The sequence below is a fragment of the Streptomyces sp. 378 genome, from assembly GCF_030124145.1.
Lineage (GTDB): Bacteria > Actinomycetota > Actinomycetes > Streptomycetales > Streptomycetaceae > Streptomyces.
The window spans coordinates 1-196,809 of record NZ_JASKMS010000013.1; the positions used below are offsets into that span (position 1 = coordinate 1).

Annotated in this window: 174 protein-coding genes, 2 tRNA genes, 3 pseudogenes and 1 riboswitch; of the genes and pseudogenes, 108 read left to right on the plus strand and 71 right to left on the minus strand. The window is 71.7% G+C overall.

All coding sequences use genetic code 11. The features are described from left to right. The first annotated feature begins 346 nt into the window (after positions 1–346). Positions 347–1,435: a redox-regulated ATPase YchF gene (gene ychF, locus QNO09_RS18940; RefSeq protein ID WP_283971384.1), complete on the plus strand. Its 1,089-nt coding sequence runs from the start codon at positions 347–349 to the stop codon at positions 1,433–1,435. A gap of 144 nt (positions 1,436–1,579) precedes the next feature. On the opposite strand, the gene QNO09_RS18945 is transcribed toward ychF, so the two are convergent. From QNO09_RS18945 to QNO09_RS18965, 5 genes are all read right to left on the minus strand, one after another. After that, positions 1,580–2,749 carry a hypothetical protein gene (locus tag QNO09_RS18945; protein ID WP_283971385.1) on the minus strand — a complete coding sequence of 390 codons (1,170 nt, stop codon included), beginning with the start codon at positions 2,747–2,749 and terminating at the stop codon, positions 1,580–1,582. Between the two features lie 154 nt (positions 2,750–2,903). Then, positions 2,904–3,284 (minus strand): hypothetical protein, encoded by a 381-nt coding sequence (locus tag QNO09_RS18950; RefSeq protein ID WP_283971386.1) that lies wholly within the window; start codon positions 3,282–3,284, stop codon positions 2,904–2,906. Continuing rightward, complete coding sequence (locus QNO09_RS18955; protein ID WP_283971387.1) at positions 3,272–3,883, minus strand: class F sortase; 612 nt, start codon at positions 3,881–3,883, stop codon at positions 3,272–3,274. The genes QNO09_RS18950 and QNO09_RS18955 overlap by 13 nt, the downstream gene beginning before the upstream one ends. Before the next feature lie 28 nt (positions 3,884–3,911). After that, positions 3,912–4,739, minus strand: coding sequence for a DUF4397 domain-containing protein (locus QNO09_RS18960; RefSeq protein WP_283971388.1), 828 nt, complete (start codon positions 4,737–4,739; stop codon positions 3,912–3,914). A 105-nt stretch (positions 4,740–4,844) separates the two neighbouring features. Continuing rightward, complete coding sequence (locus tag QNO09_RS18965; RefSeq protein ID WP_283971389.1) at positions 4,845–5,450, minus strand: sigma-70 family RNA polymerase sigma factor; 606 nt, start codon at positions 5,448–5,450, stop codon at positions 4,845–4,847. Positions 5,451–5,612: 162 nt separating this feature from the next. Here QNO09_RS18965 and QNO09_RS18970 point away from each other — a divergent pair, with 162 nt between their 5' ends. From QNO09_RS18970 to QNO09_RS18985, 4 genes are all read left to right on the plus strand, one after another. Further along, entirely contained in the window at positions 5,613–6,740 is a 1,128-nt protein-coding gene (locus tag QNO09_RS18970; protein ID WP_283971390.1) for a MerR family transcriptional regulator, read from the plus strand. Positions 6,741–6,847: 107 nt separating this feature from the next. After that, positions 6,848–8,071, plus strand: a complete 1,224-nt coding sequence (locus QNO09_RS18975) for a lycopene cyclase family protein (RefSeq protein WP_283971538.1) — start codon at positions 6,848–6,850, stop codon at positions 8,069–8,071. Then, positions 8,068–8,799, plus strand: coding sequence for a class I SAM-dependent methyltransferase (locus QNO09_RS18980; protein WP_283971391.1), 732 nt, complete (start codon positions 8,068–8,070; stop codon positions 8,797–8,799). Before QNO09_RS18975 ends, QNO09_RS18980 begins: the two co-directional genes overlap by 4 nt. Beyond that, positions 8,796–10,397: an FAD-dependent oxidoreductase gene (locus QNO09_RS18985; RefSeq protein ID WP_283971392.1), complete on the plus strand. Its 1,602-nt coding sequence runs from the start codon at positions 8,796–8,798 to the stop codon at positions 10,395–10,397. The genes QNO09_RS18980 and QNO09_RS18985 overlap by 4 nt, the downstream gene beginning before the upstream one ends. A gap of 67 nt (positions 10,398–10,464) precedes the next feature. Here QNO09_RS18985 and QNO09_RS18990 read toward each other — a convergent pair whose 3' ends face one another. From QNO09_RS18990 to QNO09_RS19020, 7 genes are all read right to left on the minus strand, one after another. Further along, positions 10,465–11,469, minus strand: coding sequence for a Rieske (2Fe-2S) protein (locus QNO09_RS18990; protein WP_283971393.1), 1,005 nt, complete (start codon positions 11,467–11,469; stop codon positions 10,465–10,467). Further along, positions 11,462–12,445 (minus strand): phytoene/squalene synthase family protein, encoded by a 984-nt coding sequence (locus QNO09_RS18995; protein WP_283971394.1) that lies wholly within the window; start codon positions 12,443–12,445, stop codon positions 11,462–11,464. Before QNO09_RS18995 ends, QNO09_RS18990 begins: the two co-directional genes overlap by 8 nt. Continuing rightward, positions 12,432–13,994: a phytoene desaturase gene (locus tag QNO09_RS19000; RefSeq protein ID WP_283971395.1), complete on the minus strand. Its 1,563-nt coding sequence runs from the start codon at positions 13,992–13,994 to the stop codon at positions 12,432–12,434. Before QNO09_RS19000 ends, QNO09_RS18995 begins: the two co-directional genes overlap by 14 nt. After that, on the minus strand, positions 13,991–15,133 hold the full coding sequence (locus QNO09_RS19005; RefSeq protein ID WP_283971396.1) for a polyprenyl synthetase family protein: 1,143 nt from the start codon (positions 15,131–15,133) through the stop codon (positions 13,991–13,993). The genes QNO09_RS19000 and QNO09_RS19005 overlap by 4 nt, the downstream gene beginning before the upstream one ends. A gap of 83 nt (positions 15,134–15,216) precedes the next feature. Then, complete coding sequence (locus tag QNO09_RS19010; protein ID WP_283971397.1) at positions 15,217–16,590, minus strand: cryptochrome/photolyase family protein; 1,374 nt, start codon at positions 16,588–16,590, stop codon at positions 15,217–15,219. Positions 16,591–16,594: 4 nt separating this feature from the next. Further along, entirely contained in the window at positions 16,595–18,178 is a 1,584-nt protein-coding gene (locus QNO09_RS19015; protein ID WP_283971398.1) for an SDR family oxidoreductase, read from the minus strand. 117 nt (positions 18,179–18,295) lie between these two features. After that, a complete protein-coding gene (locus QNO09_RS19020) occupies positions 18,296–20,407 on the minus strand; it encodes an MMPL family transporter (RefSeq protein ID WP_283971399.1) in 2,112 nt (703 codons plus the stop codon). Positions 20,408–20,516: 109 nt separating this feature from the next. Between QNO09_RS19020 and QNO09_RS19025 the strand changes: the two genes are divergently transcribed. Beyond that, a complete protein-coding gene (locus tag QNO09_RS19025) occupies positions 20,517–21,005 on the plus strand; it encodes a MarR family winged helix-turn-helix transcriptional regulator (protein ID WP_283971400.1) in 489 nt (162 codons plus the stop codon). An 85-nt stretch (positions 21,006–21,090) separates the two neighbouring features. Here QNO09_RS19025 and QNO09_RS19030 read toward each other — a convergent pair whose 3' ends face one another. The 3 genes from QNO09_RS19030 to QNO09_RS19040 form a co-directional block, all read right to left on the minus strand. Then, complete coding sequence (locus QNO09_RS19030) at positions 21,091–22,671, minus strand: S8 family peptidase (protein ID WP_283971401.1); 1,581 nt, start codon at positions 22,669–22,671, stop codon at positions 21,091–21,093. A gap of 278 nt (positions 22,672–22,949) precedes the next feature. Continuing rightward, positions 22,950–23,171 carry a DUF2283 domain-containing protein gene (locus tag QNO09_RS19035; RefSeq protein WP_283971402.1) on the minus strand — a complete coding sequence of 74 codons (222 nt, stop codon included), beginning with the start codon at positions 23,169–23,171 and terminating at the stop codon, positions 22,950–22,952. Positions 23,172–23,193: 22 nt separating this feature from the next. Continuing rightward, the gene (locus QNO09_RS19040) at positions 23,194–24,150 is read right to left on the minus strand and encodes a DUF4258 domain-containing protein (RefSeq protein WP_283971403.1); all 957 of its coding nucleotides are present in this window, start codon (positions 24,148–24,150) and stop codon (positions 23,194–23,196) included. Between the two features lie 251 nt (positions 24,151–24,401). On the opposite strand from QNO09_RS19040, the gene QNO09_RS19045 reads away from it, so the two are divergent. Both QNO09_RS19045 and QNO09_RS19050 read left to right on the plus strand, forming a co-directional pair. Further along, the gene (locus QNO09_RS19045; RefSeq protein WP_502962318.1) at positions 24,402–25,043 is read left to right on the plus strand and encodes a response regulator; all 642 of its coding nucleotides are present in this window, start codon (positions 24,402–24,404) and stop codon (positions 25,041–25,043) included. Beyond that, the gene (locus QNO09_RS19050) at positions 25,040–26,218 is read left to right on the plus strand and encodes a sensor histidine kinase (RefSeq protein WP_283971405.1); all 1,179 of its coding nucleotides are present in this window, start codon (positions 25,040–25,042) and stop codon (positions 26,216–26,218) included. The genes QNO09_RS19045 and QNO09_RS19050 overlap by 4 nt, the downstream gene beginning before the upstream one ends. A 66-nt stretch (positions 26,219–26,284) precedes the next feature. Here the strand turns inward: QNO09_RS19050 and QNO09_RS19055 are convergent, their stop codons facing one another. Continuing rightward, the gene (locus tag QNO09_RS19055; RefSeq protein ID WP_283971545.1) at positions 26,285–26,485 is read right to left on the minus strand and encodes a hypothetical protein; all 201 of its coding nucleotides are present in this window, start codon (positions 26,483–26,485) and stop codon (positions 26,285–26,287) included. Between the two features lie 360 nt (positions 26,486–26,845). Between QNO09_RS19055 and QNO09_RS19065 the strand changes: the two genes are divergently transcribed. From QNO09_RS19065 to QNO09_RS19095, 7 genes are all read left to right on the plus strand, one after another. Next, complete coding sequence (locus tag QNO09_RS19065; RefSeq protein WP_283971406.1) at positions 26,846–27,985, plus strand: DUF4190 domain-containing protein; 1,140 nt, start codon at positions 26,846–26,848, stop codon at positions 27,983–27,985. Between the two features lie 147 nt (positions 27,986–28,132). Beyond that, positions 28,133–28,885 (plus strand): GntR family transcriptional regulator, encoded by a 753-nt coding sequence (locus tag QNO09_RS19070; protein WP_283971407.1) that lies wholly within the window; start codon positions 28,133–28,135, stop codon positions 28,883–28,885. Between the two features lie 341 nt (positions 28,886–29,226). Then, positions 29,227–29,421, plus strand: coding sequence for an SPOR domain-containing protein (locus QNO09_RS19075; protein WP_283971408.1), 195 nt, complete (start codon positions 29,227–29,229; stop codon positions 29,419–29,421). Positions 29,422–29,485: 64 nt separating this feature from the next. Further along, positions 29,486–29,941 carry a (deoxy)nucleoside triphosphate pyrophosphohydrolase gene (locus QNO09_RS19080; protein ID WP_283971409.1) on the plus strand — a complete coding sequence of 152 codons (456 nt, stop codon included), beginning with the start codon at positions 29,486–29,488 and terminating at the stop codon, positions 29,939–29,941. Between the two features lie 123 nt (positions 29,942–30,064). Continuing rightward, positions 30,065–30,508 carry an ATP-binding protein gene (locus tag QNO09_RS19085; protein ID WP_283971410.1) on the plus strand — a complete coding sequence of 148 codons (444 nt, stop codon included), beginning with the start codon at positions 30,065–30,067 and terminating at the stop codon, positions 30,506–30,508. Between the two features lie 252 nt (positions 30,509–30,760). Beyond that, entirely contained in the window at positions 30,761–33,397 is a 2,637-nt protein-coding gene (locus tag QNO09_RS19090) for a SpoIIE family protein phosphatase (protein ID WP_283971411.1), read from the plus strand. Positions 33,398–33,863: 466 nt separating this feature from the next. Then, positions 33,864–34,952, plus strand: coding sequence for a glycoside hydrolase family 18 protein (locus QNO09_RS19095; protein ID WP_283971412.1), 1,089 nt, complete (start codon positions 33,864–33,866; stop codon positions 34,950–34,952). On the opposite strand, the gene QNO09_RS19100 is transcribed toward QNO09_RS19095, so the two are convergent. From QNO09_RS19100 to QNO09_RS19115, 4 genes are read right to left on the minus strand one after another with little or no spacing between them, the layout of a single operon-like run. Beyond that, a complete protein-coding gene (locus tag QNO09_RS19100; RefSeq protein WP_283971413.1) occupies positions 34,953–35,729 on the minus strand; it encodes a succinate dehydrogenase/fumarate reductase iron-sulfur subunit in 777 nt (258 codons plus the stop codon). Continuing rightward, positions 35,726–37,666 carry a fumarate reductase/succinate dehydrogenase flavoprotein subunit gene (locus QNO09_RS19105; protein WP_283971414.1) on the minus strand — a complete coding sequence of 647 codons (1,941 nt, stop codon included), beginning with the start codon at positions 37,664–37,666 and terminating at the stop codon, positions 35,726–35,728. The genes QNO09_RS19100 and QNO09_RS19105 overlap by 4 nt, the downstream gene beginning before the upstream one ends. Positions 37,667–37,684: 18 nt before the next feature. Next, positions 37,685–38,521: a succinate dehydrogenase subunit SdhC gene (gene sdhC / locus QNO09_RS19110; RefSeq protein WP_283971415.1), complete on the minus strand. Its 837-nt coding sequence runs from the start codon at positions 38,519–38,521 to the stop codon at positions 37,685–37,687. Positions 38,522–38,578: 57 nt separating this feature from the next. Further along, on the minus strand, positions 38,579–38,869 hold the full coding sequence (locus QNO09_RS19115) for an Rv0250c family protein (RefSeq protein ID WP_283971416.1): 291 nt from the start codon (positions 38,867–38,869) through the stop codon (positions 38,579–38,581). A 288-nt stretch (positions 38,870–39,157) separates the two neighbouring features. On the opposite strand from QNO09_RS19115, the gene QNO09_RS19120 reads away from it, so the two are divergent. The 8 genes from QNO09_RS19120 (at position 39,158) to QNO09_RS19155 (ending at position 50,725) form a co-directional block, all read left to right on the plus strand. Beyond that, positions 39,158–41,341, plus strand: coding sequence for an ABC transporter family substrate-binding protein (locus QNO09_RS19120; protein ID WP_283971417.1), 2,184 nt, complete (start codon positions 39,158–39,160; stop codon positions 41,339–41,341). A gap of 121 nt (positions 41,342–41,462) precedes the next feature. After that, a complete protein-coding gene (locus tag QNO09_RS19125; protein ID WP_283971418.1) occupies positions 41,463–42,224 on the plus strand; it encodes a hypothetical protein in 762 nt (253 codons plus the stop codon). Between the two features lie 70 nt (positions 42,225–42,294). Continuing rightward, on the plus strand, positions 42,295–44,202 hold the full coding sequence (gene typA, locus QNO09_RS19130) for a translational GTPase TypA (protein WP_283971419.1): 1,908 nt from the start codon (positions 42,295–42,297) through the stop codon (positions 44,200–44,202). 637 nt (positions 44,203–44,839) lie between these two features. Continuing rightward, positions 44,840–46,480, plus strand: coding sequence for a peptide ABC transporter substrate-binding protein (locus QNO09_RS19135; RefSeq protein WP_283971420.1), 1,641 nt, complete (start codon positions 44,840–44,842; stop codon positions 46,478–46,480). 146 nt (positions 46,481–46,626) lie between these two features. Beyond that, positions 46,627–47,553 (plus strand): ABC transporter permease, encoded by a 927-nt coding sequence (locus QNO09_RS19140; protein ID WP_283971421.1) that lies wholly within the window; start codon positions 46,627–46,629, stop codon positions 47,551–47,553. Then, positions 47,546–48,514 carry an ABC transporter permease gene (locus QNO09_RS19145; protein ID WP_283971422.1) on the plus strand — a complete coding sequence of 323 codons (969 nt, stop codon included), beginning with the start codon at positions 47,546–47,548 and terminating at the stop codon, positions 48,512–48,514. The genes QNO09_RS19140 and QNO09_RS19145 overlap by 8 nt, the downstream gene beginning before the upstream one ends. A gap of 11 nt (positions 48,515–48,525) precedes the next feature. Continuing rightward, on the plus strand, positions 48,526–49,584 hold the full coding sequence (locus tag QNO09_RS19150) for an ABC transporter ATP-binding protein (RefSeq protein ID WP_283971423.1): 1,059 nt from the start codon (positions 48,526–48,528) through the stop codon (positions 49,582–49,584). Then, the gene (locus QNO09_RS19155) at positions 49,577–50,725 is read left to right on the plus strand and encodes an ABC transporter ATP-binding protein (protein ID WP_283971424.1); all 1,149 of its coding nucleotides are present in this window, start codon (positions 49,577–49,579) and stop codon (positions 50,723–50,725) included. Before QNO09_RS19150 ends, QNO09_RS19155 begins: the two co-directional genes overlap by 8 nt. 275 nt (positions 50,726–51,000) lie before the next feature. Here QNO09_RS19155 and QNO09_RS19160 read toward each other — a convergent pair whose 3' ends face one another. Next, positions 51,001–53,124: a S9 family peptidase gene (locus tag QNO09_RS19160; protein WP_283971425.1), complete on the minus strand. Its 2,124-nt coding sequence runs from the start codon at positions 53,122–53,124 to the stop codon at positions 51,001–51,003. 177 nt (positions 53,125–53,301) lie between these two features. On the opposite strand from QNO09_RS19160, the gene QNO09_RS19165 reads away from it, so the two are divergent. From QNO09_RS19165 to QNO09_RS19185, 5 genes and pseudogenes are all read left to right on the plus strand, one after another. After that, complete coding sequence (locus QNO09_RS19165; protein ID WP_031103282.1) at positions 53,302–53,496, plus strand: hypothetical protein; 195 nt, start codon at positions 53,302–53,304, stop codon at positions 53,494–53,496. 28 nt (positions 53,497–53,524) lie between these two features. Continuing rightward, positions 53,525–54,385, plus strand: a complete 861-nt coding sequence (gene mshB / locus QNO09_RS19170; RefSeq protein WP_283971426.1) for an N-acetyl-1-D-myo-inositol-2-amino-2-deoxy-alpha-D-glucopyranoside deacetylase — start codon at positions 53,525–53,527, stop codon at positions 54,383–54,385. After that, positions 54,382–54,792: a DUF6113 family protein gene (locus QNO09_RS19175; protein ID WP_283971427.1), complete on the plus strand. Its 411-nt coding sequence runs from the start codon at positions 54,382–54,384 to the stop codon at positions 54,790–54,792. The genes mshB and QNO09_RS19175 overlap by 4 nt, the downstream gene beginning before the upstream one ends. A gap of 156 nt (positions 54,793–54,948) precedes the next feature. Next, positions 54,949–57,600, plus strand: coding sequence for a hypothetical protein (locus QNO09_RS19180; protein WP_283971428.1), 2,652 nt, complete (start codon positions 54,949–54,951; stop codon positions 57,598–57,600). Between the two features lie 186 nt (positions 57,601–57,786). Then, a pseudogene (locus tag QNO09_RS19185) lies at positions 57,787–57,879 on the plus strand (ABC transporter ATP-binding protein); the annotation flags it as partial. A 91-nt stretch (positions 57,880–57,970) separates the two neighbouring features. Here the strand turns inward: QNO09_RS19185 and QNO09_RS19190 are convergent. Together QNO09_RS19190 and QNO09_RS19195 are read right to left on the minus strand one after the other, a co-directional pair. Beyond that, entirely contained in the window at positions 57,971–58,822 is an 852-nt protein-coding gene (locus QNO09_RS19190) for a transglutaminase family protein (protein ID WP_283971429.1), read from the minus strand. A gap of 30 nt (positions 58,823–58,852) precedes the next feature. Continuing rightward, the gene (locus QNO09_RS19195; protein ID WP_283971430.1) at positions 58,853–59,860 is read right to left on the minus strand and encodes a GNAT family N-acetyltransferase; all 1,008 of its coding nucleotides are present in this window, start codon (positions 59,858–59,860) and stop codon (positions 58,853–58,855) included. Between the two features lie 140 nt (positions 59,861–60,000). Here QNO09_RS19195 and fdxA point away from each other — a divergent pair, with 140 nt between their 5' ends. Both fdxA and QNO09_RS19205 read left to right on the plus strand, forming a co-directional pair. Beyond that, positions 60,001–60,321 carry a ferredoxin gene (gene fdxA, locus QNO09_RS19200; RefSeq protein WP_003973842.1) on the plus strand — a complete coding sequence of 107 codons (321 nt, stop codon included), beginning with the start codon at positions 60,001–60,003 and terminating at the stop codon, positions 60,319–60,321. Positions 60,322–60,442: 121 nt separating this feature from the next. After that, entirely contained in the window at positions 60,443–61,534 is a 1,092-nt protein-coding gene (locus QNO09_RS19205) for a bifunctional succinyldiaminopimelate transaminase/glutamate-prephenate aminotransferase (RefSeq protein ID WP_283971431.1), read from the plus strand. Between the two features lie 73 nt (positions 61,535–61,607). Here the strand turns inward: QNO09_RS19205 and QNO09_RS19210 are convergent, their stop codons facing one another. Together QNO09_RS19210 and QNO09_RS19215 are read right to left on the minus strand one after the other, a co-directional pair. Next, positions 61,608–62,054: an ATP-binding protein gene (locus QNO09_RS19210; protein ID WP_283971432.1), complete on the minus strand. Its 447-nt coding sequence runs from the start codon at positions 62,052–62,054 to the stop codon at positions 61,608–61,610. 547 nt (positions 62,055–62,601) lie between these two features. Next, positions 62,602–63,582, minus strand: a complete 981-nt coding sequence (locus QNO09_RS19215; protein WP_502962319.1) for a heavy metal transporter — start codon at positions 63,580–63,582, stop codon at positions 62,602–62,604. Between the two features lie 85 nt (positions 63,583–63,667). On the opposite strand from QNO09_RS19215, the gene dapE reads away from it, so the two are divergent. Together dapE and QNO09_RS19225 are read left to right on the plus strand one after the other, a co-directional pair. Further along, positions 63,668–64,747: a succinyl-diaminopimelate desuccinylase gene (dapE, locus tag QNO09_RS19220; protein ID WP_283971434.1), complete on the plus strand. Its 1,080-nt coding sequence runs from the start codon at positions 63,668–63,670 to the stop codon at positions 64,745–64,747. 118 nt (positions 64,748–64,865) lie between these two features. Then, entirely contained in the window at positions 64,866–65,624 is a 759-nt protein-coding gene (locus tag QNO09_RS19225; protein ID WP_283971435.1) for an LOG family protein, read from the plus strand. Positions 65,625–65,715: 91 nt separating this feature from the next. Here QNO09_RS19225 and folP read toward each other — a convergent pair whose 3' ends face one another. Then, positions 65,716–66,576, minus strand: a complete 861-nt coding sequence (folP, locus tag QNO09_RS19230) for a dihydropteroate synthase (RefSeq protein WP_283971436.1) — start codon at positions 66,574–66,576, stop codon at positions 65,716–65,718. A 144-nt stretch (positions 66,577–66,720) separates the two neighbouring features. Here folP and QNO09_RS19235 point away from each other — a divergent pair, with 144 nt between their 5' ends. Together QNO09_RS19235 and QNO09_RS19240 are read left to right on the plus strand one after the other, a co-directional pair. Beyond that, on the plus strand, positions 66,721–67,110 hold the full coding sequence (locus QNO09_RS19235) for a DivIVA domain-containing protein (RefSeq protein WP_283971437.1): 390 nt from the start codon (positions 66,721–66,723) through the stop codon (positions 67,108–67,110). After that, on the plus strand, positions 67,107–67,745 hold the full coding sequence (locus tag QNO09_RS19240) for a DNA-3-methyladenine glycosylase I (RefSeq protein ID WP_283971438.1): 639 nt from the start codon (positions 67,107–67,109) through the stop codon (positions 67,743–67,745). The genes QNO09_RS19235 and QNO09_RS19240 overlap by 4 nt, the downstream gene beginning before the upstream one ends. Here QNO09_RS19240 and chcB read toward each other — a convergent pair. Beyond that, on the minus strand, positions 67,711–68,514 hold the full coding sequence (chcB, locus tag QNO09_RS19245; RefSeq protein WP_283971439.1) for a 2-cyclohexenylcarbonyl CoA isomerase: 804 nt from the start codon (positions 68,512–68,514) through the stop codon (positions 67,711–67,713). The genes QNO09_RS19240 and chcB overlap by 35 nt on opposite strands. A gap of 66 nt (positions 68,515–68,580) precedes the next feature. Here chcB and QNO09_RS19250 point away from each other — a divergent pair, with 66 nt between their 5' ends. Both QNO09_RS19250 and QNO09_RS19255 read left to right on the plus strand, forming a co-directional pair. Next, positions 68,581–68,745: a hypothetical protein gene (locus QNO09_RS19250; protein ID WP_283971440.1), complete on the plus strand. Its 165-nt coding sequence runs from the start codon at positions 68,581–68,583 to the stop codon at positions 68,743–68,745. Between the two features lie 153 nt (positions 68,746–68,898). Then, complete coding sequence (locus tag QNO09_RS19255) at positions 68,899–69,066, plus strand: DUF3117 domain-containing protein (RefSeq protein ID WP_003966491.1); 168 nt, start codon at positions 68,899–68,901, stop codon at positions 69,064–69,066. Positions 69,067–69,231: 165 nt separating this feature from the next. Here QNO09_RS19255 and QNO09_RS19260 read toward each other — a convergent pair whose 3' ends face one another. Next, on the minus strand, positions 69,232–69,930 hold the full coding sequence (locus tag QNO09_RS19260; RefSeq protein ID WP_283971539.1) for an O-methyltransferase: 699 nt from the start codon (positions 69,928–69,930) through the stop codon (positions 69,232–69,234). Positions 69,931–70,165: 235 nt separating this feature from the next. Between QNO09_RS19260 and sigE the strand changes: the two genes are divergently transcribed. From sigE to QNO09_RS19285, 5 genes are all read left to right on the plus strand, one after another. Next, positions 70,166–70,867 carry an RNA polymerase sigma factor SigE gene (gene sigE / locus QNO09_RS19265; protein WP_283971441.1) on the plus strand — a complete coding sequence of 234 codons (702 nt, stop codon included), beginning with the start codon at positions 70,166–70,168 and terminating at the stop codon, positions 70,865–70,867. Between the two features lie 71 nt (positions 70,868–70,938). After that, on the plus strand, positions 70,939–71,883 hold the full coding sequence (locus tag QNO09_RS19270) for an anti-sigma factor family protein (protein ID WP_283971540.1): 945 nt from the start codon (positions 70,939–70,941) through the stop codon (positions 71,881–71,883). A 131-nt stretch (positions 71,884–72,014) separates the two neighbouring features. Then, the gene (locus QNO09_RS19275) at positions 72,015–74,294 is read left to right on the plus strand and encodes a trypsin-like peptidase domain-containing protein (RefSeq protein WP_283971442.1); all 2,280 of its coding nucleotides are present in this window, start codon (positions 72,015–72,017) and stop codon (positions 74,292–74,294) included. A gap of 217 nt (positions 74,295–74,511) precedes the next feature. After that, positions 74,512–74,961, plus strand: a complete 450-nt coding sequence (locus QNO09_RS19280; protein WP_283971443.1) for a sec-independent translocase — start codon at positions 74,512–74,514, stop codon at positions 74,959–74,961. Positions 74,962–75,188: 227 nt separating this feature from the next. Beyond that, positions 75,189–75,860 (plus strand): hypothetical protein, encoded by a 672-nt coding sequence (locus QNO09_RS19285; protein ID WP_283971444.1) that lies wholly within the window; start codon positions 75,189–75,191, stop codon positions 75,858–75,860. Positions 75,861–75,973: 113 nt separating this feature from the next. Here the strand turns inward: QNO09_RS19285 and QNO09_RS19290 are convergent, their stop codons facing one another. Genes QNO09_RS19290 through QNO09_RS19300 form a run of 3 tightly spaced genes read right to left on the minus strand, consistent with a single transcriptional unit; the run spans position 75,974 to position 79,023 of the window. After that, positions 75,974–77,107, minus strand: a complete 1,134-nt coding sequence (locus tag QNO09_RS19290; RefSeq protein WP_283971445.1) for an Mrp/NBP35 family ATP-binding protein — start codon at positions 77,105–77,107, stop codon at positions 75,974–75,976. Positions 77,108–77,150: 43 nt separating this feature from the next. Next, the gene (locus QNO09_RS19295) at positions 77,151–77,750 is read right to left on the minus strand and encodes a DUF1003 domain-containing protein (protein WP_283971446.1); all 600 of its coding nucleotides are present in this window, start codon (positions 77,748–77,750) and stop codon (positions 77,151–77,153) included. Further along, entirely contained in the window at positions 77,740–79,023 is a 1,284-nt protein-coding gene (locus QNO09_RS19300; protein ID WP_283971447.1) for a magnesium transporter MgtE N-terminal domain-containing protein, read from the minus strand. Before QNO09_RS19300 ends, QNO09_RS19295 begins: the two co-directional genes overlap by 11 nt. 225 nt (positions 79,024–79,248) lie before the next feature. Between QNO09_RS19300 and QNO09_RS19305 the strand changes: the two genes are divergently transcribed. Then, the gene (locus QNO09_RS19305) at positions 79,249–80,016 is read left to right on the plus strand and encodes a hypothetical protein (protein WP_283971448.1); all 768 of its coding nucleotides are present in this window, start codon (positions 79,249–79,251) and stop codon (positions 80,014–80,016) included. A gap of 4 nt (positions 80,017–80,020) precedes the next feature. Here the strand turns inward: QNO09_RS19305 and QNO09_RS19310 are convergent, their stop codons facing one another. Both QNO09_RS19310 and QNO09_RS19315 read right to left on the minus strand, forming a co-directional pair. Beyond that, entirely contained in the window at positions 80,021–80,533 is a 513-nt protein-coding gene (locus tag QNO09_RS19310; RefSeq protein WP_283971449.1) for a hypothetical protein, read from the minus strand. A gap of 23 nt (positions 80,534–80,556) precedes the next feature. Beyond that, the gene (locus QNO09_RS19315) at positions 80,557–81,672 is read right to left on the minus strand and encodes a magnesium and cobalt transport protein CorA (RefSeq protein ID WP_283971450.1); all 1,116 of its coding nucleotides are present in this window, start codon (positions 81,670–81,672) and stop codon (positions 80,557–80,559) included. Positions 81,673–82,128: 456 nt separating this feature from the next. Between QNO09_RS19315 and QNO09_RS19320 the strand changes: the two genes are divergently transcribed. After that, positions 82,129–82,713, plus strand: coding sequence for a suppressor of fused domain protein (locus QNO09_RS19320; RefSeq protein WP_283971451.1), 585 nt, complete (start codon positions 82,129–82,131; stop codon positions 82,711–82,713). Between the two features lie 30 nt (positions 82,714–82,743). Here the strand turns inward: QNO09_RS19320 and QNO09_RS19325 are convergent, their stop codons facing one another. After that, on the minus strand, positions 82,744–83,967 hold the full coding sequence (locus QNO09_RS19325) for an MFS transporter (protein WP_283971452.1): 1,224 nt from the start codon (positions 83,965–83,967) through the stop codon (positions 82,744–82,746). A gap of 161 nt (positions 83,968–84,128) precedes the next feature. Here QNO09_RS19325 and QNO09_RS19330 point away from each other — a divergent pair, with 161 nt between their 5' ends. The 3 genes from QNO09_RS19330 (at position 84,129) to QNO09_RS19340 (ending at position 86,495) form a co-directional block, all read left to right on the plus strand. Continuing rightward, complete coding sequence (locus tag QNO09_RS19330; RefSeq protein WP_283971453.1) at positions 84,129–84,770, plus strand: DUF6758 family protein; 642 nt, start codon at positions 84,129–84,131, stop codon at positions 84,768–84,770. A 123-nt stretch (positions 84,771–84,893) separates the two neighbouring features. Continuing rightward, on the plus strand, positions 84,894–85,754 hold the full coding sequence (locus QNO09_RS19335) for a PHP domain-containing protein (RefSeq protein WP_283971454.1): 861 nt from the start codon (positions 84,894–84,896) through the stop codon (positions 85,752–85,754). Positions 85,755–85,889: 135 nt separating this feature from the next. Continuing rightward, positions 85,890–86,495: a MarC family protein gene (locus tag QNO09_RS19340; protein ID WP_283971455.1), complete on the plus strand. Its 606-nt coding sequence runs from the start codon at positions 85,890–85,892 to the stop codon at positions 86,493–86,495. Positions 86,496–87,035: 540 nt separating this feature from the next. Here the strand turns inward: QNO09_RS19340 and QNO09_RS19345 are convergent. After that, a complete protein-coding gene (locus QNO09_RS19345; protein ID WP_094057445.1) occupies positions 87,036–87,188 on the minus strand; it encodes a DUF8834 family protein in 153 nt (50 codons plus the stop codon). Positions 87,189–87,416: 228 nt separating this feature from the next. Between QNO09_RS19345 and QNO09_RS19350 the strand changes: the two genes are divergently transcribed. Continuing rightward, positions 87,417–88,310 carry an NYN domain-containing protein gene (locus QNO09_RS19350; protein ID WP_283971456.1) on the plus strand — a complete coding sequence of 298 codons (894 nt, stop codon included), beginning with the start codon at positions 87,417–87,419 and terminating at the stop codon, positions 88,308–88,310. Between the two features lie 122 nt (positions 88,311–88,432). Here the strand turns inward: QNO09_RS19350 and QNO09_RS19355 are convergent, their stop codons facing one another. Next, positions 88,433–89,305, minus strand: a complete 873-nt coding sequence (locus QNO09_RS19355) for an alpha/beta fold hydrolase (RefSeq protein ID WP_283971457.1) — start codon at positions 89,303–89,305, stop codon at positions 88,433–88,435. Between the two features lie 97 nt (positions 89,306–89,402). Next, on the minus strand, positions 89,403–92,108 hold the full coding sequence (locus QNO09_RS19360) for a DEAD/DEAH box helicase (RefSeq protein ID WP_283971458.1): 2,706 nt from the start codon (positions 92,106–92,108) through the stop codon (positions 89,403–89,405). Between the two features lie 475 nt (positions 92,109–92,583). Here QNO09_RS19360 and QNO09_RS19365 point away from each other — a divergent pair, with 475 nt between their 5' ends. Further along, positions 92,584–93,333 (plus strand): ferritin-like fold-containing protein, encoded by a 750-nt coding sequence (locus QNO09_RS19365; protein ID WP_283971459.1) that lies wholly within the window; start codon positions 92,584–92,586, stop codon positions 93,331–93,333. A 69-nt stretch (positions 93,334–93,402) separates the two neighbouring features. On the opposite strand, the gene QNO09_RS19370 is transcribed toward QNO09_RS19365, so the two are convergent. From QNO09_RS19370 to QNO09_RS19385, 4 genes are all read right to left on the minus strand, one after another. Beyond that, the gene (locus QNO09_RS19370) at positions 93,403–93,672 is read right to left on the minus strand and encodes a hypothetical protein (RefSeq protein ID WP_283971460.1); all 270 of its coding nucleotides are present in this window, start codon (positions 93,670–93,672) and stop codon (positions 93,403–93,405) included. Between the two features lie 226 nt (positions 93,673–93,898). Continuing rightward, complete coding sequence (locus QNO09_RS19375; protein ID WP_030854792.1) at positions 93,899–94,126, minus strand: DUF3107 domain-containing protein; 228 nt, start codon at positions 94,124–94,126, stop codon at positions 93,899–93,901. A 135-nt stretch (positions 94,127–94,261) separates the two neighbouring features. After that, a complete protein-coding gene (locus tag QNO09_RS19380) occupies positions 94,262–94,909 on the minus strand; it encodes a TetR/AcrR family transcriptional regulator (RefSeq protein WP_031132394.1) in 648 nt (215 codons plus the stop codon). 207 nt (positions 94,910–95,116) lie between these two features. After that, positions 95,117–95,341 (minus strand): Rv3202a family protein, encoded by a 225-nt coding sequence (locus tag QNO09_RS19385; RefSeq protein WP_283971461.1) that lies wholly within the window; start codon positions 95,339–95,341, stop codon positions 95,117–95,119. Positions 95,342–95,596: 255 nt separating this feature from the next. Here QNO09_RS19385 and QNO09_RS19390 point away from each other — a divergent pair, with 255 nt between their 5' ends. The 7 genes from QNO09_RS19390 to moeZ all read left to right on the plus strand — a co-directional run bounded on the left by QNO09_RS19390 (position 95,597) and on the right by moeZ (position 104,868). After that, positions 95,597–96,643 carry an alpha/beta fold hydrolase gene (locus QNO09_RS19390; protein WP_283971462.1) on the plus strand — a complete coding sequence of 349 codons (1,047 nt, stop codon included), beginning with the start codon at positions 95,597–95,599 and terminating at the stop codon, positions 96,641–96,643. An 8-nt stretch (positions 96,644–96,651) separates the two neighbouring features. Beyond that, positions 96,652–98,415: a DUF3152 domain-containing protein gene (locus tag QNO09_RS19395; protein WP_502962320.1), complete on the plus strand. Its 1,764-nt coding sequence runs from the start codon at positions 96,652–96,654 to the stop codon at positions 98,413–98,415. 338 nt (positions 98,416–98,753) lie between these two features. Beyond that, positions 98,754–100,466, plus strand: coding sequence for a DUF3492 domain-containing protein (locus QNO09_RS19400; RefSeq protein ID WP_283971464.1), 1,713 nt, complete (start codon positions 98,754–98,756; stop codon positions 100,464–100,466). After that, positions 100,463–101,809: a hypothetical protein gene (locus QNO09_RS19405; RefSeq protein ID WP_283971465.1), complete on the plus strand. Its 1,347-nt coding sequence runs from the start codon at positions 100,463–100,465 to the stop codon at positions 101,807–101,809. The genes QNO09_RS19400 and QNO09_RS19405 overlap by 4 nt, the downstream gene beginning before the upstream one ends. Positions 101,810–101,929: 120 nt before the next feature. After that, entirely contained in the window at positions 101,930–102,889 is a 960-nt protein-coding gene (locus QNO09_RS19410) for an NAD-dependent epimerase/dehydratase family protein (RefSeq protein WP_283971466.1), read from the plus strand. Beyond that, positions 102,877–103,626: a spherulation-specific family 4 protein gene (locus QNO09_RS19415; protein ID WP_283971467.1), complete on the plus strand. Its 750-nt coding sequence runs from the start codon at positions 102,877–102,879 to the stop codon at positions 103,624–103,626. The genes QNO09_RS19410 and QNO09_RS19415 overlap by 13 nt, the downstream gene beginning before the upstream one ends. Before the next feature lie 63 nt (positions 103,627–103,689). Next, positions 103,690–104,868, plus strand: coding sequence for an adenylyltransferase/sulfurtransferase MoeZ (gene moeZ, locus QNO09_RS19420; protein ID WP_283971468.1), 1,179 nt, complete (start codon positions 103,690–103,692; stop codon positions 104,866–104,868). 71 nt (positions 104,869–104,939) lie between these two features. On the opposite strand, the gene QNO09_RS19425 is transcribed toward moeZ, so the two are convergent. From QNO09_RS19425 to QNO09_RS19435, 3 genes are all read right to left on the minus strand, one after another. After that, a complete protein-coding gene (locus tag QNO09_RS19425) occupies positions 104,940–106,409 on the minus strand; it encodes an alpha/beta hydrolase (protein ID WP_283971469.1) in 1,470 nt (489 codons plus the stop codon). A 134-nt stretch (positions 106,410–106,543) separates the two neighbouring features. Then, positions 106,544–108,091 carry an alpha/beta hydrolase gene (locus QNO09_RS19430; RefSeq protein WP_283971470.1) on the minus strand — a complete coding sequence of 516 codons (1,548 nt, stop codon included), beginning with the start codon at positions 108,089–108,091 and terminating at the stop codon, positions 106,544–106,546. Between the two features lie 505 nt (positions 108,092–108,596). Next, positions 108,597–111,326 (minus strand): lysylphosphatidylglycerol synthase domain-containing protein, encoded by a 2,730-nt coding sequence (locus QNO09_RS19435; RefSeq protein WP_283971471.1) that lies wholly within the window; start codon positions 111,324–111,326, stop codon positions 108,597–108,599. Positions 111,327–111,512: 186 nt separating this feature from the next. Here QNO09_RS19435 and QNO09_RS19440 point away from each other — a divergent pair, with 186 nt between their 5' ends. The 5 genes from QNO09_RS19440 to nudC all read left to right on the plus strand — a co-directional run bounded on the left by QNO09_RS19440 (position 111,513) and on the right by nudC (position 121,759). Further along, a complete protein-coding gene (locus QNO09_RS19440; RefSeq protein ID WP_283971472.1) occupies positions 111,513–111,902 on the plus strand; it encodes an MGMT family protein in 390 nt (129 codons plus the stop codon). Between the two features lie 257 nt (positions 111,903–112,159). Then, positions 112,160–115,555, plus strand: a complete 3,396-nt coding sequence (locus QNO09_RS19445; RefSeq protein ID WP_283971473.1) for an ATP-dependent helicase — start codon at positions 112,160–112,162, stop codon at positions 115,553–115,555. 90 nt (positions 115,556–115,645) lie between these two features. Further along, positions 115,646–119,245: an ATP-dependent helicase gene (locus QNO09_RS19450; RefSeq protein WP_283971474.1), complete on the plus strand. Its 3,600-nt coding sequence runs from the start codon at positions 115,646–115,648 to the stop codon at positions 119,243–119,245. 10 nt (positions 119,246–119,255) lie between these two features. Then, a complete protein-coding gene (locus tag QNO09_RS19455) occupies positions 119,256–120,659 on the plus strand; it encodes a dipeptidase (protein ID WP_283971475.1) in 1,404 nt (467 codons plus the stop codon). Between the two features lie 155 nt (positions 120,660–120,814). Beyond that, complete coding sequence (gene nudC / locus QNO09_RS19460; protein WP_283971476.1) at positions 120,815–121,759, plus strand: NAD(+) diphosphatase; 945 nt, start codon at positions 120,815–120,817, stop codon at positions 121,757–121,759. A gap of 216 nt (positions 121,760–121,975) precedes the next feature. Here the strand turns inward: nudC and QNO09_RS19465 are convergent, their stop codons facing one another. Then, positions 121,976–122,218 (minus strand): mycoredoxin, encoded by a 243-nt coding sequence (locus QNO09_RS19465; protein WP_003992805.1) that lies wholly within the window; start codon positions 122,216–122,218, stop codon positions 121,976–121,978. Positions 122,219–122,314: 96 nt separating this feature from the next. On the opposite strand from QNO09_RS19465, the gene QNO09_RS19470 reads away from it, so the two are divergent. From QNO09_RS19470 to QNO09_RS19485, 4 genes are all read left to right on the plus strand, one after another. Continuing rightward, complete coding sequence (locus tag QNO09_RS19470; RefSeq protein ID WP_283971477.1) at positions 122,315–124,597, plus strand: ATP-dependent DNA helicase UvrD2; 2,283 nt, start codon at positions 122,315–122,317, stop codon at positions 124,595–124,597. A gap of 164 nt (positions 124,598–124,761) precedes the next feature. Beyond that, on the plus strand, positions 124,762–125,088 hold the full coding sequence (locus tag QNO09_RS19475; protein WP_283971478.1) for a hypothetical protein: 327 nt from the start codon (positions 124,762–124,764) through the stop codon (positions 125,086–125,088). A gap of 173 nt (positions 125,089–125,261) precedes the next feature. After that, on the plus strand, positions 125,262–125,630 hold the full coding sequence (locus tag QNO09_RS19480) for a WhiB family transcriptional regulator (RefSeq protein ID WP_283971479.1): 369 nt from the start codon (positions 125,262–125,264) through the stop codon (positions 125,628–125,630). Beyond that, positions 125,627–125,950 carry a putative WhiB-interacting protein gene (locus QNO09_RS19485; RefSeq protein WP_283971480.1) on the plus strand — a complete coding sequence of 108 codons (324 nt, stop codon included), beginning with the start codon at positions 125,627–125,629 and terminating at the stop codon, positions 125,948–125,950. Before QNO09_RS19480 ends, QNO09_RS19485 begins: the two co-directional genes overlap by 4 nt. A 250-nt stretch (positions 125,951–126,200) precedes the next feature. Here QNO09_RS19485 and QNO09_RS19490 read toward each other — a convergent pair whose 3' ends face one another. Together QNO09_RS19490 and QNO09_RS19495 are read right to left on the minus strand one after the other, a co-directional pair. After that, on the minus strand, positions 126,201–127,568 hold the full coding sequence (locus QNO09_RS19490; RefSeq protein WP_283971481.1) for an ABC1 kinase family protein: 1,368 nt from the start codon (positions 127,566–127,568) through the stop codon (positions 126,201–126,203). Beyond that, positions 127,561–128,772 carry a ThiF family adenylyltransferase gene (locus QNO09_RS19495; protein ID WP_283971482.1) on the minus strand — a complete coding sequence of 404 codons (1,212 nt, stop codon included), beginning with the start codon at positions 128,770–128,772 and terminating at the stop codon, positions 127,561–127,563. Before QNO09_RS19495 ends, QNO09_RS19490 begins: the two co-directional genes overlap by 8 nt. Positions 128,773–129,087: 315 nt before the next feature. Here QNO09_RS19495 and QNO09_RS19500 point away from each other — a divergent pair, with 315 nt between their 5' ends. The 4 genes from QNO09_RS19500 (at position 129,088) to QNO09_RS19515 (ending at position 133,000) form a co-directional block, all read left to right on the plus strand. Beyond that, positions 129,088–129,696, plus strand: a complete 609-nt coding sequence (locus tag QNO09_RS19500) for a M48 metallopeptidase family protein (protein WP_283971483.1) — start codon at positions 129,088–129,090, stop codon at positions 129,694–129,696. Positions 129,697–129,838: 142 nt separating this feature from the next. Continuing rightward, positions 129,839–131,536, plus strand: coding sequence for a TerD family protein (locus QNO09_RS19505; RefSeq protein ID WP_283971484.1), 1,698 nt, complete (start codon positions 129,839–129,841; stop codon positions 131,534–131,536). Positions 131,537–131,547: 11 nt separating this feature from the next. Further along, positions 131,548–132,228 carry an AIM24 family protein gene (locus QNO09_RS19510; protein ID WP_234845832.1) on the plus strand — a complete coding sequence of 227 codons (681 nt, stop codon included), beginning with the start codon at positions 131,548–131,550 and terminating at the stop codon, positions 132,226–132,228. Positions 132,229–132,244: 16 nt separating this feature from the next. Continuing rightward, entirely contained in the window at positions 132,245–133,000 is a 756-nt protein-coding gene (locus QNO09_RS19515; RefSeq protein WP_283971485.1) for an AIM24 family protein, read from the plus strand. A gap of 163 nt (positions 133,001–133,163) precedes the next feature. Here QNO09_RS19515 and QNO09_RS19520 read toward each other — a convergent pair whose 3' ends face one another. Both QNO09_RS19520 and QNO09_RS19525 read right to left on the minus strand, forming a co-directional pair. Next, complete coding sequence (locus QNO09_RS19520; RefSeq protein WP_283971486.1) at positions 133,164–133,691, minus strand: NUDIX hydrolase; 528 nt, start codon at positions 133,689–133,691, stop codon at positions 133,164–133,166. Then, positions 133,688–135,139 carry a zinc-dependent metalloprotease gene (locus QNO09_RS19525; RefSeq protein WP_283971487.1) on the minus strand — a complete coding sequence of 484 codons (1,452 nt, stop codon included), beginning with the start codon at positions 135,137–135,139 and terminating at the stop codon, positions 133,688–133,690. Before QNO09_RS19525 ends, QNO09_RS19520 begins: the two co-directional genes overlap by 4 nt. Positions 135,140–135,331: 192 nt before the next feature. Here QNO09_RS19525 and QNO09_RS19530 point away from each other — a divergent pair, with 192 nt between their 5' ends. From QNO09_RS19530 to QNO09_RS19545, 4 genes are all read left to right on the plus strand, one after another. Further along, positions 135,332–136,453 (plus strand): SDR family oxidoreductase, encoded by a 1,122-nt coding sequence (locus tag QNO09_RS19530; protein ID WP_283971488.1) that lies wholly within the window; start codon positions 135,332–135,334, stop codon positions 136,451–136,453. Between the two features lie 93 nt (positions 136,454–136,546). Further along, complete coding sequence (locus QNO09_RS19535; protein WP_283971489.1) at positions 136,547–137,005, plus strand: molybdenum cofactor biosynthesis protein MoaE; 459 nt, start codon at positions 136,547–136,549, stop codon at positions 137,003–137,005. 225 nt (positions 137,006–137,230) lie between these two features. Next, complete coding sequence (locus tag QNO09_RS19540; RefSeq protein WP_283971490.1) at positions 137,231–137,395, plus strand: hypothetical protein; 165 nt, start codon at positions 137,231–137,233, stop codon at positions 137,393–137,395. Positions 137,396–137,495: 100 nt separating this feature from the next. Further along, entirely contained in the window at positions 137,496–138,587 is a 1,092-nt protein-coding gene (locus QNO09_RS19545) for a YlbL family protein (protein ID WP_283971491.1), read from the plus strand. Positions 138,588–138,675: 88 nt separating this feature from the next. Here QNO09_RS19545 and QNO09_RS19550 read toward each other — a convergent pair whose 3' ends face one another. Beyond that, positions 138,676–139,218, minus strand: a complete 543-nt coding sequence (locus QNO09_RS19550; protein WP_283971492.1) for a PPA1309 family protein — start codon at positions 139,216–139,218, stop codon at positions 138,676–138,678. 163 nt (positions 139,219–139,381) lie between these two features. Between QNO09_RS19550 and QNO09_RS19555 the strand changes: the two genes are divergently transcribed. The 4 genes from QNO09_RS19555 to QNO09_RS19570 all read left to right on the plus strand — a co-directional run bounded on the left by QNO09_RS19555 (position 139,382) and on the right by QNO09_RS19570 (position 145,075). Continuing rightward, on the plus strand, positions 139,382–142,327 hold the full coding sequence (locus QNO09_RS19555; RefSeq protein ID WP_283971541.1) for a UPF0182 family membrane protein: 2,946 nt from the start codon (positions 139,382–139,384) through the stop codon (positions 142,325–142,327). 57 nt (positions 142,328–142,384) lie between these two features. Beyond that, positions 142,385–142,458 (plus strand) — tRNA-Met (locus tag QNO09_RS19560). A gap of 236 nt (positions 142,459–142,694) precedes the next feature. Next, positions 142,695–144,527 (plus strand): tetratricopeptide repeat protein, encoded by a 1,833-nt coding sequence (locus tag QNO09_RS19565; RefSeq protein ID WP_283971493.1) that lies wholly within the window; start codon positions 142,695–142,697, stop codon positions 144,525–144,527. 474 nt (positions 144,528–145,001) lie between these two features. Next, positions 145,002–145,075: transfer RNA gene (locus QNO09_RS19570), tRNA-Met, on the plus strand. Between the two features lie 150 nt (positions 145,076–145,225). Here the strand turns inward: QNO09_RS19570 and QNO09_RS19575 are convergent. Next, complete coding sequence (locus QNO09_RS19575) at positions 145,226–145,642, minus strand: Fur family transcriptional regulator (protein ID WP_248504613.1); 417 nt, start codon at positions 145,640–145,642, stop codon at positions 145,226–145,228. Positions 145,643–145,787: 145 nt separating this feature from the next. On the opposite strand from QNO09_RS19575, the gene QNO09_RS19580 reads away from it, so the two are divergent. Next, on the plus strand, positions 145,788–147,239 hold the full coding sequence (locus QNO09_RS19580; protein WP_283971494.1) for a catalase: 1,452 nt from the start codon (positions 145,788–145,790) through the stop codon (positions 147,237–147,239). A 71-nt stretch (positions 147,240–147,310) separates the two neighbouring features. Here the strand turns inward: QNO09_RS19580 and QNO09_RS19585 are convergent, their stop codons facing one another. Together QNO09_RS19585 and hisN are read right to left on the minus strand one after the other, a co-directional pair. Further along, positions 147,311–147,703, minus strand: a complete 393-nt coding sequence (locus tag QNO09_RS19585; protein WP_283971495.1) for a CBS domain-containing protein — start codon at positions 147,701–147,703, stop codon at positions 147,311–147,313. A gap of 131 nt (positions 147,704–147,834) precedes the next feature. After that, complete coding sequence (hisN, locus tag QNO09_RS19590; protein WP_283971496.1) at positions 147,835–148,635, minus strand: histidinol-phosphatase; 801 nt, start codon at positions 148,633–148,635, stop codon at positions 147,835–147,837. A gap of 173 nt (positions 148,636–148,808) precedes the next feature. Between hisN and QNO09_RS19600 the strand changes: the two are divergent. Next, positions 148,809–149,634 (plus strand): annotated as a pseudogene (locus tag QNO09_RS19600) (ABC transporter permease). A gap of 225 nt (positions 149,635–149,859) precedes the next feature. Further along, the gene (locus tag QNO09_RS19605) at positions 149,860–150,468 is read left to right on the plus strand and encodes a TetR/AcrR family transcriptional regulator (RefSeq protein WP_283971497.1); all 609 of its coding nucleotides are present in this window, start codon (positions 149,860–149,862) and stop codon (positions 150,466–150,468) included. A gap of 7 nt (positions 150,469–150,475) precedes the next feature. Here the strand turns inward: QNO09_RS19605 and QNO09_RS19610 are convergent, their stop codons facing one another. The 4 genes from QNO09_RS19610 to QNO09_RS19625 all read right to left on the minus strand — a co-directional run bounded on the left by QNO09_RS19610 (position 150,476) and on the right by QNO09_RS19625 (position 154,132). After that, positions 150,476–150,799 carry a DMT family transporter gene (locus QNO09_RS19610; protein ID WP_283971498.1) on the minus strand — a complete coding sequence of 108 codons (324 nt, stop codon included), beginning with the start codon at positions 150,797–150,799 and terminating at the stop codon, positions 150,476–150,478. 155 nt (positions 150,800–150,954) lie between these two features. Continuing rightward, complete coding sequence (gene rsgA, locus QNO09_RS19615) at positions 150,955–151,965, minus strand: ribosome small subunit-dependent GTPase A (protein ID WP_283971499.1); 1,011 nt, start codon at positions 151,963–151,965, stop codon at positions 150,955–150,957. A gap of 17 nt (positions 151,966–151,982) precedes the next feature. Further along, a complete protein-coding gene (aroA, locus tag QNO09_RS19620) occupies positions 151,983–153,299 on the minus strand; it encodes a 3-phosphoshikimate 1-carboxyvinyltransferase (protein ID WP_283971500.1) in 1,317 nt (438 codons plus the stop codon). Positions 153,300–153,409: 110 nt separating this feature from the next. After that, the gene (locus tag QNO09_RS19625) at positions 153,410–154,132 is read right to left on the minus strand and encodes a M50 family metallopeptidase (protein ID WP_283971501.1); all 723 of its coding nucleotides are present in this window, start codon (positions 154,130–154,132) and stop codon (positions 153,410–153,412) included. A gap of 103 nt (positions 154,133–154,235) precedes the next feature. Here QNO09_RS19625 and QNO09_RS19630 point away from each other — a divergent pair, with 103 nt between their 5' ends. From QNO09_RS19630 to QNO09_RS19675, 10 genes are all read left to right on the plus strand, one after another. Further along, the gene (locus QNO09_RS19630) at positions 154,236–155,051 is read left to right on the plus strand and encodes an SOS response-associated peptidase (RefSeq protein WP_283971502.1); all 816 of its coding nucleotides are present in this window, start codon (positions 154,236–154,238) and stop codon (positions 155,049–155,051) included. Positions 155,052–155,096: 45 nt separating this feature from the next. Next, on the plus strand, positions 155,097–155,753 hold the full coding sequence (locus QNO09_RS19635; RefSeq protein WP_283971542.1) for an alpha/beta hydrolase family protein: 657 nt from the start codon (positions 155,097–155,099) through the stop codon (positions 155,751–155,753). A 256-nt stretch (positions 155,754–156,009) separates the two neighbouring features. After that, a complete protein-coding gene (gene sigR / locus QNO09_RS19640) occupies positions 156,010–156,696 on the plus strand; it encodes an RNA polymerase sigma factor SigR (protein ID WP_283971503.1) in 687 nt (228 codons plus the stop codon). Next, a complete protein-coding gene (gene rsrA / locus QNO09_RS19645; RefSeq protein ID WP_283971504.1) occupies positions 156,693–157,004 on the plus strand; it encodes a mycothiol system anti-sigma-R factor in 312 nt (103 codons plus the stop codon). Before sigR ends, rsrA begins: the two co-directional genes overlap by 4 nt. Before the next feature lie 153 nt (positions 157,005–157,157). Next, the gene (locus tag QNO09_RS19650; protein WP_283971505.1) at positions 157,158–158,495 is read left to right on the plus strand and encodes an HD-GYP domain-containing protein; all 1,338 of its coding nucleotides are present in this window, start codon (positions 157,158–157,160) and stop codon (positions 158,493–158,495) included. Next, a complete protein-coding gene (locus tag QNO09_RS19655; RefSeq protein WP_283971506.1) occupies positions 158,492–159,739 on the plus strand; it encodes an HD-GYP domain-containing protein in 1,248 nt (415 codons plus the stop codon). Before QNO09_RS19650 ends, QNO09_RS19655 begins: the two co-directional genes overlap by 4 nt. Positions 159,740–159,856: 117 nt before the next feature. Beyond that, complete coding sequence (locus QNO09_RS19660; protein WP_283971543.1) at positions 159,857–160,837, plus strand: tetratricopeptide repeat protein; 981 nt, start codon at positions 159,857–159,859, stop codon at positions 160,835–160,837. A 132-nt stretch (positions 160,838–160,969) separates the two neighbouring features. Then, positions 160,970–161,620, plus strand: coding sequence for a peptide deformylase (gene def / locus QNO09_RS19665; RefSeq protein WP_283971507.1), 651 nt, complete (start codon positions 160,970–160,972; stop codon positions 161,618–161,620). A gap of 293 nt (positions 161,621–161,913) precedes the next feature. Then, positions 161,914–162,999 carry an epi-isozizaene synthase gene (cyc1, locus tag QNO09_RS19670; protein WP_283971508.1) on the plus strand — a complete coding sequence of 362 codons (1,086 nt, stop codon included), beginning with the start codon at positions 161,914–161,916 and terminating at the stop codon, positions 162,997–162,999. Continuing rightward, on the plus strand, positions 162,996–164,366 hold the full coding sequence (locus QNO09_RS19675) for a bifunctional albaflavenone monooxygenase/terpene synthase (RefSeq protein WP_283971509.1): 1,371 nt from the start codon (positions 162,996–162,998) through the stop codon (positions 164,364–164,366). The genes cyc1 and QNO09_RS19675 overlap by 4 nt, the downstream gene beginning before the upstream one ends. A 12-nt stretch (positions 164,367–164,378) precedes the next feature. On the opposite strand, the gene QNO09_RS19680 is transcribed toward QNO09_RS19675, so the two are convergent. After that, positions 164,379–165,341, minus strand: coding sequence for a GlxA family transcriptional regulator (locus tag QNO09_RS19680; RefSeq protein WP_283971510.1), 963 nt, complete (start codon positions 165,339–165,341; stop codon positions 164,379–164,381). A gap of 93 nt (positions 165,342–165,434) precedes the next feature. Between QNO09_RS19680 and QNO09_RS19685 the strand changes: the two genes are divergently transcribed. Further along, entirely contained in the window at positions 165,435–165,677 is a 243-nt protein-coding gene (locus QNO09_RS19685) for a hypothetical protein (RefSeq protein ID WP_283971511.1), read from the plus strand. Here the strand turns inward: QNO09_RS19685 and QNO09_RS19690 are convergent. The 5 genes from QNO09_RS19690 to QNO09_RS19710 form a co-directional block, all read right to left on the minus strand. Then, the gene (locus tag QNO09_RS19690; protein ID WP_283971512.1) at positions 165,590–166,597 is read right to left on the minus strand and encodes a ribonucleotide-diphosphate reductase subunit beta; all 1,008 of its coding nucleotides are present in this window, start codon (positions 166,595–166,597) and stop codon (positions 165,590–165,592) included. The two genes, QNO09_RS19685 and QNO09_RS19690, sit on opposite strands and share 88 nt — an antisense overlap. Continuing rightward, positions 166,597–168,948: a ribonucleoside-diphosphate reductase subunit alpha gene (locus QNO09_RS19695; RefSeq protein ID WP_283971513.1), complete on the minus strand. Its 2,352-nt coding sequence runs from the start codon at positions 168,946–168,948 to the stop codon at positions 166,597–166,599. The genes QNO09_RS19690 and QNO09_RS19695 overlap by 1 nt, the downstream gene beginning before the upstream one ends. 124 nt (positions 168,949–169,072) lie before the next feature. Next, positions 169,073–169,198, minus strand: a riboswitch (cobalamin riboswitch). Positions 169,199–169,349: 151 nt separating this feature from the next. Then, positions 169,350–170,978: a monocarboxylate uptake permease MctP gene (gene mctP / locus QNO09_RS19700; RefSeq protein WP_283971514.1), complete on the minus strand. Its 1,629-nt coding sequence runs from the start codon at positions 170,976–170,978 to the stop codon at positions 169,350–169,352. Then, positions 170,975–171,241 carry a DUF3311 domain-containing protein gene (locus QNO09_RS19705; RefSeq protein ID WP_283971515.1) on the minus strand — a complete coding sequence of 89 codons (267 nt, stop codon included), beginning with the start codon at positions 171,239–171,241 and terminating at the stop codon, positions 170,975–170,977. Before QNO09_RS19705 ends, mctP begins: the two co-directional genes overlap by 4 nt. A 157-nt stretch (positions 171,242–171,398) precedes the next feature. Next, positions 171,399–172,163, minus strand: a complete 765-nt coding sequence (locus QNO09_RS19710; RefSeq protein WP_283971516.1) for a GntR family transcriptional regulator — start codon at positions 172,161–172,163, stop codon at positions 171,399–171,401. A 310-nt stretch (positions 172,164–172,473) separates the two neighbouring features. Here QNO09_RS19710 and QNO09_RS19715 point away from each other — a divergent pair, with 310 nt between their 5' ends. The 6 genes from QNO09_RS19715 to QNO09_RS19740 all read left to right on the plus strand — a co-directional run bounded on the left by QNO09_RS19715 (position 172,474) and on the right by QNO09_RS19740 (position 178,459). Beyond that, positions 172,474–173,754 (plus strand): extracellular solute-binding protein, encoded by a 1,281-nt coding sequence (locus QNO09_RS19715; RefSeq protein ID WP_283971517.1) that lies wholly within the window; start codon positions 172,474–172,476, stop codon positions 173,752–173,754. Between the two features lie 87 nt (positions 173,755–173,841). Beyond that, positions 173,842–174,831 (plus strand): carbohydrate ABC transporter permease, encoded by a 990-nt coding sequence (locus tag QNO09_RS19720; protein WP_283971518.1) that lies wholly within the window; start codon positions 173,842–173,844, stop codon positions 174,829–174,831. Continuing rightward, positions 174,828–175,673: a carbohydrate ABC transporter permease gene (locus QNO09_RS19725; RefSeq protein WP_283971519.1), complete on the plus strand. Its 846-nt coding sequence runs from the start codon at positions 174,828–174,830 to the stop codon at positions 175,671–175,673. Before QNO09_RS19720 ends, QNO09_RS19725 begins: the two co-directional genes overlap by 4 nt. 9 nt (positions 175,674–175,682) lie before the next feature. Then, entirely contained in the window at positions 175,683–177,239 is a 1,557-nt protein-coding gene (locus tag QNO09_RS19730; RefSeq protein WP_283971520.1) for a glycoside hydrolase family 3 protein, read from the plus strand. Between the two features lie 429 nt (positions 177,240–177,668). After that, complete coding sequence (locus tag QNO09_RS19735; protein ID WP_283971521.1) at positions 177,669–177,917, plus strand: helix-turn-helix transcriptional regulator; 249 nt, start codon at positions 177,669–177,671, stop codon at positions 177,915–177,917. Next, entirely contained in the window at positions 177,914–178,459 is a 546-nt protein-coding gene (locus QNO09_RS19740) for a hypothetical protein (RefSeq protein ID WP_283971522.1), read from the plus strand. The genes QNO09_RS19735 and QNO09_RS19740 overlap by 4 nt, the downstream gene beginning before the upstream one ends. An 84-nt stretch (positions 178,460–178,543) precedes the next feature. Here the strand turns inward: QNO09_RS19740 and nagB are convergent, their stop codons facing one another. Continuing rightward, positions 178,544–179,329 (minus strand): glucosamine-6-phosphate deaminase, encoded by a 786-nt coding sequence (gene nagB / locus QNO09_RS19745; RefSeq protein WP_283971523.1) that lies wholly within the window; start codon positions 179,327–179,329, stop codon positions 178,544–178,546. A 264-nt stretch (positions 179,330–179,593) separates the two neighbouring features. On the opposite strand from nagB, the gene QNO09_RS19750 reads away from it, so the two are divergent. Further along, positions 179,594–179,728, plus strand: a complete 135-nt coding sequence (locus QNO09_RS19750) for a hypothetical protein (protein ID WP_283971546.1) — start codon at positions 179,594–179,596, stop codon at positions 179,726–179,728. Between the two features lie 135 nt (positions 179,729–179,863). Here the strand turns inward: QNO09_RS19750 and QNO09_RS19755 are convergent, their stop codons facing one another. Next, a complete protein-coding gene (locus QNO09_RS19755) occupies positions 179,864–180,616 on the minus strand; it encodes an SDR family oxidoreductase (RefSeq protein ID WP_283971524.1) in 753 nt (250 codons plus the stop codon). Positions 180,617–180,704: 88 nt separating this feature from the next. On the opposite strand from QNO09_RS19755, the gene QNO09_RS19760 reads away from it, so the two are divergent. Both QNO09_RS19760 and QNO09_RS19765 read left to right on the plus strand, forming a co-directional pair. After that, entirely contained in the window at positions 180,705–181,403 is a 699-nt protein-coding gene (locus QNO09_RS19760; RefSeq protein ID WP_502962321.1) for a TetR/AcrR family transcriptional regulator, read from the plus strand. Positions 181,404–181,756: 353 nt separating this feature from the next. Next, positions 181,757–183,223 carry a sensor histidine kinase gene (locus tag QNO09_RS19765; protein ID WP_283971544.1) on the plus strand — a complete coding sequence of 489 codons (1,467 nt, stop codon included), beginning with the start codon at positions 181,757–181,759 and terminating at the stop codon, positions 183,221–183,223. A 204-nt stretch (positions 183,224–183,427) separates the two neighbouring features. Here the strand turns inward: QNO09_RS19765 and QNO09_RS19770 are convergent, their stop codons facing one another. Then, the gene (locus tag QNO09_RS19770) at positions 183,428–183,685 is read right to left on the minus strand and encodes a WhiB family transcriptional regulator (RefSeq protein ID WP_003992873.1); all 258 of its coding nucleotides are present in this window, start codon (positions 183,683–183,685) and stop codon (positions 183,428–183,430) included. A gap of 322 nt (positions 183,686–184,007) precedes the next feature. Then, positions 184,008–184,976 (minus strand): diacylglycerol/lipid kinase family protein, encoded by a 969-nt coding sequence (locus QNO09_RS19775; protein WP_283971526.1) that lies wholly within the window; start codon positions 184,974–184,976, stop codon positions 184,008–184,010. A 116-nt stretch (positions 184,977–185,092) separates the two neighbouring features. Here QNO09_RS19775 and QNO09_RS19780 point away from each other — a divergent pair, with 116 nt between their 5' ends. Continuing rightward, complete coding sequence (locus QNO09_RS19780) at positions 185,093–185,542, plus strand: hypothetical protein (protein ID WP_283971527.1); 450 nt, start codon at positions 185,093–185,095, stop codon at positions 185,540–185,542. A gap of 3 nt (positions 185,543–185,545) precedes the next feature. On the opposite strand, the gene QNO09_RS19785 is transcribed toward QNO09_RS19780, so the two are convergent. From QNO09_RS19785 to QNO09_RS19795, 3 genes are all read right to left on the minus strand, one after another. Further along, on the minus strand, positions 185,546–186,679 hold the full coding sequence (locus QNO09_RS19785) for a SigB/SigF/SigG family RNA polymerase sigma factor (protein ID WP_283971528.1): 1,134 nt from the start codon (positions 186,677–186,679) through the stop codon (positions 185,546–185,548). 17 nt (positions 186,680–186,696) lie between these two features. Then, positions 186,697–187,110 carry an ATP-binding protein gene (locus QNO09_RS19790; protein ID WP_003992877.1) on the minus strand — a complete coding sequence of 138 codons (414 nt, stop codon included), beginning with the start codon at positions 187,108–187,110 and terminating at the stop codon, positions 186,697–186,699. Positions 187,111–187,370: 260 nt separating this feature from the next. Next, positions 187,371–187,631 (minus strand): UBP-type zinc finger domain-containing protein, encoded by a 261-nt coding sequence (locus QNO09_RS19795; RefSeq protein WP_283971529.1) that lies wholly within the window; start codon positions 187,629–187,631, stop codon positions 187,371–187,373. Between the two features lie 62 nt (positions 187,632–187,693). Here QNO09_RS19795 and QNO09_RS19800 point away from each other — a divergent pair, with 62 nt between their 5' ends. Beyond that, on the plus strand, positions 187,694–189,292 hold the full coding sequence (locus QNO09_RS19800) for a Na+/H+ antiporter (RefSeq protein ID WP_283971530.1): 1,599 nt from the start codon (positions 187,694–187,696) through the stop codon (positions 189,290–189,292). A 15-nt stretch (positions 189,293–189,307) separates the two neighbouring features. Here the strand turns inward: QNO09_RS19800 and QNO09_RS19805 are convergent, their stop codons facing one another. After that, on the minus strand, positions 189,308–190,216 hold the full coding sequence (locus QNO09_RS19805) for a 1-aminocyclopropane-1-carboxylate deaminase/D-cysteine desulfhydrase (protein WP_283971531.1): 909 nt from the start codon (positions 190,214–190,216) through the stop codon (positions 189,308–189,310). 253 nt (positions 190,217–190,469) lie between these two features. Between QNO09_RS19805 and QNO09_RS19810 the strand changes: the two genes are divergently transcribed. From QNO09_RS19810 to QNO09_RS19840, 7 genes and pseudogenes are all read left to right on the plus strand, one after another. After that, positions 190,470–191,876, plus strand: a complete 1,407-nt coding sequence (locus tag QNO09_RS19810) for a family 2B encapsulin nanocompartment shell protein (protein WP_283971532.1) — start codon at positions 190,470–190,472, stop codon at positions 191,874–191,876. Between the two features lie 111 nt (positions 191,877–191,987). Continuing rightward, positions 191,988–193,157 carry a family 2 encapsulin nanocompartment cargo protein polyprenyl transferase gene (locus QNO09_RS19815; RefSeq protein WP_283971533.1) on the plus strand — a complete coding sequence of 390 codons (1,170 nt, stop codon included), beginning with the start codon at positions 191,988–191,990 and terminating at the stop codon, positions 193,155–193,157. A 363-nt stretch (positions 193,158–193,520) separates the two neighbouring features. After that, positions 193,521–194,135 (plus strand): GNAT family N-acetyltransferase, encoded by a 615-nt coding sequence (locus QNO09_RS19820; protein ID WP_283971534.1) that lies wholly within the window; start codon positions 193,521–193,523, stop codon positions 194,133–194,135. Positions 194,136–194,186: 51 nt separating this feature from the next. Further along, positions 194,187–194,426: pseudogene (locus QNO09_RS19825) on the plus strand (dihydrofolate reductase family protein); the annotation flags it as partial. 397 nt (positions 194,427–194,823) lie between these two features. Further along, the gene (locus tag QNO09_RS19830) at positions 194,824–195,237 is read left to right on the plus strand and encodes a YciI family protein (protein ID WP_283971535.1); all 414 of its coding nucleotides are present in this window, start codon (positions 194,824–194,826) and stop codon (positions 195,235–195,237) included. Between the two features lie 29 nt (positions 195,238–195,266). After that, positions 195,267–196,487, plus strand: coding sequence for an RNA polymerase sigma factor (locus QNO09_RS19835; RefSeq protein WP_283971536.1), 1,221 nt, complete (start codon positions 195,267–195,269; stop codon positions 196,485–196,487). 49 nt (positions 196,488–196,536) lie between these two features. Further along, the gene (locus tag QNO09_RS19840) at positions 196,537–196,734 is read left to right on the plus strand and encodes a hypothetical protein (RefSeq protein WP_283971537.1); all 198 of its coding nucleotides are present in this window, start codon (positions 196,537–196,539) and stop codon (positions 196,732–196,734) included. Positions 196,735–196,809: the final 75 nt, after the last annotated feature.

The window sequence follows — 196,809 nt, forward strand, 5'->3', positions numbered from 1 at the left end:
CGGGGCGCGCGGGGGTTCGCACCGGCGCCGGGCGGCGCCGCGGCCCGGGCGGCCGGGCCGCGCGCACGGGCTCGCCCCCCGCTCCCCGCCCCGCCTGGGACGGCACGGGTTGCCGGGGCGGCCTGGGCCGGTCCCGTCGCGGTCCGTACTGGGGAGATCGCGTCCTGTATTGCTCCACCGCACCAACTTAGGTCGTTCAATATGCCGAATAGCCCGTCAGACACGCCGATGACCGCGGCTTGGCCAAGCGTTCGATACGTCGCCTGGGCGGATCCGGACACGCCGTAGACTGGTGGATCGGCCGGTCCCCTGGCCCTCTGGCCCTCCACTCACGGGAAGTCGCAACGTGTCGCTCACGATCGGAATCGTCGGTCTGCCGAATGTCGGCAAGTCGACCCTGTTCAACGCCCTGACCAAGAACGACGTGCTGGCGGCCAACTACCCGTTCGCCACCATCGAGCCGAACGTCGGCGTGGTCGGCGTCCCGGACCCGCGCCTCACCAAGCTGGCCGAGATCTTCTCCTCCCAGCGCGTCCTGCCCGCGACCGTCGACTTCGTCGACATCGCCGGCATCGTGCGCGGTGCCTCCGAGGGCGAGGGCCTGGGCAACAAGTTCCTCGCGAACATCCGCGAGTCCGACGCGATCTGCCAGGTCATCCGCGCCTTCAAGGACGAGAACGTCGTGCACGTCGACGGCAAGGTCTCGCCCAAGGACGACATCGAGACGATCAACACCGAGCTGATCCTCGCGGACCTGCAGACCATCGAGAAGGTCCTGCCGCGCCTCCAGAAGGAGTCGCGGATCAAGAAGGACATCGCGCCGAAGGTGAAGGCCGTCGAGGAGGCCAAGGAGATCCTGGAGAAGGGCGACACGCTCTTCGCGCACGGCCTCGTCCAGGGCAGCGAGCGCGCGGAGCTCCTGCACGACCTGCACCTGCTCACCACCAAGCCGTTCCTCTACGTCTTCAACGTCGACGAGGACGAGCTGACCGACGAGGACTTCAAGAACGAGCAGCGTGCCCTGGTCGCCCCCGCCGAGGCGATCTTCCTCAACGCCAAGCTGGAGGCGGACCTCGCCGAGCTCGACGAGGAGGAGGCGCTGGAACTCCTCCAGTCCGTCGGCCAGGAGGAGCCGGGCCTCGCCACCCTCGCCCACGTCGGCTTCCGCACGCTGGGCCTCCAGACGTACCTGACCGCCGGCCCCAAGGAATCCCGCGCCTGGACCATCAAGAAGGGCGCGACGGCCCCCGAGGCCGCCGGTGTCATCCACACCGACTTCCAGAAGGGCTTCATCAAGGCGGAGGTCATCTCCTTCGACGACCTGGTGGAGACGGGCTCGGTCGCGGAGGCCCGCGCGAAGGGGAAGGCCCGCATGGAGGGCAAGGAGTACGTCATGCAGGACGGGGATGTGGTGGAGTTCCGCTTCAACCTGTAGTCGTTCGGTTGCTGGACGTCAGGATCCAAGTCAAGCGTGCAGAGGGGAAGGGGTCGGACTCAACAGAGTCGGGCCCCTTCGTCATCACCGTGCCGGATGAGTGCTGGATATTGCGCGGGGCGTCAGTGGGGGGCGGGTCCGGCCCTACTCGGTAGGCGGTTCGAGCATCGACTCGAAGGCGGACTCCTCCTCATCGCGCACCTGAGGGAGGAATCCGTCGGGGACGGTGCGGGCGGCGGTGGTGAGCAGACGGTCCAGGACTTCCCGGTCGGTGGCCGGGGGAAGCCGAAGCGCGGCGAGGAGGCGGTCGCGGTCGGCGGGGTGGCCCGGGTGGTCGTCGAGGTAGTCGGAGTTGAGGGTCGGGGGTCGGAAGCCGGCCAGGGCGTCGTGCCAGGACGGCAGCACGATGACGAGGGTCAGGGCGTCGGCGAGAGACTCGGCGATGAGGGAGGCCCGGCCCTCGGAGTCGGTGTAGAGCACGGGGCGGGGAGCTTCGGGTACGGCCGGGCCGCAGAGGTAGTGAGTGCCGCCCGCGTTGCAGCCGGCGACGGGTTCCACCGGGAGCCCGTTGGGCAGGGCGATCGAATCGATCGGGTCGGTGCGGGCGAGGTCGAACTCGCCGTCACAGGACAGGTAGGAGGCGACCTCGGGGTGCGCGGCGATCCTTTGGAGCAGTGCGCCGTCCGCGAGAACGGCCGGATTGAGGGTTCTGGCGACCGCGGGGGTGAGGGGGCGTCCGGCGAGGACGTGGCGGATGGCGTCGAGGGGGACGGAGCGCTCGTAGTAGTCCTCGAAGTGGGCCTGGACGGCCTCGGGGGAGCGGTCCGTGAGGAGGTGGAAGAGGAAATCGGAGCCGTCCGGGTCCTCGCTGCCGGTGGGGAAGGCGATGGTCGAGCCAGTGCGCCAGGCCGTGTCGCCGGTCTCCCGCCACAGGCAGGCGGTGACCCGTGGGGCGTCGATGCCCTTGTCGCGGAAGGCGGGCTCGTCCAGGAGTGGACGCAGCAGGGCGGGCACGTCATCGAGGACACCGGGCCAGACCTGCCCGTCGTCCGTCCCGTACGGACTCATCTCGGACTCGTGGTCGAAGCCGCGTATGAGCACACCGGCCGAGGTGAAGAGGACGGAGAAGTCGTCCCCCGAGCCGTTTTCCATGAGGGCCGCCTCCACGCCGGGGCCCCACGTGCCGTCGAAGGTGTACTGGCAGAACCGCGGATCGTCGCCGATCGCCGTGTCCAGGACGGCCAGGGCGCGCAGGTACGTACGGAGTTGGTCGGGGCCGGGGAGGAGGGCGGCAGTCTCGTGTGCGGTGCTCATAGTGCGCCATGGAAGCAGCCGCCACTGACATCCGGCGTGGCCGTCCGGACAGTGGCTGCCGCCTTCAGTGGCTCTGGCCTACCGCACCTGTTCCACGAGGGCTGGACGCCGTCCCGCCCCGCGCCGCACGGGCCGGATGCCGTCCCGTCTCGCGTTACCCGGACCGGCCGTTCGAGCGCCGGTGTCGGGACCAGCGGGCGGCGGCGAGGCCGGTGGCCGCGGCGAGGGCGAGCAGTGCCAGCAGGGTGAGGAGGGCACGCCTTCGGTGGTTCGGGATGACTGGGGGCGGTCCGGGTGGGGGCGTGTCGTGGGTGATGTCCCGGGAGATGCGTCGCCAGACGCGCTCCGGGGGTGCCGCCGACAGGTCCACCAGGTGTGCGGTGCGTGCCGCCGTGACCACCCGGAGCAGCACGCGGAGTTCGTCGCGGCACCGGTCGCACCGCTCGACGTGCCGCAGAGCCTCGGCGTCGGCGTCGGTCGGGGTGGCGTTGCGCAGCGCCAGTTCCACCAGGTGCGCGGGGTCTACGTGGGCCACTGCGCCCTCCCGACGGGTTCCGCCGTGACGACGAGGTTGGACTGGTAGCCGCCCCGCTCGGGGACGTACGGGGGCGCGCAGGTGATCAGCGTGAGGACGGGGGCGCCGGAGCGGCGGAACGCCGAGGGGGGCAGCTCGTCCTTCGGCACGGTGACGCGGGAGACGACGCGGTAGCGGACCGGCTCGTCCCCCGCACGGCGTACTTCGACGCGGTCCCCGCGCCGTACGCCGTACAGCGCCAGGAACTCGCCGAGGTCGCCGGTGTCGGTGTCGACGTGTCCGGCCAGCACCGCCGAGCCCCGGGCGCTGCCCGGCGCGGGGCCATGGCGGTACCAGCCGGCCACGTCGGGGTCGCCGGGGACGTTCATGCTCCCCCGGCCCGTCACACCCACGGGAATGACCCGGGCGTCGAGACCGGCGCGGGGGACGAGTACCCGCCGGGGCGGCGGGTTTCGCGCCGTGCCGGGTGCGGGGGGTGTCTCCGCGGCCACCGCGCCCCGGCGCTCCGACGGCGCGGCCGCGAAGTCGGGTGCGGGCGCGGCCGGTTGCGATGGACGGTCCGGAAAACCGGCGACGGCTGCCAGAGCGGCAGCCGCCACGATCGGTCCCGTCAGCCGTCGCGTGCCCTCAGCCACGCCGGCCGGCGACCCGGCGGGCCACCAGTAGGCCCGTCACCGCGACCGCTCCGGCCGCCGCGGCCCAGGCCGGCCCGAGGTCGGCGGAGTTCGGGGTGACGGCGGCACCGCTGCCGCCCGCGGGGACGCCGCGGGGCGACGACGCCATGCCGCTGAAGGTCTGCGTCGCCAGGGCGAGGTTCTTGTCCTCGGCGCTGCCCCAGGCGTAGACGACGTTGCTGGTGCCTTCCGAGAGTTTCAGGTCGGCCGGGCCGATGGCCACCGTGTCCGTACCGGCGAGCACCACATCGGTGTTGAGGGTGCCCGCGTCGACCTCGGCGGTGTCCTCCTTCGGGTTGGTGAGGTTGCTGAAGACCGGCTGCCCGCCCGCCCGGACGTCGACGGCGGGTGCCGCCGCGACATGACGGACCGTCAGACGGGCCTGGCCGGCGTCGACCTGGGAGACGTCGTTGGTGAAGGCGGTGAGCTGCGGTGTGCCGTCGGCGGAGAGGTGGGCGGCGACCGTGGCGTTCGCGCCCTCGGGCACCTTGATCTCCTTCTGCAGGGCAGGAGTTCCGCCGGGCCCCTTGCCCGCTTCGAAGATCTGGATGTCGTAGGTTCCGGCATCGAGGGACTGCGGGTCCGTCACCGTGCCGGGCTTGAAGTCGCCGATCAGTTCGTCGCCGTTGGCGTACACGTCCACGGTCATGCCGGGGATGCCGTGGAAGACGGACACCATGGCCTTGTCCTGCTGGCCGGCCAGGGCGGGAACGGAGACGCCGAGGGCCAGGGCACAGGCACCGGCCGAGGCGGCGATGGCGAGTCGGGTGTGGGAGGTCATGGGAATCATCCCTTCGAAATCCCTGTGAGGGGGTCTCCGTGCGATGCGGAGTCTCGGTCCTGTTTCAGGCGCGGGGGCCGCCATGGATGCGGACGGCGGCACCCGCTAGAGGTCCGTGTCGGGGACCAGGGCCTGCTCGATCACCGTGCGCAGCCGGTGCAGGCCGCGCCGGGCGTGACTCTTGACGGTGCCCAGGGGCATGCCGGTCCGTTCCGCGATCTGCGCCTGGGTCAGATCCTCGTAGAAGGCCATGCACAGCACCTCCCGCTGGTGGCGCGGCAGCCGCGCCAGGGCGTCGATGAGCAGGACCCGGTCCAGGACGCGGTCCGGTGCCGTCTCGTCGGGCCCGCCGGTGTCCGCCTCCCGGCCGGCCGAGTCGATGAGTGTCAGGCGCCGCGTCCTGGCCGCCAGCGCGTCGACGATCTTGCGGCGGGTGATGCCGACCAGCCAGGCGCCGAGCGGACCCCGTTCGGGGCGGAAACCGGCCCGGCCGTGCCAGGCGCCGAGGAAGACCTGCTGGGTCACGTCCTCCGCCTCGTAGGTGTCCCCGAGCAGTCGGGTGGCCATGGTGTGGACGAGTGAGCCCCAGCGCCGGTAGATCGCGGCGAACGCCTCCTCGTCGGCGGCGACGAGGCCACGGGCCAGCTCCTCCTCGTACCGCGTCTCCTCCGCGGGCGCGGTGGGGGCGGTGGGTCGCGTATTCGTGATCATGGCCTGGTTCCTCCTGCAGTGCGTCGTGCGGGGACGGAAGGCCGTCTGCCGAACCGCACCGGTCGCGCTGTGCCGAGCCGCGACCATGCGCTCGAAGCCAGTGTTCGGTGCACAAACGACGCACCTCAACATGCGTCGTTTGTGCGTCGTACAGTCGGAGGCATGGGTGTACACGAACGAGACAGCGAGGACCGCGGACGCGAGGGCTCGCCGCTCGGTGGCGGACTGACCACCGGAGAGGTGGCCAGACGCCTGGGGGTGGCGCCCACCACGGTCCGGACGTGGGACCGGCGCTACGGCCTCGGGCCGGAGGGGCACACCGGTGGGCGGCACCGCCGGTGGACCCTCGGGGACGTGGCACGGCTGGAGCGGATGTGCGCCCTGACCGCGACCGGGATACCGCCCGCCGAGGCGGCGCGCACGGTGCTCGGCGAAGCGACGCAGGGCGCCGGCCCGGCCGGGCGCGCGGCCCCGGTGACAGCGGAGGCGGCCAGGGCCGGGCAGGCCGCCGCAGCGCCTGGGCAGGCGGGCCCGGCCCGGCGGGCGGCCGAAGGGGCACCGGGACCCGCTCTCCCCGACCGGCCGGTCGCCGACGCATCACCCCGATCGTCCGCCCGCACCCGGAGCCGGGCGGGCAGCGGACTGCGCCTCGGTGATGTGCGCCAGGAATGCAAGGGCATCGCCCGTGCCGCTCTGCGTCTCGACGCCGCCGCGCTGGACCACCTGCTGGAGACCGCGATCGCGGAACACGGGCTGGTCGCCGCCTGGACCGAGGTCATCGTGCCGACCCTCCAGGCGGTCGGCCGCAAGTGGGAGAGCTCGGGCGAGAAGTACGTCGAGGTCGAGCACTTCCTGTCCTGGCACGTCTCGGGCGCCCTGCGGCGCGGCGCCCCGCCCGTGGCCGCCGACCGCCCGGGCGCGACCGTCGTGCTCGCCTGTGTGCCGGGGGAGAACCACACGCTGCCCCTGGAGGTGCTGGCCGCCGCGCTCGCCGAACGCGGCCTGCCGGTGCGGATGTTCGGCGGTGCCCTGCCCGTGGAGTCACTCGTCACGGCCGTACGCAGAACGGGACCGGCGGCGGTGGGGCTGTGGGCGCAGTCCCGGACCACCGCCAGCCGGCCCCTCGCCCAGCACGTGGCCGCGATGGAGTGGGGCGTGCGGGGCGCCCGCCGCAAGCCGGTCGTCCTGACCATCGGGCCGGGCTGGACCGGCCGGACCGTCGCCGGGCTGCCGCGTCCGACGGGGCTCGCCGAGGCCGTCGCGGTTCTGGAATCGGTCGTGTCGCGGTAGCTCCGGCAGCGCTGCATCCGAACGGGGCCGTCCGCCCGAAGCGGTGAACGGACGGAACACAGTCGACCGGCTGGCCGGGAGCGTGGTGTGCGGATGAGCGGCGCGTGGTGGACCCGGTGACCCGGGGGCCCGCCGGCACGTCGGACGTGGTGGTGATCGGGGGCGGCGCGGCCGGCCTCAGCCTGGCGAACCGGCTGGTCGGGACCGGCGTCGCGACCGTGACCGTGGTGGAGCCGCCGGACGGTCCCGCACGTCCGGCGGAGCGCACCTGGTGCTACTGGGACCAGGACGGCGACGACCTCGGCGAGGCGGTCACCGCCACCTGGCCCCTGCTGCGGGTGCACGGCCCCGACGGCACCCCGCTCACCGTCGACCCGGCCCCCTCGCGCTACCGCATGGTGCGCTCCACGGCCTTCGAACGGCTGGTGCACGCGCGGCTGGCGGATTCGCCCGGCGGACGGCTGCTGCGCGCGACGGCCGACACGGTGCGGGACGTGCCCGGGGGCGCCGAGGTCCGCTGCACGGCACCCGGCGGCCGCACGCTGACCCTGCGCTCCCGGTACGTGTTCGACTCGCGGCCGCTGCCCGCCCTTCCCCCGGCCAGGACCCAGCTGCTCCAGCACTTCCGCGGCTGGTTCGTGCGCACCCGCGACGGCCGGTTCGACCCGGCGGTCGCCGACCTCATGGACTTCCGGGTACCCCAGCCGCGACACGGGCTCGCCTTCGGCTACGTCCTCCCGCTGGCCCCGGACCGGGCACTCGTCGAGTACACCGAGTTCTCCCGGACCCCCCTGACCACCCCGGAGTACGAGGCGGCGCTCGGCCACTACGCCCGCGCGGTGCTGCGCCTGGGCGAGTTCACCGTGGACCGTGCCGAGCAGGGTGTCATCCCCATGACCGACGCCCGCTTCCCCCGGCGAACGGGCGCGTCGGTCTTCCGCATCGGGACGGCGGGCGGCGCCACCCGCCCCGCCACCGGCTACACCTTCGCGGCCGTCCAGCGGCACAGCCGGGCCATCGCCGACGCCCTGCGCGACGGCCGCGCCACCGTGCCCCGGCCGCACGGGCGGCGGGCCCTCGCCATGGACGCGGTGCTGCTGCGGGCCCTGGACACCGGGCGGATCGACGGCCCGGCGTTCTTCACCGGCCTGTTCCGCCGCACGCCCCCGCAGCGCCTGCTGCGCTTCCTCGACGGCGCCACCTCGGTCCGGGAGGAGTGGGGCATCGGACTGCGCACCCCCGTGGGCCCGATGCTGCGCACCGCGCTCGAAGTCCCCTTCCTGCCCCGTCGCACCCACCCCGCCCCAGGAACCCGAAAGAGCCCCCCATGACCCTGCTGCACGACCGCGACCTGGCCCACGCCTTCGACCACGCGTCCGGCACCTACGACCGCCTCACCGGCCTCAACCCCGGCTACCGCACCGACCTGCTGCGCTCGGCCCGCCGGCTGCGACTGCCCGGGGACGGGGCCGGTCTGCACCTGCTCGATCTCGGGTGCGGCACCGGCGCCTCCACCCGGGCCCTGCTGCGGGCCGCGCCCCGGGCACGGATCACCGCGGTGGACGCCTCCGCCGGCATGCTGCGCCGGGCGCTGGCCAAGCCGTGGCCCGACGGGGTGCGCTTCCTGCACCTGAGCGCCGAGGAACTGCCGACGGCCGGCGAAGGCCCGTTCGACGCGGTCTTCGCCGCCTACCTGTTCCGCAACGTCTCCGACCCGGACGGCGTCCTCGCCACCGTCCGGTCCCTGCTGCGGCCGGGCGGACGCCTCGCCGTCCACGAGTACAGCCTCGGCGGCTCGCCCGCGCAGCGCGCCCTGTGGACGGCCGTGTGCCAGGGGGTGATCATCCCGGCGGGCACGCTCACCGGCGACCGGGCCCTGTACCGGCACCTGTGGCGCAGCGTCCTCGACTTCGACACCGCGCCCGTCTTCACCGGCCGGTTGACGCGGGCCGGGTTCACGCGGGCCCGCGCCCTGCCCCTCGCCGGGTGGCAGACCGGCATCACCCACACGTTCGTCGCCCGCAACGGCGGCACCGAGACGGCGGAGGCCGCCCGATGAGCACCCGCACCACCGGCCGCGGAGGTGAGGGAAGCCGCCCGACGCGCCCCACCGCCCGCCGAGGCCGGGACCGCAAGGCCGAAGTGCTGATGCCCGAGCCCGGCCGGGACCGGTTCGGGCCCGCGGACGCGCCGTCCGTCGCCGTGGTGGGCGGCGGCATCGCCGGACTCGCCGCGGCCACCGGGCTGGCCGAGCGCGGCGCCCGGGTGACCCTCTACGAACGGGAGGAGTCCCTGGGCGGCCGACTCGCCGGCCACCGCACCCTGCTGGCGGACGGCTCCGAGGTGACCATGAGCCGGGGCTTCCACGCCTTCTTCCGCCAGTACTACAACCTGCGCGGCCTGCTGCGGCGCACCGACCCGGCCCTCGCCCGCCTCACCCCGCTGCCCGACTACCCCCTGCGGCACAGCGGCGGACTGACCGACAGCTTCGCCCGCGTCCCGCGCACCCCGCCCCTCAGCGCCCTCGGTTTCGTCGCCCTCAGCCCCACCTTCGGCTGGCGCGACCTCACCGCCCTGGACGCCCGGGCGGCCCTGCCGCTCCTGGACGTGCGCGTGCCCGAGGTGTACGCCCGCTTCGACCAGATCGGCGCGACCGACTTCCTGGAACGCGTCCGCTTCCCCGAGGCCGCGCACCACCTGGCCTTCGAGGTGTTCTCGCGCAGCTTCTTCGCCGACCCGCGCGAACTCTCCGCCGCCGAACTGCTGCTGATGTTCCACATCTACTTCCTCGGCTCCTCGGAGGGGCTGCTCTTCGACGTGCCCGACGAGCCCTTTCCCCAGGCCCTGTGGGAACCGCTCGGCGACTACCTCCGGCGCCTCGGCACGACCGTCCGCACCGGCACACCCGTCCACGGCGTGGAACCCGCCGACGCCGGGGGAGCGGAAGTGCGCACCGGCACCGTCACCGACCGGCACGACGCGGTGGTGCTCGCCCTGGACACCGGGGGACTGCGCCAGGTCGTCGCCGCCTCGCCCCGCCTGGGCACCGCCCCCTGGCGCGAGGGCATCGCCGCCCTGCGCACCGCCCCGCCGTTCCTCGTCTCGCGGCTCTGGCTCGACCGGCCGGTCCGCCCCGACCGCCCCGGCTTCCTCGGCACCAGCGGCTACGACGGCCTCGACAACATCAGCGTCCTGGAACGCTACGAGGGCGAGGCCGCCCGCTGGGCAGCGAAGAACGGCGGTTCGGTCGTGGAACTGCACGCCTACGCCGTCGGCCCCGGCACGGACCGGGAAAGCGTGCAGGACGCGCTGCTCGGGCAGGCGCGGCGGGTCTACCCGGAGATCGGTCGGGCACGGGTCGTCGACGCCCGGCACGAGTGGCGCTCGGACTGCCCGCTCTTCCCGGTCGGCACCCATCACCGGCGCCCCACCGTCCGGACCCCCCACCCCTGGCTGACGCTGGCCGGTGACGGACTGCGCTGCGACCTGCCCGTGGCGTTGATGGAACGCGCCGCCACCACCGGCTTCCTGGCGTCCAACGCCCTGCTCGCCGGGTGGGGGGTGCGCGGCCAGGTGCTGTGGACCGTGCCGCGGGCCGGCCGCTCCCCTGTGCTGCGGGCACTCGGCGCGCTCGCGGGACCTCCGGCGCACCGGTGACACCCGCGGCCGGGCGGGCCCGGGCCGAGACGTCGCCGAGGTCGCGGATCGCCTCGGCGGGTTCACCTCATCCGGGGAACCGCCCGGTGCTGCGCAGCGCCCAGCGCCGCTCGGCGTAGGCGAGGTCGTCGCGCCACAGGCGCCCTGCGGTGCGCCGCATCAGGGGGCGCAGCACGGGGGCGGCGGCCCGGGCCAGTGCGAAGCCGCGCCGATCCGAAGCGGCGACGACCGCCTCGATCACGGCCGTCCGCGGCCGTTCCGCGTCCGCGGCGGTCAGCGGCGTGGCATGGGTCTCCACCACGGACGTGGCGCCCTCGCCCTCGGTGATGCGCATGACGACGGTACGCGGCTCCGGCGCGGTGAACTCGGCCCTGACGGGCACCACCAGACGGCCAGCCACCCGGAAGGACACATCGACCACGAAGGCGTCGTCCGTCTCGCCCCGCGGTTCCCGGGCCACCGTCAGATCGACGAAGGAGTACGGGTGGAACCAGGACCCGTGCCACGGATCGAGGCGATTGGCCACCACGTCCTGCGGTTCGCACCGCCCGGACGCCGTGAACACGGCGTCCACCCCGGTCGCCGCCGCGGGACGCACCGGAACCACCGGCCGCTCCGACGGCTCCTCCCCGCCGACCGCGTCCAGCCGGACCCACACCAGCACCCCGTCGTCGTGGGCGGGGTACGGCTGCCAGCCGGCGAACGGCGAGCCGTCCAGCGCCAGTCCGTGCCAGTGGCACACCAGCGTGCCGCACACCACCCGGCTGTCCCGCAGGGGAGCACCGAGGTGCGGGCAGACACCGGAGCCCGCCCGGAGGTCACCCGACGACGAGCGCCACAGCACCACCTCGACGCCGCCGACGGTCCTGCCGCAGGGGCTGCCGGGTCGCACGTCCCGGGAGGCGCCGACCACGAACCAGTTGCCGGAGGGCCGGGCGGACGCCCGTTCGAGGGCGTCGGCGATCAGCGCCGGCCGTGCCGCGCGCCAGGTCGGCGTCTGCTCCGCCCAGCCGGGGCCGCGGCGCCGCCGCAGCGGTGAGGTCCAGCGCGCCTTGTCCGCTCGGTCAGCCACGACCCGGTCCCTTCCGTTCCAGTGCGGCGCGGTCCGCCGCGGGCGTCGCGCGCCACCGCGCGCGGGCCACCTTCAGGACACCCGCCGCGGCGGTGGCCGCCCGCCGGCGGCGGGGCACCACCGCACGGTGATGCAGCACGGTGTAGCCCTGCCGCGCGATCGTGTCGAGGATGCCGCCGTACAGCGTGAACGCGGTGCCGATGCAGGGGCGCACCCTCGGGTCGAGCATCGCGATGCCCGGCCGGGCCGTCCGGTACACGTCCCTCGTCATGACCTCGGCCTCGACCAGCGCCGCCCGGATGCGCGGGTCGCCGCGGCCGGTCCGCCGGCTCCAGAGCAGCAGCGAGCGGTCCACGCCGTGCGCGGCGAGCAGGTCGGCGGGCAGGTAGACGCGACCGCGGTCCAGGTCCTCGCCCACGTCCCGCAGGAAGTTGGTGAGCTGGAAGGCCACCCCGAGGGCCGCCGCGTGCGGCGCCGCCTCCTCGCGCGGGACGACCGTGCCGAGCACGGGCAGCATCTGCAGGCCGATCACCGCGGCCGAGCCGTGCATGTAGGCCCGCAGATCGGCGTAGGTCGGGTAGTCCGTGACGGTCAGGTCGGCGCGCATCGAGGCGAGGAAGTCGGCGAACAGGTCCACGTCGATGCCGTAACGGTCGGCGGTGTCCGCCACGGCCCGGACCACCGGCTCGGTGCCGCCGCCGGTGCGCAGCGCGTGCCCGAGGTCGCCCTCCAGCCGCTTCAGCAGCAGGTCCCGCTCGTCGGGGGTCAACCGCCGGTCCAGGTCGTCGACGATGTCGTCGGCCCAGCGGGCGAAGCCGTACAGCGCGTGCACCGCCGCACGGCGTTCCAGCGGCAGCAGCCGCGTGGCCAGGAAGTAGGTCCGGCCGTGCCGGGCGTTGAGCTGCCGGCACCGGCCGTAGGCGGCGCGCAGGCCGGGGTCGGTGATCCCGGCGGCGTCCAGTTCACGACGGGTCATGGGCACCTGCTCCGGTCGGGGTGGACGGGAGGCGGTCCGCCGGCCGGACCGTCCGGGCCGGCCGGGTGCGGCCCCCGGTGACACGGGCGGCGGCGAGCTTCCCGCTGATGAGCACGGTCGGCACGCCGACACCGGGTGTGGTCCCGCAGCCCGCGAGCACCACGTTGTCCAGTCCGCGCACGAGGTTGCGCGGCCGGAAGGGGCCGGTCTGGGCGAAGGTGTGGGAGACGGAGAAGGGACTGCCCGCCGCGTGGCCCTGGGCCGTCCAGTCGAGCGGGGTCACCAGCAGTTCCTCCTCGACGCTGTCCGCGAAGCCGTCGAGGCCGCGGCGTTCCAGCTCGGCGAGCAGGCTGTCGCGGTAGCGCGGGCCCAGGTCCCGCCAGGCGGCGGCGGAGGGGCCGACGGCGGTGTTGGGGCAGGGCGCCAGGACGTAGTGGAGGTGGCGGCCCGGCGGCGCCAGGGAGGCGTCGTGCGTGGTCGGCCGGGTGATCAGCAGCGACGGGTCGCTCATCAGCCTCCCCGAGCGGGTCAGTTCGTCGAAGGTGCGCTCCCACGCGGCGCCGAAGGACAGCGTGTGGTGGGCGAGGTGGGGCCAGGTGCGGTCGGTCCCGGCGTGCAGGACCACCGCGGACGGCGAGTGCCGCAGCCGCACCGGCCGCCGGGGAGCCCGGCCCAGCAGCCGGTGCGCGGCGGGCAGTTCGCAGGTCAGCACCACCGCGTCGCACGGGATGCGCTCACCCGAGGCGAGGCGGACGGCCCGCACCCGGCCCGCCGAGCGTTCCAGCGCGCTCACCTCGGCCGACCAACGCAACTCGGCACCCGCGTCGGCCGCCACGTCCGCCATCGCCCGGGGCAGGGCGTGCATGCCGCCCTTGGGGAACCAGACACCGGCCACGGTGTCCATGTAGGCGATCACCGCGTACGCCGCGAGCGCCCGGGCCGGAGCCACCCCCGCGTACAGGGCCTGGAAGGAGAAGACCCGGCGCAGCCGGGCGTCGGAGAGGAAGCGGCCGATCCGGCCGTCGAGACGCCCGAAGCCGCCCAGCGCCGCCAGCCGGGCCAGATCCGGGTGGGCCAACTGGAGGGGCGAGTCGAAGTTGGTGTCGATGAAACGGCGCATCTGCGCCCGGTACAGCCGCTCCAGCCACTCCCGCAGCCTGCGGTAGCCCGCCGCCTCCGCCGGTCCGGCGAAGCGCCGCACCTCCGCCTCCATGGCGTCGCCGTCGGTGTGCACGTCGAGTGAGGTCCCGTCCGCGAAGCCCGCCCGGTAGGCGGGGTGCAGGGGCACCAGCTCGACGTGCCGTTCGAGGCTCTCGCCGACGGCCGCGAACGCCTCGTCGGCCAGGTGCGGCATCGTCAGCACGGTGGGCCCGGTGTCCACCAGGTAGTCGCCGAGTCGTGCCCGCCCGGCCCGGCCGCCCGGGCCGGCGTCCCGCTCCACGAGCGTGACCCGGCGGCCGTCGCCCAGCAGATGCAGGGCGCACGCCAGACCGGACAGACCCGCGCCCACCACGACGACATGGTCCGTCGGTCCCGTCACCGTCCTCATACCAGCTCCTCGGCGGGCTGCGGGGCGACGCCCGAGGCCCGCTCGACCAGGGCGGCGAACTCCCGCCGCACGACGGGTGCGGCACCGGTCGCCTCGAAGTGCCGCAGGCCGGCGGCCGCCAGCCGCGCGATCCGTGCCTCGATCTCGGCCCGGGCGCCCGTCCGTTCCAGCACCGCCCGCATCCGCTCGACGCCGTGCTCCGGGCGGGCGCCCGCACCCGGGGCGAGCACGGCGGCGGCCTCCTGGTCGCCGGTGGCGTCGGCGAGCCGGACGGCGGCGGCGAGGAGCGGCGTGAGCTTGCGGGAGCGCAGATCGTCGTCGGAGGGTTTGCCGGTCACCTCCGGGTCGCCGAAGGCACCGATGAGGTCGTCGCGCAGCTGGAAGGCCAGCCCCCCGCAGCGGCCCGCCGCCCGCAGCGCGTCCAGGACGGGCGCGTCCGCACCGGCCAGGGTCGCGCCGAGCGCCAGGGGCCGCGCGACGGTGTACCGGGCGCTCTTCAGCACGGCGATGGTCCGGGCCTCCTCGGCGTCGGAGGAGCCGCTCGCCTGCGCGCGCAGATCGCGGTACTGACCGGCGACCATCTCGGTGCGCATGACCCGCCATTCGTCGTACAGCCGCGCGCCGTGCGGTGCGGCGAGCGCCGTCTCCGTCAGCAGGTCGTCCGCCCACGCCAGTGCCAGGTCGCCCGCGAGCACGGCGGCCGACGTCCCGAACGAGTCGGCGGACCCGCCCGCGCGGCCGGTCCGGTGGTCCCGGGCGAAGTCCACGTGCATCGCGGGCGCGCCCCGGCGCAGCGGTGATCCGTCCATCACGTCGTCGTGGATGAGCGCGCAGGCCTGGAGCAGTTCGAGGGCGGCCCCCGTGCGCAGGACCGCCCCGGGGTCGCCGGAGCCACCCGCGGCCCGCCAGCCGCACCACACGAACGCCGTGCGCAGCCGCTTGCCGCCCCGCCGGACGAACGCGGCGACGCGGTCGGCCATGTCGTGGGCGAACACCGCGTCGGTCTCGCGGGCCTGCCGCAGTCGCGTGTCGAGCACCCGCTCCAGGACGCGCTCCACGGCGCGCGTGGCCCCGGGAGCGGTGAGCGGGGCGTGGTTCGTCTCCGCCGGTCCGGCCGGCGTCGGCCACGGTCCAAGCATGCACAACCCCTTCTCGCTTCCGGTCGTCCGCACATCAGTGCTTCCACCGGGGGCGGTGTTTCGGATGCGCGCGTGTCGTGCTGTCAGCCGCGGCCGCGGGCCTGCCGGAAGCGGGCCAGTCCCTCACCGAGGTCGAGGAGCGGCGCGGGATAGCGCAGCCGGGCCCGCTCGTCCGCGGGGAGCCGCCAGGGCTCGTGCACCGCCGTGCCGCCGACGTCCGCCAGTTCGGGCACCCACCGGCGGACGTAGGTGCCGTCCGGGTCGTAGCGCTTGCCCTGGAGCACGGGGTTGAGGACATGGTGGGGACGGGTGTCGGTGCCGGTGCCGGCGACCCACTGCCAGTTCAGCTGGTTGTTGACGAGGTCGCCGTCCACCAGGTACCGGAGGAAGTGCCGGGCACCGATCCGCCAGTCCACATACAGCGTCTTGGTCAGGAAGCTCGCCACCAGCAGCCGGGCCCGGTTGTGCATCCAGCCCTCGTGGCGCAGCTGGCGCATGCCCGCGTCGACCACCGGGTAGCCGGTGCGGCCCTCCCGCCAGGCGGCGATGTCCTCGGCGGCCTCGTCCTCGCCGCGCCACCGGTCGCCCCGGGTGCGGTAGTCCCGCGCGGCCGCATCGGGCCGGGCCGAGAGGACCTGGTGGTGGATGTCGCGCCAGCACAGCTGACGGACGAAGGCCTCCGCGCCGGCGCCGCCCTTCTCCCTGGCCCGCCGTACGACCTCCACCGGCGAGAGCGCCCCGAAGTGGAGGTACGGCGACAGGCGCGAGGTCGCGTCACCGGCCAGGTCGTCGTGGCGTTCCTCGTAGCGGGACAGACCGGTGTCGGTCCATCGCGCCAGCATCTCGCGCCCGGCCGTCTCCCCGCCGTCCGGAAGCCGCGGCGACAGGTCCGCCATGCCCGTCCGGGACGGCGGCTCCTCGCCGCGCACGGCGTCGGGGACCCGTACGGCGCGCGGCGCGGGCAGGAGGTCGCGCAGCCGTTCCTTGGACCAGCGGCGCATGTAGGGGGTGAACACGGCGAAGTGGTCGGAGCCGAGTGGTGTCACGGCCCCCGGGGCGACGGCGGTGACCACGGTGTCGTGCACCCGCAGGGCGACACCGGCGGCGTCGAGTTCCTCGCGCAGCCGCTCCTCACGTCGGTGGGCGTAGCCGGTGACGCCCGCGGCCATGTGGACCTCCGTGGCGCCGCAGGCGGCGGCGACCGCGCGGACCTCCCGGGCGACCGGCCCGGTGCGCACCACCAGCCGTCCGCCGCACCGGCGCAGCGCCGAGTCGAGGTCGGCCAGGCAGTCGGCGAGGAAGGCGGCGCGGTTGGGCACGTCGAAGCCGGCGGCGTGCACGGCGGGGTCGCGGACGAACAGGGGCACCACCTCGTCCGCCGAGTTCAACGCGGCGTGCAGGGGCGGATGGTCGTGCAGACGCAGGTCCGAGGTGAACAGGACGACCGCGGCGGTCATGGCGTCACTCCTGGTGCGGTGGTGCGGATTGCGTTCGTTGCTCCCGGACCCTTCGCCGCCGGCGGGCCCGTCGGATGCGGGCGGCGCTCCGGCGTCCGCTCGTGCCCTCGGACGCGGCCCGCGCGATGTTGCGGGCCATGCCGCCGAACACGACGGAGTGGAACGGGGCGACGCTCCACCAGTAGGCGTGGCCCAGCAGGCCGCGCGGATGGAACAGGGCCCGTTGCCGGTAGCGGGTGCGGCCCTGCTCGTCGGTCTCGGTGTACATCTCCAGCCAGGCCAGGCCGGGCAGCCGCATCTCGGCCCGCAGCCGCAGCAGACGACCCGGTTCGATCTCCTCCACCCGCCAGAAGTCCAGCGAGTCGCCGACCCGCAGACGCTCGGTGTCCCGCCGTCCGCGGCGCAGTCCCACACCGCCCGCGAACCGGTCCAGCCGGCCCCGGACCGCCCAGGCCAGCGGGGAGGAGTACCAGCCGTTGTCGCCGCCGATGCCCTCGACCACCCTCCACAGCGCCTCCCGGGACGCGTCGACCGGCCGTTGCCGTTCGTCCTGGTAGAGGCTGCCGCCCGCCCAGTCGGGGTCGGTGGGCAGCGGGTCGCTGGGCGCCCCGGGCACCGAGGCCGAGGACCAGCGCGTGGTGACCTGCGCCTCCCGCACCCTGCGCAGGGCCAGGGCCAGCGCCTCGTCGAACGGCAGGGGCCGGCCCGGGGCGTCCGGCACATAGCGGGCGATGTCGTGCTCGTGGCAGACGACCTCGTGCCGCAGCGACTCGGTCAGCGGCCGGGCCAGGGAGGCGGGCACGGGGGTGACGAGTCCCACCCAGTGGCTGGACAGCCGCGGGGTGAGGACGGGGACCGGCACGATGAGCCGCCGCCGCAGTCCGGCGACGGCGGCGTAGCGCCGCATCATGTCCCGGTAGGTGAGGACGTCCGGCCCGCCGATGTCGAAGGCCCGGTCGACGTCGTCCGGCATGGTGGCCGACCCGACGAGGTAGCGCAGCACGTCCCGTACCCCGATGGGCTGGGTGCGGGTGTGCACCCAGCTGGGGGTGACCATGACGGGCAGGCGTTCGGTGAGGTAGCGCAGCATCTCGAACGACGCCGAGCCGGAGCCGATGACGACGGCGGCGCGCAGCACCGTCGCGGGCACGGGCGAGTCGAGGAAGATCTGCCCCACCTCGGCCCGGGACCGAAGATGCGGGGAGAGCGAGTCCTCGGGGACGCCGCGTGGCGTGAGCCCGCCCAGGTAGACGATCCGCCGCACCCCGGCGGCCCGGGCCTGCTCGGCGAAGGTCCGGGCGGCGGCGCGGTCGGTGTCCTCGAAGCGGGAGCCGGAGCCGAGGGCGTGCACCAGGTAGTAGGCGACGTCGATGCCGCGCATCGCGGACGCGAGCGACTCCGGGTCGGTGACGTCCCCCTGGACGGTCTCGGCGTGCGCCGCCCAGGGGTGGTCGCGGAGCTTGGCGGGGGAGCGGGCGAGACACCGGACGCGGTGGCCTTCCTGCAGCAGTTCCGGCACCAGTCGCCCGCCGATGTAGCCGGACGCCCCGGTGACCAGGCAGTGCAGCCGCTGCCCGTCCGTCGTCATGGTCGTGCCTCCGTCCGCCGTCGCCGTCGCCGTGCTGTCGGTTCACGGCCGGCCCTGACGCGAACACTTCCCGCCCGGCGCCCGCGGCGGATGCGCGACACGGGCGCCGGCGTCGGTTCAGCCGGAGGGGGTACCGCCGTCCGGCCCTCGCGGCGTCCTTCGGGCCAGGGCGCTCGGCCACCACGCCCGCGGCCCGATGTCGATCATCAGCGCGGGCACCAGCAGCGAGCGCACCACGAGCGTGTCGAGCAGCACCCCGAAGGCGACGATGAACGCGATCTGCACGAGGAACGCCAGGGGGATCACCATCAGCGCCGCGAACGTCGCGGCGAGCACCACACCGGCCGAGGTGATCACCCCGCCGGTGGTGGTCAGCCCGCGCAGTACCCCCTGCCGGTTGCCGTGCGCGAGCGCCTCCTCCCGGACGCGCGACATGAGGAAGATGTTGTAGTCGACGCCGAGCGCCACCAGGAACACGAAGCCGTACAGCGGCACCGACGCGTCCGTGCCGCTGAACCCGAGCAGGTGCTCGAAGACCAGCGCCGACACGCCGAGGGTCGCCAGGAAGTTGAGCCCCACGGTCGCCACCAGCAGCACCGGCACGAGCAGGGAACGCAGCAGCAGCATCAGGATCAGCAGGATGACGGCGAGCACGATCGGCACGATGACCGTCCGGTCCCGGGCGGCGGTCCGCTGGGTGTCGTACTGCTGGGCGGTGTACCCGCCGACCAGCGCGTCGGCCTCGGGGATCGCGTGCACCGCGGCGCGCAGCCGCGCGACGGTCTCCTTGGCCGCGTCGCTGTCCGCGCTCGCCGCCAGGGTGGCGTCGATGCGCACCCGCCCGTCGACGACGAGCGGTTCGCCCGCCCCGGGCCGTCCGGAGGCGCCGACGGCACCGGCGAAGGCCACGCCCTCGGTGCTCCGCGCGGCGGCCGTCACCTCGGCGGTCCGGTCCGCGTCGGCGATGATGACGGCGGGGTTGCCGGACCCGCCGGGAAAGTGCGCGCCGAGCGTCTCCTGCGCGGACACCGAGGGCGCGTCGTTCACGAAGATCTCGTCCAGCGGCATGCCCTTGGCGGACAGGGAGGGCGAGAAGGCCGCGAACACGGCCAGCACGAGCGCCGTCACCACCCAGGTCCGCCGCGGCCGGCCGTTGACCGCCCCGGCGACCCGCCGCCACACGCCGGTTCCCTCCCCGGGCTCCTCGGGGGGTTTGGGCCGGGACGGCCAGTAGGCGGTGCGGCCCAGCAGGGCCAGCGCGGCCGGCAGGAAGGTGAGCGTGGTGAGCACGGCGCAGCCGATGCCGATGGCGCCGACCGGCCCCAGGGCACGGTTGTTGGTGAGGTCACTGGCGAGCAGGGCCAGCAGCCCGAGCGCCACGGTGGCCGCGCTGGCGGTGATCGCCCCGAACGACCGGCGTACGGCGGCCGTCGCGGCCCCGAAACGGTCTCGGCGCAGGGCGAGTTCCTCGCGGAAGCGCGCGGCGAGCAGCAGGGCGTAGTCGGTGGCGGCGCCGATCACCAGGATCGACAGGATGCCCTGCACCTGCCCGTCGACCCGGACCACGTCCCGTTCCGCCAGCGCGTAGACCACGGCGCAGGCCAGGCCCAGGGCGAACACCGAGCCCAGGATGATCAGGAACGGCAGCAGGACACTGCGGTAGACCAGCAGCAGGATCAGCAGGACGGCGCCGAGGGCCACGCCCAGCAGCAGTCCGTCGATGCCCGCGAACGCGTCCGACAGATCCGCCTGACTGGCGGCCGGTCCGGCGATCTGCGCCGTGGTGCCCGGCACGGCCCGGGCCGCCTCGCGCACCGCGTCGAGGGTGGTGGGCAGTTCCTCGCCGAGGTCGGGTTCCAGCTGGACGACGGCCTGCATCGCCTGACGGTCGTCGGAGAGCAGGGCGGGCGAGGGGCGGCCGACGACGCCGGGCTTCCCGGCGAGCGCGCCGACGGCCCGGGTGGCCTCGGCCCGCCGGTCCTCGGTGAACCGTTCCCCGTCCGCCGTCCAGACCACGATGGCCGGCACGGTCTCGGACCGGTCGAACGCCTTCCGGGCGTCGAGGACGCGGGTGGACTCGGCGCTACGGGGCAGGAAGGCGGCCTGGTCGTTGGTGGCCACCTCGCCGAGCTTGCCCGCGTAGGGGCCGAGCGTTCCGCCCACGCCCAGCCAGACGAGGAGCAGGACGAGCGGTACGAGCCACCGGGCCCGTCGCTGTGCGGTTCTCATGCGCATCCCAAGCCGTAGGAGGTGAGTCGTGGACAAAGTAACTCACTCATAAAGTATCTCAATGGTTGAGAGATACTAGGGTGGGGGGATGAGCGGCTCCGGTGCATCCATGGCATCTCTTCCGGCGGACGACCCCACCGGGTTGCAGGCCTTCGCCGTCCTGTTGCGCCGGATGAACAGCGAGTTCAACCGCATCGCCCAGGAGTTCGCCCGGGCGCAGGGGCTGCACCTCACCGACATGCAGGCCCTCATCGCGATCCTCGACGCCGACTCCGACCCGGAGGCCGGGGGTGAGCCCATGACGCCGGGCCGGCTGCGGGGACAGCTCAACCTCACGTCCGGCGCGGTGACCGCGTGCCTCGACCGGCTGGAGCGGGCCGGGCACATCCGCCGCGTCCGGGACGCCGGCGACCGCCGGGTGGTGCACCTGCACTACGCCGACGCGGCCAGGGGCCTGGCCCGGGACTACTTCCGCCCCCTGGCGCGGAGCACCGACGCGGCCCGGGGCCGTTTCGCCCCCGAGGAACTGGAGGTGGTCGTCCGGTTCCTCGCCGAGATGAACGCGGAACTGGCCCTGCTGCGCCGGGACCCCGGCTGAGGGTTCGTCACGAACGGGTCGGGGCCGGACTCGCACGAGCCCGGCCCCTGCGCTCAGCTCACTCAGCTCACTGAGGTCGCTGAGGTCAGAACTGGAGCGCCCAGGCGTCGATCCGCCCGGTGTCGTAACGGGCGTTGTCGCTCACGCGCAGCTTCCACGTGCCGTTCGCGGCCTCCGAGGAGGCGTTCACGGTGTACGTGGTGTCGATGTTGTCCGCGCTGCCGCCGGTGCCGTACGACTTCAGCGTGTACGCCGTGCCGTCGGGGGCGATCAGCTGGACCTGGAGGTCACCGATGTAGGTGTGGACGATGTGCACCTCGACGGCCAGGGCCGAGGGGGCGTTGCCGGAGACGCCGGAGACCGTCACCGAGGACTCGGCGGTGGCGTTGTCGGCGATGGCCTGGTCGGCGGTGTTCTCGAAGCGCGGGCCGGGCGGGGTGGTCGTACCGCCGCCGACGTACAGGAGCCGGTTGGGTGAACCGGTGCCGGGGCTGGTGACGACGCCGGTGGTGGCGGCGGACGTCAGCGCGGCGGAGACCTGCGCGGGCGTGGCCGTGGGGTTGGCGGCCAGGTGCAGGGCGGCGGCGCCGGCGACGTGCGGGCTGGCCATCGACGTGCCGGAGATGGTGTTGGTCGCCGAGTCGCTCGTTCTCCAGGCCGAGGTGATGGACGAGCCGGGCGCGAACAGGTCCAGGACGGTGCCGTAGTTGGAGTAGCTCGCCTTGGCGTCGCTCGACGTCGTGGCACCGACCGTGACGGCCTCGGTGACCCGTGCGGGGGACCGGGTGGAGGCGTTGGTGGACTCGTTGCCGGCCGCGACCACGAAGGTGACGCCGGAGGTGATGGCGTTGCGGACGGCCGTGTCGATGGCGGTGTCGCCGGGGCCGCCGAGGGACATGTTGGCGACGGCGGGCTTGACCGCGTTCCGGGCGACCCAGTCGATGCCGGCGACGACCTGGGCGGTGGTGCCCTGCCCGGAGTTGTTCAGCACCCGTACACCGACGACCTTGGCCTTCTTGGCGACGCCGTAGGCGCTTCCGGCGACCGTGCCGGCGACGTGCGTGCCGTGGCCGTGGCCGTCCTGGGCGGTGTTGTCGTTGTCGACGGCGTCGTAGCCGTAGGAGGCGCGGCCGCCGAAGTCGCCGTGGGTGATGCGGACGCCGGTGTCGATGACGTACGCGGTGACGCCCTCGCCGGCCGAGTCCGGGTAGGTGTACGAGCTGTTCAGCGGCAGGCTCTTCTGGTCGATGCGGTCCAGGCCCCAGGACGGCGGGCTGGGCTGCGTCCCGGTGATGGAGAACGTCCGGTTCTGCACGACCGAGGCGACGGCCGGGTCGGCGGCGAGACGTTTCGCCTCGGACGCGGAGGCCTCGACCTCGTAGCCGTTCAGGGCCTTGGTGTACGTCCGCTCGATGTCGGCGCCGTACTTGTGCGCGAGCGCGCGGCCCTCGGCGGAACCGGCCTTCTCGGTCTTCAGGGTGACGATGTAGCTGTCGGCGACGGTGTTCGCGGCGCCCTCGTACTGCACGCGTCCTTCGGCCGCGACCGGGGCCGCGCCGGCGGGGAGGGCGGAGACGAGGCTCGCGACGAGCGCCGCGGTGGCCGTCGCGCCGAGCGCGGCCAGTCTTCGCCGGGTGGAGCGGTGGGGAGTACGCATCACTGCCATCTGAGGGGTCCTCCTCATCGGTGGTGCGCTGTGGGGTGTGGTGCACGCCCGTCGGTCGCCGCCGATGAGGCCAGTGGGTCATGACCATGTCAAGCCAGCGGCTACTCCTGTGCGTCAGCGAAAGATTGAGGCCTCCACAGGAATTGCACAAGGGCCCTGCACGGACCGGCAGGACCTTTGTGACGACCTGTCAATCGCGCCGGGACCGCTCCACCCCCTGCTCCGCCGGCCGATCGGGGGCGCCGGGCCGGGGTACCGGCCTGGCGCCCCGCGCCCCCTCAGCCCGTGGAGGCCTGCTCCAGTACCTCCACCGGCAGAGCCCCACCCGCACCGATCACCTCGATGCCGAGCAGCCGCCCCGACGCGTCCACGTCGAGGAACACCTCGGCGTCCGCCCCGACCCCGTCGACGGGGATCTGCCGGACGGCGGCGCCGTCCGCGATGTGTGCGACGAGAGAGACATACGCGGTGTCGTTCTCGCGGTCGTACTCGATGTGCATGCTTCGCCTCTCGGGAACGGGCTCAGTTGCGGCCGACGGACACGACGTTGCCGGCCTTGTTGATCACGACCCAGATCTTGCCGGTGGTGTACTTCCACGTGCCCGGCGACTTGCCCTTGGTCTTCTTGCCGGTCTTCACCGTACGCGCGACCATCTCCTGGCTGATGCCGCGCTGCGCCATGCGCTGGGCCGCGTGCTTGGAGATGCTCTTGACGCCCTGGGAGAGCAGCAGCCGCCCGGCGACGATCGCGATCGGGATGAACCACGCCGGGTCCGCCACCACCGGGAAGGCCGTGCCCGGCCCCGGCCGCACGGTCTGCACGAGGGCGCCGCCCTCGACGCGGTACTCGGTGGGCACGGCCTCGCCGCGCGCGTCCTTCGCCCAGGGCGCGTCGAACGTGCCGAGGTACTCCTCACCGCGGGTGACCAGGACGGAACCGTCCTCAAGGGTCTCGGTGGCCGCGTCCGCCGGCAGGCCGAGCGGGAACCGGAACTCGGTCGCGGCGTCCGCGTCCTTGAGCGTGATCAGGGCGCGCACCCCGTCCCGGTTGGGCTGCACGGCCAGGTCGACGTCCTCGCCCGCGCCCGGGTAGACGACCGTGCCGTTGGCGCTGGTCGTGGCCTGCGCGTCGGCGCTGCCGGGCAGGGTCAGGCGCAGCACGTCGGAGCCGTAGGCGAGCTCCACGGCGCCGTCGGCGGTGGCCGGCGCCGTGATGCGGGCGGCGGACGTCTCGTCGCCCACCTCCGCGCGGGTGGCTCCACCGGCGACGGGCGTGCCGGGAACGAGGTCGGACGTCCCGGTGACGCGCTCGACCGTCTCGGCCGCCTGGACGGCCAGAGACGCGCGGGAGCCGGCGTCGCCGGTCCCGGCGTGCGCGCCCGCGGCGGTCAGCAGCACCGCTCCGGCGGTGCAGCACGCCACCAGGATGCGGGCGTGGGTGCGTGGGCGCCGGGCGGAGCGGTCCTGGGTGTGGTGCATGTGCGTCCTCGCGTTGTGCTGACGGCCCGTTCGACGGGCCCGTGGTGATCGTCGTCCCGATGGATCGTGGCAGCGCGGCCCCGGCCGGCGGCATCCGTCCGAGGGCGGGAACCGACCCCGCCGACCGGCGGGGTCCGGGCCGCCGTGTGGCAGGTGGCACACGGCGCCGGTGCAACGCCGCGAGGGGGAGGGACGTCGTAACGAACGGTGATCGCGCTGGGCGGGGGGCGGAAGTGATACGAGTCGCGGTGGTGGACGACGAGCCACTGGTACGCACCGGACTGCGTGTGATCCTCGGTTCGGCGCCGGACATCACCGTCGTCGCCGACTGCGCCGGGGTGGGCGCGGTGGAGGCCGTGCGGGACGGGCGGGTGGACGTCCTGCTGCTCGACATCCGGATGCCGGTCGTGGACGGGCCGACCGTGCTGCGGCAGGTCGCCGCACTCCCGCAGCCCCCCGCGGTGGCGATGCTGACCACCTTCGACGCCCGTGAACACGTGGACGAGGCGCTGCGCCGGGGAGCGGCCGGGTTCCTGATGAAGAACACCGCGCCGGAGCAACTGATCGACGCCGTACGGGCGCTGGCCGCCGGACGCCGGGTGCTGGCGCCCGAGGCGGTGGGCCAGGTGATCGACGGCTACCTGCTCTCCGGCCGTGACGAGGACGCCGTACGGCGGGTGCGGGCGCTCACCGACCGGGAGCGGCAGGTGCTCGCCCTGGTGGGAGCCGGGCTCAGCAACCGGGCCATCGCGGGCCGGCTGCACCTGGCGCACGGCACGGTCAAGGACCATGTGAGCGCCGTGCTGGCGAAGCTGGGCGGGCTCAACCGGGTGCAGGCGGCGGTGGTCGCGGACCGGGCGAACCTGGTCGACACGGGACCGGGGCGGCGATGAGCGGGGTGTCGGCGTCCGGGGCGCCTTCAGCCGCGGAAGGCTACGGCGGGCCGCAGGCCCCCGGTGTCGTGCGGCGGATCGCCTCCGGGGCGCTTCCGGTCGTGGTCGCCCTCGTCGACGGACTGGTGGTCAACGGCCTCACCTCCGGGCACGGGACGTGGCTGGCGCTGGTCGCCGCCGGCGCGCTGCTGCTGCGGCACCGGGCCCCCGAGGCGGCCGTCCTCGCCGGCCTGCCGGGGCTGTACCTCGGGCACATCGCCTTCGCCCCGCTGATCGCGCTCTACTGCGTCGCCGTCCGGCGCGGGCATGCCCTCGTCGGTGTGTCGGGCGCGGCGGCGGTCGCGGTGGCGTGGTTCCTGCCCCACCCGGCGGCCGGCGTCTCCTCCCTCGCCCTCGACCGGGAGACCGCGCTGCTGGCCCTGGACTGCTGCGGGGTGGCGGCGGGCGTCGTCGTCCTCGGCCGGTCGGTCCGGTCGCGGCAGGAGCGCCTGCGGGTGGCGACGGAGCGGCGGGCCTGGGAGAACCAGGTCCTGACCGAACGGGTGCTGGCCACCGAACGCAACCGGCTGGCCCGGGAGATGCACGACGTCGTCGCCCACAAGGTGAGCCTGATCAGCCTCCAGGCCGGTGCGCTGCAGGTGGGCCGGCCCGGCGACACGGACGTGCGGACGACGGCCCGCACGATCCACGAACTGTCGGCCCAGACCCTCGCCGAACTGCGCCACCTCGTGGGGGTGTTGCGTACGACGGGAGACCCCGACGCGCAGGGCGCCCCGGGGGCCGGTCTGGCCGACCTCACGGACCTGGTCCGCGACAGCGGCCTCACGGTGGACCTGGACGTGTCGATCCCCCCGGTTCCGGTGCCCGAGCCGGTCGAACGCGCCGCGTACCGCACGGTGCAGGAGGCGTTGACCAACATCCGCAAGCACGCCCCGGGTGCGCGGACGCGGGTACGGGTGCGCTGCGCGGCCGGCCTGCACGTCGAGGTGCACAACACCGCCCCCGGCCGCCTCCCCGCCCGGCCGGACCTCCCCGGCGGCGGCCACGGCCTGGTGGGCCTGCGCGAACGGGCCCACCTGCTGGGCGGCGACTTCCACGCGGCCCCCACGCCCGACGGCGGCTTCACGGTGAAGGCGGTCTTCCCGGTGGGGTGGACGGGCACGCGTCAGCCCTAGGAGGCTTCGTCCTCCGGAAACGGCGTGGGGTCGTCGACCCATCCGGCCGCGAGGAGCAGCCCGCTCTCACGGTGGACCGTCAGGAACCCGAAGGGGGCGGTCGAAACAGGCCATCACCCGGGTCGTCCCGTACGGCGGCTCCTCCGGCGACCGGCCCTGGTAGACCGCGGCGAACGTCGTCGCCGCCGCCGCCCTGAAGCCCTCGGCGCCGAACGTGGCCGTCATGGTCTGCCGCGCGCAGCCCGGGACGAGCGGCGTGCGGCTCACGCCGGGAAAGGGTGCGGCGCCCGGGGTCTCGGGCGGACGACAGGCCGTCGATCCCGGTCAGCACCGCCAGGAACTCCCGCGCCGCCGCACCCGCCTGACGGGCCGGCAGGCCCAGCGCCTCCTCCAGCTCCTCGCGGGCCGCGCCCGCCGCCCGTCCGCGAGGAGCGCCGGCAGCGGCCAGACCCCCGCCGCCGAGAACACCGTGCCCGCGCGGACCTCCGAGGCCCAGCGGGCCGTCAACCGGTTCGCCGCCCGTACCGCCGTGTGCATCGACCGCATTCCGCCCCGTCCCCCGCCCCCTACGATGCGCCCAGCCGTACGACGGACCCGTCCACCGCCTCAGCCAGGAGCACCGTACCCGTGTCGATACCCCCGCCCCCCGGGAACCAGCGGCCCCCGGACCCGTACGGCCCGCCCCCGGCCGGCCGGCCACAGCCAGACGGCCCGTACGGCCCCGCCGGGCGTCCGTACGGCACCCCGGTCTCCGTCAACGCCCTGGCCGTCGCCGCCCTCGTGCTCGGCGTGCTCTGCTTCCTGCCCGCCGCCGGGCTCGTGCTGGGGCTGATCGCCCTGCGGCAGATCCGGCGGTCCGGGCAGAGCGGGCGGGGCATGGCGATCGCCGGGTCGGTGCTGTCGTTCGCCGGGATCGTGCTGTGGGCGGTCGTGCTGTCCACGGGAGCCGTGTCCGAGGTCTGGGAGGGCGTCAAGGACGGTGCGCGGGGCAACGAGAGCCTCTCGCTGGCCAAGGGCGACTGCTTCGACGCGCCCGGAGGGCTGGAGGGCGACACCTACGACGTCGACCGGGTGCCGTGCGGGGCCCGGCACGACGGCGAGGTGTTCGCGGTCGTCACGCTGCCGGGCGGCGCCTTCCCGGGCGACGCGAGGATCACCGGCATCGCTGACGAGAAGTGCTACGCCCTCCAGGACCGGTACGCGATGGACACCTGGGCCATGCCGGCCGATGTCGAGGTGTACTACCTGCTGCCGTCCCGGGAGAGCTGGCGGTTCGGCGACCGCGCGATCACCTGCCTCTTCGGCAACACCGAGGCCGGGCTCAAACTGACCGGCTCCCTGCGCGGCGATCCCACCACGCTCGACACCGACCAGGTCGCCTTCCTGTCCACGGCCAACGCCCTCGACGCGGCGCTCTACGAGGAGCCCGAGAAGACCCCCGACGACGACCTCCCCGCCCACCGGGCCTGGGCCACCCGCGTCCACGGCGTGCTCGGCGAGCAGATCGAGGCCCTGCGCGGGCACGCCTGGCGGGCCGATGCCCGCAAGCCCGTCGCCGGCCTGGTGGAGGACCTGGAGGACGCCCGGGAGGAATGGCGGAAGGCGAGCACCGCCGGTGACGCCGACACGTACTACACGCACTACGACAAGGCGTACGGGCTCGTGGACGGCCCGGCGACCGTCACGGCGCGCAAGGCCCTCGGGCTGGTGGCGACCCCGCCGGCCCGAGGGGAGGACGAGAGCCGGGACTCCGAATCGCAGGTGTGACGGCGGCCATAGCGGGGAGAAACCGCCTGCGTAAAGCCCTCAGGGCCACCATGTCATCACATCGAGTGATTCTCTGGCCTTTGCTTGCACCGCACAACCCACGGTTGCCACGCTGTTGCTGTCTGTACAACCTGATGGGAGCGGCCAGTGACATTCGGTGAGCAGCCGGCGTACCTGCGCGTCGCGGGTGATCTCCGCCAGAAGATCGTCGATGGTCAGCTGCCACCGCACACCCGCCTGCCCTCCCAGGCCAGAATCCGCCAGGAGTACGGGGTCTCGGACACCGTCGCGCTGGAGGCCCGCAAGGTGCTCATGGCGGAAGGCCTGGTCGAGGGCCGCTCCGGCTCGGGGACGTATGTGCGCGAGCGGCCCGTGCCCCGGCGCATCTCCCGCTCCGGCTACCGCCCGACGGGCGGGGCCACCCCGTTCCGTCAGGAGCAGGCCGACGGCGAGGGCCGCGGCACCTGGGAGTCCAGCAGCGAGCAGTCCGAGGCGAGCGTCGCGGTCGCCGAGCGGCTGGGCGTCGAGCCGGGTGAGCGGGTCATGTGCACGCGGTACCTCTACCGCGAGGGCGGTGAGGCGATGATGCTCTCCACGTCATGGGAGCCCCTCGCCGTGACGGGCCGGACGCCCGTGATGCTGCCGGAGGAGGGGCCGGTCGGCGGCATGGGCGTCGTCGAGCGCATGCGCGCCATCGACGTGATCGTGGACAACGTCACGGAGGAGGTCGGCGCCCGCCCCGGCCTCGCCGAGGAACTGCTCGTCCTGGGCGGCGTCCCGGGGCATGTGGTCCTGGTCGTCCAGCGCACGTTCTACGCCTCCGGCCGCCCGGTCGAGACGGCCGACGTGGTCATCCCGGCCGACCGGTACCGAGTCGCCTACCACCTTCCGGTCAAGTAGCGAACGCTCACATCCGCCCCGGGGCGCGCTCCCCGCGCGCCCCGCTCACACTTTCACCGCGCGGCCCGGCACGGGCCGGGGCCGTGCGCGTCTCGCGGACGGCTGTCGTCCACGCAGGTCGAGGCGCGTGCAGGCGGCATGCGTGCGGCTGGTTGCGCGGAGGTGCAAGGACGGCGCGTTCATGAGCGTGCGCCCCCTGCGTTCTGGCTGGTTGCGTACCTCTTTGTGAAAAGCCGTATTCGCTGCGTAAAGGTAAGGCGTAGGCTCGGGCATATGCGCATTGCGGTTTCCTTAGCGGGTGGGGCACGGCACAGGCCGCGGACGGGAAGAGGAGGGGCGCGATGAACGACAGCACGGTCACTCTGCCCTGGCTCGTGATACGGGAGGACGACAACGGCAACCGCTACCGAGTGGGCCGGTACGCGACCCGGGCCGAGGCCCAGAAGATCGCGGACAGCCTCGACGGTCGTGGCCACAAGCAGCTGTACTGGGTCGAGCGGCTCGGTCAGAACGGATCGGCCGCGGTGCACGACTGACTGCCGCCCCGGGCCGCCCAGGGGAAGGCCCCGGCGATCGGCGGGGCTCCCGTAGGCTCCCCGCATGAGTGAGCGGATCGTCGTAGCTGCCGCGCTGGTCGAGGACGGGCGGCTGCTGGCCGCCCGGCGCAGCGCCCCCGCCGAGCTGGCCGGGCGCTGGGAGCTGCCCGGCGGCAAGGTCGAGCCCGGGGAGACGGCCGACGCCGCGCTCGTGCGGGAGCTGCGCGAGGAACTCGGCGTCGACGCCGAGGTGGGCGGGCGCGTCCCGGGCGAGTGGCCCCTGAGGCCCCCCTACGTCCTGAAGGTGTGGACCGCCAGGCTGCGGCCCGGCTCCGCCGCTCCCGCGCCCCTGGAGGACCACGACGAGCTGCGCTGGCTCGACACCCACGAGATCTGGGACGTGGACTGGCTCGACCAGGACGTCCCCGCCGTACGGCAGACCCTCGCGCACCTGGGAACGGCGGACGGCCTCGTAGCCGGCCACCCTGTCTCCGGCAGCCCGCAAGAGCCCGGCGCCTGAAGCCGGTCAGGGGCGCGCGGCCTCACGCAGTGCTGTACGGGCGCTCCCTACGCCTTTTGTGCCACAGTGCGCCGCCCCGCGCGGTACTCCGCCCCGGATATCGGGTATGTGCCCATTAACCCCATGAAACCAGACATGGGTGGGGCTCCTGCCTGGGAAGTGATCGGCGTGATCGACACCGAAGGTGACTGCGCCGGGTGGACCTTTCCCGCCGAGCCGGGCGCCGTGCGCACCGCCCGGCAGGCCGTCCGGGGCCAACTGCGCGCCTGGGGCCTGGACAGCCTCGCGGACCTCGCGGCGCTCCTGGTCAGCGAACTGGTCACCAACGCCCTGCGGCACGCCACCGGCCCCATCGGAGTCCGCCTGGTCCGCCCCGTGGGCCTCGGCGCCGTCCTCCTGGTCGAGGTCTCCGATCCGCTGCCGGACCCGCCCCGTGAGCGCGCCGCCCGCCCCGAGGACGAGAACGGCCGCGGACTGCACCTGGTGGCCTCCTCCTCCCGCCGCTGGGGCACCCGGCCGGGTGCCACGGGCAAGACGGTGTGGTTCGAACTCGCGTTGCCGGAGTGAAAATCCGGTGTACGTACGTCTTACCGCTGTAGAGCGATTGGTTCAGGCCAGTGGCGGTTGCCGGCCGACGGGATTCGACGACGTGTCCCCTGGTTAGAAGACTGGAAGTGTTGTCACGGTCCGGACCGAAAACCATCGGGACCGTGCTGTGATCGTGAACACCGTGTTGTGCGGCACCGTAGTGCTGGATACTGCGGGCAGCCGCCCCCGGTGACCGGTGCCGGGCGCGGTGAGCTGGAGGGGACGGTTCGCGTGAGCGAGATACCAGCGAAGGCCACGGAGTCCGAGGACCCGTCGGCGGGCGCGAGGGCGAGGGCCGTCGACGGCCTGGCCTCCGCGGTGGGAGGTGCGCTCGCCGCCGACGGGGTGCGCTCCGGGGACGCCATGTGGCAGAGCAGTCCCCCCGGATCCATCTACGACTACATCAAGGTCGCGTCCTTCTCCATCGGCCCCGACGGGCTGGTCGAGCAGTGGAGCCTGCGCGCGGAGCACCTCTTCGGCATCTCCGCCGACAAGGCCGTCGGCATGGACCCCATCGAGGCGTTCATCGACCCGCGCCACCGCGAGCGCGGCATGCGCAAGATGGCCGAGATCCTCGACGGACGCGAGTGGACCGGCGTGGTGCCCTTCCGGATGCCGAAGGGCGTCGAGGGGGAGTGCGGCAACGAAGGGCTCGCCGAGGTGTACGTCATGCCGACGCGCACCCAGGAGGGCGACAAGGCGGCCGTCTGCATCGTCGTCGACGTGCGCACCCTGCGCAGCATCGAGACCGACCTCGCCGCCTCGCAGGCCATTTTCAGTCAATCCCCGTTCGGTTTCCTGCTGATCGACTCCGACCTGCGGGTCCGCCGCGCCAACCAGCGGTTCGCGTCCATCTTCGGCGGCACGCCCGACGACCACCGCGGCAAGGGCGTCCACGACTACCTCCAGCGCGGCGAGGCCGAGCGGGTCGCCGCGACCCTGCGCCGCGTGCTGGAGAGCGGCAACTCCATCACGGACATGCACATCACCGGCTTCGTGCCGGGCTCCGACGAGCGCCGTCACTGGTCCGTCAACCTCTACCGCGTGCACAGCGGTTCGGGCCGCCCCATCGGCATCGCCTGGCTCGGCACCGACATCACCGCCCGGCGCGCCGCGGCCCGCGAGGCAGCCGCCGCGCGGCGCAATCTCGCCCTGCTGAACGAGGCGGGCGCCCGCATCGGCAACTCCCTCGACCTGGAGACCACCGCCCGCCAGCTCCTCGACGTCGTCGTCCCCGGCTTCTGCGACCTGGCCACCGTCGACCTCTACCAGGGCCTGCTGGTCGGCGACGAGACCCCGCCCGGGCTCGCAGACGGCAGTGGCGAACTGCGCCGCGTGGCCTTCGCCAGCGCCGTGTCCGACGCGCCCTTCGCCGGCACCGGCGTACCCGTCGCGGTCGGTGCCGTCCACCACTACCCGTTCAACTCGCCCTGCGCGGACGCCCTGCGCACGGCCCGACCCCAGACCGTCCCGGGCGAGGACGGCGGGCTCGTGCAGTCCACGCTCGCCGTGCCGATGGTCGCCCACGACACCGTCGTGGGACTCGTGCAGTTCGCCCGCACGAAGGGCAGCGAGCCGTTCGGCGACCGAGACCGGGACCTGGCCGTCGAACTCGCCGCCCGTGCCGCGGTCTGCATCGACAACGCCCGCCTCTACCGGCGTGAACACGAACGCGCGTTGATACTGCAACGGTCCCTGCTCCCGCCCGGCGACCCGGAGGCCTCCGGCCTCGACATCGCCTGCCGCTACCTGCCCGGCAACGTCAACACCGGCCGCCCCAGCGAGGTCGGCGGGGACTGGTTCGACGTCATCGAACTCCCCGGGCACCGCACCGCGCTGGTCGTCGGCGACGTCATGGGCCGCGGCCTGCGCGCCGCCGTCGCCATGGGCGAACTCCGCACGGCCGTCCGCACCCTGGCCCAGCTCGACCTCGAACCGGCCGAGGTGCTCTCCCAGTTGGACGAGATCGCCCGCGGCCTCGGCGCCCCCGGCGGCGTGCAGCAGGCGACCCGGGCGGCTCGCCGCCCCCGGGAGGCGGACCTCTCGGAGGTGTACCTCGCCACCTGCGTCTACGCCGTCTACGACTCCGTCACCCGGCGCTGCACCTTCGCCAACGCGGGCCATCTGCCGCCCGTCCTCGTCGAGCCGGGCGAGCCGGCGCTGATGCTCGACGTGCCGCCGGGCATGCCGCTCGGCGTCGGCGGCGAGCCCTTCGAGGAGGTCGAGGTCGAACTCCCCGAAGGCGCGCTGCTCGCGCTCTACACGGATGGACTGGTCGAAAGCCGCGATCACCCCCTGGACGAGGGCTTGCAAGCCTTCGTCAGCGCGCTCTCCGACCCGACCCAGCCCCTGGAGGACGTCTGCGACCACGTCCTCAACACCCTCGACACCCATCACGGCGAGGACGACATCGCGCTGTTGATGGCACGTGTACAGGGGCTGCCCACGGATTCCGTGGGCGACTGGACCCTGCCGCGCGAGCCGCGCAGCGTGGGCCGGGCCCGCGAGTACGCGCGTGCCCAGCTGCTCGCCTGGGGCATGGAGCCCCTGGTCGACACCACGGAGCTGCTGGTCAGCGAGCTGGTCACCAACGCCCTGCGCTACGGCGAGGGCGAGATCCGCCTGCGCCTTCTGCTCGACCGCACTCTGGTCTGCGAGGTCTGGGACTCCGGCCTGGTCCAGCCACGCCGCCGCCGCGCCCGCGACACCGACGAGGGCGGCCGAGGCCTCCAGCTCGTCGGCCTCCTCAGCGCGGCGTGGGGCTCCCGCCGCACGCCCCGGGGGAAGACGGTGTGGTTCGAACTGCCCCTCCCCGGAGGGGACACGAGGCTGACGGACCCGGCGGAGGCACTGCTGAGCCTGTTCTGACAGCGGGCCGACCGCCACCGTCCGATCGTCCCGTCCCCGTCCCCACGACCCGGGCTCCCGGCCGAGGCGAAGCGACGGTCTGCGCCCTCGTCCCTGTGCCCCCGGGGCCCCGCGACGCGGCCGGGCCGACCGCGTTGCGCGGGGTCGAGGTCCTGCGCCGGTGGACGTCGTCGTTCGCCGTCGAGGCGGCCGATCCCTCCCGCGCCGGTAGGCCTCCACGACCTTCGCCCGCGACGGTCCGACCCACCTCGCTCTCCGCCACCAGGCTGCCGACACCACCGGCCTGCCGCCGAAGTCGCCACCAGGCCGCCGACACCACCGGCCTGCCGCCGTCCCCGCCGCCCTGGCCCACGCAGGAGCATCCGCGCGTACGGCACCTGGCCGGAAACCTCGACTGATCGCAACCGAACGTCCGTGCTGATCGTCCTCCCCGGCAACATCGACCACACCACCGAGGGGAGACGGCATGGAGCGCACGGAAGCCGGCGATGACGAGAACTCCCCACCACCCCAGGCGGATCCCCCGCCCCGCCGGGACGGCGGCACGAGACGCCGGCGGTGGGTCAGACGCACGGCCGTCGCCCTCCCCCTGCTCCTGCTGCTCCCGCTCCTGTCCGTCCTGACCGCCCTGCGCGTCAACTACATGGGGGACCCGGCCGACGGCACCCGCACCCGCGACCGCGACGCCCTCTGGCTGGGCCACGCCTGGGTCGACGGCCGTAAGAAGGACGCCGACGTCACCGCCCTCGCCCGCCGCCTCCAAGGCACCGGCATCCGCGACCTGTACGTCCACTCGGGCCCGCTGGAACACGACGGCACGCTTCCCGAGTCGCTCTATCCGAGGGCCCGCTGGTTCATCGACGCCGTGCACGAGAAACTGCCCGGCGTCCGCGTCCAGGCCTTCCTCGGTGACGTCCTGGCCACCGAGGGCCCCGACGGCATGCGTCTGGCCGACGCGGACACCCGCGCCGCCGTCGTCCGCTCCGCCCGCCAGGTCCTGGACACCGGCTACGAGGGCATCCACCTCGACCTGGAGCCCATGCCGTCCGGCGACCGCGACTACCTCGCCCTCCTCGACGCCCTGCGCCGCGAGACGCGCTCCCGTGACGCGCGACTGTCCGTCGCCGCCCACCAGATCGACCCGCTCCCGGCCCTCCACACCGTGTTCGGCTTCTTCACCGAACACCCCAAGTGGTGGTCGCAGGAGTTCTTCGGCCAGGTCGCCCGCCGCGTCGACCAGATCGCCGTGATGTCGTACGACACCGCCCAGCCTCTGGAGAGCACCTACGGCGGCTACGTCGCCCAGCAGACCTCCCTCGCCCTGGAGGTCACCCCGCCCTCCACCGACCTGCTGATGGGCCTGCCCTTCTACTGGGAGAGCAACTTCGACCACTGGGGCCATGCCGAGACCGTGCCCGCCGCCGTCCGGGGCGTCCGCCTCGGTCTGTCCCGCACGGACGCGGACCGGGCCAACTTCGGTGTCGCGCTGTACATCGACTTCGCGGCGACCGAGGCGGACTGGCGCGCGTACAAGGAGGACTGGGTCGGCGAATGATCAGCCCGCCGAGGAACGCCTCCTGATCTTCGAACCCAGCCACACCAGCGGGTCGTACTTGCGGTCGACCGCCCGTTCCTTCAGGGGGATCAGCGCATTGTCCGTGATCTTGATGCCCTCGGGGCAGACCTCCGTGCAGCACTTGGTGATGTTGCAGTAGCCCAGGCCGTGGTCGTCCTGGGCGGTGGTCCGGCGGTCCAGGCCCGTCTCCGCCGCCGAGTCCAGCGGATGCATGTCCAGCTCGGCGATCCGCATCAGGTAACGGGGCCCGGCGAACGCCTGCTTGTTCTCCTCGTGGTCACGGACCACATGGCAGGTGTCCTGGCACAGGAAGCACTCGATGCACTTGCGGAACTCCTGCGACCGGTCCACGTCCTCCTGCATCATGCGGTACTCGCCCGGGGCGAGTCCGGGCGGCGGGACGAAGGCCGGGACCTCTCTCGCCTTCTGGTAGTTGAGGCCGACATCGGTGACCAGGTCGCGGACGACCGGGAACGCTCGCAGCGGCGTCACCGTGATCGTCTCCTGACGCTCGAAGACCGACATGCGCGTCATGCACAGCAGCCGCGGCCGGCCGTTGATCTCCGCCGAGCAGGAACCGCACTTGCCGGCCTTGCAGTTCCAGCGCACGGCGAGGTCGGGCGCCTGGGTGGCCTGGAGGCGGTGGATGATGTCGAGCACCACCTCACCCTCGTTGACCTCGACCTCGAAGTCCTCCAGGCCGCCGCCGCTCACGTCCCCGCGCCACACCTTGAAGTGGGCCGTATAGCCGCTCATTCGTAGAGCTCCTCTTCGGAGAGGTACTTGACCAGCTCCTCCTTGTCGAACAGGGCGAGCAGGTCGGCACGGACGGGTTCGGTGGTCTCGCGGGTGAGGGTGATCTGGCCGCGGACCGGGTCCGTCGCCGCCAGGCCGCCCGTCGGGTCGGTGAGCGCGCACAGCAGGTTGATCCGGCGCCACTCGCGGTCCATGCCCGGATGGTCCTCGCGCGTGTGACCGCCGCGCGACTCGGTGCGCTCCAGCGCGGCCCGCGCCACGCACTCGCTGACCAGCAGCATGTTCCTGAGGTCCAGGGCGAGGTGCCAGCCCGGGTTGAACTGCCGGTGCCCCTCGACCCCGGCCCGCCGCGCCCGGACCCGCAGCTCGGCCAGCTTCCGCAGGGCCTGCTCCATCTCCGGCTCGCGGCGGATGATGCCGACCAGGTCGTTCATCGTCTGCTGGAGTTCCTGGTGGAGGGTGTAGGGGTTCTCCGGCGGCCCGCCCGCCGGTTCCTCGATCTCCGCCTCGGCCGAGAAGGGCCGCAGGGCCTCGGCGGCGGCGGCGTCGACCTGGACGTCGTCCACGACGGGCCGCGCCCCGGCCGGTCCCGCCGCGTACTCGGCGGCGTGCCGGCCCGCCCGGCGGCCGAACACCAGCAGGTCGGACAGGGAGTTGCCGCCCAGCCGGTTGGAGCCGTGCATGCCGCCGGCGACCTCACCGGCCGCGTACAGCCCGGGCACCCCGCGGGCCGCCGCCGTGTCGGACTCGACCGCGATCCCGCCCATCACGTAGTGGCAGGTGGGCCCGACCTCCATCGCCTCGGCCGTGATGTCGACGTCCGCCAGCTCCTTGAACTGGTGGTACATCGACGGCAGCCGCCGCTTGATGACCTCCGCGGGCATCCGGGTCGACACGTCCAGGAACACGCCCCCGTGCGGGGAGCCGCGCCCCTCCTTCACCTCGGTGTTGATCGCCCGCGCGACCTCGTCGCGGGGGAGCAGCTCGGGCGGGCGCCGGTTGTGGTCCGGGTCGTCGTACCAGCGGTCGCCCTCCTCCTCGGTCTCGGCGTACTTGTCCTTGAAGACGTCGGGGATGTAGTCGAACATGAACCGCTTGCCGTCGGAGTTGCGCAGCACACCGCCGTCGCCGCGCACCGACTCGGTGACGAGGATGCCCTTCACCGACGGCGGCCAGACCATGCCGGTCGGGTGGAACTGCACGAACTCCATGTTCAGCAGGGGAGCGCCCGCGAGGAGGGCCAGCGCGTGGCCGTCGCCGGTGTACTCCCACGAGTTCGACGTCACCTTGAAGGACTTGCCGATGCCGCCGGTGGCGATCACCGCGGCCGGTGCCTCCAGCACGAAGAAGCGGCCCGACTCGCGCTCGTAGCCGAACACGCCGCAGACGCGGCCGCCCTCCTTGAGGACACGCGTGACCGTGCACTCCTGGAAGACCTTCAGCCGGGACTCGTAGTCGCCGGTCTCGCGGAAGTCCTCCTGTTGGAGCGAGACGATCTTCTGCTGGAGGGTGCGGATCAGCTCCAGGCCCGTGCGGTCACCGACGTGCGCGAGGCGCGGGTACTCGTGGCCGCCGAAGTTGCGCTGGGAGATCCGGCCGTCCTCGGTGCGGTCGAACAGCGCTCCCCAGGTCTCCAGCTCCCACACCCGCTGCGGCGCCTCCTGCGCGTGCAGCTCGGCCATCCGCCACTGGTTGAGGAACTTCCCGCCGCGCATGGTGTCGCGGAAGTGCACCCGCCAGTTGTCGCCGCTGTTGACGTTGGCCATCGCGGCGGCGATGCCGCCCTCCGCCATCACCGTGTGCGCCTTGCCGAACAGCGACTTGCAGATCACGGCCGTACGGGCGCCCCGCTCGCGGGCCTCGATGGCGGCGCGCAGCCCGGCACCGCCCGCGCCCACCACGACGACGTCCCATTCCTGCCGGTCGACCACGGACATCGGTAAGGCCCCATCCCTCTAGAAGAAGCGCGGATCGTCGAAGACGCCGGACGCGACCAGGTAGACGTAGAAGTCGGCGAGCGCCACGCTCACCAGCGACGCCCAGGCCAGCTGCATGTGCCGGGCGTTGAGCTTTCCCACCCACTGCCACATCCGGTAGCGCAGGGGGTGTTTGGAGAAGTGCTTGAGCTTGCCGCCGACGATGTGCCGGCAGGAGTGGCAGGAGATCGTGTACGCCCAGATGAGCACGATGTTGACCAGGAACACGAGCGTGCCGAGGCCCATGTGGCCCCACGCGTAGCTCTCGTCGCGGAAGGCCAGCACGGTGTCGTAGGTCAGGATCCCGGCCACCACGATCGCGGCGTAGAAGAAGTACCGGTGGATGTTCTGCAGGATCAGCGGGAAGCGGGTCTCGCCGGTGTACTTCTTGTGCGGCTCGGCGACCGCGCAGGCCGGCGGGGACGCCCAGAAGCCCCGGTAGTAGGCCTTGCGGTAGTAGTAGCAGGTCAGGCGGAAGCCGAGCGGGAAGATCAGGATGATGATCGCGGGCGAGATGCCCCACCAGCTTCCGAAGATCTCCCAGTTGGGGCCGGACTTCATCGGCTCGCAGTTCTCCGCCAGACAGGGCGAGTAGAACGGGGAGACGTACGGCGCCGCGTAGTAGTCCGCACCGGCGAAGGCCCGCCAGGTCGAGTAGACGATGAACGCGAGCAGGCCCGCGGCCGTGCCGGCCGGGGCCAGCCACCAGCGGTCGGTGCGCAGGTGCGGGGCGGCGATCGCGGCGCGCGTACCGCCCCGCACTCCGCCGCTCGGGTGATGGGGTGCGGTGGCAGGGGGTTCCGTACCAGTGGCCACGTGACGACTCCGGTCGGGTTCGGGGGAGGTGCCGGTCGCGCTCGACTCCTCCCCGGGTCAGGGAGCGCGCCGGTCCCGGGCACCGAGCCCCTCGTCGTCCGAGTCGCTCCACAGGGCGGCGTCGTACGGCGTGTCGGAGATGGTGACCAGCTCGGGGCGGGTCGGCGCGGCCGTGGATGCCGCGGCGTCGCGCAGCAGCGCGACGCTCTCGCGCAGGTGGTTGGCGTCGGCACGGACGCGGCGCATCTCCAGGCCGCCGGTGCCGAGCTGCTTCTCCAGGCGTCCCAGCGACCGGAACACCTCGTCGAGATTGCGCTGGACTGACGTCAGTTCGTCGTGAACGGACATGCCTTGCCCTCACTTCCGCGGGTCCTTCGTGGCCCAAGGCGGCAACGTTCATGCGCCTGCGAGTGTTGCGCGTCACACCTTGTGCTGTGAAGGGATGTGCATCGATTGGCCGAGGCGTGTGGGTGCACCCAGCGGTGCGTTGCGCCGCACGGGTGGCTTCCCGCCCGTGACCGCCGTGTCGCCCTGTGCTGCCGAACCCTTTCCTCTTCAGTGGCCGCATACATCAGATGAGCTCCAAATACCGCCAAAAGTGATCATAACGCCCGCGGCTCCCCGGAGGTAGCACAGATGTCCCAGCACGGTGTCGGCCCGCGTGCGGTCACGCGCTCGGTCGCCTTCCTCACCGCGGGTGTGCTCGCGGTGCCCGCGCTCGCCGGATGCGGCTCGGACGACCCGTCCGGCAAGCCGCTCGCCGGGCAGGACATCCAGCCCGCCCCCCGCGACCGGATCACCGACGGCGGCACCCTGCGCTGGGCCGTCGACTCCGTGCCCGACACCCTGAACACGTTCCAGTCGGACGCCGACGCCACCACCACCCGTGTCGCCCAGGCCGTCCTGCCGTCGATGTTCCGCATGAACACCTCCGGCCGCCCCGAGCGCAACCCCGACTATCTGGAGTCCGCCGAGGTCGTCGACACCGAGCCCAAGCAGGTCGTGCTGTACAAGCTCAACCAGCAGGCCGTCTGGAGCGACGGCCGGGAGATCGGCGCCGCCGACTTCGCCGCCCAGTGGCGTGCCCTGTCCGGCAAGGACACCGCCTACTGGACCGCCCGCAACGCCGGCTACGAACGGATTCAGAAGATCGAGCGCGGCGACAGCGCCCTGGAGGTCCGGGTCACCTTCGGCCGCCCCTACGCGGACTGGCGCTCGCTGTTCTCGCCGCTGTACCCGAAGGACGTCATGGGCACCCCGGACTCCTTCAACGACGGGGCCCGCAAGAAGCTCAAGGTCACGGCCGGTCCCTTCACGGTGCGGAAGGTCGACCGCGACGACGAGCGCGTCACCCTCACCCGCAACCCACGCTGGTGGGGCGAGCCCGCCAAGCTCTCCGAGATCGAGCTGCGCGCCGTCCCGCGCGACAAGCGGGCCGCCGCGCTGGCCGCCGGCACCCTCGACCTGGCCGAGATCGACCCCTCCGCGGCCCGCCGCATCACCGTCGCCGCCCGCCCGTCGAGTTCCACCAGCCCGCTGATGGGCCCCGGCGCCGACCGGTCCGCCGCGGACTCCCTGCACTCCTGGGCCGTCGCCAACGGCTCCGACGAGGACGCCGCCGACGAGGAGACCGTCGCCCGCAAGAAGCTGCGCAAGGCCGTGGCCAAGTACGCCCGGCAGCAGCAGGCCCTCAAGGGCTTCGAGGTGCGCAAGTCCCTGGAGCCCGCCTACACCCAGCTCGCCCTCAACGGCGCCGAGGGCCCCCTCGCCGACGAACGCGTCCGCAGGGCCGTCGCCCGCGCCCTGGACCGCAAGGAGCTGGCCAAGGCCGTCCTGGAACCTCTCGGCCTGCCCGCCGTCCCGGTCGGCAGCCACCTGGCCCTGTCCGGCCAGGCCGCATACGCCGACAACAGCGGCGCCCTCGGCGGCCAGGACACCAAGGAGGCCCAGGCGCTGCTCGCGGACGCCGGGTGGGTGCGCGGCGGCCCGGTCGAGGAACAGAAGAAGAAGGAGAAGGCGGCCGGCTCCGAGGCGGAGAAGACCGACGGCGGCTCCGGGGAGAAGCCGGACGACGACGGCACGTACGTCGTCGGCGAGGACGACAAGGCGCACCGCGGACCGGACCCCGCCGGCCACCTCGCCCAGGACGGCAAGCAGTACAAGCCCCATCAGGGCGGCGTGCCCGGCGCGTACGCCCCCAGGGGCACCGCCGCCCCGGCGAACCAGGAGTCCGCCCGGCTCGCCAAGAACGGCAAGCCCCTCACGCTCCGCTTCGTCCTCCCGTCCGGGCCCGGCTCCCAGACGCTGCGCACGGTCGCGGACCGCATCTCCCGCATGCTGGAGCGCGTGGGCATCGGCACGGAGATCTCCAAGGTCTCCGACGAGTCCTACTTCAAGGACCACATCGCCTCCGGCCAGTACGACCTGGCCCTGTACTCCTGGCCCGCCACGGCGTTCCCCGCCACCGACGCCCGGCCCGTCTACGCCAAGCCCGTCCCGGCCGCCGACGGCTCGCTGAACGTCGAGCAGAACTACACGCGGGTCGGCACCGACCAGGTCGACCAGCTCTTCGACGAGGCCGTGGCCACCCTCGACGAGGACGAGTCCCGCTCGCTGATCCGCAAGGCCGACTCCCGCATCTGGGCCGCGGCCGGCTCGATCCCCCTCTTCCAGCGCCCCCAGCTCCTGGCGGCCCGCAAGAACCTGGTCAACACCGGAGCCTTCGGCTTCGGCACGCCGGTCTACGAGGACATGGGCTTCCTGAAGAAGGGCATGAAGCCGGCGTCGGGCCCGTCGGCGAAGGGCTCGGCCACTCCGTAGCTCTGGGAACGCTCAAGTGCCTTGCCGCCCCGCGCCCGGCGTCCCACCATGAGACCAGTAGTGATCATGGTGGGACGCCGGGCGTCCGTGCGCGGGGGACGGGGGCGGGCGGATGCGCGGCATGGTGGGGCGGGGTTGCACAGCCGGTCTGCTCGTCGGGGTGCTGGTGACGGGACTGACGGCCTGCGCGGGGGATGCGGGCGGCGACGGGGCCGACCGCAAGACGGTCCGGCCCGCCGCGAAGGCTTGCGCGACCGGCACCTTCACCTGGTCCCGCCTCACCGAGCGGGACCGGCTGACCGGCGTATCCGCCCCCGAGCGCCTCCGCGAGGGCGGCGGTGCTCTCCAGCACCCGATGCGGCGGGTGTACACCCCCCGCCCCTCGGTACGCGCCGACGGACCGGCCCCGTCCCCCGCGGAGATCCTCTTCTCGCTCGGCAAGAAGACCGGCGCGATCGAGTCCGACGCGCGCACCCTGGCCGAGGCGGGGGGCGACACCTGGTCCTTCACCGACATCGGGCTCCCGGCCCCCGAGCTCGACACCGACCGCGTCACGCCCCACGCGGCGGGCGAGTTCGTCCAGTACGCCGGGGTGAGGGAAGTGTCGGCGGACTTCCGCCACACGTGCCCCGACGGCCGGACCGTCTCCGGCCATGCCCGGAACTGGAGGATCGACATAGCAGGCCTGACCGGCTGCGACGAGCGCCCCGACTCGGCCCTGGCCCGGGAGGTCGCCGAACGGGTCTGCGAGGGGCCGGCCACCCCCAGCAGGTCCCAGCGCCGGGGCCGAGCACCTGGAAACTGGCCTGACCTGCACCGACGTATCCCGGCTAACCCTCGCGGCCGCAGCCCCGTACCATGGGGTGAGGCCGTGGCATGTTGAGCCCGGCAGAGCCCGCGCACCACCGACGTACGCGCAGGGCCTTCCTCACCACTCCGGGAGTACGCCTTTTATGGCCACGCGCCACGACATCCGCAACGTCGCCATCGTCGCCCACGTCGACCACGGCAAGACCACCATCGTCGACGGCATGCTGAAGCAGGCCGGCGCCTTCGCCGCGCACCAGCTCGAAGGCGTCGACGACCGCATGATGGACTCGAACGACCTGGAGCGTGAGAAGGGCATCACGATCCTGGCCAAGAACACGGCGGTGAAGTACCACCCGAAGGACGGGGGGGACGTCATCACCATCAACATCATCGACACCCCCGGCCACGCCGACTTCGGTGGCGAGGTGGAGCGCGGTCTGTCGATGGTCGACGGCGTCGTCCTGCTCGTGGATGCCTCCGAGGGCCCGCTCCCGCAGACCCGCTTCGTGCTGCGCAAGGCGCTCCAGCAGCGGCTGCCCGTCATCCTGTGCATCAACAAGACGGACCGCCCGGACTCCCGGATCGACGAGGTCGTCAACGAGACCTACGATCTCTTCCTCGACCTGGACGCCGACGAGGAGCAGATCGAGTTCCCGATCGTCTACGCCTGCGGCCGCGACGGCATCGCCTCGCTGACCAAGCCGGACAACGGCACGGTCCCGCCCGACTCCACCAGCCTGGAGCCGTTCTTCTCCACGATCCTGGAGCACATCCCGGCCCCGACGTACGACGAGGCCGCCCCGCTCCAGGCCCACGTCACCAACCTGGACGCCGACAACTTCCTCGGCCGTATCGCGCTGCTCCGCGTCGAGCAGGGCGAGCTGCGCAAGGGCCAGACGGTCGCGTGGATGAAGCGCGACGGGTCCGTCAGCAGTGTCCGCATCTCCGAGCTGATGATGACCGAGGCGCTCACCCGCAAGCCGGCGGAGATGGCCGGCCCCGGTGACATCTGCGCCGTGGCCGGTATCCCGGACATCATGATCGGCGAGACCCTGGCCGACCCGGAGAACCCGGTCGCGCTGCCGCTGATCACCGTGGACGAGCCCGCGATCTCCATGGTCATCGGCACCAACACCTCCCCGCTGGTCGGCCGCGGCGCCACCGGCAAGGGCGCCGACAACAAGGCGGCCGTCAAGGACCGCAAGGTCACCGCCCGCCAGGTCAAGGACCGCCTCGACCGCGAGCTGATCGGTAACGTCAGCCTCCGGGTGCTGGACACCGAGCGGCCGGACGCCTGGGAGGTGCAGGGCCGTGGTGAGCTGGCGCTGGCCATCCTGGTCGAGACGATGCGCCGGGAGGGCTTCGAGCTGACCATCGGCAAGCCGCAGGTCGTCACCAAGGAGGTCGACGGCAAGGTCTACGAGCCGGTCGAGCGCATGACGATCGACGTGCCCGAGGAGCACATGGGCGCGGTCACGCAGCTCATGGGCGTCCGCAAGGGCCGCATGGACAACATGTCCAACCACGGCTCCGGCTGGGTCCGCATGGAGTTCGTCGTGCCCTCGCGGGGTCTCATCGGCTTCCGGACCGAGTTCCTGACCCAGACCCGCGGCACGGGCATCGGCCACTCCATCCACGAGGGCTTCGAGCCCTGGTTCGGCACGCTGCAGACCCGTAACAACGGCTCCCTGGTCGCCGACCGCTCCGGTGCCGTCACCGCCTTCGCGATGACCAACCTCCAGGAGCGCGGCGTGCTGTTCGTGGAGCCGGGCACCGAGGTGTACGAGGGCATGATCGTCGGCGAGAACTCCCGCGCCGACGACATGGACGTCAACATCACCAAGGAGAAGAAGCTCACCAACATGCGGTCGTCGACGGCCGACGTGACCGAGTCGATCGTCCCGCCGCGCAAGCTGTCGCTGGAGCAGTCCCTGGAGTTCTGCCGGGACGACGAGTGCGTGGAGGTCACCCCGGAGGCCGTGCGCATCCGCAAGGTGAACCTGGACGCCCGCGAGCGCGCCCGCGCCGCGAGCCGCGCCAAGCACGGCTGACGCCTGCCGCAGTACGACAGCACCGGGCATTCCGCGTGAGCGGGGTGCCCGGTGCTGTTCGTGGCGCGTGATCGAAAGGGCGCGTGGTCAAAGGGGAGGGAACGCAAAGGAAAGGGTGAGGGAAAACCCTCGATTTGCCGGTGGCGGCCGTCGGGGGCGGCCCTCTCCCACTACCCTGCTGCGGAAGCGCCACGTCTCCCCGGCTCAGGGGAAGGCACAACGGCCTTGCCGCACAAGCTTCTTGAGCGCGCGACAGACTCCGGTGGCACCCTGCACGGGACCCACGGTACGTCGCAAGCGGTTTATCTCACTCTCGCGTCCGGAATGCGGACAGCCGACACCGATAGATGTGTAACAAGTCCGTTTCGCAGGGATCTTTCACCAAACCCTTTGTCCGGATTTTGGAAGATGTAGGCGAGAGCTGTGATCGAACCGAGACCTCGAGAGTGTGGTTCGGTCCTGGTGTTTGGCAGATAGTTAGGCGCGTAGAGCTCGGATGAACAGGTCACCCGCTTCAGGCGGCGCCGACTCACGAGCGCGGGGGCATTTGACGATTTCCGGCACCGGCGACGGGCTGTGGCGGTGATCTGTCCTGTGCCCCCTTTGCGGTGAACCAATGACTTCATAGGAGGAACCCATGCGCGGTGCCAAGAGCGCCAAGTGGGTCGCGGGGGCGATAGTCGTCGCTCTGGCCGCCACCGCCTGCGGCGGCGGAGATGACAGTGCCGGCGACGACATGAACAAGGGGAAGGCCGACCCGAACGGCATCGTCACTGCGCAGCTGAGCGAACCTCAGAACCCGCTGCAGCCGGCCAACGCCAAGGAGAGCCAGGGCAGCCGCGTGCTGCGCACGATCTTCTCCGGCCTGGTCGACTACGAGCCCGGCACCGGCAAGCTCGAGTACGTCAACGCCGAGTCGGTCACGCCGAACGACGACTCGTCCGAGTGGACCGTCAAGCTCAAGCCGGGCTGGAAGTTCCACGACGGCACCACGGTCACCGCGCAGTCCTACGTGGACTCGTGGAACTGGTCCGCCAACATCAAGAACAACCAGACCAACTCCAGCTGGTTCGCGGACATCGTCGGCTTCGAGGACGTGCACCCGGAGAAGGGTGACCCGAAGAGCGACAAGATGTCGGGTCTGAAGGTCGTCGACGACAACACCTTCACGATCAAGCTGACGCAGCCGGTCTCGTACTTCGCGTACAAGCTGGGCTACGACGTGTGGGCGCCGCTGCCCGAGGCCTTCTTCAAGGACCCGAAGGGCTTCGGCGAGAAGCCGGTCGGCAACGGTCCGTACAAGTTCGTGTCCTGGGAGCACAACAAGCTCATCAAGGTCCGCAAGTTCGCGGACTACAAGGGCCCGAACGTCGCCAAGAACGGCGGCATCGACTTCAAGAACTACACGACCGCCGACGCCGCGTACTCGGACCTGCGCTCGGACAACGTGGACTGGATCGAGCAGGTCCCGACCACCGCGCTGACGAACTACAAGACGGACCTCGGCGACCGCGCCATCGACGAGCCGTACTCGGCCGTCCAGTCGATCGTCCCGGCGTTCTACACCAAGCAGTTCAAGGACATCGACCCCAAGGTCATCCAGGGTCTGTCCATGGCGATCGACCGCCAGACGATCACCAAGACCGTCCTCCAGGGCACGCGTACCCCGGCCGACTCCTACGTCGCCCCGGGCGTCCTCGGCTACAAGAAGGGCGCGCTCGGCGACATCGTCAAGTTCGACCCGGCCCAGGCCAAGAAGCTCATCCAGGAGGGTGGCGGCGTCCCGGGCAACAAGATCCAGATCCAGTACAACGCCGACCAGGACCACAAGCCCTGGGTCGACGCGGTCTGCAACTCGATCCGCACGTCCACCGGCGTGGAGTGCACCGGCGACCCGAAGCCGACCTTCCAGGCCGACCTCGACGCCCGTGACAAGGAGCAGGTCAAGTCCATGTACCGCGGTGGCTGGGTGCTGGACTACCCGGTCAACTCGAACTTCATGCGCGACCTGTACGGCTCCACGGCGGCGGGCAACACCAGCGGTTACTCCAACAAGGAGTTCGACAAGCTGAGCTCCGAGGCGGACAAGGCCAGCTCGATCGACGAGACCGTGAAGATGTACCAGGAGGCGGAGCAGCTCCTCGCCAAGGACATGCCGGCGATTCCGCTCTGGTTCTACAAGGTCAACAGCGGTCAGTCCAAGAACATCCTGGGCAAGATCGAGTACGGCCAGGACGGTGACCCGATCTTCGACACCATCCAGGTCAAGCAGAAGTAACCAGACGACCGCAGACCGGTGCCGCCTCTCCCGCACAAGGGGAGCGGCGGCGCCGGTCCGTAGGCACAGGCCTCCACCTCACCCCCCTCACCTGCGGTAGATGAGTGCGCAGGCCTCGCCGACCCCTCACGGCATGGAGGCGCAAGATGGGGCGCTACGCCGCCAGGCGACTGCTCCAGATGATCCCGATCTTCATCGGGACAACTCTGTTGATCTTCCTGATGGTCCACATTCTGCCGGGCGACCCGGTCCGGGCCATCTACGGGGACAAGGCTCCCGATCCCGCACAGATCGCGCAGATCAAGCGCGAGTACGGCTTCGACAAGCCCGTCCTCGAACAGTACTTCCACTACATGGTGAATCTCGTCCAGGGAGACTTCGGCAAGACGCTGTCCGGGCGTCCGGTCGTCGAACTGATGGCCAACGCCTTCCCGGTGACGCTGCGGCTGACGCTGCTGGCGCTCACCATCGAGATCATCATCGGCGTTGGTCTCGGCGCGTGGGCCGGCCTGAGGGCCGGCAAGCCGGCCGACACCGGCGTGCTGATCTTCACGTTGACCGTGATCTCCATCCCGGTCTTCGTCCTCGGCTTCATCGCCCGGTTCATCTTCGCCGACGAACTCGGCTGGCTGCCGCCCAACGTCCAGGACTCCACGGACTTCTCACAGTTGTTCCTGCCGGCCCTCGTCCTCGCCATGCTGTCCATGGCATACGTGGCCCGGCTGACGCGGACGACCTTCGCCGAGAACCTGCGGGCCGACTACATCCGCACCGCGCTCGCCAAGGGCCTGCCCCGGCGCCGCATCATCGGTGTCCACCTGCTCCGCAACTCGCTGATCCCCGTGGTCACCTTCGTCGGCACCGACGTCGGCGGCTTCATCGGTGGCGCGGTCATCACCGAGGGCATCTTCAACATCCAGGGTGTCGGCAACCTGCTCTACCGGGCGATCCAGACGAGCGAGGGCTCGACGGTCACGGGTGTGGTGACGGTGCTCGTCCTCGTCATCCTCCTGATCAATCTGCTCATCGACCTGCTGTACGCGGTCCTGGACCCGAGGATCCGGTATGCCTGACGTGACCAAGGCCCAGACCACCGACTCCGCGACCGTGGACGCCGTGGCCCCGCCGGCCGTCGGCGTACCCGCCCCGGAGAGCGTCAAGAAGAGCGAGAAGCCCCGCTCCCTGTGGGGAGACGCCTGGTACGACCTGCGGCACCGCCCCATGTTCTGGGTGTCCTCGGTGCTCCTGGTCCTGCTTCTCGTGATCGCCGCGTTCCCCGGCTGGTTCGCCAGCGTCAACCCGCGCGACGGCGACCTCGTCCACCACTATCTGGGCAAGCCGGAGCTGACGCACTTCTTCCAGCCCGACTGGTTCGGCTACGACCAGCAGGGCCGGTCCATCTACTCGCGCGTCATCCACGGCACCCGCGCCTCCATCATGGTCGCCGTCGGTGTGACCGCCGCGGTCACGCTGGTCGGCGGCCTGCTCGGCATGCTGGCGGGCTACTTCGGCGGCTGGATCGACTCGGTGATCTCCCGGATCATCGACATCTTCTTCGGCCTGCCCTTCCTGCTCGGTGCGATGGTCGTCCTGAACGCCTTCACCGAGCGCAAGGAGTACGTGGTGATCCTGGCCCTGGCCTCCCTGGGCTGGACCTCGATCGCGCGTGTCACTCGTAGTTCCGTGATCACGGCCAAGCAGGCCGACTACGTGACGGCGGCCAGGGCGCTGGGCGCCGGCACCACGCGGATCCTGTTCCGCCACGTGATGCCGAACGCGCTCGCGCCGACCATCGTCGTGGCCACGATCGCCCTCGGCGGTTACATTTCGGCTGAGGCGACGCTGTCGTTCCTCGGCCTCGGCCTCAGCGACCCGACGATCTCATGGGGCATCGACATCTCCGAGGGCAGCAAGGTGATCCGGGACAACCCGCACGCGCTGCTGTTCCCGGCGGGCATGCTCTTCGTGACGGTCTTCGCGTTCATCATGCTCGGCGACGCAGTGCGCGACGCCCTCGACCCGAAGCTGCGCTGAGGAGGGCGTACGTGACCACCATCGAAGAGACCCGTGACGTGCCCGAGCCGCGAGGCGCGGCCCGGGACGAGGTTCCCCTGCTCGAAGTGCGCGATCTGCACGTCGAGTTCCACACGCGTGACGGCGTGGCCAAGGCCGTCAACGGCGTCAACTACACCGTGAGCTCCGGCGAGACCCTCGCCGTGCTCGGCGAGTCCGGCTCCGGCAAGTCCGTGACCGCCCAGGCGATCATGGGCATCCTCGACATGCCGCCCGGGCGGATCCCCCAGGGCCAGATCCTGTACCGGGGCGAGGACATGCTCACCATGTCCGGCGACGCCCGGCGCAAGATCCGGGGCAGGAAGATCGCGATGATCTTCCAGGACGCGCTGTCAGCGCTGAACCCGGTGCTGTCCGTCGGCTACCAGCTCGGCGAGATGTTCCGCGTCCACCAGGGCCTGAGCAAGAAGGACGCCAAGGCCAAGGCCATCGAGCTGATGGACCGCGTGAAGATCCCGGCCGCCAGGGAGCGCGTCGGCGACTACCCGCACCAGTTCTCCGGCGGTATGCGCCAGCGCATCATGATCGCGATGGCGCTCGCCCTGGAGCCGGACCTGATCATCGCCGACGAGCCGACCACGGCCCTCGACGTGACGGTCCAGGCCCAGGTCATGGACCTGCTCGCGGAACTCCAGCGCGAGTACAACATGGGTCTGATCCTGATCACCCACGACCTCGGCGTCGTCGCCGACGTCGCGGACAAGATCGCGGTGATGTACGCGGGCCGGATCGTGGAGACGGCCCCCGTGCACCAGCTGTACAAGCGGCCCGCGCACCCCTACACCAAGGGTCTGCTCGAATCGATCCCGCGCCTGGACCAGAAGGGCCAGGACCTGTACGCGATCAAGGGCCTGCCGCCCAGCCTGACGCGCATCCCGTCCGGTTGCGCCTTCAACCCGCGCTGCCCGCAGGCGCAGGACATCTGCCGTACGGACGTCCCGCCGCTGCACCCGGTCACCGAGCGGGACGGCGGCGAGCTCGTCGGCCGCGGCAGCGCGTGCCACTTCTGGAAGGAGACGATCCATGGCTGACCTGGAGAAGACGGACGAGTCCATGGACGCCACTCCCCACACGACCGAGGTCGACACGGTCGAGGCCGCCAGTCACGAGGAGGCCGTCGCCGCGATCCAGGCGCCGGTCGAGCGCGGTGAGCCCATCCTTCAGGTGCGCAACCTGGTGAAGCACTTCCCGCTGACCCAGGGCATCCTGCTCAAGCGTCAGATCGGCGCGGTCAGGGCCGTGGACGGGGTCTCCTTCGACCTCTACCAGGGCGAGACGCTCGGTATCGTGGGCGAGTCCGGCTGTGGCAAGTCCACGGTCGCCAAGCTGCTGATGATGCTGGAGAAGGCGACCGCGGGCGAGATCTTCTACAAGGGCCAGGACATCACCAAGCTGTCCGGGCGCGCGCTGAAGGCGGTCCGCCGGAACATCCAGATGGTGTTCCAGGACCCGTACACCTCGCTGAACCCCCGTATGACGGTGGGCGACATCATCGGGGAGACCTTCGAGATCCACCCCGAGGTGGCGCCGCGGGGCGACCGCCGCCGCAAGGTCCAGGACCTGCTGGATGTGGTCGGTCTCAACCCGGAGTACATCCACCGCTACCCGCACCAGTTCTCCGGCGGTCAGCGTCAGCGCATCGGCATCGCCCGCGGCCTGGCACTGAACCCCGAGATCATCATCTGCGACGAGCCGGTCTCCGCGCTGGACGTGTCCGTCCAGGCGCAGGTCATCAACCTGATGGAGAAGCTCCAGGACGAGTTCAACCTCTCCTACCTCTTCATCGCGCACGACCTGTCGATCGTCCGGCACATCTCGGACCGGGTGGGTGTGATGTACCTCGGCAAGATGGCCGAGATCGGCACGGACACGGAGATCTACGACCACCCGACGCACCCCTACACCCAGGCGCTGCTGTCGGCCGTCCCGGTCCCCGACCCGGAGTCCCGCGAGGGCCGCGAGCGGATCATCCTCACCGGCGACGTCCCCTCCCCGGCCAACCCGCCCTCGGGCTGCCGCTTCCGCACCCGCTGCTGGAAGGCCGAGGACAAGTGCGCCCAGGAGGTTCCCCTGCTGGCCGTCCCGGAGCGTTTCCAGGGCACGGACACCCCGGCGGCCCACGAGTCGGCCTGCCACTTCGCGGAGGAAAAGGACGTGGTCCACGCGGCCTGAACGTCCATGTGACGCCCGTGCCGGTTCCCGGCGCCTCGCGGAGGCGCCGGGAACCGGGCTGTCCGGCCCGACGGCGGGCAGGGCGGCCGCCGGGGCGGCGCGGGTGGGCGTACCGGGTACCCACACCCCTGCAAACCCCCGCGAACTGCGTTTACACGCAGGCAACTTCACTGACCCGGTTCCGATATACGGACGCGTCAGGCTGGTCAGCGTACGGCCGTGCGGGTGCCGTAGACGGGCCGGGGCGCTGTGAGGCGTCCCGGCCCGTCGTCGTCTCAGGGGGTCGTGAGGCCCAGGGAGCGCTTCAGGAAGTCGACCTGGAGGAGGAGCAGGTTCTCGGCGACCTGTTCCTGGGGGGTGATGTGGGTGACGCCGGACAGCGGCAGCACCTCGTGGGGGCGGCCGGCGGCCAGCAGGGCCGAGGACAGGCGCAGGGCGTGGGCGACCACGACGTTGTCGTCGGCGAGGCCGTGCACGACCATCAGGGGCCGGTGCGGCTCGGCCGGGGAGGACAGGCCCTCGGCGGTGACCAGGGAGCTCTTCGCGTAGGCCTCGGGGTGCTGCTCGGGTGTGCCCAGGTAGCGCTCGGTGTAGTGGGTGTCGTACAGGCTCCAGTCCGTCACCGGCGCGCCCGCGATGCCCGCGTGGAAGACGTCCGGGCGGCGCAGCACCGCCAGGCCCGCCAGCCAGCCGCCGAACGACCAGCCGCGGATCGCCACCCGGGACAGGTCCAGGGGGTGGTGCTTCGCGAGGTCCTCCAGGGCTTCCACCTGGTCGTCCAGCGACAGCGTGAAGTCCTGGTGGATCGCTTTCTCCCAGGCGGGGGAGCGGCCCGGGGTGCCGCGGCCGTCCGCGACGATCACCGCGAAGCCCTGGTCCGCGAACCACTGCGACGTGAGGTGCGGGTTGTAGGCCGCGACCACCCGCTGGCCGTGCGGGCCGCCGTACGGGTCCATGAGCACCGGCAGTGGGGTGTCGCCGTCGTAGTCCCGAGGCATAAGCACGGCGCACGGGACGCGGCGTGCGCCCCCCTCGGTGAGCGTCACGCGGGGGGACATACCGGGATCTTCGGCGTGAGAGGGGACAGTCGTGGTCGGTTTTCCGTCGCGCAGGACCTGGACCCGCGCACCTGGCCGGTTCAGCGTCGCCGAGACCAGAACCGTCACCTCCCCGGCCCGCACCGCCGCGTGCACGCCCGGTTCCTGAGACAGCCGCTCCACGCCCAGCTCGTTCACTCGGTACACATGCACCTGGCCCGTCTCCGCCTCGGTGGCCTCCGCCCCCGCCGACGCGGAGATCAGCACGTCCTGCTCGGAGACGTCCAGCACGGCCCGCACGTGCAACTGTGCTCCCGTGAGCGGCCGTTCCCCGACCGCCAGCACCCGCGCACCCCCCTCGTCCGCGATCCGCACCAGCTGCCCGGACGGGCTCCAGCACGGCACCCCGGGGAAAAGATCAAGCCATGTTCGATCTTCGTCGGCGTGCACCATCCGCGTCGCGCCGGTGTCCGCATCCACGGCCAGAATCAGCTGACTGCGCTGGTCGCGCGCCTGTACGAGCAGCAGGGGCGCGCCCGCCGCTGACCAGTGGACATGCGCCAGATACGGGTACCGCGCCCGGTCCCAGGCGACCTCCGTGCGCGGCCCGTCCAGCCCGATCACGAACAGCCGCACCTCCGCGTTGCCCGTGCCGGCCGCCGGATACGGCACCCGCTGCGGCTCCCGTTCCGGATGCGCGGGATCGGCGATCCACCACCGCCGCACCGGCGTGTCGTCCACGCGCGCCACGAGCAGCCGGTCCGACTCCGGAGCCCACCAGAAGCCCCGCGAACGCCCCATCTCCTCGGCCGCGATGAACTCCGCCAGTCCGTATGAGACATTCTCCGACTCCGGCTCCGCGAGCGCCCGGTCGCCCTCTCCCTCGGCGCCCATCACCCGCAGCGCACCCTGCGCGGCGTACGCGATGTGCCGCCCGTCGGGCGACGGACGCGGGTCGATCACCGGCCCGGGCGCGGGCAGCCCACGCGCCGTCCCGGCCCGCAGCTCGGCCGCGAAAAGCCGCCCTGACAAGGCGAAAGAGGCCAATTCGACGGCCGTGTCGGTGGCGTACCCGACGATGCCGGCCCCGCCCTCACGGCTGCGTTCGCGCCGGGCCCGTTCCTCGGGCGAGAGGTCCTCCGAGGCGCCGCCCAGCAGGGCGCGCGGGTCGGCGGCGACGCGCTCCCCGCCCTCCTCCATATCGAGGACCCACAGTGAATTCGCCCGGTCCGTACCGGAACCGGAGCGCAGGAACACGACACGCGAACCGTCGGGCGCCACGGTGAACGAACGCGGCGCGCCGAGCGTGAAGCGCTGGGTACGGGCGTGCCGTCGGGGGAAGGAGTGAGGCTCGGTCGTCATGCCCTGACCATATTGGCCATGCGCCCCCTTGTGCGGCCGTGCGCCGAGCGATGCGCGCAGACGGATAGTTATGATCAATGTCGCATAGTGGGTATGAACCTGCTGGCCGCTGTACGGATTTGATGCCCCCATAGTCCGACCCCCCGCGCCCTCGTGGATCTTTGGAGGTGAGCCGCCGTGGCACTCTCGATTTCGGCGGTAGTGCTGCTGGCGATCATCGTCTTCCTGCTCGTCAAGAAGTCGGGGTTGAAGGCGGGGCATGCGATCGTCTGCATGCTGCTCGGCTTCTACCTCGCCTCCTCGACCGTCGCTCCCACGATCAACGAGCTGACGACGAACATCGCGGGGATGATCGGCAGCATCAAGTTCTGACCGCCGTGGGACCTCGTAGGGTGGTCCCATGACGGAACTGCCCGACCGGCGTCTGCTGCTGGTGCACGCGCACCCGGACGACGAGTCGATCAACAACGGCGCGACCATGGCCAGGTACGCGGCCGAGGGTGCCCACGTCACCCTGGTCACCTGCACCCTCGGCGAGCGTGGCGAGGTCATCCCGCCCGAGCTCGCGCACCTGAGCGGTCCCGCCCTGGGCCAGCACCGCCGCCGGGAGCTCAGCGTCGCCATGACCGAACTCGGCGTGACGGACTTCCGCCTGCTCGGCGGCGCCGGCCGCTACAGCGACTCCGGGATGATGGGCCTGCCCGACAACGACGACCCCGCCTGCTTCTGGCAGGCCGACGTCGACGAGGCCGCCGCACACCTCGTCCGGGTGATCCACGAGGTGCGCCCCCAGGTCCTCGTCACCTACGACGACCACGGCGGCTACGGTCACCCCGACCACATCCAGGCCCACCGCGTCGCCATGCGCGCCGCGGAGCTGGCCGCCGCGTCGGGCTGGACGATCCCCAAGGTCTACTGGAACCGGGTCCCCCGGCCGGTTGTGGAGGAGTCCTTCGCGCGGCTCCGCCAGGACCTGCCCGGCACGCCCTTCACCAAGGCGGCCGACGTCGACGACGTCCCGGGTGTCGTGGCCGAGGAGCGGATCACCACCGTCGTCGACGGCACCGCCCACGCCGCCGCCAAGGCCGCCGCGATGCGCGCCCACGCCACCCAGATCACCGTGGCCGAACCGTACTTCGTGCTGTCCAACGAGCTCGCCCAGCCGATCCTCACGACCGAGTACTACGAGCTCGTGCGGGGCGAGCGGGGACCGGGCGAGAGGGAGACGGACCTGTTCGCCGGTGTCGAGGGGGACTCGTGAGCGACCGGACGCCGATCCTCGCCCAGCCGATGCGGCCGCCCACCGCCGGGCGGGTCGGCGCCCTCCTCGGGTTCTTCGTGCTCGGCGCCGTGGTCGGCGCGGCCGGGGCGCTGGTACAGCCCGGGTGGTTCCCGGGCGGACTGCTGCTCGCTCTCGCCGCCGAGGCCGGAGCCGTGCTCGGTGCCACCCGCGTCATGCGGGCCCGGTCCGGGGGGGTCGCGGTCGCGGCCGGCTGGATGCTGGCCGTCATCCTGCTCACCGCCAGTCGTCCCGAGGGCGACTTCCTCTTCGCCGCGGGAAGCGGCTCCTATCTCTTCCTGCTCGGGGGCATCGCCGTGGCTGTGATCTGCGCCACCTTCGCCCCGGGGTGGCAACCGGACGGTGACCCCGTCCGACTTGGCAAGTGACGTACCACTTCGCCGGGACACGCCCGTGGGGGTCCGGTGTGACTTTCCCCAGTGGTCCTGAGATACGGCTGAGAAGTGGCCAGTATGGTGGTGCGCGCCGCCGAGCTGCCCGCGTGAGGTTGTGTCGGGCGGCGGAGCCAACCGGGAGAACCTGCCTTGAGTCGTGAAACTGACACTCCGTCCTCCGGGCCCAACGGGCGCGGCGGAGCCGCCTACCCGTCGGGCACGCCGCCGTACGGGACCCCGACGGTCTCCGACGCCGGTAGGGACGCGGGCCGTTCCGCCACGCGGCCGGAGGAACGCAAGACCGAGACCACGCTGACGACCCGGATCCGGATCAACATCCCCGGGTCCCGGCCCATTCCGCCGGTCGTGGTGCGCAAGCCCGTCGCGGAGGCGGAGGGTTCCGCCGACACCGACACGCGCGGTGAGGCGTCGGCGGCCCCGGGCGCCGACGCGCCTCCGGCCCCGGTCGAGCCTCCTGTCGAGTCCGCGCAGCCGGGCGACGACAAGCCCACCAGTGACTGGTTCGCGCCCCGCAAGTCCGGCGGAGGCAAGGGTGGTCCGGGCAGCGGCTCCACCAACGGGGCCGGTCTGCCGGGCGGTTCGGCTCCTGCGGCGGGCGGCCCCGGTGCGCCGGGCGCCGGTGTGTCCGGTGGCGCGCGTCCGGGTACCGGGCGGCCCGGTGGCGTGGTCGGCTCCATGGGCGCGCCGGGCGGCTCCCGGGCCGGCGGCACGAACGGTGCCGGGCTGCCGGGCGGCGCGACCGGCGGTCCTGTCGCGCCCGGGCACGGCGGCGGCACCGGCTCCTTCGACGTCACCGAGGCCCTGGCGGCGGGCCCGCTGGGCAACGGTTCGCGTTCCGCGGGCAACGGCTCCCGTCCCGCCCCTGGCGACGGCGGCGAACCGCGCCGCGACGACCTGCCGTACTTCTCCGAGAACGGGCAGGGCGGTTACGACGGCCAGAACGGCGGCCCGAGCGCTGCCCACGGCTTCGGCGAACCCGGCGTGCCCGGGGCCCGGGGCCCGGCCGGCCCGACCGGCGGACCGGTCACCGGCGACGGCCCGATGGTGCCACCGGCCGGTGGCCCGGGCGACTTCAACGCACCAGGCGGCCAGGGTGACCCCGGTGCCTTCAACGCGCCGGGCGGCCCTGGCGCCCCCGGCGGTTCCGGCAGCTTCAGCGCCCCTGGCGGCCCTGGCGGCCCCGGTGGCTTCGGTGACCCGGGTCGGCCCGGTGTCCCGGAGTCGTTCAACGAGCCCGGTGCTGCCGGTGGCTTCGGTGACCCGGGTCGGCTCGGCGCCCCGGAGTCCTTCAACGAGCCTGGTGCTGTCGGTGGCTTCGGTGACCCGGGTCGGCCCGGTGCCCTCGAGTCCTTCAACGAGCCCGGCCGCTCCGGTGCCCCCGGCGGCCCCGGTGCCTTCAACGCTCCCGGCCGGCCGGGAGGCCCCGGCGCCCCCGTCGGTCCCGGCGCCATAGGCGGCGGCCCCGGTGGCCCGGGCGCTCCCGGCGGTCCCGCCGGTACGGGCGTACCCGGAGCCCCTGGCGGCCCGGCGGGCCCGGGTGCCCAGGGCGGCACCCCCGGTGCCACGAGTCCCGGCCCCGGCGGTGGCATGAGCGACGACACCGCCATCCTCACCCCGCAGAAGCCTGCCCCCGAACCGTCGGACGGCCAGGGCTACGGCCCCCGGCACGACAACGTCTCCGGGCACACCGTCACCAGCGGCATCCCCGTCGTACCGCCCGGCGCGGCCTCTCCGTTCGGCCCGGGCGCGCCCGGCGACGGCCCGGTGCCCCACACGGCCCCGAAGCTGCCCGAGCCGGTCTCCCCGCCCCCGGCGAGCTCCTCGAAGGCGCCGAAGAAGAAGGGGCGCAGCAAGCTCGTGCTGCTGGCAGTCGGCGCGGTCGTCCTCGCCGGTGGCGTCTACGGCGCCGGCCTGCTGATGAACCGCACCGACGTGCCCAAGGGCACCACCGTGCTCGGTGTCGACATCGGCGGCACCACCCGCGACGGCGCGGTCCGCAAGCTCGACGAGGCCTTCGACAACCGTGTCGGCAAGGAGATGGCCTTGTCGGTGGGCGGCAAGACCGTCACCCTCGACCCGGACAACGCGGGTCTGCAGTTCGACATGGACGCCACGGCCGACGCGGCGGCGAAGAGCGACTACAACCCGGTCTCCGTGATCGGCTCCCTCTTCGGCAACCACCGTGTGGTCACGCCGGTCATGCCCGTCGACGAGGAGAAGCTGCACGCCTCCCTGGAGGACGCGGTGGGCGGCTCCGGCGCGTCGACCGACGGCACGATCGAGTTCAAGGACGGCAAGGCCGTCCCGGTGTACGGCAAGGTGGGCAAGGGCATCGACCTCGCCAAGGCGACGACGACGGTCGAGGAGGCGTACCGCACCCAGGTGGAGACCGGCAGGGTCGGCACGGTGAGCCTGCCGACCACCACCCGCCAGCCGACGGTCTCGAACGCCGAGGTCGACCGGGTCCTGAAGGACTTCGCGCAGCCCGCGATGTCGGCCAAGGCCATCGTGCAGACCGACGCGGCGCACAGCATTCCGTTCGGCGCGCTGTCGCTGCCGAAGATCCTCGGATTCAAGGCCGTCGACGGCAAGCTCGTGGACACCTACAACCTGAAGGCGCTCAAGGAGGCCTACGGCACGACGTTCGACGGCGTGCAGATCGAGACCGCCACCGGGAAGCGTGACGTACTCCCGCAGGACGTCGTCACCGCACTGCGCCAGGCGCTGCGCGGCAAGACGCCGGCGGAGCGCACCGTGGTCATCGACACCACCCCGAACTGACCCCGGCCCACCCGCCGTACGACAGCCCCTGCCCGGTGAGGGCGGGGGCTGTCGTCGTCACCTCGCGAACGTGACACCTGTCATGCGGCACTCCGGACACCCGGCACCGCCCCCGTCGGCATCCCCCGCTCGGACCCGACCGGACCGTCGCCCTGCTCGGCCCCAGCGGTGCCGCGAGTCCACCACCCTCGACCTGCCATCGTCGCCGGACGCGTGGGCGCCACGCCGCAGAGCGGCGGACTCATGAACGAGGTCACGGTCGCCGAACTCGTCCGGCTCACGAACGCGGCCGGGCGGGGGCGCGGGGAACTGCGCGATCGACCACGACAAACCCGCACACCCGCTTTCGCAACGCTCTCGGCGAAAAGGCTCAGTTGAGCATCGCCCTGGCCGCGAACGCCTCCCCCCGCACCCGCTCGGCAGCCGCCTCGTCCACCGCCTCCACAACCTCCGCGTACGCCTCCAACTCCGCGGCCCCACCCAGGAACTCCCCCCGCTGCACGAGCAACTGCGCCCGCTCGTACCGCAACCGAGCCGGACGCGACGGCAGCAGCAACGACAACTCGACCGCCCACAACGCCACATCCGACCGCTCCGGCCGGGCCGCGGCCCACGCCCGCACGTTGTTCAGGATCCGCAGCACCACATCCAGCGGATCCGCCGGCCGCAACATCGCCGCGTCCAACCGCGCCCCCGTCGCCCCGGCCACCAGCAACTCCGCGTCGGCCCCGCTCAGCACCCGCCCCCCGTCGAACGGATCCGCGAGCACCTGCCCCTCCTCCGGCCCGAACCCGACCACGAAGTGCCCCGGCAGGGCGACCCCGTACACCGGCGCTCCCGCCCGCCGTGCCACCTCCATCCACACCACGGACAGCAGGATCGGCAGCCCCCTGCGCCGCACCAGCACCTCGTGCAGCAGCGAGGACTCCAGCCGCTGGTAGTCGGCCGGGGTGCCGTGGAAGCCCGTCCGCTCACCGAGCAGCTCCCGCAGGGCGACCGCCCAGGCCCGCGGCCCGCCGGGCCGGTACGGCAGCAGCCCGGCCAGCCGGTCCAGCTCGACCTGCGCGGCGTCCAGGCCCGCCTCGTCCAGCTCCCCGTCCGCCACCGCCCCGACCAGCAGGCACAGCGTCGCCAGGTCGGGCCGCTCGCAACGGGCCTCTTCGGCGAACCGCCGCCGCAGCTCGGCGGAACGCTCGGGGGGCGGGGGATACGGGGGACGCATGGCTGGCTCGTGCCCTTCGACGACGATCGGTTACCGGCCGGTGCCGTCGGCGTCCGGCGCCCGGTAGTGGTGGTAGGCGTGATGTGCGGCGAAGCCCATCCGCGCGTACAGCGCCCGCGCTCCCGCGTTCTGGGCCTCCACCTGGAGCCACGCGGCCGACGCGCCCTCGTCGAGCGCCTGACGGGCCAGCGCGGCCATCACGGCCGTGCCGAGCCCCTGCCGCCGCAGCGCCGGATCGACCTCGACGGCGGCGAACCCGGCCCATCGCCCGTCGACGACACACCGCCCGATGGCGGCCGGTGCCGTCGGCCCGGACACGCTCGCGAACCAGACGGACGGCCCGCCGCCGAGCACCCGCAGCGCCACCTCGCTCACGCCCTTGCGCTGATACCGGGCCAGCCACCCCTCGTCGGCCTCCCGGGACAGCACGACCCCCGCCGGGTCGCCCCGGTCGGCGATCGGCGCCAGCGGCCCGACCCACAGCTCGGCGGTCACCTCCCGCTCCCAGCCCCGCTCCTCCAGCTCGGCGCAGAGCAGCTCCTGCGTGCCCTCGGCGCCGGTCGCGGTCTGGACGTAGGCGGGCAGTCCGCGCTCCCCGTACCACGCCCGTACGGCGTCGAGGGCCTCGTCGAGCGGCAGGCCGGGCGCGCCCAGCGGGAGCACCGAGTTGGCCCGCCGTGTGAACCCGGACGCCGCCCGCAGCTCCCACTCCCCGAGCCGTTCGCTCTCCACGGGCCGCCAGGCCCGCGCGGCGACCCGGGCCAGCTCCTCGTAGGAGGCGGCGGGCCCGCGGCGACGCGCCGGTGCGGAGGGCACGACCTTGCCCGCGACCAGCGCCGATTCCGCGATACGGACGCTCTCGCCACTCTTGCGTGTGATCAGCAGCACACCGTTGTCCCATGATGTGAGAACACCGACCGTGTCGGTGAACTTCTCCACCGGAGCCGGACGTTCGGTCAAGCTCCGCACGGAGACCCGTTTGCCCACGTCAGCAGTGGTGATACGGACCTCGAGTCGCCCGGCGGCAGAGATTTCCACAGGTCAGTTCACCCCTCCTGTACGGATCATGCCCAGGAACGGAGATACTAGGGGCGGGCATCGACGACGCCGCGCTCCCGCGCGCCAGGCGGCGGAGCCTGAGGAGGCCCGCCAGCGCCCTATCGAGGAGGAACGACAGCGTGACCTACGTCATCGCGCAGCCTTGTGTCGACGTCAAGGACAAGGCGTGCATCGAGGAGTGCCCGGTCGACTGCATCTACGAGGGCCAGCGGTCCTTGTACATCCACCCGGACGAATGCGTCGACTGTGGTGCCTGTGAGCCGGTCTGCCCGGTCGAGGCGATCTTCTACGAGGACGACACTCCCGAGGAGTGGAAGGACTACTACAAGGCGAACGTCGAGTTCTTCGACGAACTCGGTTCGCCCGGCGGTGCCAGCAAGCTGGGGCTGATCGAGCGCGACCACCCCTTCGTCGCCGCGCTGCCGCCGCAGAACCAGTAAGAGCGGCCCGCACCGGCGCCGCCTCGGTCCCGTACGGCCCGATCAGCCCGCTGATCGCCGTACGGGGCCGAGGCGTTTGCCGTAGCCCGGCTCGTACGTGCCAGAAAGTGAGCCAGAACCCGTGTCCGCAGTCTCCGACCGCCTCTCCACGTTTCCCTGGGACAAGCTGACCCCGTACAAGGCCACGGCCGCCGCCCACCCGGACGGCATCGTCGACCTGTCCGTCGGCACCCCGGTCGACCCGGTCCCCGAGCTGATCCAGAAAGCGCTGGTCGCGGCCGCGGACTCGCCGGGCTATCCGACGGTCTGGGGCACGCCCGAGCTGCGCGACGCGATCACCGGCTGGGTCGAGCGCCGCCTCGGCGCCCGTGGGGTCACCCACCGCCACGTGCTGCCGATCGTCGGCTCCAAGGAACTCGTCGCCTGGCTCCCGACCCAGCTGGGCCTCGGCCCCGGCGACCGGGTGGCCTATCCGCGCCTGGCCTACCCGACGTACGAGGTGGGCGCCCGGCTGGCGCGCGCCGCGTACGAGGCCTACGACGACCCGACGGAGCTGGACCCCGAGGGCCTGAGGCTCCTCTGGCTGAACTCCCCGTCGAACCCCACGGGCAAGGTCCTCTTCAAGGAGGAGCTGACCCGGATCGTGGCCTGGGCCCGCTCGCACGGCATCCTGCTCTTCTCCGACGAGTGCTACCTGGAGCTGGGCTGGGAGGCCGACCCGGTCTCGGTGCTGCACCCGGACGTCAACGGCGGCTCGTACGACGGCATCGTCTCCGTCCACTCCCTCTCCAAGCGCTCGAACCTCGCGGGCTACCGCGCGGCCTTCCTGGCCGGCGACCCGGCGGTCCTCGGGCCGCTGCTGGAGATCCGCAAGCACGGCGGCATGATGACGTCGGCTCCGACCCAGGCGGCCGTCATCGCGGCCCTCGGCGACGACGACCATGTGCGCGTGCAGCGCGAGCGCTACGCCTCCCGCCGCGAGCTCCTGCGCGAGGCCCTCCGCACCCACGGCTTCCGCATCGAGCACAGCGAGGCCAGCCTGTACCTGTGGGCCACGAGGGGCGAGTCCTGCTGGGACACGGTCGCCCACCTCGCACAGCGCGGCATCCTCGTCGCACCGGGCGACTTCTACGGCCCGGCGGGCGCGGAGTTCGTCCGCGTGGCGCTGACGGCGACGGACGAAAGGGTCGCGGCGGCCGTACGGCGTCTGTGAGCGCCGAACGAGCACATGGCGAAGGGGTCCGGGGAAGCTCCCCGGACCCCATCGGCGTCACAGCGCCGGTGCGTCAGCCGACCGGCAGGCTCTTCACCGGCAGGGAGTCGGCGGACGGCACGCCGCCCTGGGCGAGGGAGTCCGTCGGCAGGCCGCCCTTGGTCGAACCGGCCGTGTCGCCGACGAGCTGCCCGGCGGTGCCCGCCGCGTCACCGGCCGTCTTCTGCGCCACGGGCGTGGTCTTCTTGACTGCCTTGCCGCCGGTCTTGCCATCGGCCGGCACCGCCTTCTCGACGGTCTTGCCGCCGGTGTCGCCCGCGGACTCGGTGACGTTCTGCGCCGCGCCGTCGACGGTGTTGCCGACGTTCGCGCCGTCCAGGGCGGTCAGACCCCCGAGGTTCGGGGTGGCGGGCAGCTCGGGGGCCGCGCTGGCGGAACCGGCCGCACCGACCCCGGCAGCCGCTCCCGCTGCGACGATCAGCGCGGCACGGGCGATCCTGCGGGTCAGGGGGAGGGACATGGTGCTCCTTCGACGGGAGAGAACAGTGAGCTTCGTGAAGTGCCCGGCCGGGTGGGGCAGTTGATCGACTGGCGGTGGATCACCCCGGCTCGGACGCAGTGACTACCGCTCGAAGCCCGCGAAGGTTGCGGCGCCGCAACGTAAAGAGTTGGCAATGTGTCGCATTATCGGCTGCGGATAAAAACGGTCAAATAGGCTGCTGCGGGAAACGCCGCCGAATCCTTCCAGCCCTGTGTTGCCAAGGGATTCCACGGTTTCCGGAGGAGGGTGCGAAAACCTGCGCACACCACCGCCGCCGAGCCGTGCGGCTAACCCCCACGGGTGAGCCCCCGCACCCCTGCGCGAGCCAGTGCCGCGGCAGGCAACGTTCGCCCCGTCGCGACGCCCGGCACGCTCCCCCGTTCTCGGCTTCGCTCGAACGGGAGGGGCCCCCACCGCCGCACCGCGCGAAGGCCCAAGTAGCTCCGCTACGAGGGCTTCCACGCGGCACGCCGAGAGCACGCACCGAACGCTGCTCCTTCTCCCACGGAGATCCATCAGAAGGGGCCTAGCCCATCGTGACGATACGGACCGCGTCCGCGTCCCGTTCCGCTCCCGCGGTGCCCTTCGCCGGGGAGTCCCGCCACTGGCTGGCGGTGTTCCCCGCGACCCACTCGCGCCCCGCGTAGGTGACGCGCGCGATGTGCAGCTCGGAGGCGTGGGCCACCGCCCAGTGCGCCAGCTGCCAGCCGCGCCGGTCCGGGCTGCGCCCGGTCGTCGAACCCGGGTCGGCGGTCACCGGCAGGGTCACCGTCCGCCCGCCGGTGCCGGCCGTACCGCTCGGGGACGGCGCCGGTCCCGCCGCCGGCGAGCCGCCCACCTCGGCGCCGGCCGACGCCAGCACATCCCGCCCGAAGTCCCGCACCAGCGCGGCCCGCACCCCGTCCGGACCCGAGGCCCGGGTCGCGCCCGGGCGGCCTTCGCAGGTCAGCGTGGCCGCGGACTGCCCGGTGAGGGCCGCCGCGAGCAGCGCGGCGTCCGGCTCGTGCTTGGCGTAGGCCTGCGGGAAGCCGCTGCGCTGCACCCGCTGGGCGGCGACGGTGAGCGGCAGCCGGGTGTAGCCGGGCACCTTGACCAGGTGTTCGTAGAACTCGCGGGCCGAGTACGTCGGGTCCATGATCTCCTTCGGCGTCCCCCAGCCCTGCGAGGGCCGTTGCTGGAACAGGCCGAGGGAGTCCCGGTCGCCGTGGTCGATGTTGCGCAGCGCCGACTCCTGCAGCGCGGTCGCCAGCGCGATGGTCACGGCCCGCTCGGGCAGCCCGCGCGCGGTCCCCACGGCGGTGATCGTCGCGGCGTTCACCGCCTGCTCGGGGCTGAACTCGTACGACGCCCCGTCGCCCTTGCCGGAGACGACCTTGCAGCCCGGTCCGCCGGAGCCCCCGGTGACGTACTGCACGACGAGGTAACCGGCGACCGCGAGCAGGACCACGAAGGCGGCTCCGCATCGGAAGAGGCGGCCACGACGTTTGGGAGAAGTCGGCTCTGGCACGCGGTACAAGGTACTGGAGAGTACGGAGTGGTATGAGCCGGGTGTGGACAGTGAGGCGACGGTCTGGCGCGTTAGGGTCGACGGCATGGCCGACACCTCGCTTGACCTCACGCTGGACGCCGCGGAGCTGACCGCCCGGCTCGTCGACTTCCGTTCCGAGAGCGGCACCGAGAAGCCCCTCGCCGACGCCATCGAGACGGCGCTGCGCACGCTGCCCCACCTGACGGTCGACCGGTACGGCAACAACGTCGTGGCCCGCACGAACCTGGGCCGCCCGGAGCGGGTGATCCTGGCCGGTCACATCGACACCGTGCCGATCGCGGACAACGTCCCCTCCCGGCTCGACGAGGACGGCGTCCTGTGGGGCTGCGGCACCTGCGACATGAAGTCGGGCGTCGCCGTGCAGCTGCGCATCGCCGCCACGGTCCCGGCCCCCAACCGCGACCTCACCTTCGTCTTCTACGACAACGAGGAGGTCGCCGCGGAGCTGAACGGCCTCAAGCACGTCTCCGAGACGCGCCCCGAGTGGCTGGAGGGCGACTTCGCGGTCCTGCTCGAACCGTCGGACGGCCAGGTCGAGGGCGGCTGCCAGGGCACCCTGCGGGTGCTGCTGAAGACCACGGGCGAGCGGGCCCACTCGGCGCGCGGCTGGATGGGCTCCAACGCGATCCACGCCGCGGCTCCGATCCTCGCCCGGCTGGCCTCCTACGAACCCCGCCGGCCGGTCATCGACGGCCTGGAGTACCGCGAGGGCCTGAACGCGGTCGGCATCGACGGGGGAGTGGCCGGCAACGTCATCCCCGACGCGTGCGTGGTCACCGTCAACTTCCGCTACGCGCCCGACCGCACGCCCGAAGAGGCCGTCGCCCACGTCCGGGAGGTCTTCGCGGACTGCGGGGTCGAGGAGTTCGAGGTCGTCGACCACAGCGGCGCGGCGATGCCGGGCCTGTCCCACCCGGCGGCCAAGGCCTTCATCGAGGCGGTCGGCGGCACCCCCATGCCGAAGTACGGCTGGACGGACGTCTCCCGTTTCTCCGCGCTCGGCGTCCCGGCGGTCAACTACGGCCCCGGCAACCCCCACTTGGCGCACAAGCGGGACGAGCGCGTGGAGATCGCCAAGATCCTCGCGGGCGAGGGGCGCCTGAGGAACTGGCTGACCGCCTGACCCGCCGGGACACCCTCGTGTTTACGGCGCTTCATCGCGGACATGCTCACGTCCCTCGTTCGTAACCCGCGTAGATCTACGCTGAGGTGGAAAGACAGGCACGACGGAGGGAGCGCACATGGCGACCGGCAACCCCGAGGGGAAGAAGCAGCCGCCGGACGAACAGCGCCTGGGTCCCGTCCTCCGGAGGCGGGATCAGGTGCAGGCCAGCACCACGGACCAGCGACTGCTGGACGAGCGTGCCCCCTCCGACTGGGTCCACACCGACCCGTGGCGCGTGCTGCGCATCCAGTCGGAGTTCATCGAGGGCTTCGGCGCGCTGGCCGAACTCCCGCCCGCGATCAGCGTGTTCGGCTCGGCCCGGACCCCGGCGGACTCACCCGAGTACGAGGCGGGCGTCCGGCTGGGCCGGGGCCTGGTGGACGCGGGCTTCGCCGTCATCACGGGCGGCGGCCCGGGCGCGATGGAGGCGGCCAACAAGGGTGCCCTGGAGGCGAAGGGCATCTCGGTCGGCCTCGGCATCGAGCTGCCGTTCGAGCAGGGGCTCAACCCGTACGTCGACATCGGCCTCAACTTCCGCTACTTCTTCGTGCGGAAGATGATGTTCGTCAAGTACGCCCAGGGCTTCGTCGTCCTGCCCGGCGGTCTCGGCACCCTCGACGAACTCTTCGAGGCCCTCACCCTCGTCCAGACCCAGAAGGTCACGCGCTTCCCGATCGTCCTGTTCGGCAGCGACTACTGGGGCGGCCTGGTCGACTGGCTCCGCGGCACGGTGATCGCCCAGGGCAAGGCGGCGGACAAGGACCTGCTGCTGTTCCACGTGACCGACGACGTGGACGAGGCGGTGGCCCTGGTGTCCAAGGAAGCCGGCCGCTGAGGCCTTCGAGCCCGGCCTCGGGTCCGGGTGCGTCGCGGTGAGGTGAGGGCACAGGCCGGGGGGCCGGGGGCGAAGCCCCCCGGTGCTCCGGCTAGGCCAGCCCGCGACGGGCGACGGCAGGGCTCCGATGCCCCGCGATCGCCGAGACCATCTCCAGCACCTGCCGGGTCTCGGCGACCTCGTGCACCCGGTACACCCGCGCCCCCAGCCACGCGGACACCGCCGTGGCCGCCAGCGTCCCCACGACCCGCTCCTTCACCGGCCGGTCCAGCGTCTCCCCGACGAAGTCCTTGTTGGACAGCGACACCAGCACCGGCCACCCCGTGGCGACCATCTCGTCCAGCCTCCGCGTCGCCTCCAGGCTGTGCCGTGTGTTCTTCCCGAAGTCATGGCCCGGGTCGATCATGATCGACTCCCGCGGCACCCCGAGCGCCAGCGCCCGCTCGGCCAGCCCGACCGTGACGTCGAGGATGTCCGCCATGACGTCGTCGTACTCGATCCGGTGCGGCCGTGTCCGCGGCTGCGCCCCGCCGGCGTGCGTGCACACCAGCCCCACCCGGTATCGCGCGGCGACCTCCGCCAGGCCCGGGTCGACACCGCCCCACGCGTCGTTCAGCAGATCGGCCCCGGCCTCGCACACGGCCCGGCCGACCTCGGCCCGCCAGGTGTCCACGCTGATGATCACGTCCGGGAAGCGCCGCCGCACCTCCGCCACGAACCCGACCGTCCGCCGGGCCTCCTCCTCGGCCGTGACCTCCTCGCCCGGCCCGGCCTTGACCCCGCCGATGTCGATGATCGCGGCGCCCTCGGCCACGGCCCGCTCCACGCGGGCCAGGGCCGGCTCGTCGCGGAAGGTGGCGCCCCGGTCGTAGAAGGAGTCCGGGGTCCGGTTCACGATCGCCATGATCACCGGCTCGTGCGTCCCGAATTCCCGCTTGCCCAGCCTGAGCATCCCCTGTGACCTTTCCTGGTACATCCCGTCTGCCGCCGCCTGCGACCCTAACCGCCGGACTCGCATGGCACGATCGGAGCCTGACAACATCCGACTCGGCGGACTTCCGAAGAGTCCGATCCATCCGACCGTGGGGGCCCCGCGATGGTTATGTTCCTGTTCCTGGTCGTCGCGCTCGCCGTCGTGGTCGGCGCGGTGACGCTCGCCGTGGTGGGCGGCGGCGACAACGGCCCGCTGCCGGAGGCCTCCCCGGAGCGGCTGCGCGACCCGCTGCCCCCGGACCGCCCGGTCGACCGCGTGGACGTGGAGGGGCTGCGTTTCCCGCTCGCCGCCCGCGGCTACCGCATGGCGGACGTGGACGACGCGCTGAGCCGCCTGGGCGCCGAGCTCGCCGAGCGCGACGCCCGCATCGCCGACCTGGAGTCCGCCCTGGCCGGCGCCCGGTCGGCCCCGGGCCACGGGCCGGGGCGCGCGGCCGGGGAGAACCACGTGTCCATGGACAAGCCCGCTCCCCGGCCGGAGGACCGGCCGTGAGCGACGGCGCCGCCCTGGCCGGCCCGGACGGCGCGCTGCGCTGCCCCTGGGCCCTGTCCGCCCCGGAGTACGTGGCGTACCACGACGAGGAGTGGGGCCGCCCGGTCCACGGTGACGACGCGTTCTTCGAGCGGCTCAGCCTGGAGGCCTTCCAGTCCGGCCTGTCCTGGATCACCATCCTGCGCCGCCGCCCCGGCTTCCGGGCCGCCTTCGCCGACTTCAAGATCGCCTCGGTGGCCGCCTTCACCGACGAGGACCGCGAGCGACTCCTGGCCGACACCGGCATCATCCGCAACCGCGCCAAGATCGACGCCACCCTCGCCAACGCCCGAACGCTGACCGAGTGGTCCCCCGGCGAACTGGACGACCTGATCTGGTCCCACGCCCCGGACCCGGCCGCCCGTCCGGCCCCGCGGACCCTCTCGGACGTCCCGCCCGTCACCCCCGAGTCGACGGCCCTGTCCAAGGTGCTCAAGAAGCGGGGCCTGCGTTTCGTGGGGCCGACGACGGCGTACGCCCTGATGCAGGCGGGCGGTCTGGTGGACGACCACCTGGAGGCATGCGTGGCGCGAAGCACCCCCGTAGGGGGCGCCCCCGGCTCTACCGGCCCAGATACTTCGGCTTCTCCTTGTTGACGAAGGCCTGCACCGCGATCGCGTGGTCCTCGGAGGAACCGGCCCGGGTTTGCAGCTCGTCCTCCTTCTCCAGGGCCTCCTCCAGGGAGTGCGTCAGCCCGTACGCCACCGACTCCTTCAGCGCCGCGTACGCCACCGTCGGCCCCTCGGCCAGCGCCCGCGCCACCTTCTCGGCCTCCGCCCGCAGCTCACCGGCCGGCACCAGCCGGTTGGCGACACCCAGCTCGTACGCCTCCTGCGCACTGATGCTGCGCGGGAAGAGCAGCAGGTCAGCGGCCCGCCCCGGGCCGACAACCCGCGGCAGCGTCCAGGAGATCCCCGAGTCGGCGGTCAGCGCGACCCCGGCGAACGAGGTGTTGAACGCGGCCGTGTCCGCCACGATCCGGTAGTCCGCGGCGAGCGCGAAGCCGAAGCCCGCCCCGGCCGCCACCCCGTTCACGGCGGCGACGACCGGCTTCGCCGCCCCGGCCAGCGCCCGCACGATCGGGTTGTAGTGCTCCCGCACCGTGCTCATGGTCTGCCCCGACCCCGTCTCCCGGTCCTGGACCAGCAGCCCGATGTGCTCCTTGAGGTCCTGCCCGACGCAGAACGCCCGGTCACCGGCGGCGGTCAGCAGCACCGCCCGCACGGCCACGTCGTCCGCCGCGGACCGGACCGCCTCCCGCAGGGCGACCTTGGCCTCCACGTTCAGCGCGTTCATCGCCTCCGGGCGGTTCAGCGTGATCGTCGCGAGTCCGTCGCTCACCTCGTAGAGCACGGTGTCGGTCATGGCGTATCCCCTCCGGTCGCGGATCGGAGACGTACCGGCCGGTACGTCCCGGGTCTGCAGGACAGCATGACGGAGATCACCGACGCCGAACCGGACCGGACGTGTGACCTGCGTCAAAGAATTCTCGCCCGGATTCGTTCGGCGGATGTGTGTGCGGGGGCGGAGTATCGCAGCCTCATCGCCGAATTGAGTGGTTTTGCTCGCGTGCGTTGCCCAAGCGATGCCGACTGATGTTGGTCATCGGGTCCTGAGATGCGGGATAATGGCCTGGAAGCAATGTGTTCGATGCCGGTGACGCGTGTCCTGCCACAAGGACCGTACGTGTGCCCTTCTTCAGGGCCGTCGGCTTTGACGATGAGCTGGGTTTCAGGAAGGGGAACGAGCATGGCGGCCATGAAGCCGCGAACGGGTGATGGCCCGCTCGAGGTGACCAAGGAGGGGCGGGGCATCGTCATGCGCGTTCCGCTCGAAGGCGGCGGTCGGCTCGTCGTCGAGCTGACCCCTGACGAGGCCGACGCGCTCGGCGACGCCCTCAAGAAGGTCGTCGGCTGACGCGCAAGCGACCATACCCCTTCGGTTGCCCCGGCATCACATGTGGTGCCGGGGCGGCTGTTTTCCACCCCTGACACTCGCCTGCCCGGCTCCCGCCGCCCCTGGCGCGCGACCAGGCCAGGGCCTGTCGTTCGGATCAGGCCCGCCGGGAGGTACGGACAGGCCCTAGCGTTTCACCGCGCACAGCAGTCCGTCGCCCACCGGCAGCAGGGCCGGCAACAGCTCCTGGCTCTCGCGCACCGCGCGCAGCAGCTCCCGCAGGCGCAGCACCTCCGTCGGCTGTGGACCGGAGTCCACCGTCCGGCCGTTCGCGAAGGCGCCCTCGAAGACGACGAGCCCGCCGGTCCGCAGCAGACGCAACGATTCAGCGAGGTAGTCCATGACCTCCAGACGGTCGCCGTCGCAGAACACCAGGTCGTAACCGGCGTCCGCGAGGCGGGGCAGCACGTCCAGGGCGCGGCCGGGGATGAAGCGAGCCCGGTTGCTGGCGAAGCCGGAGGCGCGGAAGGCCTGCCGGGCGAACTGCTGATGCTCCGGCTCGGGGTCCACGGTCGTCAGGACACCGTCGGGCCGCATACCGTGCAGGAGATGGATCCCGGAGACACCGCATCCGGTCCCGATCTCCGCGACGGCTTTCGCGTCGACGGACGCGGCCAGCAACCGCAGCGCGGCGCCCGTGCCGGGCGTCACCGAGCGCAGCCCTGCCTCACGAGCCCGGTCCCGGGCCCAGTGCAGCGCTTCGTCCTCGGCGACATAGGCGTCGGCGAACGCCCAGCTCGTCTGCCGGTTGCCGGTAATGACCCTCTCCTGTCCCCGTGAATGCCTGGGCGTGACTGTATCCGTTGGGCACGGGAACCCGCAGATGGGACCGGTCGTTTAAAGGGGAGAGCAAACGACGCGGGCCGGGACGGGGGGGCGGGCGGTGGATCAGGATGCCGAGCAAGTGCCGACGCAGCAGTACGAGGCGTATCGACCCAGATCAAATTCTCGTAAAACCGCTTATCCGGTCCTAACGGGCGAGGTGGCTATGGTAGGGGCTCCACTGGACACCACCAGAGCTGACAGGGGAGGTGCGGCTGCGCCTGGGGATCGCGTAGGGGTGCTGAGGCGCTTCCTCGGATCAGCGGGCAGGCCGACATCCGTGAACGACACCGCTGCTGACCACAGTCACGCCGCTGACTTCGCCCAGACCGCGACCTTCACCACCGACGCGGACGGGCAGGCGTGGACTCCGCCCACGTGGGAGGAGATCGTCAGCACGCACAGCGGCCGGGTCTACCGGCTCGCCTACCGTCTGACCGGCAACCAGCACGACGCGGAGGACCTCACGCAGGAGGTCTTCGTCCGCGTCTTCCGCTCCCTGTCGACCTACACGCCGGGCACCTTCGAGGGCTGGCTGCACCGCATCACCACGAACCTCTTCCTGGACATGGTCCGCCGCAAGCAGCGCATCCGCTTCGACGCGCTCGGCGAGGACGCGGCCGAGCGGCTGCCCAGCAAGGAGCCCTCGCCGCAGCAGGTCTTCAACGACGCGCACTTCGACGCGGACGTGCAGCAGGCCCTCGACACCCTCGCCCCCGAGTTCCGCGCCGCGGTCGTCCTGTGCGACATCGAAGGACTGTCCTACGAGGAGATCGCCGCGACCCTCGGCGTCAAGCTCGGCACGGTCCGCTCGCGGATCCACCGCGGCCGGTCCCAGCTGCGCAAGGCCCTCGCGCACCGGTCACCGCAGGCGCGCGCCGAGCGCCGCTCCTTCGTGCCCCGTGTTCCCGCACTGGGAGGAGGGGGCGCGAGCACGTGAGCGGATCACGGCCGAAAGCTTCCGAGGGTCACCTCGCAGAGCAGCATCTGGGAGACCGCCTCTCCGCCCTGGTGGACGGAGAACTCGGTCATGACGCGCGCGAGCGCGTACTGGCGCACGTGGCCACCTGCCCGAAGTGCAAGGCGGAGGTGGACGCCCAGCGACGGCTGAAGAACGTCTTCGCGGAGGCGGCCCCGCCACCCCCTTCCGAGAGTTTCCTGGCCCGCCTGCAGGGACTACCCGCGGGCGGCGGCCCGGACGGTGATCTCATGCCGCCGGGCACAGGAGGGCTGCCCGGAGGACTGTCGGGACGGTTCGGATCGTCCGGGGCCTTCGCGGTGAAGCGGGGCGAGCACTTCGAGTTCGAGTACGTCCCGTCCCGCCCGCACCTGCCCGCACTGCCCGCCTCCCCGGGCAGCCGGAGCCTCCCCTCCGACCGCAGCGGTCTGCCCACGGGGAAGGGCTTCCGCATCCACGACATCGGCCGGTCCGACACCGACCGGTCCTCCTCGCGGCTGCGGTTCGCGTTCGTCGCCGCCGGTGCCGTCTCCCTCGCCGCGATCGCTCTGGGCGGGGTCACCACCGGCATCCCGGCCGACGCGGAGGCCCGCGGCGGCCAGGGCACGGGCAGCAATGTGACACCGATGCGCACCCAGGGCACCGGTGCCGCGACGACGCCCGAGTCCCAGCGCCGCCGGACGGCGCCGCTGCTCGGGCAGGTGCACGGCCAGAGCATGGTCGGCCGCGCCCCGGTCGCTCCGACCGAGGTGTCCGCACCGCTGCTGCCCGGCGTACCGTCCGCCGCCCGGCACCACGCGATGCACGCCCTGACCGCCCCGGTGGTGGCCGGTGCCGCCGCCATGTCCCCGCTGATACGTCCGCTTGAGGCGGCCGCACCGGGCCCCCTGACCTCGTGGTCCTCGGTCCCCGAGATCACCGCTCCCCTGTTCGCCGTGCCCCTTCCGGACACGACCTCGTCCCCCTCTTTCCCCGCCTCCTCGCGTACGGCTCACTGACCGCCCTCTGCGCACCGGACCGCGGACCTGATTGAATCCGAGGGTTGTCGCCCGCGGCCGAGGTGTGGCCGGGCGCCGATTCGACGAACTGCGGCCACCGCGACGAGCCGTGCCGCTGCTGTGGGGAGAGCATGAACGAGGGGAAGCCCACGAAGGCGAAGTGGTGGAGCCGTCCGCGACCGCAACCCTTTCCGGGGCAGCCGGAGGATCCGGACGGGGGCGTCGGGGAGGACCGGGCCGCGATCGGGGTGCACGGGCCGACGGCCGCCCCGGCGGGCGTGACCGACAGCGACGGGGACTTCGAGCTGGCGCGTCCCGCTCCTCGGCGCGAGCAAGACGGCGACTATGAGTTGAGGCGACCCGAGGCGGCGCCGTCCGACGGCGCCCCCGTCGCGACCGGGGTGCCGACTGACGGCGTCTCCGTCACGACCTGGGTGCCGTCCGGCGGCGCCCCCGTCGCGACGGCCTCCGGCGAGGTGCCCGCCGAGGGCGCCCCTTCGGTCTCCGCCGCCCGGGGAGTCGGCCAGAGCCAGGACAGCCCTGGCGCCTCCGCCTCGCACACCGGGCCGGCCGAGGGTGCTCCCCGGCCGCTGCACGACCCCGACCCCTACAGCACCCCGCCCTACGGCGAACCCGGCCCCTGGGCGCCGGCCCCGCCCGTCCAGCACCCGGCGGCGACGGCCCCCGCGGAGGGCGTGGCGGCACCGGGCGGGCCGACCGTGCCGGGCACCCCGGCCGGTGTGCCGCCGCGGCACGGCATACCGCCCGTACCGGCCCCCGCCAGCCCCCCGCCAGCAGCTCACACCCCGCCTGTACCGGCCCTCGCCAGCCCTGCGTCCGCCGTGGACGCACCGCCCGTACCGGCGGCCCCCGCCAGCCCCCCGCCAGCAGCTCACACCCCGCCTGTACCGGCCCTCGGCAGCCCTGCGTCCGCCGTGCACGCACCGCCCGTACCGGCGGCCCCCGCCAGCCACACCCCAGCCGCTCACACCCCGCCTGTACCGGCCCTCGGCAGCCCCGCGTCCGCCGTGCACGCACCGCCTGTACCGGCCCCAGGCAGTACTGCACCCGCCGTGCACACACCGGCGGCCCCCGCCAGCCCAGCGCCAGCCGCTCACACACCGCCGGCCCCCGGCAGCCCCGCGTCCGCCGCTCAGGCGCCCGCCGAGATGCCGCCCCCCACCCCGGCTCCCGCTCCCGACCCCTGGCAGCGTTACGACCCCTGGGCGGCTCCCACGGTCGCCGGGGGCCATGGGCCCCTCCAGCAGAACGGTGCCGCCGTGCTCAGCACGGACCAGCGGCGCAAGCGGGGCCGGACGGCGCTGGCGCTCGCCGCCGTGCTGATCGCGCTGGTGTCCGGCGGCGTAGGCGGCGCCGTGGGGACGTATCTGGAGCGGAACGGAGGCGTCGGGTCCGTCGAGTTGGCACAGGCCGGGAAGGAGGCCTCCGCGCGGGACGCGGACAGTGTGGCCGGGATCGCCGGGCGGGCCCTGCCCAGCGTGGTCACCCTGCATGTCAGCGGCGCCGGCGAGCAGGGCACGGGCACCGGCTTCGTGCTCGACACCCGAGGGCACATCCTCACCAACAACCACGTCGTGCAGCCCGCCGGGCCGGACGGTGAGATCACCGTGACGTTCAACGGCGGGGAGACCGCGCAGGCCGAGGTCGTCGGCCGGGACAGCGGCTACGACCTCGCCGTCGTGCGGGTGAAGGGCGTCCGCGGACTCACCCCGCTGCCCCTCGGCAACTCGGACAACGTGCAGGTCGGCGACCCGGTCGTGGCGATCGGCGCCCCCTTCGACCTGGCCGGCACGGTCACCTCCGGCATCATCAGCGCCACGCAGCGGCCCATCACGGCCGGTGGCGAGAAGGGTGACGGCAGCGATGTGTCGTACGTCGACGCGCTGCAGACCGACGCCCCCATCAACCCCGGCAACTCCGGCGGGCCGCTGCTCGACGCCCGGGCCCGGGTCATCGGCATCAACTCGGCCATCCGCTCGGCGGAGGGCGGCTCCACGCAGGACAGCGGCCGGTCCGGCTCCATAGGCCTCGGCTTCGCCATCCCCATCAACCAGGGCAAACGAGTCGCCGAGGAGCTGATCAACACCGGGAAGGCGACCCACCCGGTCATCGGCATCACCCTGGACATGGACTACACGGGCGACGGCGCCCGCGTGGCCGCCGAGGGCAGCGAGGGCGGGCCGCCGGTCACCGTGGGCGGCCCGGGTGCCAAGGCCGGGATCAAGGCGGGCGACGTCATCCGGGAGGTCGACGGCCGGCGGGTGCACTCCGGCGAGGAACTGATCGTCAAGACGCGGGCGCACCGACCCGGAGACCGGCTGGAGCTGACCGTGGAGCGCGCCGGCAAGGAACGAACCGTCTCCCTCGTCCTCGGGTCGTCCGGTGGCTGAGACATGATGTCCGCGACCCGCCAGGACGTCCCGTCCGGTCCCACAAGGGACCGACAAGGCAAACAATCGGGAAAGCGCTCACACCTCCCGCACTCGGAGGTCCCGGGACAGTACCGGTCGGACAGGATCGCCGGGTACCGTGGATCCGGCCCGGACCACGGCAAGACCCGCACCGACCACGAGGGCCGAGGACCGAGGACATCGCTAGGAGCTTCAGGTGTTCAATGACATAGGACCACTCGAGCTGGTGACGCTCATCGTCCTCGCCGTGCTCGTCTTCGGTCCGGACAAGCTCCCCAAGGTCATCCAGGACGTGACGCGCACGATCCGGAAGATCCGTGAGTTCTCGGAGAGCGCCAAGAACGACATCCGGGAGGAACTCGGCCCGGAGTTCAAGGACTTCGAGTTCGAGGACCTCAACCCCAAGACCTTCATGCGCAAGCAGCTGGACAACGAGGACCTGGGACTCAAGGAGATCCGCAACGGCTTCGACCTGAAGAAGGAGATGGCCGAGGTCACCGACGCCGTCCACAGCCGTGACTCCGACACGTCCTCCGCGTCGTCCACCGGCGTCGCCGGTTCGTCCGGTGGCCGTATCGACATGACGAAGAGGCCGGAGACGCCCGACCCGGACGACCGGCCGCCCTTCGACGCGGACGCCACCTGAGCGACATGCCCGGGGGCGTACGCCCCCGGGCGCGTGACGCGTTTCATACTCCGGTCGGGCTGTGTACGGCCTGAACCGGGCGCCCGTGCGGCCCACGCGCCCGGCGGTTTCCCTGCTGCTCGCAGCGGTGTGGCTATGCTGCCAAGTTGTGGTGCGGACCGTGACGAGTACGTCCGAAGGGGGGCGGGCCGTCCCGGTCCGACTAGAGCGAGGAGGCGTACGGGCACATGGAGACGACGAGTCGGGCAGTCGCGCAGACGCCGGCCGCGGAGGGTGGGCAACAGCTCCCCTCCGCCCGGCGTACGGTCGACGGCTACCTGCGTGCGCCCTTCCCGTGGTACGGCCTCGACGAGGCGTTCACAGGACCGCGCTGGCTGATGCAGGTCGGTACGACGGCCGACGGGGCCGTGGAACACGGGTCCATCGGGCACGGTGACGAGCCCACGGTGCGCAACGAGCATGCCGCCGGCGGCGATCAGGAGGCCAAGGAGAAGTTCGCGGTCGTGGTGACCGTGGCGGCCAGTCCCTCCCGCCGCACGGCGGACGGGACGGGGCTGCTGGAGGCCACGTCCGTGTCCTCCGCCGCGTGGCTGGCCGGGGTGGGGCTGCTGTCCTTCACCTGGCCCGGGCAGATGGACCACGCGCTGCGGGACGACTGGCTGGAGCAGCAGACGGAGACGGCGTGGGTGCTGGCGGACGACCTGGACGGGTCCGACTGGTCGACGCTGTCGCTCCCCGTGGACGGGGTGCCCACGGCGTTCCACTACCGGGAGTCCGAGTTCGGCTGGGTGCTGGCCGGTTCCACCTCGGCCGGGGTGCACCTCGGGGCGTACGGCAGGGGCATGAGCGCCTACGGGCTGGGCTTCGCCGTGGTGAAGGACATCGCCACGTACACGTGAGTTCCGGGGCGCCGGCTGGTTTCGGCGCCCCTTCGCCCCAGGGTCTCGGACGGGTGGGGCGGCTGCGGGTGCGATGCGCCGGCTCGCGCAGCTCCCCGCGCCCCTGAGTCAGTTCAGAACTTGTTCCTCGGAGTGATACCGAGCGACAGGCCCGACAGACCGCGCTGCCGTCCTCCCAGCTTGCCCGCGATCGCCCGGAGGGCCGAGCCGGCCGGGGAGTCGGGGTCCGTCAGGACGACCGGCCTGCCGTCGTCGCCGCCCTCGCGCAGACGGACGTCGATGGGGATGCTGCCGAGGACCGGGACGTTCGTGCCGGTCGTGCGGGTCAGGCCGTCGGCGACCGTCTGGCCGCCGCCCGTGCCGAAGACGTCGACCATCTCGTCGCAGTGCGGGCAGGGCAGGCCCGACATGTTCTCGACCACGCCGACGATCTTCTGGTGGGTCTGGACGGCGATGGAGCCCGCGCGCTCGGCGACCTCGGCCGCCGCCTGCTGAGGCGTCGTCACGACCAGGATCTCGGCGTTCGGGACCAGCTGGGCCACGGAGATCGCGATGTCGCCGGTGCCGGGCGGCAGGTCCAGGAGCAGCACGTCCAGGTCGCCCCAGTACACGTCCGCCAGGAACTGCTGGAGGGCGCGGTGGAGCATCGGGCCGCGCCAGACGACCGGGGCGTTGCCCGGCGTGAACATGCCGATCGAGATGACCTTCACCCCGTTCGCCGACGGCGGCATGATCATGTTCTCGACCTGGGTGGGACGGCCGTCGGCGCCCAGCATGCGGGGCACGGAGTGGCCGTAGATGTCGGCGTCGACGACACCGACCTTGAGGCCGTCGGCCGCCATCGCCGCCGCCAGGTTGACCGTCACCGAGGACTTGCCGACGCCGCCCTTGCCGGAGGCGACCGCGTAGACGCGGGTCAGGCTGCCCGGCTTGGCGAAGGGCACCTCCCGCTCGGTCTGGCCGCCGCGCAGGGCGGACGCCAGCTCCTTGCGCTGCTCGTCGCTCATCACGTCGAGCGTGACGTCGACGCGGGTGACGCCCTCGACCGCGGAGACCGCGTCGGTCACGCGCTGCGTGATCGTGTCCCGCATCGGGCAGCCCGAGACCGTGAGGTACACGGTGACCGCGACCGCCCCGTCCGCACCGATCTCCACCGACTTGACCATCCCCAGTTCGGTGATGGGCTTGTGGATCTCGGGGTCGTTCACCGTCGCCAGTGCCTCGCGCACCGCGTCTTCCATAGCCATAAGGACGATGGTACGGCGCTCTACCGGGGCGTAGGGAAGCGTCTCAGCGGTCGTCTGCGTCACGTCCTCGTGATCGTTCCGCCGGGACTACGACCGACTCGTGACGGTGACCGTTCTGGCGTTCCTCCAGCTCCTTGATCATGTCCTGGAACTCCGAGCGGATCCAGTCGCGGGTGGCGACCTCGCCGAGGCCGATGCGCAGGGCGGCGATCTCACGGGTCAGGTACTCGGTGTCCGCGATGGACCGCTCGTTCTGTTTGCGGTCCTGCTCCAGATTGACCCGGTCGCGGTCGTCCTGCCGGTTCTGCGCGAGCAGGATCAGCGGGGCGGCGTAGGAGGCCTGCAGGGACAGCATCAGCGTCAGGAAGATGAACGGGTACTCGTCGAAGCGCAGGCCGCTCGGCGCGAAGATGTTCCACACCACCCACAGGATGATGGCGACCGTCATCCAGACGATGAACCGCCCGGTGCCCAGGAAGCGCGCGATGCGCTCCGACAGCCGGCCGAAGGCCTCCGGGTCGTACTCGGGCAGGAACCGGCGCCGGCGCGGGAGCGGCTGGTCGAGACGGGTGGTGCGCGGCCGGGAGGCGGCCGTGGCGCCCGCCGGGGTGCGCTCGCGCAGGCTCTCACGCTCAGGAACCATCGGTGGCCACCTCCTCGTCCAAGTGGAACTCGGTCTCCCGCCAGTCCTCCGGGAGCATGTGGTCGAGCACGTCGTCCACGGTCACCGCGCCCAGCAGCGCGCCGGCCTCGTCGACGACGGGCGCCGCGACCATGTCGTACGTGGCGAAGAACCCGGCGATGGCGGGCAGGTCCGCCTGGGGGTCGAGCGGCTGGAGGTCGTTGTCCAGGATGGAGCTGACCAGGGTGGGTGGTGGCTCGCGCAGCAGGCGCTGGAAGTGGACGGTGCCCAGGTACTTGCCGGTCGGTGTGTCGTCCGGGGGCCGGCAGACGTACACCTGGGCGGCGAGGGCGGGGGAGAGGTCGCGGTTGCGGACCCGGGCCAGGGCGTCAGCGACGGTGGCGTCCGGGCGCAGCACGATCGGCTCGGTGGTCATCAGACCGCCCGCCGTGCGGTCCTCGTACGACATCAGGCGCCGCATGTCGGCCGCGTCGCCGGGCTGCATCAGGCTCAGCAGCCGCTCCTGGTCGTCCGTCGGCAGCTCGCCCAGCAGGTCGGCCGCGTCGTCCGGGTCCATGGCCTCCAGGACGTCGGCGGCGCGCTCCTCCTTCAGCTTGCCGAGGATCTCGATCTGGTCGTCCTCCGGCAGCTCCTCCAGCACATCGGCCAGCCGGTCGTCGTCGAGGGCGGCGGCGACCTCCGCCCGGCGCTTGGGGGAGAGGTGGTGCAGGACGTTGGCCAGGTCGGCGGGGCGCAGCTGCTCGAAGGTGGCCAGCAGGTTCTCGGCGCCCTGCCCCTGCTCCTCCAGGGAGAAGCCGGTGACGGCCGTCCACTCGACGGTCAGCGCCTCGCCCTTGGCGCGCCGGAAGGCACTGCCCTTCCTGCCCTTGCGGACGAAGACCCGGTCGATCTCCCACTCCCGGCGGGCCGGCAGCTGATGCACCGACAGGTCGAGGACGGTGACCTCCTCGCCGGTCTCGGTGAGCGTCACGCGCCGGTCCAGCAGCTCCCCGAACACCAGCCGCTCCGTGGGCCGCTGCTCGAAGCGCCGGACGTTGAGCACGCCGGTGGTGATGATCTGGCCGGACTGGATGGCGGTGACCCGGGTCATCGGCAGGAAGATGCGGCGGCGGGTGGCGAGTTCGACGACGAGGCCGAGCAGTCTCGGCGGTCGCTGCGCCACCCGCAGCATGACGACCAGATCGCGCACCCGCCCCACCTGGTCACCGGCTGGGTCGAAGACGGCGACACCTTGGAGGTGCGATACGAAGATCCGGGGGGCGCCCGCTGCCATGGCCGCGGCTCCTTTTCGTGCGGGGTGGTTCGTGGTGGCTGTCTGTGCGGCTGTCCTTGTGCCTGTGTCTTCCGAATTGCCCGCTCGGGTGGGCTTCAGGCTAGCCCGTCCCGATCGGGGCCGCGTCGGCGGGCGGTCCGGACGGACTGGCTCCGACCTGCCCGCACGACCCCGGTACCCTGCGATACGCCGTTCAGGTCTTTCGTCAGAGAGGCAGCCCCACCTGTGACTCCGATTCGCCAGAGCCGCAGCCGCAGTCGCAGCAGCAGTGCCGCACTCGCCGGCGCGACGTGCGCGCTGCTCGTGACGGGAACGGTGCTCACCGGTTGCGCGGAGGATCCGAACGAGGGCACCAACGGGGTCGGCAGACTCCCCGCCGCCAAGATCCAGAGCAAGACCCGGTCGGCCGCCGAGACCGCCGGGGCGGTCCGGGTGCACGGCAACGTCGTCAGCGGCGAGCGGACGTACGCCCTCGACATGCGGCTGAAGGACGACGGCGGCGACGGCTCGGTCACCACCCAGGGCGCGACCTTCAAGCTGCTGCGCATCGGCGAGCAGCTCTACATCAAGGCGGACGCCGGGTTCTGGGCTCACGGCAGCGGCCAGGGCGAGGACGGCGAGGGGGACGCGGCGGCGGCCTCCAAGCTCGGCGGCAAGTTCGTGAAGGTGCCGCAGGGCGACCCCTCGTACAAGAAGTTCAGCGGTTTCACGGACAAGGCTCTCCTCCTCGACGGTCTGCTCACCCTGCACGGGACGCTCGCGACGGACGGCCACGCCGAGGAGGCGGGCGTCCGCACCATCCGCGTCACCGGAGACAAGGGCTCCGGCGGCACCCTGGAGGTCTCCTTGGAGGGCAAGCCGTATCCGCTGCGCCTGGAGCGGGCCGGCGGGGCGGGCACCCTCACGTTCTCCGCCTGGGGTGAGGACTTCTCCCTCAGGGAGCCGGAGAAGAACGAGACGGTGGACTACGGCAAGGAGCTGCCGGCGTCGTAGGCCGTCAGGCCCGTTTGCGCCGTTTCAGCAGCAGGCGGGGCAGCCCCGCCGGGACCGGCCGGCGGGTGATCGCCGGGGACGGCAGGGGCGGCTCGGACAGGGAGCCCTCGGGCAGCGGCGCCGTCTCCCCGGTCGGCTCCAGACGCAGCACCCGGCACTCGCGGGCCCAGCGCTCCGGCACGGCCTCGCCGTCGGGCGCGTTCAGCCGTTTGCCCTTGAGCTCGGCGACCGCCGCGTCCCACGCCTCGGAGCCCGGCGCGAGCTGGGTGATCCGGGCCGTCCAGGTGACGAGCCGGCCGCCCTTGTCCTTGCTGCGGACCGTCACCGTCGCCTCGGCGCCGTCGGCCAGCCCCGGCAGCGGCTGCTCGCCGGGCCCGTCGCCGACCAGGCACGCGGCACCCTCGTGCCACACGTGCCACAGCGCGCGCGCCGGGCCGTCGGGGCCCTGGACCCAGACGAGGCCGGACTTCTTCGTGGCCTCCTCGACGAGGGCCTGGTCGAGCAGCTCGCTTGTCATGGGCCCCAGCCTAACCAGGCTGCTCACAGCCATCCGTTCCGCTTCAGCGTGCGGTGGATGCCGAGACAGACGGCCACCGTGAAGCTCAGGATCACCGGGTAGCCGTACTTCCAGTGCAGCTCCGGCATGTACTCGAAGTTCATGCCGTACACCCCGCACACCATCGTCGGCACGGCGATGATCGCGGCCCACGAGGTGATCTTGCGCATGTCCTCGTTCTGGGCGACGGACGCCTGGGCGAGGTTGGCCTGGAGGATGGAGTTGAGCAGCTCGTCGAAGCCGAGGACCTGCTCCTGGACGCGGGCCAGGTGGTCGGCGACGTCCCGGAAGTACTTCTGGATGTCGGGGTCGATCAGCCGCATCGGCCGCTCGCTCAGCAGTTGCATGGGCCGCAGCAGCGGCGACACGGCCCGCTTGAACTCCAGCACCTCGCGCTTGAGTTGGTAGATCCGGCCGGCGTCCGAACCGCGCGGCGCGCCCTTGCGCCCCGGGGAGAACACCTCGGTCTCGACCTCGTCGATGTCGTCCTGCACCGCGTCGGCGACGGCGATGTACCCGTCGACGACGTGGTCCGCGATGGCGTGCAGCACGGCCGAGGGGCCCTTGGCGAGCAGCTCGGGGTCGTCCTGGAGGCGGTGCCTGAGGGCCCGCAGGGAGCCCTGCCCGCCGTGCCGGACGGTGATGAAGAAGTCCCGTCCGGTGAAGCACATGACCTCGCCGGACTCGACGACCTCGCTGTTGGCGTCGAGCTGGTCGTGCTCGACGTAGTGGATGGTCTTGAAGACCGTGAACAGGGAGTCGTCGTAGCGCTCCAGCTTGGGCCGCTGGTGGGCCTGGACGGCGTCCTCCACGGCGAGCGGGTGCAGCCCGAACTCACTGGCGATGCCGGAGAATTCGGCCTCCGTCGGCTCGTGCAGGCCGATCCATACGAAACCCCCGTCGCGGCGCACCAGGCGCACCGCCTCGTGCGGGGTCAGCGCGGTCCCGGTCTCGATGCGGCGGCCGTCGCGGTAGACGGCGCAGTCGACGACGGCGGACGACGCGGCGGGGCTGCGGGTGGCGTCGTAGGTCCCGCCGTCCTTGCGCAGCGAGACACGGGGCGGACGGACGACAGCGCGCAGGTCGCGGATCATCGACATGGCGGGCTCCTTCGCGGGCAGGCAACGAACGGCGCCGGCGACGGGTGGAACCACCCGGAATGAGGACGTAGTGACTACGGATGTTTGGCACGTCCACAAAGCGGGGAGCACCGCACCGTCGCGGTGGCCGGTTTCGTTACTGATTCAGCTACTGAGGCAGATCAGGCAAAGCGAAACGAAGCGCTCTTCCGCGGTGAAGCGAGTGCGAGAGGTGGCAGCCGGAGAACGAAGCAGCTACATCGGCGGCGCGAAGAGCGTGGTGCTACTGCACGGTCGACTTCGATCCATTGCAGCCCCACCTCCTCCGGCCGGTCCCTCGTAAGGGAGTTCCTTCGGGCGTCGGGGCTTGATCGCGACGCTTCTGCGTGCTGCCCCGAACCACCGGGCAAGAGTAGCAGCCGACACAACTGTCAAGGTGCTGCCTTGCCCGCTACTGGCGAGTTCTATGCTCGCCGCATGGCAGATGTTCTTCCTCTGGTCGAAGCCCGGTTGCGTACCGCGCTGGGCGAACCGGACGCGCGCGCGGCGGTCACCTTCCTGGGCACGGACCGCATCGAGGTGCTCCGCTTCCAGGAGGGCGGCATCGTCCGCTACGCCTCGCTCGGCATGTCCGCGCACCCGATGACGGATCCCACGGCGGTGATCGCCGACCCCGTCAAGGGTCCGCGTGCCGAGCTGATCCTCTCGGTCCGTTCCGGGCGTGCCGACACCGACAAGGCGCTCCGGCCGCTCGCCGTGCTCGCCGCGTCTCCGCAGGTGGAGGGAGTGGTCGTGGCTCCCGGCGCGTCCCTCGACATCGGTGAGCCGCTGTGGCCGGGCGCCCCGTTCACCTCGGTGCTGGTCGCCGAGCCGGGCGGCCTGGTGGAGGACCTGGAGCTCGACGAGCCCTTCGACCCCGTACGGTTCCTGCCGCTGCTGCCGATGACCCCGAACGAGGCCGCCTGGAAGCGGGTGCACGGCGCGCAGGCGCTCCAGGAACGGTGGCTGAACCAGGGGACGGACCTCCGGGATCCGTCCCGGAAGTCCGTCCCGCTGGAGTGAGGAAGCTCACCAACACCAGCCCGGGTGGCCTCAGTTGGCGAAGACGGTGACGCCGTCCTCGGTCGTGTGCCGGGGCTCCGGCTCTTCCGCTTCGGCTGTGAGGGCCTTGCGCCGTACGACCACCACGGCCGCGCCCGCCACCGCGGTGACCGCCGCCACCGCGAACGGGATGTGGATGTCGGTCCACTGCTCGATCTTCGGCGCGAAGTACGGAGCGGCCGCCGCCGCGAACCAGCGCACGAAGTTGTAGCCCGCGCTCGCCACCGGTCGGGGCGCGTCCGAGACGCCGAGGGCCAGCTCGGTGTAGACGGTGTTGTTCACGCCGATGAAGGCGCCGGACAGGATCGTGCAGACGACCGCGGTCGGGTGGGAGCCGTAGCCGAGCACCAGCACGTCGGCCGCGAGCAGCACCAGGGAACCGCCGAGCACCTTCAGTGAACCGAACCGCTTCTGGAGCCGGGGCGCCACGATCACCGAGAAGACGGCGAGCAGCACACCCCAGGCGAAGAACACCGCCCCCGACCGGTAGGGGCTCATGTTCAGCACGAACGGCGTGAAGGCCAGCACGGTGAAGAACGTGTAGTTGTAGAAGAACGCCGAGACGGCCGCGGAGGCGAGGCCGCCGTGGCCGAGGGCCTTGATCGGATCCAGCAGTGAGGTCTCGCGGGCCGGCTTGGGCTGTTCCTTCAGGAACACGGTGATGCACAGGAAGCCGATGGCCATCAGGAACGCCGTGCCGAAGAACGGGTAGCGCCAGCTGGCGTCGCCGAGCAGGGCGCCCAGCAGCGGACCGCAGGCCATGCCGAGGCCGAGGGCCGACTCGTACAGCAGGATCGCCGCCGCACTGCCGCCGGCCGCCGCGCCGGCGATGACCGCGAGGGCCGTCGAGACGAACAGCGCGTTGCCGAGGCCCCATCCGGCCCGGAACCCGATCAGTTCGCCGACGGACCCGGAGGTGCCCGCCAGCCCGGCGAACACCACGACGAACGCGAGGCCGAGCAGCAGGGTCCTGCGGCCGCCGATCCGGCTGGAGACGAAGCCGGTCACCAGCATCGCGACGGCGGTGATGAGGAAGTACGAGGTGAAGAGCAGGGAGACCTGGCCGGCCGTGGCGTCCAGGCCCTGGGCGATGGACGGCAGGATCGGGTCGACGAGCCCGATGCCCATGAAGGCGACGACCGACGCTCCGGCGGTCGCCCACACGGACTTGGGCTGCTTCAGGAGGCCACCCGCTCCGGCGTCGAAGGGGTCCATGGCGTGCCGCCTTTCCCGGGACGAAGATGGTTGGTATATACACATCTTAAGTTAGCAACTCTAACTAATGCCATATACATCTAGTGTGGGTCGTGAAGGGTTCCGTCCGGATGGGTGATCGTCCTTGACGCGGCGCGGCGGGGGTAGGACCGTGGGGCCCTATGAGGGGCGAACCCAGTTGCCCGAAGTGCGGTGGCCGGGTCCGGGCTCCCGGCCTCTTCTCCGACTCGTGGCAGTGCGATGTGCACGGCACCGTCCATCCGGTGCAGCCCGTGATACCGCCCAGCGTCGACGCCCTCAACGTCGTGGTGCACCGCACCCAGGTGCCGGTGTGGATGCCGTGGCCGCTGCCGGTCGGATGGCTGTTCACGGGTGTGGCCTGCGCGGGCGACGACCGCACGGGCGGCCGTGCGACCGCTGTCGCCTGCACGGGGCCCGGGCCGCTCGGCGGAATGGGCGAGCTGATCCTGGTGGCCGAGGAGCTCGGAGTCGGGCTCGGGGCGCGCTACGCGGGCCTGGACGGCCCCGACCCGGGGCCCCATATGAACGTCGAGAAGCCGCCGCAGGCGAAGGTGCTGGCCGCCGGACGTCCCACGCCGTTGTGGCATGTGGCCGGGGCCCCCGACGATCGTGCCGTCTTCGCCGGTGAGGCGCTGGGGATGTGGCTGTGGGCCGTGGTATGGCCCGAGCAGTCGGGGTTGCTGATGTACGACGAGCTGGTGCTGACCGACCTGCGGGACGCCGGGGCGGAGGTCGAGCTGGTGCCCTGTGGCGCCCTGTCCCCGAGGCTGCTGGGACCCTGAGGGGTGTAGGGCCCCTGAGGGGTGTAGGGGGTGCCTGCCGGGTTCGGGTGTGACATTCGGCGTTGAAAAGCCGGTTATCCTGGAGCGGCCCTGTTCGTGTCGTTCGTGTCTGGAGTCCGTGCCGTGCGCATCGATCTGCACACCCACTCCACCGCCTCCGACGGTACGGACACCCCCGCCGAGCTGGTGCGCAAGGCTGCCGCGGCCGGACTGGACGTCGTCGCGCTGACCGACCACGACACCACCCGCGGGCACGCCGAGGCGATCGCCGCGCTGCCCGAGGGGGTCACGCTGGTCACCGGGGCCGAGCTCTCCTGCCGGCTCGACGGGATCAGCATGCACATGCTGGCCTACCTCTTCGACGCCGAGGAGCCACGACTGCTCGCCGAACGGGAGCTGGTCCGGGACGACCGGGTGCCGCGCGCCCAGGGCATGATCGTCAAGCTTCAGCAGCTGGGCGTGCCCGTGACGTGGGAGCAGGTGGCGCGGATCGCCGGTGACGGGTCCGTGGGGCGTCCGCACGTGGCGAGCGCGCTCGTCGAGCTCGGCGTCGTGCCGACCGTGAACGACGCCTTCACGCAGGACTGGCTGGCCGACGGCGGCCGGGCCTTCGTGGAGAAGCACGAGACCGACCCCTTCGAGGCGATCCGGCTGATCAAGGGCGCGGGCGGGGTCGCGGTGTTCGCGCATCCCGGGGCGAGCAAGCGGGGGCGCACGGTACCGGAGGCCGCCATCGCGGAGATGGCCGCTGCCGGGCTGGACGGTGTCGAGGTCGACCACATGGACCACGACGCCGACACCCGCGCGCGGCTACGGGGGCTGGCGAAGGAGCTCGGGCTCCTCGTCACGGGGTCGTCGGACTACCACGGCAGTCGCAAGACGTGCGTGCTCGGGGAGTACACGACGGATCCCGAGGTCTACGGGGAGATCACACGACGGGCCTTCGGGGCGTTTCCCGTGCCGGGCGCCGGCGGAGCCGTCTGAGGTTCCTCTTCTCCCGTAGGTCCGTTTCCCCTTTTCCTCACTCGGCTTTTCTCACTCGGCGCTGCCCGCTGTGCTCACCCGTTCCGCCGTGCGGTACGCCGGACCACAGCGGCAGCCCCCTGCGCAAGGCTCACCATGTTCGACTTCGCCGTCTTCGGCTCCCTCTTCCTGACCCTCTTCGTGATCATGGATCCCCCGGGGATCACACCGATCTTCCTCGCGCTCACCGCCGGCCGGCCCGGCAAGGTGCAGAAGCGGATGGCCTTCCAGGCCGTCTGTGTCGCGGGCGGCGTGATCACCGTGTTCGGGCTTCTCGGGCACCAGATCCTGAACTACCTGCACGTGTCCGTGCCCGCGCTGATGATCGCGGGCGGTCTGCTGCTCCTGCTGATCGCGCTGGACCTGCTCACCGGCAAGACCGACGAACCGAAGCAGACCAAGGACGTCAACGTCGCCCTCGTGCCGCTGGGCATGCCGCTGCTGGCGGGGCCCGGGGCGATCGTGTCGGTCATCCTCGCCGTGCAGAAGGCCCACAGCGTCACCACCCAGGTGTCGGTGTGGGCGGCGATCCTCGCCATCCATGTCGTGCTGTGGATGGTGATGCGCTACTCACTGGTGATCATCCGGATCATCAAGGACGGCGGAGTGGTACTGGTGACCCGGCTCGCGGGCATGATGCTCTCCGCCATCGCCGTGCAGCAGATCATCAACGGCGTCACGCAGGTGATCCAGGGGAGCTGAGGGGCCGGGTCGGGCCTGGAGAGAGGGTCAGGACGCCGCGGATCCGTCTTGCCGGGCGGCGTCAGGGGCGGTGCCACAGTCGCCCGGGTCCCCCTGCGGCGTGACGGCCGCGAGCTGCCGCATCGCGGGTCCATGACCTCGCGGTGGATGTCCGCCACGACCGCCGAGGGCGACAGGCCGCCCCGGCCGAGGCTCCGGTCGGCGCGGACGGCGAACGTACGGGGAGTCGGGGAACCGCCCGCCGACCGCCGGGCGGCCTCGACCGGCTCGTGCTCGGTTGCGGAGTCCTCGACATGCCGGGCGGCCTCGACCGGCTCGCGCTCGGCGGCGGAGTCCTCGTCACGCCGGGCGGCTCGTCGGCGGCCTGCCCGTGCAGTTCCGTGTGCGACCGGTCCGTCACCGACATGCTCCACCGTCCTGTCCTGGCTCGCGCCGTGCCCCCAGCCCATACGCCCCCGGTCTCGCCGAGGTCCGCGACAGCGAAGCCCCCGCACGGCCGATGCCGGGCGGGGGCTGCGAAGTGTGGGAGAGCTGCGCGCCTTATGAGGCCGTGGTCTCGGCCGGGCGGATCCAGAGGCGCTGCCCTATGGCGGCCGCCTGCTGAACGATGCGGTTGACGGAGGCGGCGTCCACGACGGTCGTGTCCACAGGTGTGCCGTCGACGTCGTCGAGTCGCATGATTTCGAAGCGCAAGGGCTTCTCCCTTCGTCTGGTCATCCTCCTGAGGAGAACTACTCGGTGGTGCGGCCCACCGGACTCGGTGTCCGGTGTTCCGTATGGGTCAACAGAGAAGCGCGGGTCAAACATTCCCTACGCTAAGGAAATTTTTCGAACTGCTAATTACCGTGCCGTAAGAACGTGGTTACGGGACCGACCGGGACCGGTTGTGTTCGCAGCGTGACCGCCGGGACAATGGATGTGATGAACGACGACCTCGCGGCCCTCCACGCCCGCATCGACCGCACCAACGAGCTGCTCCAGCGCATGCTCGCCGAGGTGGCGAAGACGCCCTCGACCCACGCGATCTTCGTCGACGCCGGGTATCTGTACGCGGCCGCCGGACGCCTCGTCGCCGGCACGGAGGACCGCCGCGCCTTCGACCTCGACGCCGAAGGTCTGATCGACGCGCTCATCGACAAGGCCCGCACGATCTTCGCGGACAGCCGGCTGCTGCGGGTCTACTGGTACGACGGCGCCCGGCGCCGCATCCACACGGGCGAGCAGCAGACCATCGCGGAACTGCCGGACGTCAAGGTGCGCCTGGGCAACCTCAACGCCAACAACCAGCAGAAGGGCGTCGACTCCCTCATCCGCTCCGACCTGGAGTCCCTCGCCCGGCACCGCGCCATCAGCGACGCGGCTCTGCTCGGCGGCGACGAGGACCTGGTGTCGGCGGTGGAGGCGGCCCAGGGGTACGGCGCCCGGGTCCACCTCTGGGGCATCGAGGCGCCGGAGGGCCGCAACCAGGCGGAGCCCCTCCTGTGGGAGGTCGACAGTCAGCGCACCTTCGATCTCGACTTCTTCAAGCCGTACGTCTCCCGCCGCACGGCCCAGCTCCACGAGTCGGGCGCGGGCCGGCCCACCCGGGAGGACGTGCGGTTCGTGGGCGCGCAGATCGCCGCGAAGTGGCTCGCGGCACGCGGCCGGGACACTCTGGTCGAGCTGCTGCCCGGCCACCCTTACCTGCCCGGCTCGGTCGACCAGGACCTGCTCGTGGAGGCGGAGGGCCTCCTGCAGTATTCGCTGCGCGGCCAGGCGGACCTGCGGCGAGCCCTGCGCGACGGCTTCTGGGAGCACTTGCGGACGCAGTACTAGGTCCTGTCCACGGAGGTGGGTGACGGGCGACGCGAGGACCGGCTCGGAGCCGGACAGCCCTAGGCCGCGCTCCGTGCCCCGCCGGGCATTGGCGAGGACCGGCTCGGAGCCGGACCGCACACCTAGGCCGTTTCGATGCCGTCCCAGAAGGCCGCGAGGGCGTGGGCCGTCGGCAGGGGACGGTCGGCGTTGGGGGAGTGCTCCGCTCCCGTGACGACCGTGCGGTGCGCGTCCAGCCGCAGAGCCATGTCGTCGAGGATCGCCACCGGCCAGGTGTCGTCGTGCGCGCCCGACAGGACGTGGAACGGCAGCGGGACCGAGGCCAGTTCGGCGACGCGGTCCGGCTCGTTGCACAACTGGCGCCCGGTGGCCAGCAGTTGGGCAGGGCTGTGGCCCAGCCAGCGGCGGCGCAACTGCTCCTGGTCGCCGAGGCCGCGGGCGGGTCCCCCGACCTCCTCCGGCGGCCCCATGGCCCGGATGGCCTCCCACGCCTCGTCCATCGACAGCACGGCGAGCGCGTCCCGCAGCAGCTTCACGCGCTGCTGCTGGGAGACGGAGATCTCCGCCGGGCCGGACGAGACGAGGGTGAACGAGAGGAAGGGCGAGTGGTCGAGCAGCACGGCCGCACGGGCGATCTGCCCGCCCAGCGAGTGCCCGACGAGATGCAGGGGCGCGCCGAGGGCCTCGGCCTGCGCGAGCACGTCCCGCGCCAGTTCCCGCTGCGCGTAGGCCGATTCGTCGTCCAGGGGACCGCCGGACTCGTGCTGCCCCCGCCCGTCCACGGCGACGACCCGGTATCCCCGCTGTGCGAGCGGCTCGTGCAGCAGCCTGAAGTCCTCCTTGCTCCCGGTGAACCCGGGCAGCATCAGCACGGCTCCCCTGGCCTCCACGCCCGCTGCCGGTGACGAGTCGACGACGGCGAACTCGCCGCGTGAGGTGCGCAGGCGGTAGGCGCGGGCGCCGGGGGGAGGAGGGAAAGCGGGGTGGCTCGTCACGGGGCGAGGGTAGCGGGTGGGGGACCGGCCCCGGGCCCTCGGGGAACGCCGACGGCCCGGCCCCCGTGCGAGAGGGCCGGGCCGTCGGGGAGGGGTGTCAGCCCTCCGTGGGCTCCGCGGCGGCCGTGGCCTTGCGGGTGCGGCGGGCCCGGGGCTTCGCCTCCGCCGTGTCCTCCGAAACCGGGGCGGCCGCGGTCGCCTTGCGCGTGCGGCGCGGCTTGGCGGCGGTCTCCGGCTCCTGATCCGCCTGGGTGGGGATCTCGGCGACGGCAGGCGCGGTCTCTGCGGTCTTGCGGGTGCGGCGGCGCGGCGTGGCCGGCTCCGTGCCCTCGGCCGTGTCGACGGCGGTCTCGGCCGCTGCGGCGGTCTTCCGCGTGCGGCGCGGCTTGGCCTCCACCGCCTCCGTCTCCACAGCGGCGGCAGCCGTCTTCCGCGCGCGCCGGGGCTTGGCCTCGGTCGCCTCGGCCGTGTCCATGCTCGCCTCCGCCTTGGCGGTGCTCGCCTTGCGCGTGCGGCGCGGCTTGGCGGCGGTCTCCGGCTCCTGATCCGCCTGGGTGGGGATCTCGGCGACGGCAGGCGCGGTCTCTGCGGTCTTGCGGGTGCGGCGGCGCGGCGTGGCCGGCTCCGTGCCCTCGGCCGTGTCGACGGCGGTCTCGGCCGCTGCGGCGGTCTTCCGCGTGCGGCGCGGCTTGGCCTCGACGGTCTCCGGCTCCTCCGCGGGGGCGGCGGTCTCGGCGGTCTTGCGGGTGCGGGGGCGCGGCGCGGCCTCGGTGGCTTCCACCGTGTCGACGGCGGACTCCGCCGCCGTGGCCTTGCGCGTACGCCGGGGCTTCGCTTCGGCCGGCTCGACGGTGTCCTCCGCCGCCTCAGCGGTCTTGCGGGTGCGGCGGCGCGGCTTGGCCTCCGTGCCCTCGGCCGGGTCGACGACGGTCTCGGTCGCCTCGGCCATGTCGACGCCCGCCTCGGCCTTCGCGGCCGTCTTGCGGGTGCGGCGCGGCTTCGTCTCCGAAGGCTCCGGCGCGGACTCGGTGGTGCCCTCGGCCGTGTCGACCGCCGACTCGGCCGCGGACGCAGCCGTGGCCTTGCGAGTGCGGGTGCGGCGGCGCGGCGCGGCGGCCGCCTCGGGCGACGCGGCGTCCGTGGCTTCGGCGACGACCGTCGTCTCCGGGACCGACGGCGTCACCGCGGCCTCGGTCTCGACGGCCGACGTCTCCGACCGGCGCGTGCGGCGGCGACGTGACTTCGGGGTCGCCTCGGGCGCCTCAGCGGTCGTGCCCTCGGCCGACGCGACGGCGTCCACCGCCTGCTCGGACGCGGTGGCCTCGACCGCCGCGACCGGAGCCGGCTCGGACTGGGCCCCGCCGCGGGTGCGGCGACGGCGACGCGGGGTGCGAGGAGCCGTGACGGCATCCGCCTCGGCGGTGCCGCCGGTGGCCGCGGTCTCCGGCGCGGTGCCGCCGGCGGACTCGGGCGCCCCGTCCAGTACGGCCCCGCCGCGTGTACGGCGGCGGCGACGCGGCGTACGCGGCGACCGCTCGCGGTCGGCCGAGCGGGACTCGTCCCGGTCACCGCGGCCGGGACGGCCGCCGCGCCCGCGCGGCCCACGGCCGCCCGGCTCGCCCAGGTCCTCCAGCTCCTCCGCCTCCAATCCGGCGCGCGTACGCTCCGAGCGCGGCAGAACGCCCTTGGTGCCCTCGGGGATGCCGAGGTCGGTGTAGAAGTGCGGAGAGGTGGAGTACGTCTCCGGCGGGTCGCTGAAGCCCAGGTCCAGCGCCTTGTTGATCAGCTGCCAGCGCGGGATGTCGTCCCAGTCGACGAGCGTGATCGCCGTACCCTTCGCGCCCGCGCGGCCGGTCCGGCCGATGCGGTGCAGGTACGTCTTCTCCTCTTCCGGCGACTGGTAGTTGATGACGTGCGTGACGCCCTCGACGTCGATGCCGCGGGCGGCGACGTCGGTGCAGACGAGCACGTCCACCTTGCCGTTGCGGAAGGCGCGCAGGGCCTGCTCACGAGCGCCCTGGCCGAGGTCGCCATGGACGGCGCCGGAGGCGAAGCCGCGCTGCTTGAGCTGGTCGGCGAGGTCGGCCGCGGTGCGCTTGGTGCGGCAGAACACCATGACCAGTCCCCGGCCCTCGGCCTGGAGGATGCGCGAGACCATCTCGGGCTTGTCCATGTTGTGCGCGCGGTAGACGAACTGCTTCGTGTTCGCGACCGTCGCGCCCGCGTCGTCCGGGGAGGTGGCGCTGATGTGCGTGGGCTGCGACATGTAGCGGCGGGCCAGGCCGATGACCGCGCCCGGCATGGTGGCCGAGAACAGCATCGTCTGACGCCGCACCGGAAGCATGTTGATGATCTTCTCGACGTCGGGCAGGAAGCCCAGGTCGAGCATCTCGTCGGCCTCGTCGAGGACCAGGCACTTCACATGCTTCAGGTTCAGCTTCTTCTGCCCGGCGAGGTCGAGCAGCCGGCCCGGGGTGCCGACGACCACGTCGATGCCCTTCTTCAGGGCCTCCACCTGGGGCTCGTAGGCCCGGCCGCCGTAGATGGCGAGGACGCGCACGTTGCGTGCCTTGCCCGCGGTCAGCAGATCGTTGGTGACCTGCGTGCACAGCTCGCGCGTGGGGACGACGACGAGTGCCTGCGGGGCGTCCGTGAGGTCCTCGGGCTTGGCGCGTCCGGCTTCCACGTCCGCGGGGACGGTGACGCGCTCGAGGAGCGGGAGGCCGAAGCCCAGCGTCTTGCCGGTGCCGGTCTTGGCCTGGCCGATGACGTCCGTGCCCGAGAGGGCGACCGGAAGGGTCATCTCCTGGATGGGGAAGGGGGTGATGATGCCGACGGCCTCAAGGGCTTCGGCGGTCTCGGGGAGGATTCCGAGCTCTCGGAACGTAGTCAGGGTGCTGCCTCTTCTGTGTGGGCGGCGCGAGGCGAGCGCGGGGTCGTGTCAGACCGTGCCGGGGACGTCGGCTGCTTACGGGCGGGCCGAAAAGCACGGGACCGCGCCGACGCTCTAGCGCTCGTGCCGCTGAGGGTGTCCCCCTCCGGGTCGCGTACGCACTGCGGCGGACGGCCGGGGAGGGCTGTCGGGTCGGAGCCGATCGGGCCACCGACCGGGCATCCTCATACGTGCGGCCTGTCGAGGTACGTCAACGTACCAGCAGGCGCATTACCACCATACCCCGGAATCCCGCACATGTGATGGCCGATTCGGTCACGTAGTCATCGCCACAGTGATTGACCAGGGCCTTACGCCGCCCGGTGGGCGGGCTATTGTGCGCTTCATGACGAGCTCTGACAAGCCTGAGAACGCCAAGGACACCGACGCCGCCGCACCCACCTCAGTCGCCGCCCGGGACTGGGCGACGGCCTCCGCCGACCCTCAGTACCGTGCCGCGGTCGTGGACCTGCTCGGCGCGCTCGCATACGGGGAGCTCGCGGCGTTCGAGCGGCTCGCGGAGGACGCCAAGCTGGCGCCGACGCTGGCGGACAAGGCGGCGCTGGCGAAGATGGCGTCGGCGGAGTTCCACCACTTCGAGAGGCTGCGCGACCGGCTGGCCGAGATCGGGGAGGAGCCGACGCGGGCGATGGAGCCGTTCGTCGCCGCGTACGACGGGTTCCACAAGCAGACGGCTCCTTCCGACTGGCTGGAGGGACTCGTCAAGGCCTACGTCGGCGACTCCATCGCCAGCGACTTCTACCGGGAGGTCGCCGCCCGGCTGGACTCCGACTCCCGCAAGCTGGTGCTGGCCGTCCTCGACGACACGGGTCACGGCGGTTTCGCCGTGGAGAAGGTGCGGGCCGCGATCGACGCCGACCCGCGTGTGGGCGGACGGCTCGCGCTGTGGGCGCGGCGGCTGATGGGCGAGGCCCTGTCGCAGTCCCAGCGGGTGGTCGCCGACCGGGACGCGCTGTCGACCATGCTGGTGGGCGGCGTCGCGGACGGCTTTGACCTCGCCGAGGTCGGAAAGATGTTCTCCCGGATCACCGAGGCCCACACCAAGCGGATGGCCGCGCTGGGGTTGGCCGCCTAGCCAGGGGGGACCTCCTGGCTCCCGCCGTCCGGCCGGGTCGTCATCGGCGCCGCCGCTCTCGGCGACCCCTCAGGCGGTCGCCGACCGGCGGCGCAGTCTTCCCGCGGGGCGCAGCAGCAGCGACAGCGAGGCCACCGAGACGATCACCGCGCCGAGCAGAACGATCAGCACGTGCCCGGCGTCCAGCGCGCTGTGCATGACGAAGGCCCCGAAGAGGGCGCCGGCGACACCGGTCGACAGGACCATGGAGCGGGCCGGAAGTCGGTGCGCCAAGCGGTGTGCGGCCGCCCATGCCAGAGCCAGGCCGAGAATCGCGGAGCTCAGCGCTTCCAGAAGCATGTCGGGGTCCCTCCCACATGGCCGGCCTGCCCAAATCGGTCGTAGCCCGTCTTACCCCTGACCTGCGGAATCCAATCCACCCCTGGGGGCGGCTTGTGCTCCATCCGTGAAGGAACCGGTGTGCCGCAAGGAGAAGCGGAGGCTGTGCGGGAGGGGTGTCCGAGGGAAGGCAACGCAAACGGGGCGGGTCGGCCGACAGCCGTCCCGCCCCGTTTCGCGCATGCGCCTACAGCGCTCCGAAGCCCACCTTGCGCGGGGCCGGCTCACCGATCTCGACGTACGCGAGACGGTCGGCCGGGACGAGGAGCTTGCGGCCGTGCTCGTCCACGAGGCTCAGCAGCTGCGACTTCCCGGCCAGTGCCTCGGCGACCACGCGCTCGACCTCCTCGGCGGTCTGACCGCTCTCCAGAACGATCTCGCGGGGCGCGTGCTGCACGCCGATCTTGACCTCCACGGCTTTGTCCCTCCGACGGTCAGTGATGTGCGCGACCTTCCGCGCCGTACGCAGCACACATTAGCCCGGTGAGGGGACGTACATGCTCCGCCCGAGAACGCCACGAGCGAACATCGGGCGGGAACAAAGCGCCCGTCAGTGGTGCGGCTGGTCCATGCCGTGCAGCGGGAAGCCCGCGATACCGCGCCACGCCAGCGAGGTGAGCAGCTGCACCGCCTGGTCGCGCGGCACGCTGCGGTCGCTGTGCAGCCAGGACCGCGCCACCACCTGGGCGAGACCGCCCAGGCCCGAGGCGAGCAGCATCGACTCCGCACGCGACAGACCGGTGTCCTCGGCGATGACGTCGCAGATCGCCTCGGCGCACTCGTTCGTGACCTTGTCCACGCGCTCGCGCACGGCGGGCTCGTTCGTCAGATCCGACTCGAAGACCAGGCGGAAGGCGCCGCCGTCGTCCTCGACGTAGGCGAAGTAGGCGTCCATCGTCGCCCTGACGCGCTGCTTGTTGTCGGTCGTCGACGCGAGCGCGTTCCGCACGGACTGGATGAGCGACTCGCAGTGCTGGTCCAGCAGTGCGAGATAGAGGTCGAGCTTGCCCGGGAAGTGCTGGTACAGCACCGGCTTGCTGACGCCGGCCCGCTCCGCGATGTCGTCCATCGCGGCCGCGTGGTAGCCCTGGGCCACGAAGACCTCCTGGGCGGCGCCCAGAAGCTGGTTGCGTCGGGCACGGCGCGGCAGGCGTGTGCCCCGCGGGCGAACCGCCTCTGTCTGCTCGATGGCTGTCACGCCGCCTCCCATAGTCGTCCACATGCGGATCTGGCCGCGTCGCCATCGTACTTTTCGGTAACCGTGGTGTGCGCGGTGAGAGTGCAGAATTTCACGGACCGGACAGTTATGAAAGCGGTTGCGAAGGTTTCAAACAGGGTCAGAGCGGGCAAAATCCTGCCTCTTTCCTGTTCTCCCGAGCTGCTCGTCGCCCGTCGGCGGCGAACGTCACCGGTAGTCGTCCTCGTCGAGCGAGACGATCCTGGCCTGCTCGACCAGGTCGGCCTCGTTGGCGCGGTCCGGGTCGACGGCGGTCAGCGGGTCGTCGCGAGTCGGCGTGATGTCCGCCTGCTGCTCGGCCGCGTCGACCTCGGGGGCCTCGACGTCGAACTCCTGCGCCTCCTGCGCGTCCTCGGCCTCGAACGTCTCCGGGTCGGTGGGGTCTACGGCCATGATGGGCTCCCTTCCTACGAACGTCCCTGGGAATGCAGGGGCCACACGCGGGTGCCCTCTGTACGAGCCTAGGAGACACCCGTTCCGGACGCTATGCGATCCGCGTCCGGGACGTGACGCGCTGCTCATCCCGTTGACTGCTACCCGCGTCTGTCCGGGTGCCTTCTCTCCCGTCCCCTCAACAGGCCGAGAGCTGTGACGGCGAACACAGGCGAACGCATGAGCCACTGCGTGATCGTCTCGTAACATTGCCGCATGTCTTCGACCGAGCTGCCGTTCGTGCCGCCCGCCAATGTGCTGCCGAAGGTGGGGACCGTCCGGGTCGCGGAGGGTGAGCGCCTGCGGTCGGTCGAGCTCCCCGGTGTCACGCTGACGGTCCGGTCGCGACCTCCCGCGCGCGACGGACTGCCTCCCGCGCTGTACGTGCACGGGCTCGGCGGTTCCTCGCAGAACTGGTCGGCGGTGATGGCGCTGCTGGACGGCTTCGTCGACAGCGAGGCCCTCGACCTGCCGGGTTTCGGAGACTCCCCGCCGCCGGACGACGGCGACTACTCCGTCACGGGCCACGGGCGCGCGGTGATCCGTTACCTCGACTCCTCCGGGCGTGGCCCCGTGCACCTGTTCGGGAACTCGCTCGGGGGCGCGGTCGCCACCCGTGTCGCCGCGGTTCGGCCCGATCTGGTCCGTACGCTCACGCTCGTGTCTCCCGCCCTGCCGGAAATCCGAGTGCAGCGCGCCGCCGTGCCCACGGGGCTGCTGGCGGTGCCGGGCGTCGCCCTGCTCTTCACCCGGCTCACCCGGCAGTGGACGGCGGAGCAGCGCGTCCGCGGCGTGATGGCGCTGTGTTACGGGGATCCCGGGCGGGTGACGCCGGAAGGATTCAGCAACGCCGTGCAGGAGATGGAGCGGCGGCTGCGACTGCCGTACTTCTGGGACGCGATGGCGCGCTCGGCACGCGGGATCGTCAACGCGTACACACTGGGCGGCCAGCAGGGTCTGTGGCGCCAGGCCGAACGGGTTCTCGCGCCGACCCTCCTCGTCTACGGCGGCCGTGACCAGCTCGTCGGCTTCCGAATGGCCCAGAAGGCGGCCCGGGCCTTCCGCGACTCGCGGCTGATGACGTTGCCGGATGCGGGGCATGTGGCGATGATGGAGTACCCGGAGACGGTGGCCACCGCGTTTCGCGAACTGCTATCGGATGCGGGAGAGTTGGGCGCGCAGCGGGCAAGGTGGGCCGGCCGGGCGGATGCCGGGGGCGACGCCGGCGACAGAGAAGGCACCGACGAGAGCATGGGGGGCTGAGGCGCGACGTGGGACGCCACAGCCGCCGTGGGCCGGTCGTCAAGGGCGACAGCGCGGACACAACCGCAGATCGGAACCGTCAGGACGGCCGGGCCGGGTCCGAGCAGGCTCAGAGATCAGGCCAGGGCCAGACGCCGGACAGGAGCCGTGGCAGCCGTACGGCACCGCCACCGGGGCCACGCAGACTGCCAGGACCCCGGACCGCCCCCGCCCCCGCGGACGGGACACCGCCGCACGGCATGCCACGCCTGCCGGACGGCTGGCTTCCGGACGGCACGCCCGCGCGTGGCGTTCCCCGGCTGCCTGACGGCACTCCGGCGCGTGGTGTGCCGAGGCTGGCCGACGGCACTCCGGCCCAGGGGGCTCCCCGGATGCCGGACGGTACGCCGGGGCGTGGAGTGCCCCGCTTCTCCGAGGGCACTCCGGCGCGAGGTGTTCCGCGCATGCCCGACGGCACTCCGGCGCATGGAATGCCGCGGTTGCCTGATGGGACGCCCGCGCGTGGAATGCAGCGGTTTCCGGACGGGACTCCGGCACGCGGGGGTCCGCGGTTTCCGGACGGGACGCCTGCGCGAGGTGTTCCGCGCATGCCTGACGCGACTCCCGCGCGTGGGATGCCCCGGGTGCCCGGGGACGCGACCGCCCACGGCTTTGGGGAGGCCCGGGGTGGGCACCCCGAGCAGCAGGAAGCCGGAGGCGGCTGGGGTGAGTTGAGGGGGACGAGCGGCGGACCCGCCGGTGCCGGTGTTCCCCTACCGCGGCAGCGCCGGGCCTCCGTGCCCGGGCCGCGGCAGGACTACCTCGACGCCTTCGCCGCGGACGAGGACGACGTCTTCGCGCCCCGTACGCCCGCCTCCGCCCATGCCGCGGACGCCTACACCTCCGTCACGGACTGGAACGCCGGCACGCCGGCCGACTCCGGGTCCCGTCACGACGACGCGGGGCCCACCGGCACGCCCGTGCCGGGCAGGGGCGGCAAGGGTCGCACCTTCACCGGCATCGCGGCCGCCGCTGTCACGACCGTGCTGGCCGTCATCGTCGCCGGCCAGGTCACCGACGACCACGCCGGCGGCGAGGTGCAGTCGCAGTCGGCCACCGACCAGGCCCGCGACGTTCGGGACACCGCGTCCCGCGCGGACGGCCGGGGCCCGGCCCCCGAGGCCCCGCCGCTGACCTACGACGAGAAGATGGACCGGACGTACCCGCTCGGCGCCGAGCTCAAGGGCTCGGGGAAGTTCGACGCCGTTCCCGGCATCGCCAAGGCCCCGGGCGCCGGGCAGAAGTTCACCTACCGCGTGGACGTGGAGCAGGGGCTCGGGCTGGACGGCGCGCTGTTCGCCGAGGCCGTGCAGAAGACGCTCAACGACCGGCGCAGCTGGGCCCACAACGGCGCGCGCACCTTCGAGCGCATCCACTCCGGCAAGCCCGACTTCGTGATCACGCTGGCCAGCCCCGGCACGACCGCCGACTGGTGTGCCAAGTCCGGCCTCGACACCACCCAGGACAACGTCTCCTGCGACTCGGCCGCGACCGAGCGCGTGATGATCAACGCCTACCGGTGGGCACAGGGCTCGGAGACCTACGGCGCCGGCAAGGTCCACGCCTACCGGCAGATGCTGATCAACCACGAGATCGGCCACCGCCTCGGCTACGGCCACGTCACCTGCGACAAGGACGGCGACCTCGCGCCGGTCATGCAGCAGCAGACCAAGTTCCTCGACCACGACGGCATCCGCTGCCGCCCCAACCCCTGGGCCTATCCCGGGAATTGACAGGCCTCACAAGGGGTGTGGAGTCCTTCGGGTACACGCCGTACGACCTCTTGGCGCCCCGCGGCCCGTACACCGGGCGGCTGCCGACGCTCGATGCCGTGGCCGCCGCGTGACGCCGGGCGCGGCGACGGGAGTTGGCCGCGGCATGACGATGCGTGTCCGCTTGATCCCCTAGCGCGACAGAACGCGACCCGCACGGGAAAGTTACGACCGTTCACCCCTTTTGGTGGTGCGACGGACAACCGTCCGTCGCACCACCGCCTTGTCCGCATACGTTCGTCCCGCTGCGAGCCGCCGGGCAACGGCGGCTCCCCATACGGGAGATCGGGGGTGCACTCGTGCGCATCGGACTGCTTACGGAGGGTGGCTATCCGTACGTGAGCGGTGACGCCAAACTCTGGTGCGACCGGCTGGTGCACGGACTCGCCCAGCACGAGTTCGACGTCCACGCGCTCAGCCGCAGCCAGCACCAGGAGGACGAGGGGTGGATCCCGCTGCCACCGAATGTCCGCCGGGTGCGCACCGCACCGCTGTGGATGGCCGAGGACGACGAAGTGGTGCTCGGGCGCCGTGCGCGCCGGCGGTTCGCCGAGTGCTTCGGGGAACTGGCCGCCGTCCTGTGCGGGACGCCCGGGAGCGCCTCCGCCGGAGGGCTCTCCGAAAGTGTGTCGACCTCTGAGGCGGACCGTTTCGCCAGCGCTCTGTACGGGCTCGCGGAACTCGCCCGCGAGGCAGGGGGACTGGTGGGGGCCCTCCGTTCGGAGGCCGCCGTACGCACTCTGGAACGCGCCTGTCGTGCACCTGGCGCCCATCGCGCGGCGCGAGAGGCGCGCGTCCCCGATCTGCTCGCCGTCGCCGCCCATCTGGAAGGCGCCCTGCGCCCCCTCTCCCTCGACTGGTACGAGGACGAGGGACTCGGCGCGGTCGACCTCTGCCACGCCGCGTCCGGCGGCACCGCCGCCCTGTCCGGCCTGCTGGCCCGGCACTTCACCGGCGTACCCCTGGTGGTGACCGAGTACGGCGTGCGCCTGCGGACGCACTACCTCACCGCCCCGGATGCCCCACCCGCCGTGCGGTCCCTGCTGGCGGCCTTCCAGAGCCGGCTCGCGGCCGAGGCCTACGGGAAGGCCGAGGTGGTCACCGCCGGCAACACGCACGCCCGCCGCTGGCAGGAGCGCTGCGGTGCCGACCGCGAGAAGCTCCGCACCGTCTACCCCGGCATGGACGCCCGGCCCTTCACCGAGGTCGGCGAGTCCCCGGACGGCGCGGACCCGGGCACAGTCGTCTGGGCCGGCCGTGTCGAGCCCGCCCGGGACCTGGTCTCGCTGCTGCATGCCTTGGCGGAGATCCGCAAGCAGGAACCGAGGACGCGCCTGCGGATCGTCGGCGCCCCCGCCGGCCCCGAGGGTGCGGCCTACCTCGGCCACTGCAGGACACTGGCCGCCCAGCTCTTCCCCGACGAGGCCGAAGGCCCGCACGCCGCCGGGGACAACCCGGTCTCCTTCGAGGAGGTCGGCGGCCCCGACCTGCCGACTGCCGCCGACGCCTACGCCTCGGGCGCCGTGACCGTCCTCTCCAGCGTCGTCGAAGGCTTCCCCCTCAGCCTCGTCGAGGCCATGCTCAGCGGGCGCGCGACGGTGTCCACGGACGTCGGCGCGGTCGTGGAGGTCATCGGCGGCACGGGGCTCGTCGTACCGCCGCGCAATCCGCGGGCGCTCGCCGACGCGTGCGTGGCGCTGCTGCGCGACCCCGAGCGCCGTGCACGGCTGGGGGCCGCCGCGCGCGCCCGTGCCCTCGAACTGTTCACGGTCGAGCAGAACATCGAGGCGTTTCACAGCATTTACCTGGAGATCGTCTCCCGCGCACCCGTCCGCCGCAGCCTTCTCGACGGAGCGGGAGAGCCACTGCCGTTCGCGGTTCCCGCCGAGGCCCACGTGCCCGTCCGCTGGACCGCCGCGTCGCCCCGCCTCAGCCGAGGCGGCCCCGGCTGGGCGGCGGGCAGCCCCGTACGCGCCACCACCCCCGCCCCGGCCCCGGAGGCAGCGCGATGAAGGACCTGGGCGCACTGGACCGCCGTCCGCGGACCCCGACCGGCCCCGGGGCGCCGGATGCCCGCTCGGAGAAGGATCCGGCTTCGGCGACCACGGGCTCGCCCGGTCCTGTGGCCGATGCCGAGCGGGCGACGACCGCTGACGAGACGCCGCTCCTCGAACCAGGGCAGACGACCGGCCACAAGGCACCCGTGCAGCACGAGTCGGCCACCGGCCGCAAGGCCTCCAACCCGCGCCGGGGGGCCGCCGACCCCGTGAAGGCGCTGATGCACCGGCACCGCGAGCTCTGCGCGCGTGCGGTGGACCCTCTTGAGATCGCCGCGGGCCTGGAGGCGCACGGCATCACCGACCGGACCGCCGCCCGCTTCCGCCACCGGGACGTCTTCTCCCTCGCGGAGGAGATGTACGCACGGGTCTCCCGTGACGGAGACGCACCCTCGCCCGCGGCGCCCGCCGCACCCCGGGTACGCGCCGACTGGGCTCTCCTGACCCTCCTGCCCGGGGCGCTGTGCGCCGCCGCCGTGACCGCCGTGCACCTCACCCACGGGCAGGCGCGGCTGCTCGCGGCCACGGCCGGTGCCCTCGCCGTGGCCCTGGCCCTCCGCGCGGCCCTGCACCGAGGTCCCCTGAGCAGGACCGGCCCGGACCGGCCCGGACCGCGTCCGGGCGCCGCCCACGGCCGAACCACCCCATGGACCGTGTGGCTCGTCGCCTACTCCGTGCTGGGCAACGGCCTGCTCCCCAGCGTCCTCGCCGGAGGCCCCCACGCCCTGCCCACCGGCACGGCCGACGGCCCCTGGCCCGTCATCGCCGCCCCGGTCCTGGCCCTCGCCCTGGCCTGCGCCCCCGCCGCCTGGACCGCGCACCTCTTCACCGCGCGCTCCCGCCGCAGACTCGCCACCAGCCGCGGCCTGGAGGACTTCGCCGCCGCCGTACGCCCCCTCCTGCTCGGCACGATCACCCTGTTCCTGGGGGCCCTGGCGGCCCTGCTCATCCTCTGCACGGCGCTCCTCGACGAGCCCGCGGCCCATGCGGAGGCACTCACCCTGGGCGCCCTGCTCTTCCTGGCCCGCCTCCTCACCGCGCACGGCTTCACCTACGCGCCCGCCGTGGCCCTCACCGCGACGGCCACGGCCGAGGCGGCCGCCCTCGCCACCGTCTTCGCCGCACGCCTTCCCGGTTTCGGCTTCCTGGCCACCCCCGCCGAAACCCTTGTCACCACCTGGGGCGCCGGCAGCGTCCCCACCCTGGCCTGCGGGGTGGCGGCCCTGGCCCTCCTGGTGCACACGATCCGCAAGCTGACCCGGGCCTCGGCCCACGCACCGCCGGAGCCCACGCGGTGACCGCCGCGGGCGCCGGCCCCACCGGCGCAGGCAGCACCCGACCCACCCCTTCCTTCCCGCATCGAGGAGAACCCGCATGACCACCCACCCAGGAACCCCGGCGACAAGGGGAGCCGCGCGATGAGAGTCCTGCTGATCGGAGCCAACGGCTACATCGGCCGCTTCGTCGCCGACCGCCTGCTCGCCGACCCCGCCGTGCAGCTCACCGCCCTCGGGCGCGGCGACGACGCCGACGTCCGCTTCGACCTCGCCTCCGGCAGCCCCGGCGCCCTCACCCGCTTCCTCGACGCGGTCCACCCGGGCGTCGTCGTCAACTGCGCCGGCGCCACCCGCGGCGGGGCCCGGGAACTGACCCGCCACAACACCGTCGCCGTGGCCACCGTCTGCGAGGCCCTGCGCCGCAGCGGCTGCGGAGCCCGGCTGGTGCAGATCGGCTGCAGCGCCGAATACGGCCCGAGCCAGCCCGGCTCCTCCACGGCCGAGGACGCCGTACCCCGGCCCGGCGGCCCGTACGGCGTCAGCAAGCTCGCCGCCACCGAACTGGTCCTCGGCTCCGGCCTGGACGCCGTCGTCCTGCGCGTCTTCTCACCGGCCGGACCCGGCACCCCCGCCGGCTCCCCGCTGGGCCGTCTCGCCGAGGCCATGCGCCGCGCCATGCAGTCCGGCGACGGCGAGCTGAAACTCGGCGGCCTCGGCGCACAGCGCGACTTCGTCGACGTCCGCGATGTGGCCCGTGCCGTCCACGCCGCCTCGCTCTCCGCCGCGCAGGGCGTCATCAACATCGGCTCCGGCCGCGCCGTACGCCTGCGCGACGCCGCCGCGGTCCTCGCCCGCGTCGCCGGGTACGGCGGCGCCCTCCACGAACTCGACGGCCCGCCCGGGGTCCTGCGCTCGGCCATCGGCCACCCGCGCCCCGACCCGGACCACGCGCCGCCCGTCGCGTACCCGTACCCGGACGGCTGCGGCAGCTGGCAGCAGGCCGATGTGCGCACCGCGCGCGACCGGCTCGGCTGGCGTCCGCGCATCGGTCTGGAGGAGTCCCTCGCCGACATCTGGATGGAGGCGGCGTGCCGCATCTGACCAGCACCCGGCGGCGCGCCCCGGGCACGGAACTCCGACCCGGGGTCGGCGTCCCCGGTTACGCGCATCCCCTTCTCGCGCCCACCGAGTGGGGCGAACTGACTCGCCCCGGCACCCCCCTGCACTGGGTGGTCCTCAACGTGGCCGACGGCCCCGGCAGCCGCCCCGACCCGCACTGTCTGGAGGCGGCCGGCCGTCTGCGCAACGCGGGCATCCGCGTCCTCGGCCATCTCGACATCCGGTACGGCACCCGGAACTTCGGCGAGCTGGTCTCGGACGCCCACCGGTTCGTCGACTGGTACCAGGTCGACGGGTTCCTCCTGGAGCGCTGCCCGGCGGACCACGCCGGGTTGCCCGAGGTCCGCCGCACGGTCGCCACACTCCGTGTGATCCGTGACGCTGCCCACATCGTCCTGGGCCACGGCATCCACCCGCAACCCGGCTACGTCGAGCTCGCCGACCAGCTGGTCACCTTCTCCGGCCCCTGGAGCGACTACCGATGGTCGCAGGTGGCCGAGTGGACCGTGGACCATTCGCCCGGGCGCTTCTGCCACTTCGTGCACGGCGTACCCCGCCCCCACCTGGCGGAGGCACTGCGCATCGCCCGACGGCAGGGCGCGGGGACGATCTGGATCACCGACCACACGGACCGGGGCGGTCACACCCACCCCTGGGAGGCGATGCCCGGCTACTGGGACGAATTCGTCTCGCGGATCGGAACAGGTGTCTCGGAATGAAAAAGCGCATGGCACTGTTACGGGGAGAACAACCGTAGTGATTGACCGACCAACGGAGTCCCCGTGTCGCTGCCACCCCTGGTCGAGCCGGCTTCCGAGCTCACCGTAGACGAGGTCCGCAGGTACTCCCGCCACCTGATCATCCCCGACGTGGGGATGGACGGGCAGAAGCGGCTGAAGAACGCCAAGGTGCTGTGTGTGGGCGCCGGCGGCCTGGGCTCGCCGGCGCTGATGTACCTGGCCGCCGCGGGCGTCGGCACCCTCGGCATCGTGGAGTTCGACGAGGTCGACGAGTCGAACCTGCAGCGCCAGATCATCCACAGCCAGGCGGACATCGGCCGCTCCAAGGCGGAGTCCGCCCGTGACAGCGTCAAGGGCATCAACCCGTACGTGAACGTGATCCTTCACGAGGAGCGGCTCGAGGCCGACAACGTGATGGACATCTTCAGCCAGTACGACCTGATCGTCGACGGCACGGACAACTTCGCGACCCGCTACCTGGTCAATGACGCCTGCGTGCTGCTGAACAAGCCGTACGTGTGGGGCTCGATCTACCGCTTCGACGGTCAGGCGTCCGTCTTCTGGTCCGAGCACGGCCCCTGCTACCGCTGCCTGTACCCGGAGCCCCCGCCCCCCGGCATGGTCCCCTCCTGCGCCGAGGGCGGCGTCCTGGGCGTGCTGTGCGCGTCCATCGGCTCCATCCAGGTCAACGAGGCCATCAAACTCCTCGCCGGCATCGGTGAGCCGCTGGTCGGCCGACTGATGATCTACGACGCCCTGGAGATGCAGTACCGCCAGGTCAAGGTCCGCAAGGACCCCGGCTGCGCGGTCTGCGGCGAGAACCCGACCGTCACCGAGCTCATCGACTACGAGGCCTTCTGCGGCGTCGTCTCCGAGGAGGCCCAGGCGGCGGCCGCCGACGCCACGATCACTCCCAAGCAGCTCAAGGAGTGGATCGACGACGGCGAGAGCATCGACATCATCGACGTCCGCGAGCCGAACGAGTACGAGATCGTCTCCATCCCGGGCGCCCGGCTGATCCCGAAGAACGAGTTCCTCATGGGGACCGCCCTGGAGAGCCTCCCGCAGGACAAGAAGATCGTCCTGCACTGCAAGACGGGTGTCCGCAGTGCGGAAGTCCTCGCGGTCCTGAAGTCCGCGGGCTTCTCGGACGCGGTCCACGTCGGTGGTGGCGTGATCGGCTGGGTCAACCAGATCGAGCCGTCCAAGCCGGTCTACTGAGCCGTATCCGGCCATCCTTTCCGAGCGGCGGGGGTTTCGGGCACCACGGGTGCCCGAAGCCCCCGCCTTCGTCATGAGCAGACCTTGCCGTCCTTCGGCACCGAGCCGTCCAGCAGGTACGCGTTCACCGTGGAGTCGACGCAGTCGCTCCCACTGCCGTAGGCGCCATGCCCCTCGCCGCGCCAGGTGAGCATCACTCCGACGCCCTTGCCCAGTTCGTCGGCCATCCTGCGCGCGCCCTCGTAGGGGGTGGCGGGGTCGCCCGTATTGCCGACCACCAGGACCGGAGCCGCGCCGGGGGCGCTCACCTCCGGGGTGTCGTGCTGTCCGGGCACCGGCCAGTCGTGGCACCAGCCGGCCGTGTCCCAGCCGAGGAACGTCCCGAAGACCGGGGAGATCTTCTCGAACCGGGGCAGCAGCTCCTTCGTCCGGGCCGGCGTCGGCCGCTGCCTGTCGTCCAGGCACGATATGACCCGTTGGGAGTGGGTCGTCGTGCCGTAGCGCCCCGACGGGTCGCGTTCGTTGTAGCGGTCGGCGAGGGCCAGGAGCTCCGACCCGTCGCCCTTCTCGGCCGCGTCGAGGGCGCCGGTCAGGGTCGGCCAGCTGTCCTTGCTGTACAGCGGCAGGATGATGCCGGTGACCGCGAGGGCCTGCGTCAGCTTCCGCCCGGGCGTGCCCGTCGCCAGGGGACGTTCGTCGATCCGCCGCAGCAGGCCGGCGATCTTGCGGGAGCCTTCCTGCGGGTCCTCGCCCGTGGATTCGAGGTAGCCGTTCAGCGCGCGCTGGAACCCCCGGGCCTGGTTCTGGGCGTGGCCCACGGTGTCGGCGGCGGGGTCGACGACCGCGTCCAGCGTCATGCGTCCCACGCGCTTCGGGAAGAGATGGGCATAGGTGCCGCCCAGCTCGGTGCCGTAGGAGATGCCGAAGTAGTTCAGCCGCTTGTCGGCGAGGACCTTCCGGATGCGGTCCATGTCGCGGGCCGAGTCGGCGGTCGAGACGTGCGCCATCAGCTTCCCGGCGTCCTTCCGGCAGCCCTTGCCGAAGTCGGCGGCGTCCTCGAAGTACGCCTTCTCCTCGGCCGGGGTGTCCGGGGTGACGTCGACCGACTCGGCGGCCTGGATCTCGTCGTCGCCGCGACAGCGCACCCCTTCGCTGGCGCCCACACCGCGCGGGTCCCAGCTGACCAGGTCGTATCGCTCGCGGAGTGCGGAGACGGTGGGGGCGTACGACGGCATCATGGACACGCCCGAAGCGCCCGGGCCGCCGAAATTGAACAGCAGCGAGCCGACGCGGTCGTCCCCGCGGGCCCTGGCGCGGATGAGCGCCAGCCCGATCGTCTCGCCGTCCGGCTTCGACCAGTCCAGCGGCACCTTGAGCGTCGCGCACTGCCATTCGCTGCTCGGCGCGGGAGCGTCGGCGGTGGCCTTGCAACGGCCCCACGCGAGCCCGCTCTTGTCATCGTCGGACGTACCGCCGCCGCAGCCGGCGGCCAGCAGGGCCGAGGCGGCCGCCAGAGCGGTCCACCGAACGAAGCGCGTCATTGCCCATCCCCCCTCGCAGGCCGTCCGCTCCGTGCCGCGGATGGCGGTCAGGCCATGGTAGGCAGATCCCGCGTCGACCGTTTCTGCCTGTGGATAACCCTCTGACCTGCGACTTCCAGGGGCGGCTGCCGGTGTCAGGAGCAGACGGTCCCCGCCGGCGGCACCTTCCCGTCCAGCAGATAGCCGTTCACGGCGCTCTGCACGCACTTGTTCTCGCTGTCGTACGCGCCGTGTCCCTGGCCCCGGTACGTCAGCTCGACCCCGACCCCCTTGCCCAGCGCGTTCACCATCGCCCGCGCGCCCTCGTACGGCGTGGCCGGGTCACCGGTGTTGCCGACGACCAGAATGGGCGCCGAGCCCGCGGCGCTCACGTTCGGATGGTCGGCGGCGCCCGCCACGGCCCAGTCGGTGCAGCTGAGCATGGACCACGCCATGTAGTCGCCGAACAGGTCGGACGCGGCCCGGAACTCGGGCAGCTTCCGCTCGACGTAGGCGGTGTCGTAGCGGGCTTTGTCGTCGGCGCAATTGATGGCGACGTTGGCGGGGGTAATGTTGCTGTACTCGCCGTTCCCACTGCGTCCGTTCATCGAGTCGGACAGCGCCAGCAGGATACTGCCGTCACCGTTGTACGCGTTCTCCAGGCCCTCGGTGAGGTACTCCCAGAAGTCCTGCGAGTACAGCGCCTGCGCGATGCCGCTGGTCGCCGCCGTCTGGGTCAGCCGGCGCGGGAAAATCGCCGGGATCGGATCGCGGTCGAGGTCGTTCAGCAGCTTGGCGATACGAGCCTTCACGTCCTGGGCACTGTCGCCGATCGGGCACTCCTCGGCCTTTGAAGCGCAGTCCTCGGCGAAGTTGTCGAGTGCCAGCTGGAAGCCCTTGGCCTGGCCCAGCGATCCCTGCTCGGAGTTCTGCGTGGGATCGACGACGGCGTCGAACACGGCCCGGCCGACCCGCTCGGGGAACAGATGGGCGTAGACGCCGCCCAGCTCGGTGCCGTAGGAGATGCCGAAGTAGTGGAGCTTGTCGTCGCCGAGGACCTGGCGCATCAGGTCCAGGTCGCGGGCCGCGTCGGTGGTGCGCAGGTGCGGCAGGATCTTCTCGGAGTTCCGCTCGCAGGCGTCGTTGAACTCCTTGGTGTTGTCCAAGAGCAGGGCGCGTTCGGCGGCGTCGTCGGGCGTGGCGTCCTGCTGGAAGTAGGCGTCGAGCTGCTGGTCGTTCTCGCAGAGCACGGGGTTGCTGCGGCCGACTCCGCGTGGATCGAAGCTGACCAGGTCGTAGCGGGTGCGCAAGGTCTCGTAGCCCTCCGCGAACGCGGGCAGCGAGGTGACGCCCGAGCCGCCGGGCCCGCCGAAGTTGAAGATGAGTGAGCCGATGCGTTCGTTCTCGGAGCCGGTCGTCCCGACTCGGATCAGCTCAAGGCCGATGGTGTCGCCTTTCGGGTCGTCCCAGTCGAGCGGGGCCTTCATGGTGGCGCACTGCCACTCGCCGTCGTCCGGCAGCGGGGAGGGCGAGGCGCTCCCGCCCTGGGCCTCGTCCGGGGCCGGGCAAGCCTTCCAGCTCAGTTCCTGCCGGCTGAGGTCCTCTGCCTTGGCGCCGTCGTCGCCGCAGCCCGCCAGGACGGTCGAGAGCAGCAGGGCGGAGGCGGTCAGGGCGACGGCACGCAGCCGGAGCAGGGTTGGCATGGTTCCATCCTGCGGCGGTACCGAGCGGGACGCGCGGGACGCGTGCCGTACGAGGTAGCAGGGTTTGATGAGGCCAGAGAGCCTGCTCGTCGGGCCGGCGGCGCTGAAGGTCGGTTGTCCCGACGGCGGTGCGGAGGCTGTTGGTCGGGGGTTGTTTGGGCCCCGGACGGTGGTGCGGAAGGTGTCGGGTTCGGTGGTGTCTTGGGCCCGGGCCGGTGGTGCGGAAGGTGTCGGGTTCGGTGGTGTCTTGGGCCCGGGCCGGTGGTGCGGAAGGCTGTCGGCCGGTGGTGCCCAACACTGTCCGTCGGTGCTGCGGTGCTGCGGTGCTGCGGTGCTGCGGTGCTGCGGTGCTGCGGTGCTGCGGTGCTGCGGTGCTGCGGTGCTGCGGTGCTGCGGTGCTGCGGTGCGAGGGGCCCGTTTGCGAGGCGTTTGTTCCCGAGCACCCCCGACGGAGAGGAGCCAGCCGACGGAGAGGAGCCGGCCGACCCGGTGCGGCCCGGGCGGGTCAGAGGGCCTGTTTGCGCGTGAGGTGATTGAAGGCCAGCCAGCCCGGCAGCACGGGGAGCCACAGCGTGAGAAGGCGGAACAGCAGGACCGCCGGTGCCGCGACCTCCTTCGGGAGGCCGACGGCGATCAGGCCGACCGTCAGGGTCGCCTCGACCGCGCCCACGCCGCCCGGTGTCGGCGCCGCGGACCCCAGGGCGTTTCCCGCGAGGAAGACGACCGCGACGCTGGCGAGGCTGACCGAGGTGGACTCGTCCCCGAAGGCGCGGATCGACGCGTCCAGGCACATCACGAAACAGGCGGTCAGCAGCAGCATGCCGCCGATGCCGGTGACCAGTTTCTGCGGTCGTTGGAGCACGTCCAGCATGCGCGGCACGACCCCCGCGAACAGCGACCGCACGCGCGTGACGACGAACTTCCGCAGGAACGGCACCGACGTCACCACGAGCACGAGCACCGCCACCGTCAGCAGACCGGCGATGACCGTCCGGGACGGTGACAGCGACGGTGTCTTCTCGGTGCCGGTCAGGTAGCCGAAGGACAGCAGCATCAGGATGTGGCAGCCGAGCCCGAACAGCTGCGACGCGCCGACGCTCGCCACCGCGAGCCCCGGCCGCACCCCGGCGCGCTGCAGGAAGCGCGTGTTCAGCGCGACTCCGCCGACCGCAGCCGGGGCGACGATCTTCACGAACGACCCGGCGACCTGCGCCGCCACGGTCCGCACGAACGGCACCCGCTCCGGCACGAACCCCAGCAGGGCCATCGCCGCCGCGACGTAGCTGCACATCGAGAACAGTACGGCCGCGGCCACCCAGCCCCATTCGGCGTTCGCGATGAGCGGTCCGAACTCGATGTGCGTGAGCTGCGTCAGCAGGAAGTACGCGCCGATCGCGCCGGCGATGAAGCTCATCAGTGTGCGCGGACGTACCCGCTCCAGCCGGGCCGGCTCGACGGGCGCCTGCGGCCTGATCCGCAGCACCGCGTGCCGGATCTGAGTGAGCAGATCCTCCTCGCGGGCCTCCTCCAGGGCCTCGTCGATCGCCCGCTTCTCGGCCCGCTGCTCCGCCCGTACGGCCTTCTTGTCGGGCTTCTCCAGGACGGGCTTCGAGTCGTCCGCGGTCTCCTCCAGGCGGGCCTGCTTGGCCTGCTGGGACGCCTCCAGCACCGCGTCGCGCTCGCGCTGTGCCCGCTCCCGGGCCAGTCTGCGCAGCGTCGCGCGCGTGGAGCGGCTGAGCGCGATGGGCTGGAGCATCGGCAGGCAGTCCGCCACCGCGTCGGGACCGAGCACGCCCACCGCCGAGGCCACGGCCCGCTCGGCGCCCACTCGGAGGCCGAGGGTCACGAGCAGCTGGGAGGTGTCCATACGCAGCAGCAGATCGCCGGCCGCGATCTCGCCGACGCGCAGGTCGGTGAGGATGACCGTGCCGGAACGATCCACCAGAATCGCGTCGCCCACCAGCCTGCGGTGCGCGATACGCCGCGACTGCAGGGACTTCACCTGGTGCCAGGTGTCGCGCAGCAGGTCGTCGGTGATCTCCTCGTCCGACACTGAGTCGAGGGTGCGACCGCCGCTGTGCTCGTAGACGAGCATCACCGCGTCCGGGCCGAGCTCGGAGGTGGCGATCAGCTTGGGGGCGTTGGCCCCGGCCGCGATGGCCGCGTACGCCAGCAGCGCCTCCTGCTCCAGTGCCTGCCGCAGCGACTGGAGGCTGCTGCGGGTGGCGAAGCCGCGCAGGGTGAGATTGCGCCAGGCGCGGTAGAAGAAGCCCTGCGCCTGTTGCTCCCGGTCGACCACCGTCACGTCCAGGGGCGGCCCGTCCTCGAGGGTGACGAAGTAGCGCCGGCCCCGGTCTCCGGCGTCCGGGTTGTCCGAGGTGTCCTCGCGTGACGCGCTGACCGGGTGGAAGCCGACGGTCCGCAGGCCGGCCATCAGCGTCTGCCCGGTGGGCCGGACGTTGGGCGAACCGACCGCGTACAGCGTGCCGTAGGCCACGGTCCAGCCGATCAGCACCGTCAGAACGATCGAGAACGGGGTCGTGTAGCCGGTGACGAGCATGGAGAAGGCGTCGAGGAGCAGCACGACCCACAGCACCGCGCGCCATCTCGGTCTGCGCGACATGCCGACGGCCGTCATGTACGCGATGACCGGGGCCAGATAGCCGTGCACGGGATCGGTCAGCGCGTGGATGTCGCCGGGGGAGGGCTGTGTGAGCGCCTCCTGGATCGAGTCGGGGGCGGCCCGGGCGACCCACAGGTCGGTGGCGAGGGTCACACCGTGCGCCAGGACCGCCGCGAGGACGCCGTCGGCGATGCGGAGCCCGTCCCGTTTGATCAGCCGCTCGATGGCGAAGGCGACCGGCACCAGCAGGATGGCGATGCTGGAGGCCAGCCCCGCGATCTTGATGAGCAGGTCGGGGGCCTGCCCGGTGCCCTTGTTGATGTCCTGTTCGAGGCCCGAGGTGGTGCCGTGCGCGAACGCGGCGATGCCGATCAGGATCACGACGGCGAGCACACCCACCAGCAGGCGCATCAGGTCGGACGGGCGGTGCACGCGCGCGGGGAGCAGCGGCTCGTCGCCCTCCACCTCGTCGATGTGCGCGACGTCGGGCTCCTCGGCTGCCGCCCGGGACTTCTTCGCCGCCCCCTTCGGAGCGTCCGCCGGGGTGCCCGGGCGCGACGAAGCGTCAGAGGTGCCTTCCGTGCCCTCGGGGTGCGCACCCTGCTGCTTCATCGTCTCTTCTTGGTCTCGTATCACCGATCACCGCCCGCACGATGGTGGCATGCCGCACCGGCACACGGGACAATCAGGGTGCACATGCGGGGGCGGACAGTCTGCCCGACGCGCTCCCGCCGGGTGAGGGAAATGCGCGGGATCACGCCCGGCCCGTTGTCGGTGGGGTGGGGCAGGATGGGGCGGATGAGTGAGCAGAGCCCTGAGGGGGGCGGGTACGAGGATGGGCCCGCGCAAGCGCTCCCCGAATACGCCGAACGGGTCCTCGACGTCGCCGAACTGATCCCGCCGGGTCGTGTCATGACCTACGGGGACGTCGCCGAGTGGCTGGAGCAGGGCGGTCCGCGGCAGGTCGGCCGTGTGATGGCGCTCTACGGGGGAGCCGCGCCGTGGTGGCGGGTCGTCCGCGCGGACGGCGCCCTGCTGCCCGGGCACGAGCAACGGGCGCTCGGGCACTACCGGGCGGAGGGCACGCCCCTGAAGGAGGCGGGCCGCTCGGCCGAGGGCCACCTGCCGCGCCTCGACATGAGACGGGCGCGGTGGGACGGCGGCGGTCGCGCGGAGGGTCACACCTGACAGCTTCCGCCATCGGACGGCCTGTCGTGGGACCCGTGATCCGTACGGGGGAATCGGGGCACAGCGGGAACATGACGTACGTTCGAGAGGCGAGGGACGTGAGTGCCGCGAGTGAGCGGCGGGAAGAAGGGGAAGCCCTGCTTCCGCGTCACTGATCGGCGTAGCGTCGGCTCCGCGTGCCCCCGTCACCCCGCGGTCACCGCCCGCCTCGTGCGGTGGCCCGCCACCCAGCACTTCCACCAGAACCGGCGAACCACGTGAGCTCCTCTTCCTTCACCAGCGGCCTGTCGCACTCCCGGGTGCGACAGGGGAGTCGTGGCGCCTACCGACTGGTACGTACCCCTCCCGCTCGGGTGGACCCCCCTCATTTGGACGCCTCGCAGCGCTCCGTGGTTGACCACCCGGGGGGCCCGCTGCTCGTCCTCGCAGGTCCCGGCACAGGCAAGACCACCACGCTCGTGGAGTCGGTGGCCGAGCGCGTCGCCCGGGGCGGGGACCCCGAGCGTGTGCTGGTGCTCACCTTCAGCCGCCGGGCGGCCGTCGAACTGCGCGACCGCCTGGCCCTGCGGACCGGGGCGGCCCGCGCCCCCCGGGCGACCACCTTCCACTCGTTCTGCTACGCCCTGGTCCGTGCCCACCAGGACAGCGACCTGTTCGTGGAGCCGCTGCGGCTGCTGTCCGGCCCCGAGCAGGACGTCTCCGTGCGGGAGCTGCTCGCGGGCCAGGTCGATCTGGAACGGCTCGGACTCGCACACGTGCGCTGGCCGGACGAACTGCGCGCCTGCCTGACCACCCGCGGTTTCGCCGACGAGGTCCGCGCGGTACTCGCCCGCAGTCGTGAACTGGGCCTAGGCCCGGACGCCCTGGACGCCTTCGCCCGCCGCACCGGCCGCCCCGACTGGCGCGCCGCGGCCGCCTTCCTCGCCGAGTACCTCGACGTGCTCGACCTGCACGGCGTGATCGACTATGCCGAGCTCGTCCACCGCGCGGTGCTCCTCGCCCGCCGCCCCGAGGTCGCCGCGTGGCTCGCCGCCCGGTACGACGCCGTGTACGTCGACGAGTACCAGGACACGGACCCCGCTCAGGTGCGGCTGCTGGACGCCCTGGCAGGCGACGGCCGCACCCTCGTCGCCTTCGGCGACCCCGACCAGTCGATCTACGCGTTCCGCGGCGCCGACGTGAACGGCATCCTGGACTTCCCGCACGCCTTCCCGCGCGCGGACGGCCGCCCCGCCCCCGTCTCGGTACTGCGCACGTCCCGCCGCTCCGGCGCCGGCCTGCTGGCCGCCACCAGGCTGCTCACGCAGCGCATGCCGCTGACCCGCCTGCCCGCCGAGAAGGTGCGCGCCCATCGCGAACTCGCCCCCGTTCGGGACGGCGGCCGTGTCGAGGCGTACACGTACCCGACGTCCGGGACCGAGCTGGACAACATCGCCGACATCCTCCGCAGGGCCCATCTGGAGGACGGCGTCCCGTGGAGCGACATGGCCGTCCTGGTGCGCGCCGGCTCCCGCACCATCCCCACGGTCCGCCGCGCCCTCACGGCGGCGGGCGTCCCCGTGGACGTCGACGGTGATGACGTGCCGCTGCGGCACGAACCGGCGGTGGCACCGTTGCTGACGGCCTTGCGGGCGGTCGCAGCGGCGGAGGCGGGATTCCCCGAGCCCCGGCAGCCCGAGGAGGTTTCTCCCTCTCGCGAACCCGAGGAGGTCCCTCCCTCTCGGGAGTCGGAGGAGGCTTCCTCCTCCGACGACGCCCCCTCCGCACGGCAGGACGGCTGCTGGCTCGACACCGAAACCGCCCTCACTCTCCTGACCTCCCCCCTCGCGAGCATGGACGCCGCCGACCTGCGCCGTCTCGGCCGCGCCCTGCGCGACGAGGAACGGGCCGCGGGCAACCCGCTGCCCCCTCCCTCCGACCTGCTGCTCGCGCAGGCGCTCGCCGAGCCGGAGCGGCTCGCCGTGCACGACCCCACGTACGCGCGGGGTGCCCAGCGCCTCGGCGCGCTGCTGCGCAAGGCCCGCGAGCGCCTGGCCGGCGGCGGGACCGCCGAGGAGGCGCTGTGGGACCTGTGGGAAGGCACGCCGTGGCCCGGCCGGCTGGAGCGGGCCGCCCGCCGGGGCGGCGCCGCCGGGCGCAACGCGGACCGCGACCTGGACGCCGTCTGCGCCCTGTTCGCCACCGCCGCCCGCGCCGAGGAGCGCACCGGCGGCCGGGGAGCCCTGAACTTCCTGGAGGAGATCGACGCCGAGGACATCGCCGCCGACACCCTCACCCGGCGTGCCGTGCGATCCGACGCCGTCCGCCTCATGACCGCGCACCGCTCCAAGGGTCTGGAGTGGCGCCTCGTGGTCGTCGCCGGCGTCCAGGAGGGCCTGTGGCCGGACCTGCGCCGCCGAGGCTCCCTCCTGGAGGCCGACCGCATCGGCCGCGACGGACTCGCCGAACCGCTCACCCCCGGCGCCCTGCTCGCCGAGGAACGCCGCCTGTTCTACGTGGCCGCCACGCGCGCGCGTGAACGCCTCGTCGTCACCGCGGTCAAGGCCCCCGCGGACGACGGCGACCAGCCCTCCCGCTTCCTGACCGAACTCGGCGTCGAACCCAAGGACGTCACGGGACGCCCCCGCCGCCCGCTGTCCGTCGCCGCACTCGTCGCCGAACTGCGCGCCACCACGGTCGACCCGCGCGTCTCCGACACCCTCCGGGAGGCCGCCGCCCACCGCCTGGCCCGGCTCGCCGCCCTCGCCGACGACGACGGCCGCCCCCTGGTACCGTCCGCCCACCCCTACCGCTGGTGGGGCATGTTCGAGCCGACCGAGTCCAAGGTGCCGCTGCGCGACCGGGACCAGCCGGTCGTGCTCTCCGGCAGCGCCCTCGACCAACTGGCCAACACCTGCGCCCTGCAGTGGTTCCTCGGCCGCGAGGTGAAGGCCGACGCGCCCGCGACGGCTGCCCAGGGCTTCGGCAACGTGGTGCACGTCCTCGCCGACGAGGTGGCCTCCGGGCACACTCCGGCCGACCTCGGCGTCCTCATGGAACGCCTCGACTCCGTGTGGAACGCCCTGGCCTTCGACGCGCCGTGGAAGTCGGCCCAGGAGAAGGACAACGCGCGCGTGGCGCTCGAACGGTTCCTTCAGTGGCACGTCATGAACCGCACCGCGCGCACCCCGGTGGCCAGCGAGCACGACTTCGACGTCACCCTCGAAGCGGGCGACTACCAGGTGCGCATCCGCGGCCAGATGGACCGGGTCGAGACGGACGGCGACGGCCGCGCCTACGTGGTCGACTTCAAGACGGGCAAGCAGGCGCCCAGTTCCAAGGAGGTGGAGCGCCACCCGCAGCTCGCCGTCTACCAGCTGGCCGTGCGCGAGGGCGCCGTCGACGAGGCCTTCGACGGCGTACGCCCCGAGCCGGGCGGCGCCGAACTCGTCCACCTTCGGCAGGGGGCGGCCAAGCGCGACGGCGGTGAGAGCCTGCCCAAGGTGCAGGCCCAGGAGCCCCTGGAGGGGGAGTGGGTCGGTGATCTGCTGGCCACCGCCGCCGGAAAGGTCCTCGACGAACGGTTCACACCGACCGCGGGGCAGCACTGCACACACTGCGCGTTCCGGGCCTCGTGCAGCGCGCGGCAGGAGGGGCGTCACGTCATCGAGTGAGGTATCGCACCACCTGTGCCGACCTGCGCTTCTTCGCTCCCGGAGGCCGATCCGGTCACTCCTGTCAGTGGCCGCCGCTAGCCTTTCGCTGTGCCCGCCCGAATCACCGATCCCGAACAGCTCAAGGAGCTCCTCGGGATTCCGTTCACCCCGGAGCAGACGGCCTGCATCACCGCGCCGCCCGCCCCGCAGGTGATCGTGGCCGGAGCCGGCTCGGGCAAGACGACGGTGATGGCGGCCCGCGTGGTGTGGCTGGTCGGCACCGGCCAGGTCGCCCCCGAGCAGGTACTCGGCCTCACCTTCACCAACAAGGCCGCCGCCGAACTCGCCGAGCGTGTCCGCAAGGCGCTGGTCAAGGCCGGCGTCACCGACCCCGACGCCATCGACCCGGACAACCCGCCCGGCGAGCCGGTGATCTCCACGTACCACGCCTTCGCCGGCCGCCTGCTGACCGACCACGGCCTGCGCATCGGTCTCGAGCCCACGTCCCGGCTGCTCGCCGACGCCACCCGCTTCCAGCTCGCCGCGCGCGTCCTGCGCGAGGCGCCCGGGCCCTACCCGGCCCTGACCCGTTCCGTCCCGGACCTGGTCGGTGACCTCCTCGCCCTTGACGCCGAGCTCGCCGAGCACCTCGTACGCCCGGAGGCACTGCGCGCGTACGACGCCGAACTGCTGCTGACGCTGCGGGGCGCCAAACTCAGCAACGCCGACCTGCGCAAGGTCCCCGAGGCGGCCGCCGCCCGGCGGGAACTCGCCGAACTGGTCACCCGCTACCGGACCGCCAAGCGCGAGCGGGATCTGCTCGATTTCGGCGACCAGATCGCCCTGTCGGCCCGGCTCGCCGGGGTCCCCGAGGTGGGCCGCGCCCTGCGCGACGAGTTCCGGGTGGTCCTGCTCGACGAGTACCAGGACACATCGGTCGCCCAACGCGTCCTCCTGGCAGGCCTGTTCGGCGAGGGCACCGGCCACCCCGTCACCGCCGTCGGCGACCCCTGCCAGGCGATCTACGGCTGGCGCGGCGCCTCCGTCGCCAACCTCGACGACTTCCCCGAGCACTTCGCCCACGCCGACGGCCGCCCCGCGACCCGTCAGGCCCTCAGCGAGAACCGCCGCAGCGGCGGCCGCCTCCTCGACCTCGCCAACGGCCTCGCGGAGCCCTTGCGCGCCCTGCACGCGGGCGTGGAGGCCCTCCGCCCGGCCCCCGGCGCCGAACGCGACGGCATGGTCCGCTGCGCCCTGCTGCCCACCCACGCCGAGGAGATCGACTGGGCCGCCGACTCCGTCGCCCACCTCGTCCGGACCGGGACGGCACCCGGCGAGATCGCCGTCCTGTGCCGCACGGCGACCGACTTCGCCGAGATCCAGGGCGCCCTGGTCGCCCGGGACGTCCCCGTCGAGGTCGTCGGGCTGTCCGGGCTGCTGCACCTGCCGGAGATCGCCGACCTCGTCGCCGTCTGCGAGGTCCTCCAGGACCCCGGCGCCAACGCCTCGCTCGTGCGCCTGCTGACCGGCCCTCGCTGGCGCATCGGCCCGCGCGACCTCGCCCTGCTGGGGCGGCGCGCCCGGCTCCTCGTGGCCCACGCGCGCGTGACGGACGACGACGACCAGGACCGCCGCCTCGCCGAGGCCGTCGAAGGCGTCGACCCGTCCGAGGTGATCTCCCTCGCAGACGCCCTCGACACCTTCCTGGAGACCCCGCTGGAGGGCCGCGGGGACGACGACGGCCTGCCGTTCTCGTCCGACGCGCGCGTGCGCTTCGCCCGGCTGGCCACGGAACTGCGCGAACTGCGCCGCTCCCTGGCCGACCCGCTGATGGACGTCCTGCACCGCGTCCTCGCCGTCACCGGCCTGGAAGTGGAGCTGTCGGCGTCCCCGCACGCCCTGGCCGCCCGCCGCCGCGAGACCCTGTCCAACTTCCTGGACGTCGCCGCCTCCTTCGCCGCCGGCGACAACGAGGCGTCCCTGCTCGCCTTCCTCGGCTTCCTGCGCACGGCCGCGCAGTACGAGAAGGGACTCGACAACGCCCTCCCCGGCGGCGAGAACACCGTCAAGGCACTCACGGCCCACAAGTCCAAGGGCCTGGAGTGGGACGTCGTGGTCGTCCCCGGCCTGGTCACCGGTACCTTCCCCAGCGGCCAGGGGCGCGAGAAGTGGACCTCCCAGGGCAAGGTCCTGCCGCACGCCCTGCGCGGCGACGCCGACACCCTGCCCGACGTGACGTCCTGGGACGCCAGAGGGCTGAAGGCCTTCCACGAGGCCATGAAGGACCACCAGCACACCGAGGAGCTCCGCCTCGGCTACGTCACCTTCACCCGCCCCCGCTCGCTCCTCCTGGGCTCCGGCCACTGGTGGGGGCCCACCCAGAAGAAGCGCCGCGGACCCTCCGCGTTCCTCCAGGCCCTCCGCGAGCACTGCGAAGCCGGGTACGGCGAGATCGAGGCCTGGGCGGACGAACCCGCCGAGGACGCGGAGAACCCGGCCCTGCACCAGGCGACGGCGGACCAGGTCTGGCCGCTGCCCCTGGACGAGACGGCCCTCGCCCGGCGCCGGGCGGCCGCCGAGACCGTCCTGGCCCACCTGGAGGACCTCGCGTCCCACGAGCACGGACACCCCGCGGCCGTTCACGATCCCGACGCCCTCGACGACCCGGAGTGGCCGCCGCCCCCGGACGACGGCCGGCCTTCTTACGAAGGACCCCTGTACGACGAACCGGACCCGTTCGATGAGGACCCGTACGAGGACCCGTTCGAGGTGGATTCCCCCGGCGGGGGCACCTTCGTCGACGCCTACGGCGAAGACCCGGCGGACCGGAACACCCGCCCCACCGTCCCCCACCAGCCGACCCCGGCGGATCCCCCGGCCGCCCGCCCGCACCCCGGCGCCCCCGAGCACCCGGGCCCCCACGGCCGGGAACACCGGCGCCTCACCCCGGAGGAAGCCCGCACCATCGCCTCCTGGGACCGCGACCTCGACGCCCTCACCGGCGAACTCCTGCGCGCTCGCGACAGTGTCACCGACGTCCCCCTCCCGGCGTCGCTCTCGGCGTCCCAGCTGCTGCGCCTGGCCGCCGACCCGGACGGCTTCGCCCAGGAGCTGGCCCGCCCCATGCCCCGCCCGCCCCAGCCCGCGGCCCGGCGCGGCACCCGCTTCCACGCCTGGGTCGAGGCTCGCTTCGAAGAGCTCACGCTGCCCATGCTGGAGCCGGAGGAACTGCCCGGAAGCGAGGCCGAGATCGCCGACGAACGGGACCTGGAGGCCCTCAAGGACGCCTTCGAGCGCACCGAGTACGCACACCGCACCCCCCACCGGGTGGAGGCCCCCTTCCAGCTCGAGATCGCCGGCCGGATCGTCCGGGGCCGCATCGACGCGGTCTACAAACAGGGCGACGGGAAGCACGCGACGTACGAAATCGTCGACTGGAAGACCAACCGCTCCCACACCGCCGACCCGCTCCAGCTCGCCGTCTACCGCCTCGCCTGGGCCGAGCAGCAGGGCGTCCCGCCCGAGTCGGTCACGGCCGCGTTCCTGTACGTGCGCAGCGGCGAGGTCGTACGCCCGGCGGAGCTGCCGGACCGAGCCGCCCTGGAGCGATTGCTGCGGGAGGAGCCGTCCGGCGCGCAGAACGCAGCGCGGACCGTGGCCGGGCCCGGTGAGGAACCGCACTCCGAGGACGTCCGTGCGGGCCGATAGGCTCGTGACCATGAGCCAGACCCCGGACAGCGTCGTCCGTACGTACATCCAGCAGCACCGCGCCGCCTTCCTCGACGACCTCGCCGAGTGGCTGCGCATCCCGTCGGTGTCCGCCCAGCCGGACCACGCGCCCGACGTACGACGCAGCGCCGACTGGCTCGCCGCCAAGCTGACGGAGACCGGCTTCCCGACGGCCGAGGTCTGGCCGACCCCGGGCGCACCCGCCGTCTTCGCGGAGTGGCCCTGCGACGACCCGCAGGCGCCCACGGTGCTGGTCTACGGCCACCACGACGTGCAGCCCGCCGCCCGCGAGGACGGCTGGGACAGCGATCCCTTCGAGCCGGTCGTGCGCGGGAACCGCCTCTACGCGCGCGGGGCGGCCGACGACAAGGGCCAGGTGTTCTTCCACACCCTCGGCGTCCGTGCCCACCTCGCCGCCACCGGCCGCACCACCCCGGCCGTGCACCTCAAGCTGCTCATCGAGGGCGAGGAGGAGTCCGGCTCACCGCACTTCCGCGCCCTGGTCGAACAGCACGCCGAGCGGCTCGCCGCCGACGCGGTGATCGTCTCCGACACCGGCATGTGGTCCGAGGACACCCCCACGGTGTGCACCGGCATGCGCGGCCTGGCCGAATGCGAGATACGCCTGTACGGCCCCGCCCAGGACATCCACTCCGGTTCCTTCGGCGGCGCGGTGCCCAACCCGGCGACGTCCGCCGCCCGCCTGGTCGCCGCCCTGCACGACGAGCACGCGCGCGTGGCGATCCCGGGCTTCTACGACGGCGTGATCGAACTCACCGACCGCGAGCGCGAACTGCTCGCCGAACTGCCCTTCGACGAGGAGCGGTGGCTGCACACGGCCAAGTCCTACGCCACCCTCGGGGAGGCCGGGTACACCACCCTGGAGCGGATCTGGGCCCGGCCCACCGCGGAGGTCAACGGCATCGGCGGCGGCTACCAGGGCCCCGGCAGCAAGACGATCATCCCCTCCTCGGCCGTGCTGAAGTTGTCCTTCCGCCTGGTCGCCGGCCAGGACCCCGGCCATGTGGAGAAGGCCGTCCGCGCCTGGGCCGAGCAGCAGGTGCCGCCCGGGATCCGCTGCGACATCGCGTTCAGTGGCGCCACCCGCCCGTGCCTGACCCCACTGGACCACCCGGCCCTGCGCTCGGTCACCCGCGCCATGGGCCGTGCCTTCGAGAAGCCGGTCCGCTTCACGCGTGAGGGCGGCTCCGGACCGGCGGCGGACCTCCAGGACGTCCTCGGCGCCCCGGTGCTGTTCCTGGGCATCTCCGTCCCGTCGGACGGCTGGCACGCCCCCAACGAGAAAGTCGAACTCGACCTGCTCCTCAAAGGCGTCGAGACCACCGCGTACCTGTGGGGTGACCTCGCCGAGAACTGGCGCCATGCACCCTGAGCGTCCCGAGCCGCCCGGACCGGCCACACGCGCGGGGCACACTGGGAGTGCCGCCGCGCACCGCCCGAGCCCGCCGGACCCGGTCGCCTCCCGCCGTCCGTCCCGCTGAACCGCCTGCCGAACCCGACCGTCCCACCGGGGAGTTGGAAGCACCCGTGACCACCTGGACCGACCACAACGCCGACCGCCCCATCTCGCTCACCGCCCCGAGCGGCATCGACCGGGCCGCGCACCACCGGCTCGACGAGGCCTGGCTCGCGGCGGCGTGGAGCCACCCCACCACCCGCTGCTTCGTGGTCTCCGGCGGACAGGTCCTCATCGACGAGACGGCGGACGGGCGCACCGAACTCGTCATGACCCCCTCCTTCGAGGCTCCCCTCACCGAGGCACACCGCTACTTCCTCGGCATCGACGAGGACGGCGTCAGCTACTTCGCCCTCCAGAAGGACTCCCTGCCCGGGCGCATGGACCAGTCCGCGCGCCCGGCGGGCCTGCGCGAAGCGGGCGCGCTGCTGTCGGCCCGCGACGTGGGCCTGATGGTGCACGCCGTGGGTCTGGAGAACTGGCAGCGCACCCACCGCTTCTGCTCGCGCTGCGGGGAGCGCACCGTCATCGCAGCCGCCGGGCACATCCGCCGTTGCCAGGCCTGCGGTGCGGAGCACTACCCGCGCACGGACCCCGCCGTGATCATGGCTGTGACCGACGAGGACGACCGCGTCCTGCTCGGCCGCCAGGTCCACTGGCCCGAGGGCCGCTTCTCGACGCTCGCCGGTTTCGTCGAGCCCGGCGAGTCCATTGAGGAGTCCGTGCGCCGCGAGGTCCACGAGGAGGTCGGCATCACAGTCGGCCAGGTCGAGTACGTGGCCAGCCAGCCCTGGCCCTTCCCGTCCAGCCTCATGCTGGGGTTCATGGCTCGCGCCACCTCGACCGAGATCAATGTCGACGGCGACGAGATCCACGAAGCCCGCTGGTTCTCCCGCGACGAACTTCGCGCCGCCTTCGAGTCCGGCGAGGTGCTCCCGCCGTACGGCATCTCGATCGCGGCCCGCCTGATCGAGCTCTGGTACGGCAAGCCGCTCCCGTCGCGGAGCGCCGCCTGACGGGGGCCGCCCCGATGACCGACCCGTACGGGAACACGTCCCGGGCGGAGCCGGCGGGCCCTCCGCCGCCTCCTGCCGGCTGCGACGTGCGTCGCACACTGCTGTGGCGCTACGTCGGGGTGTGGGACCGCCCACGAAGAGTGGTGCGGGACCGCCCAAGAAAATGCGGCCCCTGAGCTGCCTCAGGAGCCGCCTTCCCCGTACAGCGCACGGCGACTAGGCGCCGATCTTCTGCTTCACCTGAGCCAGCGAGGGGTTCGTGAGCGTCGAACCGTCCGGGAACAGAACGGTGGGCACCGTCTGGTTTCCGCCATTCGCCTTCTCCACGAATGCGGCGGACTCCGGGTCCTGCTCGATGTTGATCTCGGTGTACGCGATGCCCTCGCGGTCCATCTGGCTCTTCAGCCGGCGGCAGTAGCCGCACCACGTGGTGCTGTACATCGTCACAGTGCCCAGCATGTCGCTCGTGCTCCTTCATTGGCTCGGGGCGGGTGGTCGCAGTGAGGGAACGTATGTGAAAGGTCCACCATTCCCGTGCCCCGGCACCGGCCCGACATGACGCCTGCCGCATTGGTACGACTATCAGTGCCCGCCTGTGGACAACCGGCGCGGCCGTCTCTCGCGACCTGGCAGCATGGCTGTGTGACAGCAGCAACGCACTCCACCCTGTTCCCGCAGGTACCGGATTCCGCCGACGCGGTGCTCGAAGGGCTCGACCCTGAGCAGCGCGAGGTGGCCACGGCCCTGCACGGTCCGGTGTGCGTCCTGGCGGGCGCGGGCACGGGCAAGACCCGGGCGATCACGCACCGCATCGCCTACGGAGTGCGTGCCGGCATCCTGCATCCGTCCAGCATCCTCGCCGTCACCTTCACCAACCGCGCCGCCGGGGAGATGCGCGGCCGACTGCGTCAGCTCGGCGCGGGCGGCGTCCAGGCGCGTACGTTCCACTCGGCCGCCCTGCGCCAGCTCCAGTACTTCTGGCCGAAAGCGATCGGTGGCTCCATGCCCCGGCTCGTCGACCGCAAGATCCAGCTCGTCGCCGACGCGGCGGCCGCCTGCCGTATCCGGCTCGACCGGGGCCAGCTGCGGGACGTCACCGCGGAGATCGAGTGGTCCAAGGTCACCCAGACCGTCCCCGCCGACTACGCGCCCGCCGCCGCCAAGGCCGGACGCGAGTCCCCCCGCGACCCCGCCGAGATCGCCCAGCTCTACGCCGCCTACGAGGACGTCAAGCGCGAGCGGTCCGTCATCGACTTCGAGGACGTGCTGCTGCTGACCGTGGCCGTCCTGCAGGACCGGCACGACATCGCCGAGCAGATCCGCGCCCAGTACCAGCACTTCGTGGTCGACGAGTACCAGGACGTGAGCCCTCTCCAGCAGCGCCTGCTCGAACTGTGGCTGGGTGAGCGGGACAGCCTGTGTGTGGTCGGGGACGCCAGCCAGACGATCTACTCGTTCACCGGAGCGACCCCGGACCACCTGCTCGACTTCCGCACCCGCCACCCCGGCGCCACCGTCGTCAAACTGGTCCGCGACTACCGCTCCACCCCCCAGGTCGTCCACCTCGCCAACGGCCTGCTCGCCCAGGCCCGGGGCCGGGCCGCCGACCACCGCCTGGAGCTCGTCTCCCAACGCGCTCCGGGGCCCGAGCCGGTCTATGCCGAGTACACCGACGAGCCGACGGAGGCGGAGGGCGCGGCCCGCCGGATCCGCGAGCTCATCGACTCGGGGGTCCCGGCCTCCGAGATCGCCGTCCTCTTCCGCACGAACGCCCAGTCCGAGACCTACGAGCAGGCCCTGGCCGACGCCGCGGTGCCCTACCAGCTGCGCGGCGCCGAGCGGTTCTTCGACCGCCCGGAGGTGCGCAAGGCGGGTATCGCCCTGCGCGGCGCGGCTCGCTTCGGGGGCAACGACTCCCTTCTCGACGACGTCGTCGACCTCCCCTCCCAGGTGCGTGCCGTGCTGTCGGGGGAGGGCTGGACGCCGCAGCCACCGGCCGGCTCCGGTGCCGTGCGAGAGCGCTGGGAGTCCCTCGCCGCCCTGGTGAACCTCGCCCAGGACTTCGCCGCCGCCAAACCGGGCGCCACACTGGCCGACCTCGTCGCCGAGCTCGACGAACGGGCGAACGCCCAGCACGCCCCCACCGTGCAGGGCGTCACCCTCGCCTCACTGCACTCGGCCAAGGGCCTGGAGTGGGACGTCGTCTTCCTGGTCGGCGTCACCGAGGGCATGATGCCGATCACCTACGCGAAGACCGACGAGCAGATCGAGGAGGAGCGCCGCCTCCTCTATGTCGGGGTCACTCGCGCGCGCGAACACCTCCATGTCTCGTGGGCGCTCTCCCGCTCACCCGGCGGCCGTCCCAACCGCCGCCCCAGTCGCTTCCTCGACGGGCTGCGCCCCGGCTCGACGGCCACCACGGGCCGCATCACCACCGGCGGAGCGGGCGGAATCGAGCGCGGAATCCCCGGAACCAGGGGGTCCGCCCCGAGAAGGACCCAGCGAGTCCCCGCCCGTTGCCGGGTCTGCGGACGCACGCTGACCGACCCGGGCGGGATGAAGCTGATGCGCTGCGACGACTGCCCCTCCGACATGAACGAGGGCCTGTACGAGCGGCTGCGCGAGTGGCGGGCGGACCAGGCCCGCAGCAGTGGTCAGCCCGCGTTCTGCGTGTTCACGGACAGGACCCTGATGGCGATCGCCGAGACCGCTCCCGACGACGAGCGCGAGCTCGCCCGCATTCCGGGTGTCGGGATGCGCAAGCTCACCCGTTACGGGGCCGATGTCCTGGCCATCTGCGCAGGCCAGTCAGGCCCGGAGCACACAGATCAGGACTGACACGAACTCGTCGAAAAAATAGTTTGCGCATGCCCCAGCAATCCCCATAGGTTCTTAGGCACGAGAGCAGCGACCTTCTCGGAGGCGCTGATCCCGTGTTGTACTTGCATATCCGTAGGACTGGTTCACCCGGTCCCCCGAGACGCCGAGAGGAGGCGAGTCCAGTGATCAGCATCAACACCAGCTCCGTCAGCATCGTGAAAATGACCGATCGCTCGGCCGTCTCCGCGTGCATGCTCGGCGTTTCGACCCTGGGCACCGGTCTGTCCGGCATTCGTGCCGTCCTTCCGGCGTCCTCCTTCGCTGCTCCCGCGGGCCTTCCCGTTCGTGAGCGCAATGAGCGACCGACCAAGGCACTGGAAGCGGCAGTAGAGGCACAGGCGCTGGCCTATGCCTTTACGGCGACCGGTGCCGGATGCCGGAAGCAGACGACGCAGCACCACCAGATGTGGGCCTTCCGTGGGCCAGAACCCTGGAGTGATCCAGCCTGATCGCCGATCAGGCCGGCGCCTTCAGGGCCGCGGAACCCCATCCGGGATCCGCGGCCCTTCTGTTTGTCCCTGAACAGGGATGACGGACCGAAGGAGCCTCGGGACAAGAAAAGAACCCGGTACCACCACCCTCCGGCCAACAGGCCGGAACGACAAGACGAGGAAGACGAACCGTGCAACTCGAAGCGCACGCCCCGTCCGTACCGCCTTCCGACACGATCCCCAAGCCCGGCTCCACGGAGGACCCCGCCTTGACCCCGCTCACCGCGCTCACCGCGCTCGATGACGCCATCGAGAACCTGGGTGTGCCCGTCCCGTGCCGCTCCTACGACCCGGAGGTCTTCTTCGCCGAGTCGCCCGCGGACGTCGAGTACGCCAAGTCCCTCTGCCGCACCTGCCCGCTGGTCGAGGCCTGCCTCGCCGGTGCCAAGGAGCGGCGTGAGCCCTGGGGCGTCTGGGGTGGCGAGCTGTTCGTCCAGGGTGTCGTCGTCGCCCGGAAGCGGCCGCGTGGCCGCCCGCGCAAGAACCCGGTCTCGGCATGAACACCGCAGGAACGATCGACCGTCCCTTCACGCACGACCCCCAGAAGCAGGCCCCGATGAAGCCGTCCACTTACGAGCCCGCAGGCTCCGCGAACCAAGACTTCACCATCAGCGGCGCGAAGGACTCGCGTCAGAACAGGACCCGAGAGATGCAACTCATTCCAGAAGCCATGGCTCGTGCGCATATGCGCGAGCGACTGCAGGAGGCGGAGCGAGACCGACAGGCCGTGCGCCTGGTGGCCGCCCGCCGGATGCAGCGCAGGGCGGAGCGCGCTTCGCTGCGTGCCCGCCGGGCGCTCGCCATGGCGGTCATGCAGTAACCCGCCATACCTGAAGCGCGGGCCTCCCACCCAGGGGGCCGAGTATGCGACGTGGGGGCCGGTCCGTGCCGAACGGACCGGCCCCCACAGTGCGTTGAGGACCAGGAACGCACGGTGCCGGCGAGCCGGAATGGAGCGCACACCGAGGCCGGTGTGCTGGGCCGCCGAGCCGGGGCGTCGAGTCCGATGCCCCGGGGTGTGGCGTCTGACTGGTGGTGAGACTCGCGGCCGGGACTCAGGAGGCCGGGACTTACGCCTCCGCTGCCTCCTCGCCGTCCGCCGGATCCTCCGGGACGAACCCCGGCAGCCACCCCTCCAACTCCTCGCGCAGCCGCACCGTCGCCCCCAGCTGACACAGCACGCCGATCGTGCTCAGCGTCACCCGGTGGATCAGCAGATAGGACGGGGGCAGGTTGAGTTGTTTGCCGAGCTGGTAGGCGGGGGAGCGGGGGTCGGCGACCCGGGCCGCCTGGCTGCGCATCCAGCCCCGGGTGAAGGTGAACTCCTCGACCTGCGCCGGCTCGATGATCGGCAGCAGGTAGTCCATCACCGCGTCCGGGTTCAGCTCTATGGTCTCCCTGACGAATCCTTCCGCGCACAGCAGCTCGTAGACCGCCTCGGCCTGCCCGTCGAGGGTCATCCGCAGGGACTCGCCGATGGTGACCGGCAGGCCGCCCGGAAGACGGTCGACCGTGCCGAAGTCCAGAACGCCCAGCCGCCAGTCGTCCTCACCCTCCGGGCCGCCGGGCAGAAGCCGGAAGTTGCCCGGGTGGGGGTCGGCGTGCAGCAGGCCCGTGCGGGCGGGGCCGGAGAACAGGAAGCGGGCCAGGAGCTGACCGGCACGGTCGCGCTGCTCCTGGGTACCGTCCGAGATGATCTCCGACAGCGGGATGCCGTCCATCCACTCGGTGACCAGAACCTGGTCGGACTGGTGGACCACCAGTGGCACGACCACGTCCGGATCGTCGGTGAACTCCTGCGCGTGGGCCTGCTGGGCCTGGGCCTCCAGGCCGTAGTCCAGCTCTTCCGAGACGCGGTCCTTCAGCTCCGCGATCAGCGGTTTGATGTCCATGCCGGGGATCAGCGGACCGAGCAGGCGCGAGAAGCGGCTCAGCTGGTTCAGGTCCGACAGCAGCGCCTCGCCGGCGCCCGGGTACTGCACCTTGACCGCCACCTCGCGGCCGTCGTGCCAGACCCCTCGGTGGACCTGGCCGATCGATGCCGCCGCGGCGGGCTTGTCCTCGAACTCCAGGAACAGCTCGTGCCAGCCCTCGCCGAGCCGCTCTTCGAGCACCGCGTGCACGGTCCGGGTCGGCATGGGCGGTGCCGCCTCCTGGAGCTTGGTCAGCGCGGCCCGGTAGGGGCCGGCCACCTCCTCGGGGAGCGCGGACTCGAAGACGGACAGGGCCTGGCCGAACTTCATCGCGCCGCCCTTGAGCTCGCCGAGCACCTTGAACAGCTGCTCCGCCGTGCGCTGCTGGAGTTCGCGGCCCACGAGCTCGGCGGATTCACCGACGATTCGCTTGCCCAATCCCCAGGTCGCCCGCCCGGCGATGCCGAGCGGGAGCGCGGCGAGTTTGGCGGTCCGGGTAACCGCCTTCCGGGGAAGATCAGACATGCGCCCTCCAAGTCCCAGCCGGCCGCTCCGCCTCTGCCTCACGGCACTGCTCCGACGGCCGTTGCATCGCCATTGTCTCGTGCGACGCCCCGTCCTCGGAGGGGTGCTCCCCTTTTCCCCTCTCCGCCGCCGCACACGGGCATGCCGGATGTGCCCAGATCGGCCGCGCATGCCAGTGGAGACCAGGGACGGAGACCTCCCAGCGTGCCCCTGCGCTGGAGGGGATCCGGCCGTCCAGGAAGGCGAGCGCGTGGGCGGCCGCCAGTCCGGCGACGGTCGTGGCCAGCGTCAGATCGCACGGGTGCACCTGCCGCTGCCTGCCGGAACGCCACTGGGCGACCAGGCGCGGCCAGGTCGGGTCCCGCTGGGCGCGGCCCTCGTGCAGACATCCCGCGCAGCTCGTCTCCCCGGGCAGGACGAGAGGACCGACCACGCCGGTGCCCTCCACGACACCGGCGTACAGATGGGGTGTCCCGGAGGTCATCAACGGCTCGGCGTCGGCCGGGTCGGGCGCGTGCACGGCGACATCGTCCCGCGGGGCGAGGATCACCAGCGAGAACCCCGGTTCGCCTTCCTCCGGGGATGCCTGCGGCGTGCGACGCTGCGGCCGGTCCGGGGCCGCCCGGCGCACGGCACGGCGGGCCGACTCGTCCCTGCGGTCGCCGATCGCTTCCGCGGGGTGTCCGCCCGGCCCGACGTCCCACGGCTCCACACGGCCACCGTCGAGCACGTCCACCCCGCCCACACCGGCCCCCGCCAGGAGCGAGGCCAGCACGGCGCCCACCCGACCCGCGCCGCGCACCTGCACGCGCTGTGAACGCCGGGCGGCCAGTTGTCCCATCGCGTCGCCGGGAGCCGAGGTCGTCAACGAGAGGGAAGCCAGATCGGGTCGCAGCCGGTCGAGGACCTCCTTCTTCTTCCGCAGGGAGTCAGCGGCCGGCCCGCCTCCCCGGGCGTCGTCCAGGAGCCCGGCTCGCGCGAGCCTGCGCACCAGCCCGTCGACATGACCGTCGGGCAGATCCATGCGGCGTCCCTCCTCGCGCAGCAGCTCCAGCCCTCGCGTGCCGTTCAGGAGGTCGAGAAAACTGCCCGTCGCCAGGTCCATCGGACCGAGCGTCATCGCGTGCGCCGGAGTCATCCCGAACTGCACGGTGTTGAGGTCGCGCCACCCGCACCTCAGCGCAGGTTTCACCATCGGATGCATGACAGGCCCCCGTATGTCATAGATCGTCCCTGTATGTAGGTGGAGCGAGTCGCAGCCCCGGCCGGCCGCGCCAAGGCCGGTCGCAGGCGCAGCCCGTGAGCGGGCGGTCACCAGCGCAAGGCGGCCCCTGGTCCCGGGCCGGCCCCGCGATCGCTTCGCCGACGAGATCCAGCATGCCCAAACCCGCCGTCGGCTGCCGAAAGTTGTCCACAGGCCCGGACGTTCGTCGTACAAACCCGGCGCCCGGTGGTGGCCGACGGGACCGAACCGTCCCGGAGCCGGGACTTCCCCGTGTGCAGCGGGTAACGTCGGGGCGTGCCCGCCGACCCACTGCACCGCGCCGGAAAGCCACCGCGCAGCACGACGAGCCAGCCGCCGAGCGGCTCGGTGGCGAGCGCGATCGAGGTCCGCAGGAGCGCCCGCCGACGCAGAACGGTCTCCGCGTACCGCGAGGGCGATCGCACCGTGGTGCTCATCCCCGCCCGGATGTCCGAGGCGGAGGAGCAGCGCTGGGTGCACGTCATGCTCGACAAGCTCGCCGCCCAGGAGAGCAAGCGGGCCCTGGGCGACGCGGAGCTGGCCGAGCGGGCCCGGCACCTGTCGGACCAGTACTTCGACGGACGGGCCAGGCCGGCTTCGGTGCGCTGGGTGACCAACCAGAACACGCGCTGGGGCTCGTGCACCCCCTCCGAAGGCAGCATCCGCCTGTCGCACCGCCTGCAGGGCATGCCCGAGTACGTCGTCGACTACGTCCTCGTCCACGAACTCGCCCATTTGCTCGTACCCGGACACGGACCTCGCTTCTGGGCACTGCTGGAGGCCTATCCGCGCACGGAGCGAGCCCGCGGCTACCTCGAAGGAGTCGTCGCGGCCGAGAGGTTGCCCCACGTACCCGGCGCGCGAGGTGAGAGTCCCCCGGGGTGACCGACCGCTTTCCGCGAGCGAACAGCGGATACGACCGAGTGGGCGTTGTGTACCGGCTCTGTACCGACCTCGTCCGGTGTCCGAGTTTGCCGTTAGCCTGGCGCGACGCACTCACGTTCTGGATGGGGGACGGTCGTTACGCATGGCCAGGGAATTCCAACGCGGCCACAAGGCCAGGATCAGTGACCTCACCCCGGGCACGGATCTGTACGTAGGTGTACAGATCGCGGGCCCCGGGCTGAGCTTCGACATCAGCTGCTTCGGCCTCGACGCCGATGAACGGCTCTCGGACGAGCGGTACTTCGTCTTCTTCAACCAGCCGAAGTCCCCTGAGGAGTCCCTTCAGCTCCTGGGCGCCCAAGCGGGCGACACGGAGTCCTTCCGGGTGACGCTCGACCGCATCCCGCCGCAGATCCGGAAACTGTCCTTCACGGCGACGATCGACGGTGCCGGGCAGATGTCGCAGATCGCCTCCGGCTACATCCGCATCGTCGCGGGCGGCCAGGAGGTGGCGCGCTACTCGTTCACCGGTTCGGAGTTCTCCACCGAACGGGCCGTGATGCTGGGCGACTTCTACCTCAAGGACGTCTGGCGGTTCGCCGCCGTCGGGCAGGGCTTCGACGGAGGCCTGGACGCGCTGCTGAAGAACTTCGGCGGCGAGGTCGCCGAGGAGGAGACGCCCGCGCCGCAGCAGCCGCAGACCGGTGCTGCCCCCGGCTTCGCCCCGCCCGCGTTCGGCGTCCCCGGAACCCCGGAATCCGCCGCCGCACCGGCAGCGACTCCCGCCCCCCAGCCGGCCCAGGGCTTCGCGCCCCCGCCCGGGCCCACTCCGCCTCCGGCTCCGGCGCCCGCGCCCCAGGTGCACGCCGCCCCGACCATCGTCGCGCCCTTGCACACCCCGCCCGGAGGTTCGCCGGTGCCGCCCCCGGCCCCGGCGCCCGCGCCGTACGGCCAGCCGGGCCAGCAGCCGCCGTACGGCCAGGTCCCCGGCCAGACGGCCCCGCCGCCCCCCGGCTACGGTCAGCCCCAGGCACCCCACATGCCACAGGCACCCCAGGCCCCCGCCCCGCCCCCCGGCTACGGTCAGCACCCCCCGCCCCCCGGCTACGGTCAGCAGCCGCCTTTCGGGCAGGCTCCCTACGGAGCTCCGCAGGGCATTCCGCAGGGCGCCCCCCAGGGCGCCGGTGTGTCCGCCGCGCTCCAGCAGTTCAAGGAGACCCCCACGGGGCAGCGCTGGACGCAGCAGAACAAGAAGCTCGTCCGCGTGGACCTCGGCATCGGCGGACAGCCCGTGCTGGCCCGGCAGGGCAGCATGGTGCTCTACCAGGGCAAGGTCGACTTCAGCTACAAGGGCGCCGGGTTCGCCGGCCGGATCGTGGGCAACGCGACCGGACAGGAGATGCAGCTGATGCGCTGCACGGGCCAGGGGCAGGTGTTCCTCGCCGAGAACTCGTCCATGCTGCACCCCGTGGAGCTGCAGGGCGACGCCGTCTGCGTCTCCGCCGAGAACGTCCTCGCGTTCGATGAGAGCCTCACCTACGAGGTCCGCCGCCTCGAGGGCCACGGCATCCCCGGCGGCGCGCTGTTCACCATGCAGTTCCAGGGCACGGGCACCATCGTCGTGAAGACGCACGGCACACCCGTGGTGCTGCCCGTCACGCCGACCACCTTCGCCGACTGCAACGCCGTGGTCGCCTGGTCGGCCGCCGCCCAGGTCGTCGTCTCCAGCCAGGTGCGGATGCGCCGCAACGCCTACCCCGGTGACACGGGGGAGAGCGTCAACCTGCAGTTCCGGGGAGCGCCCGGGAACTTCATCGTCGTCCAGCCGTACGAGGTCTGAGGGAGCCCGTCATGACACAGCAGCTCGCGGGCCACGCCCCCGCACCCGTCACCGCCCGCATGGAGAACCACGGCAATCACATGCTGAAGGTCGCCATGCAGACCGGGAACGACCTCCTCGCGCGCGTGGGATCGATGGTCGCCTACGAAGGGTTCGTGCAGTACGAGCCCAACCCGCCGGCCGTGCGCCAGATCGCCAAGGACTGGCTCACCGGTGAGGGCGCGCCCCTGATGAAGTGCTCCGGCGACGGCCTGCTCTACCTCGCCGACTACGGGGCGAACGTCGTCGTCATCAACCTCAACGGCGACGGCATCTCCGTCAATGCCACCAACCTGCTCGCCTTCGACGCCCATCTGACGTGGGGCGTGGAGCGGGTCAAAGGCCTGGCGAAGTTCGCCGGCCAGGGCCTGTGGAACACCAAGATCTCCGGGCAGGGCTGGGTCGCGCTGACGTCCCGGGGCAAGCCCATCGTCGTCGACTGCGGAGGCGGCGAGGACGAGACCTACGTCGACCCCGACGCGCTCGTCGCCTGGTCACCGAACCTCAAGGTGAAGGGCAAGCGCAGTTTCCGGGCCCAGTCGCTGATCGGCCGCGGCAGCGGCGAGGCCTACCAGATGGCCTTCTCCGGTCAGGGCATCGTCGTCGTCCAGCCCAGCGAGGACAGTACCGACCGCCTCCGGTTCCGGGGCTGAGGGGGAGCCACACACCATGCAGAGCCCGATTTTCGCCTACAACGAGCAGCAGACCCAGGAACGCTGGAGCCTGCAGAACAAGCAGATGCTGCGCGTCACCCTGGAGAGCCACGACGACATCCTGGCCCGCAAGGGCACCATGGTCGCCTACCAGGGCCTCGTCGAGTTCGACGCCGAGTACCAGAGCAACCAGCAGTCACGCGCGCGTGCGCAGACCGGGGAGGGTCTCGACCTGATGCGCTGCCACGGGCAGGGCACGGTCTACCTCGCCAACCTCAAGCAGCACGTCCACGTCATGGACGTGGACCAGGACGGCCTCACCGTCGACAGCAGCTATGTGCTGGCGATGGACTCCTCACTGCACCACGAGGTCATCGCCGTGGACAGCCTGTACGGCATCTCCGGCTCCGGGAAGTACCAGCTCAACATCTCCGGCCGGGGCAAAGTCGCCCTGATGACCTCCGGGATGCCGCTGCTGTTGCAGGTGACGCCCGACAAGTACGTCAACTGCGACGCCGACGCGATCGTCGCCTGGTCCACGGGCCTACGGGTGCAGATGCAGGCCCAGACGCACTCCTCCGGGGTGTGGCGGCGGCGTGGCAGCACCGGTGAGGGCTGGGAGCTGAGCTTCATGGGCACCGGCTTCGCACTCGTCCAGCCGAGTGAACTGCTGCCGCCGCAGAACGCCCAGACCGGTTCGGGCCTCGCCGCGCAGTACGGCATGGGCCAGCAGGGAGCACACGGGCAGAACCAGGGCAACGCCTGGAGCTGAGCGCTCCGCGGGTTCGGCCGATCGGGGGCTGTCCGTCCCGCCTCGGGCTGCCGGCCGTCCGGGCCGACACGCGCGGTTTCCCGCGCCCCAGACGGGGCGCGCACCCCACGGTCGGGACCACATGTAAGGGGCGGCCGCTCGTGCGACCGCCCCTTACATGTGGTCAGAGCGCGAGCCTCGCACGCGTCGCCTCCAGCAGCCGGACGACCGAAGCGTCCGCCACCTTCGGAACCTCGTCGTAGCCGAACCAGCGCACGTCCAGGGACTCGTCGCTGATCGCGTGCGCGGCGCCCGGCGGCGCCAGGACGGCGTACTGCACGTCGAAGTGGCAGTGGCACGGCGGCGGGATCGGATGCCGGTCCAGGCGCACCGGGCCGCCGGGCAGCACGGAGAGCCCCAGGACACCGGACTCCTCCGTCGCCTCACGCAGGGCCGCCCCCGCCAGGGACGCGTCGCCCTGCTCGCAGTGGCCGCCCGTCTGGAGCCACATCCGGAGCTTCTTGTGCAGGGTGAGCAGCACCCGGCCGCCCTCGGGGTCGATCACCAGGGCGCTCGCCGTGAGGTGACCCGCGTGGCAGGCCTTCCACAGACCGTCCGGGTGCCGCGCCAAGTGGTCCAGATAGGCCTGGCGCAGCACTGTCTGGTCCTCGTACCCCTTCAGCACGAGGACCGCGTCGTCGTACAGGCTCACCCGGCGCCGTCGCCCTTGTTCTCGTCCTCGCCCTCGTCCTTCTTCTTGAGGTCGGGCTTGTCCGCCGCCTCGCCGAGCATCTTGTCCAGCTCGGAGAAGTCGATCTGCTCGCGGTGCACGAAGCCGTCCGGGTCGTCCAGATCGGTCGCCGTCGGCAGCATGTCCGGGTGGTGCCACAGGGCGTCCCGGCCGTCGACACCGCGCGCGTCCGTGAGCGAGGCCCACAGACGGGAGGCGTCCCGCAGACGGCGCGGGCGCAGCTCCAGGCCGATCAGCGTGGCGAACGTCTGCTCGGCCGGACCGCCCGAGGCGCGGCGGCGGCGCAGCGTCTCGCGCAGGGCGTCGGCGGATGCCAGGCGCGGCTTCGCGGCGGCGTGGACCACCGCGTCCACCCAGCCCTCCACGAGCGCCAGAGCCGTCTCCAGACGGGCCAGGGCCGCCTTCTGCTCGGGCGTGTCCTCCGGCTGGAACATGCCCTGCTGGAGGGCCTCCTGCAACTGCTCCGGGTTCTGCGGGTCGAACTGCCCGACCACGTCCTCCAGCTTGGCCGTGTCGACCTTGATCCCGCGGGCGTAGCCGTCGACCGCGCCGAACAGATGCGAGCGAAGCCAGGGCACATGCGCGAACAGACGCTGGTGGGCGGCCTCGCGCAGGGCGAGATACAGCCGCACCTCCTCTTGGGCGACGCTCAGGTCCTTGCCGAACGTCTCGATGTTCACCGGCAGCAGGGCGGCCTTCCCGGCCGGGGCGAGCGGGAGGCCGATGTCGGACGAGCCGACGACCTCACCGGCGAGCACGCCGACGGCCTGCCCGATCTGCGTGCCGAACATGGCGCCGCCCATCGAGCGCATCATGCCGATCAGCGGGCCGGCCATGGCCTGCATCTCCTCCGGCAGGACGTCGCCCATGGCGGTGCCCACGCGCTCGGCGACCGGGTCGACGAGCTCCTTCCAGGCGGGCAGGGTGGCCTCGACCCACTCCGCGCGGCTCCAGGCGACCGCCGAGGCGGCGCCGGACGGCAGGGAGGTGGCATCGTCGAGCCACAGGTCGGCCAGGCGGACGGCTTCCTCGACGGCCTTGCGGTCGGCGGGGCCGACGCTGGCGTCCTTGGTGCCGTCAGGGCTGCCCTGGGAGACCGTCTGGCGGGCGATCTGCTTGGCCATGTCCCAGTTCACCGGGCCGCCCTCGTAGGAAAGCATCTGGCCGAGCTGCTGGAACGCGGCGCCCAGGTCGGTGGGGTTCAGCGACCCGAACATGGCTGCGAACGGATTGTCCGCACCGGGGCCGCCGGGGCCTGCGCCGAAGCCTCCGGCTCCGGGCAGGCCGCCGAAACCGAACGGGTTGGCCGGTCCCTGACCACCACCGCTCTGCTGGTCCTTCTTCTTGCCCTCGTCGCCGTCGTCCGGCTCCTCCGGCGGAAGGCCGAATCCGAATGGGGTGTCACTCACGGGATTCCTCGGCTGGTAGGGCCGCCGGTTCTTTCCGGCGGCACGGCTGCCCGACAACACCACCCAGCGTAGACACCTGGGGCGGATCGGGCCTCGGTGCTTCGCCGACTGACGGCCTGCGGCAGGATGGATGCCACCTGGTACGCACGCGTCGGACGCGCTCGTACTGAAGACAACCGCTGGAGACGCCCGGTGAGTTCCCCAGATCCGCAGGTTCGCGCAGCGCGAAACCAGTCAACCAGTTCCGCGAGCTCCGCGGCGCGTGGACCCGTCGTCGCCGTGACCGGCGCCGCGTACGGCGTAGGAGCCCTGCTCACGGAGCAGCTCGCGGCATCCGACGAGGTCAAGCAGGTCGTGGCCATCGACGAGAGGCGCGGCGAGTGCGCGGCGGCCCAGTGGCACATCCTGGACGTACGGGATCCGGCCATCGCGGAGAAGTTGCGTGGCGCCGACGTGGTGGTGCACCTGGCACTGGATCTCGATCTGGAAACCGACGCCGCCGCCCGAACGGCCTACAACGTACGGGGGACGCAGACCGTCCTGACGGCGGCCGCGGCGGCCGGAGTGCACCGGGTCGTGCTGTGCACCTCGGCGATGGTCTACGGGGCGCTCCCGGACAACGAGCTGCCGCTGTCCGAGGACGCCGAGCTGCGGGCCACGGCGGAGGCGACGGGCGTGGGCGACCTGCTGGAGATCGAACGGCTGGCGCGGCGCGCGCCCCGGGCGCATCCCGGGCTCAATGTCACCGTGGTACGGCCGGCCGTGCTGGTGGGCGGCACCGACACCGCGCTGACCAGGTACTTCGAGTCTCCCCGGCTGCTCGTCGTCGCCGGGTCGCGGCCCGCGTGGCAGTTCTGCCACATGGAGGACCTGTGCAGCGCGCTGGAGTACGCCGTCCTGGAGAAGGTCGACGGAGAACTGACCGTCGGGTGCGACGGCTGGCTGGAGCAGGAAGAGGTCGAGGAGCTCAGCGGCATCCGGCGGATGGAGCTGCCGTCGGCGGTCGCGCTCGGCGCGGCGGCGCGACTGCACCGGATCGGGCTGACGCCGTCCCCGGCCGGAGATCTGGCGTACACGATGTACCCCTGGGTGGTGAGCGGCAGCCGGCTGCACGACGCCGGGTGGCGGCCGCGGTACACCAACGAGGAGGTGCTGGCGGAGCTGCTGGAGGAGGTCTCCGGGCGGCACACGGTCGCCGGGCGGCGGCTGGGCCGAAAGGACGCCACGGCCGCGGGCGCCGCGGGTGCGACGGTGGCGCTGCTGGGCGCGGCGGCGGTGGTACGGCGGGCGCGGAAGGCCCGGCGGCGGATCTGAGAGGGTCCCTGGAGGAGAGTCCAAAGGCGTACGCGCGCGTGCCGGTCGATAGCTCTATTCCGCGCTGTCGGTCGCGTGCGGCACGATGGAGGCATGGCAACCACGAATGATCACCCCGGCGAGCAGGCCGCGCAGGACCCGATCAAGCTGATCGGGATCCGGGACACGGCCCTCTCGCTGGACGAGGTCTTCCGGGCGGTCGGGGACGACGCGGCCGGCGGTACCGCGCTCTTCGTGGGCACCGTGCGGAACCACGACGGTGGCGCAGACGTCGAGGAGCTGGGGTATTCCTGCCACCCCGGTGCCGAGGCGGAGATGCGGCGGATCGCCGAGAAGGTCGCCGCCGAGTTCCCGGTGCGGGCCCTGGCCGCCGTGCACCGCGTCGGGGACCTCCGGGTCGGGGACCTCGCCGTGGTCGTCGCCGTCTCCTGCCCGCATCGCGGGGAGGCCTTCGAGGCCTGCCGGAAGCTGATCGACGACCTCAAGCACGAGGTGCCCATCTGGAAGCACCAGAAGTTCTCCGACGGCACCAATGAATGGGTCGGCGCGTAGCGCTGTCGTTGAGGGGGGGGCGGCCGGGTGACGGGAGGGCGGGTCGGCGCGTAGCGCTGTCGTTGAGGGGTGGCGGCCGGGTGACGGGAGGGCGGGTTGGCGCCTGCTGATCCGCCAAGCCGCCTTCCGGTTGCGTAACCGCACCCCTGGCGTGAGCGTTGTCACTGCGGATGGTTAATCTGCTGATCAGTCAGTTGCGGACGCTCAAAGGGGTTGGAGGTCGGCATGGCGGCGCTCGCCTGGTTGCTGATTCCGCTTGTGGCTGCCATCGGCGCGGGGCTCTGGGGAAGTTGGGCGAACCGGACCCGCAAGGTACGCAACGACGGCCCGGAGCTCACCGGGTACGCCCGCTTCCGGGAGGCCATGGAGAAGCCCCGGCCGGGCGGCTGACGGCCGAGGAACAGCAGGTCACCGACGGTTGAGAGCACAGGGCCGCCCGGACGGGCGGCCCTGACGGTGCGCTGACAGGACCGTCCCGTAATGTCGAGTCATGCCACGCCGCACCGCGACGATGCTCGCCTCCACCCTGATGCTGATCGCGCTCCTGTGCGCGGGAGTGTTCATCCCCGTGCCCTATGCGGAGATGTCCCCGGGGCCGACGGTGAACACGCTGGGCGATCACGACGGTGAGCCGGTACTGCAGATCGCGGGGAAGAAGACGTACCCGACCAGTGGCCACCTGAACATGACCACGGTCCGGGTCACGAGCGCCGACTATCGGATGAACCTGGTGGAAGCCGTCTACGGCTGGCTCGCGCACGACAACAAGGTCGTGCCGCACGAGACGCTCTACCCGGACGGCAAGACCGAAGAGCAGTCCACCCAGGAGAACGCCGAGGAGTTCAGCCAGTCCCAGGAGAGCGCCAAGGTCGCCGCCCTGAAGGAGTTGGACGTTCCGGTGAAGTCCTGGGTGATCGTCTCGACGGTCGTCAAGGGGTCCCCGGCCGAGGGCAAGCTGCACGCGGGGGACGTGATCAAGGCCGTCGACGGTACGACGGTGAAGGCGCCGGCCGACGTCGCGAAGCTCGTCACCGAGCACAAGCCGGGCCAGAAGGTCCGCTTCACGATCGTGCCGGCCAAGGAGCAGGCCGCCGCGGAGAAGGAGAAGCGGACGCCGACCAGGACAGAGGTCATCACGATGACCACCACGACGTCGGACGACGACGGCGAGAAGCGTGCCATCGTGGGGATCTCGGCGGGGACCGACCACACGTTCCCGTTCACCATCGACATCAAGCTGGCCGATGTCGGCGGGCCGAGCGCCGGGCTGATGTTCGCGCTCGGCATCTACGACAAGCTCACCCCGGGCAGCCTGACCGGCGGCAGATTCGTGGCGGGCACCGGCACGATCGACGACGCCGGCCAGGTCGGGCCGATCGGCGGCATCGAGATGAAGACCGTGGGTGCGCGGGCCAAGGGCGCGCGGTACTTCCTCACGCCCACCGACAACTGCGCGACCGCCGCCGAGGACACCCCCGACGGCCTCACCCTCGTCAAGGTGGGAACCATCCAGGACGCCCTCGGCGCGCTCAAGGACATCCGCAGCGGCGACACCGCGGATCTGCCGACGTGCGGTAAGTAGTCCCAGTCGTCCCACCAGTCCCAGGAATCCAAGGACCCGAGATTCGGGACCCGGGGCCCGGCCGACCGGACCCTCCCGGCGTCTCGGGCTATTCCTCGAACGTCGCCGCCAGTGCCTCCGCCAGCCCCGGGACCAGGTCGGAACCGGTCAGGACCTCGGTGGGGGAGTCCTTCTCGCGCAGCCGCAGGGCCGACTCACGTGTGCCGTCGCGCAGGACCCCGACCGTCATGCGGACCTCCTGTCGGTCGGGGTGATCCGCCACCCACTTCGTGAGCGCGGCCTCGCTCAGGCCCTTCGGAACCTGCGCCTCCGCGGACGGCGGCAGCATCAGGCGCTCCACGGCGAGGGCGCAGCCGACCACCGCGTCGGGCCAGGCGATGGTGGCGAGGAACTCATCGAGCGGCTTGCCCGTTGGAACTTCGTCCTGCTCGATCGGGGTGAGGCCGGATTTCTCCGGCTCGTCACCCAGGCCGAGCCGGTCCGCGAGGGAGGGCTGTTCGGCCCGAAGCCGTGCGGTGTCGACGAGGGCGAAAAGGCGGGCTGACTGGTCCCAGCCGAGGCCGGAGACGTACTCGTCGATCTCGAGAACGGCCCGGGTGAGCGGGTTCGCAGCCATGGGAGTGTTGGACATGGTCACAATCCTGCCTCGTTCCCGGCCGATATCGGGAACCGAGTAAACGGTGAGTAAGTTGCATAGGTGGGGGCCCACGATCACGCGGGCCACGCACGGCCCGTGAAGACGCGGGCCTGACGAATCAACAGCGAACTTCGAGGTGCGCACCTTGGCTTTCCAGATGCCGGACCGCGGCGGAGGCCCGACAGGGCCGCGGATGAGAGTGGGCCGCCCGTCCCGGCGTGTCCGGACCCTGCTCATGACGCTGGGCGTCCTGGCCGTTCTCGGCATGGCGTTCACCATGTTCGCGGGCTTTTGGACGGACTGGCTCTGGTACCGGTCGGTGAACTACTCCTCGGTCTTCACCACCACCCTGTGGACCAAGATCGGGCTCTTCTTCGTCTTCGGCCTGCTGATGGCCCTGGCCGTCGGCTTCAACATCTGGCTGGCGCACCGGCTGCGTCCGCCGCTGAGCGCCATGTCGATGGAGCAGCAGAACCTCGACCGCTACCGGATGAGCATCGCGCCCTACAAGAAGTGGCTGCTGCTCGGGATCACCGCCCTGGTGGGCCTCATCGCCGGCGCCTCCGCGTCCGGCCAGTGGCGCACCTGGCTGATGTGGGTCAACGGCGTGCCCTTCGGCCAGAAGGACCCCCAGTTCAAACTGGACGTCGCCTTCTACGCCTTCGACCTGCCCTGGTACCGGTTCCTGCTCGGCTTCGGCTTCGCCGCTGCGATCCTGTCCGTGATCGCCGCCGCGCTGACGCACTACCTGTACGGCGGTCTGCGCGTCACCAGCCCCGGCGCGCGGGCCACGGCCGCGGCCACCGGGCACCTGTCGGTGCTCATCGGCGTCTTCGTGGCGCTGAAGGCGGTCGCGTACTGGCTCGACCGGTACGGGCTCGCGGTGAAGTCCAGCGACTTCAGGGCGACCGACAACTGGACGGGCCTGAGGTACGTCGACGCCAACGCCTACCTGCCGGCCAAGACGATCCTGTTCTGCATCGCCGTCATCTGCGCGCTGCTGTTCTTCGCCACCCTGTGGCGGCGCACCTGGCAGCTGCCCGTGATCGGCTTCGGCCTGATGGTGCTCTCCGCGATTCTCATCGGCGGCCTCTACCCGGCGATCGTGCAGAAGTTCCAGGTCCAGCCGAACGAGCAGGCCAAGGAAGCGCCGTACGTCGAGAAGAACCTCGAGGCCACGCGCCAGGCGTACGGCATCGACGGCACCCAGGTCACCGACTACTCGGGCACGAGGAAGACCGAGGACAAGAGCCAGCTCCGCGACGACGTCGATTCCACGGCGAGCATCCGGATCATGGACCCGAACATCGTCTCGCCGACGTTCCAGCAGCTCCAGCAGATCAGGAACTACTACGCGTTCCCGAACAACCTGGACGTCGACCGCTACACCAAGGACGGCAAGGACCAGGACACGGTCATCGGCCTGCGTGAGATCAACCTCGCGGGCATCCCGAAGAAGAACTGGATCAACAACCACTTCCGGTACACCCACGGGTTCGGAGTGGTCGCCGCGGAGGGCACCAGCGCCGACGCCCAGGGCCGGCCGAACTTCACGGAGTCCGATCTGCCCTCCGAGGGCGACCTCGGCACGTACGAGCAGCGGATCTACTACGGCGAGAAGACCGAGACGTACTCGATCGTCGGCGGTCCCCAGAAGGAGATCGACTACTCCGACGACAACGGCGAGAAGACCACCAGCTACAAGGGCGACAGCGGGGTCAACCTCTCCAACTCGATGAACCGGGCGGCGTACGCCGTGGCGTTCGGCGAGCCGCAGATCCTGTACTCCGGAGCCATCGGCGACGGTTCGCGGATCCTGTACAACCGCACGCCCAAGGAGCGCGTCGAGGCGGTCGCCCCCTGGCTGACCATCGACGGCGACGCCTACCCGGCGGTCGTGGACGGCCGGATCCAGTGGATCGTCGACGCGTACACGACGACGAACGGCTACCCGTACTCCTCGCGTACGACGCTCGGCGACACCACGGCCGACTCGCTGACCGCCACCAACGACAGCCGAGCGGTGGTGGCCCAGCAGAACCAGGTCAACTACATCCGCAACTCGGTGAAGGCGACCGTCGACGCGTACACCGGCCAGGTCAAGCTCTTCCAGTGGGACACCAAGGACCCCGTCCTGAAGACCTGGATGAAGGCCTTCCCGGATACGGTGGAACCCAAGAGCGAGATCTCCAAGTCGCTGATGGATCATCTGCGCTACCCCCAGGACCTGTTCAAGGTCCAGCGGGAACTGCTCACCCGCTACCACGTGAAGGACGCGACGACGTTCCTCAGCGGCAGCGAGGTCTGGCAGGTGCCGGACGACCCGACGAACCGGTCGGGCAGCGCGGTGCCGCCGTACTACCTGAGCATGAGGATGCCCGACCAGAAGGCACAGGCGTTCTCGCTGACGACGACCTTCACGCCCAACGGCCGGGACAACCTGAGCGCGTTCATGGCGGTCGACGCCGAGGCGGGCACCAGTGACTACGGCAAGATCAGAATCCTGAAACTGCCGACCAACACCACGGTCAACGGTCCCAAGCAGGTCCAGAGCCAGTTCAACTCCCAAGAGGACATCGCCGAGTCGATCAGGCTCCTGAGAGGCGGTGACTCCGAGGTCGAGTACGGCAACCTGCTGACGGTGCCGCTCGACGGAGGACTGCTGTACGTGGAGCCGGTCTACGTGCGCGGTGGCGGACTGAAGTACCCGCTGCTGCGCAAGGTTTTGGTCACCTACGGAGGCGAGACCGCCTTCGAGAACACCCTCGACGAGGCCCTCAACAAGATCTTCGGAGCGGACGACCCGGCCCCCGAGCCGCCGGACACGGGCGACACGCCACCGCCGACGTCCGAGAACCCCTCGGTGCAAGCGGCCCTGGAGGACGCCCAGAAGGCGTTCGACGAGGGCCAGGAGGCACTGAAGAAGAACGACTGGGAGGCCTACGGCCGGGCGCAGAAGGACCTCGAGGACGCCCTGCAGCGGGCCGAGGACGCGCAGGCCGAGGCGAGCCGGGCGGGCGGCGCCGGGGGCGGCGAGAGCAAGCCCGGCGACAAGCCGAGCGGCAGCCCGAGCGGCAGTCCGAGTCCCAAGCCGAGCAGTTAGGGCTCTGGCCTGGTCAAATGCCCATCCCGCGCCGTGATACGGTTGTGAACACAACGGCGCGGGGTGGAGCAGCTCGGTAGCTCGCTGGGCTCATAACCCAGAGGTCGCAGGTTCAAATCCTGTCCCCGCTACTGAAGTCGCGATGTCCGAGCGACAGAGTGACACCGAAGGCCCGGATTCCACACAGGAATCCGGGCCTTCGTGATGTGTGTGAACGCATGTGCTGGCGCAGGCTGTGGCCGTGCCGCCGGGGGGAGTTGGGCAATCTGTGTTTGACTTGTCTCTCTGTGGGCATGTCGACAAAACGCTGAAGTGACCTCACTGGCTGCGGTATACGAGGTGTACCCAGGTTGCAGGTGGTGCGACGATGGACGTTATGGGGGACAAGGCAACTCTGTTCGAGACAGGGCGTTTTGTGCAGCCTTCCAGCCGGGAGGACACCGAGACCCCGGACGAGACCGGGGAGATCGCCGACGAGGCGGCCGAGGAGCTGCGTCAGCGGCTCGCAGCGGAGGCCGGCGACGTCGAGGCGATGAGTGTCCTCGGGGCCATGTTGCTGCGCCGCGGTGATCTCGACGGTGCCGAGCCTCATCTGCGTGCCGCCACAGCTGCGGGCGACCGGGCGGCCGCCAACAATCTGGGAGTCCTCCTGCACCAGCGGGGGTACGCCGACGAGGCCGCCGGATGGTGGCGGATCGCCGCCGTCGCCGGATCCACGGCGGCCGCGCACGCCCTCGGCCGGCACCACCGCGAGCGGGGCGACGAGCCCGCCGCCGAGTACTGGCTGCGCCAGTCCGCCGAGCAGGGCCACACCCTGGGCGCGTACGCGCTCGCCGATCTGCTGGAGCACCGCGGGGACGCCGCGGCCGAGCAGTGGATGCGGGTCGCGGCCGAGCGCGGGCACCGGGAGGCGGCCTACCGGCTGGCACGGGCCCTGGACCGGAAGGCGACGCGGGAGGCCGACGGCGACAACGGTGTCCAGGGGGCCGACGGGGCCGACGGGGCCGAGCAGTGGTACCGGCAGGCCGCCGCGCGCGGCCACCGGCGGGCCGCGCTGCACCTCGGGACGATCCTGGAGAGGCGCGGCGAGCTCAAGGAGGCCGGGCGCTGGTACCTGACCTCCGCCAAGGACGGCGAGGCACGGGCCGCCTGCGCGCTGGGCTTCCTGCTGCGGGACGCGGGCGACACCGAGAACGCCGCCGTCTGGTGGCTGCGGGCCGCCCAGGACGGTGACGGCAACGCGGCGAACGCGCTGGGCGCGCTGCACGCCGAGCGGGGCGAGACCCAGACCGCCGAGCGCTGGTACCGGGCCGCGATGGACGCGGGCGACGTCAACGGCGCGTACAACCTCGGCCTGCTCTGCGCCGAGCAGGGGCGCACCCCGCAGGCCGAGCAGTGGTACCGGCGCGCGGCCTACGCCGGGCACCGGGAGGCCGCGAACGCGCTGGCGATCCTGTTGCTGCGGGCCGGTGACGAGACGGGCGCGGAGCCCTGGTTCTCCAAGGCCGCGGAGGCCGGGAGCGTGGACGCCGCCTTCAACCTCGGCATCCTGCATGCCGGACGGGGCGAGGAGCGGGCCGCGCTGCGCTGGTACGAGCGTGCCGCCGCGGCCGGGCACACCGAGGCGGCGCTCCAGGTCGGTATGGCGAGGCTGCGGGGCGGCGACGAGCAGGAGGCCGAGCGGCACCTGCGGTGTGCGGCCGGGGGCGGGAGCGCCGAGGCCGCGTACCGGCTGGCGACCGTGCTCGACGCGCGTCGGCCACCGGAGCCCGCGCACGAGCTCGGGGAGCCCGTGCACCGGCGGAGTGAGTGTGAGGAGTGGTACGAGCGGGCGGCCTCCCAGGGGCATCGACGGGCGCAGGTCCGGGTCGGCATGCTGGCGGCGGCCCGGGGCGATGTCGTCGAGGCGGCTCGATGGTACCGGGAGGCTGCCGAGGCCGGGTCCCGCAACGGGGCGTTCAATCTCGGGCTGCTGCTGGCCCGGGAGGGGAGCGAGCCGGAGGCGGCGGTCTGGTGGACACGGGCGGCTGACGCGGGGCACGGGCGGGCCGCGTTGCGGCTTGCCCTGGTCTACGCGCGTCGGGGTGAGCTGGCGGAAGGGCAGCGCTGGGCGGACCGGGCCGTGTCACTGGGCCCGGCGTCGGTCACCGAGAGGGCGGAGCGGTTGAGGGACGCGTTGCGCCAGGAGCTGTCGGCCTGAGGCGGGGCCGGGCGGGGCTGGGCCGGGCCGCATGGTGCCCGGTGTCGGCGTGAGAGCTGGGCTGTGTGGTGCTGGATGTCGATACGGAGGGTCGGGCTCCCCGGTGTCGGGTGGGGCTGGGCCGCGCGGTGCTCGACGTCGGAACGGGGGTCGGGCTGCCCGGTGTCGGGTGAGGGCTGGGCTGCGCGGTGCTCGACGTCGATACGGAGGTCGGTGCAGCGTGGTGCCAGTGCCAGTGCCAGTGCCAGTGCAGGAGGCCGTGACGCGCCCGTGCCCGTGCCGGCGCGCGTGCCATGCCGGTGCAGGCGCCTGCACCGGCACCCCGCAGCAGCCGTGCCGAGACCGGCGGCGGGTTGCGCGGCCCGGTTCGCCGCGAGGCCGAAGCCGGGCCGGTGGCCTCGCAGCGCGGCGAACCGCTCGCCGTGAAGCGATTTGCATCCGTCCTCGTCATTGACGTAACGTTGCATTCATCGACGCGGGGTGGAGCAGCTCGGTAGCTCGCTGGGCTCATAACCCAGAGGTCGCAGGTTCAAATCCTGTCCCCGCTACTGAAGGCCTGAGGCCGGAATCCGAAAGGGTTCCGGCCTCAGGTGTTTTCCACGGTCATGCCCCCGTCGCCACGGGCCTGAAGAGTGCCGAATCGGCGGGCGGCACAAAGCCCCGGCACCCATCGGTGCCGGGGCTTGTCAGGCGGAGTGCTAAGCGGCCGCGCAGTTCGGGCAGACGCCGCGGTACGTCACCTCGACGTCCGAGACCGTGAAGCCGAAGCGTTCGGTGTCGGGGAGGTCCGCCAGCGGGTTGCCGATCGGGTGGACGTCCCGGATCGCGCCGCACTGGGCGCAGACCAGGTGGTGGTGCGGCTGGTGGGCGTTCGGGTCGTACCGCTTGGCGCGCTGGTCGGTGGACACCTCCAGCACCTCGCCGAGGGTCACGAGCTCACCGAGGGTGTTGTACACGGTCGCCCGGGAGATCTCGGGGAGCTTGGCGACGGCCCGGGCGTGGACCTCGTCGGCCGTCAGATGGACGTGTTCGCCGTCGAGGACCTCGGCCACGACGCGCCGCTGCGCGGTCATCCGCCATCCGCGTCCGCGCAGGCGTTCCAGAAGGTCACTCATGGCCACCAGCCTAACAGCTAAGGGGACCAGGTCCCGAACAGGTGTGAGTTTAGAGTCCCACTTGCTTTAGACATTGTCTATTGTAGGATCGAGATCGGCTTTGGCCAAGGGACAGGACTGGTCAGGAATGGTGCAGGAGGCGCACGTGACGCAGGGACCGCTTACGACGGAGGCCGGGGCCCCGGTGGCCGACAACCAGAACAGCGAGACCGCGGGTATCGGCGGCCCGGTGCTCGTCCAGGACCAGCTCCTGCTGGAGAAGCTGGCCCACTTCAACCGCGAGCGCATCCCGGAGCGCGTGGTGCACGCCCGCGGCGCGGGTGCGTACGGCACGTTCACGGTGACCGCCGATGTCACCCCGTACACGCGCGCCGCGTTCCTCTCCGAAATCGGCAAGCAGACCGAGGTCTTCCTGCGTTTCTCGACGGTGGCCGGCAACCTGGGCGCGGCGGACGCGGTCCGCGACCCGCGGGGCTTCGCCCTGAAGTTCTACACCGAGGAGGGCAACTACGACCTCGTCGGCAACAACACCCCGGTGTTCTTCATCAAGGACGCCATCAAGTTCCCGGACTTCATCCACACCCAGAAGCGCGACCCGTACACCGGCTCGACCGAGGCGGACAACGTCTGGGACTTCTGGAGCCTGTCGCCCGAGTCCACGCACCAGGTGACCTGGCTGTTCGGCGACCGCGGCATCCCGGCCTCCTACCGCCACATGGACGGCTTCGGCTCGCACACCTTCCAGTGGAGCAACGAGGCCGGCGAGGCCTTCTGGGTGAAGTACCACTTCAAGACCGACCAGGGCATCAGGAACCTGACCAGCGCGCAGGCCGCCCGGCTCGCCGGTGAGGACCCCGACTCCCACCAGCGCGACCTGCGCCAGGCCATCGAGCGGGGCGAGTACCCGACGTGGACCGTCGGCGTGCAGATCATGCCGGTGGCCGAGGCGGCGACGTACCGCTTCAACCCGTTCGATCTGACCAAGGTCTGGCCGCACGCGGACTACCCGGTCGTCGAGATCGGCAAGCTGGAGCTCAATCGCAACCCGGAGAACATCTTCGCCGAGGTCGAGCAGTCGATCTTCAGCCCCGCCCACTTCGTACCGGGCATCGGGCCCTCCCCGGACAAGATGCTCCAGGGCCGCCTCTTCGCCTACGGTGACGCCCACCGCTACCGCGTCGGCATCAACGCCGACCACCTGCCGGTGAACCGTCCGCACGCCACCGTCGCGCGGACCAATTCCCGTGACGGATACCTCTACGACGGCCGACACGCGGGTGCGAAGAACTACGAGCCGAACAGCTTCGGCGGCCCGTCGCAGACGGACCGTCCGCTGTGGTCCGCCACTGCCGTGAGCGGCGCGACGGGCAACCACCCCACTCCGGTGCACGCCGAGGACGACGACTTCGTGCAGGCGGGCAACCTCTACCGGCTGATGGGCGAGGACGAGAAAGAGCGCCTGATCGCCAACCTGGCGGGCTTCATCGCCAAGGTCTCGCGTGACGACATCGTCGAGCGGGCGATCGACAACTTCCGTCGGGCCGACGGAGACTACGGCAAGCGGCTGGAGGTCGCGGTCCAGGCCCTGCGCGGCTGAACTCCAGCGCTGGACCGCTTGCTGTGGCGGACGGGCCGGGTCCCTTTCGGGGGCCCGGCCCGTCCGCGCGCTCATGCCGGAACGCGCTGACGCGCGGGTGCCCAGCAGCGGATGATGTCGCGGACCGAGACGATGCCGGTCGGTTCCCCGCCGTCCAGCACGATGAGGTGCCGGAAGCCGCCGTGTGCCATGGCGCTCGCCGCCTCCTCCAGGGTCCAGGTCGGAGCGGCGAAGACGACGTCGGTGGTGGTGTGGGCGTGGGCGCGTTCGGTATCCGGGTCCTGGCCCAGACCGACGGAGTTGAGGACGTCGCGTTCGGTGAGGATGCCGATGCCGCCGGCGTCGGGGTCGTGGACCACGGCCGCCCCGACCTTGCGCGCGGACATCAGCGCGGCGGCCTGGCGCAGCGTGTGGGTCGGGCCGATGGTGAGGACGACAGTGCTCATGGCGTCACGGACGAGCATGGATGGAGCCACCTCCTGGGAGTCTCCCCGCCGTTCGTTCAGGGTTTCACAAATTCACAAGTGGGGGGGGACTCTCAGAGTGGCAGGTAAAGGGAGGGTCAACAAGGGGGCGCTCGGAAACAACGGGGGGCTCAGTAGCGCTGGTTGAGATATCCGAGCAGCTCGTCGTGCAACAGGCCGTTCGACGCGGCAGCGTTGCCGCTGTGCGGGCCCGGGCGCGCGTCGAGTCCGGTGAAGGTGCCACCGGCCTCGGTGACGACGATCGCGGTGGCGGCCATGTCCCACAGGGACAACTCCGGCTCGGCGCACATGTCGACGGCGCCTTCCGCGACCATCATGTACGGCCAGAAGTCGCCGTACGCCCGCGTGCGCCACACCTCGCGGGTGAGGTCAAGGAAGCCGTCCAGGCGGCCCTGCTCCTCCCAGCCGCTGAGCGAGGAGTACGCGAAGGAGGCGTCGGAGAGCTTGGAGACGCGGGAGACCTGCAGCCGGGAGGCCTTGGTGAGGCTGCGGCCGGAGAACGCGCCGTGTCCCTTGGCGGCCCACCAGCGGCGACCCAGGGCGGGGGCGGAGACGACGCCGACCACGGGCTGGAAGCCGCCCTCGCCGGCCTCCATGAGGGAGATGAGCGTGGCCCAGACGGGGACACCCCGCACGTAGTTCTTGGTGCCGTCGATCGGGTCGATCACCCAGCGGCGGGGGCCGGTGCCCTCCACGCCGTACTCCTCGCCGAGGATCGCGTCCCGGGGGCGGGCGCGCTGGAGCTGGCCGCGGATGAGTTCCTCCGCGGCCTTGTCCGCCTCGCTCACCGGGGTCATGTCCGGTTTGGTCTCGACCTTGAGGTCGAGGGCCTTGAACCGGTCCGTCGTCGCGGCGTCGGCGGCGTCGGCGAGGACGTGGGCGAGACGCAGATCGTCGAGGTAGTCGGGCATGCAACGAACCTATCTGCCGAGGTGGGGGTGGGGCTACAGGGGGTTTGTGAGGGTGGGGGCGGGGGCCCGGCGCCCAGGGCGCGCGAGGGTCGGTGATCCGGGCTCGGGTCGGCGGTGCCGCCGGCACCCTCTCGGGCCTGGGCGTGACCGACCCGGCCGTCGCGCGGAACGGGCTGCGGAGGTCCGAGAGCGACAAGACCGTCCTGGACGGAGTCGACCGAGCCGTCCCGGAAGGGACGATCTTCTCGCTGCTCGGCCCGCTCTTCGTCTACGTTTTCGGCGACACCATGAGTGCCGCATCGGCGGCGGTCGGACCGCGCCGCCTCCATCGCCTTCGTCGTCCCGGGACTGCTGCTGACGAATATCGGCAGCACCACCACCGGCACCGCGGTCCCCGTCTCCAACGACCTGACCGAGGGCGTCATCGCCCGCTTCCGCGCCATGGCCGTCCACCGCGGGTCGGTGCTCATCGGGCACGTCGTCGGCAGCCTGCTGCGGGCGGTCCCTGCGGCACCCTGTGACGGCTGGGGCCGCCGCTCGCCGACGTGGTGCTGGTCGGATCGTCGGTATGGCCATCGGATCGCCCTCCACCGATGCCACCGTCCTGGAGTGGGCCGCGGCCGTCGGACTGCTCGTGCTCTTCGTCACGGCGCCCACCTGGATCGCCGTCGGCATGGGCCTGGTCAGCCCGAACGCCGAGGCGGCCGGTGACAACGCGCTGCCCCGATCCTGCAGCCTCTCCTGTCCGGCACCTTCGTCCCGCTCGACGCGATGCCGGGCTGGTTCCAGCCGATCGCCGAGTACCAGCCGTTCACCCCGGCCACCGAGCCCCTGCGCGGCCTGCTGCTCGGCACCGGTATCGGACGCGACGCATGGCCGCCCTCGCCCGGTGCCCGGGGCTCGCGGTGCTCGGCCCTCGCCCGGTGCCCGGGGCTCGCGGTGCTCGGCTCCTTCGTGTCGACCTCGATGTGCGACGACGACCCCAAGGAGCCGCCGTGACCCGCGTGGGCGGGCTCGCGCCGACGTTCCGCCCCGGGGTCGGCGTCCACCGCCGTCCCGCCGGAGTACGACCGCGCGTTCGCGGACTCGGGCGAGGCACGGCCCATGGGTCAACAGGCCGCGCGGCAAGGCCGAAACGCGCCCCCGCGCGCACTCGCGAACCCTTGACAGTGGTGTCACACGCGTCAAATCTGGGCGCAGAGCCGCTCGCCCCAAGGGGAGGCGATGATGCCTGCAGCGCGGGAATCACTACTGGACGCCGCCTACACGGCGCTGGCGCGCCGGCCGTGGTCCGCCGTACGGATGGTCGACGTGGCCGCGGCGGCAGGAGTGTCCCGGCAGACGCTCTACAACGAGTTCGGCAGTAAGGACGGCCTCGCCCGGGCGCTCGTGCGACGAGAGGCCGACGGATATCTCGCCGGGGTGGACCGCGCTCTCGCCGGGTACGGCGATCCCCGCGACCGGCTCACCGCCACCGCCGAGTGGACCACCTCCGCGGCCCGGGACAGCCTCCTCGTGCGCGCCATGCTCACCGGCTGCTGGAGTGAGCGGCTGCCCGCCCCCGCCCCGCTGTCCGTGCCGCCCACCTCGGCGGTACCGGCCCAGCGCCGTGCCGACGGGCCGCTGCCCTCACCCGGCGACTTCGTCGCCCTCGTGCGCGACCGGGCCGTCACCGTCCTGGCCGGGCACGGCACGCCCACGTCCGACACCGCCGAGCTGGCCCGCACCTGCGAACTCGCCGTCAGACTGGCCCTGTCCTGTGTGGCGGCGCCACCGGGCGAGGGCGGTGTGGCCGACCTCGTCCGCGGCGCCCTTCAGCGGCAGCCGGGCTGACAGGGGGTCAGTGCGCCGACCCCGACAACTGGAGCCCGATCACGCCGATGATGACGAGACTGATCGACACGAGCTTCAGCGTCGACACCACGTCGCCGAGGAAGACCATGCCGTAGATCGCCGTCCCCGCCGCCCCGATGCCGGTCCACACCGCGTACGCGGGGCCCACGTCGAGTTTTTTCAGCGCGAGGGTCAGCAGTCCGAAGCTGCCGAGCGCGAAGGCGCAGAACGCGATCGTGGGCCAGAGCCGGGTGAAGCCGTGCGAGAGCTTCAGACATACGGCGAAGCCGGTCTCGAGCAATCCGGCCACGATGACCAGCAGCCACGCCATGAGTCGTCCTCCCGTATCCCACGATCAGTGACCGCTCCGTCGGCTTCACCGCGTACACGGCGATCCGACGCTCGTCCGGCTTCGGCCCGGCCCGCATCCGGCTTGGGTGCGATTATGCACTTACCGTCTCCACGCCAGGACAAACAACGCGGAGGTCAGTCGCCTTCCGTCCGCTCCCGCGTGGCCAGCAGCCGCCGCAGCGAGTACAGGCGCGCCGGATCCGCGTGCCCCGCGGCCACCCACGCGTCCAGCGCGCAGTCCCGCTCGTCGTGGCTGCACGCGCGCGGGCAGCCCTCGGTGCCCGGCTCCAGATCGGGGAAGGCGTGGATCACCTGGGACGGGTCCACGTGGTGCAGTCCGAAGGACCGCAGGCCCGGGGTGTCGATCACCCAGCCGTCTTCGCCCGACAGCGGCAGCGCCAGTGCCGAGGTGGTGGTGTGCCGGCCCCGGCCCGTCACCGCGTTCACGTGTCCCGTCGTACGTCGTCGTTCCTCCGGGACGAGTGCGTTGACCAGGGTCGTCTTGCCGACACCGGAGTGACCGACGAACGCCGTGATCTGGCCGTCGAGTTGCTCGCGCACACGGGCGACAGCGCTGCCGTTCTGCAGTTCCTCGCGGCTGGTGACGACGTGCGGGATGTCGAGGTGGCCGTACAGCTCCAGGAGCTTGTCGGGCGGGGCGAGGTCCGACTTGGTCAGGACCAGCAGCGGGTCCAGGCCGCCGGCGTAGGCCGCGACCAGGCAGCGGTCGATCAGCCGGGGGCGCGGCTCCGGGTCGGCCAGGGCGGTGACGATCGCCAGCTGGTCGGCGTTGGCGACGATCACGCGCTCGTACGGATCGTCGTCGTCCGCGGTGCGGCGCAGGACCGAGGTCCGCTCCGCGATGCGCACGATCCGCGCGAGCGTGTCCTTCTTGCCCGACATGTCGCCCACGAGAGCCACCCGGTCGCCGACCACGGCCGCCTTGCGGCCCAGCTCGCGGGCCTTCATCGCCATGACCACGCGGTCCTCGACGAGGCAGGTCAGGCGGCCCCGGTCGACGGTGAGGACGAGGCCCTCGGCGGCGTCCTCGTGCTTGGGGCGGAGGTTCGTCCGGGGCCGGGTGTTGCGGCGGCCGGGACGGGTGCGGATGTCGTCCTCGTCGGTGTGCTTGCCATAGCGGCGCATGACGTGATCCCTGCGTCCTACGCCCCGAGCATCCCGGTCCACAGGTCGGGGAAGCCGGGCAAGGTCTTGGCCGTCGTCGCCACGTTCTCGATCTGCACGCCCTCGACCGCGAGGCCGATGATCGCGCCGGCCGTGGCCATGCGGTGATCGTCGTAGGTGTGGAAGATCCCGCCGTGCAGCCGGCGCGGGCGGATGTGCAGACCGTCGGCGGTCTCCGTGACGTCACCGCCGAGTTCGTTGATCTCCTTCGTCAGCGCGGCCAGCCGGTCCGTCTCGTGCAGCCGCAGATGGGCCACGCCGCGCAGGGTCGACGGGGAGTCCGCGAGGGCCGCGACCGCGGCGATACCCGGCGTCAGCTCGCCGACCTCGCTCAGGTCGACGTCGATGCCGTGCACCGAGCCGGAGCCGGTGAACGCCAGACCGTAATCCGTCAGTTCGCAGGAGCCGCCCATCTCGGTGAAGATCTCGCGCAGCCGGTCACCGGGCTGCGTGGTGCGGGAGGGCCAGTCCGGGACGACGACCCTGCCGCCGGTCACCAGCGCCGCCGCCAGGAACGGCTGGGCGTTCGACAGGTCAGGCTCGATGACCAGGTCGCGGCCGAGCAGAGCACCCGGCGAGACCCGCCAGACATTCGGTTCACCGCCCGACTCGGGCGTGTCCACCTGGGCGCCGACCGCGCGCAGCATGTCGACGGTCATGCGGATGTGCGGCATGGACGGCAGCGTGGCGCCGGTGTGGCGGACCTCGACGCCCTGATTGAAGCGCGGGCCGGACAGCAGCAGGGCGCTCACGAACTGTGAGGAGGAGGAGGCGTCGATGGCGACCATGCCGCCGTCCAGGGCGCCGCTGCCGTGCACGGTCATCGGCAGCGCGCCGCGGCCGTCGTCGTCGATGCGGGCGCCGAGCTGACGCAGCGCGTCGATGACGCCGTTCAGCGGACGCTCGTAGGAACGGGGATCGCCGTCGAACCGGACGGAGCCGTCGGCCAACGCGGCGACCGGCGGCAGGAACCGCATCACCGTGCCGGCGTTGCCGACGTCGACCTGGGCCGGGCCGCGCAGGCCCGTGGGGAGCACCCGCCAGGCCTCGCCGGTGCCGTCGGGGCCCACGCCTTCCTCGATCTCGATGCCCATCGCACGCAGCGCCCCGGCCATCAGCAGGGTGTCGCGGGAGCGCAGGGGCCGGCGCAGCCAGCCGGGCTCGGAGGCCAGCGAGGCGAGGACCAGGGCGCGGTTGGTGACGGACTTGGACCCGGGCACGTGGACCGTCGCGTCGACGGCTCCGCTCGCGTGCGGGGCGGGCCAGAGGGCGGTGTCTGCGGTGTTCGGGGCCATGCCTTTACTTTATAAGCAGGCCGTGCTCCGAGTGCGGCGCCGTCGGGGCCGGTGGCGCCCGGCGCGCGCAGCCGCGCACGGGGGCGGCCCCGCACCCCTCGGGCCGGCTGTCACAGGCCCAGGAGCCAGCGCCCGCCACCGAGCAGCGAGCACAGCGACACCGCGTGGAACAGGAAGAACCACAGCGCCGCCGGTACGTGCGTCAACCGCGACAACTGGTCCGCGTCCGAGTCGCCGGCCCCGCCCCGGGCCCGCTTCGCCTGGAGTTCGAAGGCCGGGCGGACCCCGCCGAGCAGTAGGAACCACACCACCGCGTACGCGAACGCCGCCTGCACCTGCGGGCCGGCCAGCCAGGACACCACCACGAACAGGCCACCGGTGACGAGCATGGTCAGTGCGCCGTAGGCGTTGCGGATCATCACCAGCATGGCGAGCAGCAGGGCCGTGGCCAGCCACAGCAGGAGCGTGATGCGGCCGGAGCCGAGCAGGGCGGCACCGCCGAGGCCCAGCAGGGGCGGGGCGGTGTAGCCGGCGGCGGCGGTGAGGATCATGCCGATGCCGTGCGGCTTGCCGCGGCTGACGGTCAGGCCGCTGGTGTCCGAGTGCAGCCGTATGCCGGTGAGGGTGCGGCCGGTGAGCAGGGCCACGAGCCCGTGGCCGCCCTCGTGGGCGATGGTGATGGCGTTGCGGGAGAGGCGCCACAGGCCGTGCGGGAGGACCACGGCGAGCGCGGCGCCCAGGGTCGCGATCACCACCCACAGGTCGGGGTCGGGCTGCGTGCCGGACACCTCGTCCCAGAGGGAGGCGAGCGAGGCGATTGCGGTGCTGTCCATGGGTGGCGTCGGCTCCCTGTGGTCGATCCGATGGGTGTGGCGCGCAGCGCCCACGTTGAGAGGTGGTGGCCGGGCGGCGGGTGGGCCTGGCAGTGTGGCACGTATGTGCGGACGGTATTCAGCGAGTCGTAGGCCAGAGGATCTCGCAGGAATCTTTGAGGTCGAGAAGTGGGAGCCCGAGGAGACCCTCGAGCCGGACTACAACGTGGCGCCCACCAAAGAGGTCTACGCCGTCCTCGACCGCCCCCTGAAAGACGCGGACGACACGCGGCCGGTTCGGCAACTGCGCACACTGAAGTGGGGGCTCGTCCCGTCCTGGTCGAAGACCCCCGAGGGCGGCGCCCGGATGATCAACGCCCGCGCGGAGACCGTCCACGAGAAGCCGTCCTACCGTCGGGCCTTCACCTCCCGGCGCTGCATCCTGCCCGCCGACGGCTACTACGAGTGGGTCACCGGCAGCCAGGAGCGCGAGCTGGAGGTCGAGGGCAAGAAGAAGCGACCCCGCAAGCAGCCGTACTTCGTGACACCGGCGGACGGGTCGGTCTTCGCCATGGCCGGGCTGTACGAGTTCTGGCGGGACAGGACGCTGCCGGACGACCACCCGCGGGCCTGGTGGGTGACGTGCTCGGTCATCACCACGGAGGCCGAGCAGAGCCCGCTCGCGGTGTCCCCGGCCGACGGGCCGCGGGCGCTGGCCGACATCCACCCGCGGATGCCGCTGATGCTGACGCCCGATCGTTGGGACGCCTGGCTGGACCCGTCCCGCACGGACGCCGACGAGCTGCGCGAACTGCTCGCCCCGCCGCCCGCCGGGCTGATGCGCGCCTACCCGGTCGCCACGGCCGTCAGCAACGTCCGCAACAACGGGCCGGAGCTGCTGAAGGAGCTGGAAGGACCGGAAGAGGGCACACTCTTCTGACATGACGAATGTGACGAACATGACGACATGGCGAACGTGACGAACATGGCGAAGGTGACGAAGGCGACCGGTGAGACCACCGGGACCGTCGAGACCGAGGCCGGAACCGCCCGCATCACATGGCACCCCGCGAGGAACGCCCGGCTGGTCCTCGCGGTCGGTCACGGCGCCGGGGGCGGCATCGAGGCCCGTGACCTGAAGGCCCTGGCCGAGGTCCTGCCCGCGCACGGGGTGACCGTGGCCCGGGTGGAGCAGCCCTGGCGGGTGGCGGGGAGGAAACTGGCACCCGCCCCCAGGACCCTGGACACCGGCTGGCGCGGCATCTGGCCCGCGCTGGCCGCTCCGGGGCTGCCGGTCGTCGCCGGCGGGCGCAGCGCGGGGGCCCGGGTCGCCTGCCGTACCGCCACCGAGCTGGGGGCCCACGCCGTGCTCGCGCTCAGCTTCCCGCTCCACCCGCCGGGCAAGCCGGAGAAGTCCCGCGCCGACGAATTGCTGGGCTCCGGGGTGCCCACCCTGGTCGTGCAGGGCGGCAACGACCCGTTCGGGAAGCCGGAGGAGTTTCCCGAAGGACGGTACGAACTCGTGGAGATCCCGTACGGAGATCACGGCTTCGCCGTGCCGAAGCGTGCGGAGATCACGCAGGACGCGGCCGTGGCCCTCATCACGGACGCGGTCGTGCAGTGGACCGGGTCACTCGGGTAAAGCTTCGGGAATGCCGGGGCGGCGGTCACTGTTGTGCGGGACGTACGTGCTGGAGACCAGCACCGACGTCGTAGGAGAGGAAGTCCGCCGCATGGGTTCGACCATCTGCCCGACCCGCAGCAGCCGCGCCGACCTGGACTGGACGGTGCTGCACGCGGCCAGGACCGCCCCGGTTCGGGCGGCGGGCGGACCGGATCGTCGTCTATCCTCCGATTCGGGTGAGACCGGTCTCGGTCTCACGAGAACACTCGAGGAGGTGGGTCCGGTCACTGGGACCGACGCAGGGACCGAAGACGGCCAGGCGGAGCAGCCCGAGGGCCAGGGCGGCACGGGCGCGGAGACGGCCGCGGAGCGCAGTGCGCGCTTCGAGCGGGACGCGCTCGAGTTCCTCGACCAGATGTATTCGGCCGCGCTGCGCATGACGCGCAACCCGGCCGACGCCGAGGACCTGGTGCAGGAGACGTACGCCAAGGCGTACGCGTCCTTCCACCAGTTCCGCGAGGGCACCAACCTCAAGGCGTGGCTGTACCGGATCCTCACCAACACCTTCATCAACTCGTACCGCAAGAAGCAGCGCGAACCTCAGCGCTCCGCGGCCGAGGAGATCGAGGACTGGCAGCTCGCCCGCGCCGAGTCGCACATGTCGACGGGCTTGCGCTCCGCGGAGTCGCAGGCGCTCGACCACCTGCCCGACTCGGACGTGAAGCAGGCGCTCCAGGCCATTCCCGAGGAGTTCCGTATCGCCGTGTATCTCGCGGACGTCGAGGGGTTTGCCTACAAGGAGATCGCCGACATCATGGGGACACCCATCGGTACGGTGATGTCCCGGCTGCACCGGGGCCGCCGTCAGCTGCGCGGCATGCTGCAGGACTACGCCCGTGACCGCGGGATGGTCCCGGCCGGTGCCGGAGAGTCGAACGAAGCGAAAGGCTCGGGGTCATGAGCTGCGGAGAGCCGCACGAGACGGATTGCAGCGAAATCCTCGATCATCTCTATGAGTTCCTCGACCGTGAGATGCCGGACTCGGACTGCGTGAAGTTCGAGCACCACTTCGAGGAGTGCTCGCCCTGCCTCGAGAAGTACGGGCTGGAGCAGGCTGTGAAGAAGCTCGTCAAGCGCTGCTGCGGGCATGACGACGTGCCGGGCGACCTGCGGGACAAGGTCATGGGGCGGATCGAGCTGATCCGCTCCGGCCAGGCCGTCCCCGACCAGGACGTCACGGCCTCGCCCGCCGCGCCCCAGGAGTCCTGACACTCCTGCGCTTTTCAACTACCCACGCTCCGAGGGGGATAGTCCCTTCGAACGCGTCACTCGAACGTGCTAACCCGCGGGTCATCCACCCGCGGACCCCCCTGCCGCCGCCCTAGGCTCCGGGCCTGACGGACATGGCCGGGGGAGGGGCTCATGGAAGCGGTACCGGCACGGGCACGGGTCTACATCGCCTGTGTCGTGATGGCCGCGCTGCCCTGTCTGCTGCCGCTCCCGGACGTCCGCACACCCTGGTGGGCGGTCGCGCTGCTCGCCGCGCTGTACGCCGGCTGCGAACGCGTCGCCCGGTCCCGGTTCGTGGGGCTCTCCCATCCGGCCGGGACCTTCTACCCCGTGCTGCTCGCCGGTGCCTTCCTGCTGCCGGCACCCGCCGCCGCGCTGGTGGCCGTCCCCGGGGCGCTGCTCTCGCAGGCCCGGCAGCGGCCCGTGGCGCTGCGGCGCACCTGGCGGGCCGCCCAGCTCGTCCTGGGGGTGTGGGCCGCGGCCACGACACACCGGTTGCTCGGCGGGCGCGACGCGGTCGTCGCGGGCGACGTCCCCTACGCCCTCGGGCCCGCCGGGGCGGCCGTGCTGGTGTTCTGCCTGGTGCTGGCGCTGCTGGACGGCGGGATCCTGGCCGTGGCAGAGCGGGTGCCGGTGCGGCGGGCCTGGCGGGGACTGGTGACGCGCTCCCTCGCGCCGATCGCCGTGCACGGCCTCGCCGGGCTGATGATGGCCGTGCTGTGGCGCAGCCCGTACGGTCCTGTCGCCGCGCTGCTGGTGCTGCTGCCCATGTGCGTCTCGTGGTGGGCGTTCGCGCAGTACCACCGGGAACGGGCCGCCCACCAGGCGACCATCCGGGCGCTGGTCCAGGCCGTCGACATCAAGGACGGGTACACCCGCGGGCACAGCGAGCGGGTCGGCCAGGCCTCCTTGATGATCGCGCGCGAGCTGGGCATGGACGACGAGCGCGTCGAGGTGCTCCGCTTCGCCGGGATCCTGCACGACGTGGGGAAGCTGGGCGTGCCCACCCGGCTGCTCAGGAAGGACGGGCCGTTGACACCCGAGGAGCGGCGGGTGATCGAACTGCACCCCGAGTACGGGCACGAGATGGTGCGCGGCATCGGCTTCCTCGGCGAGGCCCGCGCCGCCGTGCTGCACCACCACGAGCGACTGGACGGCAGCGGCTACCCGTACGGTCTGGTGGGCCGTCAGATTCCCGAGTCCGCACGGGTCGTGGCGGTCGCGGACGCCTTCGACGCCATGACCTCCACCCGGAGCTACAGCAGGGCCCGGCCCGTCGCCGTGGCCCTGGCGGAGCTGGAGCGGTGCGCGGGCAGCCACTTCGACCCGGTGATGGTCACGGCCCTCGTCGAGGCCGTCCGGCGCACGGGATGGCACCCCGCCGTGACCGCCGACGACGAGGAGACCCGCCCGGCCCGGGTGCCCCCGCCCGGCGCCCCCCTTTCCAGCCGCCCGGGGGCACACCGATGAGCGCGGACCGGCCGCCACCGCTCCTCACCCTCGTCCACGCCTGCGCCGCCCTCCTCGCCGTCGCCTCCCTCGCCGCCACCCTCCACCAAGGGCTGGAGGAACGCCGGGTCGCCGTCGCCTTCGGCGTCCTCGTCACCGTCGGTGAGCTCACCCGCCGCAACGGCGCGCGGGTGCGGGAGCCGGCACCGCTCGGCGCCGCCGCGGCCCTGTCCTACGCGCTGCTCGGGGAGGCCGGCGGGCGGGCCACGCACCACGGCCCGGCCCAGGTCGTCGCCGTCGTGCTGGCCGCCTCACTGCTCGGCAGCGTGCCGCACATCGCTCGCGGGCAGGGGCCCACGGTCGACCACCTGGCGCGCCGTGTGCTCACCGTCGGGTTCGTCGCCCTGTGCTTCCAGCCCCCCTACAACCGGGGCATGTTCGACGACTGGGGCGGCCCCGCCTACGCGCTGCTGCTGCTCGCGCTGCTGTCCCTGACCACGCTGTGCGACGCGGTGTTCGCCGCCGCCCTGGCCCGCACCCGCACCGGCTGGCCCTTCGGGCCGGTGCTGCGGGACGAACTGCGGGGCTTGTGCGGCATCGGGTCCGCCGTCATCGCCACCGGGGCGGTGATGGCGCTGGCGGTCGCCGTCGTGGGGCTGTGGGCGCTGCCCGTCTTCTCCGTGCCGCTGCTGCTCGCCCAGATGTCGTTCCGGCGCTACGCCGCGGTCCGGGCGACCTATCGGCAGACCATCGCCTCCCTCGCCCGGGCCACCGAGGTCGCCGGCTACACCCCGGCCGGGCACGCCCGGCGCGTCGCCGCGCTCAGCCGGGCCGTGGGCCGGGACCTGGGGCTGACCGAGCCCGAACTGGGCGTGCTGGAGTACGCCGCGCTCATGCACGACATCGGCCAGCTGAGCCTCGTCGACCCGGTGCCTGCGGGCGCCACCGCCGCGCTGTCCGCCACCGAGCAGCGGCGGATCGCGCTGCTCGGCGGGGCTGTCGTGCGGCAGACCGGCGTCGACGAAGCGGTGGCCGTGGTCGTGGAGCGGCAGGCCGACCCCTACACCGAGCAGCCGCTCGCGGCGCGCATCGTCCGGGCGGTGAACGCGTACGAGGAGAAGTCCCGGGAAGGAGGGCCCGGCGGGCCGCTGACGGCGCTGGAGGAACTCCGGCTCGCCACCGCCGGCACATACGCCCCGGAGGTGGTGGAATCACTGGCCCGGGTACTGGCAAGGAGCAGTCTGACCCTGCCCGTGGCTGGGTAACCCATGGGTAATGAGCGCCCTCGAGGCCGTACGTGGTTGGATGCGAAGGAGAAGGTGTCCGGGGGCTCGAAACACAGCTACGGCCAGCCCACCGCACGGAACTGGCAGGCGGGAATCGTGAGGATCTTCGGCAAGGGACGGCACCGGCCCTCCGCCTCCTGGCGGCAGGCCACAGACCGGGCGTTCACCCTCATCGGCGACGGCCGGTACGAGGACGCAGGCGCACTGCTGACACGTGCCGCCGATCTGGAGCCCTGGCTTTCCGAGTCCTGGTTCAACCTCGCCCTGCTGCACAAGTTCCGGCACGACTGGGAGCAGGCGCGGGCGGCCGGACTGCGGGCCGTGGCACTGCTCGACCGGGACGCCGGCGCGCCCGACTGGTGGAACGTGGGCATCGCCGCGACCGCGCTCCAGGACTGGCCGCTGGCCCGGCGCGCCTGGCAGGCCTACGGGCTGCGGTTGCCGGGTGCGGCCAACGACTCCGGTGAGCCCGTCGGCATGGCCCTCGGCAGCGCGGCCGTACGGCTCTCCCCGGAGGGGGAGGCCGAGGTCGTGTGGGGGCGGCGGCTGGATCCCGCCCGGATCGAGGTGCTGTCCATTCCCCTGCCCTCGTCGGGGCGCCGCTGGGGCGAGGTCGTCCTGCACGACGGTGTGCCGCACGGGGAGCGGACCACGGCCGCCGGGCACACCTACCCGGTGTTCGACGAGATCGAGCTGTGGGCGCCGTCGCCCGTGCCGACGTGGGTGGTGCTGCTGGAGGCCGCGACGGAGGCGGACCGGGACGCGCTGGAGCAGCTCGCCGGGGACGCCGGGTTCGCCGCTGAGGACTGGTCCTCTTCGGTGCGGTTGCTGTGCCGGATGTGCTCGGAGTCCCGGATGCCGTCCGACGAGGGCGACGGGGAGCACCTCGATCCGCACGATCACAGTGAGCCGGGGCACCCCGGGCCGCTGGGGCACCGGACGGACGGGCAGCTGTGGGTGCCGGAGCGGGAGTGCGGGTTGGCCGCGCCGGCTTCGCTGGTTCGGGGGTTGCTGGACGGGTGGGTGGCCGACAGTCCGGATTCCCGGGATTGGCGGGATTTGGAAGAGGTGTGCTAGCGCCGTTGTCGGGTGTGGCTGTGCCGTGGTGGCTCGCGCGGTTCCCCGCGCCCCTGAAAGCAGGGCGTTTCACCCGCGTACCCTGTATCAGCATCTCAGCCCGGTCAGTTTCAGGAAGGCGTACGTAACGTCATGGCTCAGCAGGACACCGATCAGCAGCGCTCGGGCGTGCTCCCCGTGGATGACGAGGGGTACGTGATCGATACGGAGGACTGCGAGGAGCGCGAGGCGGCCTGGCGGGAGCGGGGGACCTCGCGGCCGATCACAGTGGTCGGGAACCCGGTGCTGCACAAGGAGTGCAAGGACGTCACCGACTTCGGCGACGACTTCCAGCAGCTCGTCGCGGACATGTTCGCCAGCCAGCGGACCGCCGAGGGCGTGGGCCTCGCCGCCAACCAGATCGGGGTCGACGCGAAGGTCTTCGTCTACGACTGCCCGGACGACGAGGGCGCCCGGCACACCGGCGTGGTCTGCAACCCCAAGCTCGTCGAACTGCCCGCCGACAAGCGCCGCCTGGACGACAGCAACGAGGGCTGTCTGTCGGTGCCCACGGCGTACGCGCCGCTCGCCCGGCCGGACTGCGCCGAGGTGACCGGGCAGGACGAGAAGGGCAACCCGATCAAGGTGCGCGGCACCGGATACTTCGCACGGTGTTTGCAGCACGAGACGGACCACCTGTACGGCTATCTGTACATCGACCGGCTCTCCAAGCGCGAGCGCAAGGACGCGCTGCGGCAGATGGCCGAGAACGAGCCCCGCTACCCCGTGGTGGCCAACGACTGAGATCTCGGCTTCACCAGGCGCACGGCGTCTGTTCGGGTTCCCCACCCTGAACAGGCGCCGTTCGTCTGTGCCGTTCGCCTGTCCGTCGCACGTTCGATCGCTTCTGCTCTCCTGGCGATCCACCGGTAGTCACACAACGGGAGATTCGGCACTGTGAGGTAGCGAATGAAGCAAATACGTTCCCAGAACGGTCAGTTGTAGTGCTGAATGGGATGAGCGGGGTATGCAACGGCGCACGCCCGGCACGAAGGGAGGGGCGCCCGCGCCAACTGGCGGCTGAGAGGGGTTAGTTCGTGCATGCTTTGTCACACGGAACCACGCCGACACAGGCCACGATCGCAGTTCCACCGTCGCTCTCTCTCCCGGTGATCGAGGCGGCGTTTCCCCGGCAACTCCACCCGTATTGGCCGAAGTGCCAGGAGAGGACGCGGGCCTGGCTGCTCGAAAAGCGGCTCATGCCGGCGGACAAGGTGGAGGAATATGCCGACGGTCTTTGCTACACGGACCTCATGGCCGGGTACTACATCGACGCCTCCGATGAGGTCATGCAGGCGATCGCCGACTACAGCGCATGGTTCTTCGTCTGGGACGACCGTCACGACCGCGACATCGTGCACGGCCGACCCGCCGCCTGGCGGCTGCTGCGGGACCGGCTGCACTCGGCCCTCGACTCCCCGGGGGAGCACCTGCACCACGAGGACCCACTGGTCGCCGGGTTCGCGGACAGCGTGCTGCGGCTGTACGGCTTCCTCTCCCAGACGTGGAACCTCCGGTTCGCCCGGCACTTCCACGCGGTGATCGACGCGTACGACCAGGAGTTCCACAATCGCACCCGGGGAGTCGTGCCGACGGTCGAGGAATACCTCCGGTTGCGCCGGCTCACCTTTGCGCACTGGATATGGACGGACCTGCTGGAGCCGACCGCCGGCTGTGAGCTTCCCGACCCCGTCCGGAAACACCCGGCATATCGACGGGCGGCGCTGCTGAGCCAGGAATTCGCCGCCTGGTACAACGATCTGTGCTCGCTCCCGAAAGAGATAGCGGGCGACGAGGTGCACAATCTCGGAATCAGCCTCATCACCCATGAGGGGCTGACTCTGGAACAGGCGGTCGTGGACGTGAGGGGCCGCGTCGAGAAAAGTATCGCCGATTTCATCGACGCCGAGCACCAGGCCTTACGGTTCGCCGAAGAACTCGCCGACGGCACCGTGCGGGGAAAAGAACTGAGCGCCGCCGTGCGGGCCTGCCTGAGCAATATGCGGAACTGGTTCAGTTCCGTCTACTGGTTCCACCACGAGTCCGGCCGGTACATGGTCGACAGCTGGGACGACCGGTCCACGCCCCCGTACGTCAACAACGAAGCGGCAGGTGAGAAATGACCGTCGAGTCTGTGAAGCCCGAGACCCCGCCGGCGGTGGGGCCGGGGGAGCCACCCCGGGCGGGCGGCGGGGTCCCCGTCCTCGGCCACGGCTGGAAACTGGCGCGCGACCCGCTGGCGTTCATGTCCCGGCTGCGCGAACACGGCGACGTCGTCCGGCTGAAGCTCGGGCCGAAGACGGTGTACGCGGTCACCACCCCGGACCTGACCGGCGCCCTGGCGCTGAGCAACGACTTCATCATCGCCGGGCCGCTGTGGGAGTCCCTGGAGGGCCTGCTCGGCAAGGAGGGCGTGGCCACGGCCAACGGCCCGCGTCACCGGCGCCAGCGGCGCACCATCCAGCCCGCCTTCCGGCTCGACGCCATCCCGGCCTACGGACCGATCATGGAGGAGGAGGCGCACGCACTCACCGAGCGCTGGAAGCCCGGCGAGACGATCGACTGCACCTCCGAGTCCTTCCGGGTGGCCGTGCGCATCGCGGCGCGCTGCCTGCTGCGCGGCGACTTCATGGACGAGCGGGCCGAGCGGCTGTGCGTCGCCCTCGCCACCGTCTTCCGTGGGATGTACCGGCGGATGGTGGTCCCGCTCGGACCGCTCTACAACCTGCCGCTCCCGGCCAACCGCGCATTCAACCGGGCCTTGGCCGATTTGCATCTCCTGGTCGACGAGATCGTCGCCGAGCGCCGGGCATCCGGTCAAAAGCCGGACGATTTGCTGACGGCATTGCTGGAGGCGAAGGACGAGAATGGCGACCCGATCGGGGAACAGGAGATCCATGATCAGGTCGTCGCGATCCTCACCCCCGGCAGCGAAACCATCGCCTCCACGATCATGTGGCTGTTGCATATGCTCGCGGAGCACCCCGAACACGCCGACCGCGTGCGGGACGAAGTGCAGGCCGTCACCGGTGGGAGGCCGGTGGCATTTGCAGACGTCCGAGGACTCAGGCACACCAACAATGTCGTCGTCGAGTCGATGCGTTTGAGTCCGGCCGTCTGGATTCTCACGCGCCGGGCGGTACGGGACACGGAACTCGGTGGATATCGCATTCCGTCCGGGGCGGACATCGTCTACAGCCCGTACGCGATCCAGCGCGACCCGGAGTCGTACGAGCGGCACCTTGAGTTCGATCCCGACCGCTGGCTTCCGGACCGGGTCAAGGACATCCCCAAGCACGCCATGAGCCCCTTCAGCGTGGGCAACCGCAAGTGCCCGAGCGACCACTTCTCGATGGCCCAGCTGACGCTGGTCACGGCGGCGCTGGCGACCAGGTACCGCTTCGAGCAGGTGGCGGGGTCGAGGGACGACACACGGGTGGGGATCACGCTCCGGCCGCACGACCTGCGGGTGCGGCCGGTGGAGAGGTGAGAGCCCCTGGCCTCAGGCCGCCTCGGGACCCCTGAACGTCCGCCGGTAGGCGTTCGGGGTGGTCCCGACCGCCCGGACGAAGTGGTGGCGCAATGCGGCCGCGTTGCCGAACCCCGTTCGGCCGGCGATCGCGTCCATGGTCTCGTCCGTCGCTTCCAGCAGCCGCTGGGCCAGCAGCACGCGCTGGCGCAGGATCCAGCGGTAGGGCGTCGTACCCGTCTCCTGCTGGAAGCGGCGGGCGAAGGTCCGCGGGGACATCAGGGCGCGCTCGGCCAGCTGCTCGACGGTGACCTCCTCGTCCAGGTGCCGTTCCATCCAGGCCAGGACCTCGCCGATCGTGTCGGCCTCGGAGGGCGGCAGTGGGCGCTCGATGTACTGGGCCTGGCCGCCGTCGCGGTGTGGCGGCACCACCATCCGCCGGGCGATCTTGTTGGCGACCTCGCTGCCCTGCTCCTTGCGCACCAGGTGCAGGCAGGCGTCGATCCCGGCGGCCGTGCCGGCGGAGGTGATCACCGGGTCCTCGTCGACATAGAGCACGTCCGGCTCGACGGCCGCGCGCGGGTACCGACGGGCGAGGTCCTTCGCGTGCTTCCAGTGCACGGCGCAGCGGCGGCCGTCCAGCAGACCGGCGGCGGCCAGCACAAAGGCGCCCGAGCAGACGCTGAGCACCCGGGCGCCGCGGTCGACCCCGCGCCGCAAGGCGTCCAGCAGCTCGGGCGGGAACTCACGGGACGCATAGCTCTGCCCGGCCGGCACGGCGATCAGATCGGCTCTCTCCAGCCGCTCCAGACCGTGTTCGACGTGCAGCGAGAAGCCCGAGTTCATGCGCAGGACCGGGCCCTCGGCCGAGGCGACGGCGAAGTCGTACACCGGCAGGCCGTCGTCACCGCGGTCGGTGCCGAAGACCTCGCACACCACACCGAGTTCGAAGGGGTTCACGCCGTCGAGCAGGGCGACGGCCACGTTCTGCAGCATGGTTCCAGTGTGCCTCGCCGGTGGCAGTAATTCGAGGGTCTACGGCAGTACTGCCACTGACGGTAAGGAGTGTGCGGCGCGACAGTGGTGTCCATGGACACGAACCAGACGCAGACACTCATCGCCATGATCTTCGTACTCGGGACGCTGGCCCTCCTGGTCCTCCCGTCGGTGATCGGCCTGGCGCGCGAGCGGCGCATCGACCGTCAGATCAGGGAGGCCCAGGAGGCCCGGGAGAGCGAACCGGCTCAGAAGTCCTCGTCCAGGTCGACGGTCCCCTCGACCGCCACCTGGTACGCGGAGGGCCGCCGCTCGAAGAAGTTGGTCAACTCCTGAACCCCCTGGAGCTCCATGAAGGAGAAGGGGTTCTCGGAGCCGTACACCGCGGCGAAGCCCAGGCGGGTGAGCCGCTGGTCGGCGACGCACTCCAGGTACTGCCGCATCGACTCGGTGTTCATGCCCGGGAGACCGTCCCCGCACAGGTCGCGCGCGAACTGCAGCTCGGCCTCGACGGCCTCCCGGAGCATGTCCGTCACCTCCTGCTGGAGCCGGTCGTCGAACAGGTCCGGCTCCTCCTTGCGGACCGTGTCGACCACGTCGAAGGCGAACGACATGTGCATCGTCTCGTCGCGGAAAACCCAGTTGGTGCCGGTGGCCAGGCCGTGCAGCAGGCCCCGGCTGCGGAACCAGTACACGTAGGCGAAGGCGCCGTAGAAGAACAGGCCCTCGATGCACGCGGCGAAGCAGATCAGGTTGAGCAGGAAACGCCGGCGGTCGGACCGGGTCTCCAGCCGGTCCATCTTCTCCACCGAGTCCATCCACGTGAAGCAGAACGAGGCCTTCTCGCGGATGGACGGGATGTTCTCCACCGCCGCGAACGCCGCCGCACGGTCCTCCGGGTCGGGCAGGTAGGTGTCGAGCAGGGTCAGATAGAACTGGACGTGCACGGCCTCCTCGAAGAGCTGCCGGCTCAGATACAGCCGCGCCTCCGGGGAGTTGATGTGCTTGTACAGCGTCAGCACCAGGTTGTTCGCGACGATCGAGTCCCCCGTCGCGAAGAAGGCGACCAGGCGGCCGATCAGGTGCTGCTCCGCGGGGGACAGCTTGGCGAGGTCGGCGACGTCCGAGTGGAGGTCGACCTCCTCCACCGTCCAGGTGTTCTTGATGGCGTCCCGGTAGCGCTCGTAGAAGTCCGGGTAGCGCATGGGGCGCAGGGTGAGCTCGAAGCCGGGGTCGAGAAGGTTCTGGGTGCTCATTACTGGCAGGCCTCGCAGGACTCGGGGTTTTCCAGGGAGCAGGCGACCGCTTCGGGATCGGCGGTGGCCTGCGCGGGGACGGTGGCCCGGGCGGCGCGGGCGATACGGGTCGCCGGGCGCGAGCGCAGGTAGTACGTCGTCTTCAGCCCGGACTTCCAGGCGTAGGCGTACATCGAGGAGAGCTTGCCGATGGTCGGCGTCTCCAGGAAGAGGTTCAGCGATTGCGACTGGTCCAGGAACGGGGTCCTGGCCGCCGCCATGTCGATCAGGCCGCGCTGCGGGATCTCCCACGCCGTGCGGTAGAGGGCGCGGACGTCCTCGGGGATCCAGGCGAAGTCCTGCACCGAGCCGTTGGCCTCGCGCAGGGCCTCCCGGCTGCGGGCGTCCCACACGCCGAGCCGCTTCAGCTCGTCCACCAGGTAGGAGTTGACCTGGAGGAACTCACCCGACAGCGTCTCGCGCTTGAACAGGTTGGACACCTGCGGCTCGATGCACTCGTACACGCCCGCGATCGAGGCGATCGTGGCCGTGGGCGCGATGGCGAGGAGCAGGGAGTTGCGCAGGCCGGTCGTCGCGATCCGCTCGCGCAGGGCCGCCCAGCGCTCGGGCCAGGTGAGTTCCACGTCGTAGTGGTCGGGATGCAGCACGCCCCGGGCCGTGCGGGTCTTCTCCCAGGCCGGCAGCGGGCCGCTCCGCTCGGCGAGGTCGGCCGAAGCCTCGTAGGCGGCGAGCATGATGCGCTCGGCGACGCGGGTGGACAGGGCCTTGGCCTCGGGCGAGTCGAAGGGCAGGCGCAGCTTGAAGAAGACGTCCTGGAGGCCCATCGCGCCCAGGCCGACCGGACGCCAGCGGGCGTTGGAGCGGCCCGCCTGCTCGGTGGGGTAGAAGTTGATGTCGACGACCCGGTCGAGGAAGGTCACGGCCGTGCGGACGGTCTCGTCCAGGCGCTCCCAGTCGAGGTCCCCGTCGCTCACGAAGGCCCCGAGGTTGACCGAGCCGAGATTGCACACCGCCGTCTCGCCGTCGTCGGTGACCTCCAGGATCTCCGTGCAGAGGTTGGAGGAGTGGACGACGTGGCCCGGCTCGGCCGTCTGGTTGGCGGTGCGGTTGGCGGCGTCCTTGAAGGTCATCCAGCCGTTGCCGGTCTGCGCGAGGGTGCGCATCATCCGGCCGTACAGCTCGCGTGCGGGCAGTGTCTTCTTCGCCAGGCCCTTCGCCTCGGCCGCCCGGTAGGCGGCGTCGAACTCCTCGCCCCACAGGTCGACCAGCTCGGGCACGTCCGAGGGGGAGAACAACGACCACTGCTCGTCGGCGTTCACACGCCGCATGAACTCGTCCGGCACCCAGTGCGCGAGGTTCAGGTTGTGCGTACGGCGGGCGTCCTCGCCGGTGTTGTCGCGCAGCTCCAGGAACTCCTCGAGGTCGGAGTGCCAGGTCTCCAGGTAGACGGCGGCGGCGCCCTTGCGGCGGCCTCCCTGGTTCACGGCGGCGACCGAGGCGTCGAGGGTCTTCAGGAACGGAACGATGCCGTTGGAGTGCCCGTTGGTGCCGCGGATCAGCGAACCGCGGGCGCGGATGCGGGAGTAGGCCAGGCCGATGCCACCGGCGTGCTTCGACAGCCGGGCCACCTGGTGGTAGCGGTCGTAGATGGAGTCCAGCTCGTCCTTGGGGGAGTCGAGGAGGTAGCAGGACGACATCTGCGGGTGCCGGGTGCCCGAGTTGAAGAGGGTGGGGGAGGAGGGGAGGTAGTCGAGGCGGCTCATGAGCGCGTAGAGCGCGGCGACCTCGTCCACCGAGCGGCTGGTGTCGTCCTCGGCCAGACCGGCGGCGACGCGCAGCATGAAGTGCTGGGGCGTCTCGACGACCTTGCGGGTGATCGGGTGCCGGAGCAGATAGCGGCTGTGCAGGGTGCGCAGGCCGAAGTAGCCGAAGCGGTCGTCGGCGCCGGTGTCGATGAGCGCGTCGAGCCGGGCGGCGTGCAGCCGCACGAACTCGGCGGTGCGGTCGGCGATGAGGCCCTCGCGGTGGCCGGCCGCGACGGACTCGGTGAAGGAGGTGACGCCCTGCGAGGCGGCCTCGTCGCGGATGCCGATGGTCAGCAGCCGGGCGGCCAGCCGGGAGTACGCGGGGTCCTCGGAGATCAGGCCGGCCGCGGCCTCCGTCGCCAGCTCCCGCAACTCCGTCTCGTCCGCCCGGGCGGACCGGCCGCGCAGCGCGGCGGCGGCGACCCGGCCGGCGTCGGTGTCGGGGAGGTCGGCGGTCAGCTCGGTCAGGGTCCGCAGCAACGCGGCTCCGGGAGCGTCCTGCACTTCTTCGGCGGCTGAGACCGGTTCGGCTGGCGCGATGGTCACGTGGGGGCTCTCCCTCGCTCGGCACGGGGCCTCGTCGAGGGCAGGGGGCAGCACACGAGCGCACGCGGCGTCGCGTCCACCGGCCCATTCCACGAGGCCCGGACGTCGGAGCACACCGGCCGGGTGGCCGGGTGCGCTGTCGGCAGGTCCTCGGACTGACTCGTGTGCACGAAACATGCACAAGTACACCGTTGCGGGACAGTTCCGGATTCGCACCGGATTCCCCTGCGGCGACAGCGAGCATGAGCATACATCTTGTGCCGGGCGCGCATGGCACCCCCAGATGTTGTGTCGCGCTGGTGTCAGAGCGTCAACTCCACGTGACAGCGGGCCGCCGTGAATCCTTCTCACGGCGGCCCGCTGCGGGTGGTGTGCGGTTGTTCGCGCGGGTTCCCGCGCCCCTAGTGGGCGCTACCGGCGGTCGCGGGCGGGAGCTCCACCTGGACCCCCGGGTCGCCCGCGTCCGCCGTGTAGTCCTCCGGCTTGGTCTCGTCGATGCCTTCGGGGGCCTTCACGGCCTTCAGGGCGAAGGTCAGGACGACGGTGACGACGACGTTCAGGACGAACGCCGTGAGGCCGATGTAGCCGATCTCCCCGATGCCGGGGATCTCCTTCGCGCTGCCGCCGAAGTGCTTCTGCGTCGGGGAGGCCACACCGTACGCGGCGGTCGTGCCGTAGATCATGCCGACCGCCCAGCCCGCGAGCAGTGCCCAGCGATGGAACCAGCGGGTGAACAGGCCGCCGACCAGGGCCGGGAAGGTCTGCAGGATCCAGATGCCGCCCAAGAGCTGGAAGTTGATGGCGACCGTCTTGTCCATGGTGAGCACGAAGGCCAGGGCGCCCACCTTCACCAGCAGGGAGACCAGCTTGGAGACCTTGGTCTCCTGCGCCGGTGTGGCGTCCGGCTTGATGAAGTCCTTGTAGATGTTGCGGGTGAAGAGGTTCGCGGCCGCGATGGACATGATGGCCGCGGGCACCAGAGCGCCGATGCCGATCGCCGCGAACGCCACGCCCGCGAACCAGTCCGGGAACATCGTCTCGAACAGCTGCGGAATGGCCAGCTGCCCGTTCTGCACCTTGATGCCGGCCGCGATCGCCATGAACCCGAGCAGCGCGAGCAGACCCAGCATCAGGGAGTACAGCGGCAGGATCGTGGTGTTGCGGCGGATCACGTCACGGCTCTTCGACGACAGCGTGGCCGTGATGGAGTGCGGGTACATGAAGAGGGCCAGGGCGGAGCCCAGCGCCAGTGTGGCGTAGGTCCACTGGCCCGCCTCCGACGGCACCAGCGCGCCGCGCGGCGCACCCGTGGCCGGGTTGGTCTGGCTGTAGGCCTCGCCGGCCTTGGCGAAGATGTCGTCGAAGCCGCCCAGCTTGATCGGGATGTAGATGATCGCCACCGCGATGACGATGTAGATCAGCGTGTCCTTCACGAACGCGATGAGCGCGGGGGCCCGCAGACCCGACGAGTACGTGTACGCCGCCAGCACGCCGAACGCGATCAGCAGCGGCAGGTCCTTGATGAACCAGTTGGTGTTCTCGCCGCCGCCGACACCCATCACGTCCAGCACGGCCTGGATACCGACGAGTTGGAGCGCGATGTACGGCATCGTCGCCAGGATGCCGGTCAGGGCCACCGCGAGCGACAGGCCCTTCGAGCCGAAGCGGCCGCGTACGAAGTCGGACGTCGTGACGTACCCGTGCTTGTGGGAGACCGACCACAGGCGGGGGAGGAACGTGAAGATCAGCGGGTACACCAGGATCGTGTAGGGCACGGCGAAGAAGCCGGCCGCGCCCGCCGCGTAGATCGCGGCCGGGACGGCGACGAAGGTGTACGCCGTGTACAGGTCGCCGCCGAGTAGGAACCAGGTGACCCAGGTGCCGAACGAGCGGCCGCCCAGGCCCCATTCGTCGAGGCTGTGCTCGTTCTCGGCCTTGCGCCAGCGCGCTGCCAGGAAGCCCATGACCGTCACGGCCAGGAAGAAGAAGATGAAGACGCCGAGTGCGACGCCGTTCACGCCGTCCTTCACCGCGCAGCACCGCCTTTCGCGGCCGAGCGGGCGCGCTGGTCACGCTGCCACAGCTTGTAGGCGATCATCGTCAGGGCGGTGGAGATGAGCACCCACGCCATCTGGTACCAGTAGAAGAACGGGATCCCGATGAAGACCGGGTCGGTCTTCGCGTACGAGCCGACCCACAGCATGGCCACGAACGGCGCTACGAGGCAGACGGCGATGACGACGCGCATGGGCGTCACCACCGGCCCTCTGCTGACTTCTGGGGCTTGCGACATCAGGCGGCTCCGTCCCCTTGTTGATCACCTGTGCGATGCGCAGGCAATCTAGGTCAGGGTGCGGCGATAGCGGAACCCCTCGTCCGCAATGCGGTACCCAACCGGACGAGGGTCCCGCGGCAGCCCTCGGCAGCGGCCAAGTTCCTGTCCGGGGCGCCTAGTCGGCGGGCCGCTTCAGTCGGGCCACGAACTTGTACCGGTCGCCCCGGTACACCGACCGCACCCACTCCACCGGCTGCCCGTCCCGGTCCAGCGAGTGCCGGGAGAGCATCAGCATCGGCAGGCCGACGTCCGTGCCGAGCAGCCCGGCCTCACGCGGGGTGGCAAGGGACGTCTCGATGGTCTCCTCGGCCTCCGCGAGACGGACGTCGTAGACCTCGGCCAGCGCGGTGTAGAGGGACGTGTACTTCACCAGGGAGCGGCGCAGGGCGGGGAAGCGCTTGGCGCTCAGGTGGGTGGTCTCGATGGCCATCGGTTCGCCGTTGGCCATGCGCAGCCGCTCGATGCGCAGCACGCGCCCGCCGGGCGTGATGTCGAGCAGCCCGGCCAGGCGGTCGTCGGCGGTGATGTAGCCGATGTCCAGCAGCTGCGAGGTGGGTTCGAGGCCCTGGGCGCGCATGTCCTCGGTGTACGAGGTCAGTTGCAGCGCCTGCGAGACCTTCGGCTTGGCGACGAACGTGCCCTTGCCCTGGATGCGCTCCAGTCGGCCTTCGACGACCAGCTCCTGCAGCGCCTGGCGCACGGTCGTGCGGGAGGTGTCGAACTCCGCCGCCAGCGTGCGCTCGGGCGGAACCGGCGTGCCGGGCGCCTGGGTTTCCGTCATGTCGAGCAGGTGCTTCTTCAGGCGGTAGTACTTGGGCACGCGCGCGGTACGGACGGGCACCCCGTTCTCGTTCTCCGCACTGCTGACCTCGGTGCTCATGCTCCGCCTTCCGGCTCGTCCGCCGACACGATCCCACTTGTATACCGTCGGCGCTTCTTTTGGTCTAGTCCACCATTCCCTGTGGTCTACCCGCAGTATGCCGTGTGCACCCGGGTTTTCGCTGGCTTCTTACTTAAAGGTTCCTGCATATGTAGGTCGCATAACGGCTGGTCAGGGCTGTATCGGGAGCCTTGACAGGCCTGCTGGTCTGGTCCAAGCTCCCCGTACTGGTCTACACCATTGGTCCAGGCCCGGCCCCACGTGCACTGCGGGGAGCCAGGGGGGTTGTGGGATCCCTGAGGAGGGTGGCGTGAAGCGCAAGCTGACAGCCGCGATCGGTATCGCGGGCATGATGGTCTCCATCGCGGCGTGCGGCGGCGAGGGTGGCGGGGGTTCCGACAAGGGCGCGGACGCCAAGGAGCTGACCGTCTGGCTCACCGTCGACGCCCAGAACAACTGGCCGGAGCTGGTGAAGGCCGCCGATGCCGCGGTGAAGAAGAAGCACCCCGGCGTCAAGATCAACCATGAGTACTACGGCTGGCCCGACAAGAACGCCAAGCTCGACGCCGTCCTCGCCACCGACAAGGTGCCCGACGTGGTCGAGATGGGCAACACCGAGATGCTCGGCTACATGGTCAAGGGCGCCTTCGCCCCCCTCGATCGGGGCACGTTCGACAACGCGGACGCCTGGCTGGACGGCCTCAAGGCCTCCGTCACCTACGAGGGCAAGATCTACGGCGTCCCCTACTACGCCGGTGGCCGCGTCGCCAACTGGCGCAAGGACGTGGCCGCCTCGGTCGGGGTGAAGTCCACGCCGAAGACGTACAAGGAACTGACCGACGCCCTGGACAAGATCCAGAAGAAGCAGGGCGACAAGTACAACGCCTGGTACCAGCCCACCCGCGACTGGTACGCGGCCATGTCCTTCGTCTACGACGCCGGCGGCGCCATCGCCACCGAGTCGGGCGGCCAGTGGAAGGCCTCCCTCTCCTCGCCCGAGTCCCTCAAGGGCCTCACCGAGTTCAAGAACGTCATCGACCGCTACATGCACGGCGACAAGACCAAGGACGAGGCCGACCGCTACATCGTCTACGGCCAGGGCAAGTCCGCCATGATCTTCGCGGCCGCCTGGGAGGGCGCCACCGCCGAGGACCCGAAGAACGACAAGACCGGCAAGCTCAAGGGCAACCTCGAGAACTTCGTGATGCCCGGCCCGTCCGGCAAGAACATGCCCGTCTTCCTCGGCGGCTCCGACCTCGCCGTGCCGGTGAAGTCCGACGCGCAGGCCCTGGCCGCCGAGTGGATCAACGCGTTCACCGGCTCCTCCGGGCAGAAGGGCCTGATGGCCAAGGGCAACCTGCCCAACAACAAGACCGACCTCGCGACGCTCAAGAACGACCCGAAGACGGCGGTGCCCGCCACCGCTGCCGAGTCCAACTGGTTCGTCCCCATGGCTCCCGGCTGGGGCCAGGTCGAGAAGGCCCAGATCCTGCAGACCATGCTGCAGAGCATCGGCACCGGCAAGAAGTCCGTCGAGGCCGCCGCCAAGGACGCGGACGCGGCGATCGACAAGGTCATCAACACCAAGTGACCTGAGCCCAGGGCCCCGTCGCCTCCCCGCAGTCAGGGACGGGGCCCTGATTCTCGTACGACCTGAGGGACCGCCAAGGAGCGCGCGATGAGTGCCGCAGACACCACCACCCCTGCCAAGGTGCCGCCACCGCGGCAGGCACCACCGCCGCCCCCGAGGGACCGGCGGCCCCGCGGGCAGCGCACGTCCGGCGGGGCCCATGCCCCCTGGCTGCTGCTCGCGCCCTGCCTGCTGATCCTCGCCCTGGTCATGGGGTATCCGCTGGTCCGGCTGGTCACCCTGTCCTTCCAGAAGTTCGGTCAGTCCCAGCTGTGGGGCTTCCAGCCGGCCGAGACGGTCGGGTTCGACAACTTCGCCAAGGTGCTGGGCGACGGCGAGTTCTGGGCCGTCGTCCTGCGCACGATCGTCTTCGCGGGCGGCGCCGTCGTCTTCACCATGGTGATCGGCATGGCGCTCGCCCTGCTGCTCCAGCGGGTCTCCGGCTGGCTGAAGATCCTCATCAACATCGTGCTGGTGGCCAGCTGGGGCATGCCGGTGATCGTCGCGACCACGGTCTTCAAGTGGCTCTTCGACTCGGACTACGGCGTCTTCAACGCCCTGCTCAGCAAGTTGCCCGGCGTCGAGATGATCGGCCACAACTGGTTCGCGAGCGGCCCCGAGGGACTGGCGGTGATCATGCTGCTGGTGATCTGGGGAGCCGTGCCGTTCGTGGTCATCACGCTCAGCGCCGGCCTCACCCAGGTCCCGAAGGAACTGGAGGAGGCCGCACGCCTGGACGGCGCCGGCTCCTGGGGCGTCTTCCGCTATGTCACCCTGCCCGTCCTCAAGCCGATCATCGTGATGCTCACGACCCTGTCGGTCATCTGGGACATGGGCGTCTTCCCCCAGGTGTTCGTCATGCGCAACGGCCACCCCGAGCCGGAGTTCCAGGTGCTCAACACCTACTCCTACGACCGGGCCTTCGTGGTCAACGACTACGCCCAGGGCTCGGCCATCGCGCTGATCACCGTCCTGCTGCTGCTCGGCGTCGTCGCCGTCTACATGCGGCAGATGCTGAAGATCGGAGAGGTCGAATGAGCACGCTCGCCGGAACCGGCCGCCGGAGGAACTCGCGGCTCGGCTGGAACCTCCTCGGCCTCCTCGTCTTCGTCACCGCGGGCTTCCCGCTCTACTGGATGCTCAACACGGCGTTCAAGCCCGCCAAGGACGCCATCAACGCGGATCCGAGCCTGCTGCCGACCGGCGTCACCCTCGACAACTTCAGCCGGGCACTGGACATCGCCGACTTCTGGGGCCCGGTGGGACGCAGCCTGGTGGTGTCGCTGGCCGTGGTCGTCATCGGCATGGTCGTGGGGCTGCTGGCCGCGCTCGCCATCTCCCGGTTCGCCTTCCGCGGCCGGAAAATCGTGATCGTGGGCATCCTCGCCGTCCAGATGGTCCCGCTGGTCGCCATGATCATCCCGGTGTTCCTGCTCCTCAACGACCTGGGCCAGTACGACCGGCTCACCGGCCTCATCATCACGTACCTGACCTTCATCCTCCCGTTCACGGTGTGGACGCTGAGGGGCTTCATCGTCAACATCCCGAAGGAACTGGAGGAGGCCGCCATGGTCGACGGCTGCTCCCGCACCGGCGCCTTCCTGCGGGTCGTCTTCCCGCTCCTGGCCCCCGGCATGGTCGCCACCTCGGTCTACGGTTTCATCCAGGCCTGGAACGAGTACCTCTACGCCCTGATGCTGCTCAGCCAGAAGAACCAGACCGCGACCGTCTGGCTCGGCAACTTCACCACCAAACACGGCACCGAATACGCCCCGATGATGGCCGGCGCCACGATGATGGCCGTGCCGATCGTCGCCCTCTTCCTCCTCGTCCAGCGCAAGATGGCCGCGGGCCTGACCGCGGGCGCCGTGAAGGGATGACCCCACCCGATGACGACACTCGCCAGCGGCACCGACACACTCACCCGCGACGCCCTGACGGTCCTCCAGCCCGGCTTCACCGGCACCACCGCCCCCGACTGGCTGCTGCGGCGGCTCGGTGAGGGCCTCGCCTCCGTCGGACTGTTCGGCCGCAACATCGCCTCCCCAGGCCAACTGGCCGCCCTGACCGCCCAGCTGCGGGCCGAGCGCGACGACGTCCTCGTCGCGATCGACGAGGAGGGCGGTGACGTGACCCGCCTGGAGGTGCGCAGCGGCTCCTCCTTCCCGGGCAACCACGCCCTCGGCGCGGTCGACGACGTGGAGCTGACCCAGCAGGTCGCCCACGAGCTGGGCCGCCGCCTCGCCGCCTGCGGCGTCAACCTCAACTGGGCCCCCTCCGCCGACGTCAACTCCGATCCGCGCAACCCGGTCATCGGTGTCCGCTCCTTCGGCGCCGACACCGCACTGACCGCCCGGCACACCGCCGCCTACGTCACCGGCCTGCAGTCCGCCGGAGTCGCCGCCTGCACCAAGCACTTCCCCGGCCACGGCGACACGGCCGTCGACTCCCACCACGCCCTGCCGCGCATCGGCATCTCCGCCGACGTGCTGGCCGAGCGTGAACTGACCCCGTTCCGCGCCGCCATCGCCGCCGGCACCCGGGCCGTCATGAGCGCCCACATCCTGGTCCCCGCCCTCGACCCCGACCGCCCGGCCACCCTCTCCCGGCGCATCCTCACCGGCCTGCTCCGCGGCGAGCTCGGCTACGACGGCCTCATCGTCACCGACGGCATGGAGATGCGCGCCATCGCCGGCACCTACGGCATCGAACGCGGCAGCGTCCTCGCCATCGCCGCGGGCGCCGACGCGATCTGCGTGGGCGGCGGCCTGGCCGACGACGCGACCGTACAGCGCCTGCGCGACGCCCTCGTCGGAGCCGTGCGCGTCGGTGAACTCCCGGAGGACCGCCTGGCCGAGGCGGCTGACCGGGTACGCGCCCTGGCCCGCTGGGCGGGCACGACGGGTCGCCCGGCCGACGGCGCCCAGGGCGCCCAGGGCACCCAAGGCACCGAGGTCGGCCTGCACGCCGCCCGCCGCGCCCTGACCGTGACCGCCGCACCGGGCCTGAACAGCCCAGACGCCTTCGAGCCCCTCACCGAACCGCCGTACGTCGCCGCCCTCACCCCCGTCGCCAACATCGCCGTGGGCGACGAGACCCCGTGGGGCGTCGCCGCGGAACTCGTCCACCTCCTGCCGGGCACGGTGACGGGCAGCTTCTCCGCCGGGGACGGCCCGGAGACCGAGGCAGGCGAGAGCGCGGGCCGGGCAGCCCTTCAGGCAGCCGGCCCGCGCCGCATCGTCGCCGTCGTCCGCGACGAACACCGCCACCCCTGGATGGCCTCCGCCCTCCACACCCTGCTGGCGGCCCGCCCCGACACCATCGTCGTCGAGATGGGCGTCCCCCAGGCCGCTCCGCGCGGCGCCCTGCACCTCGCCACCCACGGCGCGGCCCGCGTCTGCGCCCGGGCGGCGGCCGAGGTGATCGCCGGGGTCATGGGGTGGTGAGAGCGGGCGGGTGAGCCGGCTGCTCCGCTGCGCTCCGTGCGGTCCGGCTGAGGTGAGAGCGAGCAGGTGGACCGGCCGGTTCGGTGCACTCCGTGTGGTCCGGCTGAGGTGAGCGGCGGAGTCGTGGGGTTGGTGGGAGTGAGTGGGTGAGTCGGCCGGTCCGCTGCACTGGCTGTGGGCCCGGTTGAGGTGAGAGTCGGCGGGTGGACCGGCCGGTCCGCCGCACTCCGTGCCGGCCCGGCCGAGGACACCCTCGCCGTGGCCTTGGTTGGGTTCCCTTACCGCAGTGGACCCGCCGAGGCGCGGATGCGGATGCCGTGGAGACCCTCGAGCCGACGCGTCCTTCACCACCGGCCCCGTCTTCGCTCGCAGCGGCCGCAAGCGGAAGCGGGGTTGTAAAGCTGCGTCCGGATGTAGTACTTCTTATACATGAGCGAGCAGGTGCACAACAGGTTGGCCGTGGTGCGCGCCGAACACAAGGTGTCGCGCCAGAGCCTGGCCGAGGCAGTGGGAGCCCACTACCAGACCATCGGCTACATCGAGCGGGGGCAGTACAACCCGAGCCTCGACCTGGCGCTGAAGATCTCCAGGTTCTTCGGCCTGCCGGTCGAGGCCCTCTTCTCCCTCGAACCGTTCCGGCCGCTCACGCACGAGGTCTACGGGAGGAACCAGCCATGACGACGACACGCCTGACCCGCTACGACCGGAGCATGCTGCGGCTGATGAACGACCGCCGCGCGGCGGCCTGGTACGCCACGGTGACGCGCCGCCGCCTGGCCGTCGCCGCCCATGTCACCCTCACTGTGGCCATCGGCGCTCTGATGACCCACTCTTTCCTCGCCGAGGGCGAGCCACTGTGGCCCGTGGCCGTGACGGCAGTGCTGCTGCTGCCCTGGATGGTGGCCGCCGGCGTGATCAACGGCGCCACCCGAGGTCTGCTGGAACTGCGCGAACGCGCGCTGGACGAGCGCCAGTCGGCAGAACGCAGCCACGTCCTGGCCCGGGCGCACCGTGTGACGACCCTGCTCCTGACAGCGGTGGTGGTCACGCTGCTGATCACGGGCGGGGTCGCCGGCGACGCCCCTAAGGCCTATGCCGCACCCCTGCTGATCGCCGTCCTCGTCGTCCACTGGGTGATGCCCCTGTGGGTGGCGGGCTGGCGCGCCCAGGACGAACCGGCCGAGGACGACGTGTTGGAGGCGGAGGTACTCGGCCGCTAGGCAGGGCTCTCGGCCGCCGGGCCTGTCGTCGGATCGGGCGGCAGGGACGCGACGACACCGACCGGTTCGGTCGGAAGACCCTGGCTAGATCCCCTGCCACTCCGGCTTGTTGGCGTAGGTGTGCCGGAAGTAGTCCGCCAGCTTCAGCTTCGACGCGGCGGCCTCGTCGACGACGACGGTCGCATGGGGGTGGAGCTGGAGCGCGGACGCCGGGCACACCGCGGCGACCGGCCCCTCCACGGTCGCCGCGACCGCGTCGGCCTTGCCCTCGCCTGTGGCGAGCAGCACCAGATGCCGGGCCTCCAGGATGGTGCCGATGCCCTGAGTGATCACGTGGTGCGGCACCTGGTCGATGTCGCCGTCGAAGAAGCGTGCGTTGTCGATCCGGGTCTGCTCGGTCAGCGTCTTGATCCGGGTCCGCGACGCCAGCGAGGAGCACGGCTCGTTGAACCCTATGTGCCCGTCGGTCCCGATCCCCAGCAGCTGAAGGTCCACGCCTCCGGCGTCCGACAGCGCCTTGTCGTACGCCTCGCACGCCCCCTGCACGTCGTCCGCCGTGCCGTCCGGGCCCGTGAACTGGTCCATCCCGATCCCCAACGGCTCCAGCACCTCACGCCGCAGCACCGAGCGGTAGGACTCCGGGTGATCGGCGGGCAGTCCCGCGTACTCGTCGAGCTGCGCGATCCGAGCCCGCCCGACATCCACGGCACCGGAGCGCACCTTCGCCGCCAGCGCCTCGTACACGGGCAGCGGTGTCGAGCCGGTGGCCACGCCGAGCAGGGCACCGGGCTTGCGTCGGAGCAGCTGGGCCATGGCCTCGGCAATGAGCTCGCCGCCCGACTTGGCGTCCGGAACGATGACAACTTCCACGCTGGGCCTGCCGATCTGAGAGGAGGGCCGATCTGAGGGGAGTGTTCACTGGGACTGGACCCGCGAGGGTCACGTGGTTTAGACCAATCTAACAGAGGAGGACTGCCCCTCCCAGGGTCGGCACCGGCGCTCCCGCGGGGGCGCCGCCACCGTGCCGACCAGGTCACCAGGGGGTGAACACTCTCCTCATCACCCTCGGAGGCAGCGCCCTGGGAGGCACCGGACCACCTGCGCGAGTTCCCCGGCCGGACGATGGCCCGGGAGATGGCGGAACAACCGGCCGTCCTACGCCGGCTCCTGTCCGGCCCCCTCCAACTCCTGGCCTACGAGGTCACCCTCGCCCGGGGCCAGGACCCGGACGCGCCCCGGGCGCTGGCGAAGGTGACGGAGACGCACTGAGGACGGGGGCCCGAGCGCCACCGCGGGCCGCGCTACTTGGTCGTCGCGAACACCGTGCCCCACCCGGGCTGTCACGGTCAGTGCCCCACCCGGGCTCGCACGGTCACCGTGCCACCACGACCCACCCCTCCACTCCTACGTGAGCGAACCTCCCGTCACATCCACCCAACTCCCCGTCACCCACCGCCCCCCGTCCGACACCAGGAACGCCACCACGTCGGCGACCTCGGCGGGCTCGCCGACCCCGCCCAGTGCCGATATCGCCGCGGCCTTCGCCCAGCCGTCAGGGCTGCCGTGCAGCAGTTCTGCCGTGTTGTCCGTGTCGATGATGCCCGGGGCCACCGAGTTCACCGTGATGCCCCGGTGCCCCAGCACCTTGGACAGGTCCCGCGAGAAGACGTCCAGCGCGCCCTTCGTCATCGCGTACGCCATGTAGTCCGGCATCACCGCCGTCCTGGCCAGCCCCGACGAGATGTTGACGACCCGGCCGCCGTCCCGCAGGCGCGTCATGCCGTGCTTGAGGATGAAGAACGGCGCTTTCACGTTCACCGCGAAGATCTCGTCGTACTCCCGCTCCTCCAATTGCCCGATCGGCCGTGTGGTACCGATCGCCGCGTTGTTCACCAGGATGTCCAGCCCGTCCGCGTGGCGGTCGAACTCCTCCCACAGTGCCTCGGTGTCCCCCGGCAGGCCCAGCTCCACGCCCACCGCGAACGCCGAGCCTCCGGCCCTCTCGATCGCCGCGACCGTCTCCTTCGCCGCCTTCTCGTTCCTGCCGTAGTGCACCGCGACCCGTGCGCCGTCACGCCCCAGCCGCTCGGCGATTCCTCGTCCGATGCCCCTGCTCGCCCCTGTGACGAGTGCCGTCCTGCCTGTGAGTACGCCCATGACGGGGCCCCCTTCTCATTTACCTAGCGGTCGCTACAGAAATGACCGTACAGCAGCCCGGCGACATTTCTCTAGTGCCCGCTATAAAATGCACCCCATGGTGAACGACGACGGAACCGCGAAGACCCTGAAGGAGCCCGACGCCACGAGCGCGAGGGTCACCGGGGGCGGCAAGACCAAGGCCAGGCCTCGTGGCCGCCCCCGCTCCTTCGATCGCGAGACCGCGCTGGAGAAAGCCCTTCTGGCCTTCTGGGAGCACGGTTACGAGGCCACGTCCGTCTCCGACCTCACCCGTGTCATGGACATCGGCGCGCCCAGCCTCTACGCGGCTTTCGGGGACAAGCGCTCCCTCTTCGACGAGGTCGTCCGCGTGTACGGCACGCGGCACGGATCCTTCACCGACCGCGCCCTCGCCGAGGAGCCCACGGCGCGGGCCGCCGTCGAGCGCATCCTCCGCGAAGCCGCCGCCGTCTACACCGAACCCGGCCACCCGCACGGCTGTCTCGTCGTCCACGCGGCCGCGAATTGTTCCAACCCCGAGGTGGAGCAGTCGCTGCGGGACCGTCGCAACGCCAACATCGCCGCGTTCGAGAGTCGCATCAGAGCCGATGTCGCCGCCGGCGTGCTGCCGCCGGCCACCGACGCCGCCGCACTGGCCCGCCACACCGGGGCGATGATCCAGGGCATGTCACAACAGGCGCGCGACGGGGCGAGCCGGGAGGAACTGGAGGCCGTCGCGGAAATTGCCCTGTCCATCTGGCCCCGCACAGGAACCCACACGGGTTAGGCTGCCTGCTGGGCGGCGGTGCGTCCGACGTGCCGCAGAAAAGACAACAACGAACAGCCTCTCACGCATGGACACTCACAAGTGGTCTAGTCCACAATGCGTAACGAGTGGCGCGTGTGCAACGCGCACCAGCCTCCGTCTTCCCCGCACAGGAAGGCGGACCGAGGAACCGAGGCTCTCTGCCCTGACTGCCCCGGCTCCTCATCCTTCGGCCGACCGGGACCGCACACCCCACGGCCGATGTTGCTCCGGGCTGCGGTGCCGGGAGGGTTGAGGGTCCCTCTCAGGCGCCGCGGCCCGCGGGTGTTTCAGGGCCGTACGAACCCCCGGGTACGCTCGCACACGTGCCCTCCATGAACGAACTCGTACGCCAGCACACCGCCCTCGACGACACCGACCTCGAGTGGCTGCACCTGCTGGTCTCGGAGTGGCAGCTGCTCTCCGACCTCTCCTTCGCCGACCTGGTCCTGTGGGTCCCCACCAGCGACGGCGCCCGGTACGTCTCGGTCGCCCAGATGCGACCCAACACCGGCCCGACCTCGTACCAGGACGACATGGTGGGCCACCTCGTCCCGCGCGGCCGCCGCCCGATGCTGGACGTAGCTCTCGACGAGGGCCGCATCGTGCGCGAGGGCGACCCCGAGTGGCGCGAGGAGGTACCCGTCCGGGTCGAGTCGATCCCCGTACGGAGGGAAGGGCGCGTCCTCGGCGTCATCGCGCGCAACACCAACCTCCTCACCGTGCGCACTCCGAGCCGTCTGGAGCTCACCTATCTGCAGAGTGCGTCCGACCTCGCGCAGATGATCGCGGCCGGATCCTTCCCGTTCGCGAACCAACAGCTCGACATGGACGCCTCGCCCCGGGTCGGCGACGGCCTGATCCGGCTCGACGCGGACGCCATCGTGCAGTACGCCTCCCCGAACGCCCTGTCCGCCTACCACCGGCTCGGCCTCGCCTCCGACCTCGTCGGGCAGCACCTGGGCAGGACCACCGCCGAACTCGCGCCGACCCGGGGCCCGGTGGACGAGGCGCTCGCCAAGGTCGCCAGCGGCTGGGCGCCGCGCGAGTTCGAGATCGAGGCCACAGACGGAGTGATCCAGTTCCGCGCCATCCCGCTCAAGCCGAAGGGCACTCGGATCGGTTCCCTCGTCCTGCTCCGCGACGTCACCGAACTGCGTCGCCGTGAGCGCGAGTTGATCACCAAGGACGCGACCATCCGGGAGATCCACCACCGGGTCAAGAACAACCTGCAGACCGTGGCGGCGCTGCTCCGCCTCCAGGCCCGGCGTATCGAGTCCGACCGTGGGCGCGAGGCCCTCGAAGAGGCGGTGCGGCGCGTCGGATCGATTGCGATCGTGCACGAGACGCTCTCGCAGAACCTGGACGAGCGGGTCGAGTTCGACGACATCGCCGACCGTGTGCTGGCCATGGTCGCGGAGATCTCCCCGGGCAAGGTCGCAGGCCGGCGCACCGGCCGCTTCGGCATTCTCGACGCCGAGGTCGCCACCCCGTTGTCGATGGTGCTGACCGAGGTGCTGCAGAACGCGCTGGAGCACGGTTTCCGCGAGGGCGACACCGGCACGGTGGAGGTTTCGGCGGTCCGTGGCGGCACGACCAAGGAAGCCCGGCTGCTGGTCACGGTGCAGGACGACGGGGTCGGCCTGCCGGAAGGGTTCGATCCGCACACCGCCGGCAATCTCGGCCTGCAGATCGTGCGGACCTTGGTGGAGGGCGAATTGGGCGGCACTTTCGACATGGTCCCGGCTCCGGACCGCGGCACCCGCGTCATCCTCGACCTCCCCGTGCGAGCGCAGAAGTAGCGGAAACCACAGTCCCGGACGAGGCGCCGGGCAGCGAAGAGGGCCCGGAAAGCGATGAGCCCCGGACCACCAAGTGGCCCGGGGCTAAAGCTCGTTGCTGCTTAACTAAGCGCATCGGGGGAACTGCGCGCTGCGGCTCGGGGGCGGGAGATGCGTACTCGCTGTACGCGCCGCCAAGCTCAGGCTGTCAGCAGGGGTGGGTTGTCAGGCGGAGGCCTGACGAGCCCGGTTGCGGGCGGCGCGGCGCTTCATGGCGCGGCGCTCGTCCTCGCTGAGACCACCCCAGACGCCGGAGTCCTGACCGGACTCGAGCGCCCACTGCAGACACTGCTCGATCACCGGGCAGCGACGGCAGACGGCCTTGGCTTCCTCGATCTGCAGCAGCGCAGGACCGGTGTTGCCGATGGGGAAGAAGAGCTCGGGGTCTTCCTCGCGGCAAACGGCGTTGTGACGCCAGTCCATGGCTGCTACCTCTCCTTGGTATTACATGCAGGGCTTGCTTGTGAATGTGAACGCTTTCACGAATCCCTCAACAAGTGAAGGGCCGACTGCCAGGTTCCCCGGCGAAGGTCCTGTGGGTTGAAGAGGGGTTCTGGTGATCAGTGGAGGCCGGTGTTGCGGGCCGTCTCGATCGCCACGTAGAGACTCGCAAACCTCAGCGGCGGATACAACCCCTTCCGGAAAGTTTTTTTTGATTCTTCGGTGTCGACTAGGTCACAGCCGTACTTCCATGGGGTGGATCCTGGCCTAAACGTTCGAGTGAAAGGACTTTAGCCAGTTCTGCTCACACAATCACACGCAGTGCACGGCGTACGCCTGTGAACGTCACGCTTGTTCGCAGGCCCAGGTGGTCACCGTCCATCTGGAGGGGGAGCGGGACCTTCGAATGCAAGGTGAACTCTGTCAAGTCATGCAGAGAGGTGGCGTGCTTGCCATGGGGTCCCCGCTCGGGGGACGAAGTGAGCAACTGGGTGCCATACCGGGCAACCGCCGCAGTGGACAGGCGGCTGAGACCGAAGAGATCGAGCCCGGTATCGAACGAGGCTTTAGGTGCCGCGTAGATCGGGCGATTCCCCAGAAACGTCCAGGGCGAGGTGTTCGAGACTATGGACAGCACCAGATCGGTGATCGGGTCGTGGCCGGCCCGCTCCAAGGTGATCGTCCCGTTGCGGCGGTTCGGCTCGCCCAGGAGCTGGCGCATGACCTGGCGCACGTAAAGGGCGTGTGTGGATTTCCGGCCGCGTTCGCGGTGCTGTTCCACACGACCCACCACACCGGCGTCGAAACCGAGGCCCGCGTTGAAGGTGAACCAGCGGGAGGGCACCGCTTCGTCCTCCGTGCCCGGCGTGCCCGAGGTCAGACCCAGGCCGACGGTGCGTTCGCTGCCGTCGCGCAGGGCGTCCAGCAAGGCGCCGGTGGCCTCCACGGCGTCGTTGGGCAGGCCCAGGGCGCGGGCGAAGACGTTCGTGGAACCGCCCGGGACCACGGCGAGACGGGGCAGATGCCCCGGAGCGGGACCGGCGTGCAGAAGGCCGTTGACCACTTCGTTGACCGTGCCGTCGCCGCCGAGGGCCACCACCAGGTCGATGTCGTCGCTGTCGGCCGCGTGCCGCCCCAGGTCGCGCGCATGGCCGCGGTACTCGGTGGTGACCGCCTCCAGCTTCATCTCGCTGGCGAGCGCATGGATCAGTACGTCGCGTGTGCGCGCACTTGTGGTGGTTGCCGCCGGATTGACCACGAGAAGTGCACGCATGACTGGCAGCGTACCTACTGGGTGGTACCCGGCCCATACCGAGGTAGGGATCGGGTAAGAGAGTGGGGGTGAACCGCGCCACGGGGGGCGTGTACGACGAGGGCTACCCTTCAGGGGTGAGCAGTGAGCAGACCCCCATCACCGAGGAAACCACCGGCCCCCGCCCCCGGCGTCTGGCGTACGCCGCGCTGCTGGCCGCACTGGAGGGGCTCGCGCTGGCCGTCGGTGGCGTCTCGATTCTCGTCCTCGGCCTCATGGGGCATCCGGACGACCGGCAGCAGGCGGTCACCGGAGGCATCACGCTGGTCGTGCTCGCGCTGCTGCCGTTGATCGCGGCCCGCGGCCTGTTCGCACTGCGCAGTTGGAGCCGCGGTCCGGCGGTGATCACCCAGCTCCTGGCGCTGCCGGTGGCCTACAACCTGCTGCAGGCCGACAGCATGGCCATTCCGGCAGGGATCGCCCTCGCGGTCGTGGCCGTCGCCTCGCTCGTGCTGCTGGTGAACCCCGAGACGACCCGGGCCCTCGGAATCCGCGGGCCCGGCAACCCCGGCAACCTGGAGAAGTAGCCGTCACTCCTCGACGAGGAGCTTCTCCCGCAGCTGCGCCAGTGTGCGCGCCAGCAGTCGGGAGACGTGCATCTGCGAGATGCCGACCTCCTGCGCGATCTGCGACTGGGTCATGTTGCCGAAGAACCGCAGCAGCAGGATCCGCTTCTCACGCGGCGGGAGATCCTCCAGCAGCGGCTTGAGGGACTCCCGGTACTCCACGCCCTCCAGCGCCTCGTCCTCGGCGCCGAGGGTGTCCGCGACCGCCGGGGACTCGTCGTCGGTGTCGGGGACGTCCAGGGACAGCGTGGAGTACGCGTTGGCGGACTCCAGGCCCTCCAGGACCTCCTCCTCCGAGATCCCCAGCTTCTCGGCGAGCTCATGGACCGTGGGGGAGCGGCCGTGCATCTGCGAGAGCTCGGCCGTGGCCGTCGTCAGCGCCAGGCGCAGCTCCTGCAGCCGGCGCGGGACGCGCACCGCCCAGCCCTTGTCGCGGAAGTGCCGTTTGATCTCGCCGACGACCGTGGGGGTCGCATACGTCGAAAACTCCACGCCGCGGTCCGGGTCGAAACGGTCCACCGACTTGATCAGGCCGATCGTGGCGACCTGGGTGAGGTCGTCCAGCGGCTCGCCGCGGTTGCGGAAGCGGCGGGCGAGATGCTCCACGAGCGGCAGATGCATCCGGACCAGCTGGTTGCGCAACTCCGCGTACTCCGGGCTGCCACTGCTCAGGGTGCGCAGCTTGAGGAACATCTCGCGCGCCCCGCTGCGGTCGGTGGCGCCGTGGTGCGCATTCTGCGCGTGGTGCGTGCGCGGCGCCTGATCCTCGGAGTGTCGCTCGTGCTCGCTCATCGTCCCGCCCGTCGCCCTTCCCCGAGCCCTCGCCTCCTCCGCCACTCTCGACTCCGCGGGAGTGGGGGGACCCCCCTGGGCCGGGGATGCGGCGATGCCCCCGCCCGGAGGCGCGCTCCGCACGGCACCGTCCCCCTCCCGCCCGCCGCCCGGGAGGACGGCCCCCGCGGAGTCGTCCTCGGGATGCGGGCGGGCCTGCTCGGGGATGCCGTCGATGCCGTCCGCCATACGCCGGGCACTGCTCGGGCCGCTCGTGCCCGTGGCCTCGGCCGGCAGCTCTCGTGTGCCGCGCTCTTCGTCCCGCACCGGCCCGTCCTCGCTCCTCACGCCGGCCCGGGTCCCGCGCCGCGCTGTTTGTAGAGGCTGATCGAAACGGTTTTGTCCTTGTCCACGGCGGAGGAGACCTTGCCCGCCAGAGCGGACAGGACGGTCCACGCGAAGGTGTCCCGCGAGGGGGCATGGCCATCCGTGGTCGGTGCCGAGACGGTGACCTCGAGCGAGTCGTCGACGAGGCGGAAAACACAGCTGAGCACCGAGCCGGGCACGGCCTGCTGAAGCAGGATCGCGCAGGCCTCGTCCACCGCGATGCGCAAGTCCTCGATCTCGTCGAGGGTGAAGTCCAAACGGGCCGCGAGACCGGCCGTGGCCGTACGCAGCACCGACAGGTAGGCACCCGCGGCCGGCAGCCGGACTTCGACGAAGTCCTGGGTCGCGGGCTCGCCTGCGATCTGGGACACCCTCACCTCCATGGTGGTACAAGCGTTTCAGGGCCGAGGGTCGCCCCCCGGGGGTAACGCGATACGTGGTTCAGCGGTGACGCTATCGCGCTCTCGACGATCCTGTCCCCGGGACCCCAACCCCTGTCGTTACTCACAGTAAACCTGTGGATACGCTCCGTGTCTAGGGGTTGGGCGGGCCCAAATGGGAAGAGCGCGCGCCGGGTTGACGTACCCAGACGTCAGACGGTCGAACCGTCCGGCGCCAGCGGCCCGTCGCGTCACACCAGGACATGGTCGACGAAGCACCAGCGCCAGGCCTCCCCGGGTTCGTGGGTCCGCATCACGGGGTGACCCGACTCCTTATGATGCTCCGCCGAGTGCCGCCCCGGCGAGGAGTCGCAGCAGCCGACGTGACCGCAGCTGAGGCACAGCCGCAGCTGCACCGGATCCAGGCCCTCCGCCAAGCACTCCGGACACGTCTCGCTGAGCGGGCCGGGCTCGGGGTGCGGCAGCGCGTCGGCGTGCGTGCACTGTTTCATGATTGCCAGGTTACGACGCTCGGGCCGAAGACCGCGTCGGAAAATGAGGGCGGGCGAGAACGATGGACGTGATGCCACTGCTGCTGCTCGTGGCGGGCAGTGCGGCGATCGCCACAGCCGCACGGCGCACCCCGGTGCCGGCGCCACTGCTGCTGGTGGCCGTGGGACTCGCGGTCAGCTACGTCCCCGGGGTCCCGGAGTACACGCTCGACCCGCACATCGTCCTGCCGCTCCTCCTGCCTCCGCTGCTGCACACGGCCGCGATCGACAGCTCCTACCTCGGCCTGCGGGCGCAACTGCGGCCGGTCGCGATGCTGTCCGTCGGGTACGTGCTGTTCGCCACCTTCGCCGTCGGCTGGGCCCTGTACGTGATCGTGCCGAACCTGCCGCTGACCGCGGCCCTGGTCTTCGGCGCGGTGGTGGCGCCCCCGGACGCGGTCGCGGCGACGGCGGTGGCCCGCCGGGTCGGGCTGCCGTCGCGGATCACCACGATCCTCCAGGGCGAGTCCCTGCTCAACGACGCCACCGCGATCACCGCCTACCGGGTGGCGCTGGCCGCCGCCGTCGGGGAGGGCGCCACCTGGGCCGGCGGCATCGGCGAGTTCCTGGTCGCCGCGATCGGCGGCGTCGGGGTCGGACTGGTGCTGATGGCGCCGATCCACTGGCTGCGCACGCACGTGAAGGAAGCGCTGCCGCAGAACACGCTCTCCCTGCTGATCCCGTTCGTCGCGTACGCCGTCGCCGAACAAGTGCATGCGTCCGGTGTCCTCGCGGTCGTCGTGGTCGCGCTCTACCTGGGACACCGCGCGTGGGAGGTCGACTTCGCCACGCGCCTGCAGGAGGAGGCGGTGTGGAAGATGGTCGCCTTCGTCCTGGAGTCCGCGGTGTTCGCGCTGATCGGGCTGCAGCTGCCGGTGGTGCTCCGGGGCCTCGGCGAGTACGCGGGCGTCGAGGCCGCGTGGTACGCCGTCGCCGTCTTCCTGGTGGTCGTCGCGGCCCGGTTCGTATGGGTGTACCCGGCGACCTTCCTGCCGCGCCTGATGTCGGCGCGCATCCGGGAGCGGGAGGGGCCGCTGACATGGAAGGGGCCGTTCGTCATCGCGTGGGCCGGCATGCGGGGCGTGGTCTCGCTGGCGATCGCCTTCTCCATCCCGCTCACCCTGCACGACGGCGAGGAACCGTTCCCGCAGCGCAACCTCATCCTCTTCCTGACCTTCACGACCGTCATCGGGACGCTGGTCGTGCAGGGCCTGACCCTGCCCCCGCTGATCCGGCTGCTCAAGTTCCCCGGGCGGGACGCGCAGAGCGAGACGCTTGCCGAGGCCAATGCCCAGGCGCAGGCCTCCCGGGCCGCCGAAAGGCGCCTGGACGAACTCCTCGCCGACGAGCGCAACGCCCTGCCCGCCCCGCTCGCCGACCGGCTGCGCACCGTCCTGGAACGCCGTCGCAACGCCGTCTGGGAACGGCTCGGGCAGGCCAACCCGATCACCGGCGAGTCCGTCGACGACACCTACCGGCGGCTGTCTCGGGAGATGATCAGCGCCGAACGTGAGGTGTTCGTCAGACTCCGGGACGGCCGCTACATCGACGACGAGATGCTGCGCACCCTGCTGCGCAAACTGGACCTGGAGGAGGCCGCGGCCTTCCGGGAAGCGGCGTGAGGGCGGAGCGCCGCCTCAGGGGAAGGGGCGGCCGGTGACCACGGCCGCGACCGCCGTCCCGCGGGGGAAGGCGCCTTCGCCGGCCAGGGCGACGAGTCCGTACAGCAGCTTGGCGACATACAGGCGTTCGACGGGCAGGTGGTGCCGGTCCTCGAAGTCCGCCGCGAAGGTGTCGAGCTCGGCGGGCACGCGCGCGTAGCCGCCGCCGTGGAAACGGTCGTCCAGGCTCCAGGCGCCGCGCCGGGCACCGAAGGCCTCACGCTGCAGGGCTTCCGTCTCGGCGGCCAGGAACCCGCCCTTGAGGACCGGCACGCCCAGGGCCCGCTGGCCGGGCGCGAGGCCGGCGGCCAGCCCCGCGAGCGTGCCGCCGGTGCCGCAGGCCACCGCGACGACCTCGGCGCGGCCCCGCAGCTCGACGCCGAGAGCCCGGCAGCCGCGTACGGCCTCGGCGTTGCTGCCGCCCTCCGGGACGACGTACGCCCCTTCCGCGTCCGCCGCGCGCAGGATGCCGGCCAGGGTCCGCGGCTCGGACGTTCGCCGGTACGTCGCCCTGTCGACGAAGTGCAGCCGCATGCCGTCGGCGGCGCAGCGTGCCAGTGAGGGATTGAGGGGCCGGCCGGCCAGTTCGTCGCCGCGTACGACACCGACCGTGGGGATACCGAGCAGGCGGCCGGCCGCGGCCGTGGCGCGCAGGTGGTTGGACCAGGCGCCGCCGAAGGTGACGACGGTACGGCCGGCCGCCGCGGTCAGGTTCGGCGCGAGCTTGCGCCACTTGTTGCCGATCAGCTCCGGGTGGATCAGGTCGTCCCGCTTCAGCAGCAGCCGCACGCCCCGCCGCTCGAACCGGTCGTCCACGACCTCCTGCACCGGCGAGGGCAGCCGGGGGCCGAGCGCGGCGAGTCCTGGGATGTCGGGGCTGGTCACCGAGCCATTGTCACCCGTGAGGTGGGAGGAAGGCTCGGGGCTGACGCGCTTGTCGACGGAAGGACGCCCCGGTCGAGGCGTCGGGAAGCGTGCGCCGCCGAACCGCGAACGGGCCCCCTCTGCCCAGTCGGGCGAAGATCCATTCCCGCTCTTTCGGGTAATAGCACCACGACGTTGAGTGAGGAAGGCTTGCCCGTGCACATCGGTGCCCGAGGCATATGGGCGTCGGTCACAACCGGGAGGGCAGTTCTCTATGTCGGTAGGCGAAGAGGTCCGCACGGAGCAGACCAAGCCGCAGCAGAGTCTCGGCACGGCGGCCGCGCGGAACCTGGCCACCACGACCAAGTCCGTGCCACAGATGCAGGAGATCAGCTCCCGCTGGCTGCTGCGGATGCTGCCGTGGGTCGACATCCAGGGTGGTACGTACCGGGTGAACCGGCGGCTGACGTACGCCGTGGGCGACGGCCGGCTGACGTTCGTGAAGACCGGCGACCGCGTCGAGATCATCCCCGCGGAGCTGGGCGAGTTGCCGGCACTGCGGTCGTACGACGACGAGGAGGTGCTCTTCGAGATCGCCCGCCGCTGTGAGCAGCGGGAGATCCCGGCGGGCGAGGTCATCGTCTCGTTCGGCAGCGCGTCCGAGGAGGTGTACCTCCTGGCGCACGGCAGGGTGGAGAAGGTCGGCACGGGCCCGTACGGGGAAGACGAGTCCCTCGGAGTCCTCGCCGACGGCGCCTACTTCGGCGACGACGCGCTGCTGAACGAGGACGCCATCTGGGAGTACACGGCCCGCGCGCTCACCTCGTGCACCGTGCTCGTGCTGCCCCGCCAGGAGTTCGCGCAGATCGCCGAGCGCTCCGACACCCTGCGCGAACACCTCCAGCAGCTCCGCTCCATCCCCTCGCAACGCTCCAACAGGTACGGCGAGAAGGAGATCGACCTCTCCTCCGGCCATTCCGGCGAGCCGGACATCCCGCACACCTTCGTCGACTACGACGCCCGGCCCCGTGAATACGAACTGAGCGTCGCCCAGACCGTGCTGCGCATCCACACGCGCGTGGCCGACCTCTACAACCAGCCCATGAACCAGACCGAGCAGCAGATTCGGCTGACCGTCGAGGCGCTGAAGGAGCGCCAGGAGCACGAGCTCGTCAACAACCGCGACTTCGGGCTGCTGCACAACTGCGAGTACGACCAGCGGATCCAGCCGCACGACGGCGTGCCCAGCCCGGACGACATGGACGAACTGCTCAGCAGGCGCCGCGGCACCAAGATGCTCCTCGCGCACCCGCGGGCCATCTCCGCGTTCGGACGCGAGCTCAACAAGCGCGGACTGGTCCCCGAGACCATCGACATGGGCGGCAACCGCATCCCCACCTGGCGGGGTGTGCCGATCTTCCCGTGCAACAAGATCCCCGTGTCGGACGCCCGTACGACGTCCATCATCGCTCTGCGTACCGGCGAGGCCGACCAGGGTGTCATCGGCCTGCGCGCCTCCGGCATCCCGGACGAGATCGAGCCGAGCCTGTCGGTGCGCTTCATGGGCATCAACGAACAGGCCATCATCAAGTACCTGGTCACGGCCTACTACTCGGCCGCGGTGCTGGTACCGGACGCGCTCGGCGTCCTGGAGAACGTCGAGATCGGGCGCTGGCAGTGACGCTCCCGGTATGCCGGCCGTGTTCCCGCCCGTCAGGGCGGGTACACCCTCGGGGTGCGAGCCCAGCGGCAGCGGAAGCGCCACCGTCCGCTCCTTCTCCGAGGCGGTCCCATGGGTGAGTCCCTCACGGAGTCCAGGACGGAGACGACGCTGCCCGTCCCGGGTGGACAGCGCGGCGCCGAGCCCCGGCAGGCGACCGGGACCGCGGAGAGGTGGGGGGCCACCGGCACGCAGCCGGACCACGGGCCGGAGCCGGTCGGAGGGCACGAGGCGGTCATGCTGCTGGAGCGGGCCCGGGCGGAGGTCGGCCCGGTGCTGCGGGCCGTGCTCGGCTCGCTGCCCGGGCCGATGCGCCGGATCGCGCTCTACCACTTCGGCTGGGAGCAGGCCGACGGGACCCCCGCGGACGAGGGTTCCGGCAAAGCGATCCGGCCCGCGCTGGTGCTCGCCGCGGCAGCCGCCCTCGGGGGGCCCGAGGCGCGGGCGGGGGCGGCTCGCGCGGCAGCGGCCGTGGAGCTGATCCACAACTTCACGCTGTTGCACGACGACGTGATGGACCGTGACACCACCCGTCGGCACCGGCCCACCGCCTGGACGGTGTTCGGCGACACCGACGCCATCCTCGCGGGAGACACCCTGCAGGCGCTGGCCCTGCGGCTGCTCGCGCAGGACCCGCATCCGGCGTCCCCGGCCGCCGCCGCCCGGCTCGCGGACTGTGTGGTCGAACTGTGCGCCGGGCAGCACGCGGACACGGCCCTGGAGCGGTGTGGCCCGGCCGAGGTCACGCTCGATGAGGTGCTCGCCATGGCAGAGGCCAAGACCGGCGCCCTGCTCGGCGGCGCCTGCGCGATCGGCGGGCTGTACGGGGGAGCCTCGGACGCGGAAGTGGCGGCGCTGGACGCGTTCGGCCGTGAGGCCGGGCTCGCCTTCCAGCTCATCGACGACGTCATCGGCATATTGGGCGACCCGCGCCGCACCGGCAAGCCCGTCGGTGCCGACCTGGCCGCCCGCAAGAAGTCGCTGCCGGTGGTCGCGGCCTTCACCTCCGGCAGCCCGGCGGCGGCCGAACTCGCCGAACTGTACGCACGGCCCAGCCAGAAGGAGGACCTGGACCACATCGCCCTGACCGTGGAGCGCGCGGGCGGCCGAGACTGGGCACAGGGTCAGGCGGCCGACCGGATGGCCCGGGCGATGCAGCAACTGGCCCGCGCGGTGCCGGACCCGGAGGCGGCGGGCGGGCTGCTGGCCCTCGCCGAGTTCGTGACCCGGCGCACCAGTTGACGACCGGTGGCGCCGTTCGGGCGGCAGCGGCCGAAGGGCGCCGGTGATGGCCGGGCGACCGGTTGTCGGGCGGCGGCAGACGATGGCCGGCCGTTGAGCGGAAGTATGTGACGGCCTTCGGGCGACCGAAGGGCGAAGAGCCCCGGAGTGCCGGGGCCGTGCGGCTCCTGACCCCGCACGGTCACCGGCCTCCGGTCGGCGGGTCCCGCACTGCCCCACGGTGTGCGGGGCCCGCCTCCTTCCCGTACTGGTCGAGTTTGGGTAAACGTTCGATCGAATCCCGCCAAGATCGGGCGTATACCGCTGCGCGTGGGCCAACCGCCCTACGATCGACGCCCGTCGGGACGAGCGAAGGGGCGGGGCATGGGCGTGGCCATCCGGACAGCGGGCGAAGGGGACAGGGAGCTGATCGTCCGGCTTCTGGACGAGGCGTTCCAGGACGACCCCGTGAGTGGCTGGGTCTTCCCCGGGGCGGAGGACCGCCGTGCCAAACACCCCGGGCTGATGGCCGCCTTCACCGACATCGTGCTCGCGGCCGGCCGCATCGACGTCACCGCGGACGGCTCGGCCTGCGCATTGTGGCTTTCCGTGCCCGCGGGTGAGGACCACGACGGTGACGCAGAGGACGAAGGCCCGGCCCAGGTGCGGGAGACCGTCGACCCGGACAACGAGCGCATCGAGATGATCGGCCGGCTGACGGCCGCCGTCCATCCCACCGGTCGGGCGCACGAGTACCTGTGGATGATCGGCGTGGCCCCCGGCCGCCAGGGCGAGGGCCACGGCACCGCGCTCATCGAGGAGGTCCTCGACCGCTGCGACCGCGAGGGTCTGCCCGCTTACCTGGAGGCCAGCAGCGCCCGCAGCCGCAAGCTGTACGAGCGCCTCGGGTTCGAGCCGGCCGGCCCGGCCCTCGACCTCCCCGACGGCCCGGCGATGTGGCCCATGTGGCGCGAGCCCGGACCGCACCGGACCGAGTAGCTGATACAAACGGCAGGGCCCACGCGCCTGGGATCTCGTCGGGCCGGTCCCGAAGTGAAGGTGGGAAAGAACGAGTTCGGCATCCACCTGTGCGGCGGTTCGAAGGTCGCCGGTGAACTGCTCGACGAGATCGACGAGATCATCGTCGATCATCGTCAAGACCTACCCCATGATGTACGGCTCGGGCATGCCGATGTTCGGCTCCGGGGTCGCGATCCCGGACTTACCCCGGAGTCCGTGCGCACCTTCGGCAACGGCGGGCTGGTGCGCACGTACAGCAGGAAGCGCTGAGCCGCCGACCGGCCTACCCTGAGGACATGGGCAGCGAACAACACGTCTGTCCGGCCTGCGGACAGCCGGTGGAAACAGTCGTCCGGCGCCACAAGACGCTGGGTGCATGGGTCCCGCGATGGGTGGCGGGACCGTGCCGCAACCCCGAGTGCGGCGCCTCCGACACAGAGGGCGCCCACCGCGGCGGACCCGGTGAGGGCACCCGGCCCGCCGGCGCTCCCCGGCGGGCCCAGTCCGCACGGCCCGCCGCCCCGCCCACCACGGCCCGGCCCCGGACGGCTCCCCGGAGAAAACGTCCCGAAAAACTCCTGAGTGCGTGTCGAGATGCGCGGCCCGGCTCCGACGTCCCCTGTGAAGAGCCGCCCGGCAGGGCGGTGAGAGCCGAAGGAGCGGACTGATGAAGTACCTGGTCATGGTGCAGGGCACACAGGCGGACTACGAAGCCATGCGCGGCAGGACGTCGGCGAACTCCCCGGCCTGGAGCGAGGAGGAGCTCCAGACCATGTTCGCCTACATGGGCGCCATCAACGACGACCTGGCCGAGACGGGCGAGCTCGTCGACGGGCAGGGCCTGGCCGAGCCGGCGCAGACCCGGCGTGTCACCCTCGGTGACGACGGCAAGGCCGTGATCACCGACGGGCCGTACAGCGAGACCAAGGAGCTGCTGGCCGGCTACTGGGTCCTGGAGTGCGAGAGCCTGGAGCGGGTCACGGAGATCGCCGCCCGGGTCGCCGGCTGCCCCCAGCCGGCAGGCGCCCCCGACTACCCCGTCGTGATCCGCCCGATCATGGACGGTTCCGGGGACATCTGAGGAACCGGCCGGCACCGACGGACACGCTGGTGAGGAACGCACCCGAGATCGAGGACCTGCTGCGCCGCCACGCACCGCAGGTCCTCGGCGCGCTGGTCAGGCGGTACGGGCACTTCGACGCGGCCGAGGACGCCGTACAGGAGGCGCTGCTCGCGGCGGCCGCGCAGTGGCCCTCGGCGGGCGTGCCCGGCAACCCTCGCGGCTGGCTGATCAGGGTCGCCGCCCGGCGGCTCACCGACGCCCTGCGCAGCGAGGAGGCCCGGCGGCAGCGCGAGGAACGGGTGGCGGCGCTCACGCCCCGCGACGCCTTCACGGCGCCGCCGCCCGGGGAGCGGGCGCCCCGCGAGGACGACACCCTCTCGTTGCTGTTCCTGTGCTGCCATCCGGACCTGACGCCTCCCGCCCAGATCGCGCTCACGCTGCGTGCCGTCGGCGGTCTCACCACGGCGGAGATCGCCCGGGCCCATCTGGTTCCGGAGGCGACGATGGCGCAGCGCATCAGCCGGGCCAAGCAGAAGGTGCGAGGTGTGCGCTTCGGCCGCCCCGACCGCTGGGAGCAGCGGCTGCCGTCCGTGCTGCAGACCCTCTACCTGATCTTCAACGAGGGCTACACGGCCACCTCCGGTGCCGCGCTCCAGCGCCGCGACCTCGCCGTCGAGGCCGTGCGGCTGGCCCGCACGGTCCACCGGCTGCTGCCCGACGACTGCGAGGCGGCGGGCCTTCTCGCCCTGATGCTGCTCACCGACGCCCGGCGTGCGGCGCGCAGCGGACCGCACGGCGAGCTCATTCCCCTCGACGAGCAGGACCGGGACCGCTGGGACAGGGCCGCGATCGAGGAGGGCGTCGCGCTGGTCACCCGGGCCCTGTCCCGCGGCCGGCCCGGGCCGTACCAGCTGCGGGCCGCGATCGCCGCCGTCCACGACGAGGCCCCCACCCCCGAGGCCACGGACTGGGCCGAGATCCTGGGCCTGTACGACGTCCTGGTCGGCCTGATCCCCGGCCCGGTCGAACGCCTGAACCGTGTGGTGGCCGTCGCCATGGTCCACGGCCCGCGTGCAGGGCTGGCCGAGCTGGACGCCCTGGCCGACGAGTCGGGGGGCCACCGCCTGGACGCCGTACGAGGACATCTCCTGGAGCGTGTCGGTGAGCCCGCAGCCGCCCGGGCCGCGTACGAGTCGGCGGCCGCCCAGACCCTCAGCACGCCCGAGCAGCGCTACCTCCGGGCCCGGGCGGCACGGTTGATCGATTAGCGCGGGCGACATGGGCGGACCGGGGAAGCGCTGCGGCAGGGTGTGGCGCATGGCGGTGATCGTGTGGCTGCTGGTCGTGGCGGTCGCGGGCGCGCTGACGCTGTGGATGCAGGACTCCACGAAGCCCGGGGGGCCGTACGTCCGGGAGAACGCGGACCCCGATGTGCCACGGGACGTGCCGCCCTGTCCGAGAAGTGATGAGGGCCCGGCCGTCGCCTGCGCCTACGGCACCTTCGGGGCCCGCTAGGCCCCTTCTGACGGATCTCCGCGGCGTCGCGACGCCCGGCACGCTCCCCCGTTCTCGGCTTCGCTCGAACGGGAG

Bases quoted from the DNA above. Each gene is read 5' to 3' on its own strand.
- QNO09_RS19730 (WP_283971520.1), top strand. From the start codon at position 175,683: ATGACGACACTCGCCAGCGGCACCGACACACTCACCCGCGACGCCCTG.
- QNO09_RS19755 (WP_283971524.1), bottom strand. From the start codon at position 180,616: ATGGGCGTACTCACAGGCAGGACGGCACTCGTCACAGGGGCGAGCAGG.
- QNO09_RS19300 (WP_283971447.1), bottom strand. From the start codon at position 79,023: ATGGCAGCGGGCGCCCCCCGGATCTTCGTATCGCACCTCCAAGGTGTC.
- QNO09_RS19020 (WP_283971399.1), bottom strand. From the start codon at position 20,407: ATGAGAACCGCACAGCGACGGGCCCGGTGGCTCGTACCGCTCGTCCTG.
- mshB (WP_283971426.1), top strand. From the start codon at position 53,525: ATGACGGAACTGCCCGACCGGCGTCTGCTGCTGGTGCACGCGCACCCG.
- QNO09_RS19320 (WP_283971451.1), top strand. From the start codon at position 82,129: ATGGCAGATGTTCTTCCTCTGGTCGAAGCCCGGTTGCGTACCGCGCTG.
- QNO09_RS19765 (WP_283971544.1), top strand. From the start codon at position 181,757: ATGAACGAACTCGTACGCCAGCACACCGCCCTCGACGACACCGACCTC.
- QNO09_RS19630 (WP_283971502.1), top strand. From the start codon at position 154,236: ATGTGCGGACGGTATTCAGCGAGTCGTAGGCCAGAGGATCTCGCAGGA.
- QNO09_RS19800 (WP_283971530.1), top strand. From the start codon at position 187,694: ATGGACGTGATGCCACTGCTGCTGCTCGTGGCGGGCAGTGCGGCGATC.
- folP (WP_283971436.1), bottom strand. From the start codon at position 66,576: ATGCTCAGGCTGGGCAAGCGGGAATTCGGGACGCACGAGCCGGTGATC.
- def (WP_283971507.1), top strand. From the start codon at position 160,970: ATGGCTCAGCAGGACACCGATCAGCAGCGCTCGGGCGTGCTCCCCGTG.
- QNO09_RS19685 (WP_283971511.1), top strand. From the start codon at position 165,435: ATGGACACGAACCAGACGCAGACACTCATCGCCATGATCTTCGTACTC.
- QNO09_RS19050 (WP_283971405.1), top strand. From the start codon at position 25,040: ATGAGCGGGGTGTCGGCGTCCGGGGCGCCTTCAGCCGCGGAAGGCTAC.
- QNO09_RS19145 (WP_283971422.1), top strand. From the start codon at position 47,546: ATGCCTGACGTGACCAAGGCCCAGACCACCGACTCCGCGACCGTGGAC.
- QNO09_RS19315 (WP_283971450.1), bottom strand. From the start codon at position 81,672: ATGTCGATGATCCGCGACCTGCGCGCTGTCGTCCGTCCGCCCCGTGTC.
- QNO09_RS19815 (WP_283971533.1), top strand. From the start codon at position 191,988: ATGGGTGAGTCCCTCACGGAGTCCAGGACGGAGACGACGCTGCCCGTC.
- QNO09_RS19095 (WP_283971412.1), top strand. From the start codon at position 33,864: ATGGAGCGCACGGAAGCCGGCGATGACGAGAACTCCCCACCACCCCAG.
- QNO09_RS19035 (WP_283971402.1), bottom strand. From the start codon at position 23,171: ATGCACATCGAGTACGACCGCGAGAACGACACCGCGTATGTCTCTCTC.
- QNO09_RS19550 (WP_283971492.1), bottom strand. From the start codon at position 139,218: ATGTCCAACACTCCCATGGCTGCGAACCCGCTCACCCGGGCCGTTCTC.
- QNO09_RS19075 (WP_283971408.1), top strand. From the start codon at position 29,227: ATGAACGACAGCACGGTCACTCTGCCCTGGCTCGTGATACGGGAGGAC.
- QNO09_RS19605 (WP_283971497.1), top strand. From the start codon at position 149,860: ATGATGCCTGCAGCGCGGGAATCACTACTGGACGCCGCCTACACGGCG.
- QNO09_RS19310 (WP_283971449.1), bottom strand. From the start codon at position 80,533: ATGACAAGCGAGCTGCTCGACCAGGCCCTCGTCGAGGAGGCCACGAAG.
- QNO09_RS19340 (WP_283971455.1), top strand. From the start codon at position 85,890: ATGTTCGACTTCGCCGTCTTCGGCTCCCTCTTCCTGACCCTCTTCGTG.
- QNO09_RS19100 (WP_283971413.1), bottom strand. From the start codon at position 35,729: ATGAGCGGCTATACGGCCCACTTCAAGGTGTGGCGCGGGGACGTGAGC.
- QNO09_RS19795 (WP_283971529.1), bottom strand. From the start codon at position 187,631: ATGAAACAGTGCACGCACGCCGACGCGCTGCCGCACCCCGAGCCCGGC.
- QNO09_RS19770 (WP_003992873.1), bottom strand. From the start codon at position 183,685: ATGGACTGGCGTCACAACGCCGTTTGCCGCGAGGAAGACCCCGAGCTC.
- QNO09_RS19160 (WP_283971425.1), bottom strand. From the start codon at position 53,124: ATGACGACCGAGCCTCACTCCTTCCCCCGACGGCACGCCCGTACCCAG.
- QNO09_RS19705 (WP_283971515.1), bottom strand. From the start codon at position 171,241: ATGTCGCAAGCCCCAGAAGTCAGCAGAGGGCCGGTGGTGACGCCCATG.
- QNO09_RS19485 (WP_283971480.1), top strand. From the start codon at position 125,627: ATGAACACCGCAGGAACGATCGACCGTCCCTTCACGCACGACCCCCAG.
- QNO09_RS19655 (WP_283971506.1), top strand. From the start codon at position 158,492: ATGAGCGCGGACCGGCCGCCACCGCTCCTCACCCTCGTCCACGCCTGC.
- QNO09_RS19735 (WP_283971521.1), top strand. From the start codon at position 177,669: ATGAGCGAGCAGGTGCACAACAGGTTGGCCGTGGTGCGCGCCGAACAC.
- QNO09_RS19495 (WP_283971482.1), bottom strand. From the start codon at position 128,772: ATGCATCCGATGGTGAAACCTGCGCTGAGGTGCGGGTGGCGCGACCTC.
- QNO09_RS19190 (WP_283971429.1), bottom strand. From the start codon at position 58,822: ATGCGTCCCCCGTATCCCCCGCCCCCCGAGCGTTCCGCCGAGCTGCGG.
- QNO09_RS19840 (WP_283971537.1), top strand. From the start codon at position 196,537: ATGGCGGTGATCGTGTGGCTGCTGGTCGTGGCGGTCGCGGGCGCGCTG.
- QNO09_RS19250 (WP_283971440.1), top strand. From the start codon at position 68,581: ATGACGGAGATCACCGACGCCGAACCGGACCGGACGTGTGACCTGCGT.
- QNO09_RS18995 (WP_283971394.1), bottom strand. From the start codon at position 12,445: ATGACCCGTCGTGAACTGGACGCCGCCGGGATCACCGACCCCGGCCTG.
- rsgA (WP_283971499.1), bottom strand. From the start codon at position 151,965: ATGCGCCGCTATGGCAAGCACACCGACGAGGACGACATCCGCACCCGT.
- QNO09_RS19085 (WP_283971410.1), top strand. From the start codon at position 30,065: ATGAAACCAGACATGGGTGGGGCTCCTGCCTGGGAAGTGATCGGCGTG.
- QNO09_RS19005 (WP_283971396.1), bottom strand. From the start codon at position 15,133: ATGCTTGGACCGTGGCCGACGCCGGCCGGACCGGCGGAGACGAACCAC.
- QNO09_RS19830 (WP_283971535.1), top strand. From the start codon at position 194,824: ATGAAGTACCTGGTCATGGTGCAGGGCACACAGGCGGACTACGAAGCC.
- QNO09_RS18970 (WP_283971390.1), top strand. From the start codon at position 5,613: ATGGGTGTACACGAACGAGACAGCGAGGACCGCGGACGCGAGGGCTCG.
- QNO09_RS19555 (WP_283971541.1), top strand. From the start codon at position 139,382: ATGCCGGACCGCGGCGGAGGCCCGACAGGGCCGCGGATGAGAGTGGGC.
- typA (WP_283971419.1), top strand. From the start codon at position 42,295: ATGGCCACGCGCCACGACATCCGCAACGTCGCCATCGTCGCCCACGTC.
- chcB (WP_283971439.1), bottom strand. From the start codon at position 68,514: ATGACCGACACCGTGCTCTACGAGGTGAGCGACGGACTCGCGACGATC.
- QNO09_RS19690 (WP_283971512.1), bottom strand. From the start codon at position 166,597: ATGAGCACCCAGAACCTTCTCGACCCCGGCTTCGAGCTCACCCTGCGC.
- QNO09_RS18945 (WP_283971385.1), bottom strand. From the start codon at position 2,749: ATGAGCACCGCACACGAGACTGCCGCCCTCCTCCCCGGCCCCGACCAA.
- QNO09_RS19120 (WP_283971417.1), top strand. From the start codon at position 39,158: ATGTCCCAGCACGGTGTCGGCCCGCGTGCGGTCACGCGCTCGGTCGCC.
- QNO09_RS19720 (WP_283971518.1), top strand. From the start codon at position 173,842: ATGAGTGCCGCAGACACCACCACCCCTGCCAAGGTGCCGCCACCGCGG.
- QNO09_RS19140 (WP_283971421.1), top strand. From the start codon at position 46,627: ATGGGGCGCTACGCCGCCAGGCGACTGCTCCAGATGATCCCGATCTTC.
- rsrA (WP_283971504.1), top strand. From the start codon at position 156,693: ATGAGCTGCGGAGAGCCGCACGAGACGGATTGCAGCGAAATCCTCGAT.
- QNO09_RS19490 (WP_283971481.1), bottom strand. From the start codon at position 127,568: ATGTCTGATCTTCCCCGGAAGGCGGTTACCCGGACCGCCAAACTCGCC.
- QNO09_RS19470 (WP_283971477.1), top strand. From the start codon at position 122,315: ATGACGCCTGCCGCATTGGTACGACTATCAGTGCCCGCCTGTGGACAA.
- QNO09_RS19625 (WP_283971501.1), bottom strand. From the start codon at position 154,132: ATGGACAGCACCGCAATCGCCTCGCTCGCCTCCCTCTGGGACGAGGTG.
- QNO09_RS19290 (WP_283971445.1), bottom strand. From the start codon at position 77,107: ATGGCTATGGAAGACGCGGTGCGCGAGGCACTGGCGACGGTGAACGAC.
- QNO09_RS19235 (WP_283971437.1), top strand. From the start codon at position 66,721: ATGGTTATGTTCCTGTTCCTGGTCGTCGCGCTCGCCGTCGTGGTCGGC.
- QNO09_RS19155 (WP_283971424.1), top strand. From the start codon at position 49,577: ATGGCTGACCTGGAGAAGACGGACGAGTCCATGGACGCCACTCCCCAC.
- QNO09_RS19330 (WP_283971453.1), top strand. From the start codon at position 84,129: ATGAGGGGCGAACCCAGTTGCCCGAAGTGCGGTGGCCGGGTCCGGGCT.
- QNO09_RS19515 (WP_283971485.1), top strand. From the start codon at position 132,245: ATGCAGAGCCCGATTTTCGCCTACAACGAGCAGCAGACCCAGGAACGC.
- QNO09_RS19405 (WP_283971465.1), top strand. From the start codon at position 100,463: ATGAAGGACCTGGGCGCACTGGACCGCCGTCCGCGGACCCCGACCGGC.
- QNO09_RS19540 (WP_283971490.1), top strand. From the start codon at position 137,231: ATGGCGGCGCTCGCCTGGTTGCTGATTCCGCTTGTGGCTGCCATCGGC.
- QNO09_RS19425 (WP_283971469.1), bottom strand. From the start codon at position 106,409: ATGACGCGCTTCGTTCGGTGGACCGCTCTGGCGGCCGCCTCGGCCCTG.
- QNO09_RS19610 (WP_283971498.1), bottom strand. From the start codon at position 150,799: ATGGCGTGGCTGCTGGTCATCGTGGCCGGATTGCTCGAGACCGGCTTC.
- QNO09_RS19390 (WP_283971462.1), top strand. From the start codon at position 95,597: ATGTCTTCGACCGAGCTGCCGTTCGTGCCGCCCGCCAATGTGCTGCCG.
- QNO09_RS19105 (WP_283971414.1), bottom strand. From the start codon at position 37,666: ATGTCCGTGGTCGACCGGCAGGAATGGGACGTCGTCGTGGTGGGCGCG.
- QNO09_RS19365 (WP_283971459.1), top strand. From the start codon at position 92,584: ATGACGAGCTCTGACAAGCCTGAGAACGCCAAGGACACCGACGCCGCC.
- QNO09_RS19000 (WP_283971395.1), bottom strand. From the start codon at position 13,994: ATGAGGACGGTGACGGGACCGACGGACCATGTCGTCGTGGTGGGCGCG.
- QNO09_RS18985 (WP_283971392.1), top strand. From the start codon at position 8,796: ATGAGCACCCGCACCACCGGCCGCGGAGGTGAGGGAAGCCGCCCGACG.
- QNO09_RS19030 (WP_283971401.1), bottom strand. From the start codon at position 22,671: ATGGCAGTGATGCGTACTCCCCACCGCTCCACCCGGCGAAGACTGGCC.
- QNO09_RS19385 (WP_283971461.1), bottom strand. From the start codon at position 95,341: ATGGCCGTAGACCCCACCGACCCGGAGACGTTCGAGGCCGAGGACGCG.
- QNO09_RS19430 (WP_283971470.1), bottom strand. From the start codon at position 108,091: ATGCCAACCCTGCTCCGGCTGCGTGCCGTCGCCCTGACCGCCTCCGCC.
- QNO09_RS19225 (WP_283971435.1), top strand. From the start codon at position 64,866: ATGGCGACCGGCAACCCCGAGGGGAAGAAGCAGCCGCCGGACGAACAG.
- QNO09_RS19565 (WP_283971493.1), top strand. From the start codon at position 142,695: ATGGACGTTATGGGGGACAAGGCAACTCTGTTCGAGACAGGGCGTTTT.
- QNO09_RS19015 (WP_283971398.1), bottom strand. From the start codon at position 18,178: ATGACGACGGACGGGCAGCGGCTGCACTGCCTGGTCACCGGGGCGTCC.
- dapE (WP_283971434.1), top strand. From the start codon at position 63,668: ATGGCCGACACCTCGCTTGACCTCACGCTGGACGCCGCGGAGCTGACC.
- QNO09_RS19750 (WP_283971546.1), top strand. From the start codon at position 179,594: ATGGCGGAACAACCGGCCGTCCTACGCCGGCTCCTGTCCGGCCCCCTC.
- QNO09_RS19465 (WP_003992805.1), bottom strand. From the start codon at position 122,218: ATGCTGGGCACTGTGACGATGTACAGCACCACGTGGTGCGGCTACTGC.
- QNO09_RS19810 (WP_283971532.1), top strand. From the start codon at position 190,470: ATGTCGGTAGGCGAAGAGGTCCGCACGGAGCAGACCAAGCCGCAGCAG.
- QNO09_RS19350 (WP_283971456.1), top strand. From the start codon at position 87,417: ATGAACGACGACCTCGCGGCCCTCCACGCCCGCATCGACCGCACCAAC.
- QNO09_RS19650 (WP_283971505.1), top strand. From the start codon at position 157,158: ATGGAAGCGGTACCGGCACGGGCACGGGTCTACATCGCCTGTGTCGTG.
- hisN (WP_283971496.1), bottom strand. From the start codon at position 148,635: ATGCCCGACTACCTCGACGATCTGCGTCTCGCCCACGTCCTCGCCGAC.
- QNO09_RS19325 (WP_283971452.1), bottom strand. From the start codon at position 83,967: ATGGACCCCTTCGACGCCGGAGCGGGTGGCCTCCTGAAGCAGCCCAAG.
- QNO09_RS19740 (WP_283971522.1), top strand. From the start codon at position 177,914: ATGACGACGACACGCCTGACCCGCTACGACCGGAGCATGCTGCGGCTG.
- QNO09_RS19115 (WP_283971416.1), bottom strand. From the start codon at position 38,869: ATGTCCGTTCACGACGAACTGACGTCAGTCCAGCGCAATCTCGACGAG.
- QNO09_RS19080 (WP_283971409.1), top strand. From the start codon at position 29,486: ATGAGTGAGCGGATCGTCGTAGCTGCCGCGCTGGTCGAGGACGGGCGG.
- QNO09_RS19675 (WP_283971509.1), top strand. From the start codon at position 162,996: ATGACCGTCGAGTCTGTGAAGCCCGAGACCCCGCCGGCGGTGGGGCCG.
- QNO09_RS19040 (WP_283971403.1), bottom strand. From the start codon at position 24,150: ATGCACCACACCCAGGACCGCTCCGCCCGGCGCCCACGCACCCACGCC.
- QNO09_RS19820 (WP_283971534.1), top strand. From the start codon at position 193,521: ATGGGCGTGGCCATCCGGACAGCGGGCGAAGGGGACAGGGAGCTGATC.
- QNO09_RS19545 (WP_283971491.1), top strand. From the start codon at position 137,496: ATGCCACGCCGCACCGCGACGATGCTCGCCTCCACCCTGATGCTGATC.
- QNO09_RS19585 (WP_283971495.1), bottom strand. From the start codon at position 147,703: ATGCTCGTCCGTGACGCCATGAGCACTGTCGTCCTCACCATCGGCCCG.
- QNO09_RS19370 (WP_283971460.1), bottom strand. From the start codon at position 93,672: ATGCTTCTGGAAGCGCTGAGCTCCGCGATTCTCGGCCTGGCTCTGGCA.
- QNO09_RS19210 (WP_283971432.1), bottom strand. From the start codon at position 62,054: ATGTCCCTCCCCCTGACCCGCAGGATCGCCCGTGCCGCGCTGATCGTC.
- QNO09_RS19635 (WP_283971542.1), top strand. From the start codon at position 155,097: ATGGCGAAGGTGACGAAGGCGACCGGTGAGACCACCGGGACCGTCGAG.
- QNO09_RS19760 (WP_502962321.1), top strand. From the start codon at position 180,705: ATGCACCCCATGGTGAACGACGACGGAACCGCGAAGACCCTGAAGGAG.
- QNO09_RS19710 (WP_283971516.1), bottom strand. From the start codon at position 172,163: ATGAGCACCGAGGTCAGCAGTGCGGAGAACGAGAACGGGGTGCCCGTC.
- QNO09_RS19255 (WP_003966491.1), top strand. From the start codon at position 68,899: ATGGCGGCCATGAAGCCGCGAACGGGTGATGGCCCGCTCGAGGTGACC.
- QNO09_RS18960 (WP_283971388.1), bottom strand. From the start codon at position 4,739: ATGACCTCCCACACCCGACTCGCCATCGCCGCCTCGGCCGGTGCCTGT.
- QNO09_RS19010 (WP_283971397.1), bottom strand. From the start codon at position 16,590: ATGACCGCCGCGGTCGTCCTGTTCACCTCGGACCTGCGTCTGCACGAC.
- QNO09_RS19440 (WP_283971472.1), top strand. From the start codon at position 111,513: ATGAGTGAGCAGAGCCCTGAGGGGGGCGGGTACGAGGATGGGCCCGCG.
- QNO09_RS19775 (WP_283971526.1), bottom strand. From the start codon at position 184,976: ATGCGTGCACTTCTCGTGGTCAATCCGGCGGCAACCACCACAAGTGCG.
- QNO09_RS19295 (WP_283971446.1), bottom strand. From the start codon at position 77,750: ATGGTTCCTGAGCGTGAGAGCCTGCGCGAGCGCACCCCGGCGGGCGCC.
- QNO09_RS19125 (WP_283971418.1), top strand. From the start codon at position 41,463: ATGGTGGGGCGGGGTTGCACAGCCGGTCTGCTCGTCGGGGTGCTGGTG.
- QNO09_RS18980 (WP_283971391.1), top strand. From the start codon at position 8,068: ATGACCCTGCTGCACGACCGCGACCTGGCCCACGCCTTCGACCACGCG.
- QNO09_RS19025 (WP_283971400.1), top strand. From the start codon at position 20,517: ATGGCATCTCTTCCGGCGGACGACCCCACCGGGTTGCAGGCCTTCGCC.
- QNO09_RS19435 (WP_283971471.1), bottom strand. From the start codon at position 111,326: ATGAAGCAGCAGGGTGCGCACCCCGAGGGCACGGAAGGCACCTCTGAC.
- QNO09_RS19510 (WP_234845832.1), top strand. From the start codon at position 131,548: ATGACACAGCAGCTCGCGGGCCACGCCCCCGCACCCGTCACCGCCCGC.
- QNO09_RS19505 (WP_283971484.1), top strand. From the start codon at position 129,839: ATGGCCAGGGAATTCCAACGCGGCCACAAGGCCAGGATCAGTGACCTC.
- QNO09_RS19575 (WP_248504613.1), bottom strand. From the start codon at position 145,642: ATGAGTGACCTTCTGGAACGCCTGCGCGGACGCGGATGGCGGATGACC.
- QNO09_RS18965 (WP_283971389.1), bottom strand. From the start codon at position 5,450: ATGATCACGAATACGCGACCCACCGCCCCCACCGCGCCCGCGGAGGAG.
- QNO09_RS19535 (WP_283971489.1), top strand. From the start codon at position 136,547: ATGGCAACCACGAATGATCACCCCGGCGAGCAGGCCGCGCAGGACCCG.
- QNO09_RS19285 (WP_283971444.1), top strand. From the start codon at position 75,189: ATGGAGACGACGAGTCGGGCAGTCGCGCAGACGCCGGCCGCGGAGGGT.
- aroA (WP_283971500.1), bottom strand. From the start codon at position 153,299: ATGGCCCCGAACACCGCAGACACCGCCCTCTGGCCCGCCCCGCACGCG.
- QNO09_RS19275 (WP_283971442.1), top strand. From the start codon at position 72,015: ATGAACGAGGGGAAGCCCACGAAGGCGAAGTGGTGGAGCCGTCCGCGA.
- QNO09_RS19680 (WP_283971510.1), bottom strand. From the start codon at position 165,341: ATGCTGCAGAACGTGGCCGTCGCCCTGCTCGACGGCGTGAACCCCTTC.
- QNO09_RS19410 (WP_283971466.1), top strand. From the start codon at position 101,930: ATGAGAGTCCTGCTGATCGGAGCCAACGGCTACATCGGCCGCTTCGTC.
- QNO09_RS19455 (WP_283971475.1), top strand. From the start codon at position 119,256: ATGAGCCAGACCCCGGACAGCGTCGTCCGTACGTACATCCAGCAGCAC.
- QNO09_RS19725 (WP_283971519.1), top strand. From the start codon at position 174,828: ATGAGCACGCTCGCCGGAACCGGCCGCCGGAGGAACTCGCGGCTCGGC.
- QNO09_RS19135 (WP_283971420.1), top strand. From the start codon at position 44,840: ATGCGCGGTGCCAAGAGCGCCAAGTGGGTCGCGGGGGCGATAGTCGTC.
- QNO09_RS19360 (WP_283971458.1), bottom strand. From the start codon at position 92,108: ATGACCCTTCCGGTCGCCCTCTCGGGCACGGACGTCATCGGCCAGGCC.